Annotated in this window: 214 protein-coding genes, 2 tRNA genes, 3 rRNA genes and 1 pseudogene (2 of these 220 only partly in view); 114 read left to right on the top strand and 106 right to left on the bottom strand. The window is 38.9% G+C overall.

Annotation, left to right across the window (positions count from 1 at the left end; translation table 11 throughout):
• Together LT090_RS01610 and LT090_RS01605 are read left to right on the top strand one after the other, a co-directional pair.
• Nucleotides 1-94, top strand: the end of a protein-coding gene (locus LT090_RS01610; RefSeq protein WP_068546955.1) for a metallophosphoesterase. It extends 1,805 nt beyond the left edge of the window; only the last 94 of its 1,899 coding nucleotides appear in the window; its start codon lies beyond the left edge, outside the window; the stop codon is at nt 92-94.
• Between the two features lie 27 nt (nt 95-121).
• Complete coding sequence (locus tag LT090_RS01605) at nt 122-1,477, top strand: NTP/NDP exchange transporter (protein WP_068546956.1); 1,356 nt, start codon at nt 122-124, stop codon at nt 1,475-1,477.
• A gap of 62 nt (nt 1,478-1,539) precedes the next feature.
• Here LT090_RS01605 and LT090_RS01600 read toward each other — a convergent pair whose 3' ends face one another.
• From LT090_RS01600 to LT090_RS01570, 6 genes are all read right to left on the bottom strand, one after another.
• Nucleotides 1,540-2,025, bottom strand: a complete 486-nt coding sequence (locus LT090_RS01600) for a hypothetical protein (RefSeq protein ID WP_068546957.1) — start codon at nt 2,023-2,025, stop codon at nt 1,540-1,542.
• Nucleotides 2,026-2,420: 395 nt separating this feature from the next.
• Nucleotides 2,421-3,338 (bottom strand): 2-dehydropantoate 2-reductase N-terminal domain-containing protein, encoded by a 918-nt coding sequence (locus LT090_RS01590; RefSeq protein ID WP_068546959.1) that lies wholly within the window; start codon nt 3,336-3,338, stop codon nt 2,421-2,423.
• A complete protein-coding gene (locus LT090_RS01585; protein WP_068546960.1) occupies nt 3,339-4,253 on the bottom strand; it encodes a bifunctional GNAT family N-acetyltransferase/hotdog fold thioesterase in 915 nt (304 codons plus the stop codon).
• A 23-nt stretch (nt 4,254-4,276) separates the two neighbouring features.
• Nucleotides 4,277-4,714, bottom strand: coding sequence for a D-aminoacyl-tRNA deacylase (dtd, locus tag LT090_RS01580; protein WP_068546961.1), 438 nt, complete (start codon nt 4,712-4,714; stop codon nt 4,277-4,279).
• A gap of 17 nt (nt 4,715-4,731) precedes the next feature.
• A complete protein-coding gene (gene pip, locus LT090_RS01575) occupies nt 4,732-5,694 on the bottom strand; it encodes a prolyl aminopeptidase (RefSeq protein ID WP_068546962.1) in 963 nt (320 codons plus the stop codon).
• Between the two features lie 53 nt (nt 5,695-5,747).
• Nucleotides 5,748-6,620, bottom strand: a complete 873-nt coding sequence (locus LT090_RS01570; RefSeq protein WP_068546963.1) for a virulence factor BrkB family protein — start codon at nt 6,618-6,620, stop codon at nt 5,748-5,750.
• A gap of 82 nt (nt 6,621-6,702) precedes the next feature.
• On the opposite strand from LT090_RS01570, the pseudogene LT090_RS17095 reads away from it, so the two are divergent.
• Nucleotides 6,703-6,914 (top strand): annotated as a pseudogene (locus tag LT090_RS17095) (hypothetical protein).
• Between the two features lie 14 nt (nt 6,915-6,928).
• Here the strand turns inward: LT090_RS17095 and LT090_RS01565 are convergent.
• The gene (locus LT090_RS01565) at nt 6,929-7,702 is read right to left on the bottom strand and encodes a hypothetical protein (RefSeq protein ID WP_068546964.1); all 774 of its coding nucleotides are present in this window, start codon (nt 7,700-7,702) and stop codon (nt 6,929-6,931) included.
• A gap of 159 nt (nt 7,703-7,861) precedes the next feature.
• On the bottom strand, nt 7,862-8,497 hold the full coding sequence (locus LT090_RS01560; protein ID WP_068547008.1) for a urate hydroxylase PuuD: 636 nt from the start codon (nt 8,495-8,497) through the stop codon (nt 7,862-7,864).
• A 332-nt stretch (nt 8,498-8,829) separates the two neighbouring features.
• Between LT090_RS01560 and LT090_RS01555 the strand changes: the two genes are divergently transcribed.
• Nucleotides 8,830-9,414, top strand: coding sequence for a superoxide dismutase (locus LT090_RS01555; RefSeq protein WP_068546965.1), 585 nt, complete (start codon nt 8,830-8,832; stop codon nt 9,412-9,414).
• A gap of 98 nt (nt 9,415-9,512) precedes the next feature.
• On the opposite strand, the gene LT090_RS01550 is transcribed toward LT090_RS01555, so the two are convergent.
• Together LT090_RS01550 and LT090_RS01545 are read right to left on the bottom strand one after the other, a co-directional pair.
• Complete coding sequence (locus LT090_RS01550) at nt 9,513-10,625, bottom strand: DUF917 domain-containing protein (RefSeq protein ID WP_068546966.1); 1,113 nt, start codon at nt 10,623-10,625, stop codon at nt 9,513-9,515.
• Between the two features lie 150 nt (nt 10,626-10,775).
• Nucleotides 10,776-12,920, bottom strand: coding sequence for a TonB-dependent receptor (locus tag LT090_RS01545; RefSeq protein WP_068546967.1), 2,145 nt, complete (start codon nt 12,918-12,920; stop codon nt 10,776-10,778).
• Between the two features lie 212 nt (nt 12,921-13,132).
• On the opposite strand from LT090_RS01545, the gene LT090_RS01540 reads away from it, so the two are divergent.
• On the top strand, nt 13,133-13,660 hold the full coding sequence (locus LT090_RS01540) for an Lrp/AsnC family transcriptional regulator (protein ID WP_068547009.1): 528 nt from the start codon (nt 13,133-13,135) through the stop codon (nt 13,658-13,660).
• 36 nt (nt 13,661-13,696) lie between these two features.
• On the opposite strand, the gene LT090_RS01535 is transcribed toward LT090_RS01540, so the two are convergent.
• From LT090_RS01535 to LT090_RS01520, 4 genes are all read right to left on the bottom strand, one after another.
• Nucleotides 13,697-14,983 carry a purine-cytosine permease family protein gene (locus LT090_RS01535; RefSeq protein ID WP_068546968.1) on the bottom strand — a complete coding sequence of 429 codons (1,287 nt, stop codon included), beginning with the start codon at nt 14,981-14,983 and terminating at the stop codon, nt 13,697-13,699.
• Nucleotides 14,984-15,126: 143 nt separating this feature from the next.
• Nucleotides 15,127-16,233 (bottom strand): arginase family protein, encoded by a 1,107-nt coding sequence (locus LT090_RS01530; protein WP_068546969.1) that lies wholly within the window; start codon nt 16,231-16,233, stop codon nt 15,127-15,129.
• A 209-nt stretch (nt 16,234-16,442) separates the two neighbouring features.
• Nucleotides 16,443-18,266: a translational GTPase TypA gene (gene typA / locus LT090_RS01525; protein WP_068546970.1), complete on the bottom strand. Its 1,824-nt coding sequence runs from the start codon at nt 18,264-18,266 to the stop codon at nt 16,443-16,445.
• Nucleotides 18,267-18,478: 212 nt separating this feature from the next.
• On the bottom strand, nt 18,479-19,945 hold the full coding sequence (locus tag LT090_RS01520) for a tetratricopeptide repeat protein (protein ID WP_068546971.1): 1,467 nt from the start codon (nt 19,943-19,945) through the stop codon (nt 18,479-18,481).
• Between the two features lie 449 nt (nt 19,946-20,394).
• Between LT090_RS01520 and glnA the strand changes: the two genes are divergently transcribed.
• The 4 genes from glnA (at nt 20,395) to glnG (ending at nt 25,171) form a co-directional block, all read left to right on the top strand.
• The gene (gene glnA / locus LT090_RS01515) at nt 20,395-21,801 is read left to right on the top strand and encodes a glutamate--ammonia ligase (RefSeq protein ID WP_068546972.1); all 1,407 of its coding nucleotides are present in this window, start codon (nt 20,395-20,397) and stop codon (nt 21,799-21,801) included.
• 266 nt (nt 21,802-22,067) lie between these two features.
• Nucleotides 22,068-22,592: a DUF4124 domain-containing protein gene (locus LT090_RS01510; RefSeq protein ID WP_068546973.1), complete on the top strand. Its 525-nt coding sequence runs from the start codon at nt 22,068-22,070 to the stop codon at nt 22,590-22,592.
• A 90-nt stretch (nt 22,593-22,682) separates the two neighbouring features.
• Nucleotides 22,683-23,765 (top strand): nitrogen regulation protein NR(II), encoded by a 1,083-nt coding sequence (gene glnL / locus LT090_RS01505; protein WP_082897209.1) that lies wholly within the window; start codon nt 22,683-22,685, stop codon nt 23,763-23,765.
• Nucleotides 23,765-25,171: a nitrogen regulation protein NR(I) gene (gene glnG, locus LT090_RS01500; protein ID WP_068547011.1), complete on the top strand. Its 1,407-nt coding sequence runs from the start codon at nt 23,765-23,767 to the stop codon at nt 25,169-25,171. The genes glnL and glnG overlap by 1 nt, the downstream gene beginning before the upstream one ends.
• Before the next feature lie 116 nt (nt 25,172-25,287).
• Here glnG and LT090_RS01495 read toward each other — a convergent pair whose 3' ends face one another.
• The 3 genes from LT090_RS01495 to efp form a co-directional block, all read right to left on the bottom strand.
• Complete coding sequence (locus LT090_RS01495; RefSeq protein WP_068546974.1) at nt 25,288-25,674, bottom strand: MerC domain-containing protein; 387 nt, start codon at nt 25,672-25,674, stop codon at nt 25,288-25,290.
• A 100-nt stretch (nt 25,675-25,774) separates the two neighbouring features.
• A complete protein-coding gene (gene epmA, locus LT090_RS01490) occupies nt 25,775-26,749 on the bottom strand; it encodes an elongation factor P--(R)-beta-lysine ligase (RefSeq protein WP_068546975.1) in 975 nt (324 codons plus the stop codon).
• 114 nt (nt 26,750-26,863) lie between these two features.
• On the bottom strand, nt 26,864-27,433 hold the full coding sequence (efp, locus tag LT090_RS01485; RefSeq protein WP_068546976.1) for an elongation factor P: 570 nt from the start codon (nt 27,431-27,433) through the stop codon (nt 26,864-26,866).
• Between the two features lie 150 nt (nt 27,434-27,583).
• Here efp and epmB point away from each other — a divergent pair, with 150 nt between their 5' ends.
• From epmB to LT090_RS01470, 3 genes are read left to right on the top strand one after another with little or no spacing between them, the layout of a single operon-like run.
• A complete protein-coding gene (epmB, locus tag LT090_RS01480) occupies nt 27,584-28,600 on the top strand; it encodes an EF-P beta-lysylation protein EpmB (protein ID WP_112424259.1) in 1,017 nt (338 codons plus the stop codon).
• 40 nt (nt 28,601-28,640) lie between these two features.
• Nucleotides 28,641-28,946 (top strand): hypothetical protein, encoded by a 306-nt coding sequence (locus LT090_RS01475; protein WP_068546977.1) that lies wholly within the window; start codon nt 28,641-28,643, stop codon nt 28,944-28,946.
• 54 nt (nt 28,947-29,000) lie between these two features.
• Nucleotides 29,001-29,942 (top strand): transporter, encoded by a 942-nt coding sequence (locus LT090_RS01470; protein ID WP_068546978.1) that lies wholly within the window; start codon nt 29,001-29,003, stop codon nt 29,940-29,942.
• Between the two features lie 95 nt (nt 29,943-30,037).
• Here LT090_RS01470 and LT090_RS01465 read toward each other — a convergent pair whose 3' ends face one another.
• The 13 genes from LT090_RS01465 to LT090_RS01405 form a co-directional block, all read right to left on the bottom strand.
• Nucleotides 30,038-30,535, bottom strand: coding sequence for a DUF3016 domain-containing protein (locus tag LT090_RS01465; protein WP_068546979.1), 498 nt, complete (start codon nt 30,533-30,535; stop codon nt 30,038-30,040).
• A gap of 74 nt (nt 30,536-30,609) precedes the next feature.
• Nucleotides 30,610-31,140: a DUF4136 domain-containing protein gene (locus LT090_RS01460; protein ID WP_068546980.1), complete on the bottom strand. Its 531-nt coding sequence runs from the start codon at nt 31,138-31,140 to the stop codon at nt 30,610-30,612.
• 223 nt (nt 31,141-31,363) lie between these two features.
• Nucleotides 31,364-33,064 (bottom strand): Na(+)/H(+) antiporter subunit D, encoded by a 1,701-nt coding sequence (locus LT090_RS01455; RefSeq protein WP_068546981.1) that lies wholly within the window; start codon nt 33,062-33,064, stop codon nt 31,364-31,366.
• A complete protein-coding gene (locus tag LT090_RS01450) occupies nt 33,051-33,362 on the bottom strand; it encodes a hypothetical protein (RefSeq protein ID WP_068546982.1) in 312 nt (103 codons plus the stop codon). Before LT090_RS01450 ends, LT090_RS01455 begins: the two co-directional genes overlap by 14 nt.
• A 3-nt stretch (nt 33,363-33,365) precedes the next feature.
• Nucleotides 33,366-34,889, bottom strand: coding sequence for a monovalent cation/H+ antiporter subunit D family protein (locus LT090_RS01445; protein WP_068546983.1), 1,524 nt, complete (start codon nt 34,887-34,889; stop codon nt 33,366-33,368).
• Nucleotides 34,886-36,364, bottom strand: coding sequence for a monovalent cation/H+ antiporter subunit D family protein (locus LT090_RS01440; protein ID WP_068546984.1), 1,479 nt, complete (start codon nt 36,362-36,364; stop codon nt 34,886-34,888). Before LT090_RS01440 ends, LT090_RS01445 begins: the two co-directional genes overlap by 4 nt.
• The gene (locus tag LT090_RS01435; protein WP_068546985.1) at nt 36,361-36,741 is read right to left on the bottom strand and encodes a cation:proton antiporter subunit C; all 381 of its coding nucleotides are present in this window, start codon (nt 36,739-36,741) and stop codon (nt 36,361-36,363) included. Before LT090_RS01435 ends, LT090_RS01440 begins: the two co-directional genes overlap by 4 nt.
• On the bottom strand, nt 36,741-37,745 hold the full coding sequence (locus LT090_RS01430) for a DUF4040 domain-containing protein (RefSeq protein ID WP_335743790.1): 1,005 nt from the start codon (nt 37,743-37,745) through the stop codon (nt 36,741-36,743). Before LT090_RS01430 ends, LT090_RS01435 begins: the two co-directional genes overlap by 1 nt.
• A gap of 14 nt (nt 37,746-37,759) precedes the next feature.
• Complete coding sequence (mnhG, locus tag LT090_RS01425) at nt 37,760-38,131, bottom strand: monovalent cation/H(+) antiporter subunit G (protein WP_068546987.1); 372 nt, start codon at nt 38,129-38,131, stop codon at nt 37,760-37,762.
• Nucleotides 38,132-38,425, bottom strand: coding sequence for an MrpF/PhaF family protein (locus tag LT090_RS01420; protein ID WP_068546988.1), 294 nt, complete (start codon nt 38,423-38,425; stop codon nt 38,132-38,134).
• A complete protein-coding gene (locus tag LT090_RS01415) occupies nt 38,425-38,895 on the bottom strand; it encodes a Na+/H+ antiporter subunit E (RefSeq protein WP_068546989.1) in 471 nt (156 codons plus the stop codon). Before LT090_RS01415 ends, LT090_RS01420 begins: the two co-directional genes overlap by 1 nt.
• A gap of 56 nt (nt 38,896-38,951) precedes the next feature.
• On the bottom strand, nt 38,952-39,263 hold the full coding sequence (locus LT090_RS17270; protein ID WP_068546990.1) for an HPF/RaiA family ribosome-associated protein: 312 nt from the start codon (nt 39,261-39,263) through the stop codon (nt 38,952-38,954).
• 3 nt (nt 39,264-39,266) lie between these two features.
• Nucleotides 39,267-39,737 (bottom strand): hypothetical protein, encoded by a 471-nt coding sequence (locus tag LT090_RS01405; RefSeq protein WP_162272300.1) that lies wholly within the window; start codon nt 39,735-39,737, stop codon nt 39,267-39,269.
• 166 nt (nt 39,738-39,903) lie between these two features.
• Here LT090_RS01405 and nhaR point away from each other — a divergent pair, with 166 nt between their 5' ends.
• From nhaR to LT090_RS01385, 4 genes are all read left to right on the top strand, one after another.
• Nucleotides 39,904-40,809 (top strand): transcriptional activator NhaR, encoded by a 906-nt coding sequence (nhaR, locus tag LT090_RS01400; RefSeq protein WP_068546992.1) that lies wholly within the window; start codon nt 39,904-39,906, stop codon nt 40,807-40,809.
• Between the two features lie 128 nt (nt 40,810-40,937).
• Complete coding sequence (locus LT090_RS01395; protein WP_068546993.1) at nt 40,938-42,605, top strand: SulP family inorganic anion transporter; 1,668 nt, start codon at nt 40,938-40,940, stop codon at nt 42,603-42,605.
• Between the two features lie 387 nt (nt 42,606-42,992).
• A complete protein-coding gene (locus LT090_RS01390; RefSeq protein ID WP_068546994.1) occupies nt 42,993-43,565 on the top strand; it encodes a YdeI/OmpD-associated family protein in 573 nt (190 codons plus the stop codon).
• 129 nt (nt 43,566-43,694) lie between these two features.
• Complete coding sequence (locus tag LT090_RS01385; protein ID WP_068546995.1) at nt 43,695-44,837, top strand: serine hydrolase domain-containing protein; 1,143 nt, start codon at nt 43,695-43,697, stop codon at nt 44,835-44,837.
• A 725-nt stretch (nt 44,838-45,562) separates the two neighbouring features.
• On the opposite strand, the gene groL is transcribed toward LT090_RS01385, so the two are convergent.
• From groL to LT090_RS01370, 3 genes are all read right to left on the bottom strand, one after another.
• A complete protein-coding gene (gene groL / locus LT090_RS01380) occupies nt 45,563-47,212 on the bottom strand; it encodes a chaperonin GroEL (RefSeq protein ID WP_068546996.1) in 1,650 nt (549 codons plus the stop codon).
• 69 nt (nt 47,213-47,281) lie between these two features.
• Entirely contained in the window at nt 47,282-47,572 is a 291-nt protein-coding gene (locus LT090_RS01375) for a co-chaperone GroES (protein ID WP_068546997.1), read from the bottom strand.
• A gap of 139 nt (nt 47,573-47,711) precedes the next feature.
• The gene (locus LT090_RS01370) at nt 47,712-48,230 is read right to left on the bottom strand and encodes an FxsA family protein (RefSeq protein WP_068546998.1); all 519 of its coding nucleotides are present in this window, start codon (nt 48,228-48,230) and stop codon (nt 47,712-47,714) included.
• A 245-nt stretch (nt 48,231-48,475) separates the two neighbouring features.
• Here LT090_RS01370 and cutA point away from each other — a divergent pair, with 245 nt between their 5' ends.
• From cutA to LT090_RS01340, 8 genes are all read left to right on the top strand, one after another.
• Nucleotides 48,476-48,793: a divalent-cation tolerance protein CutA gene (gene cutA / locus LT090_RS01365; RefSeq protein WP_068546999.1), complete on the top strand. Its 318-nt coding sequence runs from the start codon at nt 48,476-48,478 to the stop codon at nt 48,791-48,793.
• Complete coding sequence (locus tag LT090_RS01360; protein ID WP_068547000.1) at nt 48,793-50,628, top strand: protein-disulfide reductase DsbD; 1,836 nt, start codon at nt 48,793-48,795, stop codon at nt 50,626-50,628. The genes cutA and LT090_RS01360 overlap by 1 nt, the downstream gene beginning before the upstream one ends.
• Nucleotides 50,629-50,870: 242 nt before the next feature.
• Complete coding sequence (aroQ, locus tag LT090_RS01355) at nt 50,871-51,320, top strand: type II 3-dehydroquinate dehydratase (protein ID WP_068547001.1); 450 nt, start codon at nt 50,871-50,873, stop codon at nt 51,318-51,320.
• Nucleotides 51,321-51,348: 28 nt separating this feature from the next.
• The gene (accB, locus tag LT090_RS01350) at nt 51,349-51,795 is read left to right on the top strand and encodes an acetyl-CoA carboxylase biotin carboxyl carrier protein (protein WP_068547002.1); all 447 of its coding nucleotides are present in this window, start codon (nt 51,349-51,351) and stop codon (nt 51,793-51,795) included.
• A 23-nt stretch (nt 51,796-51,818) separates the two neighbouring features.
• The gene (gene accC / locus LT090_RS01345; protein WP_068547003.1) at nt 51,819-53,165 is read left to right on the top strand and encodes an acetyl-CoA carboxylase biotin carboxylase subunit; all 1,347 of its coding nucleotides are present in this window, start codon (nt 51,819-51,821) and stop codon (nt 53,163-53,165) included.
• A 143-nt stretch (nt 53,166-53,308) separates the two neighbouring features.
• Nucleotides 53,309-53,455, top strand: a complete 147-nt coding sequence (locus tag LT090_RS16790; RefSeq protein ID WP_082897211.1) for an oxidoreductase-like domain-containing protein — start codon at nt 53,309-53,311, stop codon at nt 53,453-53,455.
• Between the two features lie 60 nt (nt 53,456-53,515).
• Nucleotides 53,516-53,674, top strand: coding sequence for an oxidoreductase-like domain-containing protein (locus tag LT090_RS16785; protein ID WP_082897212.1), 159 nt, complete (start codon nt 53,516-53,518; stop codon nt 53,672-53,674).
• Nucleotides 53,675-53,990: 316 nt separating this feature from the next.
• On the top strand, nt 53,991-54,599 hold the full coding sequence (locus LT090_RS01340; RefSeq protein WP_068547004.1) for a PEP-CTERM sorting domain-containing protein: 609 nt from the start codon (nt 53,991-53,993) through the stop codon (nt 54,597-54,599).
• A gap of 93 nt (nt 54,600-54,692) precedes the next feature.
• Here the strand turns inward: LT090_RS01340 and LT090_RS01335 are convergent, their stop codons facing one another.
• The 3 genes from LT090_RS01335 to LT090_RS01325 form a co-directional block, all read right to left on the bottom strand.
• Entirely contained in the window at nt 54,693-56,480 is a 1,788-nt protein-coding gene (locus LT090_RS01335; RefSeq protein ID WP_068547005.1) for a S8 family serine peptidase, read from the bottom strand.
• On the bottom strand, nt 56,462-59,158 hold the full coding sequence (locus tag LT090_RS01330; RefSeq protein WP_070795868.1) for a S8 family serine peptidase: 2,697 nt from the start codon (nt 59,156-59,158) through the stop codon (nt 56,462-56,464). Before LT090_RS01330 ends, LT090_RS01335 begins: the two co-directional genes overlap by 19 nt.
• A gap of 534 nt (nt 59,159-59,692) precedes the next feature.
• Nucleotides 59,693-60,904, bottom strand: a complete 1,212-nt coding sequence (locus LT090_RS01325; RefSeq protein ID WP_068547867.1) for a multidrug effflux MFS transporter — start codon at nt 60,902-60,904, stop codon at nt 59,693-59,695.
• Nucleotides 60,905-61,029: 125 nt separating this feature from the next.
• On the opposite strand from LT090_RS01325, the gene LT090_RS01320 reads away from it, so the two are divergent.
• The 8 genes from LT090_RS01320 to LT090_RS01285 all read left to right on the top strand — a co-directional run bounded on the left by LT090_RS01320 (nt 61,030) and on the right by LT090_RS01285 (nt 68,463).
• A complete protein-coding gene (locus LT090_RS01320) occupies nt 61,030-61,827 on the top strand; it encodes an MOSC domain-containing protein (protein WP_068547868.1) in 798 nt (265 codons plus the stop codon).
• A 96-nt stretch (nt 61,828-61,923) separates the two neighbouring features.
• A complete protein-coding gene (locus LT090_RS01315; protein ID WP_068547869.1) occupies nt 61,924-62,511 on the top strand; it encodes an anthranilate synthase component II in 588 nt (195 codons plus the stop codon).
• Between the two features lie 54 nt (nt 62,512-62,565).
• On the top strand, nt 62,566-62,916 hold the full coding sequence (locus LT090_RS01310; protein WP_082897282.1) for a PilZ domain-containing protein: 351 nt from the start codon (nt 62,566-62,568) through the stop codon (nt 62,914-62,916).
• A 228-nt stretch (nt 62,917-63,144) separates the two neighbouring features.
• A complete protein-coding gene (locus LT090_RS01305) occupies nt 63,145-64,362 on the top strand; it encodes an aspartate aminotransferase family protein (protein ID WP_068547871.1) in 1,218 nt (405 codons plus the stop codon).
• Nucleotides 64,363-64,411: 49 nt separating this feature from the next.
• On the top strand, nt 64,412-65,428 hold the full coding sequence (astA, locus tag LT090_RS01300; protein WP_068547872.1) for an arginine N-succinyltransferase: 1,017 nt from the start codon (nt 64,412-64,414) through the stop codon (nt 65,426-65,428).
• A 23-nt stretch (nt 65,429-65,451) separates the two neighbouring features.
• On the top strand, nt 65,452-66,921 hold the full coding sequence (gene astD / locus LT090_RS01295) for a succinylglutamate-semialdehyde dehydrogenase (RefSeq protein WP_068547873.1): 1,470 nt from the start codon (nt 65,452-65,454) through the stop codon (nt 66,919-66,921).
• Nucleotides 66,922-67,146: 225 nt separating this feature from the next.
• A complete protein-coding gene (locus LT090_RS01290) occupies nt 67,147-67,944 on the top strand; it encodes a DUF1338 domain-containing protein (protein ID WP_068547874.1) in 798 nt (265 codons plus the stop codon).
• Nucleotides 67,945-68,058: 114 nt separating this feature from the next.
• Nucleotides 68,059-68,463 carry an OsmC family protein gene (locus LT090_RS01285; RefSeq protein WP_068547875.1) on the top strand — a complete coding sequence of 135 codons (405 nt, stop codon included), beginning with the start codon at nt 68,059-68,061 and terminating at the stop codon, nt 68,461-68,463.
• A gap of 86 nt (nt 68,464-68,549) precedes the next feature.
• Here LT090_RS01285 and LT090_RS01280 read toward each other — a convergent pair whose 3' ends face one another.
• Both LT090_RS01280 and tuf read right to left on the bottom strand, forming a co-directional pair.
• Nucleotides 68,550-70,742, bottom strand: coding sequence for an OsmC domain/YcaO domain-containing protein (locus tag LT090_RS01280; RefSeq protein ID WP_068547876.1), 2,193 nt, complete (start codon nt 70,740-70,742; stop codon nt 68,550-68,552).
• A gap of 308 nt (nt 70,743-71,050) precedes the next feature.
• On the bottom strand, nt 71,051-72,235 hold the full coding sequence (tuf, locus tag LT090_RS01275) for an elongation factor Tu (protein WP_070795866.1): 1,185 nt from the start codon (nt 72,233-72,235) through the stop codon (nt 71,051-71,053).
• Nucleotides 72,236-72,602: 367 nt separating this feature from the next.
• On the opposite strand from tuf, the gene fusA reads away from it, so the two are divergent.
• On the top strand, nt 72,603-74,696 hold the full coding sequence (gene fusA, locus LT090_RS01270) for an elongation factor G (protein WP_068547811.1): 2,094 nt from the start codon (nt 72,603-72,605) through the stop codon (nt 74,694-74,696).
• A gap of 261 nt (nt 74,697-74,957) precedes the next feature.
• On the top strand, nt 74,958-75,137 hold the full coding sequence (locus LT090_RS01265) for a DUF6435 family protein (protein WP_068547810.1): 180 nt from the start codon (nt 74,958-74,960) through the stop codon (nt 75,135-75,137).
• Nucleotides 75,138-75,210: 73 nt separating this feature from the next.
• Here the strand turns inward: LT090_RS01265 and LT090_RS01260 are convergent, their stop codons facing one another.
• The 3 genes from LT090_RS01260 to LT090_RS01250 form a co-directional block, all read right to left on the bottom strand.
• On the bottom strand, nt 75,211-75,564 hold the full coding sequence (locus LT090_RS01260; protein ID WP_068547809.1) for a hypothetical protein: 354 nt from the start codon (nt 75,562-75,564) through the stop codon (nt 75,211-75,213).
• A 27-nt stretch (nt 75,565-75,591) separates the two neighbouring features.
• The gene (locus tag LT090_RS01255) at nt 75,592-75,855 is read right to left on the bottom strand and encodes a TfoX/Sxy family DNA transformation protein (protein WP_068547808.1); all 264 of its coding nucleotides are present in this window, start codon (nt 75,853-75,855) and stop codon (nt 75,592-75,594) included.
• A 70-nt stretch (nt 75,856-75,925) separates the two neighbouring features.
• Entirely contained in the window at nt 75,926-76,774 is an 849-nt protein-coding gene (locus tag LT090_RS01250) for an SPFH domain-containing protein (protein WP_068547807.1), read from the bottom strand.
• Nucleotides 76,775-77,042: 268 nt separating this feature from the next.
• Between LT090_RS01250 and LT090_RS01245 the strand changes: the two genes are divergently transcribed.
• From LT090_RS01245 to feoB, 5 genes are all read left to right on the top strand, one after another.
• Nucleotides 77,043-78,209, top strand: a complete 1,167-nt coding sequence (locus LT090_RS01245; protein WP_193408711.1) for a porin — start codon at nt 77,043-77,045, stop codon at nt 78,207-78,209.
• A 126-nt stretch (nt 78,210-78,335) separates the two neighbouring features.
• On the top strand, nt 78,336-78,863 hold the full coding sequence (locus tag LT090_RS01240) for an FMN-binding protein (RefSeq protein ID WP_068547805.1): 528 nt from the start codon (nt 78,336-78,338) through the stop codon (nt 78,861-78,863).
• A 24-nt stretch (nt 78,864-78,887) separates the two neighbouring features.
• Nucleotides 78,888-79,658, top strand: a complete 771-nt coding sequence (locus LT090_RS01235) for a PepSY domain-containing protein (protein ID WP_068547804.1) — start codon at nt 78,888-78,890, stop codon at nt 79,656-79,658.
• Between the two features lie 160 nt (nt 79,659-79,818).
• Nucleotides 79,819-80,043: a FeoA family protein gene (locus LT090_RS01230; RefSeq protein ID WP_068547803.1), complete on the top strand. Its 225-nt coding sequence runs from the start codon at nt 79,819-79,821 to the stop codon at nt 80,041-80,043.
• Complete coding sequence (feoB, locus tag LT090_RS01225) at nt 80,043-82,235, top strand: ferrous iron transport protein B (RefSeq protein WP_068547802.1); 2,193 nt, start codon at nt 80,043-80,045, stop codon at nt 82,233-82,235. Before LT090_RS01230 ends, feoB begins: the two co-directional genes overlap by 1 nt.
• An 88-nt stretch (nt 82,236-82,323) precedes the next feature.
• On the opposite strand, the gene mrcB is transcribed toward feoB, so the two are convergent.
• Nucleotides 82,324-84,666 (bottom strand): penicillin-binding protein 1B, encoded by a 2,343-nt coding sequence (mrcB, locus tag LT090_RS01220; RefSeq protein ID WP_068547801.1) that lies wholly within the window; start codon nt 84,664-84,666, stop codon nt 82,324-82,326.
• The gene (gene hrpB, locus LT090_RS01215; protein WP_068547800.1) at nt 84,656-87,220 is read right to left on the bottom strand and encodes an ATP-dependent helicase HrpB; all 2,565 of its coding nucleotides are present in this window, start codon (nt 87,218-87,220) and stop codon (nt 84,656-84,658) included. The genes mrcB and hrpB overlap by 11 nt, the downstream gene beginning before the upstream one ends.
• A gap of 82 nt (nt 87,221-87,302) precedes the next feature.
• Here hrpB and thpR point away from each other — a divergent pair, with 82 nt between their 5' ends.
• The gene (gene thpR / locus LT090_RS01210; RefSeq protein ID WP_068547799.1) at nt 87,303-87,884 is read left to right on the top strand and encodes an RNA 2',3'-cyclic phosphodiesterase; all 582 of its coding nucleotides are present in this window, start codon (nt 87,303-87,305) and stop codon (nt 87,882-87,884) included.
• Nucleotides 87,885-88,013: 129 nt separating this feature from the next.
• A complete protein-coding gene (locus LT090_RS01205) occupies nt 88,014-88,835 on the top strand; it encodes a hypothetical protein (protein WP_068547798.1) in 822 nt (273 codons plus the stop codon).
• On the opposite strand, the gene LT090_RS01200 is transcribed toward LT090_RS01205, so the two are convergent.
• The 4 genes from LT090_RS01200 to pepB form a co-directional block, all read right to left on the bottom strand.
• Complete coding sequence (locus LT090_RS01200; protein WP_157726662.1) at nt 88,825-90,351, bottom strand: mechanosensitive ion channel family protein; 1,527 nt, start codon at nt 90,349-90,351, stop codon at nt 88,825-88,827. The two genes, LT090_RS01205 and LT090_RS01200, sit on opposite strands and share 11 nt — an antisense overlap.
• A gap of 252 nt (nt 90,352-90,603) precedes the next feature.
• Entirely contained in the window at nt 90,604-94,179 is a 3,576-nt protein-coding gene (locus LT090_RS01195) for an ABC transporter permease/M1 family aminopeptidase (RefSeq protein ID WP_068547796.1), read from the bottom strand.
• 9 nt (nt 94,180-94,188) lie between these two features.
• Nucleotides 94,189-95,064 (bottom strand): ABC transporter ATP-binding protein, encoded by an 876-nt coding sequence (locus LT090_RS01190; protein WP_068547795.1) that lies wholly within the window; start codon nt 95,062-95,064, stop codon nt 94,189-94,191.
• A 212-nt stretch (nt 95,065-95,276) separates the two neighbouring features.
• Nucleotides 95,277-96,569 (bottom strand): aminopeptidase PepB, encoded by a 1,293-nt coding sequence (gene pepB, locus LT090_RS01185; RefSeq protein ID WP_068547794.1) that lies wholly within the window; start codon nt 96,567-96,569, stop codon nt 95,277-95,279.
• A 185-nt stretch (nt 96,570-96,754) separates the two neighbouring features.
• Here pepB and LT090_RS01180 point away from each other — a divergent pair, with 185 nt between their 5' ends.
• The 8 genes from LT090_RS01180 to panC all read left to right on the top strand — a co-directional run bounded on the left by LT090_RS01180 (nt 96,755) and on the right by panC (nt 103,211).
• The gene (locus tag LT090_RS01180) at nt 96,755-97,201 is read left to right on the top strand and encodes a MaoC/PaaZ C-terminal domain-containing protein (protein ID WP_068547793.1); all 447 of its coding nucleotides are present in this window, start codon (nt 96,755-96,757) and stop codon (nt 97,199-97,201) included.
• Nucleotides 97,191-97,898, top strand: a complete 708-nt coding sequence (gene sfsA, locus LT090_RS01175) for a DNA/RNA nuclease SfsA (protein WP_068547792.1) — start codon at nt 97,191-97,193, stop codon at nt 97,896-97,898. The genes LT090_RS01180 and sfsA overlap by 11 nt, the downstream gene beginning before the upstream one ends.
• Before the next feature lie 170 nt (nt 97,899-98,068).
• On the top strand, nt 98,069-98,518 hold the full coding sequence (gene dksA, locus LT090_RS01170; RefSeq protein ID WP_068547791.1) for an RNA polymerase-binding protein DksA: 450 nt from the start codon (nt 98,069-98,071) through the stop codon (nt 98,516-98,518).
• Nucleotides 98,519-98,527: 9 nt separating this feature from the next.
• Nucleotides 98,528-99,433, top strand: coding sequence for a tRNA glutamyl-Q(34) synthetase GluQRS (gene gluQRS / locus LT090_RS01165; protein ID WP_068547790.1), 906 nt, complete (start codon nt 98,528-98,530; stop codon nt 99,431-99,433).
• A gap of 171 nt (nt 99,434-99,604) precedes the next feature.
• On the top strand, nt 99,605-100,954 hold the full coding sequence (gene pcnB / locus LT090_RS01160; RefSeq protein ID WP_068547789.1) for a polynucleotide adenylyltransferase PcnB: 1,350 nt from the start codon (nt 99,605-99,607) through the stop codon (nt 100,952-100,954).
• Nucleotides 100,955-100,957: 3 nt separating this feature from the next.
• Nucleotides 100,958-101,452: a 2-amino-4-hydroxy-6-hydroxymethyldihydropteridine diphosphokinase gene (gene folK, locus LT090_RS01155; protein ID WP_068547788.1), complete on the top strand. Its 495-nt coding sequence runs from the start codon at nt 100,958-100,960 to the stop codon at nt 101,450-101,452.
• A gap of 78 nt (nt 101,453-101,530) precedes the next feature.
• On the top strand, nt 101,531-102,325 hold the full coding sequence (gene panB / locus LT090_RS01150; RefSeq protein ID WP_068547787.1) for a 3-methyl-2-oxobutanoate hydroxymethyltransferase: 795 nt from the start codon (nt 101,531-101,533) through the stop codon (nt 102,323-102,325).
• A gap of 34 nt (nt 102,326-102,359) precedes the next feature.
• Entirely contained in the window at nt 102,360-103,211 is an 852-nt protein-coding gene (panC, locus tag LT090_RS01145) for a pantoate--beta-alanine ligase (RefSeq protein WP_068547786.1), read from the top strand.
• A gap of 102 nt (nt 103,212-103,313) precedes the next feature.
• Here the strand turns inward: panC and panP are convergent, their stop codons facing one another.
• From panP to LT090_RS01125, 4 genes are all read right to left on the bottom strand, one after another.
• On the bottom strand, nt 103,314-104,945 hold the full coding sequence (panP, locus tag LT090_RS01140; protein WP_068547785.1) for a pyridoxal-dependent aspartate 1-decarboxylase PanP: 1,632 nt from the start codon (nt 104,943-104,945) through the stop codon (nt 103,314-103,316).
• Between the two features lie 144 nt (nt 104,946-105,089).
• Nucleotides 105,090-105,758, bottom strand: a complete 669-nt coding sequence (gene trmB / locus LT090_RS01135; protein ID WP_068547784.1) for a tRNA (guanine(46)-N(7))-methyltransferase TrmB — start codon at nt 105,756-105,758, stop codon at nt 105,090-105,092.
• Entirely contained in the window at nt 105,758-106,531 is a 774-nt protein-coding gene (locus LT090_RS01130; protein WP_068547783.1) for an ABC transporter permease, read from the bottom strand. Before LT090_RS01130 ends, trmB begins: the two co-directional genes overlap by 1 nt.
• Complete coding sequence (locus LT090_RS01125; protein ID WP_068547782.1) at nt 106,531-107,460, bottom strand: ABC transporter ATP-binding protein; 930 nt, start codon at nt 107,458-107,460, stop codon at nt 106,531-106,533. The genes LT090_RS01130 and LT090_RS01125 overlap by 1 nt, the downstream gene beginning before the upstream one ends.
• 178 nt (nt 107,461-107,638) lie before the next feature.
• Between LT090_RS01125 and LT090_RS01120 the strand changes: the two genes are divergently transcribed.
• Nucleotides 107,639-108,112 (top strand): hypothetical protein, encoded by a 474-nt coding sequence (locus tag LT090_RS01120; protein ID WP_082897271.1) that lies wholly within the window; start codon nt 107,639-107,641, stop codon nt 108,110-108,112.
• Nucleotides 108,113-108,117: 5 nt separating this feature from the next.
• Here LT090_RS01120 and LT090_RS01115 read toward each other — a convergent pair whose 3' ends face one another.
• Both LT090_RS01115 and LT090_RS01110 read right to left on the bottom strand, forming a co-directional pair.
• Nucleotides 108,118-109,482, bottom strand: coding sequence for an MFS transporter (locus LT090_RS01115; protein ID WP_068547781.1), 1,365 nt, complete (start codon nt 109,480-109,482; stop codon nt 108,118-108,120).
• Nucleotides 109,483-109,576: 94 nt separating this feature from the next.
• Complete coding sequence (locus tag LT090_RS01110; RefSeq protein WP_068547780.1) at nt 109,577-109,978, bottom strand: acyl-CoA thioesterase; 402 nt, start codon at nt 109,976-109,978, stop codon at nt 109,577-109,579.
• Nucleotides 109,979-110,067: 89 nt separating this feature from the next.
• Here LT090_RS01110 and LT090_RS01105 point away from each other — a divergent pair, with 89 nt between their 5' ends.
• On the top strand, nt 110,068-110,760 hold the full coding sequence (locus tag LT090_RS01105) for a 2OG-Fe(II) oxygenase (RefSeq protein WP_068547812.1): 693 nt from the start codon (nt 110,068-110,070) through the stop codon (nt 110,758-110,760).
• 71 nt (nt 110,761-110,831) lie between these two features.
• On the opposite strand, the gene pssA is transcribed toward LT090_RS01105, so the two are convergent.
• The 6 genes from pssA to LT090_RS01075 all read right to left on the bottom strand — a co-directional run bounded on the left by pssA (nt 110,832) and on the right by LT090_RS01075 (nt 118,154).
• On the bottom strand, nt 110,832-112,175 hold the full coding sequence (gene pssA / locus LT090_RS01100) for a CDP-diacylglycerol--serine O-phosphatidyltransferase (RefSeq protein ID WP_068547779.1): 1,344 nt from the start codon (nt 112,173-112,175) through the stop codon (nt 110,832-110,834).
• Nucleotides 112,176-112,711: 536 nt separating this feature from the next.
• Nucleotides 112,712-112,826: ribosomal RNA gene (gene rrf, locus LT090_RS01095) — 5S ribosomal RNA — on the bottom strand.
• 182 nt (nt 112,827-113,008) lie between these two features.
• A 23S ribosomal RNA gene (locus LT090_RS01090) occupies nt 113,009-115,900 on the bottom strand.
• Between the two features lie 381 nt (nt 115,901-116,281).
• Nucleotides 116,282-116,357: transfer RNA gene (locus tag LT090_RS01085), tRNA-Ala, on the bottom strand.
• 107 nt (nt 116,358-116,464) lie between these two features.
• Nucleotides 116,465-116,541, bottom strand: a tRNA-Ile gene (locus tag LT090_RS01080).
• A 72-nt stretch (nt 116,542-116,613) separates the two neighbouring features.
• A 16S ribosomal RNA gene (locus LT090_RS01075) occupies nt 116,614-118,154 on the bottom strand.
• The 16S, 23S and 5S rRNA genes sit together here with 2 tRNA genes alongside, the layout of an rRNA operon.
• Nucleotides 118,155-118,877: 723 nt before the next feature.
• Here LT090_RS01075 and LT090_RS01070 point away from each other — a divergent pair.
• Nucleotides 118,878-119,315 (top strand): RNA recognition motif domain-containing protein, encoded by a 438-nt coding sequence (locus LT090_RS01070; protein WP_068547215.1) that lies wholly within the window; start codon nt 118,878-118,880, stop codon nt 119,313-119,315.
• Between the two features lie 78 nt (nt 119,316-119,393).
• On the opposite strand, the gene purD is transcribed toward LT090_RS01070, so the two are convergent.
• The 6 genes from purD to prmA all read right to left on the bottom strand — a co-directional run bounded on the left by purD (nt 119,394) and on the right by prmA (nt 125,883).
• Nucleotides 119,394-120,677 carry a phosphoribosylamine--glycine ligase gene (gene purD, locus LT090_RS01065; RefSeq protein ID WP_068547216.1) on the bottom strand — a complete coding sequence of 428 codons (1,284 nt, stop codon included), beginning with the start codon at nt 120,675-120,677 and terminating at the stop codon, nt 119,394-119,396.
• Between the two features lie 27 nt (nt 120,678-120,704).
• Complete coding sequence (locus LT090_RS01060; RefSeq protein WP_068547217.1) at nt 120,705-121,544, bottom strand: class I SAM-dependent methyltransferase; 840 nt, start codon at nt 121,542-121,544, stop codon at nt 120,705-120,707.
• Nucleotides 121,545-121,769: 225 nt separating this feature from the next.
• Entirely contained in the window at nt 121,770-123,356 is a 1,587-nt protein-coding gene (gene purH / locus LT090_RS01055; protein ID WP_068547218.1) for a bifunctional phosphoribosylaminoimidazolecarboxamide formyltransferase/IMP cyclohydrolase, read from the bottom strand.
• 171 nt (nt 123,357-123,527) lie between these two features.
• Entirely contained in the window at nt 123,528-123,815 is a 288-nt protein-coding gene (fis, locus tag LT090_RS01050; RefSeq protein ID WP_033075879.1) for a DNA-binding transcriptional regulator Fis, read from the bottom strand.
• Between the two features lie 13 nt (nt 123,816-123,828).
• On the bottom strand, nt 123,829-124,797 hold the full coding sequence (dusB, locus tag LT090_RS01045; protein ID WP_082897232.1) for a tRNA dihydrouridine synthase DusB: 969 nt from the start codon (nt 124,795-124,797) through the stop codon (nt 123,829-123,831).
• Nucleotides 124,798-124,998: 201 nt separating this feature from the next.
• Nucleotides 124,999-125,883 carry a 50S ribosomal protein L11 methyltransferase gene (prmA, locus tag LT090_RS01040; protein ID WP_068547219.1) on the bottom strand — a complete coding sequence of 295 codons (885 nt, stop codon included), beginning with the start codon at nt 125,881-125,883 and terminating at the stop codon, nt 124,999-125,001.
• A gap of 140 nt (nt 125,884-126,023) precedes the next feature.
• Between prmA and LT090_RS01035 the strand changes: the two genes are divergently transcribed.
• On the top strand, nt 126,024-126,827 hold the full coding sequence (locus tag LT090_RS01035; RefSeq protein WP_068547220.1) for a DUF6090 family protein: 804 nt from the start codon (nt 126,024-126,026) through the stop codon (nt 126,825-126,827).
• A 2-nt stretch (nt 126,828-126,829) separates the two neighbouring features.
• Here LT090_RS01035 and LT090_RS01030 read toward each other — a convergent pair whose 3' ends face one another.
• Complete coding sequence (locus LT090_RS01030) at nt 126,830-127,189, bottom strand: MmcQ/YjbR family DNA-binding protein (protein ID WP_068547221.1); 360 nt, start codon at nt 127,187-127,189, stop codon at nt 126,830-126,832.
• A 109-nt stretch (nt 127,190-127,298) separates the two neighbouring features.
• Nucleotides 127,299-127,694 (bottom strand): hypothetical protein, encoded by a 396-nt coding sequence (locus tag LT090_RS01025; RefSeq protein ID WP_068547222.1) that lies wholly within the window; start codon nt 127,692-127,694, stop codon nt 127,299-127,301.
• A 404-nt stretch (nt 127,695-128,098) separates the two neighbouring features.
• Here LT090_RS01025 and LT090_RS01020 point away from each other — a divergent pair, with 404 nt between their 5' ends.
• Both LT090_RS01020 and LT090_RS01015 read left to right on the top strand, forming a co-directional pair.
• The gene (locus LT090_RS01020; protein ID WP_068547223.1) at nt 128,099-129,349 is read left to right on the top strand and encodes a S1 family peptidase; all 1,251 of its coding nucleotides are present in this window, start codon (nt 128,099-128,101) and stop codon (nt 129,347-129,349) included.
• A complete protein-coding gene (locus LT090_RS01015; protein ID WP_068547224.1) occupies nt 129,340-130,302 on the top strand; it encodes an FHA domain-containing protein in 963 nt (320 codons plus the stop codon). The genes LT090_RS01020 and LT090_RS01015 overlap by 10 nt, the downstream gene beginning before the upstream one ends.
• 66 nt (nt 130,303-130,368) lie before the next feature.
• Here the strand turns inward: LT090_RS01015 and trpS are convergent, their stop codons facing one another.
• Nucleotides 130,369-131,373, bottom strand: a complete 1,005-nt coding sequence (trpS, locus tag LT090_RS01010; protein ID WP_068547225.1) for a tryptophan--tRNA ligase — start codon at nt 131,371-131,373, stop codon at nt 130,369-130,371.
• Nucleotides 131,374-131,431: 58 nt separating this feature from the next.
• The gene (gene rpe, locus LT090_RS01005; protein ID WP_068547226.1) at nt 131,432-132,109 is read right to left on the bottom strand and encodes a ribulose-phosphate 3-epimerase; all 678 of its coding nucleotides are present in this window, start codon (nt 132,107-132,109) and stop codon (nt 131,432-131,434) included.
• A 366-nt stretch (nt 132,110-132,475) separates the two neighbouring features.
• Between rpe and LT090_RS01000 the strand changes: the two genes are divergently transcribed.
• Both LT090_RS01000 and LT090_RS00995 read left to right on the top strand, forming a co-directional pair.
• Nucleotides 132,476-133,141 (top strand): TorF family putative porin, encoded by a 666-nt coding sequence (locus LT090_RS01000; protein WP_068547227.1) that lies wholly within the window; start codon nt 132,476-132,478, stop codon nt 133,139-133,141.
• Nucleotides 133,142-133,388: 247 nt separating this feature from the next.
• Nucleotides 133,389-133,568 (top strand): DUF2970 domain-containing protein, encoded by a 180-nt coding sequence (locus tag LT090_RS00995; protein ID WP_068547228.1) that lies wholly within the window; start codon nt 133,389-133,391, stop codon nt 133,566-133,568.
• A 31-nt stretch (nt 133,569-133,599) separates the two neighbouring features.
• Here LT090_RS00995 and LT090_RS00990 read toward each other — a convergent pair whose 3' ends face one another.
• The 8 genes from LT090_RS00990 to LT090_RS00955 all read right to left on the bottom strand — a co-directional run bounded on the left by LT090_RS00990 (nt 133,600) and on the right by LT090_RS00955 (nt 141,067).
• Nucleotides 133,600-134,424, bottom strand: a complete 825-nt coding sequence (locus LT090_RS00990; protein WP_068547229.1) for a Dam family site-specific DNA-(adenine-N6)-methyltransferase — start codon at nt 134,422-134,424, stop codon at nt 133,600-133,602.
• A gap of 65 nt (nt 134,425-134,489) precedes the next feature.
• Nucleotides 134,490-135,557 carry a 3-dehydroquinate synthase gene (gene aroB / locus LT090_RS00985; protein ID WP_198360700.1) on the bottom strand — a complete coding sequence of 356 codons (1,068 nt, stop codon included), beginning with the start codon at nt 135,555-135,557 and terminating at the stop codon, nt 134,490-134,492.
• A gap of 3 nt (nt 135,558-135,560) precedes the next feature.
• Entirely contained in the window at nt 135,561-136,079 is a 519-nt protein-coding gene (gene aroK, locus LT090_RS00980; RefSeq protein ID WP_068547231.1) for a shikimate kinase AroK, read from the bottom strand.
• 138 nt (nt 136,080-136,217) lie between these two features.
• Nucleotides 136,218-138,287, bottom strand: a complete 2,070-nt coding sequence (locus LT090_RS00975) for a type IV pilus secretin PilQ (protein WP_068547232.1) — start codon at nt 138,285-138,287, stop codon at nt 136,218-136,220.
• A complete protein-coding gene (locus LT090_RS00970; RefSeq protein ID WP_068547233.1) occupies nt 138,287-138,820 on the bottom strand; it encodes a pilus assembly protein PilP in 534 nt (177 codons plus the stop codon). Before LT090_RS00970 ends, LT090_RS00975 begins: the two co-directional genes overlap by 1 nt.
• Nucleotides 138,820-139,416 carry a type IV pilus inner membrane component PilO gene (locus LT090_RS00965; protein ID WP_068547234.1) on the bottom strand — a complete coding sequence of 199 codons (597 nt, stop codon included), beginning with the start codon at nt 139,414-139,416 and terminating at the stop codon, nt 138,820-138,822. Before LT090_RS00965 ends, LT090_RS00970 begins: the two co-directional genes overlap by 1 nt.
• Nucleotides 139,416-140,000, bottom strand: coding sequence for a PilN domain-containing protein (locus LT090_RS00960; RefSeq protein WP_068547235.1), 585 nt, complete (start codon nt 139,998-140,000; stop codon nt 139,416-139,418). The genes LT090_RS00965 and LT090_RS00960 overlap by 1 nt, the downstream gene beginning before the upstream one ends.
• Nucleotides 139,988-141,067: a pilus assembly protein PilM gene (locus tag LT090_RS00955; RefSeq protein ID WP_068547236.1), complete on the bottom strand. Its 1,080-nt coding sequence runs from the start codon at nt 141,065-141,067 to the stop codon at nt 139,988-139,990. Before LT090_RS00955 ends, LT090_RS00960 begins: the two co-directional genes overlap by 13 nt.
• 128 nt (nt 141,068-141,195) lie before the next feature.
• Between LT090_RS00955 and LT090_RS00950 the strand changes: the two genes are divergently transcribed.
• From LT090_RS00950 to LT090_RS00925, 6 genes are all read left to right on the top strand, one after another.
• Entirely contained in the window at nt 141,196-143,865 is a 2,670-nt protein-coding gene (locus LT090_RS00950; RefSeq protein WP_068547237.1) for a penicillin-binding protein 1A, read from the top strand.
• A gap of 96 nt (nt 143,866-143,961) precedes the next feature.
• Nucleotides 143,962-144,699: a DUF481 domain-containing protein gene (locus LT090_RS00945; RefSeq protein WP_068547238.1), complete on the top strand. Its 738-nt coding sequence runs from the start codon at nt 143,962-143,964 to the stop codon at nt 144,697-144,699.
• A gap of 529 nt (nt 144,700-145,228) precedes the next feature.
• Nucleotides 145,229-146,704 (top strand): cytochrome c oxidase subunit II, encoded by a 1,476-nt coding sequence (gene coxB, locus LT090_RS00940; protein ID WP_068547272.1) that lies wholly within the window; start codon nt 145,229-145,231, stop codon nt 146,702-146,704.
• A gap of 69 nt (nt 146,705-146,773) precedes the next feature.
• Entirely contained in the window at nt 146,774-148,309 is a 1,536-nt protein-coding gene (ctaD, locus tag LT090_RS00935; RefSeq protein WP_226996553.1) for a cytochrome c oxidase subunit I, read from the top strand.
• A gap of 13 nt (nt 148,310-148,322) precedes the next feature.
• Nucleotides 148,323-148,877, top strand: coding sequence for a cytochrome c oxidase assembly protein (locus tag LT090_RS00930; protein WP_068547240.1), 555 nt, complete (start codon nt 148,323-148,325; stop codon nt 148,875-148,877).
• A gap of 28 nt (nt 148,878-148,905) precedes the next feature.
• The gene (locus tag LT090_RS00925; RefSeq protein WP_068547241.1) at nt 148,906-149,784 is read left to right on the top strand and encodes a cytochrome c oxidase subunit 3; all 879 of its coding nucleotides are present in this window, start codon (nt 148,906-148,908) and stop codon (nt 149,782-149,784) included.
• Nucleotides 149,785-149,910: 126 nt separating this feature from the next.
• On the opposite strand, the gene LT090_RS00920 is transcribed toward LT090_RS00925, so the two are convergent.
• Entirely contained in the window at nt 149,911-150,120 is a 210-nt protein-coding gene (locus LT090_RS00920) for a DUF2909 domain-containing protein (protein ID WP_068547242.1), read from the bottom strand.
• A gap of 190 nt (nt 150,121-150,310) precedes the next feature.
• Between LT090_RS00920 and LT090_RS00915 the strand changes: the two genes are divergently transcribed.
• From LT090_RS00915 to LT090_RS00890, 6 genes are all read left to right on the top strand, one after another.
• On the top strand, nt 150,311-151,078 hold the full coding sequence (locus LT090_RS00915) for an SURF1 family protein (protein WP_068547243.1): 768 nt from the start codon (nt 150,311-150,313) through the stop codon (nt 151,076-151,078).
• 3 nt (nt 151,079-151,081) lie between these two features.
• Nucleotides 151,082-151,636 carry a hypothetical protein gene (locus LT090_RS00910; protein ID WP_068547244.1) on the top strand — a complete coding sequence of 185 codons (555 nt, stop codon included), beginning with the start codon at nt 151,082-151,084 and terminating at the stop codon, nt 151,634-151,636.
• Nucleotides 151,636-152,628 (top strand): COX15/CtaA family protein, encoded by a 993-nt coding sequence (locus LT090_RS16910; RefSeq protein WP_068547245.1) that lies wholly within the window; start codon nt 151,636-151,638, stop codon nt 152,626-152,628. The genes LT090_RS00910 and LT090_RS16910 overlap by 1 nt, the downstream gene beginning before the upstream one ends.
• Nucleotides 152,629-152,649: 21 nt before the next feature.
• The gene (cyoE, locus tag LT090_RS16905; RefSeq protein WP_068547246.1) at nt 152,650-153,573 is read left to right on the top strand and encodes a heme o synthase; all 924 of its coding nucleotides are present in this window, start codon (nt 152,650-152,652) and stop codon (nt 153,571-153,573) included.
• A 72-nt stretch (nt 153,574-153,645) separates the two neighbouring features.
• Entirely contained in the window at nt 153,646-154,281 is a 636-nt protein-coding gene (locus tag LT090_RS00895) for an SCO family protein (RefSeq protein WP_068547248.1), read from the top strand.
• A 200-nt stretch (nt 154,282-154,481) separates the two neighbouring features.
• Complete coding sequence (locus LT090_RS00890) at nt 154,482-155,210, top strand: YebC/PmpR family DNA-binding transcriptional regulator (RefSeq protein WP_068547250.1); 729 nt, start codon at nt 154,482-154,484, stop codon at nt 155,208-155,210.
• A 105-nt stretch (nt 155,211-155,315) separates the two neighbouring features.
• Here LT090_RS00890 and LT090_RS00885 read toward each other — a convergent pair whose 3' ends face one another.
• Nucleotides 155,316-155,999: a glutathione S-transferase family protein gene (locus LT090_RS00885; RefSeq protein ID WP_068547252.1), complete on the bottom strand. Its 684-nt coding sequence runs from the start codon at nt 155,997-155,999 to the stop codon at nt 155,316-155,318.
• Nucleotides 156,000-156,003: 4 nt separating this feature from the next.
• On the bottom strand, nt 156,004-157,029 hold the full coding sequence (locus LT090_RS00880) for a polysaccharide deacetylase family protein (RefSeq protein WP_157726648.1): 1,026 nt from the start codon (nt 157,027-157,029) through the stop codon (nt 156,004-156,006).
• A gap of 113 nt (nt 157,030-157,142) precedes the next feature.
• On the opposite strand from LT090_RS00880, the gene LT090_RS00875 reads away from it, so the two are divergent.
• Both LT090_RS00875 and LT090_RS00870 read left to right on the top strand, forming a co-directional pair.
• Entirely contained in the window at nt 157,143-158,495 is a 1,353-nt protein-coding gene (locus tag LT090_RS00875) for an MATE family efflux transporter (protein ID WP_068547256.1), read from the top strand.
• Between the two features lie 80 nt (nt 158,496-158,575).
• Entirely contained in the window at nt 158,576-159,829 is a 1,254-nt protein-coding gene (locus tag LT090_RS00870) for an MFS transporter (RefSeq protein WP_082897233.1), read from the top strand.
• A gap of 55 nt (nt 159,830-159,884) precedes the next feature.
• On the opposite strand, the gene nfuA is transcribed toward LT090_RS00870, so the two are convergent.
• A complete protein-coding gene (gene nfuA / locus LT090_RS00865) occupies nt 159,885-160,463 on the bottom strand; it encodes a Fe-S biogenesis protein NfuA (RefSeq protein ID WP_068547275.1) in 579 nt (192 codons plus the stop codon).
• Between the two features lie 288 nt (nt 160,464-160,751).
• Between nfuA and LT090_RS00860 the strand changes: the two genes are divergently transcribed.
• Nucleotides 160,752-163,310 (top strand): M14 family zinc carboxypeptidase, encoded by a 2,559-nt coding sequence (locus LT090_RS00860; RefSeq protein ID WP_157726649.1) that lies wholly within the window; start codon nt 160,752-160,754, stop codon nt 163,308-163,310.
• Nucleotides 163,311-163,345: 35 nt separating this feature from the next.
• Here the strand turns inward: LT090_RS00860 and LT090_RS00855 are convergent, their stop codons facing one another.
• Nucleotides 163,346-164,092 (bottom strand): ComF family protein, encoded by a 747-nt coding sequence (locus LT090_RS00855; RefSeq protein WP_068547258.1) that lies wholly within the window; start codon nt 164,090-164,092, stop codon nt 163,346-163,348.
• 113 nt (nt 164,093-164,205) lie between these two features.
• Between LT090_RS00855 and bioH the strand changes: the two genes are divergently transcribed.
• The 6 genes from bioH (at nt 164,206) to LT090_RS00825 (ending at nt 171,234) form a co-directional block, all read left to right on the top strand.
• Nucleotides 164,206-164,991, top strand: coding sequence for a pimeloyl-ACP methyl ester esterase BioH (gene bioH / locus LT090_RS00850; protein ID WP_068547259.1), 786 nt, complete (start codon nt 164,206-164,208; stop codon nt 164,989-164,991).
• 27 nt (nt 164,992-165,018) lie between these two features.
• Entirely contained in the window at nt 165,019-166,314 is a 1,296-nt protein-coding gene (locus LT090_RS00845) for an NADH:flavin oxidoreductase/NADH oxidase family protein (protein WP_068547261.1), read from the top strand.
• Nucleotides 166,315-166,326: 12 nt separating this feature from the next.
• The gene (locus LT090_RS00840; protein WP_068547263.1) at nt 166,327-167,478 is read left to right on the top strand and encodes a mechanosensitive ion channel family protein; all 1,152 of its coding nucleotides are present in this window, start codon (nt 166,327-166,329) and stop codon (nt 167,476-167,478) included.
• 2 nt (nt 167,479-167,480) lie between these two features.
• Entirely contained in the window at nt 167,481-167,816 is a 336-nt protein-coding gene (locus LT090_RS00835; protein WP_068547264.1) for a DUF4144 family protein, read from the top strand.
• Between the two features lie 12 nt (nt 167,817-167,828).
• On the top strand, nt 167,829-170,723 hold the full coding sequence (locus LT090_RS00830; RefSeq protein ID WP_068547266.1) for a response regulator: 2,895 nt from the start codon (nt 167,829-167,831) through the stop codon (nt 170,721-170,723).
• 166 nt (nt 170,724-170,889) lie between these two features.
• A complete protein-coding gene (locus LT090_RS00825; protein ID WP_082897234.1) occupies nt 170,890-171,234 on the top strand; it encodes a VanZ family protein in 345 nt (114 codons plus the stop codon).
• Nucleotides 171,235-171,284: 50 nt separating this feature from the next.
• On the opposite strand, the gene LT090_RS00820 is transcribed toward LT090_RS00825, so the two are convergent.
• The 4 genes from LT090_RS00820 to rph all read right to left on the bottom strand — a co-directional run bounded on the left by LT090_RS00820 (nt 171,285) and on the right by rph (nt 174,125).
• On the bottom strand, nt 171,285-172,127 hold the full coding sequence (locus LT090_RS00820) for an IS3 family transposase (protein ID WP_082897286.1): 843 nt from the start codon (nt 172,125-172,127) through the stop codon (nt 171,285-171,287).
• Nucleotides 172,127-172,633, bottom strand: coding sequence for a helix-turn-helix domain-containing protein (locus LT090_RS00815; protein WP_068547899.1), 507 nt, complete (start codon nt 172,631-172,633; stop codon nt 172,127-172,129). The genes LT090_RS00820 and LT090_RS00815 overlap by 1 nt, the downstream gene beginning before the upstream one ends.
• A gap of 96 nt (nt 172,634-172,729) precedes the next feature.
• Entirely contained in the window at nt 172,730-173,371 is a 642-nt protein-coding gene (gene pyrE / locus LT090_RS00810) for an orotate phosphoribosyltransferase (RefSeq protein ID WP_068546172.1), read from the bottom strand.
• Nucleotides 173,372-173,411: 40 nt separating this feature from the next.
• On the bottom strand, nt 173,412-174,125 hold the full coding sequence (gene rph, locus LT090_RS00805; RefSeq protein WP_068546173.1) for a ribonuclease PH: 714 nt from the start codon (nt 174,123-174,125) through the stop codon (nt 173,412-173,414).
• 228 nt (nt 174,126-174,353) lie between these two features.
• Here rph and LT090_RS00800 point away from each other — a divergent pair, with 228 nt between their 5' ends.
• The 6 genes from LT090_RS00800 (at nt 174,354) to LT090_RS00775 (ending at nt 180,164) form a co-directional block, all read left to right on the top strand.
• Nucleotides 174,354-174,920 carry a thioredoxin family protein gene (locus LT090_RS00800; RefSeq protein WP_068546174.1) on the top strand — a complete coding sequence of 189 codons (567 nt, stop codon included), beginning with the start codon at nt 174,354-174,356 and terminating at the stop codon, nt 174,918-174,920.
• A gap of 17 nt (nt 174,921-174,937) precedes the next feature.
• Entirely contained in the window at nt 174,938-175,600 is a 663-nt protein-coding gene (locus LT090_RS00795) for a gluconate 2-dehydrogenase subunit 3 family protein (protein WP_068546175.1), read from the top strand.
• The gene (locus LT090_RS00790; protein ID WP_068546176.1) at nt 175,600-177,303 is read left to right on the top strand and encodes a GMC family oxidoreductase; all 1,704 of its coding nucleotides are present in this window, start codon (nt 175,600-175,602) and stop codon (nt 177,301-177,303) included. The genes LT090_RS00795 and LT090_RS00790 overlap by 1 nt, the downstream gene beginning before the upstream one ends.
• Before the next feature lie 166 nt (nt 177,304-177,469).
• A complete protein-coding gene (locus tag LT090_RS00785) occupies nt 177,470-178,333 on the top strand; it encodes a YicC/YloC family endoribonuclease (RefSeq protein ID WP_068546177.1) in 864 nt (287 codons plus the stop codon).
• A 126-nt stretch (nt 178,334-178,459) separates the two neighbouring features.
• Nucleotides 178,460-179,131, top strand: a complete 672-nt coding sequence (locus LT090_RS00780; RefSeq protein ID WP_068546178.1) for a YceH family protein — start codon at nt 178,460-178,462, stop codon at nt 179,129-179,131.
• A 97-nt stretch (nt 179,132-179,228) separates the two neighbouring features.
• Nucleotides 179,229-180,164 (top strand): DM13 domain-containing protein, encoded by a 936-nt coding sequence (locus LT090_RS00775; RefSeq protein ID WP_068546179.1) that lies wholly within the window; start codon nt 179,229-179,231, stop codon nt 180,162-180,164.
• A gap of 115 nt (nt 180,165-180,279) precedes the next feature.
• On the opposite strand, the gene LT090_RS00770 is transcribed toward LT090_RS00775, so the two are convergent.
• The 8 genes from LT090_RS00770 to LT090_RS00735 form a co-directional block, all read right to left on the bottom strand.
• On the bottom strand, nt 180,280-181,176 hold the full coding sequence (locus tag LT090_RS00770) for an FAD:protein FMN transferase (protein ID WP_068546180.1): 897 nt from the start codon (nt 181,174-181,176) through the stop codon (nt 180,280-180,282).
• 13 nt (nt 181,177-181,189) lie between these two features.
• Nucleotides 181,190-181,678, bottom strand: a complete 489-nt coding sequence (locus LT090_RS00765; RefSeq protein WP_068546181.1) for a thermonuclease family protein — start codon at nt 181,676-181,678, stop codon at nt 181,190-181,192.
• Nucleotides 181,679-181,681: 3 nt separating this feature from the next.
• Nucleotides 181,682-182,890 (bottom strand): DUF3570 domain-containing protein, encoded by a 1,209-nt coding sequence (locus LT090_RS00760; RefSeq protein ID WP_068546182.1) that lies wholly within the window; start codon nt 182,888-182,890, stop codon nt 181,682-181,684.
• The gene (locus LT090_RS00755) at nt 182,890-183,117 is read right to left on the bottom strand and encodes a DUF4266 domain-containing protein (RefSeq protein WP_068546183.1); all 228 of its coding nucleotides are present in this window, start codon (nt 183,115-183,117) and stop codon (nt 182,890-182,892) included. Before LT090_RS00755 ends, LT090_RS00760 begins: the two co-directional genes overlap by 1 nt.
• A 62-nt stretch (nt 183,118-183,179) precedes the next feature.
• Complete coding sequence (locus LT090_RS00750) at nt 183,180-184,475, bottom strand: DUF1501 domain-containing protein (protein ID WP_068546184.1); 1,296 nt, start codon at nt 184,473-184,475, stop codon at nt 183,180-183,182.
• Nucleotides 184,476-184,484: 9 nt separating this feature from the next.
• Nucleotides 184,485-187,394, bottom strand: coding sequence for a hypothetical protein (locus LT090_RS16900; protein ID WP_068546185.1), 2,910 nt, complete (start codon nt 187,392-187,394; stop codon nt 184,485-184,487).
• Between the two features lie 104 nt (nt 187,395-187,498).
• The gene (locus tag LT090_RS00740) at nt 187,499-188,230 is read right to left on the bottom strand and encodes an LrgB family protein (protein WP_068546186.1); all 732 of its coding nucleotides are present in this window, start codon (nt 188,228-188,230) and stop codon (nt 187,499-187,501) included.
• Entirely contained in the window at nt 188,223-188,588 is a 366-nt protein-coding gene (locus LT090_RS00735) for a CidA/LrgA family protein (protein ID WP_198360678.1), read from the bottom strand. Before LT090_RS00735 ends, LT090_RS00740 begins: the two co-directional genes overlap by 8 nt.
• 361 nt (nt 188,589-188,949) lie before the next feature.
• Here LT090_RS00735 and LT090_RS00730 point away from each other — a divergent pair, with 361 nt between their 5' ends.
• The 4 genes from LT090_RS00730 (at nt 188,950) to LT090_RS00715 (ending at nt 193,130) form a co-directional block, all read left to right on the top strand.
• The gene (locus tag LT090_RS00730; protein ID WP_068546187.1) at nt 188,950-190,746 is read left to right on the top strand and encodes an acyl-CoA dehydrogenase C-terminal domain-containing protein; all 1,797 of its coding nucleotides are present in this window, start codon (nt 188,950-188,952) and stop codon (nt 190,744-190,746) included.
• Between the two features lie 419 nt (nt 190,747-191,165).
• On the top strand, nt 191,166-192,035 hold the full coding sequence (locus LT090_RS00725) for a mechanosensitive ion channel family protein (protein WP_068546188.1): 870 nt from the start codon (nt 191,166-191,168) through the stop codon (nt 192,033-192,035).
• 143 nt (nt 192,036-192,178) lie between these two features.
• Nucleotides 192,179-192,826, top strand: a complete 648-nt coding sequence (locus tag LT090_RS00720; protein WP_198360679.1) for a DUF938 domain-containing protein — start codon at nt 192,179-192,181, stop codon at nt 192,824-192,826.
• Nucleotides 192,816-193,130 carry an antibiotic biosynthesis monooxygenase family protein gene (locus tag LT090_RS00715; RefSeq protein ID WP_068546189.1) on the top strand — a complete coding sequence of 105 codons (315 nt, stop codon included), beginning with the start codon at nt 192,816-192,818 and terminating at the stop codon, nt 193,128-193,130. The genes LT090_RS00720 and LT090_RS00715 overlap by 11 nt, the downstream gene beginning before the upstream one ends.
• Nucleotides 193,131-193,193: 63 nt before the next feature.
• On the opposite strand, the gene LT090_RS00710 is transcribed toward LT090_RS00715, so the two are convergent.
• Nucleotides 193,194-194,576, bottom strand: a complete 1,383-nt coding sequence (locus tag LT090_RS00710) for an APC family permease (protein ID WP_068546190.1) — start codon at nt 194,574-194,576, stop codon at nt 193,194-193,196.
• A 244-nt stretch (nt 194,577-194,820) separates the two neighbouring features.
• Here LT090_RS00710 and LT090_RS00705 point away from each other — a divergent pair, with 244 nt between their 5' ends.
• The gene (locus LT090_RS00705) at nt 194,821-195,285 is read left to right on the top strand and encodes a hypothetical protein (RefSeq protein ID WP_068546191.1); all 465 of its coding nucleotides are present in this window, start codon (nt 194,821-194,823) and stop codon (nt 195,283-195,285) included.
• Here LT090_RS00705 and LT090_RS00700 read toward each other — a convergent pair whose 3' ends face one another.
• A complete protein-coding gene (locus tag LT090_RS00700) occupies nt 195,286-196,119 on the bottom strand; it encodes a peptidylprolyl isomerase (RefSeq protein ID WP_157726619.1) in 834 nt (277 codons plus the stop codon). It abuts the gene before it with no gap.
• A 135-nt stretch (nt 196,120-196,254) separates the two neighbouring features.
• Here LT090_RS00700 and LT090_RS00695 point away from each other — a divergent pair, with 135 nt between their 5' ends.
• The 13 genes from LT090_RS00695 (at nt 196,255) to ubiB (ending at nt 210,383) form a co-directional block, all read left to right on the top strand.
• Entirely contained in the window at nt 196,255-196,962 is a 708-nt protein-coding gene (locus tag LT090_RS00695; RefSeq protein WP_068546193.1) for a DUF445 domain-containing protein, read from the top strand.
• Between the two features lie 182 nt (nt 196,963-197,144).
• On the top strand, nt 197,145-198,332 hold the full coding sequence (locus LT090_RS00690; RefSeq protein WP_068546194.1) for an amino acid aminotransferase: 1,188 nt from the start codon (nt 197,145-197,147) through the stop codon (nt 198,330-198,332).
• Between the two features lie 412 nt (nt 198,333-198,744).
• Nucleotides 198,745-199,668: an aminotransferase class IV gene (locus LT090_RS00685; RefSeq protein ID WP_068546195.1), complete on the top strand. Its 924-nt coding sequence runs from the start codon at nt 198,745-198,747 to the stop codon at nt 199,666-199,668.
• 9 nt (nt 199,669-199,677) lie between these two features.
• Nucleotides 199,678-200,433, top strand: coding sequence for a sulfotransferase-like domain-containing protein (locus tag LT090_RS00680; RefSeq protein WP_070795861.1), 756 nt, complete (start codon nt 199,678-199,680; stop codon nt 200,431-200,433).
• A 141-nt stretch (nt 200,434-200,574) separates the two neighbouring features.
• Complete coding sequence (gene gmk, locus LT090_RS00675; RefSeq protein ID WP_068546196.1) at nt 200,575-201,207, top strand: guanylate kinase; 633 nt, start codon at nt 200,575-200,577, stop codon at nt 201,205-201,207.
• Nucleotides 201,208-201,375: 168 nt separating this feature from the next.
• Nucleotides 201,376-201,651 (top strand): DNA-directed RNA polymerase subunit omega, encoded by a 276-nt coding sequence (gene rpoZ / locus LT090_RS00670; protein WP_068546197.1) that lies wholly within the window; start codon nt 201,376-201,378, stop codon nt 201,649-201,651.
• Between the two features lie 154 nt (nt 201,652-201,805).
• Nucleotides 201,806-203,926 carry a bifunctional GTP diphosphokinase/guanosine-3',5'-bis pyrophosphate 3'-pyrophosphohydrolase gene (gene spoT, locus LT090_RS00665; RefSeq protein WP_068546198.1) on the top strand — a complete coding sequence of 707 codons (2,121 nt, stop codon included), beginning with the start codon at nt 201,806-201,808 and terminating at the stop codon, nt 203,924-203,926.
• Nucleotides 203,927-203,961: 35 nt separating this feature from the next.
• Nucleotides 203,962-204,354, top strand: coding sequence for a RidA family protein (locus LT090_RS00660; protein ID WP_068546199.1), 393 nt, complete (start codon nt 203,962-203,964; stop codon nt 204,352-204,354).
• Between the two features lies 1 nt (nt 204,355).
• Nucleotides 204,356-205,066: a tRNA (guanosine(18)-2'-O)-methyltransferase TrmH gene (trmH, locus tag LT090_RS00655; RefSeq protein WP_068546200.1), complete on the top strand. Its 711-nt coding sequence runs from the start codon at nt 204,356-204,358 to the stop codon at nt 205,064-205,066.
• Nucleotide 205,067: 1 nt separating this feature from the next.
• Entirely contained in the window at nt 205,068-207,170 is a 2,103-nt protein-coding gene (gene recG / locus LT090_RS00650; RefSeq protein ID WP_226996507.1) for an ATP-dependent DNA helicase RecG, read from the top strand.
• A gap of 173 nt (nt 207,171-207,343) precedes the next feature.
• Nucleotides 207,344-208,099: a bifunctional demethylmenaquinone methyltransferase/2-methoxy-6-polyprenyl-1,4-benzoquinol methylase UbiE gene (gene ubiE / locus LT090_RS00645; RefSeq protein ID WP_068546201.1), complete on the top strand. Its 756-nt coding sequence runs from the start codon at nt 207,344-207,346 to the stop codon at nt 208,097-208,099.
• Nucleotides 208,100-208,102: 3 nt separating this feature from the next.
• Nucleotides 208,103-208,738, top strand: a complete 636-nt coding sequence (locus LT090_RS00640; RefSeq protein WP_068546202.1) for a ubiquinone biosynthesis accessory factor UbiJ — start codon at nt 208,103-208,105, stop codon at nt 208,736-208,738.
• A 13-nt stretch (nt 208,739-208,751) separates the two neighbouring features.
• Nucleotides 208,752-210,383 (top strand): ubiquinone biosynthesis regulatory protein kinase UbiB, encoded by a 1,632-nt coding sequence (ubiB, locus tag LT090_RS00635; RefSeq protein ID WP_068546203.1) that lies wholly within the window; start codon nt 208,752-208,754, stop codon nt 210,381-210,383.
• A gap of 6 nt (nt 210,384-210,389) precedes the next feature.
• Here ubiB and LT090_RS00630 read toward each other — a convergent pair whose 3' ends face one another.
• Complete coding sequence (locus LT090_RS00630) at nt 210,390-211,403, bottom strand: hypothetical protein (RefSeq protein ID WP_068546204.1); 1,014 nt, start codon at nt 211,401-211,403, stop codon at nt 210,390-210,392.
• 202 nt (nt 211,404-211,605) lie between these two features.
• On the opposite strand from LT090_RS00630, the gene tatA reads away from it, so the two are divergent.
• Genes tatA through LT090_RS00590 form a run of 7 tightly spaced genes read left to right on the top strand, consistent with a single transcriptional unit; the run spans nt 211,606 to nt 216,154 of the window.
• Nucleotides 211,606-211,842 (top strand): twin-arginine translocase TatA/TatE family subunit, encoded by a 237-nt coding sequence (gene tatA, locus LT090_RS00625; RefSeq protein ID WP_068546205.1) that lies wholly within the window; start codon nt 211,606-211,608, stop codon nt 211,840-211,842.
• A 3-nt stretch (nt 211,843-211,845) separates the two neighbouring features.
• Entirely contained in the window at nt 211,846-212,196 is a 351-nt protein-coding gene (tatB, locus tag LT090_RS00620; protein WP_068546206.1) for a Sec-independent protein translocase protein TatB, read from the top strand.
• The gene (gene tatC / locus LT090_RS00615) at nt 212,186-212,953 is read left to right on the top strand and encodes a twin-arginine translocase subunit TatC (protein ID WP_068546293.1); all 768 of its coding nucleotides are present in this window, start codon (nt 212,186-212,188) and stop codon (nt 212,951-212,953) included. The genes tatB and tatC overlap by 11 nt, the downstream gene beginning before the upstream one ends.
• Complete coding sequence (locus LT090_RS00610; protein ID WP_068546207.1) at nt 212,946-213,482, top strand: hypothetical protein; 537 nt, start codon at nt 212,946-212,948, stop codon at nt 213,480-213,482. Before tatC ends, LT090_RS00610 begins: the two co-directional genes overlap by 8 nt.
• Nucleotides 213,483-214,277, top strand: a complete 795-nt coding sequence (locus tag LT090_RS00605; RefSeq protein WP_068546208.1) for a TatD family hydrolase — start codon at nt 213,483-213,485, stop codon at nt 214,275-214,277.
• Nucleotides 214,278-214,285: 8 nt separating this feature from the next.
• Nucleotides 214,286-215,302 (top strand): porphobilinogen synthase, encoded by a 1,017-nt coding sequence (hemB, locus tag LT090_RS00600; protein ID WP_068546209.1) that lies wholly within the window; start codon nt 214,286-214,288, stop codon nt 215,300-215,302.
• 6 nt (nt 215,303-215,308) lie between these two features.
• Nucleotides 215,309-216,154, top strand: a complete 846-nt coding sequence (locus LT090_RS00590) for a DMT family transporter (RefSeq protein ID WP_068546210.1) — start codon at nt 215,309-215,311, stop codon at nt 216,152-216,154.
• A gap of 11 nt (nt 216,155-216,165) precedes the next feature.
• Here LT090_RS00590 and LT090_RS00585 read toward each other — a convergent pair whose 3' ends face one another.
• Nucleotides 216,166-217,677, bottom strand: coding sequence for a Ppx/GppA phosphatase family protein (locus tag LT090_RS00585; protein WP_068546211.1), 1,512 nt, complete (start codon nt 217,675-217,677; stop codon nt 216,166-216,168).
• A gap of 9 nt (nt 217,678-217,686) precedes the next feature.
• On the bottom strand, nt 217,687-218,979 hold the full coding sequence (gene rhlB / locus LT090_RS00580) for an ATP-dependent RNA helicase RhlB (protein ID WP_068546294.1): 1,293 nt from the start codon (nt 218,977-218,979) through the stop codon (nt 217,687-217,689).
• Nucleotides 218,980-219,167: 188 nt separating this feature from the next.
• Here rhlB and trxA point away from each other — a divergent pair, with 188 nt between their 5' ends.
• Nucleotides 219,168-219,494, top strand: a complete 327-nt coding sequence (trxA, locus tag LT090_RS00575) for a thioredoxin TrxA (protein ID WP_068546212.1) — start codon at nt 219,168-219,170, stop codon at nt 219,492-219,494.
• 214 nt (nt 219,495-219,708) lie between these two features.
• Nucleotides 219,709-220,968, top strand: coding sequence for a transcription termination factor Rho (gene rho / locus LT090_RS00570; protein WP_068546213.1), 1,260 nt, complete (start codon nt 219,709-219,711; stop codon nt 220,966-220,968).
• A gap of 198 nt (nt 220,969-221,166) precedes the next feature.
• Here the strand turns inward: rho and LT090_RS00565 are convergent, their stop codons facing one another.
• Nucleotides 221,167-222,831, bottom strand: a complete 1,665-nt coding sequence (locus LT090_RS00565; RefSeq protein ID WP_068546214.1) for an Hpt domain-containing protein — start codon at nt 222,829-222,831, stop codon at nt 221,167-221,169.
• 180 nt (nt 222,832-223,011) lie between these two features.
• Entirely contained in the window at nt 223,012-223,557 is a 546-nt protein-coding gene (orn, locus tag LT090_RS00560; RefSeq protein WP_068546215.1) for an oligoribonuclease, read from the bottom strand.
• Nucleotides 223,558-223,750: 193 nt separating this feature from the next.
• Here orn and rsgA point away from each other — a divergent pair, with 193 nt between their 5' ends.
• From rsgA to LT090_RS00545, 3 genes are all read left to right on the top strand, one after another.
• Complete coding sequence (gene rsgA, locus LT090_RS00555) at nt 223,751-224,782, top strand: small ribosomal subunit biogenesis GTPase RsgA (protein ID WP_068546216.1); 1,032 nt, start codon at nt 223,751-223,753, stop codon at nt 224,780-224,782.
• Nucleotides 224,783-224,882: 100 nt separating this feature from the next.
• Nucleotides 224,883-225,752 (top strand): archaetidylserine decarboxylase, encoded by an 870-nt coding sequence (asd, locus tag LT090_RS00550; protein ID WP_068546217.1) that lies wholly within the window; start codon nt 224,883-224,885, stop codon nt 225,750-225,752.
• A gap of 10 nt (nt 225,753-225,762) precedes the next feature.
• Nucleotides 225,763-226,506 (top strand): glycerophosphodiester phosphodiesterase, encoded by a 744-nt coding sequence (locus tag LT090_RS00545; protein ID WP_068546218.1) that lies wholly within the window; start codon nt 225,763-225,765, stop codon nt 226,504-226,506.
• A gap of 96 nt (nt 226,507-226,602) precedes the next feature.
• Here LT090_RS00545 and LT090_RS00540 read toward each other — a convergent pair whose 3' ends face one another.
• The 5 genes in view from LT090_RS00540 to gspJ are tightly spaced (at most 4 nt apart) and all read right to left on the bottom strand, a layout consistent with a single transcriptional unit that may run on beyond the window.
• On the bottom strand, nt 226,603-227,361 hold the full coding sequence (locus LT090_RS00540) for a type II secretion system protein N (protein WP_068546219.1): 759 nt from the start codon (nt 227,359-227,361) through the stop codon (nt 226,603-226,605).
• A gap of 4 nt (nt 227,362-227,365) precedes the next feature.
• Nucleotides 227,366-227,836 (bottom strand): type II secretion system protein GspM, encoded by a 471-nt coding sequence (gene gspM, locus LT090_RS00535; RefSeq protein ID WP_068546220.1) that lies wholly within the window; start codon nt 227,834-227,836, stop codon nt 227,366-227,368.
• On the bottom strand, nt 227,836-229,137 hold the full coding sequence (gene gspL, locus LT090_RS00530) for a type II secretion system protein GspL (RefSeq protein WP_068546221.1): 1,302 nt from the start codon (nt 229,135-229,137) through the stop codon (nt 227,836-227,838). Before gspL ends, gspM begins: the two co-directional genes overlap by 1 nt.
• Nucleotides 229,137-230,261 (bottom strand): type II secretion system minor pseudopilin GspK, encoded by a 1,125-nt coding sequence (gene gspK / locus LT090_RS00525; RefSeq protein WP_068546222.1) that lies wholly within the window; start codon nt 230,259-230,261, stop codon nt 229,137-229,139. Before gspK ends, gspL begins: the two co-directional genes overlap by 1 nt.
• Nucleotides 230,262-230,686, bottom strand: the 3' portion of a protein-coding gene (gene gspJ, locus LT090_RS00520; RefSeq protein ID WP_068546223.1) for a type II secretion system minor pseudopilin GspJ. The gene runs 205 nt beyond the window's last position; the window shows 425 of its 630 coding nt (coding positions 206-630); the start codon falls outside the window, past its right edge; the stop codon is at nt 230,262-230,264.

The raw sequence follows: 230,686 nt of genomic DNA, 5'->3' as shown, positions 1-230,686 counted from the left end.
ACACAAAGAACTCAATGATTTACTCAGTAACTCGCAAATTAGTGCGATAATAAAACGCCGAGATTTCATTTTATCAAACGCTACGACTCCTTAGCTAACAATAATACAGAGTGTGCAGTTAATGGAAAATAGCAATACCGCTGAACCAAATAATAATTCAAAACGCTTCACTTGGATTGAACGACTGTTAGCAAGCGGGGCAGATATTAAGCCAGGTGAAGGCTGGAATATTCTGCTACTAATGGGTTCTTTATTTTTCTTACTACTTACCGCTTATCTATTGAAGCCGGTCAGAGATACATTAATTTTGGTGGAAGGTGACGCCGAAGTTCGCAGTTATGCTATCGCCTTACAAGTTGTTGTACTGATTATTTTACTTCCTATTTATGGCATATTTTCGCGTAAATATAGTAGCCGTAGCTTCATGATTTTTATCGCTGTATTTTTCTCTTTCAACCTTTTACTGTTTTATTTCTTAGGGCAAGCTGGATATAAGCTTTCGGTGCCGTTCTTTCTTTGGCTTGGCGCTTTTGGCGTGCTCATGGTGTCACAGTTTTGGGCTTTTACTTCTCAAGTTTATAATAGAGCATCTGGAGAAAGGCTTTTTGCTTTAGTTGCTGTTGGTGCGAGCTTAGGTGCTTGGGTAGGTTCAGCTATCTCGAGAGGGTTAATTGATTACTTTAACAGCTTCCAAATGCTGTTGATTAGTATTATTCCTTTATTAGCGTCTGCATTTTTGGCAGCCAATGTAAAACTCAATAAAAGTGAAGGGTTCAATATAGCGCCAGCTCAAACTAAACAACAACCCTCTTTGCTAAGCGGCTTCTCTCTTGTAACTAAAAGCGGTTACTTACTACTTATTGCGGTGTTTGTAATTTTAATGAACTGGTGTAGTAGTATCGGCGAATACCTAATGGCAGTATTGATCGAAAGCTTTTATGAGCAGAGAGTAGAACTTGGCAATATAAACGATTCAAAAGAAAATTATATTGGCAAATTCTACAGCGAGTTTTATTTTTGGGTAAATTTAGTCGGCCTATTTGTGCAATTTTTTATCGTTTCAAGGCTAATAAAATGGGCAGGATTTAACATTGCTTTTGTATTAACGCCATTATTGGTATTTATGGGTTATGGACTACTTGCATTTTTTCCCCTAATTACCCTATTTAAAGTCGTTAAGATATCCGAGAACGGTCTAAATTATTCACTTCAAAAAACTACATTACAAATACTATTTTTGCCAACGACACGAAGGCAACAATATGAAGCTAGGGCTGTCATTGATACTGTTTGTTGGCGAATAGGAGATTTACTGCAAGCAGCAACTGTATTTGTAGGTTTAAACCTTTTAAATATGCTGCCGAAAAAATTTCTCCTTGTTAACCTGTTTTTGACGTTAGTTATGGTTATTTTAGCTTTTTTTATTGGTCGGAATTATCAATTAAAATGCCAAGAAGAAAAGTCAAAAATCGAGTAGCCTGGTTAGAAATTTACAATTTAAACAAAGTTTTCTTACTTAAACTTATAGCTAACTTTAATTTAGCTAGCCTTTAGTTCGGACAACATAAAACTCCAGGCTTCTGCGCTTACATTTTGTTCCGAAATATAGCTATTAGCGCCATTTTCTTGCAGCAAAATGATGCCTTTGCTGGAAAGTTTATGCTCGACAATATCTTTCCACAATATTTTAACTTCAGAAAAGTCCGTTTTCGTATTAATGCCTTCATCATCAACCGTTAAGATAACTTCACTATTTGACGCTTTAGACCACATTTGCCTTGTCACCCACCACGCCTGTGCGTATTTAACACTTAACGCTTCGATAAACGCTAATATAAAAAAGAATGCACCTAAGTGACCACTTAATTTTTCAATTTGCATCATATAGATGAACATACCAAAACAAACTAAAAGCAGACACTTAGAGTAGCGAAACTTACGTTTAGGGGCATATTCTAATGATTGCTCATAGCACTCTGTAAAATGCTTTTTATCAAGTATAAATTTACTTTCAAATGTGTTCATGGGGTTAATTGTATTCCAATATTGTTAGGCGACTATATTTTACCGGCTTATTGATTGCTTAATCAATTTATCATTAAACAGATCAGTGTTTGCTTTTATCTCTGGCGCTAGGAATCACTTTTCTGCCTAGTTTTACGTTTACTAAAATAACCGTGAAAACAAATAAATAACGCGGTTGATAAAGCTACTGTCATTAAGTGAATAAAATTGGTCTTAAAGCTAAAGGCATTAGACCAAAAAAAATGGATGCCATTGCCAGAAACAAAAAATAAATCAAGAATGGTATTGTGGATAAACAATAACCCCATTAGTAACACTATCTTCTTTCGACTTAGTCTATGTTTTGGCTCTTGCGTGTGTGTTGGTTTTATCATTATATGTTCAGGTTTATATTATTAGCTGTTTAACTCTTCTATTGCACTATTTTCGAGATACGTCATTAAGCATGGATGTGTATATTCGACATTGAGTAAATCTATCATAATCGAATCAACTTGCTTACCTAATTCCTCTGACGACTTAGGCTGAGTGTTAAATTCTGCCGGTTCATCACTGATAAGTGAAACAGCTTTACCATAGAATGATTTTCGACTTGGATGAGTCGGTGCAACAACATTTAGCACTGCAGGTGTGCTGATAAACTCTTGTTTAGCTAGATTATCTTCAATCAATTTAGAGAGTACTTTAATCACATCATCTCGATGAATTAGGTTAACGACTGACTCTGGATCAGCGATGGTACGCCCGGCAAAGAAACGCCCAGGAAAGCGATTGTAGCCAATTAATCCGGCCAATCGCAATACAACTGGAGACTGGACTTTACTACTTAGAACTTGCTGTTCTACGTTTTGTAGAATGGTCGATTTATCATTGCTTTTCGCTAGCGGTGTTTGCTCGTTAACCGCTCCTGTCAATCCACCATACACAGCGGTACTACTCAGTAAGATGAGTTGCTTAACATGAGAACCTTTTGCTTGAGCGATATTAATTATGTTGGCTATTTGTTTGCCATAATTATTATTCTCAATCGCCTCTACAGTGCGCATTTTCGGTGGTATGCATATCACTAAAGTGTGACACTTTTGTAGATGCTTAATAGGCTCGACGTCAACTTCTACTGAAGAATTTACTTCAACGCTAAAGTCGGCATCAAAATTAACCGCTGTTAAACCACTGTTCGCCAATGTATTTAACACCTGTTGACTGCGCGCAGTAACTAATGTCGTGATTTGCTTCTCGGTTAAGTGCGCTGCCAAAGCTTTACCTACCCAGCCAGCACCAATGATCCCTACTTGATAAGATATGTCGCTCATTTAAACATTACCTAGGTTTGGGATAATAACGTACTTGCCATTGAAGGTGGCGACTACCTGATCACCATCATGTACATGCACTTGCACCATAACTCGCGCTTTTCTACCTTTGTTGACAACTTTGATATTACCTGAAGTTAATTCTTCTTCTGTTATGGCTAATGGCTGACCATGTAATGGTTTATGGTAACGAATGTCAGCGTCTGCTAAAACGATATCGCCGTCTAATTCATTGAGTTTTAGCAGCATATGGACCCACCCCCAACCCGTTAATGTCGCTAACGTATAGATACTGCCAGCGAACATAGTGTTATGAAGATTAATATTTGCTTCTCTATTAGCGCATACGGTAAATCGATTATCTTGCAATGACGCTGGATGAATTAACATATGCTTAGATACAGGAATAGTATTGTGCCATACCTGCTTAAGGTCACTTAAAAATTGAGTACAGTTATTCTCTATTGGGCTAAGATTTTTGCTCATTTTATGATGTTGAATTTCATCATAGAGCAAGTGAGCTAACGCTACATATTGGTAGCCACAACTTTTGTAAAACTCTAAAGCCACATCTCGCGCATTGAGTTCAATTAGCTCAACACCTTGAAGTCTAGCTTGTTGTTCGAGTGCGTCTAGCATCATTCGTCCGAGACCTAACCCTTGGTGTTCGTTTGAAACAGCCATAAATCGAATTTGAGCAACAAAACAAGACACTTTATGAAAGCGTCCAACCGCAACAACGTTTTCGTTTTCGTCCACAATCATACGATGCACAGATTGCCCTTCGAGATCGTCTACTTCACTACCTTTAGGTTGTTGCCACGGTGCTCTGAGCACATCAAAACGTAATTGATGATAACGTTCAAAATCTTGTTCGGTTTTCGGTTGTTTAACTTTAAATTGAGGGGTTGTCATAGAATTAACTCAAACTGTAAGGTTTATACGGTAAGTGAAAAAGTCACTGGCCCATCGTTAACTAAAGAAACTTGCATATCGGCACCGAACTGCCCTGTTGGCACTCTAAATCCTTTTTCTTTAAGTTGCTGACAAAAGAAATGATAAAGATGTTCACCTGTCTTAGGGTCAGCACATGTTGAGAAACTCGGACGCTTACCACTTTTAGTATCCGCAGCTAAGGTAAACTGTGAAACAACTAAGATATCGCCCCCCACTTGGCCCACATCTAGATTTATTTTGCCGTTTTTATCTTCAAACATACGATAACTAGCAACTCGCTCTGCCATACGTTTGGCTTTCGCTTCGTCATCATCTTTTTGTACGCCGAGCAACAACATAATACCGTGCTCAATTTCACCGTTAACTTGCCCATTTATGCGAACACTAGCTTGTGTCACCCTTTGTACTAATGCAATCATATTTTACTACTTACAACCTAAGGTTCTTTGTTTTCTAGAAAAGAGGCCATCTTATCAGAAGCTTTGCAAATAGCATCAACTATTCCCTCTTCAAAACCACTATGTCCACATGCAGGAATTATTTGCAATTCACTGTTTTGCCACTTTTCCGCCAATAGATAAGCTGGTTTAAGTTGGCACACCATGTCATAACGACCATGAATAATAAAGGCCGGTAAATGGGCAACTTTGTGAACATTATTCAGTAAATAATTGGGTTCAAAAAAACAATGATTTATGAAGTAATGGTTTTCCAGTGTTGCCATCGCGATAGCACCATGAGTTTCTTCTTTACTATGAAAACCTGATATATCCATTCTTAATGCTGAAATACGTGTTTCCCATAACGACCAAGCTTTTGCCGCTGCAATACGGGCAATGTCGTTATTAGAATGTAATATCTTATGGTAGGCCTTTACTGGATCAGCAAACTTTTGATCATTCAGTGGACTAATAAAATCTTGGTAATGTTCAGGATAAATATTCGCCGCACCATCAGCGCCAATAAGCCAATCGACCTCTTCATCTGTCCCTAAAAATATTCCTCGTAAGATAAAACCTAATACTTTATCGGCATGCTTGATGCCATAGGCAAGTGCTAGAGTTGTTCCCCATGAACCACCACAAACCAACCACGTTTTGATCGCAAAGTGTTCTCGGATCTCTTCAATGTCATCAATTAAGTCATCGGTAGTGTTATCTTCGGTTTCATTGTGCGGTGTAGAATTTCCGCAGCCTCGTTGATCAAAAAGAATAATGCGATATTTTTCCGGATCAAAGTAACGCCTATGATCTGGACTACTGCCTCCCCCAGGTCCACCGTGTAAATAAATAACCGGAATACCGTTGGGGTTACCACATTCTTCAATGTAAACATTGTGGCGGCCAAACGTTAAAAACTCGGTTTTATTAGGCTTAATTTTCGGATACAAGGTTCTCAAAGTTTGATTCCTAGGTGTTTATTAAATAAGGTGATTAACGATAATTGAAATAATTACTTGTTTTTAAGTCTAGACGAACGATGCGTACCAGTCGCAACTTCTTGCAAACAAGCAGTAAATTCTGCGCCGACAAATACCACCAACCACGAGAGATACACCCAAACAAACAGTATAGGAATAATAGCTATAGCCCCGTATATTGCTTCATAAGAAGGCAAATGAGTGACATAAGCTGCAAAGCCTTTTTTCGCTAACTCAAATAGTATAGTCGCAATAATTGCACCGTAACACGCATATTTAAAACGAACATGGGTATTGGGTACCAACATGTATAACACAATGAAACCAGCCATTGATGAAATCAAAGGTAAAGCCCTTATCATTAAACTTTGAACCATACCGATATCGAGTCCACTGTCGGACATCAAAGAAACCACATAGGTTGTTGCGAGAATACTGACACTAATGAGCACAGGCCCTAAAGTCAGGATCATCCAATAAATTGCAAAAGAGGTTATTGCTTTGCGTCGTTTATGAATTCGCCAGATACGATTTAATGATTTATCGACCGCAGAAATAAGCATCATAGCCAAAACAAATAGAAAAAATATCGCGGTTGCTGACATCTGCGATGCGTTGGCAACAAAGCCGTCAACATGCTCTTGAATAAGCTCCGAGGCAGTTGGCACAAAGTTAGTAAAAATAAATCGTTCTAAATCTTGATGGATTTCACCAAAAATTGGAAATGCCGATACTATTGAAAACATCACCATAATCAAAGGCACAAGCGACATGATAGTTACGTATGATAAGTAACCTGCAGATACTTGAATTTGATCATGTCGACAACGCTTAAAATAATGATCAATAAAACGTACATAAGGTATCAATTTAGGGTACGTCGTAATAATTTGTGACAATTTCATCAATTTATCTATATTTTTCTTGGTGTTATATTAACTATACTAAAGAATGAAAAATATATGAAAATTATTACAAGAGGCTTCTATGAGCGGACAAGGTTCTGGTGGAAATGTGTTAGCTGCAATCTGCAGTTTTTTATCGTCGGTTTAGGGCAGTTAGTACAAGGTAGAATTCTCCCAGCTTTTCTATTTTTTGTCATCACCTATGTGCTTTAGGTCAGCTGGGTATTTGCTTTTGTTGGTGTGATTTTCCACCTGTGGGCGATTATTGATGCCGCCCGTTATAGAGGTAGTTAATCGTTGGTTACTAGCTAGAATAGACGTCGATACCCTAAAAACAGTACAAAATCTTCCGTATCTGGGCCATCGATATTAATTTTAGTACCAAGAGAGTAGACATCTTTATTTGCCATAACCTTACCTAAGTGGAAGAATGCGGTAGTAACAGAATCACCGCTATCAAACCGATAAGCATAAGGAAATGCGACAGTCGCATAGCTGATATATTTCCCCATAGGTTGATAAGCAATTAAAGGGACAATATTTATGCTATTTTCTTCTTCTTCTTCCGTAATATTAAGACCATTAATGGCGGCAAATAACCATTCGCCATGTTTGTAAGCATTGAACATACCTAAGCGCACGGAATTATAGTCATCCCCTAACCCATCATCCGTGGCAGTATCGAAGGAGAGTCCAGCTCCCATTGAAGTAGAAAATTTTCCTTCTGAATATATTCTTGATTTGAAACTTATTTTAACGTCACCAATACCATTGGTGCGATTACCATCTGCAGCTTCTGCCGTCGCTAATGGTACTTCGACGCCAACTACAGATGTGTCACTAATATCTTTATCTAAAACTAATATTCCGCTGTGTCTAACCGCACCATCTTTAAATTCAGAATAAGTATAATTAAATTCGATTCGGCCAATTACTTCTGTTGGATCTAGCCCCGTTCCTTTAGTAGCAGCTTCTTTGCGGTCTAATTCTGCTTGTTTTTCTGCATCTGTTTGGGCATGTGCAATAATCGGTAAGAAAAATAAAACACTACAAAGTGAGGCAACAGCAATAGACTTGGTCATATAAAACTCTTATTTAACAAAAAGATAATTTATTATTTCTTACAAAAGCATAACATACAATAATTGTGTCTGCTTAAAATCACACTAAAACAATGTTCATACAAATAAAAACCGGACTCAAAAGTCCGGTTTATTATGACATTACTGTTAATTTATAATTTATACGTGAAGTAACACTGCAACAAGTACTGCTGTTAATACAAGAGAGCTTGTAATAACGCCACGTACTGTTGTCATGAAGCCTTGTTTACCAACAATTGCATTTACTTCAAGAGCAGCAATGATTGCCAAACCAACCCACATACCTGTTGAACCAACACCTGTGCCCCAACCTAAGTTCATTGCACCTGCATGGCCACCTGCTAGCATGAATAACGCCATAGGCCCCGAGAATAAAGTGTTAGTACGAGAAGCTAATAGTGCTTTAGCACCGGCTGCAGGAGCATCACCTTCAACCATACCTAAAGCAATCTTCTGGTTTGGCCAAATAATTAACCATACGTTCAAAAACATTAACGTACCTAAAGTTGCACCTAAAATGATGCCTGCATTTAAATAACCAAGTTTATAAACGCCTACTAGTAGTATTAGACCAGTGATAAAGGTAAACATCGCGCCCCAACGGAACCACCACAATGCTTCTGGAGCCAAATGTTTTTTCGCATCAGCTAATGCTTCAGGAGTTGCTTTTTTGAAATAGCCACCTTGAATAAAGTTAAAGTAATATAAAAGACCTATCCAAGTAATACCGAATAGTACGTGAGCCCAACGGCTTAGAAAATTTATAATTTCCATTGTATGCATAATTCACCCTTAAAATTTTATTTATTATTATTTAGACGCATAGCTAAAATAACTTACAAGATTTTAGTTTAGTGCGACTTATATTTAGTATTATTATTGTACAACTTGATAAAATACATCGTCTGAATTTAATTAGCAATTAATTAACATTTAGCAAAAATTAAATTTTATCTATATAACCTAACTAATTATTCTATAAATTATCTGGTAAAGAGTAGTTAAAACAAAGTAAAATACAGCGTTTTTTATCTACGTGTCCCATATAAAAGCATGTGGTAAATATTAAAATTTCATTCTTAAATATCATTTCTTCGGAGAAAAACATGGCTATTTCATTACCAGCTTTACCTTATGCAATGGACGCTTTAGCGCCTCATATTTCACAAGAAACTTTAGAGTTCCATTACGGTAAGCACCACAATACATACGTTGTAAAATTAAATGGTCTAATTGAAGGTACAGATTTTGCTGACGCTTCTTTAGAAGAAATCGTTAAAAAGTCATCTGGCGGTGTGTTTAACAACGCAGCACAAATTTGGAACCACACGTTCTACTGGAACTCATTAACACCAAACGGTACTAATGCACCAGTTGGTGAACTAGCTGCAGCGATCGACGCACAGTTCGGTTCTTTTGAAGAATTTAAAGCTAAATTCACAGATAGTGCAGTAAACAACTTCGGTTCAAGCTGGACTTGGTTAGTTAAAAACGCTGATGGTTCATTAGCAATTGTAAACACGTCAAATGCTGCAACACCATTAACAGAAGAAGGTGTTACGCCACTTATTACTGTTGATCTTTGGGAACACGCTTACTACATCGATTACCGCAACTTACGTCCTAGCTACATGGAAGCTTTCTACGCTTTAGCTAACTGGGAATTTGCAAACGCAAACTTCACTGCTTAGTCGATTTAAGTAAGAAAAAAGGCTCTTGAATCTATCCAAGAGCCTTTTTTACCCTTTACTGCACATATCTAAACTAATTGCTTTGAGTATTAGGGAAATTAAATATTACTAGGAGGTATAGCAGGTTTGTATTCTGCATCAATACCCGCATAGCTAGGGCCGAAAATAGATAACCCTTTTTCTGTCGTAAACTCCTTAGGAGCTGGTAAAATAATAACGGCTACTTCCATGCCTTTTTGGTAATTAGGATTGGTTATTGGCATTCCATTTGATAAATCTATGCAACAAATAAGGTCTGGGATAGTTGCGTACACTTCACCGTTTAATTTTGCCACCATATTTTCATTTTTAACGTTAATATGGAGTTCATTTTCACTAAATATGCCTGTTCCCATTAGCGTTACATCGCCTAAGGTAAACCCATCTATTGTGCGAAAATCAAAGTCTGTTACTTTTCCCTCAAAAGCAATAAAACCATTTCCTTGTTGAGCAATAATTGATGCTATATTTTCATTGTTTTCTTTGGCTGTTCGCATTGCCTGACCTAATTGCAATGCTTTGCTTATTGTGCCGTGAATTACAGCATCTCTTATTTGCTCTATTGGCAAAGCGTGATCAATTGCCGCGATATCATTTCGGCTAATTTTAGCGAGTGCACGTACTACAGTTTCAGCTCGTAAATCATCTACGATATTCTCACAGATAAAGCACTCACCAAATTCATTTGCTGTAAAAATAGGTGCTGCAGGTAAGTTGTTCAAATAGTAAGTAGAGTGTGTAATCTCAGGTACTGCGCGACCAGCAGGATCTGCATCGATGATATAACCATCGAACATAGCAGCTAGGTAAAAAGAGACCGCAGTGTTAGACCCGCCAAGTTCGCAACAAATTGTGCCATATACAGATTCGCCGGTATATTCAACTAATCGCTGATAAGCGGCTAGAATAGAATGACTACCAGTTCTAGGTAAATCTTTATAGCTAAGCTCTTCATCTTCAGTTAATGGAGAAATTGCTCCTAAAATATAAGGAGTACATACCTTTTCACCTTTAGGAACTTCATCGACACTAATTAACTTGAATGATTTCCCTAATGATAACGCCTCATCTATATAGGCGACACCTTCAGTTAATTCGCCGCCACCACCAGTACCTAAAATGGCACAGCCATGCAATATATCTATAAGTTCTTCCCGACAAAGATTTCGCATATTTTTCTCTTAAACTTTACTACAAACAATTTATCCCTTGCCTAAAAATAAAAACTTTAGATTGTTAATATTAGGATAAACGAGTAGTACTGATTTTAAAAAAGCTCCTAAAATTCCACTTTATGTAAAATAAAGGAGCAAGGGAGTATCCTAAAAGTTATAAATAACTTCTACACCATAACTTCTTGGTTTGTTTGGTTGACGTGCAAGATCGGTTATACCATCGCCAAAAAGAAAGATGTCTTCTATCGCGCGTTCATCGGTTAAATTGTCTGCATAGACTTGGACGGTAAAACTTTCTGATTTTAATCCAATTCCGGCGTTAACATAGGTATAACTAGAAGACTTAACCTCTGGTATATCGATACTAAAGGATTTAGGCCCATCAATTTGAATGTCTGCTCGAGAAACAATTGACCAGTCGTTCTCCAACTCAAAGTAGTGGTTTAAAGAGAGGCTATAATTATATTCAGGCACATAAAATTGAGACTCTCCAATGAGATCAGGGCGTGATGCAAATGCCATAATTTCAGAGTCGACTATTCCGGCACTAAGCCTAATATCAAGGCTTTCAGTGGCCGCAACCGCAACCTCCAACTCTAGACCTGTCGTTTCAACTTCATCAATTGACAAATTTTCCAAAGTAAATGTGTCTACATTAAAATTGGTAAACTGTGCATCATCTTGTTCAATTAAGAATGCTGCGCCATTTAATAGCACTTTACCGTCAAGTAATGTTGTTTTGAAACCCAATTCGTAGCTATCAGAGACCTCTTTATCAAAGTCACGACTAATACCTTCTGCTGGTTCATTAAAACCGCCACTTCTAAAGCCTTTAGAGTAACCGGTATACAACAAGACATTCTCTTTAACTTGATATGCCACAGTAACTTTAGGCTGCAATTGACTAAAGTCCTTTTTAGCATAAGTACTTTCCTTATTTGTAGGATCAAATGATTCACGTTCGTCAAAGTCATAACGTAATGCACCAGTTAATTCCCATTTTGGAGTTAAATCATAGTTAACTTGACCAGCTAAAGCCCAAGCTGCACTGCTATTGTTGTCAATAATTGAAAAATATGGTGCTTCGTTGGCGAAATCACTACGAGTGAGTATTTCAGCGTCGGTAAAGTCATCATAAAAATGAACCGCGGTGTCTCTATCACGCTCCTGATAAAATGCTGAAACTGACCATCTAAAGTCTTGGTCTGAATGCGAGATAAATCTTGATTCAACGGTAAGTGATTCTATGTCGTATATACCTTCAGTACCAAACGGTGCTCTAAACAAGTCTTCTTCATCAATAAACGTTGGATCAGCAGAGTAATCACCATCATAAAAATGTACATTTTCCGATTCACTATAAGCGGTTATAAATTCAAAAGTACCCAGTTCATAATCGGTTGTTAATTTAGCACTTAACTCATAAACATCACGCTCATCTTCATTAATAATATTCTGTGAGGTCTCAATTGAAAAATCTTCGATGGTATCTTCAGATACCCCTTGATAGTAGGCAAAACCCGCTTCACTCGATGTGGTTCTACCTCGAAAATTTAATGTAGTATCATCGGTTAATTCAAATTCTAACTGGCCAAATAATGAAGATTCTTCAAATGGGTCTGCCTCTTCACCAGAATATTCGTTATCAATTAAACCATCACTATCTTTTATATAACCACCGACTCTGAAAAATGCGGTATCTGCATCATTTAGCGAGCCCGAAACTACGCCATTTAGATTATAAGTATTACCGCTTTCTATTGACGCTTTTATAGTGCCCTCAAGATCTTCAGTTGGTTTTTTAGTGGTAACGATTACCGCTCCCCCTATCGCTCCTCGACCATACAATGCACCTTGGGCGCCGCGCATAACTTCTATTCGCTCGATATCGACTAAATCTTGATTGATAAATTCAAGATCTGGTGAAGTTACACCATCAACAACGAAAGCTATTGGTGGATCGCCTACTTGTGGAGTAATCAATCCACGAATAGTAATGCGCGCTAAACCAGGCCTAAAGTTATCTAACTGGGTTAAATTTGGTGTCATGTCTGCAACATCTCGAAAATTGGTAATACGCGAATTTTCGATCATATCTGAGCTAAATGCGGTAACTGAATCTGGAACCGATTGAATTGTTTCAACACGCCCTCGAGCAACAACTGAAATAGTTTCAATCGTATTCGCCTCGTTTTGCTCTGATTCTTCAGCATACACATGCGGAACGAATGACAAGCTGAACGCGGTTGCCAAAAGCGTTTTCTTAAAATGTTTTATGTTAGATTTATTCATAAACGATGTCCTTCCCTTTCATTTAACGTCAGAATTTTTATTACTGTTATAATGTGGTCAATTCATTGTCTCTTACCTATACAAAATAATATTTTGCAATTGATGAATTCAATGTAAAAAAAAACCGAATAACGTTAATTTCCAAGTCAAACTTTGCATTGAACATTTTATTAGTTCACTATATTGGTTATTACTTTGCGGTTGTTATTAGAATGAAAAAATCAATAAAAATAGATAGATACAATAAAAAAATATTAGCTACCTTGCATCTAAAGGCGGACTTAACCAATATAGAATTGGCTGAAATTGTAAATTTGTCACCAAGCGCCTGCTTTCAGCGAGTCAAGATCCTTAAAGAAGCAGGCTATTTTAGAACTTTTGGTGCAGATATAAATTTGGAGCAAATATGCGAACATGTATTTGCGTATATCGAATTTACTTTAGAAGATAATAGCTTTCCTGTTAGAAAGAAATTTCTTGCTGTGATTGATACCATTCCAGAAATAATGGATTGTATGCAAATTAGTGGCGACGTGGACTATATTTCATTTTGTTGCTTTGCCGATATAGAGTCTCTCAATGAAAAATGTGACCAGCTTAGTGCTAACCAAGAATTTGTCATCAAAAAGCTAAAAACAAGGGTTGTATTAGAGCGCTCAAAATTCTTTTTAGGCTTTCCATTAGAGCGTTTGAAGTGGCGTGATGAAATGAAATTTGAAGATGATGAAGAAAACGATTAAATGATCAAACGCTTTATTCTTATAATCATCTGAACTTTACTTAATCATGGTACGAAACGGTAAGAACTTTGCACACTTCATTAATATCGTATAAATAATACCGGTTAATACGATGGCATCAATGACTGTAATTCCAGATACATTAGCAGTAAAAAAGGTACCATTAAATACTGCGAATGTAGCACCAACTAACCAAGCAAAAAAAGCAGGAATAGAAAATCTAAAATGATTTTCTAAAGTCTTTATGTTGTAACCCTCGGGCCTAATAAATAGCGCATCGATAATTATGACACCTGCTACTGGCACAAATATATCCGATAAAAACGATAAAAATTCGATAAATATGTCGAGTATATTCATAAAAGCGGCAAGAATGCCGATTGCACCGAGTATAATAATTACTGCTCGTTTATCCCATTTGGGAAATGTAGCCTCGACACTTAACGTCGTGCTGTATAAATTCAGTGAATTAAGTACCCAACTACCTGCAATAACGATAAAAAAGGCCGAAAAACCAAGATTCAAATCAAGCATCAAACTTAATATTTTCGTTTCTTGCATCGCTGTTGCTGCAAATACAGATACAAATAAAACAAATAGCTCAACAACCATATACGACCAGAAAACAGTATACACTCCACCTCTTTTTTCTTTTGAAAAACGAGTGATATCTGGCAGAATAATTGCTCCTATAATTATCACACCAACAATCGCTGACACCCCTTCACCTAGAGTTAGTGCGGCAGATTTTTCAAATGATAAGAACTGATTGAAAGTCATTTCTTCAATTGCCCCCCAAAACATCATTCCGGTAACAATCGCAAGCACGGGGACCATAACAGATGCCAAGATATTTATTGCTCTAAATCCATACAAGGTTGTAACCAGCATGCAAATACCAGCAAAAATATCTATTGGCCATTCAGGAATAATAATATTAAATTCTGCACCGAGTAATTGGACCACTGCATTAGAAAATAAGTCTATATTAAAACCAAACCAGCCTATAAGAGATATCGCAAAAGCCAAATTTACGATGCCAGCTCCGGCATTGCCAAAAGCGATTCTTACCAGAAAATAAGAACTTAATCGGCTTCTTGCACCAATAGTTCCCATGGCTCCGCCTATTGCCATTAATATTAACGATCCAATTATTAACGCCCATAGAGCATCATGAATAGTTAATGCTTGATAAATTTCTAACCCTGTTACGAAAGTAGGTAAAGAGAAGCTTACCATGGCTGAAACAGCAGCAATTCTTGGCCAAGAAACCAAATCGGTTGCTTTTACTTCTGCATGTTCAAACTCATTATTTGTATCCATCAAATATCTCTGTTTTAGTTAGGGCTGTTTTATATTACAGGATTAAAAAATTTTTCAATTGCTTAATTTACTTCAATTCAAACCATCCAATTCAAAATAACAAAAATTACAAAATATTATTTTGTGAGAATAGATTGACTGATTCAAATTTTAGCTATTTGAGCTATCAAAAATGCTGATATTTCGCCGGCTACAGCTAATGTTGTCTCACAAGAGTCGTCACTGTTTATTGTACTATCGGTAAATGGCGCTATTTCCATCATATCTGCTCCAGATATTTTAAAGACCTGTGCAAGAGCGCGTAATATAGCCATAACCTCGTCTGGATATAAGCCATCAGGCTCTGGGGTACCCGTTGCTGAAGCGAACTTTGCATCTATGGCATCAATATCAAAACTTACATATAATTCTTCAATACCATCGGCAATTAACTGTTGTTTTATTTGTTCAATTATTATTTCAACACCTTGACGCTTTATCTCTGCTGTCCAATATTGCTTAACGCCAAACTTATTTTCCCAGTACTCTTGTGGTTTACCGCTAGAGCGTATGCCTAGTTGAATTAAATTTCTAGGTTCATCTAAATCATCTAGGATATGTGTGCACCATGAACCAAAGCATAAATCAATTCCTAACCGTTCATGCAGTAGGTCAGTATGCGCGTCAAAATGAATAACAGCCGATTTAATACCTTGCTTTTTCTTGGCTTGTAAATAAGTTTTTACCAAAGGATAACTAACTGAGTGATCACCTCCTATCCCAAATATTCCTTTTTCAGGAAATTCAGCATACAAGTCGTGTAATATCTCTTCTGTAATAGATAGTGGCGATACAGGGTAAGTAATATTCTTGCCATAAAGTGATTGTTGACAATTAGATATAGTTGAATCATTTAAATATTTGTCATGAAGCAAATGTGGTATTACTCTAATATCGCCTAAGTCAAAAGCATCAAGGTTAGGATAATTCGCCAATAAAGTTGAGCGTAAAAATAAAGGTCCCCAATTGGCACCTCTTAAAATACCACCACCACAATCAGATGCGACTCCCAGAATTACTGCATTTGAACAATTGGTTAAATCGTTTAATGACTTTTCCCATAGTTCATCAACGCTAGTAACCGTACCAAATAAATCTTGATGCAATTTTTCTTTTCGCTCTCGCGCAGTATTTACTGTGTATACACCATTACCAGGGGGGCACAGACAAGATGAAAGCTTAGTAAGTAAGTCATTTGGTACCGTATTCATAAGTTTTTCCTTCTAAAGTACTAATGATAAGTACTAAATAAAAAATAAAATTTTGAATATCGTGTAAATATAAAAATTTAAATGCGATATAAAGCGTCAAAAAATAGGCGATTGTTTATCAATAGAAAACTCAATCTAGTGAGAGCTTTATTATGAGACACAAAAAAGCCAGCATAAGCTGGCTTTTTATTGACTAATTGAAAAGCTAATTAAGCTTTTTTAGGGCGAGACTCACGTTTACGGTCGCTCTCTTTTAAGAACTTCTTACGTATACGGATGCTCTCTGGCGTAACCTCAACCAACTCATCATTATCGATGAATTCAAGCGCTTGCTCTAAAGACATGATAATTGGCGGCGTTAATGTTTGTGCTTCATCAGTACCCGATGAACGAACGTTCGTTAACTGCTTACCTTTAAGAGCATTTACGGTTAAGTCGTTATCACGTGAGTGAATACCGATAACTTGACCTTCGTAAATATCTAAGCCGTGACCAATTAACATACGACCGCGTGATTGTAAGTTAAAGATTGCGTTTGTCAGTGCTTTACCCGTTGCGTTTGCAATCATTACACCGTTTAAGCGTTGACCGATTTCACCACCTTTATGTGGACCGTACTGTAGGAATGTATGGTAAATCAACCCGGAACCTGAAGTGATAGTCATAAATTCAGTTTGGAAACCAATCAAACCACGAGATGGCATGATGAAGTCCATACGGATACGACCTTTACCATCTGGGGCCATATCAGTAAGTTCAGCTTTACGAACACCCATACGCTCCATGATAGTACCCTGATGTTGCTCTTCAACATCAATAGTCACTGTTTCGTATGGTTCTTCCATTTGGCCATCAACTTCGCGCATGATAACTTCTGGACGAGATACCGCTAATTCGTAACCTTCACGACGCATGTTTTCAATTAAGATACCTAAATGAAGTTCACCACGACCAGATACTTTAAATTTGTCTGGATCGTCTAATTGCTCAACACGTAATGCAACGTTATGAACAAGCTCTTTTTCCAAGCGATCTTTGATGTTACGTGAAGTAACATATTTACCTTCTTGACCTGAGAATGGAGAAGTATTTACTTGGAATGTCATGTTGATAGTTGGTTCATCTACCGACAATGGCGGTAATGCTTCAACTTCATTTGGACAACAGATAGTGTCAGAGATTTTAAGCTCACCTAAACCAGTGATAGCGATGATATCGCCAGCTTCTGCTTTTTCAACTTCGTGACGCTCAAGACCAAGGTAACCAAATACCTTACCCACTTTACCGTTATGAATCTTACCGTTTGACCCTTCAACCGTTACTTGTTGGTTTGGTTTAACTGAACCACGAGTGATTCGACCAACACCAATTACACCTAAGTATGAGCTGTAATCAAGTTGCGAGATCTGCATTTGGAATGAACCTTCAGTATCTGCATCTGGTGCAGGTACTTGATCAACGATAGTTTGGAATAAAGGCGTCATATCTGTGCCTTCTTCATCTGCATCCATAGATGCCCAACCGTTGATTGCTGATGCATATACCACTTGGAAATCAAGTTGGTCATCAGTAGCGCCTAAGTTATCAAACAAATCGAAAACTTGATCCATAACCCACTCAGGACGAGAACCTGGCTTGTCAATTTTGTTAATTACAACAATTGGCTTAAGACCTTGGGCAAATGCTTTTTTAGTTACAAAGCGAGTTTGCGGCATAGGACCTTCTTGTGCATCAACGATAAGTAAAACAGAATCTACCATTGACATAACACGTTCAACTTCACCACCGAAATCGGCGTGACCAGGAGTATCTACAATATTTACACGGTACTCGTTCCAGTTGATTGCAGTGTTTTTTGCAAGAATGGTGATACCACGTTCTTTTTCAATGTCGTTCGAATCCATGATTCGTTCGTCATGATCTGCACGAGAGTCAAGAGTTCCTGATTGATCAAGAAGTTTATCAACCAAAGTAGTTTTACCGTGGTCAACGTGAGCGATTATCGCAATGTTACGTAAGTTATCTAGCACTATATTTAGCCTTTATTAGCCCAAGGGGTATAATTTTGCGCGTATTATAGACTAAAACATAAGCTATGTATTGAGCTTTTTTGTATTCAATTGCTATAAATAGGCATAAAAATAGCAGTTGGAATTGGAAAAGAGATGAATTGTAGAGTATTGAGAGATGGAGGAGAGTATTCAGTTAAAATCAATACTCTCTCTACTTTAGTTCAAATATCGAATTATCCTTCCTCGATTTCAGCAATCGTGACCGAACCACCCGACGTCCATTGCTTGAGCATATTTTGCCATTCAGTGACATCCCAACCGTAGTCGTCGGCAAGGTCAATAGCTTCGCGCATGGAGATTACTGCTAAATCCAAACGTCTAGATTCTTTATTTCTATAGGCAAGTGCTCGTAGATAATAATACTCTGGATCATCCTTAAAAGTACTTTGCATTACATCTAAATTTTCAATAGCTTGTTTAACATCAATTAATTCATCGACGTTCGCGTCAAGTTTAAGGTAAGTTAAATGTTTAAGCGCCATCATGTGACCATTATAAGCTGCTGCATTTAACCAGAAAGCCGCTTTGCTTTGATCATTTTTAACAAACGGACTATCCAATAGTAACTTACCTAGTCGGTATTGAGCATCAAATACACCAGCTTGCGCAGCTTTTTCTATCCATTTTAACGACGTTTTTATTTCACGTTGTTCACGGTAAAGTTTCATCCCATACTCAAACTGAGCTCGTGCATGATTTTTATTGGCGGCGTCTAGAAGCAATTCTTCAATTTGTTGATCTTCAATTTTCAGCCAAGTGAAATAACTATAGATAAGAGCAAGTTTATATTGCTCATCTGCAACGTCACTTCCTTTTAAACGACTCACTAATTTCCGGATTTTGCTGTATAGCGATGGAAATTCTTTTCTGATTTGAAAGATTGAATAGTTAGCAACGCCTAGATATGCTCGGTGAACAAAGCTAACGCTATTATTATCTAGCATTGGAGTAGACAGTGGAGAATGGGCGAGTTGTTCAATACCTTTTCTGGGATTGCCAATCACTTGCACAGGGGAAAAATCTCTTCTCGAACCATCAGGGGCAACGTCGTAATCAACAACTAAAAAATAATTTCGATTTTCAATGCTTCGTGGTTGTTGGCGGGCAAAAGTATTGTCCGTCCAACCAGAATCATAATCGTCTTCAAATACGCTAGGGTCTTCATCATCAAACGATTGTTCAAAATCGTCTTCAAACAATTCGGTAGTCTCAAAATGATTACTCGAATCAGTGCTATTCTCAAAACTTATTTTATTTTTTAGTTGCTCATCTTTAAGCTCTGGATAGTATTTTTTCTTAACCTTTTCAATCCCATAAGAGCTCTTAAACTTGGCCACTATAGCAATTACTTTTTCTCGTTCTGAAGGGGCAATATTAGACATTATTTCAGAATATATTTGTGCCGAGTTTTCGTAATCTTGTTCTGCCGCTAGGGCAAACCAGATTATCGCATTGATGTCTTTATTCGGCGTGTCTTCTTTTAGGCTAATCATTCCAAGTTGATAATATATTGCCGGATTACCACTATTGACTGCTAGTAAATATTCTTTTTTAGCTTTTTGATATTCACCATCATGAAATAACTGATTTGCCAAATCGACATTGATCGCCTCTGCTTTATATACAAATAAAGTGCACATTATTGCGCACCAATAAACGATTAATAATGATTTAATTTTCATAGTAGTTTTATTCGAGCTTTTTATTAGTTTTATTTTTAGTATTTCAAAAATGAAATTGCAGTGTATAACAACTAAATTCGAATATTCACAATATTTGCGTAACTTTACATTGAACAATGGCATTGAATTCTTTAGTTTAGTTGCAGAGCAAGTACTCGACCTTAAAATAATTATAATTCCTTTTTAGCACACATTATTAATGCGCTTTTACATCGCACCAAATTAGTGCACCATATAAGTGCAACGACGCACCAACATGATCCATCAATAAGGTTTTTAATCATTACGTTTTTAAAATAAGTAGTAATAATAGGCGTTTAAAAACTTGGCACGATTCTAGCTTTAGAAAACATAACTTAATGTTTATACATTTTAATTATAACCTGCAGAAACTTACGGAGACGTTCATGTCACAAGCAGTATTAGATTTAATCAAAGAAAACGATGTAAAATTCGTTGATCTACGTTTTACTGATTCAAAAGGTAAAGAGCAACACGTTTCAATTCCTCATCATCAAATCGACGAAGATTTCTTCGAAGATGGTAAAATGTTTGACGGTTCTTCAATCGCTGGTTGGAAAGGTATTAACGAATCTGACATGGTATTAATGCCAGATGCTTCTACAGCAGTACTAGATCCATTCACTGAAGAAGCTACATTAAATATTACATGTGATATTTTAGAGCCTGCAACTATGCAAGGTTACTCTCGTGACCCTCGCTCTGTAGCTAAGCGTGCAGAAGAGTACATGCGTTCTACAGGTATCGCTGATACTGTTTTAATTGGTCCAGAGCCAGAGTTCTTCGTTTTTGATGACGTTAAATTCCACACAGACATGTCTGGTTCAATGTACAAAGTTGACGACAAAGAAGCTGCATGGAATGGTGCAACTCACTATGAAGACGGTAATACTGGTCACCGTCCAGGTGTTAAAGGCGGTTACTTCCCAGTAGCTCCTGTTGATTCATCTCAAGATTTACGTTCAGCTATGTGTTTAATCATGGAAGAAATGGGCTTAGTTGTTGAAGCACATCACCACGAAGTTGCAACATGTGGTCAAAACGAAATTGCTTGTCGTTTTAACACTATGGTTAGCAAAGCTGATGAAGTTCAAATATACAAATATGTTGTTCATAACGTTGCTCACGCATACGGTAAAACAGCAACATTTATGCCTAAGCCATTAGTTGGTGATAACGGTACTGGTATGCACGTTCACCAATCTTTAGCTAAAGACGGTGTTAACTTGTTCTCTGGTGATCAATACGGTGGTTTATCTGAGACAGCTTTATACTACATTGGTGGTATCATTAAGCACGCTAAAGCACTAAACGCTTTCACTAACGCTTCAACTAACTCATACAAGCGTCTAGTACCTGGTTTCGAAGCACCTGTTATGCTTGCATACTCTGCTCGTAACCGTTCTGCATCTATTCGTATTCCAGTGGTACCTAGCCCGAAAGCTCGTCGTATCGAAGTACGTTTCCCTGATCCAACGGCAAACCCGTACTTAGCATTCTCTGCAATGTTAATGGCTGGCCTTGACGGTATCAAAAACAAAATTCACCCTGGCGATGCTATGGATAAAGATTTATACGACCTTCCAGCAGAAGAAGCAGCAGCAATTCCACAAGTTGCAGCATCATTTGAAGAAGCATTAGACGCTCTTGAAGCTGATAAAGATTTCTTAACAGCTGGTGGCGTTATGGACGACGACATGATTGCAGCATACATTGATCTTAAACGTGCTGAAGTTGAGAAGTTAAACAGTACAACTCACCCAGTTGAGTTTGAAATGTACTACAGCTGTTAATCAGCAATTAGTTAAAAACAAAAAAGCTCGCTTCGGCGGGCTTTTTTATTGCGCTAGTGTTTGCTATTTAATAGCAGAAATTGCCGCGGCTAATTGTTGTCTTAACTACTTGGCTACAATACTAAAACCCTAACAAACGTTAAAGATCAACCTGATTCAATGAGTTAGGTTAAATTCTTACAGTAAAAAGTGAGACAATTTACTAGCACAATTGGCTTTAATTAGTTAAATTAACATTAGTGATTTAAAAAAGGATATTAAAATAAATGCTAAGGGTCGCATTAACAGCGTTGATTATATTATCAATGACACTGCCAACATTGGCTGCGTCAAGTAAGATCTATGTCTGGCGCAACGCAAATGGCGACTTAGTCTATTCTGATAGCCCTAAACCAGGCAAAGAAGATATCGCTGAAGAAATTGAAATCACTGAGAAAAACACTATCATTTCAAATGTAGACACTTCAATCCTAACTCCGACCCCAAGAGTTGTCGCAGAGGACTATCAAGTTGCAATCAGTCAACCTGAAGACCATGCAACAATTAGAGATAACTCAGGCTCTATTTATATCTCAGGACGTGTTGCACCAGTATTTAAACGAGGCTTTAAAGTACGTTTAGTATTTAATGGTGAAGTACACGGTGAGCCACAAACTCGCTCTGTATTTATCCTTCGAGACGTCGATCGTGGCGAGCATAAAATAAAATTGGAACTTTTGAACAATCAAGGCAAGGTTATTGCATCAAGTAAACAAAGAACAGTTTACTTGCACCGTGCACGAGTTAATTAACCACTTTTTTCTCTAAACGGGTGCAAATACGCCCGCTATTTATTACACTACAATAAATGGCCGCACCAAATTGGTGCAACGGAGAAGACCTTGTATACAAACGTAAGTTTAAAAGAAATAAGAAACCTCTATAGTCAACAACTTGTTGGTCAACTAGTTACTGCCGTAGTCATTTTGGATGAGAACTTAAACATCCAATATTTAAACTCGTCAGCAGAAGCGCTATTTTCAAAAAGCCTTAATCGCCTGTATCAGCAACCATTTCTAGGTATTTTTACCTATTCGAGTCTGACCAATGATCGATTATTACAAGTGTTATCATCAGCACAGGATTTCACCGATTCAGAAGTCGTATTTGAGTTTATTGAGAATTATCATATTACCTTAGAAGTCACTGCTTCAGTTGCTGTATTCAATGGCAATGAACATTTACTTATTGAATGTAAGCGCATTGATAAGCAACGCCAAATAAGTGCAGAAGTGTTTCAAGAGCAACAATGGATAGCCGCTCGAGATTTGATTCGCGGTTTAGCTCATGAGATTAAAAACCCGCTTGGTGGACTTCGCGGAGCAGCTCAACTACTTGAAAAAGAAATCGCAGAGCCGCAGCAAGAATTTACCAATTTAATTATCGAGCAAGCTGATAGACTCACAAACTTAGTCGATCGTTTACTTGGCCCTAATCAGTTACCAAAACTTGAATTTCATAATATCCACCAAGTTCTGGAAAAGGTCTATCAGCTAGTAACATTAAATAATCCGAAAGAAATCGATATTAGTCGCGATTATGATCCGTCTATTCCCGATATAGAACTTGATACAGAAAAGTTACAGCAAACATTATTAAATATAATCAATAACGCCATTCAAGTGCTCGATGAGCATGGAACGATCAAATTAAAAACCAGAATCGCGACCAATCAAACAATTAATGGTAAACGAGTTAAAACAGCCGTTAAGATTGCCATTATTGATAACGGTCCAGGTATTTCACCTGAAATTCAGGATACTTTATTTTATCCAATGGTTTCCGGACGTGACGATGGTACAGGATTAGGACTTTCTATAGCTCAAACACTGATTCATCAACATAACGGGAAGTTAAGTTGCCATAGTTTTCCTGGCCATACCGAATTCACAATTTTACTACCACTACCTAAGAGAGATAAATGATGAACATGGAACAAGTTTGGGTTGTTGATGATGATAACTCTATTCGCTGGGTATTAGAGCGAGCTCTCAACGGCGAGAAGATTAGCTGTGCATCATTTAGCAATGCTGACGATTTACTTGCCGCTCTTGATTTTAGCCAGCCACAGGTAATTATTTCTGATATCAGAATGCCAAAAATGGATGGCATGAAAATGTTATCAATCATCAATGATAAATACCCTGATTTACCAGTAATAATTATGACTGCACATTCTGATTTGGATAGTGCGGTTAATGCTTATCAAGGTGGCGCGTTTGAATATTTGCCTAAACCGTTTGACATTGACGAAGCAATGGCACTAACAAAACGTGCAATCACCCACGCCGATGAACAAAATGAGAAGAAAGCCAAATCTAACGCATCTTCTAATGCCGTAGGTATTATTGGTGAAGCACCAGCGATGCAAGAAGTATTCAGAGCAATCGGTCGATTATCACGTTCGAGTATCAGTGTATTAATTAATGGCGAATCAGGAACAGGTAAAGAATTAGTGGCTCACGCGTTACATATGCATAGTCCAAGAAAAAGCGCTCCTTTTATTCCACTTAATATGGCGGCGATTCCAAAAGATTTGGTTGAGTCTGAATTATTTGGTCATGAAAAAGGTGCGTTTACTGGTGCCAACTCCGTGCGCCAAGGGCGCTTTGAACAAGCACACGGCGGTACCCTGTTTCTAGATGAAATTGGCGATATGCCATTGGAAGTGCAAACGCGACTGCTTCGTGTTTTAGCGGATGGTCAATTTTATCGTGTAGGTGGTCATAACCCGATTAAAGTTGATGTAAGGATTATTGCAGCAACCCATCAAAACTTGGAAGAAGGTGTTGCTAAAGGCGATTTTCGTGAAGACTTATTCCATCGTTTAAATGTTATTCGCATTAAGTTACCTAGTTTAAAAGAGCGTAAAGAAGACATTGAACAACTTGCCAAACATTTTCTATCCTTGGCGGCGAAAGAATTGGGCGTTGAATGTAAGTCTATTTCAAAAGAAGCGATAAAATACATGCAGCGCTGTGACTGGCAAGGTAATGTTAGACAATTAGAGAATACCTGTCGTTATTTAACAGTAATGGCAACTGGCCAAGAAATATTGGTAGATGATATGCCGAGCGAGATTAGTGAGCATACACATGTTCATAAAACCAATGGCGAGCATAGTTCGTGGCAACAAATATTATCGGCCTATATCGACGAACAACTCAATGAAGGTAGAGATAATATTTTAGATACCGCGATGCCGGAATTTGAAAAGGTATGTTTAGAACGTGCTTTAAATTATACTCATGGACACAAACAGGAAGCGGCAAAAAAACTAGGCTGGGGTCGAAATACCCTAACTCGCAAGTTGAAAGAATTAGCTGACTAAATGTCTTTGCTGGCGCTTAAGAGCACTTAATAGAAAATAAAAAAGAGGAGCTTATGCTCCTCTTTTTGTTTAAATTCTTTGCCTAGTTTATCCGGGCTATATGTCAGCGTTAAAGACTAAGACTCGAGACCACAGCCATCATCTTTACAACTGCGACAATTATTACATAGCTTTAAGTTTACAATATGTGCTGCGACTAACAACGCTGCACCGGCAATGATCATTAATGGTTGCATTGACTCTTCAACACTGTGCTTATGCCAATAGATGAAACCACCGAGAAATAACAAATAGAAAGGGTAAATTTTTCTGTGGTAACGTTTAAAACCAGAGAAAAGTGCGATTGAGCCTAAGGTAAGAGTTGCAAATAAGAAAATATGCTCACCTTCATGAGAGCCTAAAAAATCTAGGCCTAATAGGGAAAATAAAGGCACGAATACTGGCAATAAAATGCAATGTAATGCACATAATGAAGTTGCAGTAATACCTAGACGGTCAAGCATATTGATACTCTAATTAATTAGCTGTGTAAAAAGCTAAACGATAAACAAGAAAATTTAGGTGATATTATCACAATAGTTATAATATAACATTTATTTTTTGTTACGCTTTGTTAATAGGAAATGCGATTACGTCATCAATGTTACTCGCATTTAGAGCCAACATAACCAATCTATCAATACCCAGTGCAACGCCAGCACAATCTGGCAAACCAAATGAAAGCGCTGATATAAGGTTTTTATCGACAGGCTTTTCCGTTAGTTGATATCGCTTTCTTAGCTTATTATCTGCATTAAAGCGACACTCTTGTTCAGCACTATCAGTCAATTCATTGAAGCCATTAGCTAGCTCTATGCCACGATAAAATAGCTCAAATCGCTCGGCGACACGGTTGTCGCTGGCCGAAATTTTAGCTAAAGCGGCTTGTGTAGAGGGATAATTATATACAAAACAAGGAGCATCATTGGCTATTTTAGACTCAACTAGCTCAGCAAAGAGAAATTGTAATATTGTATCTTTATTATCTTCGCGTTGGATCCAATCGGCATTGAGTCGATGTTCAATTGTTACTGCTTTCAACTGCTCTATCGTAGCTTCTAGTGGATCGACGCCAACATGTTCGATGAATACTTGTTGATAGGTTTTTTGTAGCGGCTGTTCACAATCGAGTACAAGCAAAATCAACTCAGCCACTTCATTCATTAGGTCAAAATGATTAAAACCTACTCTGTACCACTCTAGCATGGTAAATTCAGGATTATGATGGCGTCCAGATTCTTCATTTCTAAATGCCTTACATATTTGATAAATGCAGCCTGAGTTCGCTGCTAAGAGACGCTTCATGGCAAACTCAGGAGAAGTCTGTAAATACAATGTTTGGGCGGATTCTTGGTTGGCACCAGTGTCAATAAAGCGAGTTTCAAAACTGACCAAGTGAAGATCGGTCACCGTCGCATGAGACAAGGCTTGAGTGTCAACTTCAAGAACGTTTTTAGCAGTAAAAAATGTTCTTATTTTTGCCAATATATCCGCTCGATGTCGTAAGTTTTCTATTGAAGCGCTTGGTTGCCAATTCATCGATACCCCTACTTTATATGTCGATTTTTTGCCTATTCTAGCTGTTACAAATATCCTAAACCTAGAATTAAAAAAAGGAGCTTACGCTCCTTTTTCATTATTTTGTGCTAATGCTTATTTGCTAGCACGAGATACATATTCACCTGTACGAGTATCTACTTTAACAATTTCACCGATTTGGATGAATAATGGAACACGTACTACTGCTCCAGTGCTAAGTGTCGCTGGTTTACCACCTGTACCTGCGGTATCACCTTTTAGACCAGGATCGGTTTCAACAACTTCTAATTCAACAAAATTTGGCGGTGTTACTGTGATCGGTGCGCCATTCCAAAGAGTAATGATACAAACGTCACCATCTTTCAACCATTTAACATTATCGCCAACGGCTTTTTCATCAGCAGCGATTTGCTCAAAAGTGTCATTGTTCATGAAATGCCAAAACTCACCATCTTCATATAGGTAAGCTAGATCGGTTTCCATAACATCTGCGCCTTCTACAGACTCACCAGACTTGTATGTTTTCTCAATCACTTTACCTGAGATAAGTTTGCGAATTCGAATACGGTTGAATGCTTGACCCTTACCAGGTTTTACAATTTCGTTATCAAGAATATTACAAGGTTCGCCGTCGATCATTAATTTAAGACCGGCTTTAAACTCATTAGTACTAAAATTAGCCATAGTGTTCTCTTATGTTTATATATACTTTTATTCTATTAAGTAGAATCGCTACTACTCGATAGTGTCGCAAGGAAAATAAATACAGGTAATATTAAATTACTTCTTGCTATAATAACGCCTAGCAATTTAATTACTAAGCGAAGATTTTTAATGGAGCAAATGATAACCCGAATCGACAACGATTTGCACTGTTCTTGGCAAAAAGATCTTGCAAATATCGTTACTGACCCTGAACAATTACTTAAAATGCTCAACATTGAGCCAAAACAGTATCAGTCACACTTTGCTGCCCGCCAACTTTTCCCGGTCCGAGTACCGATTCCTTTTATTGAAAAAATGCGCAAAGGTGATTTTAACGATCCGCTTCTTGCTCAGGTGATGCCACTCAACAAAGAGTATATCGCTGTAGATGGATTTGTCAGCGACCCGTTAGAAGAACATGATACCGTCGCCGAAGGATTACTCCACAAATATAAACATCGAGTTCTAATGATCGTTAAAGCCGGTTGTGCGGTCAATTGTCGTTACTGTTTTCGTCGACACTTCCCGTACCAAGACAACAGCCCAAATAAGCAACGATGGCAACAAGCAATTGACTATATAAATGATCATTCAGAAATAAATGAAGTGATATTTTCTGGAGGTGACCCATTAATGGCGAAGGACAACCATCTTGCCTGGTTGATTGAGCAACTTGATGCTATTGCGCATATAAAGAGAGTCAGAATACATACTCGTCTACCTGTAGTTATCCCAAATCGAATAACTGAGCAACTGGTATCAATTTTGACTCAGACACGGCTTAAACCGGTCTTGGTTTTACATATCAATCATGCCAATGAAGTAGATGAAACATTAAAATTAGCCTTAAAGCCTTTGCATGATAAAAATATACCTTTATTGAATCAAAGCGTATTATTAAGAGGTATCAATGATAGCAGTGCGGTTTTATGTGACCTGTCAGAAGCATTATTTGATGCTGGTATCATGCCTTATTATTTACATTTACTAGATAAAGTAAGTGGTGCGTCTCATTTTGATATCAGTAACCAGCAGGCTGTCGCAATAGCGAAAGAAATGATGGCAGTATTGCCAGGCTTTCTTATGCCCAAGTTGGTGCAAGAAATTGCTGGCGAAGCTAACAAAACATCAATTAATTTGGCATAATAAATTTTATAAAATTTTAGCCATCAACAGTAGAAAGAAGATGACAGATAAAATAGAAAAGCAATTAATAGAAAACATATCTCAATTATTAAAACGCTCTTTAGTTGCTGACAGTGCTTTGGCGGAGTTGAAAACGTCTAAGCAAGGTAATTTTAGCGCTATATTTGCAAAAGATTCTGGGTTTAAGTGTAATGCAACGACATTTCAACCGTATATCGAAGAAATCGCTGATGAATTATTGCTATGGCAAAAAAATAATGAACAAGCAGTTTTAATTGCTTTGGTAAAAAAGATAGAGCAGCTATATAAAGTGATTGGTGAATTTGAAAGTCATTATAAAAACTAAATTAACAGCTAATAAAAAAATAAAATAGAAAGTAAAAACACTTTAGGGAAAAACATGTATAACAATCGCTACGCGCTTACCACAGTATTATTGTGCGGATTGTCTTCAGTTAGCGCACAAGAGCTTGATCCACGTTCTTATTTAAATTTACCTATAGGTCAGAACTTTGCAGCCGTAGTATACGGCCGAGTCGAAGGTGACTTGTACTTAAGTCCAGATTCGGCAGTCGACGATCTAAAGTTAGATATTGATAGCGTTGCGGTTGCTTATGCGCGTACATTTGAATTATTTGGCAATTCCAGTAAGTTTGATATGTCAGTAGGTCGCGGTTGTGTTGACGGCAGCGCTAGATTTCAAGGTCCAGATGGTTCTGAAATAAATGGAGAACCAGTCAATAATGGTGACAAAATTTACCGAGACTGGTGTGGCTATACCGATACAAAGATGCGTTTAAACTATAATTTTTATGGTGCAAAGGCCATGGAAATGAAAGATTTTGTCAAGCAACCAAAAGGCATAGTAGTTGGTAGTAGTATTCAAGTCAGCATCCCTACTGCGGATTACGATTCAGATTATGTTCTAAATCTTGGTGGTAATCGTTGGTGGGTAAAACCGGAAATTGGTGCATCATTTCCAGTTGGACGATGGGAATGGGATATCGCAGTTTCAGCAAAAATATTTGGTGACAATGACGAGCTTCAAAACCAATTCACGTTAGAGCAAGACCCTATATACAATATTCAATCGCACCTTATTTATGATATTGCTCCGGGCCAATGGATTGCATTAAATGGTAATTATTTTTTTGGCGGTGACACTTTTATCGATGGCGCCCGCTCTTCAAATAAAGAAGGCAATTATCGAGCAGGTTTCACCTACAGTTTTGCTTTGAATAGCCAACATAGTATAAAGTTTTTAGCAAATATGGGAGTTACGACCAGACGTGGCAATGATACTGATGTTTATGCCCTAGCATATGCCTATCGTTGGGAGTAATCGCGTTAATAGGGTTAGGCTTACTCAATAAAAAAGGTCCATTAGGACCTTTTTTGTTTTTACCATGATTTCATTTACATAATCATCGTTCGTTTTTACTGATCTTTGACATCAAAAGTACTGTAAAACCAATCATCGATCATATTCTTTTCATAATGAAAACTATCATTAGCCAAACTTTTTTTAATGCCGGTCATAAAGCCCATGTCTTTGATATCAGCACTACCTTTTTTAACGCTATTTTTGCTCGCATCCAAAAGTTGGTAATCGAATTTCATTTTAGGGAAATCAATATCTCTTACAATTCGCATAGTTTCATTATTTGGACCGACCATGTAACGAATATCACCAGCTAAATCGACATCATGTACGGTAATTTTCAATGTTTGCTTTTGGTCTAATTTGTTTGCTAGTTCACTAAAATGTTGTTCAAGCTCTTTAAACACTTTTTCTTGGAACTTAGACGTTTTTTCATTAGCAGATTTTATGTCCCTATAATTGTCAGCTGATTGCCAAACAACCTCTACCTGTGCAGCATGCACTGCAAAGCTAGGAACTAACAATAAGATAAAAACTTTAATCCAACGATTCATAGAGGAACCCCTTTTTAAATTATACTTGCCTAGTAGACCGCCTAGTGGCCTAATAAGTTTAAAAAAAAATGTTATTATTTGTTATCAAATTGATTTAGCATCGAATAAATAATGGTTTTAAGTCGATAGTCGCGTTCTTCTTCAGTCGTATCTTTTAGGATAAAACCTTGCGCCGCACCTCGCCATACAAAGCTCTGATTATCGCCATCTAACACGAACATTAACAACGTACCTTTTTCTAAATTAGGAAGGTTTGGAAGGCCCGGATTTAGCCCGAATGTCTCAGACAATTGCTCGTCACTCAAGTCATCTTCATGCTCTAAGATAAAACCAATATGAAAAGTAGGCTGTTCGCTAGCTAACACTTGTTTATAACCCTTGGCATTAAAATACATCTCAATTTCATCAGTTATATCGCTAAGTACTGGTAAGTTTTCACTTTTTTGCAATGGAGTAAATGCATAAGTCGAATTTGCGTCAAGGCTAATATCTCTTTCAAATGAACTTGAAATTACCAACTGAGACTCGGCGGGCGCGATGTCGTTTTGCACTTGAACACAAGCAGAGATTGATAACACAAGTATTAGAGCGGTTAGAATTCGCATGGTATTTATTCTCTTTGTTAATGTATCAGCAACAGCCTAATTAATCTTCAGAGCAACTAGCTGCTATATGGTTTGTTTTACTAATAATAACAATAACTTTACATAATGCGTAATCTTAAAATGTTATAAAGTGTAGCCAAAAATACTTACTTTAATCTTAGCTTTTTATTGTCAGTTTTTACGAAGTTATTTCAGCCATTAAAACGATTAAATGAGCTACACTTTAGCGAACAATACTTAACAATAAATACGTCGCGAGTATTACTACAACCCATAAAGCCATGCTTCCTGAAGGGTATTTTTGAGATAATAGAATGCTTATTCGATCATTTTTACCGGCAAAGAAATCAAAGCAAGCAGATAACCTTTGTTTAATCATATCTCTTAAGACACGGTCAAAACGCCAGAGTACACTAAACGCCTGCTGCAGCACACTTGGAACTGCGCGACGATATACCCAATCAAAATCGAGATGGGTAGAGCGTAACTCAGGTGGATATAAACCTTTAAGGTTAAGCCATACAAAAGCTAATGCAGAAAAGAATAACAACTGTGTTTGTGCTAATACATGCGTTGCATCATATGGATTGTAACCTGTGTCATATGGTAACAATGAGTACAGTGCTTGCGGGTATATACCAATAGCGATACAAAGTGCTGCTGCAATAGCCATCGCCAACAGCATATTATTAGGTGGATCATTTGCTCTGATCCCTGAATCATGAGCAAAGAAAGCAAAATAAGGTATTTTAATGCCTGCGTGATGGAATACACCTGCCGAAGCGAACAATAACATTAACCATATCCAATCATAACCCTGCTCTATTGCTGCAGTCATTACCATCGATTTACTAACAAAACCGCTAAATAGTGGGAATGCTGAAATCGATGCAGCGCCGACAATACATAGTATGGTTGTTTTAGGCATCGTTTTATACAATCCACCCAAATCAGAACCATTCATGCGCCCTGTCATATGCAGTACAGCACCCATTGACATAAACAATAAGCCCTTAAAAATTACATCATTAAAGGCATGAGAAACAGCACCATTGATGGCCAGCGCAGTACCGATACCAATACCGACAACCATAAACCCTACTTGGTTAATCAAACTGTACGCCAATACACGGCGTAAATCATTTTCGATCACGGCAAAGAATATTGGGAAACACGTCATCGCAGCGCCAATGTAAACTAAAAGTTCAGTACCTGGGTAGGCTCTAGCTAATGCGTAAACAGCAACTTTAGTAGTAAAGGCACTTAAAAATACTGTTCCTGTTACAGTCGCTTCAGGGTAAGCATCGGTTAACCAATTATGGGCAAAAGGAAATGCACATTTAATACCAAAAGAGATAAAGATTAACCAACCAGAAATATTATCTAAGCCAATATAGCCAAATTCTAAGGTATTGTTTTCAAATAGATAAAATAGCGTACCTGCGAGTAAAATCACCCCAGACAATACTTGGATAATTAAATAACGCATGCCAGCTTTAAATGAGCGCTCGGTTCTGCGTGCCCAGATAAGAAATACCGACGTAAACGCTAACAATTCCCAAAAAACAAACAATGTTAACAAATCACCAGCAAACACAGCGCCTAAAGCGCTACCAGCATAGAGCATTGCTGATACTTGTTGCATTGTATCGCGCAGGTGCAATGAGTAAATAATACCGATCAACGCTGCGATATGAAAAACATAACCAAACATCAGGCTTAACTTATCAAGACGATATGGTGTTAGTTGGTAATCAAATAGAGTGAACTGTAAATAGATCCCTTCTGGGACCATTGACAGATGAATTGCACTCAAAATTGGAATCGCAAGCATAACCGCGCTTCTTACCATACCGCGTGTACATAGTATGAGTAACGCGCCTATAAAAAACGCTGAGAAAGGAGGAAGATCAATCATCCACATGATGCTCTCCTTTTGCCTTTAATTGTTTTTCTTCAGGCTCTGCGCTGTCGGGATTATCATAATAATCTTCAGGGCGAATGAGAAACTTTCGCATCCAACTTGCGACGATAACTAGCACTACGCAACCTACAAAACCATAGACTGGATAAAAGGCCCAGAGCGAGTCCCATTCATGCATGGTATGACGATGAATAACAAAATCTAAAATTACCAATACAACACAACAAAAATAAAATATCTGCATTAGTCGTTTTATGTTTTTTGGATTATCAAATAGGTATGTTTTTTCATTTTTCATGACTTACTCCCTACCTATCAATACTGAAGTAACCAACTCAAATAAAGGTTGGGGATAAATAAACAAAGTTAGACATCCTATCGTTGTGACTGAAATTGCGATTAATGAAGGCATTGGCGCCTCCTTTATATCGAAAGCCGGCAATGTGCTTGCTGACGTTTTCATATTGGTCGAAGAATTATCAGACACTTTAAAAGCTTTTAAGTCAGGAAAAAACGCATGGAATGGGATCGGTAATAAATAGGCAATATTGAGTAAAGAACTCAGCATCAAAATCACCATCAATACAAACTGTTCAGTTTCTATTGTTCCCATCATCAGATACCACTTGCTCCATGTACCTCCCGTCGGCGGTACTCCGATAATACTTAAACTGGCGATAAAGAAAGCGATCATTGTCAATGGCATTTGGTAACCAATACCACGCATTTCACTAATTTTAGACTTATGCAACGTGACTAAAATGGCGCCAGCACAAAAGAAAAGGGTAATTTTTCCAAAGGCATGCATTGCTATATGCATTGAACTGCCGTAAACGCCAGAGGAAGTCGCGAGCAATGCACCGATGGTGATATATCCTAGCTGACTAACCGTTGAGTAAGCTAAACGCGCTTTAAGATTGTCTTGTCGCATCGCAACGATGGAGGCAAGTAACACTGAAGCACCGGCCAAATACAATAAAAATTGAGTGGTAGGTAATACTGCCAGTAAATCTAAGCCGAAAATAAATACACACACTTTTAGAACCGTAAACACACCTGCTTTTACTACTGCTACAGCATGTAACAGCGAGCTCACCGGAGTTGGTGCAACCATAGCCGCCGGTAACCAGCGGTGAAACGGCATAATAGCTGCTTTACCAATACCAAAGATAAATAGCACCAATAAGGCGCCTGCCACTACTTTATTAACATCATCGGCAAAAATCCCACCAAGGGTAAAATCTAAAGTGCCTGCAACAAACCAAGTGCTGACTATGGCGAACAAGAAAAAGACTATTGACGTGGTAAGCAAGATACCAAGATATATACGCCCACCTTGTTTAGCTTTTTCTGTACCTGCGTGGGTAACCAATGGGTAAGTAGATAGCGTTAGTACTTCATAAAAAATAAATAGAGTAAAAAGATTAGCAGAAAAAGCCAGTCCCATTACCGCCCCAATCGCTATGGCAAAGCACACATAAAATCGGGTTTGATTTTTCTCGTTATGACTTCTCATATAGCCAATGGCATAGCATGTAGTTACTAACCATAAGAAGCTAGCGATGAGCGCAAATAGCATACCCAAAGGTTCAATACTAAAGCTAATATTTAAACCTGGTAAAAGCTCCCACCAGAAAACATCAATGGCTTCACCGGCAGATAATCCTTGGTATAAACTCACCACTAAAAATATTAAAATTAGACAAGTGATAATGGTGACACTTTCTCGAATGTTCGGGTACTTACCGGTTGCAACAATGGCAAACGTCGACACTAAAGGTATGATAATGGCGAGTTGAAGCATTAGTTCTAAGGAAAAATTCATAGTGATGCTCCAAACAAACTTTGAGCTGCAGCTTCAGCTACTTGCACACTAAGACGGGTATCTATGCCAAAATAGATATTGGCAATTACAAGCGTCCATATCGGAATAATAAAACTCAGCGGCGCTTCTTTTACCGGTGCGTTTTTATCTAATGGCTCTTTAAAATACGCAACCTCTACGATGCGCCAAACGTAAATGACTGCCAACATTGAGCCGATAAGTATCAGCACCACAATCGGCCATAAATCTTGCTCAATTAGCGCCATAAGTAAATACCATTTACTGACAAAACCTACCGTTAGTGGTACTCCTATCAAACTTAAGCCGCCAATAACTATCGCAGCCATAGTCAATGGCATTTGACGACCTAGACCTTGAAGGTTTTTAAGATCTGCGTTACCGAGTCGATAAATAATAGCTGCTAAGGCTAAAAATATTGCACCTTTCATCAGTGCATGATTGAACATATGCAATAAAGTCGCGGTAAGGCCCGTTACCGTACTTAAGCTAAAACCAACAATCATATAGCCAATTTGAGCAATACTAGAAAATGCAAAAATATGCTTAACATTGTTTTGATATATCGCTGTAACGGAGGCAATAAAAATACCGAGCAGACCAAGTGACATAAACAATGTTTGTAGTGGCAAGGTGGTGAAAGAAAAAGATACGCCAAAAACTGTGAAGGTAAATCTGATCAATAAATATACCGCGACTTTCGTTGCCGTTGCGGCAAAAAATGCGGTCACAATCGATGGTGCATAGGCATAGGCATTAGGTAACCAAAAATGCAGAGGAAACATGGCTAGCTTCAAACATACACCAACAATGACAAAAGCAAATGCAGCAAAAACAGTGCGGGTATGCACGACCTCAGGTAAACGCTGCGACAAGTCTTGCATATTCAGTGTGCCGGTCATTTGATACATTAAGCCGATACCTATCAATATAAATGTGGCACCTATGGTTCCCATGATCAGGTATTGATATGAGGCCCACAGTGCTTGCCTTTTTTTGCCTAAAGCGATTAAGGCGTATGCAGATAATGATGAAATTTCTAAAAATACGAATACGTTAAAGGCATCACCCGTAGCAACAATTCCCAACATACCGGTTAAGGACAGCAAATATAAAACATAAAAGTAGATACGTTTATTTATTACGATTTCTTTTTCAATACTGGCTTGAGCGGCAAATAGAACAACGGTACTTATGCCTGAAATAATCAGCAGTAAAAAGGCATTGAGCTTATCAATGCGATATTCTATTCCCCATGGTGGTGCCCAGCCACCTAGCTCATAGCTAATCACACCAGATTGCATCACCTGTTGTAATAATAAAACGCTGACTATAAATGCTAAGCCGCTAGCGATTAGAGAAAATAGCCATACCAATTGACTGCGCTTGAACAATAAACATATCGGCGCAGCCATAAGTGGAATAATCACCTGCAAAATAGGTAAATGTGCAATCACGCTTTGTTCTCCAAATGACTATCAGCCAAATCTTGGTTATCTTGTTGCTGAATATCATCTTCTTCTATTGACCCATACTCTTCTTTTATACGCACCACCAAAGACAAGCCTAGTGCGGTGGTGGCAATGCCAACCACAATTGCAGTAAGAATGAGAACATGAGGCAAAGGATTAGAATATTGGGTAATATTTTCTGCCAAGATTGGTGCCGTTCCTCCGTCTACTTTTGCCATACTGATATAAAAGATAAACACAGAAGTTTGAAAAACCGATAAGCCAATAATTTTCTTTATTAAGTTGCCGTGAGCAATCACAATATATAAACCACTCATCATCAGAGTGATTACAACCCAATGATTAAAAAGGTCAAACAGCATTATGATGGCTCCCTATTTTTCGATCGCTCATTACGTTGATGTAGCTCCAAACGTCCAGAAAAGTTAAAAAATATAATGATCATAACCGACGCAACGGTACAGCCAACTCCCCATTCGATTAACAAAATACCCAAATGCTGTCCGGCAACCGGGTCACTAGCAAGTACATTGTAATCAAAGAAGTTGCCACCGCTCATTATTGAAACAATGCCTACGCTGCCGTATAAAAGAACACCAGTCGCTGCAATAAGCTTAATGAAGGATTGATTGATCACCTTACGGGCTGTACTTAATCCGAACAACATGGTGTATAAAATAACTGCTGCCGCAAAGATTACCCCCGCTTGAAAACCACCTCCAGGGCCAAAGTCACCATGAAATTGAACATAAAGGGCGAATAACAGAATAAAAGGAATTAAAATTTTCGCTACGATTCGAATAACTAAGTGTTGCTCATGCATTGAATCATTAATCGATGCAATTTCATCATCATCCTCTTTACGACGACCAATTGTTAATATTGCAAGTATTCCTAGACCCGCGGTAAAAATCACAACAACTTCACCAAATGTGTCAAATGCTCTATAACTTGCAAGAACTGAAGTGACAACATTTGGAATACCAGTTTCTTCCATTGAGTCGTTAAGATATCGAGGCGACGTGTGCTCGTGAATAGGGGCATGTGCATCACCAAAGTGAGGCATGTCAAATGAGCTATATACCAGTAAACTTCCTGTTATTAAAACAATGAGTAACGCTAGTAAAGGTTTGTGTCGGCTTGTTTTTTCTTTTCTACCTGTTTGAGCGATCACAACCAGCATAAGTAATGTGGAAATTCCGGCGCCAACAGCCGCTTCTGTGAATGCTACATCAACAGCATCCATAGCAACAAAAAAACTCGCTGACAATAAACCATAAATACCTGATAGCATGACGACTGCGAATAAGTCGTTCATGCGAATTATTGCGAAGGCTGTAACAACTAAAAAGCTAAGCAGTACAATATTTATTAAAGAGTCTATGAGGTAGTCTCCTTATTCTTGTTTGGTTGAGAGTTTCTTTGTTTATCTCGTTTCGAGTTAACAGTTTGTGAAACTGTCGGCAATAGACCATTGCGATATGCCGCTTTCGCCAAAACATGACTGGTTGTGGGCCCTACCATCAGGTTCAATAACAACACCATCACTAGCTTGGCAAATACCAATAGATCATTACTGATCAACATTAATGCTATCAAGATAGCTGCCGTGCCTAATGTATCAGTCACCCCTACCGCATGCATACGCGTATAAAAGTCAGGAAAGCGCATCAAACCAACACCACCAGAGATACATACAAGACTGCCAATTAATAACAAGGCGCCACTCAAAACGGTTACGAACATATCCATTTAAGGCTCCTTCTCTGTTGTGTCATCATTGCTTGGAATATGCTTAAATTGATTTGTATCTGAGTAACGTAAAACGCCAATAACACTGATAAAATTAATCAGCGCATAAACGATAGCAATATCTAAAAATTCAGGTCTGCCCATGACAAAACCCAGCACTGAAATAAGCAATACCGTTTTAGTACCGAACATATTTACTGCTAAAATTCTGTCATAGAGTGTCGGCCCTGTAATTCCTCTAATTATTGCTAATAACATGGCGACAAAAATAGCAAGTGTGGCTGCAATTAACATTAGCGTTCCAATAAAGTTATTCGGCGATCCATTTCACCGACTTCCAATGATTCAATATCTTGTTTCAACAAAGCATGGACAATTATTTCATCATCAATCAGATCAATGGCGACAGTCCCTGGTGTTAACGTGATTGAGTTGGCATAAATTACTCTTCCCATATCAGTTTGTTGAGTTACTTTGATTGTTTTGAGAGTTGGCGAAATACTCTCCTTACCTAGCCATATATGCTTTAACACGGTTAAATTAGTTTGAAAAATCTCTTTGACCAGCCAAAAATAATAACCAAAGATCCTAAACGTTAAATGCACTGGTTGTGATTCTTGATCAACAACATCCATTTTTTGAGTAATGATTAAAATCAATGCAATAGATGCAAAACCAAGAGACAGGATTAACCCGGTATAATGACCCGAATTAAGCAACCAAAATGCTGCTAAGGTGAAAAACAAGCTCAGTTTATGTTTCATAAATTCTCAATAAAGTCCTTAATTAAATGTTATTCATTTAGATAAGCGACCCGCAATTACCTCTTAGATAAAATTTTTCGTGACAGCGTGCGAACAGCTTTCTGTATCACACGATCGATAACAACATAAAGATCAGGTTGTGTCTCATCGATCACTATATTTGACATATGGTGAAGTGAAAGCGTCAGCGAACAATGTTTTTCGACTCTATCACTATGCCCATACAGATTCTGTGCATCCGATATATTGAAAGTGATAGATGCTATATTCGACGCTTCTTTAGTTAACGCTAATCTTATTTGTCGCTGAATGTGCTCTTCGATAGCTGGTTCGAGTACACTCAAACGGTTATTAATCAATATTTTCATTGATTATTTACTTTTATCGGCACCTGAACACGATGCTGTTAAAGAGTTTATTAAAAACGCATTAAGTTGTTTTACTGAAACGTATGTTTTCGCATTCTTGTCCGATAAACGACTAATAATAAGATCCCTTACTTCATCAACAGGTAAACACGAATGAATTTTTGGCTTACGTTTTAGCCGACTTCCTACCCTGTTTGCATAGGCGCGTTCAACTATTGTGGAAGGCTTTTGGGCGTTATATTCAATATTTACAACTTTAGAATTATCGGCATTTATTAGGCCATTGAAAAAACCTTTAATATAAATAATACAAGGTAAAGTTTTTTCTATATCTGAACTTGATTTAAATGCATTACAGGAGATAAGAAGATGGTCATCAATATTTATCGAATGAGTCTGATTAGCGGATGAAGAAAAAGATAAAATTGAAGTTAACAATACAACAATAAAGCTGGTATTTTTTAATCTTCCCATTGAGGTGACCGAGCGAAGAATAGTTATAAATAAAGAACATTTTTTACAATCTGTCATAGAATTCCAATCAAAAGTTTATAAGTCATTCTTTTTTATAGCTCACTTGCCCTTGTAGGTATATTCGAATATTATTTCATTTATATTCGAAAAAAACTGACAATAACTTATGAGCCCACTAAATTATAATCATCTTTATTATTTTTACATTGTCGCAACGGAAGGCAGTATTACTAAAGCGAGTAAACGACTAAACCTCACGCCTCAAACAATCAGTGGCCAAATAACCAACTTCGAAGCCCAAATCGGTGTTAACTTATTTGAACGTAAGGGAAAAAAGTTAACATTGTCTGAAATGGGATATCTTATTCATAGTTATGCTGAAGAGATCTTTCAGTTAGGAGATGAAGTAAAGAATATACTTAACAGAAAACAACCTAGCCTTTGGCATACTTTTACTGTTGGCATAACCAATGTCATACCTAAGGTATTAGCGCACGAACTGTTAGCGCCGGTGTTAAAGATGAGTGAATCTGTTCGTTTAATATGTGTTGAAGGTGACCAAGAGCATTTGCTGGCGGATTTGTCGGTCAACAAGATTGATTGCATTTTAACTGATCAACCTCTTCAGGTGGGCAGTCACGTTAAAGCATACAACCACTTGCTTACTGAAAGCGGCTTTACATTTTTTGCCGCTGACAGCGTACTTAGAACTAGCAACAAAAAATTCCCTGAAAACATGTCTGATTTTCCGTGGCTTATTCAAAGTAAAAAATCCGCGATACGTACACGTTTATCATCCTGGTTAGAGAAACAAAATATTGTGTCAAATATTGTCGCTGAATTTGATGATAGTGCTTTAATGAAATCGTTTGGCAAAACCGGTTTTGGCGTTTTTAGTAGCCCTACACTTATCGAAGATCACATTGTTAATAAATATGGGGTCAACATTATTGGTCGCACCAATGAATTTACCGAACCTTATTACATTATTTCGCCAGAACGTAGGTTAAAACACCCTGCCATTATTGAAATCGTTAATGCCGCAAACACTGCGGTAGATGGTCCGAAATAGTTCGTTCGATTCGAAAGATATGCGTTCATAAACTTAGAGTATTTTTTCTTCACCAAAGCTATACTCATTTAAATAAATTTGGGCTAGAATACGCCAAATTTTTTTGAGCTACGACGTGTAATTATTCAATGCTGTTAAATCGTTTTGAAAACATAAATTTAAAAGGTGACATATTTGGCGGTGTTACCACAGCAATAATTTCTCTTCCTTTGGCACTAGCCTTTGGTGTTGCTTCTGGTGCTGGCGCTGAAGCAGGCCTATGGGGCGCCATTATGGTCGGCTTTTTTGCTGCAATATTTGGCGGTTCAAGTACCTTAATCTCAGAGCCTACCGGGCCGATGACGGTTATTATGACAGCCGTACTAACCAGTATGATGGCTAAATACCCGGAAACAGGTTTGGCAATGTCATTTACTGTCGTGATGATGGCGGGTGCATTTCAAATACTATTAGGTACGCTCAAACTCGGAAAATATGTCACCTTAATGCCCTATAGTGTTATATCAGGCTTCATGTCTGGCATTGGTGTGATTTTAATTATCTTGCAACTATCCCCTTTATTAGGACACTCAGCGCCTGCAGGCGGGGTTATAGGTACACTTTCAGCTTTGCCAAATACACTCGCTAATATCAGTTTTAGTGAACTGTTTTTAGGTTTGCTTACCCTAGGTGTACTGTTTTATTTTCCTAAAAAATATCGAAGATATGTACCAGCTCAACTTGTTGCATTAATCGCAGTAACCTTGGTGTCGGTTATTATATTTGATACTGACAGCATAAGACGAATAGGTGAAATTCCTGCTGGATTGCCTTCAATCGTAATTCCTCACTTTAATGCCGAGATGTTTACCACAATGGTAATCGATGCATTAGTGCTTGGCACATTAGGCTGTATTGATACCTTATTAACCGCGGTTATAGGCGACTCACTGACTCGAAAAGAGCATGATTCTGATAAGGAGCTTCGCGGCCAAGGTATTGCCAATATGCTCTCTGGTTTATTTGGCGCTTTACCAGGTGCAGGTGCAACCATGGGCACTGTAACCAATATACAAGTGGGTGCTCGCTCACCAATTTCAGGCATGGTACGAGCGCTCGTACTAGCTCTTGTAGTTTTAGTTGCTGGCGGATTAACAGAACCAATTCCAATGGCAGTATTAGCGGGTATCGCCGTCTATGTTGGTATTAATATTTTAGATTGGAGTTTTATCCAACGAGCACATAAAGTCAGCTTGCAAGGCATGGCGGTCATGTATGGCGTAATGCTACTTACCGTGTTTGTCGACCTTATTGCCGCGGTTGGTCTCGGTGTATTTATCTCTAATATTATTATTATTGAAAAGCTTAGCAAGGTACAAGCGCGCAAAGTAAAAGCGATCAGCGATTCCGATGAAAACGGCGTACCACTAACAGACAATGAACGCTCAATATTGAATAAAGCAAAAGGTAAAGTACTATTCTTTTACTTATCCGGGCCAATGATTTTTAGTGTTTCAAAAGCTATTTCACGCCAGCATTCAAGTATCGCTGAATACCAAGTGATGATTTTGGATCTATCAGATGTTCCAATGATTGATGTGACGGTAGGTATGGCGTTAGAAAACGCAATTAAAGATGCACTAGAGGCAAATTGTGAAGTGTTATTGCTGTGTCCACATGCAGAAACACTGAGACAATTAGAAAAGCTAAATGCTTTGAATTTGCTCAAAAACAACACCAATTACCAATCTAGAGAACAAGCTTTACAATCTGCACTTGAGTACGTGCAAGACGATAAAAGTATGGCTGTTACATAAATAGAAATTAGTCATCTTTATTGCCCAAAATTTAATCTTAACTGGTTAGCAAAAAAGCAAAGACATGAATCGCCGTTTGATTTCGATAGTATAAAGCGAGTTTGCGGAAGAATAATTCCGCTGTGAGCGAATTACGGACATTCATTTGCTTTTAAGTGATAGTGTTTTATCCCCATAACTAATGCCTTTCTCCAATATTCAAGAAAATGACCCATTGGTGCATTTATCACCTAAGACCAGTTATCAAGTCTTTTTAAAAAATACATAGATGGTAATGACTTAGTTAATTTGATACTAATATGTAGAGAATAAAAACGAGCCGATTGTAGGTAGAAAAATGACCCATCGCTCATTATTAAATTGTTACGCCGAAAAGAGTTTAACTAGATGCCTGAGCCTGATCTATTAAGTATCATGACATTTGAAATATCGAGGGATCTTGCTGATTGGCTTAAGGTTAATCACGCCTCTGAAAGTGAATTATGGATAAAGTTATATAAAAAAAATAGTGGAATTAAGAGCATTACTTGGGATGATGTCGTGATTGAATCTTTATGTTGGGGCTGGATAGATGGTGTTAAAAAATCAATTGATAAACAATCTTATCTTCAACGTATAACGCCAAGGAAAACACGAAGCAACTGGTCTAAAAGAAACACAAAGCATGTAGAACGCTTGATTAATGAAGACCGAATGATGGAACCAGGACTTGCACATATTCGTGCAGCAAAAGCCGATGGCCGTTGGGAAAATGCCTACGTTGTAAGTGAAATGGAAGTTCCATCAGATTTTCTATCTGCCCTAGAGGCTAATCCTGTTGCTAAAGAGTTTTATGCAACACTTAATAAATCAAGTCGTTCAGCTATTGCATATGGATTGATAAGTGCCAAGAAGCCTGAAACCAGGCATAGGCGATTTACAAAATTTATGAACATGCTTGTTAACGAAGAAAAACCTTAGCAAAGTAGAAATCGGCATACAAGTCATTCAAGCAGGACAAAAAATAGTTATCTTTTGTTCGTGTCTCACTACTTTTAGTCTTTTAGCGAGGCGTTTGCCATACTCATCACTCATGGAGTCGGATTAAAGATGAAAATATATAAATACATTGGATTGATTTTATTAACATTAATTCAGACAGCATCAGCTAAAGATGAATTGTCGTTTAAAGACTGGCGAGATACTGCTATCAATTCAAATTTTTCAGGTGTTGTGTTGGTTGCTGTAGAGAATAAAATCTTGTTTAAAGAAGCTTTCGGGTTGGCAAATAGAGAGAAGAATATACCTTTTTCTGAAGATACAATTTTTAATATTGGCTCACTTACAAAACAATTTACAGCAACTGCAATTTTAAAACTGCATGAATCTAATAAACTCTCTGTCAACGACCCGCTCTCTAAGTTTTTTGATAATGTTCCCGATGATAAGAAAGAAATTACTGTACATCATCTATTAACACACACTGCTGGTTTTGTTGCTACCCGAGGAGGAGGTAGTTCAAATTTGTATGATGTTGTGACTAGAAAGGAGTTAATTGAAACTGCTTTAAAATCAAAATTACTTACTCTACCCGGGGAAGAGTATAATTACTCAAATATTGGTTATAACTTACTCGCGATAATTATCGAAAAAATCACAGGGGATAACTATGAAAATTTTTATTATGAAAATCTTTTTGAACCAGCAGGTTTAACTGAAACAGGTTATCGTCTACCCAAACGAGCTGAAAATAGAGTCGCTATAAATTACGGTGCAGATCAAACTGCTTATCAACGGCTATTTTCTATTGAAGCAAAAAGCCTGCCTGTCGGAAGCCCTTTTCAGCATTTAAAGCTCAAGGAAGGCCCACGCTTTAATATGGAGGGTGCGGGAGGCATGTCATCTACTGTAGGAGACCTATTCCTTTGGTATATGGCTTTGAGTTCAAATTTGATTCTTTCTGAAGAATCTAAAAAGCAGTTATTTTTACCACACAATGCATCGTTAAAGAAAGAGTCCAAATCACATTATGGTTATGGTTGGGATATTAAATCTACTGCTAGAGGAACATTACATGCCCAACACAATGGTTCAAATGGATATTCTTTTGCCGATATGCATTATTTTATTGATGAAAATATTTTTATTGTACTAGCGACGAATGACATAGATGTTTATCCACAAGTTATAATGGACGAGCTTTTATTGCTTGTTGAGTCAGGTATGGCTAACAAAAAAATCAACAAGGGCTAAAACAGCGGGCTGTAATTTATCCCACTATCTTTGGCCTGTTATTTAGTCGTTATCGAACGGCAGAGAATGGCTAAACTCACAGCACTTTTCAGCCGTTCATAGCAATACCAAAACAGATCCTGAATCAAGTTCAGGAATTCGAACTTTTACTATCATTACGCTTGATGAGGTCGCGGCCTCGGCTCTGGCATCCTGCTTCGCTCTACCTCCTGCATCCATGCAGTCTTTCGCCGCAATGACGTGGTTAATTGTTTCTATTATTGCTTTACCAATAGAAATTTAAATACGTTAGCACAGTTAATGTTTATACGCAGGACAAACCCACTAGAACAAGGCTTGATGAGCGACGCATAGTCTTTCTTATGCGAGCGTAACCATAACGATGTTATTGTGGGTTTAGACCAGTATAAAAACAAAAAACTCGCCGAAGCGAGTTTTAAATACGTTAGTACAGTTAATGTTTATACGCAGGATAAACCCACTAGAACAAGGCTTGGTGAGCGACGCATAGTCTTTCTTATGCGAGCGTAATCATAACGATGTTATTGTGGGTTTAGACCAGTATAAAAACAAAAAACTCGCCGAAGCGAGTTTTAAATACGTTAGCACAGTTAATGTTTATACGCAGGATAAACCCACTAGAACAAGGCTTGGTGAGCGACGCATAGTCTTTCTTATGCGAGCGTAACCATAACGATGTTATTGTGGGTTTAGACCAGTATAAATTACATCATACCGCCCATGCCGCCCATACCACCCATGCCGCCCATATCAGGCATTGCAGGAGCTGGAGCATCAACAGCAGTTTCAGTAACCATTGCTTCGGTTGTTAGCATTAAACCAGCAACTGATGCTGCAAATTGTAATGCACTACGAGTTACTTTAGTTGGATCTAGGATACCCATTTCTAACATATCACCGTAAGTGCTGTTACCAGCGTTGTAACCAAAGTTACCATTACCGTTACGTACTTCGTTAAGTACTACAGATGATTCATCACCACAGTTGGCAACGATCTGACGAAGAGGTGCTTCCATTGCACGTAGCGCAACTTTAATACCATGAGTTTGGTCTTCGTTGATACCTTCTAGGTCTTTAATTTTGTCTGCAACTCGAACTAGCGCTGTACCACCACCGGCAACAACACCTTCTTCGACTGCCGCGCGTGTAGCGTGCAATGCATCTTCAACACGAGCTTTTTTCTCTTTCATTTCTACTTCTGTAGCTGCACCTACTTTAATTACAGCTACACCGCCAGCAAGTTTTGCTAAACGTTCTTGTAGTTTCTCTTTGTCGTATTCTGAAGAAGAATCTTCAATTTGACCACGAATTTGAGCTACTCGAGCTGAGATTTCTGCTTGCTCACCGATACCATCAATGATGGTTGTATTGTCTTTAGAAATAACAACGCGTTTTGCTTGACCTAAGTCTTCTAACGTCGCTTTTTCTAATTCCATACCGATTTCTTCAGAAATTACAGTACCAGCTGTTAATGTTGCGATATCTTGTAACATCGCTTTACGACGGTCACCAAAACCAGGCGCTTTAACAGCAGCAACTTTAACAATGCCGCGCATGTTGTTAACAACTAATGTTGCTAAGGCTTCACCTTCAACATCTTCGGCAATAATTAATAATGGACGGCTTGCTTTAGCAACACCTTCAAGAGTCGTTAATAGCTCACGAATGTTTGAAACTTTTTTATCGACTAAAAGAATGAAAGGGTTTTCTAATTCTACAGTGCCATTTTCTTGGCTATTGATGAAATAAGGAGATAAGTAACCACGATCGAACTGCATACCTTCAACAACATCTAGTTCGTCAGTAAGTGCTTGACCTTCCTCTACTGTGATAACACCTTCAGTACCTACTTTATCCATCGCGTGAGCAATCATCTCACCAACTGTAGTGTCAGAGTTAGCAGAGATAGTACCTACTTGTTCGATAGCTTTATTGTCAGCACATGGTTGCGATAATTCTTTTAAACCTTCAACCGCAGCAATAACCGCTTGATCGATACCACGTTTAAGATCCATAGGATTCATGCCAGCAGCAATAGACTTCAAGCCTTCGTTTACAATCGCTTGTGCAAGTACAGTTGCTGTAGTCGTGCCGTCACCAGCTTCGTCATTGGCTTTAGAAGCAACTTCTTTAACCATTTGTGCGCCCATGTTTTCAAACTTGTCAGCAAGCTCGATTTCTTTAGCAACACTTACACCATCTTTAGTGATTGTTGGACCACCAAAACTTTTGTCTAATACAACATTACGTCCTTTTGGACCTAATGTAACTTTAACTGCATCTGCAAGAATGTTCACACCGTTAAGCATTTTAACTCGTGCGTCATTGCCAAATAATACTTCTTTAGCTGCCATTTTTAATTCCTCAATTTTGCTAATACCCGGTTAAACCCGATATTTATAATTTGTAGTTTATATGTATTGTTATTCAACAATCGCAAGAATGTCTGCTTCACTTAAAATCAGTACTTCTTCGCCGTCAATCTTTTCAGCTTTTGCACCGTAACCTTCACTAAAGATCACTTGGTCGCCTACTTTTACATCTAAAGGACGAACGTCACCGTTTTCCATGATACGACCATTACCAACAGCAACAACTTCACCGCGCGTTGACTTTTCTGCAGCACTGCCAGTTAGGACAATACCACCAGCAGACTTAGACTCTACTTCTTTACGTTTGATAATCACACGATCGTGTAAAGGACGAATGCTCATTTATATCTCCTGATATACTTAATATTAAGTTTTAATAACTAATTAAAAATTGTTTCTAAATTTATGGGGATTAATTTTCTACACTCAAGTGGAAAATCAATCTTTTTACTAAAATTCGTGATTTAAAACTGACCTAACTCTAATCTTTTCGCTGAAAGTCGCCATCAATGGTTCGGTCATTGTTTGAATTTTCAATCTTATGAGTGTTTTGCTGATCTGATTTTACCTCGAACTCTCCTTCAAATGTTGAAGACTGCTGTGTTGAGTTTTGAGAATAAAAAAACTGACTTTGACCCGCTTGTTTAAGCACCATATTTTTCTTAACCATCGCAACAATCGCCGAACGAGAAACAGGCCACAGTAGCAATAAACCAAAAACATCGGTAATAAAACCTGGTGTTAATAATAAAACGCCAGCAATCAATAACAATAATGCGGCAATAATTTCATCTGATGGCATTTCACCCTGGGCTAATTTAGTTTGCACTGATTGGTAAGTTGCAGTGCCTTGTTGGCGAACCATAGCGGCGCCAACCCAAGCTGTTAAGATCACTAAACCAATGGTAGGTAGAGTGCCAATTAAAGCCCCCACATTCATCAATACCATAATTTCGACAATTGGCATGACGATAAATAATAGAAATAAAACTTTAAACATAAACAACCATTTTTGAAAATAGATGGAAAGTATATTGGGGCTTTCCGGTCTAATTCAACCATAGGAGTCAATAAGTAACATAATTAATATGTCGCTTATTCGGAAATAAGTGTGTTTCGATTGAATTTCATTTAATATCCATTCAATAATTTAATAATTTAATCAACTTCAATGTATCTGGCAGATAAAATTTACTGCCAATTTATAATACAAGTTTAGGTTTATTTTAATGGGTTAGGATTATTATGTTTCAAGTGGTTTTATGTAATTGCCCCGATGAGGATGTTGCATTTCGCATCAGCGAAATAATAGTTAAAGAAAAATTGGCGGCATGTGTTAATATCTTGCCCAAAATAACATCTATATACAGTTGGCAAGGTACAATCAAACGCGACAGCGAAGTGATGCTGATGATTAAAACTAAGCAATCACTTTACACTGAACTTGAACAGTGTATTAAGAAGTATCACCCCTATGACGTAGCTGAAGTAATTGCGCTGGACATCCAGCAAGGCAGTGCACAGTATTTAGATTGGATAACAAACACGGTAAAAGAACTCTAATGCGCAACATATTCGCTTTTTTATTATTAGCAAGCACCTTACTTTTTAATCAAGTTAACGCTGAAGAATCAATATTTGATACATCAATGGATTCTTTATTTTCTAATGAACAGGATTTCTTGCCTGTTGATCAAGCATTTCAGTTTGACTTTATTCAAATTGACGACGATTTAGAAATTTATTTTACTGTCGCCGATGGCTACTATTTATATCGTGAAAAATTTAAATTTGATGGTACTAACGTTGAATTCGAGACACCAACCTTACCTACTGGTACCGAGCACGAAGATGAGTTTTTTGGTATTCAACAAGTTTATTACCAACAATTAAAAATCAACATTAATCTTACCAGTGTAAATGCTGACGGTGAGTTAGTACTAACATACCAAGGTTGTGCGGAAAAAGGGCTGTGTTATCCGCCAACGAAAAAATCTATCCCAATTTCTGCGTTAATAAAAAATAACACTGACACATCAAACAGTGACACCAATGCGGTATTAGACGCCATAAGTAACAGCGAAACTAACGATGCGGTAAGCAAAGGTGAGACGCAAGTAAGTCAGCAGAATGAACTTGCTAATATGCTCGCGGAAAACAGTTTAATTATCACTTTACTGACATTTTTTGGTTTAGGGATATTCTTATCTTTTACGCCTTGTGTGTTTCCTATGTACCCAATTTTAACCGGGATTATTGTGGGTCAAAGTGAGCAACTTAGTACGCGCAAAGCCTTCACTTTATCCATGGCCTACGTACAAGGTATGGCAATTACTTACACTGCCTTAGGTGTCGTTGTTGCTCTTGCTGGTGCACAATTTCAGGCTGCATTTCAACACCCAATCGTATTAACAGTTTTAAGTGTCCTATTTATCTTTTTAGCATTGTCGATGTTTGGTGTTTTTAATCTAGCAATGCCTGCGTCGTGGCAACAAAAGCTTTCTAATCTTAGCAATCAACAAAAAGGCGGCTCACTGATCTCAGTATTTATTATGGGTGCCATTTCAGGTTTAGTTGCCTCCCCTTGTACGACTGCACCACTCACAGGGATCTTATTTTATATCGCACAAACAGGTGACGTATTCATTGGTGCTACGTCGCTTTATATCTTGAGCATGGGCATGGGGCTACCACTGTTAATATTAGGTGTATCTGGTGGTAAATTATTGCCGAAGGCCGGAAATTGGATGAACGTTATTAAGAATATTTTTGGATTCTTATTGCTTGCAGTGCCAATTTTCTTATTAGAGCGCTTTATTCCAGAAATGGCTGCGACTCTGTTATGGGCAGCGTTGTTACTAGCCGCAGCAACTTACTTTTATGTGGTTAATACTGAATCGAAACCAAAACCTATAACGTTTTTCTACGGTGTGCGCACGTTTATCATCTTTGTCATGATGTTTTTCGCTGCTAATTTAGCTTACAACACAATATTTGCATCGCCAGTGGCGCATCAAGGGCAAATGCAACACAAGGAATTTGTGAAAGTGGCAAGCTTAAGCGAATTAAACCAACAAGTCGCACTAGCCAATAGTAACGGCCAGACTGTCATGGTTGACCTATATGCTGACTGGTGTATTGCATGTAAAGAGTTTGAGAAGTACACATTCCCGAAACCTGAAGTGCAGCAAGCACTTAATAACTCGGTCATGATCCAAATAGATCTTACTGATACGGGTTCAGATACAAGCGTTGAATTAATGGAGCACTTTGAAGTATTTGGATTACCGTCAATACTGTTTTTTGATCTAAACGGTAAAGAGTTAGATAGCCAACGCGTAACGGGTTTTATGGGCGCAAGCGAATTTGCCGCCCACATTAATCGAATATTTAATTAAATAAGCGAATTAAATCAAACCAAATTAAGGGGGCTTAAGCCTCCTTTTTTACATTTATAAAAGATTAAAATTCAAAAAATCTAGCTGATAAGACCAGTATTATGCTTCTAATTTCCGCGAAAATGACTATAATGTGCAAATAATCGAAAAATGAAAGATTTTTCAAGGGTTATTGCTACAACTCATTAACAGCGAGTCGTAATAACTTCAAATAATAATAATTTCACTGGATTTAGCGAAGTATGAGTACAAAAAACAAAGTTCTCGTGTTAAATGGCCCGAACTTAAATATGTTGGGAAAGCGTGAACCTGAAGTATACGGCAGCGCCACACTCAGTGACATTATTGAAGACTTGGTAAAACAAGCCGCGTCTCTTGAAATTGAATTATCGCATTTGCAATCAAATGCAGAACACGAATTAATTGATGCACTTCACTCCGCATATGAAAAAATAGACTTTGTCATCATCAATCCGGCGGCATTTACTCATACTAGCGTTGCATTAAGAGATGCATTGTTAGCGGTAAATATCCCGTTTGTTGAAGTCCATCTTTCAAATGTACATAAACGTGAAGAGTTTCGCTCTATATCTTACCTTTCGGATGTTGCCGAAGGTGTAATTTGTGGTTTTGGTGCCAAAGGTTATGAATACGCTCTTAACTTTGCAGCAGAATCATTAAACGAAAAATAAATAAATATAAACATTACAAGGTGTAATAATGGATATTCGTAAAATCAAAAAACTAATCGAACTTGTTGAAGAATCAGGAATCAATGAACTTGAAATTTCTGAAGGTGAAGAGTCAGTTCGAATCAGTCGTGGCGGTCAAGTAATCGCTGCAGCGCCAGTAGCAGCGCCTGCACCAGTAGCAGCTCCTGTAGCGGCAGCAGCTCCTGCAGCAGCAGAAGCACCGGCAGCGGCTGAAATTTCAGGTCACGTTGTTCGCTCACCTATGGTTGGTACATTCTATTCGGCATCTTCTCCTGATGCAGCAGCGTTTGTAGAAGTTGGTCAACACGTTAACGCTGGCGATACTTTATGTATTGTTGAAGCAATGAAAATGATGAACCAAATCGAAGCAGACAAGTCTGGTGTAATTAAGCAAATTCTTGCCCAAAACGGCGACACAATTGAATTTGATCAACCACTATTCGTAATTGAATAAGCTAACTAAGGAAGATTAATTCCATGTTAAAAAAAGTTGTTATCGCCAACCGAGGCGAAATAGCATTACGTATATTACGTGCTTGTAAAGAACTTGGTATTCAAACTGTAGCTGTTCATTCAACAGCAGACAAAAGTTTGAAGCACGTATTATTAGCTGACGAAACTATTTGTATTGGTAAGCCAGCTGCAACAGAAAGCTATTTAGATATTCCACGCATAATTACAGCGGCAGAAGTTACTAATGCGGATGCAATTCATCCTGGTTACGGTTTCCTTGCTGAAAATGCTGATTTTGCAGAGCAAACAGAAAACTCTGGTTTCGCCTTTATCGGTCCTTTAGCGGAAAGTATCCGTTTAATGGGTGATAAAGTATCTGCTATCAATGCAATGAAACAGGCTGGCGTTCCTTGTGTTCCTGGCTCTGATGGTCCACTTACAGATGACGATGAAGCTAACTTAGCTCACGGTCGTCGTATTGGTTACCCTGTGATCATCAAAGCATCTGGTGGTGGTGGTGGTCGCGGTATGCGCGTTGTTCGCGAAGAAGCAGACCTATTAGAATCAATTCTATTAACTCAAGCTGAAGCACGTGCTGCTTTCAACAATGATGTAGTTTACATGGAAAAATTCCTTGAAAACCCACGTCATGTTGAGATTCAAGTATTAGCTGATGGACAAGGTAATGCAATCCATTTAGGCGAGCGTGACTGTTCAATGCAACGTCGCCATCAGAAAGTTGTTGAAGAAGCGCCTGCACCTGGTATTTCTGAAGAACTTCGCGCAGAAATTGGTGCTCGTTGTTGTAACGCATGTATCGAGATCAACTATCGCGGTGCTGGTACGTTCGAATTCTTATATGAAAACGGTGAGTTCTACTTTATTGAAATGAACACTCGTATTCAGGTAGAGCACCCAGTATCAGAAATGGTTACTGGTGTTGACTTAATTAAAGAGCAATTACGTGTTGCTTCTGGTCAAAAGTTAACTATCAAACAAGAAGACATCAAAGTAACTGGCCACGCAATCGAGTGTCGTATTAACGCTGAAGATCCACGTACTTTTATTCCTTCACCAGGTAAAATTACTCGTTTCCACCCTGCTGGTGGTAATGGTGTTCGTTGGGATTCTCACATTTATACTGATTACTCTGTGCCTCCTCATTATGACTCAATGGTTGGTAAGCTAATCACTTATGGTGAAACTCGTGACGTTGCTATTGCACGCATGAAAAATGCATTAGATGAATTAGTAATCGATGGCATCAAAACTAATATCGCTCTTCAGGAAGATATTATGAATGATACTGGTTTCGCTCGCGGTGGAGCTAACATCCACTACCTTGAAAAGAAGCTTGCTGAAATCGAATAATAAAATTCGTTTTTTATAAAATCCCAAAAACCCGCACTTAGCGGGTTTTTTATTGATCTTTAAAAACAAATTAAAATTAATCACTTTTCCATTAAATGCACTTTAAGGTAAAATGTTTTTATTCGAATACACCAATAAAATAAATGACTGAATTAGCTGAAAAACCAATTCCACCTGAAGATGACGACTGTTGTGGCGGCGGCTCATTTTGTCCATGTGTGTGGGACCATTATTATGCGCAATTACAAATTTGGCGTATTCAGCAAGACCAACTTAATAATACTGATTGATAAGTAATACCAAGTGAAATAATTATCTCAATTGGTATAAGAATTAAAGAGTACAATATAATGACCGATTTAATTGAAAAACCTACCCCTCCAGGAAACGGCGAATGCTGCGAAAGCGGCTCGTGCACACCGTGTGTTTGGGATTTTTATTATGAAGAAATGCAAAAGTGGCGCATTCAACAAGCAAAATTAAAAGAACAAGAAAAATTAGAAAAATAATATAAAATACAATCAGTTGCAATTATTACGCACTTATAGTGTCAGCTTTTTTTACATCTTAATAATTTCGACAATACCTGCTAAACACCTGATAAATTTACCTTTTCATATACTTATTGCCGCTCTAATGGCGAATTGCTCTGTTTTATCAAAATAAAACGTCAGATAAATATACAAAAACTTTCGTAGATAAATTAAGCGTTTTATTTGAAGGCTATAAATCTTTGAATCCGCTGTACATTATAACTTTGGAATAAAGTATGCATGATAACTAGACCAATGCTCATTAATTGGTATTTAAACTAAGGAAAATATTATGAAAAATTTTCTCAAAAAAATGCCTCTGTTGATTTTGTTGATTAGCGCCTTATTCGCTTTCCATGCAAAGGCGACGTTAATGTTAACCCCACTGGATTGTATTGTTGATTTTTGCTGGACCAGTGACGATAACTCAAACCCTCATGCTGACGATATTGCCACAATGATAGGTGACCCTGTCATTATCGAAAGTTTGTTTTACAAGTCGAATGCAGGAGGTGGTGATGAAGGTCCATACAGTAGCGATTACAGTACGACCTTTAGCAATACCGCTAATGACCCTGAGGATGCATTAATCGAGTGGTTAGAAGGTTCTTTTATAGACTGCGCTAGCGGTTGCTACCTTTCGGTGAAAGACGGTAATCATCAGCCTGCGATTTACGTTTTTGATATTAGCTCTTGGGATGGTCAGATGGACATTGAGTTAGATGGTTTTTGGCCTGATGAAGGTGCGATTTCAAATATCGCGATTTGGGGGGCTGGTGATACTCGATGCACTGGAGATTGCGGTGGTGGTGGCCAATCAATCCCTGAACCGCAAACTTTATTGATTCTTTCAACAGCCATACTAGGAGTTTATCTTTCAAGACGAAAACGACTTAATTAGTATTTTGGCCGTTAACGTTTGATAAATTTTGGTTATAAAAAAAGCCCTGAATTCTCAGGGCTTTTTACATTATAGCAGCGGGGGCTGTCTATGTTACCTATTAGATTTACCTTTACTGCCTTTAACAGCACCTTCCTTTGTAACAGTTATTTGCACTTGTTTCGCATTACCGGCAGCATCGTATGCTTTGGCAGAGATTGAATGACTGCCGTTAGATACTTTTTTGATATTCCAGCCATATTGTATTGTTGAGCTTAGCGAACTTGCTTTTAGTTGCCCGTTTATATAAAGCTCGGTTCTAACAACGTCTATGTTGTCACTCGCCGTCACAACTATCGTTTGGTTAGATGTAATTGTCGCGCCATCAAGTAAGTTAAGTGAAATATCAGGTGCTTCAGTGTCTGCTGGCTCAGGTTCTGGTTCTGGTTCAACAAAGTTGCTAATATACACTTCGATGGTGGCATTATTAATATTACCTGAACTGTCTTTAGCTCGAGCTTGCAATGCAATATTTTGTTGTTCATAAGCGCTAGTATCAGCAATAAAAGAATACGGCTTAGTCGTATCAGTCGCGATTAAATTCCCTTGTAAATACAACTCAACACTTGCAATTTCAACATTATCAGTTGCTTCAATTAAAACATCGACCTGTTCGTTGTGTTCACTATTTTGTGATGGCGAAACAAAACTTACCTCTGGTAATTGTTGGTCTTCAACAGGTGCTTCAACCTCAGAGGTAAGAGCTGCATAAGCATCAATTCGCCCATGACCATAAAGCTTACTATAAACACCATTCGCCATAGTTTTATCTGCTGTTGATTCCAATAATTGCTCTAACTCAACATTGCTCAAATTTGAAAACTTAGATTTTAATAAAGCAAGCACTGCCGCTGTTAACGGTGATGAAAAAGATGTTCCGCTTACGGCTGCATAACCACCACTCTTCGTTGTTGTATAAATTCCAACGCCTGGTGCTGACACGTCAACACAATTACCATAATCCGACCAACTGGCTTTACTATCTGATTTTCCAGTAGCAGATACTGTGATGATAAATGGATTATCATTACAATTTAAATCTGTACCACTGTTACCCGCAGAGGCGACAACTAAACCGCCGTTATTGTAAAAATATTGTGCTGCATTCGTTACCGTACTACTTGAACTTACTGCATAACTAATATTTGCAATACTAGCGCCATTATCGGCCGCCCAAATTAACCCCTCGGCAACATCACTCCAATAAGCATAGCCGTTACTCTGTTCACTCACTCTAACTGGTAATATCTTACTATTCCACGCAACAGATGTGACACCAATACTGTTATTACTCAATGCAGCGATTGTGCCGGCTACTTGCGTACCATGGCCATTTATATCGGTCACATCGGTATTATTACTGACCGAGTTGTATCCAGCTAATGTGTTTGCTGATAAGTCAGTATGTGGATTAACCCCGCTATCCAATACCGCAACCGTAATGCCTTCCCCTAAAGAGTATTGCCACGCGGCAGGAAGGTTCATTATCGGGAGATGCCAGGCATTAGCATAATAGTTATCATTGGCTTCTATAGATCCCGGTGATACTAATTTGTCTACTTCAACGAACTCTATTTCAGGGTACTTTCGTAGTAATTTTGCTATTGCCTTTTCACTATTTTTTTTAACTTTTAGTAAGTGAATATTAGCATTTGCTAATTTTAGCTTACGTTTGCCATGATTTTCCTGTTCCGCTAGAATATCTGCGACCCTTTCAGCGGAAGCTCCATCCTTTGCTTTGATTAATAAACGTCCATGTTCGGTATTGTTTTGAGCCGCTGCAATATTTATAGAAAATATCGATATTAGCGCCAATGATTTTACTATTTTAGAACCGAACACTTTCTGATTCCTCCAAGAATGATAAGTAAAGTAAGCAAAAACAAAGAACCACCACTTGAACCTGAGTCAGCTTCTGCTGTTTCAGTCGATGAAATATTATTGCTAGTTTCTGTTTCTTGAGCTGAAGCATTATTGTTTTCGTCTGATGCTTTTACTTCACTAGCATCTTCTGTCGGCTCAGCTTCTTGCTCAGAATTGTTATCAGAACCGTTACCAGAGTCATTGCCTGAGTTACTATTAGAATTATCTTCAGTGTTTTGCTCTGTGGTTGGTTCCGAGTTATTGTTTTCAGCAACTTCTTGCTCTTGTTCTGTTACACTGCCGTTGTCAGCGTCGTTGTTTGAGTTGCTTTCTTCTTCAACTTGTTCTTCTTCAACAGGCGTTTCAGGCTCAATCGGCTCGATAACTTCGATCACAATTTCTGTACGAGTAGGATCATTCGGGTACGCATCGCCATTGTCGCCTACGCCATCTTTATCTGTATCTTTAGTTTCGCTAGCATCAGCAGGAAAAGCATCTGCATTGTCGCCTACACCATCTTTATCTGTATCTTTAGTCTCACTAGCATCAGCAGGGAAAGCATCTGCATTGTCGCCTACGCCATCTTTATCTGTATCTTTAGTTTCGCTAGCATCAGCAGGGAAAGCATCTGCATTGTCGCCTACACCATCTTTATCTGTATCTTTAGTTTCGCTAGCATCAGCAGGGAAAGCATCTGCATTGTCGCCTACACCATCTTTATCTGTATCTTTAGTTTCGCTAGCATCAGCAGGGAAAGCGTCAGCATTGTCACCAACACCATCTAAATCGCTGTCGTGAGTTTCTGTTGCATCTTCAGGAAAAGCGTCAGCATTATCACCAACACCATCTAAATCGCTGTCTTGAGTTTCTGTTGCATCTTCTGGGAAAGCGTCAGCATTGTCACCGACACCATCTAAGTCGCTGTCGTGAGTTTCTGTTGCATCTTCAGGGAAAGCGTCAGCATTATCACCGACACCATCTAAATCGCTGTCGTGAGTTTCTGTTGCATCTTCTGGGAAAGCGTCAGCATTATCACCGACACCATCTAAATCGCTGTCGTGAGTTTCTGTTGCATCTTCTGGGAAAGCATCTTCACTATCAATAACGCCATCATCGTCAGAATCGATTGCATCTTCAATATTTATTTGCACTGTGTCAGAGCTCGAGATATTACCTGACGTGTCATACGCTACAGCATGTATTGTTAGTGATTGACCGTTATACTTTTCTTGCTCAATAACAAATTCGTAAGGCGCATGTTGTTCGGTAGCAAGCAATTCATTGTCAATATAAAGTTCTACTCTACTCACTTCTACATCGTCTGTAGCGTTAACATCAACTTCAACATTCTCACTGTGAGATGACTCTTCGTTAGGGGTAATAATTTCTACTGTTGGTGCAATTTGATCAACTTCAATTTCTCCTCCACCTAAGCTAGCCAATGCGGCATTGGCATCTATTCGACCGTAGCCAAATTTATTGGAAAAATCACCATCAAACATACTTTTATCTGCGCTATTTTTTAGTGCTGTTTCTAATTCATTGATTGTCGCTTGAGGATTCGCAGATTTTAAAACTGCTAATACCGCAGCAGTAATTGGAGCAGAAAAAGATGTACCACTAATGTTGCCATAGCCACCAGATTTGAATGTAGTTTTAATAGATACACCAGGAGCTGAAACGTCCACACAATTACCGTAATCTGACCAAGAAGCTTTATTGTCTGATGAGTCTGTAGCAGATACGATAATTACATTTGAATTTTCTGTACAGTTTAGATCGCCACCACTGTTACCAGCAGAAATAACAACTAAACCGCCTTTAGAACGAAAGTAACTCGCGGCATTAGAAACTGTAGTACTGGTTGCAAAGTCATAACTAAGGTTCGCTATGTCAGCCCCATTATCAGCAGCCCAGTTAAGACCTTCTGCGACGTGGCTCGAATAAGCATAACCATTAGATTTTTCGGAAATTTTGATTGGCAATATTTTAGCATTATGGGCGATTGAACTAATACCGATAGAGTTGTTTGTTAGTGCGGCGATAACGCCGGAAGTTTGGGTACCATGACCATTAATATCTGTTACATCACTATTATCACTTACTACATTTCGACCCGTAAGTATTTGACCTGCCATATCTTCATGGCTAACGGTAATACCAGTATCCAATACTGCCACGACCATATCTTTACCTGTGCTACTAGACCAAGCATCAGACATATTAATTTTAGGTAAATACCATTGGCTATTAACTAACGCATCATTAGTTTCTACGCTGTTTAATTCTAATTCTAAATCTAGTTCTGCGTAAGCGATATCAGGATGTGCATTTAATCGCTGAATCAATCGTTTTTCATTACCTTTCGATGTTTCGATAATAAATGTATGATCTGAAACAATGCTTCTTTGTTTTTTAGATAGGAATCTTTTCGCTAGCTTTTCAAGTGACTTAGCACTCACACCAGCTTTAACTTTAACTATGATATGGCCTTGTCTAAACTGTTTCTGCTTTGCATTTTTAGCAAATGCACTGCTCATAATTAGATTCAAGACTAAAAATAAGAATACAACTAAAGAGAAACTCTGAGTTGAAATTACATTATTACTTTTAGTGTTACTCACACCAAAAGCTATTTTTCTTTCTAAAGAAATCATCAAAAGACTCCACTTTCGTGAAGTCTACAAAACACCCTAACGCACCAATTTGTCTATTATTATTTTTATGTTAGTAATTTGGGGGTAACACGTAATACTTAAATGACATCTCTGTATACTAGGAAAGTTATCGTAGACCACTGATTAAAAATAAATTTACTGAATACAATTCATTTAAAAATATCGATTACACTTTCATTTTTTAAAGTTAACCTTCAAAAACGGACGACTTCTAGAGTTTTTAGTTCCAATGTCTAATTTTAAAAAGATAAACTTTATTACTGTTTACAGGGTTAACTTTAAGCTAAAAAATGACCAACCGTCAAATCGAACGTACACTTTTTAACCGCACGTTAACGGTTTGTAAACAACTTACGGGCAATTAATGTTAACAAGGTGTTAATTTTAAACGATTTATTTTTGAACAATTTAAAAAAAAATAATTTCATTTTTTTTGTAACTGAGAACAAAAAATGGCGAAAAAATGAGAGTTAAAGACAAAAAATGGAAAAATATGGCTTAGAACGATCTAATTTAATTTTGAGGTAATACTGTCGATTTTTTCCTATTATCTAATAACAAACATAGGCCAACAAGCAATATTGCGCTAAACATAAGTGCTGCAAATGGCAATGATGTATCATTATGAAAATAAGCCAAAATAGGACCAGCTAATGCACCAATTCCAAATCTTAATGTGCCTATTACCGCTGTAGCTGTTCCGGTTTGGTGAGCAAATTTTAGCAAGATCATCGAGTCAGCATTAACCGCAATTAGCGATAAACTGCCCATCAATGGCATGACAGTGATTACTGTCCAGAACAGTGATAATGAAAAGTAGTTTGCTAACACGAGTAATAAAGAAGATATGAAAGCCGTGTAAAAGCCTCTCATCAGTAACACTTCAGAACCTAATCGCACAACAAAACGAGTATTGATCAATTGCGCTAACATTAAAGCGACAACATTCACACCAAATAAAAAGCTAAAGACAAACTCGCTTGTTTCAAAAACCTCTAGATAGACAAAAGGAATTGCGGTTAGGTAACAAAAGAAAGACAACGACACTAGCATCGAAGTTAAAATATATTTTCGTGCTGAAGAGTTCAATAAGACTATTTTGTAGTTACCTAAAAATGAAAGCCTAGCAATGCTACCGTCTTCTCTAGGCAGAACCTCTGGCAAAAACTTAATTGCAGCAATCAGAATCACAAATGCATAGATGGCCAAAAAATAAAACATTGCTTGCCAGTTTATAAGCACTAATATCGCACTGCCTATTGTCGGCGCTAACATAGGTGCAAACATCATAATCATACTGACATATGACATTCCTTTCGCCGTATTTTTTCCATAAAACTGTCTTATAACGCCGGGGACTACAATGGTGGCAGCCGAACCAAAAAATGCTTGCACAAACCGAAGCCACAAAAACTCCTGCTCACTGCTAGCAAACGGTATCATAAAAGACGATATTGAAAATAACGCTAAGCCGAATATTGCTAATTTACGACGTCCAAATCGGTCAACTAGCGGGCCAAATAGCAATAAACCTGTTGCATAACCTGCTAGATAGATACTTAGTGAATTTTGTATAACGGCAATTGAAGTATTAAAGTGTTTTGCTATTATCGGCATTGCCGGTAAATATAAATCAACCGCTAAAGGAGTGATCGCAACAATAGAGGCAAGCAATGGTAGCAATAAGCCTAATGAAATATGATTCTGCTGGCCAGATTCGGTCATTGTTCGCCTAACTAGTGAGTAATGGAAAGTGAATTCTTGTAAAAATAGTTTACAAGCGCAAGTGTAGCAAAAAACCTATAATAGTTTCATTATAAACTATTCGTTGTTAAAGAAAGATTATCAATATGAAGCAAGTTCAACTCTCAGCAATAAACATCTACCCGATGAAATCTGCTGCGGCAAACAGCCTTGAAAGTGCAGTTATTACAGAAACAGGCGTTCACGGTGACCGTATATTTCTGGTTACTGATTTACATGGAAAATTTATAACCGGTAGAACAAAGTCTAAATTAGTGCTCGTTCAAATTGAGAACGCGGCCAATGGATTCATATTTAATGCACCTGCGATGCCTTCTCTTATTGTTTCTAAAGCTCAGTTTTCTCAGCAATATAAAAATATACAAGTATGGCAAGATAAGTTTCAGGCGCAATATTGTACTGCTGAATTGGATCAGTGGATCAGTCAATATCTTAACCTACCCTGCCAGATCTTGTATTTAGGTGAAGAAAGCAACCGCACTCTAGATCACTATAATACTTCGTTAAGTTTTGCCGACGGTTATCCACTGCTTTTAACCAACGAAGCGTCATTAACTGAGCTAAATCAACGACTAAGTAAAGAAGTATCTATGGCTCAGTTTAGGGCCAATATTGTCGTCAGTGGCGCGCTAGCATTTGCAGAAGACGATTGGCACCAAATTAAAATCGGTAATGTGATATTTGAACTTGCGAAGCCATGCAGTCGCTGTATTTTTATCAATGTAAACCCTAACAGCGCTACTAGAGATAAAAATGGCGAACCCTTAAAAACTTTATCAACATACCGAACATCAGAAAATGGCGATGTAAACTTTGGTCAAAATCTTGTGGCACTAAATAAAGGCACTATAACGGTCAATGACACTGTGACTATTATTAAATAGTTAGTGATCATTTACTGTTAGTAATTTTTACTTATTGCTTTTATCTAATCGCTTGAAGTGAAATAATTAGTGCAGTGTGTCAAATCGGAACAACCTATGCTTTTAATGATCGACAATTATGATTCCTTTACTTTTAACTTAGTGCATTATTTTCAGCACTTGGGAGAAGAAGTGATGGTTGTTCGTAATGATGAAATAACCATTGAAGATATTAAAAGCATGAATATTGACCATATTGTTATTTCACCTGGCCCCTGTGATCCAAATAGCGCAGGGTTATCACTCAAGATCATTGCTGAATTTGGCGGTATCGTCCCCATTTTAGGAGTGTGTTTAGGACATCAATGTATTGCTCAGCACTTTGGCGGTGTAGTCGAAAAAGCTAAAACAGTAATGCATGGAAAAACATCTCTTATCAAACATCACAATAATAATGTATTTGCCGGTTTAAATAATCCATTGCAAGTCACGCGTTACCACTCTTTAGTCGTAAACAAAGATAAACTTCCTGCTGAACTTGAAGTAACCGCATGGAGTGAAGACGAAAACGGAGAATTCGATGAAATCATGGCTTTAAAACATAAAACTATGGCGATTATGGGTGTTCAATTTCACCCAGAGTCAATTTTAACCGAGCAAGGGCACGAATTACTTGCAAACTTTCTTCGTTTGAGTAAACAATAAGCAATACACAAATACGTACTTGCAAAATAATTAGTAAAACCAACCGGAATACACATGCAGATTGACAGACGGTTTCACCCTAGAGTTGATATGGAATTCAACGTTACCGTGAAAATCGAAAATAGTGATGAAACAAGACAAGTAAAAGCCACAAACCTTTCCTTATCTGGTATTCAGCTTGCTGTCGATAAAAATGATGTCGATTTTATTATCGAAAACTGCGGCCATCCTGCCGAATTTATCGTTTGTATGCATAAAGTTCCAGATCACATCGAGACAAAAGTTCGATTAGTCGTTAACCGACGATTGTCTCAACAAAAATATTTACTCGGCCTGAAATTTTTAATTATTGACGACGAAATAAAAACGCAATTGAAGCGTGTTTTTAATCTTCCAAACAAATAAAAATTAATTTTTTTAAGCTTTTAATCTCGTTGCAATAGTTATGCAACAAAATTGAATAAAACTCCCAGACCCCTTGTTTTAACTGGCTTTTTAGTGGTTAAGCTAAAGACATTAATCGATGTTTCTGGCATAATATTCGTCCAAATTGTGTTGAACCCACAGCGTTTAAACGCTTAAAGCTAACTATAATTGTTCAACCTAATGCATTTTTTCAAGAGGATTTCAGAGATGTCTGCACAAAATACGGTAAATCGAGAATTATTTGATCAAGTAATGGTGCCTAACTATTCACCTTCTGCGGTAATACCAGTTCGTGGTAAAGGGTCTCGAGTTTGGGATCAAAATAATAATGAATATATCGATTTCGCTGGTGGTATTGCAGTTAACTGTTTGGGTCATTGTCACCCTGCACTAGTTGAAGCTTTAAAGACTCAAGGCGAAAAACTTTGGCACCTATCTAACGTGATGACTAATGAGCCTGCATTACGTTTAGCAAAAAGCATCGTTGATGCAACATTTGCTGATAAAGTATATTTCGCCAACTCTGGTGCAGAATCAAATGAAGCCGCGCTTAAATTAGCACGTCGCTGGGCTATTGAAGAGCACGGTGAACATAAATCTCAAATCATCGCCTTTAAACAAGGTTTCCACGGTCGTACATTCTTTACAGTAACAGTCGGCGGTCAAGCGGCATACTCTGATGGCTTTGGCCCTAAGCCTGGTGACATTGCTCACGCAGAATACAACAACCTTGATTCATTAAAAGCATTAATCTCAGATAACACTTGTGCTGTAGTAATGGAACCATTACAAGGCGAGGGTGGTATCATTTCACCAACTAATGAATTTGTGCAAGGCGTACGTGAATTATGTGACCAACATAATGCGTTATTAGTATTTGATGAAGTACAAACTGGTGTTGGCCGAACTGGCGACCTATATGCATATATGGGTTTAAACGTTACACCTGATATTTTAACGACTGCTAAAGCTCTTGGTGGTGGTTTCCCGATTGGTGCCATGATCACAACTGACGCAATTGCTAAGCACCTTAAAATTGGTACTCATGGCAGTACTTATGGTGGTAATCCGTTAGCCTGTGCAGTTGCTGAAGCAGCTTTTAATGAAGTGAATACTTCTGCTGTGTTAAGCGGTGTCATTGCAAAAGAAAAAATCATTAAAGATGGTTTAGCGAAAATTAATGAAACATACAATGTGTTTGCCGACATACGCGGTAAAGGCCTACTTGTTGGTGCTGAACTTACCGAGCAATATCAAGGTAAAGCTAAAGTATTTTTAAATGCTGCAATGGAGCACGGTTTAATGACATTGGTTGCCGGTGCAAACGTTGTTCGCTTCGCGCCATCATTAGTAATTAGCGATGCAGAAATTCAAGATGGTTTAGAACGTTTTGAAAAAGCCGTTGCGCAAGTAGTTAACGCTTAAATAGCGGTTAATTATAAGCCTAAAACATCTTTAGTTTAGAGAATTTACTATGATCATAATCAGACCTATTCGAAGTAGCGATTACGATGCATTGCATCAAATCGCTATAGAATCAGGACATGGATTTACATCTTTACCTGTAAATGAAGAACAATTGATTAACCGAATCAATCGCGCTACACAAGCAGTCCACAAAAGTGATGAAGGCTGTGGTGATGAAGGTTATTTATTTGTTATGGAAGATACGTCAACAGGCACAGTGATCGGTACCACAGGTATTGAATCAGCTGTAGGTCTGCACGATGCTTTTTATCATTATCATTTAGGTAAAGTTGTTCATTCATCACGTGAACTTAACATCTATAACACCGTTGAAATATTATCATTGAATAATGATTACACCGGTGCAACTGAGTTATGTACTCTTTATTTACGTGATAACTACCGAGTAAATAACAACGGTCGCTTTTTATCGAAAGTCCGTTTCTTATTTATGGCAGAACAACAACAACGTTTTAACAACACAGTGATCGCCGAAATGCGTGGTGTCTCTGACGACAATGGTAGTTCTCCATTTTGGGAATGGTTAGAAGAACATTTCTTTTCAATGGACTTTCCGACAGCAGACTACTTAACAGGTATAGGTAAAAAAGAATTTATTGCCGAATTAATGCCTAAATATCCAATCTATGTAAATTTACTTAGCCAAGCGGCACAAGAAGTTATTGGTCAAGTGCACGACAAAACTTTACCGGCTTTACGACTGCTTCAGTCTGAAGGTTTTGTAAATCGTGGCTATGTTGATATTTTTGATGGCGGCCCAACAGTTGAATGTGAATTAAACTCAATACGTACAATACAAAACTCTTCTCGTTTAACAGTAAATATTGGTGAAGTCACATCGAAACACAAGCACATGCTCGCTAATACTCGAATAGTTGATTTTAGAGCAGCACAAACGACCGCTGATATTGATATAGAGCAACAAACGATCACCATCAATCAAGAATGCGCGGATGCTTTAAAAGTAAGCAACGGCGATATGCTAAGAGTCGCGGCAAGTTAATTGCCGCCGCAGCAGAGGTAATAATGACAAACTCAGTACAATTTATAAATGGTCAATGGTTAGTTGGCGAAGGCAAAGAAATGGCCTCGTTAAACCCAGCAAAAAACACAGTGTTATGGGAAGGCAATGCAGCCTCAGCTACACAGGTAAATGACGCGATAAACAGTGCGCGTGATGCCTTTGAAAGTTGGGGTTTTCAAACGGTAGAGCAACGTATAGAAGTCGTTAATCGTTTTATGGAAGTTCTTACCGAAAATAAAGAGCAAATGGCATTAGCAATTGCTGAAGAAACCGGAAAGCCACTTTGGGAAACAAGAACTGAAGCTGGTGCAATGGTTGGTAAAATTAACATTTCAATCAAAGCTTACAACGAACGAACAGGTACAGTTGAAAATGCAATGCCTGGCGCAAAAGCATTTATTCGCCATAAGCCTCATGGCGTAGTTGCCGTGTTTGGACCGTATAACTTCCCTGGTCATTTACCAAATGGCCATATCGTACCCGCACTAATTGCAGGTAATACTATCGTATTTAAGCCATCAGAATTAACACCTATGGTTGCTGAGCTTACGATGAAGCTTTGGCAACAAGCAGGGTTGCCTGAAGGCGTGATAAACATGGTTCAAGGTGAGGTGGACACTGGTATTTCACTAGCGAATCACCCTGGCATAGATGGCCTATTTTTCACTGGTAGCTCAACTACTGGTAAATTATTGCATCAACAGTTTTCTGGACAACCAGGCAAAATATTAGCATTGGAGATGGGTGGCAATAATCCATTAATCGTCAAAAATGTTTCTGATATTGATGCCGTTGTTCACGATATAATTCAATCAGCATTTATTTCGGCAGGCCAACGTTGTACTTGCGCTCGTCGATTGTTTATTGAAAATGGTAGTCAAGGCGATGCAATTATTGAAAAACTTATTAGTGCGACCAAAGCAATTAAAATTGGTATGTACGATGCAGAAGAGCAACCTTTTATTGGTTCCATGATTTCCGAGCGAGCAGCTCTTGGTATGATAGCGGCGGAGCAACAATTAATAGCTCAAGGTGCAAAGTCTCTTGTCGCTATGGCACATTTGGAATCCGGTACTGGCTTTGTAAGCCCAGGTATTGTTGATGTAACCAATGTTGAAAATATCATCGATGAAGAGCATTTTGGCCCACTTGTTAAAGTGTATCGTTATGATGATTTTGACAGTGCCATCATTGAAGCAAACAATACTCGTTTTGGTTTATCTGCAGGACTTTTAAGTGACAGCGAAGAACATTACCAACACTTTTTCAAACGCATCCGTGCAGGCATCGTGAACTGGAACAAACCTATTACCGGCGCAAGCAGTGCCGCACCATTTGGTGGCATAGGTGATAGCGGTAATCATAGAGCTAGTGCTTTTTATGCAGCAGACTACTGTGCATTCCCAGTAGCGTCTGTTGAGTCAGACAAAGTTCAGTTACCTGAAAACTTAAGCCCAGGCCTAACTATCTAATGCTTTCTTTGTCGTACAAATTACTTATCTCAGGCTTTCGTCCTGATTTCTTTAAGGTAATCGACAACTTATAATTTACCGGGCGAAGGTAAGGTATATCTTCGCCGGTTTATTTATCCAATTGATGTTTTATTTCAAACGTTTTTAAATAACCAGCACCCTGCCTAATATCTTCACCCTAAAACTATTTAAACTTTATTTATATACAACTATTTTGGGGGACTTATGAGTCTAAATGTTGAAGCACTATTTAAAAATATTTGGCAACAATATCTAAGCGTGACGCCATCGGCGGACAAAATCCATCAACTGCTTTCTAGCGGCGACGATTTGATCAATGACCATGTGGCATTTCGCACCTTTAACATTGCAAAAGTTAATCTTGAATCATTAGCTGAACATTTAATTGAGCTTGGTTACAAAGAGTGTGGGCAATATCATTTTGAACTAAAAAAACTTGATGCAAAACACTTTGAACATAGCAATCCAGAACTACCAAAAGTGTTTATTAGTGAATTAATGGTCGAGAAGCTTTCAACTGAAGCGCAAATAATCATTAATCGAATTGTTGCTGATATCGATAGTAATCTTATTAGCTCTAATGAATTTCTCTACTCTGGACGCACGTGGGAGTTAAGCTCACAAGAATACAAAACCTTACTTAAAGAAAGTGAATATGCAGCATGGCTTGCTACATGGGGTTATCAAGCAAATCACTTTACTGTGAGCGTGAACCATTTAGCCCAATATACTGCTCTTGAGCAAGTCAATCAGCGCCTTAAAGACAGTGGTTTCAGCTTAAACACTAGCGGTGGTGAAATTAAAGGTAATGTTGAAGTAATGCTCGAGCAATCTTCAACGATGGCGGATAGCATCGAGGTTGAATTTACAGATACTCAATTAAAAGTACCAAGTTGTTTTTATGAGTTCGCTAAAAGGCACCCTAAGCCTTGTGGCAATCTTTATACTGGTTTTGTTGCAGCCTCTGCCGACAAAATATTTGAAAGCACAAACCAGCAATAGACTGAATAGTTGCGATTACAAAATTATATGACTTTATTGCCGCAAATATTATAAAATAGCGGCAATTAAGCATATTGATTATGCAATACAGCGAAATACAGTTTAGGAATTACTATGCAAGCAAAAGTACAATGGGTCGGCGAAGAAAAATTTATGGGCACCTCAGAAAGTGGTCATAGTATGCTTATGGATGCAAACGGCGGAAACAATGCGGTGAGTCCGTTAGAGAATGTACTGCTTTCTCTTGGTGGTTGCTCTTCTGTAGATGTTGTTAGTATTTTAGAAAAAGCTCGTCAAAAGCTTGTTGGTTGTGAAGTGGAAATCACCTCAAAACGCGTTGATACAGTACCTCGACTATTTTCTGATATTCATTTGCACTTTGTCATCACTGGCGATAACGTTGCTGAAAAACATGTAGAAAGAGCAGTTGCGCTTTCTGCCGATAAATATTGTTCAGTTGCATTAATGCTAAACAAATCTGTAAACATCACGCACGATTTTGAGATCAAACAAGCATAACGCTGGTATTAGGTTTCAGTTAATCAATAAAAAAGGAGCTAACGCTCCTTTTTTTTGCTTTCGAGAATTAACTCAGTTCTAACTGATTAACTACCTTTTGTCGCAAGGTTCTTGCGAGCTAAATGCAGTTTTTTATAGCTATCAATTAAACGTAAATGTTTATCTAAGCCTTCAAGTTTCATACTTGTTGGTGTTAACCCATAAAACAGTACGTCACCGTTGATTGAACCAACAACATTGTCGATAACCTCTTTACCAAACATACGCTCTAAATTATGAGCATAATGTTCATACTCTAGGTCTTCATTTAACGCGATTTCTAAAACAGTGCTAACTGCTTGGTAAAATAATCCTCGCTCCACGGTATTATCATTGTACTGTAAAAATTCAGCGACTAACTCCTGTGCCTCTTCAAGTCCACCCAAGGCAAGATAAATTAGAATTTTCAATTCAAGAATCGTTAACTGTCCCCAAACCGTGTTCTCATCAAACTCAATGCCGATTAAAGTTCTAATATCAATGTAAACGTCTAATTGACTTTCTTCTAATCGAGCCAATAAATCGGCTAGCTGCTCTTCATCTAATTGATGAATATTAAGAATATCTTCACGATAATTTAATGCTTTGTTGGTGTTATCCCAAATAAGATCTTCTACAGGGTATACTTCTGAGTAATCTGGCACCAAGATGCGACAAGCGGTAGCACCATGACCATCAAACACAGCAACGTAAGCCTCTTTACCAAGGTCGTCTAAAATTGCCATTAAGCTAGCATTTTCTTCTTCATTGGTACCGGAAAAGTCCCATTCACAGAATTCATAATCATAATTAGTGCTAAAGAAACGCCAAGAAATGACACCGGTAGAATCAATAAAGTGCTCAACAAAGTTTTCCGGCTCACTTACAGTCATACTATTAAATGTAGGCTTAGGAACATCATTAAGTCCTTCAAAGCTTCTTCCTTGTAGTAGCTCAGTAAGACTTCGTTCTAACGCGACTTCAAAGCTAGGATGCGCACCGAATGATGCAAATACACCTCCAGTTCGCGGATTCATTAGCGTTACACACATCACTGGAAATTGCCCGCCCAATGACGCATCTTTAACAACCACTGGGAAACCTTGCTCTTCTAACCCTTTAATCCCCGCCAATATACTCGGGTACTTTTCAATAACATGCTGTGGTACGTCAGGTAAGATAATCTCTTGTTCTATAATTTGACGCTTTACCGCTCGTTCAAAGATTTCTGATAAACACTGAACTTGCGCTTCGAATAAATTATTGCCCGCGCTCATGCCGTTACTTAAAAATAAGTTTTCAATTAAATTAGATGGAAAGTAAACGGTTTCGCCATCAGATTGACGCACGTATGGTATAGAACAAATACCGCGATCTACTCGACCTGAATTGGTATCAATTAAATGTGAACCGCGCAATTCGCCATCGGGATTGTAAATATCTAAACAATAATCGTCTAATATGCCAGCTGGTAATTCATCATTTTCAGTTAATTCAAACCATTTTTCATTTGGATAGTGTACAAAATCGCTACTGGCGATATCTTCACCCAAGAACTGATCGTTATAAAAAAAGTTGCAGTTCAGTCTCTCGATGAATTCGCCTAAGGCAGAACATAAAGCGCTTTCTTTCGTTGCGCCTTTACCATTGGTGAAACACATAGGAGATGCTGCATCACGAATATGTAATGACCAAACATTAGGTACTATATTACGCCAAGAAGATATCTCAATCTTCATTCCTAAATCAGCAAGAATGCCAGTCATGTTAGAGATGGTTTGTTCAAGAGGTAAATCTTTACCTAGGATGTAAGTGCTTGCATCACCATCAGGCTGGCCCATAAGCATTGCTTGTGCATCTTCATCTAAGTTTTCAACTTGTTCAATTTTAAATTCAGGTCCTGTCTGGACCACTTTCTTAACGGTACAGCGGTCAATAGAACGTAAAATACCTTGGCGATCTTTGTCCGAAATGCTTTCTGGTAACTCAACATCTATCTGAAATATTTGGTTATAGCGGTCTTGCGGGTCAACAATGTTATTTTGCGATAAGCGAATATTTTCCGTTGAAATATCACGGGACTTACAATACACCTTCACAAAATAAGCTGCACAAAGTGCCGATGATGCCAGAAAGTAGTCAAAAGGACTTGGCGCTGAACCATCACCTTTATAGCGAATTGGTTGATCAGCGATTACCGTAAAATCATCAAACTTAGCTTCTAGTCTAAGATTGTCGAGAAAATTAACTTTAATTTCCATTAAATAGTTCCTGGGTCATGGACGACATTGCGAGCAATAATTCTGCTGCTTTAAATAGTGCCTTTAAAACGATGGGTTAATTATACTAATTATCCGATGTTTTGCGGGAATAGTTTTGAATTAATTAGCAAATAGACAAGAATAGTTGGTTATAAGTTAGTGAATGAGCTCAAATTTTTACGATCCACAGCTTCCTGCAGGAGGTGGATATAAAAAGTAGCTACTTGCTTTCGCTTTTCTTTAAGCAAAAAAAAGAGCGCCTAAGCGCTCTTTTTCTGTAGTACTTGGTAGTTACCAAGTAATCGATATTAGTCGATTACTTTAGATACAACACCAGCACCAACTGTACGGCCACCTTCACGGATAGCGAAGCGTAAACCTTCGTCCATCGCGATTGGGTTGATTAGCTCAACAACAAACTTTAAGTTGTCGCCAGGCATTACCATTTCTACACCTTCAGGAAGCTCTACAGCACCTGTGATGTCAGTTGTACGGAAGTAGAACTGTGGACGGTAACCTTTGAAGAATGGAGTATGACGACCACCTTCATCTTTAGTTAGTACGTATACTTCTGATTCGAACTTAGTATGCGGGTTGATTGAACCAGGCTTACATAGTACTTGACCACGTTGTACGTCTTCACGCTTAGTACCACGTAAAAGAACACCACAGTTCTCACCAGCACGACCTTCGTCAAGAAGCTTACGGAACATTTCTACACCAGTACAAGTAGTAGTTGTAGTTTCTTTGATACCTACGATTTCTACTTCGTCACCAACTTTAACGATACCACGCTCAACACGACCAGTTACAACTGTACCACGACCTTGGATTGAGAAAACATCTTCGATTGGAAGGATGAAGTCACCATCGATTGCACGCTCTGGCTCTGGAATGTAAGTATCAAGTGCGTTAGCAAGTTCTACTACACGCTCTTCCCATTGTGCTTCACCGTTAAGTGCGCCTAATGCTGAACCTTGGATTACTGGTAAGTCATCACCTGGGAAATCGTATTCAGAAAGAAGTTCACGAACTTCCATTTCTACTAATTCTAATAACTCTTCGTCATCTACCATGTCACATTTGTTCATGAATACGATGATGAAAGGAACACCAACCTGACGAGAAAGTAGGATGTGCTCACGAGTTTGTGGCATAGGACCATCTGTAGCAGCAACTACTAAGATAGCGCCGTCCATTTGTGCAGCACCAGTGATCATGTTTTTAACGTAATCGGCGTGACCAGGACAGTCTACGTGTGCGTAGTGACGTGTTTCTGTATCGTACTCGATGTGAGAAGTATTGATTGTAATACCACGCTCACGCTCTTCTGGAGCATTATCGATTTGTGCGAAATCTTTAACTTCACCACCGTGAACTTTAGTAAGAACCGCAGAGATAGCAGCCGTTAAAGTAGTTTTACCGTGATCGACGTGACCGATAGTACCAACGTTAACGTGCGGTTTCGAACGTTCAAATTTTTCTTTAGCCATTTTAATTACCTTAAAAGTTATAAACAAGCGGGCGGCAACCCGATTTTTTTGCTTACTATATATATGCGATTCCCAACAACATATCTGTTAAACAAATAAATATTGACTAACAAATATACAGGGAGTCTTTTTCAGGGGCACAATTTAGCAAACTCTAATGATATTGTCTAAACTTTATGCTTTCATTTTGAAGAAAAAATGCAAAAAAGCGTGTTTTTTTATAAAAATTACCTTTTTCGGCGCAGTTTTTACAAACTTTCGGTACAAGTTGATTATTTTTTATCAAATTTTGATGTTAGTTTGCTTTAACTAATGTATAATCCGCGCAAAATTTTAAACGTAACTTTAAACTAAATAGAGTAAAAGAATGGCTGATTTATCAAAATACAGAAATATTGGTATCTTCGCTCACGTTGATGCTGGTAAAACGACTACAACTGAGCGTATCCTTAAACTTACAGGTATGATCCACAAAATTGGTGAAGTACATGATGGTGAGTCAACAACTGACTTCATGGAACAGGAAGCTGAGCGTGGTATTACTATCCAGTCAGCTGCCGTTACTTGTGAATGGAAAAAACATCGTTTCAACGTAATCGACACTCCTGGTCACGTTGACTTTACAGTAGAAGTATACCGCTCATTAAAAGTACTTGATGGTGGTATCGGTGTATTCTGTGGTTCTGGTGGTGTTGAACCTCAATCAGAAACAAACTGGCGTTACGCGAACGAGTCAAAAGTTGCTCGTTTGATCTTCGTTAACAAATTAGACCGTTTAGGTGCTAACTTTTACCGCGTTAAAGACCAAGTAGAAAACGTACTAGGTGCTCGTTCATTAGTAATGACTTTACCAATCGGTGAAGAAGATGATTTCGTAGGTGTTGTTGACGTATTAACTCAGAAAGCTTACATCTGGGATGATTCAGGTCAACCAGAAAACTACAAAGTTGAAGACATCCCAGCTGATATGGTTGATGATGCTGCTGCTTACCGTGAAGAAATGATCGAAACAGCTTTAGAAGCTGACGAAGATCTTCTTATGGAATACTTAGAAGGTGAATTAACGCCGACTGATGAGCAAATTAAAGCGTGTATCCGTAAAGGTACTAACGAATTAATGTTCTTCCCTACATACTGTGGTTCTGCTTTCAAGAACAAAGGTATGCAACTTCTTCTTGATGCTGTTGTTGACTACTTACCGTCTCCAACTGAAGTACCACCTCAACCGTTAACTGACGAAGAAGGTGAGCCAACAGGTGAATTCGCATTAGTAGATGCAGAAGAGCCGTTCCGTGCATTAGCATTTAAGATTATGGATGACCGTTTCGGTGCACTTACTTTCGTACGTGTATACTCAGGTACTCTTAATAAAGGTGATACAGTTCTTAACTCATTCACTGGTAAAACAGAGCGTATCGGCCGTATGGTTGAAATGCAAGCTGAAGACCGTACAGAGCTTACATCAGCACAAGCTGGTGACATCTTAGCTATCGTAGGTATGAAAAACGTTCAAACTGGTCATACATTATGTTCAATTAAAGAACCATGTACTCTTGAAGCTATGGTATTCCCAGAGCCAGTAATCTCAATCGCTGTTGCACCTAAAGATAAAGGTGGTTCAGAGAAGATGGGTGTTGCTATCGGTAAGATGGTTGCTGAAGATCCAACGTTTAAAGTTGAAACTGATGAAGATTCAGGTGAAACAATTTTACGTGGTATGGGTGAACTTCACTTAGATATCAAAGTAGATATCCTTAAGCGTACATACGGTGTTGATTTAGTTGTAGGTAAGCCACAAGTTGCATACCGTGAAACTATCACAAGAGAAGTTGAAGATTCTTACACGCATAAGAAACAATCTGGTGGTTCTGGTCAATTCGGTAAAATCGATTACCGCATCAAGCCAGGTGAACCTAATTCAGGCTTCACTTTCACTTCAACAGTTGTTGGTGGTAACGTTCCTAAGGAATTCTTCCCAGCAGTTGAGAAAGGTTTCAAATCTATGATGGATACTGGTGTATTAGCTGGTTTCCCTGTATTAGACGTTGAAGTTGAATTATTCGATGGTGGTTTCCACGCAGTCGATTCATCTGCTGTTGCTTTCGAAATCGCTGCTAAAGGCGCATTCCGTCAGTCAATTCCAAAAGCTGGTGCTCAACTTATCGAACCTATCATGAAAGTTGACGTGTTCACTCCAGAAGATCACGTTGGTGATGTTATCGGTGACCTTAACCGTCGTCGTGGTATGATCAAAGACCAAGAAGCTGGTACAACTGGTGTTCGTATTAAAGCTGACGTTCCTCTTTCAGAAATGTTCGGTTACATCGGATCTCTACGTACAATGACATCAGGTCGTGGTCAATTCTCAATGGAATTCAGCCACTACAATGCATGTCCAGCTAACGTTTCTGAAGCAGTTATTGCTGAAGTTAAAGAACGTGAAGCTGCTAAGAAGAAATAGAACTTCTATTTAATCTAAGCATATGCTTTAAAAAAAGGTCGCTATTGCGACCTTTTTTATTGCCTGTAAAACGAAGAAAATAACTACTTATTCTTTGGCTCTAATATTTTCAGTCCGTGCATCTAACATCACTACACAGAATGAACAAAGATTAAAAATAACAACTTTGTTTTTAATTTTACTCTGAAAATCGATTAAATTTTGAATCTAAAATCTATTTAGCTACGTATTAAGGTCATACTCAATTATAAAGTGAAACTTATGTTCTCGATATTTAGATCCAACCCAACCAAGAAGTTAAACAAACTATATGAAGCCAAACTTGAGCAAGCCATGTTTACACAAAGAAATGGCGATATAAAATCTTATTCCATGCTTACAGCTGAAGCAGAAGAAATTGCCGATAAAATAAAAACATTAGAAGAATCAACAGACACCTAAAAGCATTAATCACGAGCTCGTTAAGCTCACTTTCAAAAATTTGAAAGTTTGAAGCAAGTCTATTACTAATGATTTAGTTGTTATCAATGTTGTTGATTTTTGACGCCTGGTAAATGATAAAGACGGTTAATATAATTGGTAGCAATGAAAATAAGCCAAACGGTATATTTCCGCTAACGAAAATAAGAAATGCAGATATTGTGAACGCTAGGCAAGAAATTATAGCACCACAAAATCTTGTTCTAGAATGACAAAGCAATGCACCGGCTATTATTTGCATCACTCCAAATGTCACTATCATGCTAATACTAAAATCAAAACTTTGCAGAAACTCTACTTCTTCAGGGACTTGCATCACCTTAGCAATTCCGGCGGCAATACTTACAAGCGCGACTAACGCTACTATTAATATAATTGCAATCTTCATACAGACTCTCTTAGTTTTTTCGTAGCTTTACTTTGGCGCTAAGCCCATATCATCTAACCGATATAATATTTCTTCTTTCCGTTTTCTTGCTACTTCTTGCCAATGAATACCTTCACGAGCGCCAATAATTGCGTAAATAGAATTAAGTCCTGTACCTTTTACACTTAATTTGAGTTGCTTATATAGTTCAAATGGATCGATCGCCATAAAGTCATCGACTGAATTTATATTAACTTCAGCTAATACTTGTTCGCTTTTGGGACCAAATCCCTTCAAATCTCTCAATCGCATTGAAACCTCAAAATCTAATAATAAGGAGTGCAATCTGCATCCAACCGATTGAATGCAGATTTGATGATGACTAGTTCTTACGAATTGATTTTGTATCTAACATCATACTCATTCCTTGCATGTTTGCAGGAATAACAACCACACCACCTTCATTTTCAGCAAACGCCTTTAATGCGTCGTTTAATTCATGTTGTAAATACTCAGGCGTAAGTGATGAATTGATAATCGCATTCGCTTCGGCAATACCTCGGGCGCGGGCGATTTCAATTTCTGCATCTTTGCCGGCAATTTCTACTTCAACTTTTTTCGCTTCAAGTGTTTTTTGCGCTTGCACCGCTTTTTGAATGGCGGCTTCGATTGTCGGATCGGTATTTAGCGCTCGAATAGCTACTCGCGTGATGGTAAACACACCAGGATCTTTTTCATCAAGTTTAAGCTGCAATTCTGTCGCTATGCCTAACCGCAACTCATCGCGATTACGATGTAACTCTAAAGAATCAATTTTTGTAACTTCTTCGTATATAACATCACGACCTTCACGATAAACGATGGTGTAAGCTGGCAGTAACGCGTCTTCGCCGCGACGGTATGAAGCGGCATACTTAACCATAGTTTCAGCAATCTTACTTGCTTCAACCTTATAGAAGATACTGATGTCTAAGTCTTGTAATCTTAAATTATCTCGAGCTTTTGGTCTAAGGTCATTAAAATCTATTGCGATTTCTTTAGCTGAAAACTCATAAGCTTTAGTAATAATCGGTAATTTCCAGTTTAATCCTGGAGAAACCTCTTCCATATCGACCGTACCTACGGTTTTAGTCACAGCAACGTGGCCAGTGTCAATAATGTACCAACTGCTAAAAAGTAGAATGACGCCAATAACGGCAGCAATTATTGCGAGTATTGATGGTGTTTTCATAGATTCCCTCTGAAATGATTTTTGCAACTGCATTTTTTATTCTTGGATTTTGGAGTTTTGGATTAAGGACTAGCCTACAGGTAATTGTTTACTCACACAATTGCAACGTAAAACTGACATTTTTGGCTTATTTTAAAAAAATTGATCTAAATCAAAGAAATCTAAATGAGAATTGTTTGCATTTAGATTATTATTTGTTTAGAATTCCTTTCATCAGATTAAACGTAACAAATTAACACAACTTATTTACATTTTTCAGGGAACAATCATGATCAAGAAATCTATCATCGCTACTACGCTTTTATCTATTTTTGCAACGAATGCTGTAGCGGCAGATGAGAATCAAGAATTACGTAAAGTAATTGCTGAGCAGCAAGAAGTTTTGAAATCGTTAGAAAGAAGATTAGACGAAACTGAAAGCCGTCTTGAAGCAACTGCAGTTCAAGTTGACGAAAACTCTTCTGCTAGCCCTTTCGCGAATACTACGATTGGTGGCTACGGTGAACTTCACTACAATAACTACGAAGATTCTGATGCTGAAATAGATTTCCACCGCTTTGTACTATTTTTTGGTCATGAGTTCGATTCAAAAACACGTTTCTTTTCTGAATTCGAATTAGAGCATTCTTTAGCGGGTGACGGTGAAGATAAACCAGGTGAAGTTGAATTAGAACAAGCCTATGTAGAATATGATTACAGCGACACAATTACTACTAAAACTGGTTTATTTTTAGTACCGGTTGGTATTATCAATGAAACTCATGAGCCGCCAACGTTTTACGGTGTAGAGCGCAATGGTGTTGAAAAAAATATTATTCCAGCGACTTGGTGGGAAGCAGGTTTAGCTGCTAACTTCAAAGTATCTCCAGGCTTAAGCATTGATGCTGCTGTTACTAGTGGTTTAAAAGTAGGCGATGATTATAAAATCCGTGGCGGTCGTCAAAAAGTTGCAGAAGCAAGTGCAGAAAACTTAGCTTATACAGCTCGTGTAAAATATACCGGTATTGCAGGTTTAGAATTAGCATCAACTATTCAGTATCAAACTGATGTTACACAAAGTGCTGAAGGTGTTGATGATGCAGCAGCGACTTTAATTCAAGCGCACGCTATTTATCAAGTGAATGACTTCTCTATACGTGCTTTATACGCAACATGGGATATCGATGGTGATGAAGCAGCCGCACTTGGTCGTGATGAGCAAACAGGTTGGTACATTGAACCGTCTTACAAAATCACTGAAGAATTTGGCGTGTTCGCTCGTTATGCTGAATACAATAACGAAGCAGGTTTAAGCGACTCAGATGCGGTTGAATCAACAAGTGCCGGCATCAACTACTACTTACATGAAAATGTAGTATTAAAAGCTGACGTAGAAGAGTTAGGTGGCTCTAAAGATTCAAAAGGTTTCAACTTAGGTTTTGGTTACCAATTCTAATCAAAACAGTTAAAATCGATACTAAAGTGAATAAGAGCTTGCTCTTATTCACTTTGTTCGTTTAAAAAATACAGAAAATTTTCTATATTTTTTAAGCGAATAAAGTCCATATAAATAAGGCATAATGTGATCAAATTAACATTTACGATATTGATGTTTTTAGCTATTAGCTCTTTTGCTAGAGCGACTGACGTGTATCAAACCAATGAGCAGTTTCTGGCTCAAACATTTAACGGCAATGCACCGAAAGCCAATGTAATGTGGTTAAACGCGGAAGACAAGGAGACAATTAGCTCGATCATGAGCCGTAAATTCAATAAGTTACGCATACGTTATTGGCAACAAAACGATAAGACAGCCTGGATTATCGATGAAATTGGCAAAGAGAAACCAATTACGATTGGTGTCCATATAGAACAAAACAAAATTATTAACCTTTCTGTGTTAGCATTTAGAGAAAGTCGCGGTGATGAAGTTCGTCATCAATTTTTTACTAAGCAATTTATCAACGCTCAAATAGATGAAGAAAATCAGTTAAATCAAAATATTGATGGTATAACTGGTGCTACAATGTCGGTACGAGCATTGAAAAAAGTTGCTCGGTTGACGCTATGGTTAGACAGTAAAACGAAACCGAAATTGGCAAAATCATAACAAGGCATACTGCAACAAAATAGAATGGTTAAAAGAGCAAACAATAAAAAGCGATCATTACATTCAATGGTTATCCGTCATTTGCGAGAATTACATCGTAAGTTGGGTATCTTTTCTGCGCTTGCATTAATTTTTTTGGCTGTATCAGGCATAGCACTTAACCATACCGAAGCATTTAAGCTTGGCCATATCAACATAACTAACCAATGGTTATTACAACATTACGGCGTTAAAGATCCTATTGATGTCGAATACTTTTCAGAAAAAGAGTTTTTTGTTGCCGATAGTTTAGTTTTTCACAATCACGACTTATTACTTGAAAACCAAGACCCAGTAATTGCCATAGCAAAGTACTCCGACTTTCATATTATTTTGTCATCGAATAAATTGACCTTATTAGATGAAACCTACGCATTAGTCGACCAAATCACAAGTGATGATGGTTTGCCATCAAGCATAACAGCAATAAGTATCAATAATGACAAGGTGATCTTAAATACCTCACAAGGGTATTTTCAAAATGAAGAACACCTATTTACTTGGCAAAATATTGAAGCGATCACCGAGCCTTTATGGTTAGCCCCTACAGATGTTAACATTGACGATATTAACAACGCTAAAACAATCTATAAATCTCAATTTTTATCACTAGAACGAATCATTTTAGATGCCCACTCCGGTCGCATATTCGGGGACTATATGGTGTTATTTATGGACCTAATCGCAATAGCAATAATTATCCTTTCACTCAGTGGATTATATATTTGGGTTCGATACGCTCGTGCGAAGCGATAATTTCATCGTTTAAGTTGGCTCACGTTACCTAAACCAAGCAAATTCGTCTTATTTTGTTGCTCTGTATCAATTAATAACCGTTTTTTACATTATTTTATTGCTGAATTGCCGATCATTTTATAAAATCAAATGAGAATGATTATTATTTAAGGTGTACTTTATGACTCTTGCGGAGTTACAACAAAGCCAACGAGCTAAAATCAGTTATCTGCCAGATAATTTGGATTTGACGGCGCAGTTGATGGAACAAGGTTTTTCTCTTAAGTCAGAAGTATTCATGGCACAAAAAGCCCCTTTTAATGGACCTATTGCCGTTCGCTTGCACGGAACTAAAGTGTCTATTGACGCAAATATTGCCAAACAAATAGGTATCGAACTAGTCTAATGTCATCTCTTTCAAATATTGCACTTGTCGGGTTTGCTAATGCCGGCAAAAGTACGTTTTTCAATAATCTCACTGGCTCAAAGCAAAAAACAGGTAACTGGTCTGGAGTTACTGTTGCTAGCAGTAAAAAACAATGTAAGTTAGCGGGTGTTGATTACCTAGTTACTGACTTACCTGGTGTTAATTCCTTAACCTCACGAGCTCAACAAAGTAAAGATTTAACCATCACTCAGGACTTTTTAAGAACGGAAAAGCCTGACATCTTGATCAATATCGTTGATGCTACTCAGTTAAAAAGACAATTATATTTAACCACCCAGCTATTAGAGCTTGGTCTGCCAATGTGTGTGGTTGTTAATAAATCTGATCGCAAAGAAACAGACGAATTGAATTTGCAATTACTGAGCGCAGAACTAGGCTGTCCAGTCATTGCCGCCAATAGTCTTGATAAAGATCTTACCGTGAAAGTAGAAAAACTACTGTCACTTACCAACAGTAAAACTAAACGACCAACTGCATTGCAACTGCCCAAAATTGTTTTAGAGAAACTTTCACAAGGTACTCAAAACTTATTAGAGCTTGAGCAAGGTGATTGTCAGAGTGGTCAATGCCAAAATCATAATGAAGAAACCATTGCTATTATGCAGTCTCGTTATGATTTTATTAATAAGTTAGTAGAAAAAGTTACCATTAGCGAAAAGGCTAGCCATTCATTTAGTGACCGAATCGACAAGTACATCCTGCACCCGTTATTAGGTTTACCTGTTTTCTTACTAGTAATGTATTTATTGTTTATGTTCGCCATCAACGTTGGTAGTTCATTCATAGACTTTTTTGATATCTTTGCTGGTGCTTTTTTCGTTGATTACCCGCAAAGTTTCCTCGCTCAATTCGGACTACCGATTTGGCTACTTACGATTATTGAAGGGGCGGGACTTGGGTTACAGACCGTTGCTACATTTATCCCAGTAATTGCTTGCTTGTTTATTGGTTTATCAATTTTAGAAAGTAGTGGTTATTTAGCGAGAGCTGCATTTGTAGTTGACAGTTTAATGCAAAAGATTGGTTTACCCGGTAAAGCATTCGTACCACTTATCGTAGGCTTTGGCTGCACAGTTCCTGCCGTTATGTCGGCTCGAATTCTTGACAGTGAGCGAGAGCGCATTACCACGATTATGATGTCTCCATTTATGTCTTGTGGAGCAAGACTGCCAGTTTATGCGTTATTTGCCACTGCATTTTTCCCAGAAACCGGACAAAATTTAGTATTCCTTTTATATCTTATTGGGATTGCTGCCGCGCTATTTACCGGGCTATTGCTAAAGCATACGATTTTAATGGGCAAAAATTCGGTCAATATAATGGAGTTACCTCTTTATGAGCTGCCGAAATTTACTGATTTATGTGCTCGAGTATGGCGACGTACCCTCTCCTTTATAAAAGGCGCGGGTAAGACAATTGTCATCGTAGTGTGTATTTTAAATTTCTTTAACTCGCTTGGTACTGATGGAGAATTTGGTCATCAAGATACTGAAAAGTCTTTATTAAGCCAATCGGCGCAGATAGTAACACCGCTGTTAGAGCCTATGGGGATTAAGGAAGATAACTGGCAAGCCGGTGTTGGTATTATTACTGGTATTTTTGCAAAAGAAGCACTGGTAGCTACGTTCAATAGCTTATATTCAGCACCTGAAAGCGAAGCAGGTGAGCTAAGTACGATCCCAGAACTATGGGATGAAGCAACTGATACAGTTTTAGAGAATTTACTTGGGATTCAGCCGGACGATCCGCTTGGCACTGATATTGGTGATATATCTGATATTCATGTTGCAGCCCAAGAGCAAGGTGTTGAAGAAACAACGATCACGATTATGCAGTCTGCATTTGCTGGAACTATAGGGGCATTTAGTTATTTATTATTTATCTTGCTATATACTCCATGTGCGGCGGCAATGGGCGCAATAAAGAATGAAGTTGGCACACGCTGGGCACTTTTTGCCGGCACGTGGAGTTTCGCACTTGCTTATATGGCCGCTACATTTACATTCCAAATAGCCAATATAACCACTCAACCAGTCTATGCAATGATTTGTATTACCGGGGTGATAGCAGCATTTGTATTGATATACGCTTGGTTAAAACGTTTCGGTAAGCAAATATTAACTATCCCTGTTCAGGTTTCATTCAGGTAGCCACCTTTATCTGAGACACATAGCAACAGCATTAAAGAGCCACTTAACGCTTTTTAATGCTGTTTTATTATTCTTTTTAGTAATGTTTTTACTCGCCTTCCGCTCCAAACAGCTTTTCTAACCAATTAGGTGGGTCTTTTCTTTTTTCTAAACACTGTTCAGATATAAAAATACCAGAGGTGATTGCAGGGTACTGCTCAACATTAGCACAGTCATCGAGTACAACATTACCTGTGGCTAATTCAAAGGTTGCAAACTCAATACCATCAGGAATCAAATCAAAGCGACTGTTACTGCCTTGAGCAGCTAAATAGTTGCTAAACAATGTCAGAGCACCGCTACTTCCAGTTAGGCCCATAGGTTTATTATCATCGCGGCCAATCCAACTTGTCACCACACTCTTTTGGTCAAAGCCGACAAACCATGAATCTCGTAAATCATTACTTGTTCCTGTTTTACCAGCCAATCGCTGCTGTGGAAACTTCCAAGATAATGACTTTGCTGTACCAGTTGAAGTGACTTGAGTTAAGGCGTAATCGATAAGGTATGCACCTTGCTGTGATAAACGAGCATCAAGTAACTTTTCTTTAGCCCATAATCGCTCACCATCGCCAGACAGGATTTTAACTACCGCGTGGGCTTCGTTATACAATCCCCCGTTGGCAATGGTTGAGTAGAATTGGTTTACTTCGAAAGCTGACATATTGATTGAGCCGAGCAATATACTTGGGACTTTTCGAACGTCACCTTTATGTCCTAATACATTCAAGGTCTGTTTTATATTTTCAAGACCAACCTCTAAGCCAAGATTGACTGTTGGCACATTTAATGATTGCACTAAACCATCAATCAACGGGACTTGGCCACGGAATTTACCGTCATAATTCTTGGGTTGCCACTTTTTGCCTTTTGAACTTGTTAATGAAATTGGTTTATCTGCTAAAGGCGTCGCTAAACTATATTTATTAGAACGCTCTAACGCAGCAATATAAACAACGGGTTTGATTAATGAGCCTATTGGTCGTTTAGCATCAAGAGCACGATTAAAACCTAAATACTTAACTTCTTTACCACCAACTACCGCTTGAATTTGTCCTGAACGAATATCGCTAATCACCATTGCGGCTTCTAAATTAGCAACGTCAGTGCCGTTTTCTAGCTTTTTCAATTGTTCTATAACAGCGTTTTCAGCATCTTTTTGACGATGTATATCAAATCCGGTAAATACTCGAATACCTGATTGTAAGGCGCCGGCAGCACCAATATCTTTTAATTCTCTTCGTACAAGTTGCATATAGGCTGGGTAGCTTTGCTTCTTGAAGCGGCGGTTTTTACGAATATTCAATTCACTGGTGATTGCTGCTTGATAAGCTTTTTCTTGTAGCAAATGATTTTCAAACATAATTCTTAAGATCAAATCACGGCGTTCACTTGCTCTTTCAGGTTGACGCCATGGATCATAAAATGATGGTCCCTTGATCTGTGCCACTATTAACGCTAATTCACTATTGTTAAGCTCGTTAATTGGCTTACCAAAATAAAACTCTGAAGCTAAACCAACCCCATGTATGCCATTGGCATAATGTTGGCCAAGATAGACTTCGTTAAGGTAAGCTTCTAGTATCTGGTCTTTTGAATAGCGCACTTCTAGTATGACTGAAATCAACGCCTCGTTAACTTTACGCCAAATTGTTTTGTCTCGATAAAGGTACATATTCTTGGCAAGTTGTTGAGTTAGAGTACTGCCTCCTTGTACTGTTTCCCCGGCAAGTAGGTTTTTCCAAAAAGCGCGAAGTATGCCTGTTGGCGATAGGCCATGATGATGATAGAAATCTTTGTCTTCGATTAGCAATAGCGCATCAATTAGCTGCTGCGGTATTTGATCAAGCGGCAACATCACTCGGTCTTGCCCTTCAGCCGACAAAATTCGATCGATTAATATTGGTTCAAGCTTAACTTCGTGAACTTGCTCACCATCTTGAGTTAACCGATAGACTTCACCATCACGCTGTTCGATTATTATTTTGCTCGCCGGCTCAAGTCCATAGCCAAAATCAAATGGACGACGATAAATAATGAAACGATTTTGTTTTTGAGTAAAACGGCCAGGGGTTTCAGCGTTGGTTGAGCGCTGATAATTTAGCATTAATAATTCTTTTTCTATCTCTGCAAAATCAACTTGTTGGTCTCGATCAAACGTCAATACTCGTCCAAATACTTGAGCAGGTACTTGCCAGCGTTGGCCTTCAAATGTCTGAGTAACTTTTCCATCTAAATAGATGCCATAGATACCTATAATGGCTATAAAAATGACAGAAAGCTTTATCGCAGTTACAGTAATCCAGTGGCTAAAGCCATACTTTGCACCGCCTTGCTTTGACGCCTTACCCTTTGTAAAGCCTTTCGGTTTGTTTAATGTTTTATCTTTCATGGTCCATATTTTTTTTGGTTTTATTGGTCGCCACGGCACTTGCTGGATTATCCGGCCAGTAATGCTTAGGGTAACGCGAACGCATGTCTTTTTGAACTTCTTTATAACTTCCTTGCCAAAATCGTGCTAAATCTTGGGTTATCTGGATTGGTCGCCCTGCTGGCGAAAGCAATTCCAATAACGCTTTGATTGCACCATTTGCGACCGATGGACTATCGCTTAATCCATAAACTTGTTGCATCGGAAGCGACAATTTGGGCTGTGGATCGCATCCATAGATATAATCGAACGACCTCCCGGTTGGGCTAACATAATGCTTTGGCGCCAGCACCGAAATTGATTGTTGAATCGAATAATCAAGGGAATTAAATAGGATGTCGTGAAAGTTTAGCGCTCTAAGTTGGTTTAATGTTTTTACATTATTCAAATAGGGGGCCAGCCAATACTCTAAAGAGGCTAGCAAATTAGACTCGCTAAAATCATCCAGTGCTATTTCATCAACAAAACTATTTAACCATCGTAAGCGAGTCAGCAGTTTCTCAGTAGCAAGATTGTAATTTACTACCTGTAAGCCTTTCTTTCTTATGTAATCACACCAAAGGCTAGTAAGAGCCTCTGCGGTTAAATTTGCGGTAGCCGGTTTGCGAGTTAACACTATTGATTGCAAACACGTTTGTTGCTCACTAATAATCCGTTGCTTTCTATCATCAAATAATAATACGTTTTTTTCAGTGATGTGCTTAGCAAAATACTCATTTATTTGTTCGACGCTGATAAACGCAGCCATTTGGATATGTAACTTCTGTTGATAAGAGTGCAATGATGAGCAAACCAAAAACTCAGACAGAAACAATTTATCATCATCTTTTAGTAACGCCCCTTTGCCATTTGCACATAAATAATTGCCATTATTCGCAAGTTTTGCAATGCGTTCAGGGTACGCATAGGCAAGTAATACTCCAACCATATCCAACGGCCATGACGCTTCAGTTAATGACAATGAATATGGAATACCAAGCACTGACTTTACTTGTCTTGCAAGTTGCTCTGCTTGTTGCAATATGCGATTAATTAATGGATTTTTTGAGCGATTAGTTGTTAATGCTGTCACCAATTGATGTAAACGATGAGTTAAATCGACATTAGAATAATCGCTTTGATAACGATTAATGTCTCGCTCTTCTAACAACGCAGCCATTAAACACGCAACACAAAGCAACTGCTTATCTACTTTATTTTGTTGAAATAAATGAATTGCATTAAGCAACATATGAGCAAAACGAGGATGACAACTAAACGTACTAAGGCTTATTCCGTGGTCAGTTAAGCTATTATTGTCGCCGATAGCATCTAAGGTTTTCAGCAAATGCCAGTTTCGCTGCTCATCGATACTACTTGGTAACTCTAAAAAGTTAAGCTGTTTAAAGCTAGTAACACCCCAGCGAGCCACTTCCATTGTTAAAGGTAATAAATCTGCTTGCTTAATTTCACTTTCACTATGCTCTTGTCGACGGCTATAGTCTTCTTGACTATAGAGTCTAATACACTGTCCCGGCTGAATTCGGCCGGCACGTCCAGAACGTTGAATTGATGACGCTTTTGAAGTCTTTTGTAGCTTTAATTGATTAATTAAGCTGTCATTATCAAATTGCGCGACCTTTTCTAGACCAGAATCAATCACCATCGTAATGCCATCTATGGTTAACGATGTTTCAGCAATATTAGTCGCCAATACAATTTTTCGTCTACCCTGCACCGATGGCGCAATTGCTTGTTGTTGCTCTTTAATTGTCAAATTACCGAACAATGGATAAACATCAACGTCATTTGGCAGCTGTTCAATTAAGTTGTTGTATAAAAATTTAATATCGCTGATACCAGGCAAGAATACCAAGATTGAACCTTGCTGAACTTTCGTTTGATGCTTAACAACGCTCAATGCATGATTACGCCATTCCCTATCTAATTTAGGACTTTGATAATCAATTTCAACAGCAAAGCTTCGCCCTTCACAACTGAGAGATATCGCATCGGGTAAGAACGATTGTAAATACTGATTATCAATCGTTGCTGACATCAGTAAAATTTTTAGATCATCGCGTAAACCTTGTTGCACATCTAAGGTTAAAGCAAAAGCAAGGTCGGCATGGATAGAGCGCTCATGGAATTCATCAAAAATAATTAACCCGACATCACTCAGCTCGTTATCCTGCTGGATCATTCGCGTTAAAATGCCTTCAGTTACTACTTCTAAGCGAGTGTTCTGTGAGACTTTAGTATCATTTCGCATACGATAGCCAACGGTATTACCAACACTTTCACCTAACTGCTCAGCCAACCTGATTGCTACAGATTTTGCAGCGATACGGCGCGGCTGTAACATGATGATTTTTTGAGAGCGGTATGTCGAATTTTGCAATAGCCACAGTGGTAACATCGTCGATTTACCAGCACCGGGAGGCGCAGAAAGGATCACTGAAGATTGCTGTTCAATAGCATTTAATAAAGCTTCTTTGATGCTATTAATTGGTAAGTTTTCGCTCGCGTTGACCATTGCTTGAATTAAGTTGTTATATTTAAATTAGTAATTGCTGGTTATAGGGTATTCTTAAGAAAGATATTTAAAGCCTATTCAAATGACTTTCGAATTAAAACAAATTGATATTAACATGATGCGACTATTTTTTGGGTTAAATCCTAAGATAATTCAAAAACAAAAAATTGACCTTTGGCACCGGCAAAATCTCAACCATGACTTTGCCAATGTCGCAGTCGATAACTTTCATATTACCCTGAGCTTTTTGGGGCTTGTTGATGCTAAGACCTATGATAATTTAGTGCTAACAATTGACAGGGTACAAGTTGGAACCTTACTAGCCATCGAACCAGTTAAGCTTACCCTGGATAATTTAGGATTCTGGAAAAGGCCGAAAATATTGTACTTAGGAGTCAAGGATTGCCCTCAGCAGGTATATGACTTGGCCAATTTTTGTCATCGAGTTGCTATTCAAAACAGTATTGCATTAAACAACCGGCAATATGTGCCGCATTTAACCCTTTGCCGGAAAGCTAAATATTTACCACCGTTCAATAAATCCATTGATATAGAACTGTCATTTGATTCATTTTGTTTATATCAGTCAATATCAACCGAACAAGGGGTAAAATATAAGGTTCTAAATCAGTGGCCGCTGTTGCCAATCGAGAATTTACGTTAAACTGCGCTCACTAAAATCAATATTATTAAGTATGGCTATTTAAACACTATGGTTAGTTCTGTTTTTATCAATCTGTTTCTCGCTGCAATACAACCTAGAAGTTTTTTCTTACCATGCTCAAGCATAATATTGGGAAGTACCTTAGCTGCGTTTTACGGCGTTACCGACGGCGCCTTATTTAGTTCTCTACTAATGCTGACTATTCTCGCTCAAATGAGTATTAATTTATCGCAAGATTACCAACGCGCGTTTGTAAGATCAGATATAGTTTCTAGAAACAAGCAAAATGCCATTAAAGTTAAAGTCAGCCGACAAATGTTGATGTTAATTCTATCCTGCTTTTTAGTTTTTACTTTAACTTTAATCGCCGTTATACACATTAACTTACCAGGGAATCTTATTGCTATTTCTATGGCATTGATGGGTTGTGCGCTATTGCTGATGACGATAAGAGTGAATACTAGAACTCAAAGCTCAAGTGGCCCAATGCCGAGTATAGAAGGGTTATTCTTGCATGTAGTATGTATCGCCATACTACCAATTACATTGAGCTTTTACTTGCATACAGCGCAGCTAAATACCACTATTGTCATGATTTCATTGAATGCTGCACTACTAAGTTGTTTATCGCCTTTTTCACAGAAATTGATAGCAAACATACAGGCTGAAGGCTCTGTTTCTATGGAAAGTCTACCCAGCTCTGTCAGTCAAATATTAACGATTCAAACGGTAATATTAATTTCGACAAGCATTGTTAGCTTAATGAATATTTACTTTCTTGATTTGCCTATCAGTACTATGATTTTTATTTTTGCATTACCATCAATGGCTGCGACAATAGCAACAGTAAAACATATCCCTGAAGTTGACATTGCTCAGGCCCAAAAAACAAAAATAACTCTGGCGGCATTTGCCTATTGGGTGTTGTTTTGTGCTGGTCTTATGTTTTAACTGTATTCATCGAAATATTGTATTCCGGTATGGCTAACTCAATGTCATGTTGATCAACAATGTCCATCACTTGATAATTGATTTTTTCTTCAAGCTCTTTGTAAGCGACACGGCCCGAGACTGTTAAATAGCAATTTATAACAATCACAAAAGCATCCTCGTCAATATCTTCAAACCGAACATATCGCTCTAAATCGATGGTATTCGGGTGGTTATCTATCAACTCTCGAATGGCACCGGTCAACGCTTTTAATCGTGATATTTCGGTATTCAATCGAACTCTTAAACGTTTTTGATATCTGCGATTATCAATTTCAGCAATGTTCTCAAGCTCCATTGAAGCAATCACGGAGTTGGGTACGTAAACTACTTTTCGATCAAGTTTACGTATCTTGGTTGAACGTAAACCAATTTCTTCAACACGACCTTGAGTATTACCAAACTTACACATATCTCCCGGTTTAATCGGTCGAGCAAGGTATAAGGTAAAGGCACCAAAAACGTTTTCTAAAGATTTTTGTGCTGCTAGCGCCACAGCCAAACTACCAATCCCGAGACCGGTAATGATTGCGGTAATGTTAAATCCTGCATCGGCAAACCAGTTCAAGCCATACACTATCACCACGACAATTTTGAGCGTGGTCACAAGCGGTTTGATTATCGCTATCGCGTTTTTTTCTTGAGCTACTTTACTGGCATACAGAGCAAAGATAAATTCGATAATACCTAAAGTTAAAAAGATTGCAGCTAAATAACTCAAGGTACCGGTTTCTAACCAAGCGCGAGCATTTAAAGATAAGCCTAAATGCCCAGTAGACCACTGTATAAGAATAAAAAATAAGAAATACCTCAGCGGCACCCGAATAAACCGGCGCATCGTTCTACTGTAAGTATCTGAGTAGGAAACAACTTTAATCAATAATGCGCGAATTAACGCGGTAATATACCAAGCAAGTACTAGAGAGATAATAAAGCCGACAAATTGCCAATTGTGCATCGCAAAAATGGTAAAGTGCGGCAGGTATTCTCCTAACGATATAGCTAATGGATGATAGCCAAACTCTTGCCATAATATGGGTATTTGATTTACCGTATGGCTCGATATTTTCCACTCTTTTCCGCCTTTACCATCGGGGACACGTTGCAGATAAATAGGAATATCAGAATTGCTTGTTTTGATAACGCCTAATAAATCTCGATGTGATGGTAGGCCATCATTTAAGTGTCCTTCAGGGGCGTCGCTTAAAATTGAAATATCTAAACTATGGTGCTGTGACCAGACGATATCTAACTGCTTAACTAGCTCTTTCTTTTGAGCGATTGTCATCGTCGCTGGCGTGTAACGAAAATCAAAGAATTCAATAGCCTCATCAAAATTTTCCGCTCGAATCGCTTTAGCTAATGCTAATAAGCTAGACAACGGCGTATGACCTTTAAACGACTTGTCGACGGGTATTTTTTCACTGTCTATCATCGCTTGCTGGGCTTCTGATTCTCTTTCTTTTATTTCTTTCAAGGTGACTTCTTGTGCTTGCACAGCAGCGCAACACAGCAGCAAAACCATAACTAGGCTATTTATTATTTTTTTGAAATATCTCATCTAAATATTTTCAGCACCAATGTAAACTCTCTTTTCAGTATAGAATTAAATTTCTATCTCTGTGATTTAATTCAATAATCATTGAAATCGGTGAAAACAAAAGATAAAAAAACCGGAGTCATCTGTATTGATTACTCCGGTTTTATATCGTTGCTAGCTATAGATATTTTATAGTCGGAAAATATTATCCTCACTATCTCTATCAACCATTCTGACAAATGGATCAACGCCAACATATTTAGGCAACTCATCAACAACGACAACAACGGTGTTGGTGCCTGTTTTAATCGAGTGTTTTTGCAAATACATAACATGGTTACTTGCCGTTAAGCTACTAGGATCATCACTAAAAAGTCCAATATCAACATTGTCTTTAAAGTCAATCTCCGTTTCTTGGCCGTCACCATCAGCTCGCATTAATTTTGCGTCGATAGTAATTGTTAATTCATATTTGCCATCGGCTCTTTGCTCTGTAACCACATCTGCCGTTTTTAAATCGTAGATACTAATGTATTCAAATAAACTACTTATAAACTCACGCTCTTGCTCATTTGCGCCGTTAAGCAAATGCGCCATTAAATCTAACGTTGTTGGATAAGGCGTGCTGTTATATTTAAATTCCGTTAAGAACTGTTTTAGTAATTGATTTAGACGTTCTTCACCAAATCTATCCTTAATGGCCATCATCACTACAGAGCCTTTTTGATAATGAATATATTGCTGACCTTCACTGCGCATCAATGGCATCTCTTCAAGGACTTCAACACTGCGGCCGCGTAAATAACGATCCAATTCATACTTTAAGAAATTACGAATCTTGTCTTTACCATACTTAGTTTCCATTACCATTAATGCGCTATATTGGGACAAACTTTCAGAGATAATAGCGCTACCTTGTACGTTCGCAGCTCCGACTTGATGTCCCCACCATTGATGCGCTACTTCATGGGCCGTAACGTAATAGACTGGATCGATATTTTCCTTATCGCGCAAATCAGTAATAAAACCAATTTTTTCAGAATACGGTACTGTATTGGCAAAGCTTTGGGCGAAACTTCGATAGCCCGGGAACTCGATAATACGTAGCTGTTTATGCTGATAAGGACCAAAATTCTCATTGAAATAATCAATTGAGTCTCGAACCGATTCAATCATTCTATCAACATTCATACCATGGTCTTTATGGTAATAAATCTCTATATCGATGCCTTTGTAGCTCTCTTTCTTATTTAACAGTTTAGCTGACATAATCGAATAGAAGTTCACCATAGGTGCATCCATTTTGTAGTGATATGTACGTCGACCGTTTTCTACTTTTTCAGTTTGTAAATATCCAGGTGCGATAGCGAATTGATCTTCGCTTGTTGAAATTGTTGCTTCAAAGTCGATAAAGCCTATGCCTTTACCAAAGAAGCTTTCGTTATAGAATCGTTCATCTTCTAGCTTATTGGCCCTTTGTATTGGTTCTAGGCCATACTTGCGACGCTTATGACGATCTTGCAACTGCAGATTGCTTTGATAGCCAAACGCAGGAAACAGCTCATAGTTATTAATAAACGTACCATTATGCAATAGGGTAAAATCATTATTACCGTCACTAAAGCCGTTATGGGCTCTTACTACTTTAATTGTGCCGTGACGGCTTTCACCAGGTTGTAAAGGCTGACTAAATGTAAACCAAGCAAGGTTAAACTTTTCGTCAACCTCACCAATTTCACCGCCAGCAATATTGACCTGCCAAAGTTCAGAAAATCGAGGTTTAGTAACCATAAAACGGTCAATTGCTTTATCTGATTTATTGACCACAGTGATTTCTGCCATTGCTTCAATGCGCCTTTCCTTAGGAAAGATATCAACATATGCATGGGTCTTGGTGATCGTTGGGATCTCATCATTCAAGTAGCTCACATAGGCTTTTTCATAGTCAGCTTGCAGCGCTTCACGATCATCCTCAATAACATACTCATTAAGTACTCGGGTATTGTGATGGATATTAAAGCCAGTAAAGATAGCTAAAACAATACCAAATGCCACAGCCGCCTTACCAGGCAAACCTAAATAGTAGCCAACCTTTTTAAGTCTTACTCTTAATGGTTGCGCTGGTCCTCGATGCCAAAGAGCATAGGTTAATGCTGAAAATACTATAGTAAATCCGAGCCAGTAAGCCATATACCAATGACGACTTTCAAAGAAGTGACCGTAACCATTAATGTCAGAAAACAGTAACTGTGGGGCTCGAGAGAATTGATATAAATTGTGGCTAAAACCAAAATTACTTAAGGTAATTGTTGAAATAAAATACAGTACAAACAACAGCATACCGATGTATTTATTTGGACTCAGTACCTGCAACAAAAACGCCAATACCGCGGTCATGAAAAATGGCAATAAACTAGCATATCCTAAGCGAACAATATATTGGCTTAACTCAATGTTGCTATAACCCGATAGATACTGATTTGAAATGGTAACTAACATACCAATAGCATATAACAGGGTAAGCACTAGCGTAATAGACAGAATCTTGGATAACCAGAAGGTGATGCTATTTACCGGCATCGAATCAATAATGTCACCCATACCTGAGTTACGTTCGCGCCACACAATTTCAGCACTGTAATAGGCTAGAACTATTATCATAAATAGCTCGGTTGAATTTCGTATTAATTCGACCATATTTTGCGTTACTGGCCAATTGGGCGCGCCATACATTCCTTGCGGATCGAGTAAAGGAGCAACCAGAGTAAAGATAGTAAAAAGCCCTAAAACGATAAAAGGCGCGCTAAATATAACTTGTTTAATTTCAAATTTAATTCGCAATACCATGTGTGCTAACGTTGTAATGCCTTTACTCTGATAATGAATATTATTGTCCATTACTTGAGAAACTAATTCGTCGTCTTGGTTTTCTTTAGCTTTCTTAACTTTTTTACTATTAATCGCAATCTTACGATTAAAACCACCGAAGACAACCATAATTACGATTGCTACCGCTAGCCAAATCATGCGGTTTTGTAACAGCACACCACTAAGCTCAATTGCTGAATTATTTTTGTCGAACATTGTCCAATAACGGGTAACTTCACCAAACGTATTGGCTGCAAATGGATCAGCTAAGGCGACAATTGTGCGGTATTCAGGATCAGTAAGGAATTGACCACTGACGATGTAAAAAATAAACAAACCAACCGCTGCTAAGTATACTGCCATCATCGAACGAAAGCGTATTGCTAAGGCATAGAAAAAACAAGACATAACCAAGAGCGTTGGAATTGAAATATAAAAATAAGCAGAGAAATAGTAGCTTAAATTGGTTGCGGCTAATCGCTCTGAGTCTATCCACCCCACTGCGCCACCAAGCACTGTTCCGATAAGAATCCCTAACGGGACAAAAGCAAACACGGTAGCAACAACAGCAAATGATCCTAAAAATCGACCGAGCTGGTAACTTATTGGATTAATTGGTTTACTGTATAACAGTTCTGCCATTTTTGATGTGTCATTACGTGTTGCGGTACTCGCAACAAAGTTAACCACCAAAAACATTGCAAAAATCCCCATAATAATTAGGGTTTGCGCGATAGAAAATGGACCGTTATATAATACATTTCCACCACCGCCAATTTGAACGTTTTCACTTACAGTGGCAAAAAATGTTAACAGAAAAAATATTGAACTGGTTACATAAAACGAAGGTTGACGCACAAAATAACGCCATTCAAAAACAAACATTTGTTTAAACATGACGTTCCCCTATGCTGACTGGCGTAGTTGGTTCAAAGTAGAAAAATACACATCTTCTAAATTGGCAGGAGCCTGCTCGAAACCCTGCGGAGCATCGTCACTAATAACATGAATGATGGTTTGGCCGGCAAATAATCGTTTCGAAATAACCGTCAAGTTCTGTTCAATTTCATTTGCTTCAGATTGACTCACTGTTTTACGCCAAATTTGTCCACTCAAGCGTTCAGTCAGGTCAATAGGATTACCTTCAAGTGCGATTTGTCCTTGAGCAAGAACCGCCATGTTAGGGCAAAGTTCAGAGACATCATCAACGATATGAGTTGATAGAATAATGACTTTTTCTTCACCGAGACTTACCAGCAAATTATGAAAGCGATTACGCTCTTCTGGATCGAGTCCGGCTGTTGGTTCATCAACCACTAGCAAGTCAGGATCTCCGAGTAACGCCTGAGCGATACCGAAACGCTGGCGCATACCTCCTGAAAATCCACTGACAGCTTGTTTTCGGTGCTGATATAAGTTGGTATGAGCTAACAACCCTTCCACCGCTTCTTTGCGTTCACCTTTATTACTAAGCCCTTTCAGGATTGCCATATGCTCAAGCAAATCATAGGCAGAGATTCTTGGGTAAACACCAAAATCTTGCGGTAAATAACCTAATTTCTGGCGCAAAGCCTGTGGGTCGGCAAACACATCAATGCCATCAAATTCAATACTGCCACTATCTGCTTCTTGCAATGTAGCGATGGTTCGCATTAACGAAGACTTTCCTGCACCATTTGGGCCTAGTAGACCGAACATCCCTTTAGGTATTTGCAGTGAAACATTATCCAATGCTTTAACGCCATTGCTATAAGTTTTCGATAATCCATTGATAGTTAACATGAATATTCCTTTTTGTTATTGTTCTTACTCGACCATAGCCGATAAAAATTGTTTATTTAAGCATCAATTTATGACACGCCACGCAAGATTTTACAACTTATTAACAAATAATAAGTTGATGACAATTGTAAGAAATAATGTTGTTTATATTTATGTACAAAAAAAGGAAGCTAAGCTTCCTTTTTTTTGTCGAACTTGGGTATTAGTAAGTGTTATTCTTCTAAAAGTAACCCTGTAATTGTCGCGATACCTGAACCAGTAGCCCCGGCTGCCCATAAACCGCTATTGTTTTCGTTATAACAAGCTGACAAATCAAGGTGTAACCAGCCTTTACCTTGATTTCCAACAAAACGAGCCAAAAATCCTGCCGCATTACTTGCGCCGCCAGCACCACCGCCTTTTTGTGTAGTTGAGTTAGCAGTATCTGCAAATGCTGATGGACATTTTTGCATATGGAAAGTTTCTAATGGCAATTCCCAAGCCGGGTCATTGTGCTTATTCGCAACTTTTTGAGTTTTACTAATCATCTCTTTATCGAGAGCAAACATCGCATTGTATTCACCGCCAGTTGCGCCCATTGCAGCACCCGTTAATGTTGCCGCATCAATAATCATCTCACCATTAAAGTCGGTGGCAGCAATTAAGCCGTCAGCTAATACTAAACGACCTTCAGCATCGGTGTTGGCGATCTCAACTGTCGTACCATTTTTGTAAGTAAGAATATCGCCAAGCTTATATGCAAAGCTAGAAACCATATTTTCAGCACAACATAAAATTAGTTTTACACGTTTATTTAAACCGCCTTTAATAGCCAGTGCTAATGCCGCTGTAACAGTAGCTGCCCCGCCCATATCACATTTCATTGAAAACATGCCAGCGCTAGGTTTAATTGAATAACCACCAGAATCAAAGGTAATACCTTTACCAACTAACGTGGTAAATACTGGTGCCAATTTGTCACCGGTTGGGTTGTAATCCAAAACCAACATAGCTGGTTCATTAACACTACCTTTACCGACGTTATAAACACCTGTCCATCCTTGCTGCTCAAGGTTTTCGCCACTGATCACTTCTGCTGTCACCGCATCAGGAGCTAAGCCTTTAATGTAGGCTAAAGCACTTTGTGCCAGACCTTCAGGAATTAATTGTGATGGCGTTTGATTGATTAAATTGCGCGCCCAAGCATAAACACTTTGTTTATCAGCTAAACGCGCAACAACGTCTTCACTGCCACAAAATTCAATTGCTTCGTACTTGCCAACTTTGCTAAATCCCTGAGCAAATGCCCATTGACTCATTTCACACCAGTTGTCGCCAGATAATGTTGCACTTTTAACACCTAAGCCTTCAATTTTTCGACCTGCTTTTTGAATTGCTCTTAAATCTATATTGCTGTCGTCTGCGACGAATATTGCAATAGTGTCACCGTCAAATGATAGTGAACTAGATGCCTGCCAGTTTTCTTGTTTTTGATTGGTTATTTTAATGATTGCTGATTGTGTCATTACAATTCCTGTCTGAGTGCGTTGTCAGAATTAATAAAGATGTTGATTTAATTGAAAATTTATTCTGACATAGAGAATTCGGAACGAAAGTTCATCTACCTTTCGTCAATAATTTCAAGCTATAATAGGCTAAGTATCTCAAAACTTCCATCTCCCACGGTAATGTATATTACAAAGGAATTAGTTTGCACTTCGATAAATTAAACATTGGCGAAACAGTAGATTCTGCGGCAACTTACTATGTTAGCGAACAAGAAATTATTGAGTTTGCTAAACAATGGGATCCACAACCATTTCATATCAGTAAGAAAGCAGCTCAAAAACATCAAATCGGCAAATTATTTGCAAGTTCCGTTCATACTATTGCTATTGCAACCAAACTTGCTCACAGTAACTCATATTTTGAAATTGATGCCGTTGCAGGTTTGGGTATAGACCAGTTAAAAATGCTAAAGCCAGTATTTGCTGGAGAAACATTAAGTTTAAAAATTGAGTTAACCGATAAACGACTCTCGGCTAGCAATCCAGGTAAAGGCGTTATCACCAAAAAATTGTACATTAGTAATCAACACGGTGAACTAAAAATGACTTTTTTAAACGTATCATTGGTAAATGTAAATAATGAAATTTAAATCTGTATATCAGTCGGCAACATTAATTAAACGCTATAAACGATTTCTCGCTGATATCGAACTAAGTGACGGCACTATCACGACAATTCATTGTCCAAATACTGGGGCGATGACGGGTTGTGCACAACCTGGATTTAAAATTTGGTATTCATTATCTGATAATCCGAAACGTAAATATCCTGGCACTTTTGAGCTGTCACAAGATTTTGACGGTAATATGATTGGTATCAATACAACTCGCGCGAATCAGCTGGTAGTCGAGGCAATTAGCAATGGTGTTATTAATGAACTAATTGGCTATCAAACATTAAAGACGGAAGTGAAATACGGGCAAGAAAACTCAAGAATCGATGTCATGCTTAGCGATGAAGAAAAAATTGATTGCTATGTTGAAGTAAAATCAACCACCTTACTCATTGATGGTTGCGGTTATTTTCCAGATGCAGTGACAACTCGCGGGCAAAAACACATTCGTGAATTAATGTCGCTGGTTAAACAAAATAAACGAGCGGTACTTTTATTCTGTGTTCAGCACTCGGGTATAAATCAGGTAAAAGTTGCTGATTTCATTGATAATAAATACGCAGAATTGCTAAAAGAAGCAATTAAAAATGGCGTAGAAATTCTTTGTTATGGCTGTGATATTGAAGCAACGGGTATTGAAATAACAAAAAAACTTCAATTTATTTTTGATTAACACTTGATATTGAATATTTTGGCCTTATATTTCCTGTCATCTATGAATTTCTCTAACCTAATTCATTTTATATAAAGCAATGATTGCTAGTGTAAATACATTCTGTTATAGATAATCAATTAACTTTAAACTTTAGCTTTTCGAATTAAGTAGTATTTAGGAGATTCGGCATGCCAACTAAAAAAGCAAACTCACCAATCGGTATTCTGGCGCTAGCTGGCGTAGACCCGTATGTAGAAAAAGCTGGTGAAGAATACATGAACACGGCTCAAGAAGCTCACTTTAAGAAGATCCTTGAAGCATGGCGTGCGCAACTTCGTGAAGAAGTAGACCGTACTGTAACTCATATGAAAGATGAAGCAGCAAACTTTCCAGATCCTGTCGATCGCGCAGCGCAGGAAGAAGAGTTCAGTTTAGAATTACGTACTCGTGACCGAGAGCGTAAGCTTATTAAGAAAATTGAAAAAACTCTGCAATTAATTGAAGAAAGTGATTTTGGTTTCTGTAATTCATGTGGTATTGAAATCGGCATCAAGCGTTTAGAAGCGCGCCCTACTGCAGATTTATGTATCGAGTGTAAAACTCTTGCAGAAATTAAAGAGCGTCAAATGGCAGGTTAATCCTGTTTGATGACTTCTATCGCAAACACAATTTCGAAACGGCCACATACTCAGTATCGTGGCCGTTTTGCTCCCTCCCCTTCGGGTTTACTTCATTTTGGTTCCCTTGTCGCAGCCCTTGCGAGTTTTTTACAGGCACGAGCAAACGATGGTAAGTGGTTTATCCGAATTGAAGATATCGATAAACCGAGAGAAATGCCTGGCGCCGATAGTGAAATATTAAAAACATTAGACGCCTATGGTTTGCACTGGGATGAAAGTGTGCTTTATCAAAGTCAGCAAAGTGATTTGTATTGGCAAGTACTTGAGCAACTGCACCAGCAAGGGCTAAGTTATTACTGCCAATGTACTCGAGCAATGATTAAAAAAGCAGGAGGCATCTATACTGGCCACTGTAAAAATTTGGCTCATAGTCTTGATAACAGCGCCATCCGATTAGTCAATGAACATCATTGTAATGAATTTGTAGACGGTATTCAGGGCGCAGTGCATGTTGACCCGGCTTTAAGCGCCGAAGACTTTATTATTCACCGTCGTGATGGCTTGTTTGCATATCAACTGGCGGTTGTAGTTGATGATATTTATCAAGGGATCACTGAAGTGGTTCGCGGTTGTGATTTACTAGAGCCGACAGCAAGACAATTAACTTTGTTCAAAACACTTGGGGCAGAAGCACCAAAATATATGCATGTACCACTGGCGATAACCGATCAAGGTTATAAGCTAAGTAAACAAAATAGTGCTCCAGCGATCGATAACAATAACCCGCAACCAGCGCTAATAAAAGCACTAAAATTTCTCGGTCAGCAGCCTCCACAACACCTTGAAAATGAATCTATCGAAAAGATAATAGATTGGGCAATTAGTCATTGGCGAATCGATTTAGTGCCGAAAAAACAAGAAATCATGCTATAAATGAGATAAACGCAGCATAACTGTCAGTTTTCATTCTCTTTTTAGCTACTATCATATATTATGCGCAGCAATATTATTGAGTTGGTATTTTTTTAATATCGCTTACAATGGATCGGGCACGGCAATTTAACACCTATGGCACTTAACGCTTTTTACAGGCTTATAAAATCAATGGTCTCAAAAGACAAAAATCAACATAGCGAAGATATACAATTTCCAATTGTATTTGAGCGTGGTGAGCACAATATTTCTCGTAAAGAGTTAAGTGACAATGCGTTAAAGGTTCTTTATCGACTCAACAAAGGTGGTTATAACGCATACCTAGTCGGTGGCGGTGTTAGAGATATACTGCTTGGCCAACATCCAAAAGATTTCGACATTGCGACTAATGCAACCCCTGAACAAATCAAAAAACTATTTAGAAACTGTCGCTTGATCGGCCGCAGATTTAGGCTTGCACATATTGTGTTTGGCAGAGATATCATTGAAGTTGCAACATTTCGAGGACATCATGCGAGTGCCGAAGAGACAAAGGCCAAAGCCCACTCGAAGCAATCGGAACACGGCATGTTATTACGCGATAACATCTATGGTTCAATTGACGAAGATGCTGAGCGCCGTGATTTCACCATTAATGCGCTTTACTACTCCATAAAAGATTTTAAAGTTTATGACTTTGCCAATGGCGTTAGTGATATCGACAACAAGCTGATTCGCTTAATTGGTGATCCTGAAACCCGCTACCGTGAAGATCCAGTGCGTATGCTGCGCGCTATTCGTTTCGCCACCAAACTTGATATGGAAATCGAAACTGAAACGGCGAAACCGATCAAAGAATTAGCCCCTCTTATGGCGAACATTCCTGCGGCTAGAATGTTTGAAGAATATTTAAAATTATTCTTAGGTGGTAAGGCAACAGATAACTTCCACTTGCTAGAGCAGTATCAATTACTCGAATATCTATTTCCACATATTAGTAAAACCTATAAGGTGTCGCCACAGAGTAATGCTGTTAAGTTCGTTTCACGGGTATTAGAAAATACTGACAAACGTATCAATGAAGGCAAGCGAGTAACACCGGCATTTTTATTAGCTGCGGTTATTTGGTATCACATAGAAGAAGGTATTAATAACTTAGTAAATACCGGCATGCCTTATCAAGATGCGTTTTTTGCGAGCATGAATGAAACCATGTCTGAGCAACAACGCTGTATCGCGATACCAAAACGTTTTCAAAATCCAATGAAAGACATTTGGTTCCTGCAACAAAAGCTTATGCATCGCGAAGGAAACAAGGCATTTAAAGTGCTAGAACATGAACGCTTTAGAGCTGGGTACGATTTTTTACTACTGCGCGGTGAAATTGAAGGCGGTGAACTATTAGAACTTGCCAATTGGTGGACTAATTTCCAAGAAGCACCTTATGAAACACAGCAACAAATGGTCAAGGGTTTCAAAGGAGTTCGAAGTAACCGTCGCAGAAATACCCGTCGTCGTCGCAAACCTGCAAGTAAAGATTAATCGATGACTCATAAAGTTTATATCGGTTTAGGTGCTAATTTGGATAACCCAAGTGAGCAAATCAAGCGCGCGATAAAGCATTTAGCAAAAATAGAGAAAACACAGTTAGTAAAAGTTTCTTCGCTTTATGGTAGCAAACCTATGGGGCCGCAAGACCAACCCGACTATATGAATGCGGTTGCTCTTATCGAAACAGAGTTATTACCACTCGAGCTACTCGATCAATTACAACGCATTGAATTAGATTTCGGCCGTGTGCGCAAAGAAGAGCGCTGGGGCGCTCGAATCCTCGACTTAGATATTCTTCTGTTCGACCAACAAATCATTGCTCACGAAAGGCTTACCGTACCTCATTACGGCATGAAAGAACGCGAGTTTGTTATCTATCCTTTAGCAGAAATAAATGACGCAGAAACATTACCTGATGGCACTAGTATCATTTCGTTAAGAAACAAATTAGCCTTAAATGGCCTACATATAGTTGCTAAGTTGCACTAGAATATGTTCTGTGACACTGTTGCTTTCAATTTCTATTAGATTTTATTAATTACGATTAGTTAAGAAAAGACATTCAATATGAGTAGAATTACCACAAGTACCTTGCAAAAAATGAAAGACGCAGGGCAAAAAATATCCACCATCACGGCTTACGATGCGAGCTTCAGCTCACAATTTGATCAAGCGGGCATTCATGCGATGTTAATTGGTGATTCATTAGGAATGGTTCTGCAAGGTCAATCGGATACCTTACCAGTAACTGTGGATGAGATTTGTTACCACACTCGTTGCGTACGAGCTGGTGCAAAGAATGCGCTCGTTATGTCTGACTTACCATTTATGAGTTATGCCACACCAGAGCAAACTTATGAAAACGCCGCTAAGTTAATGCGAGCAGGTGCTAACATGGTAAAACTTGAAGGCGGAAAATGGTTAGTCGAAACTATTAAAGGTTTGGTTGAACGCAGTGTCCCGGTTTGTGGTCATTTAGGCTTAACACCTCAATCTGTTAATGTCTTTGGTGGCTTTAAAGTACAAGGACGAGATAACGAAAAAGCATTACAAATGATTGACGATGCCAAACAGCTAGAAGCTGCCGGTATTCAAGTGTTGGTTGTCGAATGTATTCCTACTGAACTTGCTAAAGCGATTACCGAAGCCTTAACGATTCCAGTAATTGGCATAGGTGCAGGCAATGTCACTGATGGTCAGATTTTAGTAATGCACGATGCATTCGGCATTTCAGTGGGTAAAATCCCTAAGTTTTCACGCAACTTCTTGAATGACACAAACAGCATCAGCGACGCTGTGGCGTTATACAAAAGTGAAGTAGAAAGCGGAAACTTCCCAGGTCCTGAGCACAGCTTCAGCTAAAAATAGCAGCAAAAGAAAAAGAGCGTTATAGACTATGCAAACGGTTGCAACAATTGAACAGTTACGTCAGCAAATAAGCGACTGGCGTCAACAAGGGTTAACTATAGGCTTTGTCCCTACTATGGGTAATCTTCATGCCGGCCATATCTCGTTAATCGAAGAAGCACATAAACATGCTGATAAAATAGTGGCGAGTATTTTCGTTAATCCAATGCAATTTGGTGCCAATGAAGATATCGATTCTTATCCTCGCACAATGGATGATGATAAGCAGAAACTTATCGCTGCAAACACCGACATCTTGTTTACGCCAACTCCTGAAATTATTTATCCAAAAGGATTAGAGAATCAGACTTACGTTGAAGTACCTGACGTATCGGACGGTTACTGCGGAGAATCTCGCCCTGGACATTTTCGTGGTGTATCAACGGTAGTATGTAAATTATTTAACATTGTGCAACCAGATATCGCTTGTTTCGGATTAAAAGATTACCAGCAAGTGCAGGTCATTCAATCGATGGTAGAAGACTTGTCGATGCCAATCACTATTATTCCAGTACCAACAATGCGAGAAAGTTCTGGTTTGGCGATGAGCTCGCGCAACAATTATTTAACCGCGGATGAAAAATCAATTGCGACTAACCTAAGTAAAACACTATTGTGGTTGGCCGAAGAAGTAAAATCTAACAAAAACTTTTCCGCATTAATTGAGCAAGCCGCAGCTAAAATTGACGCCTCTGGGATGAAAACAGATTATATTCATATCAGCCATGCAAGAACTTTAAACCCTGCAACAGCTGAAGATAAAAAGTTAGTTATTCTCGCTGCCGCCCATTGTGGAAAAGCACGTTTAATTGACAATCTACAAGTTGAGTTGGACGCTTAGTTTTTTAGAAACCGAGTTTTGAAATTGGCATTCTTTAAACATAAAAAAGCGACTTTAAGTCGCTTTTTTATGTTTAATCAGAGACGTTGCCAAATTTATTGGTTAGCTCATTTTGGCCAACAGTTCAGGTAAAAACTGCAAACTTTCGCTCGCTAACTGTTTTTGTTCTTGTAAGATCTCTTGCAAGATATCCGTTGTCGTTAACGGATTGGCTAATACCACTCTAAATACTAGCACTTTGCGTCCTTGGTAACCTTGCACTTCAATTCGAGTACGAGACACAAAAGATTTACCAGCTTCACGCTGACGCTTTTGAATAAACTTGGTTAATTTATCCAATAAAATGTTGATATCTTCTTGCTGAGCTTGATTTGCAGTTTGCATAAACTGCTGCACTATTTGTGGTACATAGCGATAAGTTAGTAGACAAAGTTCCGGCTTTGAAATTAGTTCAAAATCATCTTCTTGTTCGATCAAATCAGCAAAATAGCGTGCTTTTTCAATACTTTGATTGATCAGCATTTCATAACCAGGTCTTGATATAATATGCAGGCTGGCATACACCATCATCGCCATACCCGGTCGTGAACCTTCTAGCGTGTGCGAACCTAAATCCTTAGAGCCCTTACGTAGGATATATTCGGCATGATGTTCGATTGCAGATACAGCCGCGGAGTTTTTAAAGACCACAAGCCCTGCGCCCATTGGCACATACATTTGTTTATGGGCGTCGATAGTGACCGAGTCAGCTAATTCAATGCCATCTAATAATGAGCGATATTTATTCGATAATAATGTCGCACCACCCCATGCTGCATCGACATGAAAATGGCAATTAAACTGTTCTGCAACCGCGGCGATTTCACGTAACGGATCAATATTACCTGTTTCTGTAGTGCCAGCTACACCGATAATGCTCATAACCTTGATTTTGGCTGCCTCTAAGCGCTCACATTCAGCTTTTAGAGCATTAACATCAATACGGTTATGTTTATCAGTTTTCACCGCTATGACGCTTTCACGACCAATACCGAGGATGTCCGCTGCTTTCTTCAAAGAATAATGACCACGTTCTGAAACTAGGATAGCAACGCCTTCATAGCCATAGTGCTTTAACGCTTTAAATACCCCTTCTTGAGCAACACCTTTAAAGTCGCCTTGCGCTCTTAACAAATTATTTCGAGCGACCCACAGCGCAGTAATATTGGCAACAGTTCCGCCAGAACAAAACGCCCCTAAAGAGTGTTCAGCACTGTGCATCCATTGCTCATAAAATTTATCACTTTCGCCATACACCATGCGGTGCATCATACCTAGAACTTGTCGTTCAAGAGGAGTAAATGCTTTCGATGTTTCGATTTTCACCAGGTTTTGATTTAAACCTGTCATTAATTTTGACAATGGCAATTGAAAATATGGTAATGCTGAGGTCATATGCCCGATAAAACTAGGAGCCGAAGTATGAACCGATTGCGAAATTAACTTTTCGAGTAAGTGATGGGTATGATCTGAAACATATTGCGGCTGCTCAGGAATGCGCGAATCAGCAAAATCTTTCTCTATATCTGATAATGGTTTTTCTGTGGCAACAATATGATTACCCAAAAATCCATTCAGGTTTTGTGAGATCTCAGCTTCAATCCGACCTAAGGTTGAATCAGGTGCTTCTGGAATAGTAAAGATTCGATGTAATGATTCAGGGGTCGCTTTCGCAACGCGCTTATTATTTGTCATAGTTTATCCAAACAAACATCGATGTTCCTTTTGGATGTTTACTCGTCATATTGATATTCAAATTTAGTTACGCAACTTTAATAAAGTTTCGCCAAAATGTCTTGTCTTTTTAAGCAAAGTTTAATGTTATTGAAATTCACTTTATCAGTTATTTTCAAGTTTCGCGGCAAGCTGCCAACATTGTTGACCACTTGCTTTATATTTAGCTTCAAAGGGGGTCAAGGCTTCATCATCAACCACCTCTTCTATCACAGCATCGACATTAACTATAGCTAAAGCGTGTTGAAATTCCTGTAAATATAATTGCCAATTACTGCGCATATGCAGCTCTTTACCGACTTTAATAATATAAGGAAATACCGCACTACCATGCCAACGACGTTGAACATGCTTCGATTTAGGCCAAGGATTAGGGTACAAAATAAAATGTTTGCTCACTGGCCAATTCGCCTCAACAACTAATCGATAAAAATCGTTTAGGTCTGCTCGAACCAAATGAAAGTTGTCTGCCTGCCATTTATCTTCGACATTGCGCTTGATACGGTTATCCGATTTATCGACACCGATGACTAATGCTTGCGGATTTTGCCTCGCTAATATGCGAGTACTTTGTCCAACACCACAGCATGAATCGAGAATAATAGGCCCCGAAAATTTCTGAACAACATCGTTTATCTCATCAAATGCTTGTTGAGTATGAGCAGAAATCGGTTTTTTGAATTCTTTATCTAAGTGCTTTTTAACAATCTCAGATAAATTTTCATGAATATCTGGTTGATTGGTAATGATCGCTTTTGAATCACCAAATGACATTATGTTCTTAACCCTATGCCTTTTGAAATAAGATACATAGCGACAGAATACAGTACCACTACAAAAACGCCAATCACAGAGAACGCGACAGTAAGGCTGACATCACTAACGCCAAGGAAACCGTAACGAAACGCATTTACCATATAAACAATAGGGTTTATTTGTGAAACGCCCTGCCAAAAATCTGGCAACAAGGTTAACGAATAAAATACACCACCAAGATAAGTAAGAGGCGTTAGTACGAACGTCGGGATAATAGAAATATCATCAAAACTTCCAGCAAATACTGCGTTAATCAGACCACCTAATGCAAATACCGCAGAGGTAAGCATAACGGTAAAGATGATCACCCAGATATTGTGAATTTGAATATCGACAAAGAAAAGTGATATCAAGGTCACGATCAAGCCAACTAGCATACCGCGCGCCATTCCGCCGCCGACATAGCCTGCGACAATAACCCAATTAGGCACTGGAGCGACTAACATTTCTTCAACGTTACGCTGCCATTTTGCGCTAAAGAATGATGATGCAACATTGGAGTAAGAATTGGTGATGACTGACATCATAATTAAGCCAGGTACAATAAACGACATGTAATCAAAGCCGCCCATTTCACCGATACGTTTACCAATGAGAGATCCAAAAATAACAAAGTACAAACTAATGGTTATTGCTGGAGGTACTAGTGTTTGCACCCAAATACGCATAAAGCGATGGATTTCTTTGTGCAAAATACTGGTTAAGGCTATGCGATTTCTAAAACTGATCATTAGCTATTCTCCGCAGCATTGTTATTGGCGACAAGAGTGACAAACAACTCTTCTAAACGATTGGATTTATTACGCATGCTAATTACGCTAATACCTTTCTCAGTTAATTGAGCAAAGACCGGATTAATACTTTGCGACTTATCAACATCGACTTCTAAGGTATGGCCGTCAACTAAGCGTGATGAATATCCACTAAGCTCTGGAGCTTGTTCAACAGGCGAAATATCAAGAACGAACGTTTCTATGTGCAATTTAGCCAACAATGATTTCATACTGGTATTTTCGACTATGCGGCCTTTGTCGATGATCGCAATATTTCGACATAACATTTCCGCTTCTTCGAGATAGTGAGTAGTCAAGATAATGGTAATGCCTTTTGCATTTAATTCACGCAAGTAGTCCCACATATGACGACGCAATTCAATATCTACACCCGCCGTTGGCTCATCCAAAATAAGCACTTTAGGTTCATGCATTAAAGCGCGAGCAATCATTAAACGACGTTTCATACCACCTGAAAGATTGCGAGATGGTTGATCTTTTTTATCCCATAAATCCAATTGCTTTAGATACTTTTCAGCTCGTTCAAGCGCAATCTTTCTTGGCACACCATAATAACCGGCTTGATTCACTAATATTTTTATCGGAGCTTCAAACTGATTAAAGTTAAACTCTTGTGGCACCAGACCAAGAAAGCTTTTTGCAACATCCAGTTCTTTATCAATATTGTGACCAAATACACGTACTTCACCTTCAGTCTTGTTTACTAAAGAAGTGATGACGCCAATTGTGGTCGACTTACCGGCCCCATTTGGACCAAGCAAGGCAAAAAAATCACCTTCTTGTACGGATAAATCGATGCCCTTAACTGCTTGAAAACCTCCTTTATAGGTTTTCTTTAAGCCGGATATTTGCAATGCTGGTTGCATAAATTTTGTTTCCTGTCGTTCGAATCAAAAATAACAATCGGAATAAATAACGGTTCAATTTTAATGTTGCTAAAAGATCAGACATTTTAATCGATGGGTATAATATATGGGCTGATTGTTGGAATACAAACTATTATACTAGATTTTAAATACTTAGCTTACACAATTGTCACGATATATGATTGAAAAACAACGACTCATAAATTTAATTATTGAAAAATTGAAGCAAGAATTAGCGAACGCCGTTAACTCAGCAAACCAAGCTCATCTGGCAGCAACCGATGATCAAAGTGTCGCAGAAACTCAATACGATACTTTAGGGATTGAAGCTTCATACCTTGCCCACGGGCAATCAGAACGAGCAGCAATGATTCAACAACAAATAGTAAGTTATGAGTCTTTAAATTGTAGAAGTTTTGAAGATGATGATGAAATAGCCTTAACTGCAATCGTTGCCCTCGATGATAGCGAACAAAAGTTATACTTTATTGGGCCTCATGCCGGTGGCTTACAATTAAAAATAGATAACAAAATGGTCAATGTGATCACTCCGACATCACCGCTTGCAGAGCAATTAATAGGACTTTCAATTTATGATGAAATCAGGTTGCCTAATACAAGCAACCTGATCGAAATTAGGGCGGTATATTGATGCAATTAGTTAGCGAGTAATGCCCTTAACTTATCCATATCAATTTGCTTTTCATCAATTTTTAAATAAGCGACTGATTCAGAATAAACAATTGTAGACTCAACAATTCCCGCCATATCAGCCAATTTATCTGCTAATAACTTAGCGTGCTGCTCATCATTAAAATTAACACTAAAGCTTATGCTTTTTGAGCGTTTAACTTCTTTCATCGATAAAGCAAATACATACCATACTAGAATCAATAACGCGCTAAACAAAAACACACTAGCTAAACCAAATGCTGATTGAATTGCACCACCTGCTAAACCACCAACAAAAGCACCGAAGAATTGACTACTTGAATAGACCCCCATTGCAGAGCCTTTGTCTCCTGCAGGAGCTATTTTTGATAATGTTGAAGGCATCGTTGCCTCCAAATAATTAAAGGCAACGAAAAACAGCATTACCGCGGTAAAGATGACGTAAAAACTATCATGCTTTAACCAAAGCAATAGCAGGCTCAATGCTAATAAAATAATAGCACCACAAAATACCAGCTTTTCTTTTTGTTTTTTGATCGCCCAAATCATAAATGGCACCATGAGCGCAAAAGAGATAAGCAATACTGGCAGGTATAGGCGCCAATGCTCGCCTATTGCGAATCCAGTTTTAGTGAGCATTATCGGCAACGAAACAAACATAGCTGTCAGCGCTAAATGCAAAATAAACACGCCGAGATTTAAGCGGAATAAGTTGCCATCTTTAATTAATTGTTTAACCCGTTTCGGCGCTGCTACTAAGTCACCTTTAGGTGCTGTATTAATCGAATTAGGGACAATGAATAAAACTATGAATATGCCAACAAAAGCAAAAATTGCGGTAAGAAAAAATAAACCAGATAATCCATAACTTGCGGCGACAAGCGGACCTAATACCATAGCGGCAGCAAAAGATAGGCCTATGAACATGCCAATAGTCGCCATCACTTTAGGACGTTGCTCTTCCCTTGAAAGATCGGCTGCTAACGCTAATGTCGCACTCGCAATAGCCCCCATACCCTGTATTGCACGGCCGATAACGACCATATAAACAGAATCCGCAACTGCAGCTATGATACTACCAAGACAGAAAATAATAAGTCCGGAAATAATCACCGGCTTACGACCAAACTTATCAGACAGAATACCCATAGGGATCTGTAATAATGCCTGGGTAAAACCATAAGCACCGATTGCTAAACCTAGCCAAATTGGGCTATAACCTTCTAACCCTACGCCATAAATCGCGAACACAGGCAAAATCATGAATAAGCCTATCATGCGCATGCCAAATACAGTGGCTAGCGATAGAGAAGCTCTTTTTTCAATACTGTTAAGTCCAGTTACATTCATATGAAAAATAAATCTGTTAAATCTAAAAATAGGAAAGCGCTATGGTAACATCAACATAGCTAAACGAATACTGTTTGCGAAACAGTCAATGAAATTATTCACATTCACTATACATATGTTGCAATAAGCGCTCTTTCACTTCACCAGTAATAACTTTTGATTTTTGGGTTTTAAAACAAAAATGCACCATCGTCGTTTTACCTGTGGCACATTTTATTCCCTTTTGCCAAGCCTGTTGATATACAACAAATGAAGAATTACCAACGTGACTAATAAACGTCCTAACATCGACTTCTTCACCGTAATAAAGCTGGGCATGAAAGTCTATTTCCATCTTAGCCAATATTAAAGGCCAATTATTAACATCCAAGTCAGCGCTAAACATTTTAAAAATATGATGACGAGAAGATTCGAACCAGTGTGGCAATGCAGTGTTACTTATATGACCTAAGGCATCAGTATCAGAAAACCTTGGCATAATAAAATCGTTAAACATAAATCGCTATTCCAATTTCTTATAGTGTAATTTGGCGAATTAATGCATAGTAGCGCTTAATGTTTATAAAGAAAATAGATACCGATGTGATGACTGATTTTATTGAAATTTACGACAACGCTCTAAGCAAAGAGTTTTGTCAATCCTTTATAAAGCAATTTGATGCTTGTCCAAACAAGAATCAAGGTCGCACCGGTGGCGGCGTTGATAAATCAAAGAAGGACTCTGTTGATATATACCTTAATGAAGTTGCTGAATTTAACCCTGCAATGGAAAAGATTTTTTTTGCCGCAACTAAGCATTTAACCGAATATGTGACCAAATACTTCTTTAGTTTAATAAGCGGTATTAGTATCACTTTGAAGCACCCTGTTACCGGAGTTCCTACATTATTAACTGTCGATAACTTTGATGAAATTGGCAAACCTCAGGCGCAAAACATAATGCGTTACTTATTTAGAATGGCGCCAATAAACGCTCAAAAATATGAAAAAGGCGTAGGAAATTACGGCTACTGGCATTCTGAGATCTTTCCGCAACCAAACGGTAACGAACCATTGCATCGCACGCTATTATTTTTAATCTATTTGAATGACGTGGAAGAAGGGGGTGAAACTGATTTTTACTATCAAGATAAAAGTATTAAACCTAAAGCGGGGACTATGATAGTCGCACCCTGTGGCTTTACCCACACACACCGAGGAAATATACCCGTGTCCTCTGATAAGTACGTATTAACATCTTGGATGTTGTATAACAAAGCAGAGCAAATTTATACTTAACTACGATTGTGGTTCGTTACTCACAACAACCATTAACAAAAAACCAGAGCATTGATGCTCTGGTTTTTCGTTTATAAAAATCGTTTTAACACTCGATCAATTTGAGTTAGTTTTATTTTCCGCAATAACTCTCTTGGTCGTTCCGGATATTCACTCACCGCTTCGATGTCATTGATCGATTTAACTCGTGTGCTGTTTTGGCATATAGCGTTTAGTTCTTCTAACCATCTCTGCTGTAACTGCTTTTTGATGTCACATAGTAAAATGCCATTTTCTAAATCTAAACTCCATGCTCTTGGATTTAAATTGCTGCCAGTAAACAAGTGATATGTATCATCAGCAACGATACCTTTTAGGTGGTAGCTGTTTACCCCATCTTTCCATAGTTGAATATTTAACTGTCCATTATCAATATAACTTTGGTTACGTTTAACAAACCTTGAAAGCAACATTTCATATATATAAGGAACTATGCCTATCGTTGAAAAGTTTTCAGGCTCTGCGATATAAAAATCATTCGCCTTTTTATCACCAACAACAATCGTAACTTTTACACCACGCTTTAATGCTTTACGTAGATCTGCGGCCAAGGCTTTAGGGAAATTAAAATAAGGAGTGAATACAACAAGAGTATCGTTAGCTGCCCTAAAAACTCTTCGAGCAGTTAAATTAAGCGGGTTGCCTCTTGCACCAAGACCAGCTAACGGCTTTACAAATAAATCACCACTACTTGTATCGCTAGGGAGAACTTTATAACTCGCTCTTTTTAACCTAGTTTTAATTAGCTTGACTATGCCTTTAAGCTTTCGTTTTCCTGGAACGGTTTCAATATTCAGTTTTGGCGCTAAGTTACTATCGATAAAGTTCGATTTTAAATAATCTACAAAACTATGAGCTAAGCCTGTACTATTAAAAACATGATATCGATCACAACGATATTTATCATGAGCATGCATATATATATCGTTTATGCTCGCGCCACTAAAAAACACAGTATCATCAAATACAAAGCCTTTTAGGTGTAAAACTCCGAGAAACTCACGCTGTTTAACTGCAACACCGTAAATATCAATAGCATGTTCATATTGTTCTGTTAGGTCTAAATATAGCTGTCTATTGCCTAAAGATTTTTTCTCACCAATTAACCCACGTTGTGCGCGATGAAAATCAACGAAAACACAAATATCTATTGATGGATCTTTTTGTTTAGCTTTAAATAAGGCGTGAAGAACCTCTCGACCGCTTTCATCGTCTTGTAAATATAACGCTGTGATATAAATCCGCTTTTGCGCAGTCTCGATAAGGCGCAACATTTCAGCGCGATATTCCTTCGCACTATTGATGAACTTAATATCATCTGCTGCAATGGGAATTGAATCTTTTATAGAAAGTTTATTTTTGCGGGAAAAATTCATTTAAATTATTAATTCGAAACTTATCTATTGATTATAAACTGATTTAATAGGAATGAAATAAAAAATTGATCGATAGCGTATTTTGTTTATAAGCACGTTATAACCTGATGGTTTGAATAGATGCTGAACCGGATGAACGTGAGCGTAGGTATGTATGCTCTTTCCAAGGCACATTATAACCTGATGGGGGTCCCGCACAAAAACATTGCGGGATGACGGTGCTCTTTTTCTTATTCTCTTGATGAAAGTAGAAACAATTGACCACGTCATCCCCGGCGAGCCAAAGCGAGACCGGGGACCTCCTGCAGTATGCTGTGGTTATGATACAAACCCCGGAAAGTAAAAAAGCCCCTAGCGTTAGCTAGGGGCTTTCTTGAATTGGAAGCCTGGCGATGAAGTGCATGGATGCACAAATGCCGGCAAGTTCATGGATGAACGGTTTTGCCGATGACCTACGTAGTAGGTCGAGCCATTAGACGCACAGTGTTTGAAAACGAAAAAAGCCCGCTCAAATGAGCGGGCTTTTCGAAATAGGAGCCTGGCGATGACCTACTCTCACATGGGAACTCCCACACTACCATCGGCGCAATTGCGTTTCACTTCTGAGTTCGGCATGGGATCAGGTGGGGCCACAATGCTATGGTCGCCAGACAAAATTTGGTTACAATCTAGAAAGTAATATTAAACGTTTTCTCAAGTATTCTTTATATAATGCGTGAACTCTCTTTCAAAGAGTATCAGACCATACATACGACCTCCATGGATGGAGGAAGTGCTAGAAATTGTCTGGAACAATTTCAGTGCATACTCAAACAAAACTGTTTGGGTGTTGTATGGTTAAGCCTCACGGGCAATTAGTATCAGTTAGCTCAATCCCTCACAGGACTTACACACCTGACCTATCAACGTTGTAGTCTCCAACGACCCTTTAGGGGACTTAAAGTCCCAGTGAGAACTCATCTCAAAGCCTGCTTCCCGCTTAGATGCTTTCAGCGGTTATCAGTTCCGAACGTAGCTACCCGGCAATGCCACTGGCGTGACAACCGGAACACCAGGGGTTCGTCCACTCCGGTCCTCTCGTACTAGGAGCAGCCCTCTTCAATTCTCAAACGCCCACGGCAGATAGGGACCGAACTGTCTCACGACGTTCTAAACCCAGCTCGCGTACCACTTTAAATGGCGAACAGCCATACCCTTGGGACCGACTTCAGCCCCAGGATGTGATGAGCCGACATCGAGGTGCCAAACACCGCCGTCGATATGAACTCTTGGGCGGTATCAGCCTGTTATCCCCGGAGTACCTTTTATCCGTTGAGCGATGGCCCTTCCATACAGAACCACCGGATCACTATGACCTACTTTCGTACCTGCTCGACGTGTCTGTCTCGCAGTTAAGCTGGCTTATGCCATTGCACTAACCGTATGATGTCCGACCATACTTAGCCAACCTTCGTGCTCCTCCGTTACTCTTTGGGAGGAGACCGCCCCAGTCAAACTACCCACCAGACAGTGTCCCCAAGCCCGATAAGGGCTCTAGGTTAGAACATCACGCATACAAGGGTGGTATTTCAAGATTGGCTCCACCACATCTAGCGACGCGGTTTCAAAGCCTCCCACCTATCCTACACATGTAGGAGCAATGTTCACTGTCAAGCTATAGTAAAGGTTCACGGGGTCTTTCCGTCTAGCCGCGGGTATACGGCATCTTAACCGCAAATTCAATTTCACTGAGTCTCGGGTGGAGACAGTGTGGCCATGATTACGCCATTCGTGCAGGTCGGAACTTACCCGACAAGGAATTTCGCTACCTTAGGACCGTTATAGTTACGGCCGCCGTTTACCGGGGCTTCGATCATGAGCTTCGCAGAAGCTAACCCAATCAATTAACCTTCCGGCACCGGGCAGGCGTCACACCGTATACGTCATCTTTCGATTTTGCACAGTGCTGTGTTTTTAATAAACAGTTCCAGCCACCTGGTTACTTCGACTCTCCTGTGCTTACTCCGCAAGGGATTCACACTAGAGAGCGTACCTTCTCCCGAAGTTACGGTACTATTTTGCCTAGTTCCTTCACCCGAGTTCTCTCAAGCGCCTTAGTATTCTCTACCTAACCACCTGTGTCGGTTTGGGGTACGGTTCCTATATATCTGATGCTTAGAAGCTTTTCCTGGAAGTAAGGCATCAACAACTTCAACTCCGTAGAGTCTCGTCTCGTATCTCAGTGTTAACAGCGTCCCGGATTTACCTAAGACACCCACCTACATACTTTCACATGGACAACCAACGCCATGCTTGCTTAGCCTGCTCCGTCCCTCCTTCGCAATATATAGAAGTACAGAAATATTAATCTGTTTCCCATCGACTACGCGTTTCCGCCTCGCCTTAGGGGCCGACTTACCCTGCCCTGATTAACATGGGACAGGAAACCTTGGTCTTTCGGCGGGGGAGTTTTTCACTCCCCTTATCGTTACTCATGTCAGCATTCGCACTTCTGATACCTCCAGCAAACCTTACGATTCACCTTCAACGGCTTACAGAACGCTCCCCTACCACTCTTACTAATGTAAGAATCCGCAGCTTCGGTGCATAGTTTAGCCCCGTTACATCTTCCGCGCAGACCGACTCGACTAGTGAGCTATTACGCTTTCTTTAAAGGGTGGCTGCTTCTAAGCCAACCTCCTAGCTGTCTATGCCTTTCCACATCGTTTCCCACTTAACTATGACTTTGGGACCTTAGCTGGCGGTCTGGGTTGTTTCCCTTTCCACTATGGACGTTAGCACCCATAGTGTGTCTCCCGGATAGTACTCATTGGTATTCGGAGTTTGCAAAGGGTTGGTAAGTCGGGATGACCCCCTAGCCTTAACAGTGCTCTACCCCCAATGGTATTCGTCCGAGGCTCTACCTAAATAGATTTCGGGGAGAACCAGCTATCTCCCGGCTTGATTAGCCTTTCACTCCGACCCACAAGTCATCACCGCATTTTTCAACATACGTGTGTTCGGTCCTCCAGTTGATGTTACTCAACCTTCAACCTGCCCATGGGTAGATCGCCGGGTTTCGGGTCTATGCCCTGCAACTAAACGCGCAGTTAACACTCGCTTTCGCTACGGCTCCCCTAATCGGTTAACCTTGCTACAGAACATAAGTCGCTGACCCATTATACAAAAGGTACGCAGGCACCGGACTAAATCCGGCTTCCACTGCTTGTACGTATGCGGTTTCAGGTTCTATTTCACTCCCCTCACAGGGGTTCTTTTCGCCTTTCCCTCACGGTACTGGTTCACTATCGGTCAGTTAGGAGTATTTAGCCTTGGAGGATGGTCCCCCCATATTCAGTCAAGATTTCTCGTGTCCCGACCTACTCGATTTCATGATAAGTTTATTTTCGTGTACGGGGCTATCACCCTGTATCGCTGTCCTTTCCAGAACATTCCACTAACTTACAAACCACTTAAGGGCTAATTCGCGTTCGCTCGCCGCTACTAACGAAATCTCGGTTGATTTCTTTTCCTCGGGGTACTTAGATGTTTCAGTTCTCCCGGTTCGCCTCATAACGCTATGTATTCACGTTACGATACCCGCCTTACGACGGGTGGGTTTCCCCATTCAGAAATCGAAGACTATAACGGTTTTTATCACCTTGTCTTCGCTTATCGCAGATTAACACGTCTTTCATCGCCTCTAACTGCCAAGGCATCCACCACATACGCTTAGTCACTTAACCATACAACCCCAACCAGTCTTTCAACTTTCGAGTGACTTGGTGACAAAACCAAATCTAAATGTACGTCTGACATTTTCACGCATTCAATAAGAATGAGATAACTTATCAACAAGTTATCTATCTCAAGCATTACTGCTTGAGCCTTGAGTAAGAACAACTAACATAACGACTATGTTAGTTATAATTCGACAATCTAATGATTGTCTAAATGTGTTTCTGTAAACAGAAACTCATTGGTTGATAATTCGCATGCGTTTATGACTGGTGATCATAAACACGAATTATCGGGTTTAATATCAGCTTTCCAAATTGTTAAAGAACAGTGAGTTAAAAACTCAAAGATAAACGTTATCGCTTATCTTTAAGTTTTTCTGAAGAAAATGGTGGAGCTAAGCAGGATCGAACTGCTGACCTCCTGCGTGCAAGGCAGGCGCTCTCCCAGCTGAGCTATAGCCCCATTGTGTCACCAATGGTGTCGGTCAACTTTGCTTTTAGCAAGGTATTTTATGACGACGTTTAGTTCACCTAAACGAGTTATAAAATAACGCAGATAAAAGTAAAATTTGGTAGGTCTGAGTAGACTTGAACTACCGACCTCACCCTTATCAGGGGTGCGCTCTAACCAGCTGAGCTACAGACCTATTATTTTCTTCATATATTCGTTATCAGGCAATTTGTGTGAACACTCAACGAAGTTGAGAAATTACTTAAGGTAAGGAGGTGATCCAACCCCAGGTTCCCCTAGGGTTACCTTGTTACGACTTCACCCCAGTCATGAATCACAAAGTGGTAACCGTCCCCCCGAAGGTTAGACTAGCTACTTCTTTTGCAACCCACTCCCATGGTGTGACGGGCGGTGTGTACAAGGCCCGGGAACGTATTCACCGTGGCATTCTGATCCACGATTACTAGCGATTCCGACTTCATGGAGTCGAGTTGCAGACTCCAATCCGGACTACGACAGACTTTCTGGGATTCGCTCCACCTCGCGGTCTCGCTGCCCTCTGTATCTGCCATTGTAGCACGTGTGTAGCCCATCCCGTAAGGGCCATGATGACTTGACGTCGTCCCCACCTTCCTCCGGTTTATCACCGGCAGTCTCCTTAGAGTTCCCGCCACTACGCGCTGGCAAATAAGGATAGGGGTTGCGCTCGTTGCGGGACTTAACCCAACATTTCACAACACGAGCTGACGACAGCCATGCAGCACCTGTCTCAGAGTTCCCGAAGGCACTAATCTATCTCTAGAAAATTCTCTGGATGTCAAGGGATGGTAAGGTTCTTCGCGTTGCATCGAATTAAACCACATGCTCCACCGCTTGTGCGGGCCCCCGTCAATTCATTTGAGTTTTAACCTTGCGGCCGTACTCCCCAGGCGGTCAACTTAGCGCGTTAGCTACGCTACCCACAGATCAAGTCTACAGACAGCTAGTTGACATCGTTTACGGCGTGGACTACCAGGGTATCTAATCCTGTTTGCTCCCCACGCTTTCGTGCCTCAGCGTCAGTATCTGTCCAGGTGGCCGCCTTCGCCACTGATGTTCCTTCCAATCTCTACGCATTTCACCGCTACACTGGAAATTCCACCACCCTCTACAGTACTCTAGATAGCCAGTTCGAAATGCAGTTCCAAGGTTGAGCCCTGGGCTTTCACATCTCGCTTAACAATCCGCCTACGCACGCTTTACGCCCAGTAATTCCGATTAACGCTCGCACCCTCCGTATTACCGCGGCTGCTGGCACGGAGTTAGCCGGTGCTTCTTCTGTCGCTAACGTCACAGATGCAGAGTATTAATCTACACCCTTTCCTCACGACTGAAAGTGCTTTACAACCCGAAGGCCTTCTTCACACACGCGGCATGGCTGCATCAGGGTTTCCCCCATTGTGCAATATTCCCCACTGCTGCCTCCCGTAGGAGTCTGGGCCGTGTCTCAGTCCCAGTGTGGCTGATCATCCTCTCAAACCAGCTAGAGATCGTCGCCTAGGTGAGCCATTACCTCACCTACTAGCTAATCTCACTTGGGCTAATCTAAAGGCGAAAGGTCCGAAGAGCCCCTCCTTTGGTCCGTAGACATTATGCGGTATTAGCAGTCGTTTCCAACTGTTGTCCCCCACCTAAAGGCATATTCCCAAGCATTACTCACCCGTCCGCCGCTCGTCATCTTCTAGCAAGCTAGAAATGTTACCGCTCGACTTGCATGTGTTAAGCCTGCCGCCAGCGTTCAATCTGAGCCATGATCAAACTCTTCAATTAAAAAGTGTAATGTGAACCAACAAGTGGTTCGGCTCAATGAATTCTGTACTCTTATTTCCGAAGAAATAAGTTTCAAATAAAACGTACTTATCTAATGTTATAAAAACATCGTTTAAGTATGTATATTTGTGTAGTCATTCACTGAGTAAGTTTTGAATCCGAAGATTCTGGTAAAATCTACATCAACGTGAATGTCCACACAAATTGCATGATAACTAATTGTTAAAGAGCTCTCTTTCGAGAAAGTGATAATCGCATTCGTTATTCACTTGGTGCCCCGTTGGCCTTGGCCCGAAGCAGGATGCGTATTTTACTCATCCTCGTTTTGAAGTCAACAGCTAATTTAAAGTATTTTCAAATTAAATTGTCAACGTTTGTAATCAGCGATAAACGCAATCCCAAACCTTCAAACTATTCTAGGCAATCGCCGTAGAAGAGCTGCGCATTGTATTGATTTATTTATCCGCGTCAACCACAAATTTAACTTTAGACAAAATAAACCATATTTTGTCTAAACAATAAGCAAACATTGCTTATTTTGAAGACAATAAAATTCATTTCCATTTTAAAAGGGCAAAACGAGTTATGGCTAAGTCACAATTAATCCACACAAGTTAGTTACTTTTTAACCACTACACTTGCAGTTTGTTAAAATCTCGTTAACATAGGATTTGATTAGAAAATTTATCTATTAATTAAAAAAACAATAATCAGGTATTAATAATGAAATCTCCACTTATCTTAACCTCTGCCTTTGTCGCAAGTGCACTTACCGCGATTGGCTACTTTACTGCAGGTGCCGTTACTGCTTTCAACGCTGAATCAATAGCAATTGGACTATTTGTCGGCGCATTTTTATCACCAATGATCATTAAAATGATGGCAGGTAGTAAATCCTCTGATGATGTAAAGACTCTTTATGTTGGAAATCTTCCTTACAGAGCTAATGAATCAGCAGTTAGAGAATTGTTTTCTGAGCACGGCTTTGTTCATTCCGTGCGTTTAATGAAAGACAAACATACGGGTAAACGACGAGGTTTCGGTTTTGTGGAAATCGCAGCAGCAGACGCAAGCAATGCTATCGAAACGTTAAATGATTCAGAATTTCAACAAAGAACTCTTAAAGTAAGAGAAGCGAAAGAAAGACCAGAACCAAGTTAGTTAAAGAAAAAAGAATTAATTAAAAAAGGGCCAATGCATTCGCATTGGCCCTTTATATTATTCGACTAACAATAGAATTTATTGTTCGCGAGCAATGGCTCGGTAAGCAATATCAGTTCTAAACTCTACACCTTGCCATGAAATTTGATCGAGTAATTCATAAGCTGATTTTTGCGCTTCAGTAACATTAGCTCCTAATGCAGTAGCACATAATACTCGGCCGCCAGCAGTAACAATGTCGCCATCTTTTTCTGCGGTACCAGCATGGAATGTTTTACGGTCGTTATTTTTATTAAGCTCTAGGCCTGAAATCACGTCGCCTTTCGGGTAGTTGCCTGGATAACCTGCAGCAGCTAAAACCACGCCAACAGCAGCACGCGAATCAAAATCGATCGTTGCTGAATCTAATTTACCTTCGCAAGCTGCAATACAAAGCTCAACGAGATCAGATTGAAGGCGCATCATAATTGGCTGTGTTTCTGGATCACCGAAGCGACAATTATATTCAATTACCTTAGGGGTGCCATCAGCATCAATCATCAAACCTGCGTATAAGAAGCCAGTGTATGGTGCGTCTTCTTTTGCCATACCTTCAACAGTCGGCATAATAACTTCTTTCATAATACGATCATGAATTTCTGGGGTCACAACTGGTGCAGGAGTGTAAGCCCCCATGCCACCGGTATTTGGACCTTCATCATTGTTATATGCTCGTTTATGATCTTGGCTAGTTGCCATTGGCAATACATTTTTACCATCAACCATAACAATGAAACTTGCTTCTTCGCCATCAAGAAATTCTTCGATAACAACACGGTGACCAGCATCACCAAACGCATTGCCAGCAAGCATATCTTTAATTGCATCTTCAGCTTCCGCTAAAGTCATAGCAACAATCACACCTTTACCTGCAGCTAAACCATCTGCTTTAACTACAATCGGAGCGCCAATTTCTCTAACATAAGCAATTGCCGGATCTATCTCGGTAAAGTTTTGGTAGAAACCAGTAGGAATTTTATGACGCGCAAGGAAATCTTTTGTAAATGCTTTAGAACCTTCTAACTGTGCTGCTTTTGCACTTGGGCCGAAAATCATCAAGCCTTCAGCTTGAAATGCATCGACAACTCCATCAACTAACGGCTGCTCTGGACCAACAATAGTTAATGCAACATCATTTTGTTTAGCAAAACTAACCAAACCTTGGATATCACCAACAGATAACGAAACATTTTTAAGTTTGTTTTCTGTTGCAGTACCGGCATTACCCGGCGCTACAAATACTGTTTCAACATTATCAGATTGCGCTGCTTTCCATGCCAAAGCATGTTCACGACCGCCGCTACCAATTACTAAAACATTCATTTTTCATTATTTCCTAAATATTTCGGCTTATTTAGCCGGTTTAATAAATTTTAAGGTCATGCGGTCACTTTCACCAATTGCCGCATATTTAGCTTTATCTTTTTCACCTAAACGATATACCGGAGGCAATGTCCATACACCTCTTGGATGATCAGCTGTATCTTTAGGGTTAGCATTTATCTCGCTCGTCGCCGCTAACTCAAAACCAGCAGCAATTGCTAAGTCAATCGTTAACTGTTGCGGGAAATAACCACTTTTACTATTTTCTTCTAAGTTTTGCGAAGCTGGCATTCTGTGTTCAACAACACCTAAAACACCGCCAGGCTTTAATGCTTTAAAACTATCAGCAAAAATTTGTTTAACACCTTCGACTTTCCAATTGTGAAGATTTCTAAATGTTAAAACTAAATCTGCACTATTCGCTGGAGCGATTGCGCTGGCAACACGAGGGGTGAAATTAGTTAATTCAACTTCACTATAAACATCATTTGCAGCAAGTTTAGCTTCTAGTTTTTTACGTGATTTACTGTAGTAGTTATCTTCACCTGTATCAGGGTAATGAGCACCATATAATTTACCAGTACCTTTTACTGCTGGGGCTAATATTTCAGTGTACCAACCACCACCAGGCGCAATTTCTACTACTGTCATATCTGAACGAAAACCAAAAAACATCAATGTTTCTTCTGGGTGACGATAAACATCACGAGCTTTATTTTTATCACTACGATGTTTGCCAGCGATGGCTTGTTCTAATTGTGTTTTAGCCATTGGTTGACTAATTTCAGCCGCGAAACTTGTGAACGAAACGGTACCGATAGTGCTTGCTAGAATCGCAGAAGATAATAAAGATTTCATTGTTTTCATTGTTATACCCTTAATTGAGCTATTTGTTATTTTAAATCGAAGTTGCCTATTTATAGCAGATAACTCTTTCATAAGAAAATAGGTTCAAAAGAAAATGAACCCTTATTACAAACAAGCAACTATAACAATTAAGTCAGGTGACGCTTAAATAAGAAACGGCAACAGTGAAATACTGCTGCCGTCTTATATAAAACTAATACTTATATCTACGCTAATCCTTCACAATTAGTGACGGAAATGACGCATTCCTGTAAATACCATCGCGATACCGTGCTCATCAGCTGCAGCAATAACTTCGTTATCACGCATTGAACCACCCGGTTGAATTACAGCAGTAATACCAGCTTCAGCCGCTGCATCTAAGCCGTCACGGAACGGGAAGAATGCATCTGATGCCATAACTGAACCAGGAACTTCCAAGTTTTCATCAGCTGCTTTAATGCCAGCAATTTTCGCTGAATAAACGCGGCTCATCTGGCCTGCACCAACACCAATAGTCATATCATTTTTAACGTAAACAATGGCATTAGACTTAACGTATTTAGCAACTTTCCAACAGAATAATAAATCACTCATTTCTTGGTCGGTTGGTTGACGCTTAGTTACTACTTTAAGATCATCTAAACTCACCATACCGTTGTCACGATCTTGAACTAATAAACCGCCATTAACGCGTTTTTGTTCTAAGCCAGTGGTTTTCGTAGTCCATTGTCCACACTCTAATAAACGTACGTTTGGTTTAGCAGCAACGATTTGTGCCGCACCATCAGAAATTTTAGGTGCAATGATAACTTCAACAAATTGACGTGAAACAATTGCTTCTGCGGTATCAGCATCTAATTCTTGGTTAAAAGCAATGATGCCGCCAAATGCTGATGTAGGGTCAGTTTTAAAGGCTTTTTCATAAGCTTCTAAAATATTGTCACCTAGTGCAACACCACAAGGGTTAGCATGCTTAACGATTACACAAGCAGGTTTATCAAATTCTTTTACACATTCTAGTGCTGAATCAGTATCGGCAATGTTGTTGTAAGAAAGTGCTTTACCTTGAATTTGAGTCGCAGTAGAAACAGACGCTTCTTCTGGTTCTGCTTCAACGTAAAAAGCTGCGTTTTGGTGAGAGTTTTCACCGTAACGTAAATCTTGCTTTTTAATATATTGGCTATTGAAAGTGCGAGGGAATTCACTAACACTTTCTTCTTTGTCATCGTAAGCAGGTAGCATTTTGCCGAAGTAATTTGCAATCATGCCGTCGTAGCTTGCAGTATGCTCATAGGCAGCAATCGCTAAATCGAAACGTGTTTTATACGTTAGTGAACCAGCATTATCATTCATCTCAGCTAATACACGATCGTAATCATTTGCATTAACTACGATAGTCACATCTTTGTGGTTTTTCGCAGCAGCTCGAACCATAGTTGGTCCACCAATATCGATGTTTTCAATTGCATCTTCCAATAAACAATCTTCGTTTGCTACCGTTTTAGCAAATGGGTAAAGGTTAACAACAACCATATCGATTGCAGAAATATTATTTTCTGCCATCACAGCTTCATCCATATCACGACGAGCTAAAATGCCACCGTGAACTTTAGGGTGAAGAGTTTTTACACGACCGTCCATAATTTCCGGATGGCCAGTGTAGTCAGATACTTCAGTAACTGGGATGTTATTGTCAGCTAATAATTTAGCTGTACCACCAGTTGATAGAAGATCAACACCTTGTTTCGATAGTGCTGCAGCGAATTCAACAATACCGGTTTTGTCAGAAACGCTTAAAAGTGCGCGTCTAATAGGGCGTGGAGTATCCATAGTTTTTGTTTGCCTTTATATAATTAAAAAATTTTGTTTACTTTTTATGGTTTAAAAACCATAACCTGAAATAACTGAATCGTATCCGTCCATGATAATTCTAAGTAACTTCATCCCTGTATAAAAAAAGCACCCGAAGGTGCTTTGAGGCAGGCTAAACCTGCCTACTTATTAATTCATACCGTATTTTTTAAGCTTCTTACGTAAAGTACCACGGTTGATACCCAGTAAGTTTGCAGCACGTGTTTGGTTGCCACGTGTATACTGCATCACCTCTTCAAGCATAGGTGCTTCGATTTCAGATAAGACAAGGTCGTACATATCGTCAACGTCGTTACCATTTAATTGTGATAAGTAGTTTTTAATCGCTACTTTGGCTTGGGTACGTAAAGGTGATGCCTTGGTCTGAGTTTGCAGGTCACCGATAACAAATGGAGAAGTAATATTTTGTTCAAACATAAAGTTCAGACTCTTATTTAGTTAAATTATCAAAAAACATATTTAGCGCATCAAGTTGCTCATTAGGCGTTTCAAGTGCGTTAAATATAGAACGAAACTGTTTACCTTGGTCATGCGTTTGCAAATACCAAGAGACGTGTTTACGGGCAATCCTTGTTCCCATAAATTCGCCATAAAACATATGCAACTCTTGCACATGCCCCATCAAGATGGCTTTGATTTCAGCAAGCTCTGGCGGAGGTAAATGTTTACCTGTTTCAAGGAAATAATTTATTTCCCTAAAGATCCAAGGCCTACCTTGTGCTGCACGGCCAATCATAACCGCATCAGCTTCGGTATAATCTAATACCTGTTTTGCTTTTTCTGCACTATCAATATCGCCGTTGGCGATAATCGGTATTGAAACCGATTGCTTGACTGCTTTAATGGTATCGTATTCTGCATTGCCTTTATAAAAGTCATTGCGAGTTCGGCCATGTACCGCTAGCGCAACTATTCCATTGTGTTGAGCTATTTGTGCAATTTCGACAGCGTTTCTGCTGTCTTCACACCAACCAGTGCGAATTTTTAGAGATACTGGAATATCAACTGCAGTCACTACCGCTTGAACAATTTTTTCAACTTGTTCAGGTGCTTTAAGTAATGCAGAACCTGCCAATTTCTTATTTACTTTCTTTGCTGGGCACCCCATATTGATATCAATAATTTGAGCGCCATTATCAGCATTAATTTGAGCCGCAAAGGCCATTTCATCTGGATCAGAACCAGCGATTTGAACACTGCGAATGCCCGCCTCATCGCCATGTTCCATTCTTAACATCGATTTGCCTGACTTCCATACTTTAGGATTGGAAGAAAGCATTTCTGACACAGCCATACCAGCACCTAACCGACAACAAAGTTGCCTAAAGGGTTTATCTGTAATTCCAGCCATTGGAGCTAGAATGACATTACTGTCTAACTTGTAAGAACCAATTTTCACGTGACGATTTTTTGAGCTACTGCTTAAAAGGGCGCTAAGTTTACGCGCTTTTCCAAAGAAATAAAAGTAGATATTTTGAACAATATTAAGTTTTTTGGCAGTTTTTATAGTTGACTTTTATTTAATCTTATAAGAGGCAAAAAAAAGACAACAAAATATTAAATTTTGTTGTCTTTTATTGACGATGTTGTAATTCAATCGTTATCGATTACGAGCCCCGGATAACCGCACCCATTCGTCTTGAACTGCAATAGCATCCATCTTACACCATTGGCCGTATAGTTGTTGCAAGCCTTCACCCTGTTCTTCAAGAATACCAGATAATGCTAGCAAGCCATTGTCACCAACATAATCCATAATAACCGGTGCTAATTCTTTTAAAGGACCTGCCAATATATTGGCAACAACCACATCTGCTTTGAATTCTGGTTGGTCTTTTGGCAAGTACAATTCTAATCTATTCTCTACACCATTACGTTTAGCATTTTCAAGACTTGCTTGCAGCGCTTGCGGATCAATGTCGATACCAATAACTTTATCAGCTCCTAGTTTTAAAGCGGCTAACGATAAAATGCCAGAGCCACAACCAAAGTCGACCACGGTTTTACCAGTTAAATCTAGAGAATCTAGCCATGTCAAACACAAAGCTGTGGTTGGGTGAGTACCAGTACCAAACGCTAACCCAGGATCAAGCATAACATTAACCGCTTCTGGCTCAGGTACTTCGCGCCAGCTTGGGCAGATCCATAAACGCTTACCAAATTTCATAGGATGAAAGTTGTCCATCCATTCACGTTCCCAATCCTTATCTTCTAATTGTTCTAACTTATATTGCATCTGCGCACCGTCAGGGTGAATAGATTTTAGGTAAGTGATCGCTTTATCCATGTCGTGGCTTGCTTCAAATAACCCCATGACGACCGTATTGTGCCAATAGATAACCTCATCACCTGGCAACGGTTCATATATAGGAGTGTCTTGTGCATCAATAAAAGTCACTGCTTGTGAGCCACAGGCTACTAACCAATCACTATATTTTTCTGCGGTTTCTTCGTTAGCCTGCAAACGCAGTTGAATCCAAGGCATATCATTTCTCTCAAATAATTTTCTGTTGCTAGTTTAACACTTCTTAAAACAATGCCGCTAATATTCTTGTGAAATTGATTCAAAAAGTTTCTTAGCTATGCTTAATGAAATAGTTAATGGAATTGGTATAAAGGATTTTCATGTTCTTATCACGACTTAGTAGACACGTTAAAAATCAAAATTGGGTTGCCGTTGTTCTTGATTTCATCATCGTTGTTGCCGGGATATTTGTTGGCTTACAAGTGAGCAATTGGAGTGCGAAGCAGCAATCAATTGAAATACGTAATGTTTACTATCAAAGATTACAGGCCGATTTAAAAGTTGATTTTGATACTATCAGCAGAAGACAACAGCATTTTCAACAAGTCATGGAATACGCGACTACATCGCTAGAACTATTAAATAGCAAAGATAAGGTATCGCAAGCAGAACAATGGTCGAAGATATTGGCACTTTTTCAAGCAAGTCAAATTTGGACATTCATTCCTTCGAGTCCGACTTATAGCGAGTTACAAAGTACTGGTTCACTCAATTTAATTGATCAACCAAAGCTACTACAAGCTTTAGATCTCTACTATGACAACGGTAGTACTCAATTAAACTTAGTGGCGGGAGGCAGCCCAGAATATCGAACACATATTAGAGGCAAGCTTCCATGGAATATTCAAACTTATATTTGGCAATATTGTCACTCAAGGGGCGCAGAACATCTTGATTCGCAACAATTGCTAGATTGTAAGCGAGATAATTTTAACAGGGATTATAATCAACTAATAACACAACTACGTGAAGATACGAAATTAAAGGATAATTTACGCAGTTGGATGTCTACCATTAAAATAACAATGGAATTATATAAAGGATTGAAAGAAGAAATCGACAATTTGAATGATTTAATAGAACAGCAATTACCACAGTCAAAGCTCATTGGAAACAAAGCATAGCCTTATAAATGTAACAAGATAGAGCGCTTATCTTTCTTGGTCATTTTATCAACCACCAGAAGAAAAGAGTTGTCGATAAGACGTTCAACCTCTCCTTTTGGCACTGAGCCATCAAAATAAATGCTGATCCAATGCTTTTTATCCATGTGATAACCAGGCGTTATGGCGTCGAAAATGTCCTGCAGTGCCAGAGATTCGTCAGGGTCACATTTTAAATTTATCATTGGCAAGTCATTATGGACGCCTATTAAAGCGAACATTTTGTTATTTACTTTAAACACCGAAACGTCATCACCAAACGGGAAGCTTAATGTCGTTTGAGGTTTAGCTAACAAGTAGGACTTTATTACTTCTAGATTCATTTACTACGCTATTTTAAAAACACTAGTTAAGAAACTTTCTTCAAAAAAAAGGCTATTAAAATAATAGCCTTTTTTCATAATTTCTGGTTAAGTATTCTGTTTAAATAAACTAATTAACTTTTACTTTCGATAGCTCTTCTTCAAGCCATTCGATAGCTTTATTTCGCCCCATATGTAAGCCGGAAAAGTTTTTGACGTTTAACTCGTCGTGTTTTCGACGTTCTAATAAGTCACGTGCTTTATCCAAGTTTAACTGATCATAAGTTATCACTGCTGCAGCTTTGAGGTTTTCAAGCGACGCTACGTGCAAAGATGCTTCATAGGTAAATGTATAATTGTGAATTTTATTCACTAAAACTGCGAACGGTCCTTCAAAGTAATTTAGAAGGAATTCATCATATTCTTCACACATTTCTAAACTCATCACAACGCCTTCATCGATCATTAGCTCAGCTATATTGTCAGAAATAAGATTTACAAAGCCAAAACTTAAAGTGTATTTCATGGTGTCTCCGAAAAATAATCATAAAATGAAAATACACGCATCCATTTTTGTCACATATGTACAATTAAATTACTACATTAATGACATACTTCAAATTAAAAATTAGATTAATATTGTGCACACACTCTCTACCATAGAGGACCATGGTACTGTTATCTGTTTTCTTAACAACACGTCTATTTAATAGCAAACACAAAATAACAGGGTTACACGTCAATCAGAATTTTTAGCGCAATTATATTTTTTATACTATTAAAAGTAGATGAGAATATTAATAAAATCTAATGAGAATGATAATAAATTTTTGATTACCTCTAGCTATATTTTAAACCCTTTAAATAACAGTCCTTTATCGAACCAAAATATCGTGGCACAATGGATTAAAATAATAATCAGGATGACAAATGACCCGTATACTCATTATTCTGTTGAGCCTTTTCAATTTTTCGCTACACGCAACCGAGCAAGCTCAACAAATATTTGCCGAAATGGCTCCTTCACTTTTTCAAATAAGATTAATAGACAAAGCCACAGGTGAAAAGTCGACAATAGGATCTGGCTTTCAAATCAGTGAGGATGGTTACATTGCCACTAACTACCACGTTATTTCTGGCTTTGCTCAACACCCAGACAAATACATTATTGAATACGAAAATCACATTGGCGAAAAAGGTCAGTTAACACTACAGACCGTCGATGTGATCAATGATTTAGCTATTGTCCGCTTAGAAGAAGACTATCAACCTCAATATTTTACTGTCTCTACAACAACGCCAACTAAAGGTGAAGAACTATATTCTTTAGGTAACCCTCATGACTTGGGTATGATAGTTGTGCCGGGAACTTATAATGGCCTCAAAAAAGAATCATTTAACGACCGTATTCATTTTACTGGCTCCGTTAACCCAGGTATGAGTGGTGGTCCTGTAGTAAATCGCTTTGGTGAAGTCGTTGGTATTAATGTTGCGTCTTCAGGAAATCAAATAGGCTTTTTAATTCCTCATCAAAAATTAGCGGCATTAATAAACCAATTCGAAGAGCAAGTCGCGTTGACAATTGATCAACAAATCACCGCACAACTCAAAAAGAATCAATCTGAACTACTAACGGACATTTTATCCTCTACGTGGCAAAGCAAAGCATTTGCCACAGCGTCAATACCTAAAACAGGGGTTAATTATATTCGTTGCTGGGGTAATTCAAATGCAGATAAACCAAATGCGTTAATCTTTACTGCCGTAACTAACTGTCAAATGGAAGATTACGTTTATTTATCCGAGAACTTTAATACCAGCACTGTAGACATGGAGTTTCATTATCTTTCTGCGGAAGATATTTCTAGTACTCGCTTCTATCAAATTTACCAAAAGCAAATTAACCGTGCAGTTGCAAGCAATCGCGCAGGTAAAGAAGACGTCTCAGAGTTTGAGTGCCAACATGACATCACCGAAAACCAAGGTAACCTTCGCAACAAATCAGTTTTATGTGTACGCGCCTACAAAAAATACCAAGGATTATTTGATGTGATGTATATCGCCGCAAGTATTGATAAAGGTAATCAAGCCATCGTTAGCCATTTTACTTTATCCGGCGTTGAGCAAGAACTTGCCCAACAATTCAATAAGAAATTTATGGAGTCGGTAAAATGGAATTAATCATTGAAGAAATAAGTCGTGGTAAGAAACTAATAGGTCGCCATAAATTTGCCACCGAATCAATCACTATTGGCCGAGGATATCAAAATGACATCATTTTATCTGACCCGCATGTGTGTTCGGATCACTTAGCAGTAAAATTGGAAAATGGCATTTGGTATATTCGAGATCTTGAATCTCTCAACGGCTCTCGCTTAACCAATAAGATGCCGATCACTTCTTGGCAAGTACTAAACTCTGGTGACATTATTCGCATCGGTAAAAGTCAGTTACGTTTTTTCTGCAGTTCACATCCTGTAGCCGAAAGCTTACATTTTTCTGCGACAGAGGAATTAGTAGAGAATATTGGTCGATGGCCAACGGTAATCGCTATGTTATTACTGTTTAGCATCCTTAATTTTACAATGTACTATCTCAATCAGGGCACTAAAGAAATTCAGTATAGTGACTTGTTCATCAGTGTTGTTGGAACAACGATTGCCTACGCTCTATGGCCACTAATCTGTTCATTAATCGCCTTTATGAACAAACAAGAGACTCGTATTAGCAGTCAATTAGGGGTAAGTTTTGTCATCATCAACCTATTTTGGCTGGTCGATTTTGTTAATGCATTCCTTGGGTTCAATCTCTCTAGTCAATGGGCTTGGCAGTGGTTAATCGCTATTACAACAATTGTATTAACATTTACTATGCTTTGGTTTAACTTCTTTATTGCGTTTAATCAAACCAATAAACGCCGAGTTAAAATCGCACTTGGGATTACGGTCTTTATTTATGGTGGCTTATATCTTCAAGAAATGAGCGTGCAGCCGGAGTTCAACCCTTACCCGGTTTATGACAGTACATTAATGACACCTGAATTTTCGATTAGCGGCGCAAGTTCAAGCGACGAGTTCATTGAACAGAGTAAAGAGTTATACAGTACAGCGAAAGAGAAAGCCGACGAAGAATAATTAATAGAACGTCAAAAAAAACGCAACTCATAGAGTTGCGTTTTTTATTTGTATTTTTTTATCTATTTATGGGCGAGCAATAAAACCAATTGCGTCATAAACCGACTTTAAAATCTTGTCAGCTTTTGCAGATGCTTTTTCAGCACCTTCACGCATTACCTGATCCAAAAATTCTTGGTCTTGACGGTATTCATGATACTTCTGCTGAATAGGTTCTAATAAAGCAACTACCGCATCAGCTACATCACCTTTCAAATGACCATACATTTTATCTTCATATGCTGGAACTAACTGCTCAACAGTCTTACCTGTTGCACATGACAATAACGACAACAAATTAGATACACCAGGCTTTTCTTCTAAGTTGTAATAAATGTTTGCTTGCTCATCTGAATCGGTCACTGCACGTTTAATTTTTTTAGTGATCTTTTTCGGGTCTTCTAACAAACCAATAAAGTTACCTGGATTATCGTCCGACTTAGACATTTTCTTATGAGGATCTAACAGGCTCATAACTCGCGCACCGTGTTCAGGGATGAAAGGGTCCGGCACGGTAAATGTGTCGCCATGAAGATTATTAAAACGAGTCGCTATATCACGGGCTAATTCTAAGTGCTGTTTTTGATCATCGCCAACCGGAACACGAGAAGCACCGTAAAGTAGAATATCGGCTGCCATCAATACTGGGTAAGTGAACAAACCAGAATTCATATTCGCTTCAGATTTTGCAGACTTATCTTTGTATTGTGTCATGCGATTTAATTCGCCCATTTGGGTATAACAATTTAATACCCAACTCAACTGAGCGTGTTGAGGTACATGAGACTGAATAAAAATAGTGCTCTTCTTAGGATCTACACCACAGGCTAAATATAACGCTAAACCATCTAGAGTCGCTTTTCGTAACTCGTCGGCTTTTGGGCGAACAGTGATAGCATGTTGATCAACTAGCATGTAATAACAGTCGTGATCATCTTGCATGCCTACCCATTGCTTTAAGGCACCAAGGTAATTACCGATAGTTAATTCACCTGATGGCTGACAGCCACTTAATACGATTGGTTTGCTCATAATATTTTTAAACCTTAAATATTGTTCTAATAGTGTACTAGTATTGTTCTATTTTAAATTAGTCTTGTTTTACAGTCGCCAGATTGTGACGCATATTATCAATAACTGTTTTGTAGTCATTCTCTGAAAAAATAGCTGATCCGGCAACAAACATATCAGCACCGGCAGCGGCTATTTCAGCAATATTATCAACTTTTACGCCGCCATCAATTTGTAAGCGAATGTCGCGACCACTTGCTTTGATTTTTTCTTTAACTAGCTTCAGCTTATCTAAAGTTGATGGAATAAAAGATTGGCCACCGAAACCTGGATTAACCGACATCAATAAAATGACATCAAGTTTATCCATAACAAAATCTAAAACCTGCAGCGGTGTTGCTGGGTTTAATACTAAGCCCGCTTTACAGCCATGATCTTTAATTAGTTGCAAAGTACGGTCAACATGATCACTGGCTTCAGGGTGGAAAGTAATAATATCTGCACCCGCTTTGGCAAAATCAGGAATTAAACTATCGACAGGCTTAACCATTAGATGCACGTCAATCGGTGCGGTAATGCCATAATCTCGCAATGATTTACAAACCATAGGACCAAACGTCAGATTAGGTACAAAGTGGTTATCCATTACGTCAAAGTGCACTACATCAGCACCAGCAGCTAAGACATTGGCTACATCGTCACCTAGGCGAGCAAAATCTGCCGATAGAATTGATGGAGCGATTAAAAATGAAGACATAATACTTTCCCTTTTTGGAATTAGCGCTACTTTACCTAATGACAGCGCTAGTTTGAAGAGATTTCGCGTTATTTACTGCGATTTTGTGTAAATATTAGCTAACACTCACCTCACATCTCTTGGATAAATCATCCGAATACCCTGATTTAAAGCATTGCACAGTTTTTGAACACAGCGCACTAAATAAGCGCAATATCTACTTCAGCTAATTTTTACTTTTATTTTTCTTTATTTTCTTATCCCTTTATAAACAAGGGGTATAGAGCCATTTCACAATAAAATTTGAGTTGGCATTTCAATTGCAACAATAAGCTCAGTTACTTTTTAAACTTTAAATCAATTATAAAAACATTAGGTGGAAATAAAATGAAAAAAGCAATCTCAGCAGCAATCCTAGCATCAACATTAACAATGACTGCAGGTTTATCAACATCAGCATTAGCGGTAGACGGTTTAAGTGCAAATGCAGCAGTTACAAGTAATTACCTATGGCGTGGACTTGAGCAAACAGGTGGTCAAGCAGCTGTGTCTGGTGGTATCGATTTTGAAAGCGAATCAGGATTTTATGTAGGTACTTGGGCATCTGACGCTAGTTGGGCTCCAGGCATGACTTATGAACTTGATTTTTACGGTGGGTTTAGCGGTAGCATCAGCGACAATATTGACTTTGATCTTGGTTTTATTTACTTCGCTTACCCAGATGAAACGTCTGGCGACGCAGATTTTGCAGAAGTTTATGGTAGCGTTTCGTTTAGTTCTTTAACGTTAGGAGTTGCTGTATTAGCTGAAGGCGAAGGCGCTGATGCAGGTGATTCAATTTATGCTTCAGCAGACTATAGCATTGCATTAGGTAATGATGCTGAAATAGCATTGCATGTGGGTTCTTATACTGGTGATTGGTTAGCTGAAGAATCAGTAGACTACGGAGCAAGCTTAAATAAAGACGGATTTACCTTCGGCGTTTCTGCAACAGATTTAGAAGATGATGACGTTAAAGTTTACGTGGCTTACGCTGTTGATATCGATTTATAATCGAATTGATTGATTTTAGAAAACGTGAATACATCGTATTCACGTTTTTTTTTGCCTAACAGGACGTTTCTCATCAATGTGAGCACAGCATTTTTATCTCTCGAAAATAACATTTTGAATACAAAATTATCATTTCAACTTTCAATGCAGCTTTTAAGTCAGCACTAATTTTTGGTTTTGCTAGTCATTGGTGTAATCTATAATTCTATAATTCAATAATTGATGCGTTGAGCGACAGGAAAAATAAGTGAATTTAAAAAATACAATTGCTAGCGTTGCCGCCGCTTTTTTCGGGGTTCAGAGTGATAAAAATAGAGAACGAGATTTTAGTCAGGGAAAATTTAGCCATTTCGTTATCGTTGGCGCAATTGCGGTAGTGCTGTTTGTATTAGCGTTAATTGCTATCGTAAATATGGTTTTACCTTAAACAACGGCGCTTTGCATTACGTACTTATTATTTAGCTTGGCTTATATAACGCCAACAGCTCGCTAACTTTGTTTCGAGTTCCGCCTTTTTGACTGATTGTTCTGGCCACTTTAACGCTTTTTAATTTGTCAGCATGTTCATATATTTTACGCGTCCAAATAGTATCGTGATTAGATATTAATACCGTAACATCTTTATCTCTTGTTACTTCTTCGGCGGCATTAGCTAAATCTGCCTGTTCGTCTAAACCAAAGCCATTGCCAGCATAACTGGTGAAACTTGCGGTTTTACTTAGTGGAACATAAGGTGGATCGCAGTAAATTATGTCACCGTCTTTTGCTCGTGCAAAAGTATCACGATAACTCTCACAAACAAACTCAGCGGTCTTTGCTTTCTCGGCAAAAGCGTATAGCTCCTTCTCAGGGAAATACGGGCGCTTATATTTACCGAAAGGGACATTATACCCCCCTTTTGAGTTATAACGACACAGACCGTTATAGCCATGCCTATTCATATACAAAAACAATAACGACCGTTGGTAAGGATCAGTTGTGGCGTTGAATTGCGCCCTTATTTGATAATATTCTTCGGCGACATTGAATTGTTCAGTGAAAATTTTGGCGGCATCATTAATAAACTTCTCTGGTTGCTGTTGCAATGTACGGTATAAGTTTATTAAATCGGCGTTAATATCATTGATTAAATATTGGTTGTAATGAGTATTAAGAAAGATAGAACCAGCACCAGCAAATGGCTCGATAAGACGAGCACCTTTAGGCAACATCTTTGCAATGGTATCGCTTAGTGAATATTTACCACCAGCCCATTTTAAAAAGGCTCTTTGCTTGTTGTTCATGTTGTTATTCTTATTACTGCTTGATAACAGGAGAGTTGAAGTGAATGAGTCTAGTTAACTAGACGCTAAATCACTAGCTTTAATTGTTCGAAGCTAATGTTATCAAAAATTTGAGTTTTGCCAATAGCAGTAGGAATTATCAAACGAATATTACCATCAATGTTCTTTTTATCGCGGCTCATATGTTCAATAAAGTGTTCGAAAGTCATCTCTTTTGGCGCTTCAACGGGCAAATCAAAATATGAAATCAAGCTGATAATTCTATCCACATCGTTTGCTGTCAAATAACCCAAATTAGCAGCTAAACGACTGGCTTGAACCATGCCGGTAGCAACGGCTTCACCATGAAGCCAAACTCCGTATCCCATCTGAGCTTCGATTGCGTGACCGAAAGTGTGACCTAGATTCAATAATGCTCGAACCCCAGACTCTCTTTCGTCTTCACTAACAATGTCTGCTTTTGCCTGACAACAACGTTGGATCATTTGTTGCAGTATGCTTGGATTTTGTTCTTTAATTGCTTCTTTATTTTGCTCTAACCAATCAAAAAACTCTATGTCACCTAAAATGCCATACTTTATCACTTCAGAGACACCGGCATTAAACTCTCTAACCGGCAGTGTATTAAGACTATCAATATCGATGATCACAGCTTTAGGTTGATAGAATGCACCTATCATATTTTTACCTAAAGGATGATTAACGGCAGTTTTGCCACCGACAGATGAGTCGACTTGCGACAATACCGTTGTCGGTATTTGAATAAAATCGACGCCACGTTGGTAACACGCTGCAGCAAAACCTGTAATATCACCGATAACACCGCCACCTAGAGCGATTAACGTAGTGTCTCGGCCGTGTTTGTTTGCTAACAAATGACTCATAATTAATTCAAAGTTAGCTAAATTCTTTTGAGCTTCACCATCTTTAATAATAATCACATCAACATCGAAACCCGCTAATGAGTGCTTTATTTTATCGATATACAAAGGTGCGACAACATCGTTACTGACGATACAGACTTTTTTGTTTTTAATATGACGAATTAGCGGGTTGCTGTTTAATAACAACCCTGCTTCGATATAGATGGGATAGCTGCGATTGGCTAATTGAACAATTAATTCAGCCATCAGAATTTAGAAATCCAATTTTTCTACGATCTTATTAGCAACAACTTTTGCTGATTGATCGTCAGTTTGAACAGTAACGTCAGCAATCTCTTCATAAAGAGGGTTGCGTTCAACCGCTAAATTTTCTAATACAGTACGAGGCTCTTCTTTGGTCTGTAATAATGGACGGCGACGGTCGCGTTGGGTACGAGCTACTTGCTTATCAATTGTCGTTTCAAGATAAACAACAATGCCACGAGCAGATAAACGGTTACGAATATGATCACTGATCACAGAGCCACCACCAGTCGCTAAGACAATACCTTGCATTTCGGTAAGGTCTTCAATGACAGTTTCTTCGCGTTTTCTGAAGCCGTCTTCGCCTTCAAGATCAAAAACCCACGCAATATCTGCACCGGTACGGCGCTCTATTTCTTGGTCTGAGTCAAAAAACTCAAGATGTAATTTGTCAGCCAATTCTCGGCCAATAGTGCTTTTACCAGCACCCATAGGACCTATCAGGAAAATGTTACGTTTTTCAGCCATGAGATTTCTTTAATACTCGAAAAAATTAGTTAACGAAATTGAGGACACTCCTCGAAAATTTTAAGGGCGCAATTATCGCAATTGTTTGGGGCAAATTGCAAGCATGCGCCTTAAAAAATCGTATTTGATAATATTTTGTTATAATTTTTCGGTAACGATTCTAGGTGTAACGAAAATAAGTAGCTCTTTTTTCTCGTTAAATTCAGATGTCGTTCTAAATAACCAACCTAAATATGGAATGTCGCCTAGGATTGGCACTTTAGACACAGAATTAATTACTTGTTGCTGGTAAATACCACCAAGAACAATGGTTTCACCATTATTCACCAACACTTGCGTACCAATTTCTTGGGTATCGATAGCCGTTGCTAAACCAGTACCTGTGGCAATAGTATCACCACGAGTATCTTGAGTAATGACTAGATCAAGAATGATACGATTATCTGGCGTAATTTGCGGTGTTACTTTTAAACCAAGTACCGCTTTCTTAAATGTTACCGTTGTTGCACCACTAGAAGCTGCTTGAACAAATGGAATTTCTGTACCTTGTTCAATGTATGCTTCTTTTTGATTTGATGTTGTAATTCTTGGGCTAGCGATTATTTCGCCTTTATTCTCTTGTTCCATTGCTGATAACTCGAGATCTAGAATCGTACCATCCGCTAATCGTGCAACCTGGAATGCAATCGCACCCGCTGGGTTTGCCACTGGTAAGTTAACGTTTAAGCGATCGTCAATCGACGGAATCACGCCTGAATTAGCAAGATCAGCGCCTTCTAAGCTACCGGAAGTTGAAGTGTCACCGCCGTTATGAGTCATCCCCCAACGTACGCCTAACTCTTCAGATATATTATCTTTTACCGTTACCATACGAGATTCAATAACAACCTGACGAATTGGAATATCAAGTACATTAATCATGCGCTTAATATCTTCAATTGACTTTGACGTATCACGAATCAATAACGTATTAGTACGTTCATCTACCGTTACGCTGCCGCGCTCAGACAGTAAACTAGTACCTTCGTTTTTCAATAAGTTAGAAAAATCCGATGCTTTGGCGTAGTTAATCTGAATGTATTCAGCATATAAAGGAGCAAGTTCAGCAACTTGCTGCTGTGCTTGTAGTTCTTTCGCTTCACGGGCAACTAGCTCATCGTTTGGCGCAATCATTAAGATATTGCCATCCATACGTTTGCCTAGCCCTTTAACTTTCAAAATGATATCTAAAGCTTGATCCCAAGGAACGCCATCTAAACGCAAAGTAATGTTGCCATTTACCGTGTCACTAGTTACTAAGTTAAAGCCATTGTAATCGGCAATAATCTGTAAAACTGTACGAATTGGAATGTCTTGGAAGTTTAGCGAGATTGCTTTACCGCTAAAGTCTTCACCATCTTCAAGATAAGATTTTTTCTCTTCTTTTTCTTTAACAGTTAAAGAAAAAATATTGTCTACTTGGTTATGCTCAAGCTCAAACGGTTTGCTTGTTGTAATTTCCAAGCGAGCATTGTTACCTTCTTTGAATGTTTCGATACTTGATACAATGGTGCCAAAATCAGTTACATCAAGCTTGTATAGAAGGTCATCCATAATATCAGTATTATGAAATTCAATTTGAATCTTGCCTAAATTTTCAGCAACATCAACGGCAGATTTACTGTCATCTAAAAACACCAATACTTGACCTATCTCAGCTTCACCTTTTCTAAAGTCAATGGCTTGAATGTTGTTGATAAAATCAGAATTAACGTCAGCTTGCGGGCTAGTTTTATCGAACGAAGATAAACTGTTTAATAAAATAACCAGCTTACCCTCAATAATTTCTGCTTGATAAAGCTTTAATTCATCTAGGAATATAGTTGCTTTGACTTTACCGGCAACTTGCTGCACATCAATGTACTTAATACCCGCATGATTAACTTGGGTATCGGCAAGTGGTGCTGCAAAGTTTTCAGCATCAAATTCAATCTCAATACGGGCAGGATCTGTAAAGGTCTTGATTTGAGGTTCGACAGTCAGTGCTTCTTCAAAGCCAAATGTAAATTCAACTTCATCAGCGAGCAAGGTATTGTAGTAGATATCATTTAGAGTGCCCTGAGCGGCACTAGTAAATGATGTCAACAACAACAATGTTGATAATAATACGCCAAGAACACCCTGCCCGGTATTGCTCTTTGATGTATGTTTTAAAGTACGACTAAACATTAATTCCCTTGCCCCTCTTGTTCAGAATCTATCATAGAAATGGTAGTTTCTCGTTCTACCCAACAGCCTGCGCCATCAGGTATTAATTCAACGATAATGATTTCTTCTTGGCCGACACTTGTAATGCGGCCGTTATATAAACCTAGGTAGCTTCCTATAGATACCCGATGTAACGTACTATCTGACGCTTCTATCAACGCCCAAATAATTCCTTTCTCACCTAAAGTTCCGCTCATGCCTAAACTTTCAAGTGCAAATTTTTCCAGTGGTTGCTTACGACGTCTTGGATCAGGGTGTAAACAATCAGACATCTGTTGCATTTTTTCTTGGATCGCTTCAGGTTTTGGTGCCACAAATGGGCTACGCAATGCAAATGCAGAATAATCAAAGTGATTAAACTCTGTTATTGACGGCATTGGTTCTACACGATTTGGCGTGTTGCTCTTAACCTGTTCAATATGGTCCTGTAGGTCGGTCATATCATCAAAACAAGCTGACAATAGCAGAACGGATAACAATACTAACTTACGCATTATTTGCCTGCCTCCCTATATTTATAGGTTTTAGCTTGTAATGTCAGACTTAAAGAGCCTTCCATTCCTTCAACGTTACCCTGAATATTAAAATCTTGTAATGTTACAATTCGCGGTAGACCCGATATCTTCGATACAAATTCACCAAAATCATGATAAGAGCCGGTTACTTCAACTTCTATCGGTAACTCAGTGTAAAATTCTTGTTCAATTTCTGGCTGCCAGTTTAACTTAACAAAACTTAATCTCGACGTTGTACCGACAAAGGTAATGTCATCTAATAGTCCTGGAGTTTCATGACTTTCAGGTAGACGTTTAACTTGTTTTGCAAAAAGTTCTTCGGCTTCTTCCATTTGTTCACGGAATAATTCTAAGTTTGCCGCCTTATAATATTTTGCCTGATATTCTGTTTTTAAAGCGACTTCTTCGCCGACTTCTTTGTCTAATTGAGTAATTTTATCGCTCACTAAAACATAAAACGCAAAATAGCCTACAAAAGCAACGAGTACTACAGACAGTACAATTTTTGCCGCTTTCGGCCATTGACCTATGTTGTTTAAGTCTAAATTATCAAATTGGGAAAGATCTAAATCCATTATCGCCCCCCGCTACTAACATTATTAAATTCTTCATCATCCAATAAACCTTGGATACGTAAGTTCATTTTAAAATGACTTAGTAACTTAGATGATTTTCCGGTATTGGTAATCGACTCAAGCTCAGCATCAGCAAGTAAATTCGAACTTTGAATTTCACGGATCATATTGGCTAAATGGTTATTCGACTCACTTTTACCTTCTAAGATAATTTCATTACCTTGTTTTTCCAGTTTCACTAGATAAACACCTGAAGGAACTATCTTGGCTATTTCGTCGAGTACTTGAGTACCTACATTACGACTTTTTTGTAACTGTTCGATTAACGTCATACGTTGAATCAAATCTTTTTTCTTTTCTTCTAGCGCTTTAATTTCTTCGATACGAGCATCAAGAATTTTAATTTCGTTGCTCAAATATTGGTTTCGAGCAATTTGGCCATCGATTTTCGCTTGATAAACCTGGCTAACCAAAAAGACAGATAAAAAGCTTAGTAAGCCCAATAACATTAAAATCGAGAAGAATTGTTGTTGTTTCAGCCGTTGCGCTTCTTCACGCCACGGCAATAGATTTATATGTGGCATGGTGAAAAACTCCTCATCGCAAGTCCCGACGCCACCATCAATTGCGGTGCAACAAGTGCTAATGCTTGTTCGTTGATTTGCTCACTGATAACCATGTCGTTAAATGGATTGGCAATAACAGTGTGAATACCCAACTCAGCGGTAAGTAACTCTTGTATGTTTTCAAGTCCAGCGGTACCGCCTGATATAACTAAGTAATCAAGTTTATCTTTGCCACTAAACGTTAAATACATTTGTATTGCGCGACGGATTTGCTGAATTAAGGTCGTTTGGAAAGGCGCTAATACTTCAAAAGTGTATGTAGGAGGTAAATCTCCAGAAAGTTTTTGTTGCTCCGCTTCTTCAAAAGTTTTGTTGTAATAACTAACAATTGAGCGGGTGTATTGCTCGCTACCAAATAACTGATCTCGAGTATAAATATTATTGCCGTCTTCGGTCACGGTAAACAAAGTCATCGTTGCGCCAATATCGATATAAGCGACGGTTTTATCTGCAGCATCGTCTGGCAGCATTGGTATACATAGGCTAGAAGCTCTTGATAAAGCATATGACTCAACATCAACAACTTTAGTATGGAATCCGCCAGCATCAAGTGCTGCTACACGAGCTTCGATGGTCTCTGTACGAACGGCACTCAATAAAACATTTACTTTTGATGGATCTGATTCATTTACATCAAGCTTTTCAAAGTCAATGCTTACTTCATCAAGAGGGTATGGAATTAAACTATCTGCTTCAATTTCTATTTGGCTGGCAAGTTCATCATCATTTAATGAAACATCCATATAAATAGTTTTGGTAATCACTGTTGACCCAGAAACGGCAACGCTTGCATTTTGAACTGAAGAGAGAATCTTTTTGCGAATTTTGCGAACAACAGCTCCCACCGCTTCGATATCATGTACCTTGCGATCGACTACTGCACCTTTTGGCATGGGTTCTACTGCATATGCGTCAAGTTGGTAACCGCCGTTGCTCTTACTAATAAGAACGGCTTTCACTGAGTGGGAACCGATATCGATTCCTACCATCATGGACGCATTTTTATTCCATAACTTACTAAGCATAACTTCCTGTGATTATTCTTATTTTTCTTATTTATACACAATATAGCTAAAAAAATACATTTATTACACTAATTAAATAGATATACTGTTAATAATTAATTAACTTTTTCGATTTTTGGTCCAATTTTGTGAAAATATTCAAACGACTTTTTCAATTATCATTACTCGGTGGTTTAGCTGTCACTATCGTTATTGGCGGGTTTTATCTGAATATGAAAGGTGATTTACCTAGTGTTGAAGTACTAAAAGATGTACAACTTCAAATTCCGATGCAGATTTATAGTAAAGATAGTGAATTAATTTCACAATTTGGTACTAAAAGACGTATTCCAGTGAAATTAGAAGATATGCCACAACAGTTGTTAAACGCATTTTTAGCGACTGAAGATAATCGATTCTATGAACATTTTGGTGTTGACCCTATTGGTATGACACGAGCAATTATCGGTCAAATTACCGGTAATGATGCTGGTGGTGCAAGTACAATTACCATGCAAACAGCGCGAAATTTTTTCTTAACCAGAGAAAAAACTTATATCCGTAAGCTGCGTGAAATATTTATTTCACTGCACATGGAAAGCCTATTAACCAAAGACGAAATACTCGAATTATACTTAAATAAGATTGAGTTATCTCATCGAGCCTTTGGTGTTGGCGCGGCTGCGCAGGTTTATTATGGTAAAGAGTTAAAAGATTTAACTTTGGGTGAGATGGCCGTTATCGCGGGCCTTCCTAAAGCACCAAGCTATTACAACCCAATCAGTAATCCTGAACGAGCAAAATTTCGTCGAACCACCGTACTACAGCGCATGTTAGTAAGTGGTTACATCACTGAAGATGAATATAACACGGCAAACAACGAAGAAATATTTACTAAACGTCATGGCGTTGATATTGAATTAAGCGCGCCATACATTGCTGAGATGGCCCATAAAAAAGTCGTTGATATGTATGGTACAACTGATGCTTATGCTAAAGGACTCAAAGTATATACGACCGTATCAGGAAAGATGCAAAGAGCTGCTGAACAAGCGGTTATTGGCAACATATATGCGTATGATGAACGCCATGGTTATCGCGGTCCAATTAAACGTTTATGGCTAACGGAAGATGATAAAAATTATTTACTAGCGCAAAAGCAAAAGCAATTATCAGAGAATGACTATGAAAAATTCGAAGATAGCTTAGCGGATGTTCAACAACAGCCATTGGAAAATACTGAAATAGTTGAGCAAATTAGTTCGACAAAAACCTACCAAGATTTAATTGTAGCCGCAGTAATGAAAGTAAACGAACAGTCTGCTGACATAGTCTTGGGCGATGGCCAGCAGGGTGTTATTAATTGGAAGCAAATGCATTGGGCAAGATCATACATAGATGATAGTAGCCAGGGGTCGGCACCTAAAAAAGCCAAACAAATACTAACTGTTGGCGATTTAATTTATGTGAAGAATGTACCTGTGGAAGAGCTTGCTGACGACTCTCAATCAGCTGAAGGCTCTCTATCTGTTGAAGACTCTTTAACCGCTGGCCCGCCGAAACAATATCGATTAAGTCAGTTACCTGATGTATCAGCGGGATTGGTCGCTATATCTCCTGACAATGGTGCAATCTTAGCAAGTGTTGGCGGCTATAGTTTTAGCCAAAGCCAATTCAATCGAATCACTCAAGCGAATCGACAAGTAGGCTCAAATATTAAACCATTTGTTTATTCAGCAGCACTAGATAGTGGGTATACTTTAGCGTCAATTATTAACGATGCACCGATTAACCAATGGGATAAAAGTTCAGGTTTCGCGTGGCGTCCAAAAAACTCTCCGGCAATTTATGAAGGACCGTTAAGAGTTAGAACAGGTTTAGCAAAATCTAAGAACGTAATGTCTGTTCGATTACTTCGCGGTATGGGGTTAAAGCACCTTATCTCTTACTTAGAACGCTTCGGTTTTGATTCCGAAGCTCTACCTAAAAATGAGTCTTTAGCATTAGGTTCGGCATCAATGACACCGATGCAGGTAGCTACTGGTTATTCAGCATTTGCTAATGGTGGTTATTTAGTGACTCCTTATGTAATCGAGCGAATTGAAGATAGCGAAGGTGAAGTACTCTATCAAGCCGAACCATTGCAAGCTTGTTATGAATGCGAACAAGCGCAACTCGATTATGCGCAAAGTTTTGATACTCTTGATGATGCAGATGTTGAATTGATTACAGCTAAAATAGCGCCAAGAATTATTAGTCGGGAAAACGCTTTTTTAGTCACAGACATGATGAATTCAGTTATTTGGGGCGGCGGCGGTGACTGGTCTAAAGGGACTGGTTGGAGCGGTACAGGATGGCGTGCAAAAACATTAAATAGAAGAGATCTTGCTGGTAAAACAGGTACCACAAACGAATCGAAGGACGCCTGGTTTAGCGGTTTTAGTCGACGCTTAGCGACTTCTGTTTGGATTGGCTTTGATAACCCAAATCGAAATTTAGGGCGCAGTGATGTAAACCGTAATTTAGGTCGAAATCAAACGGCAGGCGGTGAAGCTGGAGCCAATGCAGCTCAGCCTTCATGGATTAAATTTATGGAAACCGCATTGACTGAATTTCCTGCCGAACCATTTGAACAACCAGAAGGCGTTATTTCAATAAGGATCGATAAAAAGACCGGTAAACGTACAAATAGATCAGATAAAACAACACGCTTTGAGTTCTTTAAAAAGGGAACAGAGCCTACACAATGGGTGACTGAAGATAACGTAGATGATATTTTAGACAACAAAGTAGAAGAAACCGAAGAAGAGCTATTTTAGACAACTTAGATATTAAACTTAGACAATAGATTGATATTATACAACACAAAAAATACATTAAAGTATTGTGTGTGATTTTCATTTCAGGGGAAACGTATGAATAATAATTTGAAGCTGATAGCCGTCGCTATCGCGATGTCACCAGCACTAGCATTTGCCGAAGAAGCACCAGCCGAAGAAGAACCAAAACTTTGGTCGGGTGACGTTGATTTAGGCTATGTTAACCTATCAGGCAATACCAATGAGACAACGACAAGTGGACAAATACATGTAGTTCGCGAAAATGCGCCTTGGAAATTCGTTGCCCATTTTGAAACCATATACTCTGAAGCTGAAGACGTTAAGACCGCTGAAAAATATGATGCCTACACTCGCTTAGAATATAACTATTCAGACAATAAATATGTATTCGGTCGCTTGTCTTACAGCATCGATAAATTTAGTGGGTTTGATGACCAATATACTGCAACCGCAGGTTTAGGTTGGAATCTATACAAAGAAGAAACGTTAGATTGGGATGTTGAAGCAGGTCTCGGTTATCGTGTGGCGAATGTGGAAGATCCCCTAATTGCTGAAGACGAAGAAGAATCAATTTTTCGTTTATCAACGTTATTAAAGTGGAAATTTTCAGAAACCGCTGAATTTGTGCAATTGCTTAGTACGGAAATGGGTGCTGATAACACCATCTCAGTGTCTGAATCGGCAATAAAAGTCCAAGTAATTGGCGCGGTATCATTCAAGCTAGCTTATTTAGTGAAATACACCGAAGAAGTTCCTGTTGGTATTGAACACAGTGATAAAACTACATTGGCGAGCATAAATTACTCGTTCTAATTAATTTATCCTCCCTAATGAGCAATAAAAGGAGACATCAGTCTCCTTTTTTATTCACTTTATATTCAATTTTTTATTCGCTAAACATTTAACCGTAAATCTGCTTTTTAAAAACCTCACTCAAGCGCTCTAAAATTCCTAACCACCTCAAAAATAAGAGCATTTGCTCTACAAAAAAGTAGTGATTAATTTAACTATTTTGCAACAAAGCACTAGACCTTGATTAAAAATTAAGTAATTCTAGAACAGGAAGTAACCTAAAAATAAATATAAATGCGCTAAATCTGCCACTTCCTTCGAATAACCTCGATGTAGATTTGATGTACGTATGACGGCAAAGAGAATTCTTTGTCGGAAAAATAATAAAAACAAACTACGGAAATTAGAGACATCGAATAAAGATGTATCTTGTCCTTCTTTCTGTATTTTCTTACGCTAAAAAAGCAAAAGGAGATGTCGAGTGAAAAGACGTAACCTGAGTTGGCTGTTATTGGGAAGCTTAATTTCCAGTTCAGCTTGGGCAACTGATATGCCATTAAACTTGACTAAAGGTGTGACTGACGTCAGCCAAGAAGTTTATGACTTGCATATGTTAGTAATGTGGATCTGTACAGCAATTGGTATTGTTGTTTTTGGTGCCATGTTCTGGTCAATGATTTTCCACCGTAAATCAAAAGGCGCGAAAGCCGCCGATTTTCATGAAAGCACTAAAGTTGAAATACTTTGGACTGCAATTCCAATCGTTATACTTATCGGTATGGCATGGCCTGCAACCACTACATTAATCGCGATGGAAGACAATAGTAATTCAGAAATTACTATTCAAGTTACTGGCTCGCAGTGGAAATGGCATTACAAGTACTTCGATCAAGGTATCGAATTCTACAGTGTATTAACAACACCGAAATCACAGTTTGATAATCGCGACGGGGAAGGCGATGTTAAAACTGAAAACTATTTATTAGAAGTTGATAATCCAGTTGTCATTCCTGTTAATCGCAAAGTGCGTTTCTTAATAACTTCAGACGATGTAATCCATTCTTGGTGGGTTCCAGCTTTTGCGGTTAAACAAGATGCAAACCCTGGTTTTATCAATGAGGCTTGGACTAAAGTTAACGAGCCAGGCATTTATCGCGGCCAGTGTGCTGAACTTTGTGGTAAAGACCACGGTTATATGCCAATTGTTGTCGATGTTCGTAGCGAAGTTGATTATGAGCGTTGGGTCAATGAACAGAAAATCGCCAAGACTAAAGCCGCAGAAGCGGAAGCGGCATCACTTAATGCTAACCTATCGATGGATGAGTTAATGGCGCTAGGTGAATCTACTTACACTGCACATTGTGCAGCATGTCACCAAGCAAACGGTCAAGGTTTACCACCAGCATTCCCAGCGTTAAAAGGTAGCGCAATTGCTATAGAGTCAGACAAACTTGAAGAGCATATTAACGTTGTCTTCCATGGTCGTCCTGGCACGGGTATGCAAGGTTACGGTAAACAACTTAGCTTAAAAGAAATCGCCGCTGTTGTTACCTACGAGCGCAATGCTTGGGACAATAACTCAGGTGATGCAGTACAAGCTGCTGATGTGAACGCTACTGCAGGTGGAGCAAATACTGCACCGCCAGTTGCTGATGCGCCAGAAGCGGAGCAACCAGCTGCCGAGGTTAATACTGAAGAAACTGCAGCAGTAGATATGTCTGACTTATCGATGGATGAGTTAATGACCAAAGGTGAAGAAGTTTACATGGCAAAATGTGCAGCTTGTCACCAAGCATCCGGTGCAGGAATGCCACCAGCTTTCCCTGCTCTAAAAGGCAGTGCAATGGCCCTAGGCGATGTTAATGCTCACATTAGCATGGTTGTCGACGGTAAACCTGGTACAGCAATGATGGGCTTTGCTGCTCAGCTAACTCCACAGGAGATGGCCGCTGTAATTACTTATGAACGCAATGCTTGGGGTAACGCCACTGGCGATATGGTTCAAGCTAAAGACGTAGCAAAATAAGGGGGATTGATTATGACTACTGCAACAGATTCGCTAGATCATCATGACGACGATCATCATGATCATAAAATGACCGGCATAAAACGCTGGTTATACACAACCAACCATAAGGATATTGGTTCCCTTTACCTTTGGTTCTCATTCATCATGTTATTAACCGGTGGCGCAATGGCCATGGTTATTCGCGCTGAATTATTCCAGCCAGGTCTACAAATTGTAGAACCTGATTTCTTCAACCAAATGACCACAGTACATGGTTTAATTATGGTATTCGGTGCCATCATGCCTGCATTTACAGGTTTGGCAAACTGGATGCTACCAATGATGATTGGTGCTCCAGATATGGCGTTACCACGATTAAATAACTGGTCATTCTGGATTTTACCATTTGCCTTTAGCATCTTGTTAGCGTCGTTGTTTATGGAAGGTGGTGGTCCAAACTTTGGTTGGACATTCTATGCACCATTATCAACAACCTATTCAAATGGTAGTACTGCATTCTTCGTGTTTGCTGTTCATATTATGGGTATCTCATCAATTATGGGTGCGATTAATATTGTCGTAACTATTATGAACTTGCGCGCTCCAGGTATGACTTACATGAAAATGCCATTGTTTGTTTGGACATTCTTCATTACTGCATACTTACTGATCGCTGTTATGCCAGTGCTCGCCGGTACGGTAACTATGGTATTGACTGATACCTACTTCGGCACATCATTCTTTGATGCCGCAGGTGGTGGTGATCCGGTCATGTTCCAGCATATCTTCTGGTTCTTTGGTCACCCTGAAGTTTACATTATGATATTGCCTGCTTTTGGTATCGTCTCAACAACAATTCCAGCTTATACGCGTAAGAAGCTGTTTGGTTACAGCTCAATGGTATATGCAACGGCTTCTATTGCTTTCCTTTCGTTTATCGTATGGGCTCACCATATGTTTACAACGGGTATGCCACTAGCCGGCGAATTATTCTTTATGTATTGCACCATGCTAATCGCGGTGCCCACCGGCGTTAAGGTGTTTAACTGGGTGGCAACAATGTGGCAAGGTTCAATGACCTTTGAAACATCAATGTTGTTCTCTATCGCTTTTGTGATTTTATTCACAATCGGTGGTTTCTCTGGCCTGATGCTAGCGATGACACCAGTGGATTTCCAATATCATGATACTTACTTTGTTGTCGCTCACTTCCATTACGTATTAGTAACGGGCTCACTATTTTCTATCTACGCAGGTGCTTATTACTGGTTACCTAAGTGGACAGGTCATATGTACGACGAGAAACTAGGTAAATTACATTTTTGGTGTTCACTGATTTCAGTAAACATATTGTTCTTCCCAATGCATTTCTTAGGTCTTGCAGGTATGCCTCGTCGTATCCCTGACTATGCATTGCAATTTGCTGACTTCAATAAGTGGGTAAGTATTGGCGGCTTCTTATTTGGTTTATCGCAATTGATCTTCCTTTACTTGGTGATCAAATGTATCAAAGGTGGCGAAAAAGCACCGGCGAAGCCATGGGACGGCGCAGAAGGTTTAGAATGGACGGTGCCTTCACCTGCTCCATACCATACTTTCTCAACACCACCAGAAATTAAGTAATTAGGGAAAACTCATGGATAAAGATAACGCACAACCATTAGATAAGAACGTCAAGAAAGGCGTGGCGAAGTTAGTCGCTACCGTTTTTGCCATGTTTGCTTTTGGTTTTGCGTTAGTGCCTTTATACGATGTGTTTTGTGATATTACCGGGTTAAATGGCAAAACAGCAACGACTGCCGCTGCTGTTAATGAGAATGGCATAGACACTTCAAGAACTGTCAAAGTTCAATTTATCAGCCGCACAGCACAGGGTGCTGCTTGGCAATTTGAACCTGAGATGAATTCAATTGAAGTGCATCCCGGTGAAATGAAATTTGTAAAATTTTACGCAAAAAATGAATCAGGACGTCATGGCGTTGCACAAGCAGTGCCATCGGTGTCTCCAGGCCAGGCGGCAAACTATTTTCAAAAAATTGAGTGTTTCTGTTTTAATCAGCAACCTCTCGATAGTGAAAATGAAGTATGGATGCCTCTACAGTTTTATGTAGACCCTGAACTACCTGCAGATATCACCGAGCTAACATTGTCATACACCTTGTATGACATCACTGAAAAAGCTCAGTCTTAGATAATAATAACGCGTAGGGGAAAAACTAATGACAACAAAAGAATACGAAAGTTATTACGTACCAGCTCAGAGTAAATGGCCAATTGTCGGTGCCGTTGCATTATTCTTGATTGCAATTGGTGCGGGAAGTTATGTAGGCAACCTTAAAACCGGTGACGGATATGGCGGTTGGATTTTACTTGCCGGTATTGCCATGGTTATCTACATGGTGTTTGGCTGGTTCAACAATGTAATCGATGAATCAATGGCGGGTAAATACAGTGCACAAATGGATAATTCATTTCGACAAGGAATGAGTTGGTTTATCTTTTCAGAAGTAATGTTTTTTGCCGCGTTTTTTGGCGCTTTACTATACGCTCGTGTGCTATCAGTGCCATGGCTAGGTGGTGAAGGTAATAACCTAGAAACCTTCCAGGTATTATGGCCAGAATTCCAAGCAGCGTGGCCACTAACGGTAACGCCAGCAGGAGATACGACAGAAGCTATGGGGTGGAACGGTTTACCGCTTTATAACACCATTTTATTATTAACCTCATCATTTACTGCTCATTTTGCTCATGTAGCGTTAGAGAACGGTAACCGAGGTAAGATTAAAATATGGTTAGGGCTTACTGTTTTATTAGGCTTAGCATTCTTAACATTGCAAGTTGAAGAATATATCCATGCTTATTCTGAAATGGGCTTAACCATTGCAAGTGGCATATACGGTAATACCTTCTATATGCTTACTGGATTCCACGGTCTACACGTAACCTTAGGTACCATCATGCTTATAGTGATGTTATGCCGAGTGTTCAAAGGCCACTTTACCGCAGACAATCACTTTGCCTTCCAAGCAGCAAGTTGGTACTGGCATTTTGTTGATGTGGTATGGGTACTATTATTTGTATTCGTTTACATTATTTAAGAAAGCGTTAAAAATAAAATGGCCATGCAATCGCATGGCCTTTTTTAACTGTTTTTTTAATTGACTAGGTTTTTAAATAGGTTTTTAAATAGGTTTTTTAACCAAGAATTTAATCAATTAAAAAGATTAATAAGGTCTCGGGTTTGGCGTAATAAGCCCCGTCGCAATACCAATTAATAAAATTAATACAATTAATGCCGAAAACATAACCCGACGACCAATGTATTTAGACATAGGTGGTTTGTCAGGATCGTTTTTATTCATCATCACCATGGCTCGAAACAGGTTATAAATCATTATCACCAATAAAGTGATAATAACAATTTTATAAATCAATGTTTGCTCCTTTATTTAAGTTGTATACCAATTGAAGTAATTATGAGAGCTATTTTAGCTAAGGAAAAATGAATTAATACAAGGCATAAAATATTATAAGTAGTTAATCTTACTAAAATATTTTATAACGCAGTAGTCATTTATTTTAACCAGATAAAATGATCAGAGAATTACTTCACTTGGTATCTATATGAGCGATAGAACATTTAACACCACTGAATTCTTAAAATCTTGGCGACTGTCCTGGGTAGTATTTACCTTGCTTGTATTTTTTGCATTAATCAAGCTTTGCCTTTGGCAATATCAACGTGGCGTGGAAAAACAACATAGACTTGAGCGCATTGAAAGTATTAACAATGGCGATGCGAACCCTTTAGCCGACACATTACAAAACTTTGAGACAACGCAGCTTAATGATATTGCAGTCATTATCGATGGCGACTTTGACAATCGCTTTCAGTTTCTTCTCGATAACCAAACCAACAATGGCAAACTCGGCTATAAAGTGTTTCAAGTATTTTTCGATTCACTCTCTAAAAAACACTTATTGGTTAACTTAGGATGGATAGAAGGAAGCATCGATAGAAACTTTATTCCGACCTTAAAAACCTTCTCTGGTCGACAAAAGCTTCGCGGCAACATCCGATTTATTGAACAAGGTGTTGTTTTAACTGAACAAGTTTTAAGCAATGAAAGTTGGCCAATGCGTCTGCAGCAAATTGAGCCGGAAAAAATATCACAACTAATTAACATCGACCTCTTGCCCTTTGCCGTTTACTTAGATACAAAAGAAGATGTCGGTTATAAAAAAAATTGGCAACCTGTAGTAATGCCCCCTGAAAAACATCAAGGATATGCATTGCAATGGCTAACATTGGCCATCGCTTGGCTCAGTTTAATGCTCTGGGCCAGCATCAAAAATTATAAAACAAACTTATACAAAAATAATAATAGGTAAGTTATGACCAACGAGAAAACAAAATCACGTCGCAGTTTGATACTGTTATTATCAGTATTTATTATTCCTGTGGTTTTAGCTAAATTAGCTCTCACTAATCAGTGGTTCAATGAAGGTGTCACTAATCAAGGGACACTGGTTGAAGGTGAACTAACGCTTGCGAACATTGGCATTGCCGTACCAGAAAATAAGCAATGGCTCGTTATCTACTCGGTACCGGAAAATTGTGATGACAAATGTATACAAGCTCTTAAAGGTATTGAAAACACCTACTTGGCTCTAGGTCGAGAAACACCAAGAGTGACGCCGGTTGCTTTAACTCGTTCACCTTTTAATGCCGAACAATTGCAATCTTTAGACAACAATCATTGGCAATTTAAAACCACCAATGCTGAAGCATTGAAGCAATTACCTCCTGGCCAAATTTACGTTTCAGATCCACTTGGCAATATCATGCTTAATTACCAGCAACCACAAAACGCAGAAGAAATTCCTGCGTTTGGCAGAGGCATGCTTAGTGACATGAAAAAATTATTGAAATATTCGAGGATTGGATAATGCATAGCACTCGAAAATTAGTTTTTATTTCGATTCTCTTAGCCTTGGTAGTTATTACCCTCGGCGCTTATACACGATTAACCGATGCCGGTTTAGGATGCCCGGACTGGCCGGGTTGTTATGGCTTTCTTGACGTACCAAATACCACTGAAAAAATTCAGCAAGCTGAGTCTGCATTTCCTGAGCGACCAGTAGAGCCGGAAAAGGCATGGAACGAAATGATCCATCGCTATTTTGCTGGCACATTAGGATTATTTATTGCCGCAATTTTCCTACTGGCATTTAAAAATAGAGATCAAGGCACGCCTTTATATCTGCCTTTATTTTTATTAATAACAGTTATATTTCAAGCTGCCCTTGGCATGTGGACGGTGACAATGGGTCTAATGCCTATTGTGGTAATGGGGCATTTGCTTGGTGGCTTTGTGACTTTGTGTTTACTGTATCTGATGTATTTGCGGATGACGCCTTATCGAATACCAGGCGGCGACTATAGCCTAAAAAAATATCGAAACTGGGCAATTATTGGCATTTTAATATTAACAGTACAGATTGCTTTAGGTGGCTGGACTTCAAGTAACTATGCTGCACTTTCTTGTGTTGAATTACCTATTTGCCAAGGGGATTGGGCTGAGCAGCTCACGTTTAGCAACTCATTCGATCCAATACCGCCTGAGCATAAGAGTTATGAATTTGGCATTTTGAACCAAGCTGAACGTATTACTATTCATGTGGCCCATCGTTTTGGCGCGATTATCACAACGGTATTTTTATTGTGGTTAGCAATTAGCGTAATGAGAAATGCACAATCAAGTTTCTTTAAAAACAATGCGTCTATGATTATCACCATTTTAACTGTGCAAGTAGGGCTAGGGATCAGCAATATTGTCTTTACATTACCTTTAGCTGTTGCGGTAAGCCATAACGTTGTGGCGGCGTTATTGATGCTTAGCCTTATTACCTTAGCGTACAGTCTTAAGCGAAAAATTTAGGAAACTAATTTAGGAACCTTTATGAGCGAATCAAACGAACAATCAATATCTCTAGAGCAAATTGATAACAGCAAAGTATCATGGCGTGAATATTACGAGATCACCAAACCTAGAGTAGTTGCCTTATTAGTTCTTACTGCATTGGTTGGCATGAGCTTATCGGTTCCGGGTGCTATACCATGGCAAGTATTACTGCCATCTATGTTAGGTATCGGTCTTTTGTCATCTGCGGCCGCTGCCATAAACCATATTGTCGACCAACGTATTGATGCCATTATGGCACGTACCCATAACCGCCCGCTCCCTAACGGTCGCATCTCAAATAAGAATGCAATCACTTTCGCTGCGGCGTTGTCAATCATTGGTTTTACCATGTTATATGTGATGATTAACCCATTAACGGCATGGTTAACCTTATCTGGTTTAGTCGGCTATTCTGTGGTTTATACCATGTACTTAAAACGTGCGACACCGCAAAACATTACCATTGGCGGTTTAGCTGGTGCCATTCCGCCGCTTTTGGGATGGACAGCAATGACTAATGAAGTGCACCCGCATGCGTTACTTCTTGTGTTATTAGTGTTTGTTTGGACACCGCCACATTTTTGGGCGTTAGCAATTCATCGCCGCGACGATTATGCCAAAGTCAATGTGCCTATGCTGCCTGTTACCCACGGTATCAATTTTACTAAAACACAAATTTTACTGTATACCATATTGCAATTCGTGGTTGGTTTAATTCCATATTTAGTTGGTATGAGTGGCTGGATATATTTGATTGGTGCTTGTGTGCTTAACTTAGCCTTCTTTGCTTATGCATGGAAGTTAAAGTTCAATCCTGAAAGTGATACAGCAATGAAAACATTTCGATTTTCGATCGTACATTTAATGGTGTTATTCATTGTATTATTAGCCGATCACTACATCATTCCAGCGATCGCTTAGTACTATCAATTTAAACAAATGCAAAACAACGATTAACAAGTATGAACAAAACAAAGGGTCAAATTTAGCACCATGAACAAAATTCTTATTATCATTTTGGCTGTCGTAGCAGCAGCCATTGGCGCCCTTGTTTATCAAACACAAATCAGTAATCAGCAACCTGAACATGCTTTGCTGTATTCCACGCCTCGTACGTTGACTAATTTTGAGTTAACCGATCATAACAACCAAGCGTTTGGCAATGAGCAATTAATTGGCAAATGGACGATATTCTTCTTTGGCTATACTTCCTGCCCCGATATTTGCCCGGTAACCTTGCAAGAAATTAACTATATTTATCCTGAGTTAAAAACGCTCACCAACGACAATATGCAAATCGCTTTTGTTAGCGCCGATCCTAATCGCGACACGGTAGAAAAATTAAATGGCTATATTCGTTACTTCAACGAGGAGTTCGTTGCCTTGCGCGGCGGTCATGACAAGCTGTTTCCGTTTGCTCGAAATTTAGGATTAATGTATGCCATCACCGATGATACGACTCAAGATTATTATATGGTTAATCATAGTGCATCTTTAGTGATGACAAATCCTAAGGGGCAAATACAGGCGATTTTCAAACCTATTCAACAAGACCCCACGCAGATACCAAGTATCGACTCAAAAACGCTGTTAGCCGACTTTAAAATTATCCATGCAAAACTAAACTAATTAGCTAAAGCCAACATAATCATTAGAGTTTTTAAATTAATCGATGGCTATAGCCTTGAAAACTTGTATTTAAGGCCCTATGTATCCTTACAACTGAAGATTTTCATCAATAATTTAACCGCAATACAAAAGCAACTAGCAATGATTGCGCGATTATTGATAAAATCACAACAATTACAGATTCAAAAGAGCAGATTAAGATGGGCAGAGCATATCAAAACCGTAAAGAGTCAATGGCAAAAACCGCTGGTGCTAAAACCAAGGTTTATTCTAAATACGGTAAAGAAATTTACGTTGTCGCAAAAAATGGCGGCCTAGACCCAGATGGTAACTTAGCGCTTCGCCGTTTAATCGAAAAAGCGAAAAAAGATCAAGTACCAACACACGTTATTCAAAATGCTATCGACAAGGCTAGTGGCGCAGGTGGTGAAAACTATGAACCAGCACGTTATGAAGGCTTTGGTCCAGGTGGCTTTATGGTAATTGTTGACTGCTTAACAGATAATCCAAACCGTACGATAAAAGACGTTCGTCAAGCATTTACCAAAACCGATTCAAAAATTGGTGGTCCAGGTTCGGCAGCATTTATGTTTGATCATGTGGCAATATTTTGTTTCAAAGGTGACGACGAAGAAGCTGTGCTTGAAGCATTAATGATGGCTGACGTCGACGTTACTGACGTTGAGTGTGAAGACGGCATCATCACAGTGACAGCGCCTCATACTGAATATTTCGCAACTAAGACAGCATTAACAGACGAATACCCAGATGTTACTTTGGAAGTTGATGAAATCACTTGGAACCCACAAGATTACAAAGAAATCAGTGGTGAAGACGACCTGAAAATGTTCGATAAGTTTATGGATATGCTTGAAGATAGCGATGATGTACAAAACATCTATCACAACGCTGAAGTTGTTCGTGATTAATTTTTAAAAGATTAAATCGACTACAATTTAATTACTATAAGAGCCGCTTTAAATAGCGGCTTTTTTGTATCTATATTTTTACACAATTTTTACGATATCAAATTGTTAAACTGATACGTTAGCATAATCAACGCCGTATTGAGTAAGGATCTCAACTTCCTCATTAATGATACTTTGAAAGAGTTCGCTACCATGGACACGGTCTATGTATGCACTCACTTTTGGCCATTTATGTTGATCACAATTAAATTTACAATGACGCATCAACACAAAAATTCCGCCTACCGACAAATCCGCCAAAGTCATTGTATCGCCGACCAAATAATCATCCGCTAATTCTTTTTCTAGATAGCTGAAGATATCTGGAATTTCTTGGTTTATAGCCAAATCAATATCTTCTTGTAAGCGAGCACGATTAAAAAAGGCTTGTGCCAAAAACACCTCAGCAAATAGATGACCACCAATAGCAGGGATCATTACGGTACTGGCATAAGTATTAAACCAATTAGCTCGCGCAGCTAACAAATTATCATTAGGTAATAACGCAGATTGTGGAAATTCACGCTCAATAAAATCGATGATGACGTCAGAATCAGTAATGTAGTTGCCGTCAATAAACATTAACGGTACCTTACCTGTCGGCGAATTTTCAGTGAACTCTGCAGGTTTTTCTGGGCTAAATGGGAATACGGGTATTTGAGTATATTCTATCCCTTTAAACGCCAACGCTAATCTAACTTTACGAACGTATGGTGACGGCTCTGCGCCATATAAAATAATATTTCTCATTTGTTTAATCCTTATACCAAGAGCCATCTTTATTCGGCACAAACCAAGGCTTTGAATACCAATAATATCGGCCAGGTTTTGAAATGCTCGGTGCAGTACAATTTACTCGCTGTCTACCGGCAGCGAAAGTGGTGTCAAAATTCATGGTAAAGCCATTGTTATCTTTGTGCCATTTCACCTCTGCCTGTCCTTTTCCGGCGACAAAACAAGCAAGCATTGTTGGATAAAAGTCATCTACTTTAAGCTCAACATTGGTGTCGATTGGATTATTGGCATCAACGACGGTTGAAGAGCGTTGCGTTTGTTGCGATAACTCAAAAGCTACCGAGTTTAATTTATCTTTTAACGGTGCAAGTTGGTCATAAGGCATAGATGCCGGAAAACGAGGAATCGCCGTAAGATCTGTGGAATCACCAACAGGGCCTGATTGTTGAGTAACAACAGCGTAACCAAGATCGGCTAATTTCTGTTGAGCAATTGGCGTATATTCACCATAAGGAAGGGCAAAATATTTCCAGCTTTGTCCTGTTTGCTGTTCAATAATTTCTTCCGATTGTTGCAACTCAGTCAGCTTTTGTTCAAGCCAATCGTCAGCATTAGTGCCTGCTGGCACTTTTATTAGTGAATCATGCTTCAAACCATGGTTTGCAATTAACACTCCTTCATCTGACATTTGCTTTATCTGCTGCCAGTCGAGGTAGATGCCGGGTTTATTAGGAACAGAGTCAGGATTAATAAACATGGTGTATGGAAAGCCATATTTCTTTAGCAACGGGTGGCCGTTATAAAGGATATCGCTATAGCCATCGTCAAAAGTGATAACAATGGTTTTATCCGCTAATGGCTTTTTCGCCTTTAAGCTGTCAATCATTTCGTTTAGAGGAATAACGGTAAAACCATTATCTTTTATGTATTGTAGGTGCTTTTCAAATTGTTTTGGAGAAATTGAAGTGCTTTTTGGCGTCGACTCACTGACGTGGTGATAAACCAGTACCACCGTTGCCTGACTGACATTAGAAAAAAATAACATACAAGTACTAAAGCAAAATAGGTAAAACGAAGATCTCATAAATACTCACAAAGATTAATTTAGTTACGTTTTATGATAGCCTATGGATAACTTATCGCGACAGGTTTTTTTCATTGCAAGCAAAACAAATCACTGAACGCAAAGCATTATTTGCGCTTGCGATTCCAATGATCCTCTCAAATATTACCGTGCCATTGTTAGGTCTTGTCGATACCGGCGTCGTTGGCCATCTACCAGAGTCATATTTTTTGGGCGCAACAGCGGTAGGCTCGATGATAATTACTTTTATCTCTTGGTTTTGTGGTTTCCTTCGTATGTCGACGTCAGGGTTATCGGCGCAAGCCTATGGCAGCGGCGATACTCAGCAAGGCATACTGGTTTTAAGCCGTGGCATCATTGTCGCTTTAATCATCGGTGCAATAGCAATAGCCATTCAAGTCCCATACATCAAAGGCGCGCTATGGTTATCCGGTGGTAGTGAGCAAGTTCAATTTTACGCACGGCAATACAGTGAGATTCGCGTTTGGGGGCTACCGGCAGCGCTTGCCAACCTAGTGATATTAGGTTGGTTATTAGGAATGCACAAAGCCAAATATGCGATGTGGTTACTGATCATTACCAATTTAGTCAATCTGGTACTCGATTTATTGTTTGTTCTGGTGTTTGACTGGCAAATCGTCGGCGTGGCAAGCGCCACATTAATTGCCGAATATAGTGGTTTTATCATCGGTAGTTTATTTATTTTTAAAACGCTTGGATTAACAACAAACTCAGTTATCGATACTCTGCTTCAGATAAAACAAAAGGTATTTGAAAAAACCGCGTTTGTTCCTTATTTAAAATTAAACCGCGATATCGTCATTCGCACTTTATGCTTAGAAATTTGTTTTGTGTTCATCACCTTTATGGGTGCTCGCATGGGCGATACCGTAGTGGCAGCGAATGCCATATTACTAAATTTCCTACTACTTATTTCCTTTGGGCTTGACGGCATTGCCTATGGCGCAGAAGCTCGAGTTGGCCGAGCAAAAGGTGCAAACGATAATAAAGCAATGCAATTAGCCGTTAGCACCGCGCTCAAATACAATCTGCTATTTGCTGTTCTGTATTCATTGTTTTTCTTGTTATTAGGCAATGCCATTATCCATTTATTATCCGACATCGAAAGCGTTAATAATTACGCCTTACAATTTTTACCTTGGATAGTTGCCTTACCGGTATTGAGTTGCTGGTGCTACTTATTTGATGGCATTTATATTGGCTTAACCAAGGCCGATGTAATGCGCAACAGCATGATTGTATCGACATTTTTTGTATTCTTTCCGGCATGGTTTTTATTTCAATCATTCGGCAATCATGGCTTATGGGCGGCATTTTGTTTATTTATGATTTCTCGCGGCGTTACACTCGCTTTACATTATTACAAGAACGCCAATAATCTACACAGTGATGTTGTCGACCAATAAATAATATCGCTATCTAGGTTTAAATTTCCTATAGTAGGCCTAAATGTTTCACTTTATTTAAATAATTTATAGGAATTACTGTGCTGTTGAACCTCGTTATTGTCGTCGCCTTAATGTTAGGTGCAGCAGTGATAATCAGTAAAGTTTATCGTTTCCCGCGCAATATCTGGGTACTGTTTGTTACCTACCCATTGTTATTGGCTATTTCCCCTATTATCACTCTGATCGCCGGCTTATTGGCGAAACATATTGCACCGAGTGAGGATTTAGCCACACTGCCACTTACTTTTATGATCACCGGCGTTGCTTGCAGCACCTTCGTTGCGGCAAAGTTAGCGCAACGATTAGGTCGTAAAAAAGCAACAATGTTCGGCTTTATTCTGGCAATTATTGGCGGCTTAATTGCCATGCAAGCAGCACGAATAGGCAACTTTAATTTATTGCTCGTCGCAAGTTTATGTCTTGGTGCTAGTGTCGCTTTCGCCCAACAAATGCGCTTTGCAGGCATTGAAAGTGTTGATAGCGACAGTACCGCAAAAGTCGTATCAACCTTAATGATTTCCGGTATTTTTGCCGCATTTATTGGTCCAGAAATTGCCGTTATTGCCAAAGACTGGATAGACTCGCCTTTTGGTTACGCCGGTTCATTTCTCGCGTTTTCTTGTCTGGCAGCTCTAGGCTTGATCATTTTTCAACTATTTGAAAGTCCGGAAATTGAACAACAGCCTGATACACAAACTCCGACAAGACCGTTAACTGAAATTATGCGTCAGCCGATATTTATCATTGCTATTTTAAGTGGTGCAATTGGCTATGGTTTAATGAGCTTTTTGATGACAGCGACACCATTGAGCATGCATGAAATGAATGGCCATACCCTTGATGATACTAAATGGGTGATTCAATCTCATATCGCAGCAATGTTTTTACCTTCATTGGTTACTGGCTTTTTGGTACTGCGTTTTGGTTTAGAGAAGATATTGCTAGTTGGTATCATTACCTTTGCGATTACCGCAGTTATCGCCCTGCTTGGTCAGCAACTAATGCATTACTGGTGGGCTTTAGTATTACTTGGCATTGCTTGGAACTTTCTATTTCTTACCGGTACTGTGCTATTACCGCAAAGTTATCGACACGAAGAACGATTTAAAATACAGGCACTTAACGATTTCCTAGTATTTTTTACCCAAGCATTTGCATCATTGATGTCGGGTTGGCTGTTGTTTAGATACGGTTGGAATAGTCTAATTTATATCAGTATGCCGTTTATCGCTATTATGTTTTTGGTGAGTATTTACTTTTTCAAATACAAAAAGAAAAACCGAATCAAGTAACTTGATCCGGCTTTTTTTATTCATTAATAATGGACTAATATAGGTGTGATAATAATTAGTAGTATGAGTGTTCGCCGCGTTCATGCTCAGTAGCATCTTTAACGCCTTTGATTTCATCACCCATTAACTGAACTAGTTGTTTTTCAACACCGTCTTTTACCGTTAAGTCAATTTGGCTACAACCATTACAACCACCACCAAATTGTAGAACGGCATAACCATCATCAGTAATTTCCATTAACTGACATTCACCACCATGGCCAGCAAGCTGCGGGTTTACTTCAGTTTGAATGAAGTAGTTAACGCGTTCGAACAATGGAGCATCGTCTGCAACTTTTCGTAATTTTGCATTCGGTGCTTTTAACGTAAGCTGCGAGCCCATTTGGTCAGTAACAAAGTCTACTTCCGCATCGACTAAATAGTTTTCACTATCTTTATCAACTAATGCCGCGAAACCGTTATATTCGATGCGAATATCATCTGCTTCAATTGCTTCCGCTGGGCAGTAAGATACGCCACATTCAGCTTGTGCAGTACCAGGATTTACTACAAATACTCTAATACAAGTACCTTCGGCCTGTTGTGATAAAAGCTTTACGAAATGCTCTTGTGCTGTATCAGAAATTTTAATCATTGTTGTCTCACTCATGCTAACGACAGAGTCGGAGATAAAGCGCTATTTTGTGCTGCGTTATCGATACCCGACTATTTTACTCAAGTATGGCGCTATAATACTATTGTCTGTCAGTAAGCGCTAGATATATCGCCGATTTTATCTTCTTATTTATAACTTATTATTTGCATGATCAGTAATTATAATTTGCAATTACCATGATATTTTCGTTTTACCGTTTATAATTTGGTAAGCTATTAAAAAGATTATACTTTTAAACATTAAACCAAAGCTGTAGGAATCGTTATTTTGAATAAACTAATAAATTTAGTGAAATTGATGGCAATAGCATCGCTATTATTTCTTGCTAAAGTACAAGCAGAACCGATCAATTACTATTTTGAAAACAACGAAAACTATAATAAAGACATCCCAACTCCCGAATCTGTCTTAGGGTTTAATGTCGGTGACCGACATGTTCGTCATGATCAATTGATAAACTACTTTACTGAATTAGCAGCCAAAAGCGACCAGGTAGTATTATCAAAAATAGGTCAAACAAATGAGTATCGCAGCCAAGTATTAGCAACCATTTCGAGCAAACAAAATCTACAAAACTTAGACCAAATATTGGCTAATCGCCGCGCCACAGGAAAACAAGATAAAGATGCGCCTGCAGTAGTTTGGCTTGGCTACAGTATCCATGGTAACGAGATATCTGGCTCGAATGCGTCATTGTTGGTTGCATATCATTTGGCAGCGAGTAATTCAAAGGAAGTCAGCGATTTACTCGCCAACTTAATCATCGTTATTGAACCAAGTATGAATCCAGATGGCATGGATCGTTACAGTACTTGGATCAACGGTAACCGTACAAAAACACTCAACACTGATCCTGAACATAGAGAGCATTACGAGCCTTGGCCGAATGGCAGAACTAATCACTATATGTTTGACTTAAATAGAGACTGGTTGCCACTAACACAAATTGAAAGTCGCAATCGTGTCGCTCAATTCCATTATTATAAGCCGAATGTGTTAGCCGATTTTCATGAGATGGGCAAAGACTCAAGCTATTTCTTTCAACCGGGCGTACCTGATCGCACGAACCCATTAACGCCAGCCAAAGTAACCGAGCTTACTAATACTTTTGCCAATTATCATCGCAGTGCCTTAGATAGCCAAAACAGACTGTATTATAGTGAAGAAAACTTCGATGATTTTTATTATGGCAAAGGCTCAACCTACCCAGACATTAATGGTGGTTTCGGAATTTTATTTGAACAATCAAGTAGCGAAGGTTCAGCGATTGAAACCAGTAATGGTGTGCGTAGTTTTTCATATTCAGTTAAAAATCAAGTCATTACGTCTTTTTCCACGTTAAACGCCGCGAAAGATAATAAGCAGAAATTACATGCCTATCGCAATGAGTTTTATCAAAAAATCGATGATTTAGCAGATGACGATGACTTTGATGGTTATATTATTCAAGAGCAATTCGATAAAACTCGATTAAGTAATTTTCTAATGCTGTTAAATCGCCATGAAATTAGCGCTTACCCTTTAACGCAAGCCTATCAAGGTGACTATGAAGATTACTTACCACAATCAAGTTATTTTATTCCGCTTAAACAAAATCAATATCGTTTAATTAAAACCATATTTGAGCAAGTAACTAAATTTAAAGATGAAACTTTTTATGACGTATCAGGTTGGACATTGCCACTCGCCTATAATATCCATTCGGTGCGCATTGAAACCAGTAAAAGTATTCGCTTTTCAAAAAGTCCTTGGCAGCCAAAGGCAAAAAACCTAAGCATTCCAACTCAACAGTCTTACGCCTACGCCTTTCATTGGCAGGATTTCAATGCGCCAGCAGCACTAAATCAATTACTCAGTGCCAACATTAATGCCAAAGTAGCGACTAAGGAATTTACTGCGAAAATTGGAGAAAAAATAGAAACATTTAGCACTGGCTCTATCGTGATCAACAAAGGTGAACAAGAAAATCCAGATTGGTTTAAGGTGTTAACCGATGTTGCTGCTAAATACTCAATCGAGCTACATGCTCTGTCGACGGGTCATAACCAAAATGGCGTTGACCTTGGTAGCCCTTCGTTACGTGTTGTGCAACCAATTAAGGTATTAATGCTAGCAGGGGTTGGTGTGTCTCCATATGAAGCAGGCGATATGCTGTATTATCTAGACAATATGCAAGATATCCCTGTCACTGTGGTTGAAGTCGACCGTATCGGCAATGTCGACTTAAACAATTACAGTCATATTATTATGGTTGATGGTCAATACCGAACAATGACTGATAGCAACATCAAGAAAATCGAAAGCTGGCTTAAAAATGGCGGTACTATCTATGCGCAAAAACGTGGCGCTCGTCTATTGTCGGATAAAAATATCGTTAACACTGAGTTTGTCAGTAAAAAAGGGATTGATCGATTATTTGGTGTAAGAAATTTAAGCTATCAAGATAAACAAGAACTTGCCGCAAAGAAAAGACTTTCTGGCGCCATTTTTGCGAGTAAATTAGATACTTCTCACCCGTTAAGTTATGGTTATACCGATAGTGATTTACCTCTGTTTAAAAACTCTACCTTGATTATGGAACAACCATCTACGCCATTTATCACAGTATCTCAATTCAAACCTGAAGCACTGCTAAGTGGTTACGCTTCAATGCAAATTGCGGATAGAGTCAGTGATAATGCAGCGATAATCGCTCACAACGTTGGTAAAGGACGAGTTATCTTAAGCAGTGAAAACCTTGTGTTTAGGGGCTATTGGCATGGCAGTGCAAAAATTGTCGCTAATGCTTTGTTCTTTTCTAAAGTTTTTAGTGCAAGTAGTGAATAACAATACTCCAATACAACGATGCTAGTTAGCGAATATTAGCTCGGCATAGTTAAACATATACTAAGCACGGTCACTGTTTGTACGCCGTGCTTTTTTAATTCTCGAGCTAATTCTGACGCAGTTGCCCCAGTCGTTACTACATCATCAATCAAGCCAACATGCTTAGGTAAAGCACACTTGGTGTCCACTGAAAATGTTGATTTTAAGTTTCGTCGTCTTTGTGCTCCCGTTTGACCTACTTGCTGTTTGTTATTAACCCGTTTATTGAGCACATTATCGCGATATTCAATGGTCAAACGCTTTGCCAATCGCTTACCGAACAAGGCCGATTGATTATACAAACGTGAACGTAATCGCCTTGAATGGATAGGTACAGGTAGCAACAGTTCTGGCATATCCTCGATAGATAACTGTTGCTTTAAATGGTCACTAAAAACATCGGCGAGCAAAGTAGATACTTCAAAACGACCTTGATATTTCAATTGCCCTATCCACAAACTAAATGGTGGCGCATAAGGCGCCAGCGAGACCAGTTTATCGAAGTGAATTTGTGGTAGATTTCTGCGTATTAACGGGTGATTAAGTAAATTACTTTGATATTGTTTTAATTGCAGGGTATTCAAATCTGCATGGCAAGTGTTGCATAGCATAGTGTAGCGTTGACATGGTTGCTGGCACATGTCGCAACGTGAGAGTAACTCTCGTATGTTTTGCTGAACACAATATTTTACCGCTCGATATAAACGTCTAAAACAAAATTTATTTTTCTGGTTAATTTCCATATCAGCCTTCCTTTGCTTAAAATGAATATATTCCCTTTAAATTTTCTCAACACTGTTTTGTCATTTCACATAAAAAGCAGTGCATCGACAAACTGGAGCATAAAGATATAAGCATGGCAGATACTTTAAAATTTAACACTATAGGTGACGGTAAATCATTAGTATTTTTGCATGGCTGGGGACTCAACAGCGCTATTTTTGAACCAATTGCCGAACGCCTAAGTAAGCATTTTCTTATCACTACTATCGATTTACCCGGTTTTGGCCGCAATAGTGACGTTGAAATCTCAAACTATGACTTAGAAACAATTAGTGCCATGGTTGCCGACGTTATCGAGCAACCTAGTATCATTATTGGCTGGTCACTTGGTGGTCTTATTGCAACCAATATAGCCTTACACTATCCAGTGCACGTGGATGGATTGGTCACCATTACCAGTAGTCCGTTTTTTGTCGAACAAGAAAATTGGCCCGGTATTAAGGCTGAATTACTGCAATCTTTCCACCAACAATTGAGTATCGATAGTAACAAAACCATTGAAGGTTTTTTGAAAATTCAAGCCATGGGTTCTGAGCACGTTCGCAATGATATAAAACAAATAAAACAGCTGATAAAACAATACCCCCAGGCAACAACTGACACCTTAGATAGTTCTCTTTCCTTATTAGAAAACGTCGACTTGAGAAGTAAAATAAGGGCGTTAAAAATGCCGGTATTAAGAATGTATGGTCGCCTTGATTCGCTAGTACCCAAAGCGGTGATTGAGCAAGTCGACAAACTGTTACCTGACAGTGATAGCTATACATTTCACCGTGCTTCCCATGCACCATTTATTTCCCACGCCGATGAATTTTTTATCGTGTTATCGGATTGGTTAACTGGTAATATTGAAAAATAGATTTAATAATTTTTGTAAAATAATCAAATGACAACATCACCATTAGCACAATCTTTATCCCTTCCTTGCGGCCAATCACTGATTAACCGTATTGGCAAAAGTGCAATGACGGAAGGGCTTGCCGATAGCCTCGACAGACCCACTAAGCAACACGAACAACTCTACAGAACATGGTCTGAAGGCGGCACGGGTTTATTGATCACCGGCAATGTTATGGTCGACAAACGATACCTAGAGCGTGCTGGTAACGTTGTACTTGAAGATGATTCGGCACTGGAAATTTTTAAATCTTGGGCGCAAGCAGGAACGGTTGCAGGCAATCATTTATGGATGCAAATTTCACATCCAGGACGTCAATGCCCGAGTTTAGTCAATAGCGAACCTTTAGCGCCTTCAGAGGTGCAATTAAAAATGCTTGGTTCGTTTTCAAAACCACGAGCTTTAACGCAAGCAGAAATTGAAGATATTATTCAACGCTTCGCTACTACCGCATCGCTTGCTAAAGAAGCAGGCTTTACTGGCGTGCAAATACATTGTGCTCATGGTTATTTGATTAGCCAGTTCTTATCTCCAAAAATTAATCAACGACAAGATCAATGGGGCGGAAGTTTAGAAAATCGAGCTCGCCTAGCACGCAGTATTGTTCAAGCCGTGCGAAAAGCAGTAGGTGATGATTTTCCTATTGCAGTAAAACTTAACTCTGCCGATTTCCAAAAAGGTGGCTTTTCACTAGAAGATTGTATGCAAGTTGCTAAATGGCTTAGTGAAGACAGCATTGATTTATTAGAGATTTCTGGCGGTACGTACGAGCAATTAAGTTTAATGGGTGTTGAGGCAACCGAAGTACGAGAGAGTACTCGCCGCCGTGAAGCCTATTTTATTGAATACGCTGAAGCGATTAAACAAGCAGCTAATGTGCCACTGATGATAACCGGCGGCTTTCGTTCTCGCGACGTAATGGAGAGTGTGATTAACGAAGGTGAAATCGATGTCGTTGGTTTAGCAAGGCCGTTATGTACACAACCTGATGTTAGTCAACAACTGATCAATCAAGAAATCGACAAAGTCGATGATTTTGAACAAAATTTAGTATTGGGCAGTGGTATTTGGGGTAATAACAGTTCATTATCTTTGGTTAAAGCGATAAATAATGTTGGCCAAGTAAGCTTTTATTATCAACAAATAATTCGACTTGCTAATAATCAAACAGTTGATAAAACGCTTACGGTATTCCCTTGCTTTGCCAAACATATGCTTAACGATACACGACTAAACTTAAAGCGTAATAAAGCTCAAAACAAATCCTTATTTAGCAAAAACTAAGAGTAATAATTAATGGCCGAATGGAAACAACGACTTACTGAATACCTAAGCTACATTGGTGACAATCCAATTATGCATGCTTTTGTGATTATTCTTGCTTCTTTAGTTCTTGCTTGGATATTAGACAAAGTGGTTATCGCTTGGGTCAAACGTATGACCGGAAAAACCGAAGCCGAGTTTGACGATCAATTTGTTGAGTTATTACACAAGCCCTTGTTTTATTCGATTTTAGTGTTTGGTATTTCTGTCGCCGCTAGCATTATCAAGTTTCCGGCCGAAATTGGCGATGTGATCTTCCCAATTTTCTACACTATTTTGTTGGTGATGTGGACCATGTTTGCCTTGAAGGTAACGAAGATGGTGCTGCAACGCATGGCTGGTAATCAACAGCATTTTCATATACTGCACGCGCAAACATTACCTCTATTTGAAAACCTTGCCCTAATCCTAATAATCGCGCTGTCGGTTTACTATATATTTTCTTCTTGGGATATCGACATGTCAGCGTGGCTGGCATCGGCAGGTATCGTTGGTATTGCGGTTGGTTTTGCGGCTAAAGATACGCTGGCTAATTTATTTAGTGGTGTATTTATTATGGCGGATGCGCCTTATAAGATTAAAGACTACATTGTGCTTGAGACCGGTGAGCGTGGCGCTGTAACCAATATAGGCTTGCGTAGTACTCGTATTTTAACTCGAGATAATATTGAGGTGACTGTACCAAACTCGGTAATGGGCAATACTAAGGTTATTAACGAATCTGGCGGACCAAGCACCAAGTATCGTATTCGCGCACAAGTTGGCGCAGCTTATGGCAGTGATATCGATTTAATCGAGCAAATCTTGCTAAAAATTGCTAAAGAAGAAAAAGAGTTGTGTAGCTATCCAGAGCCAGTTGTTCGCTTTCGTATGTTTGGCGCTTCGAGTTTAGATTTTGAATTGATGGGCTGGATCACCGAACCGGCCAATAGAGGTCGTATATTACACCATGTAAATAGCGCCATATATAAAGCCTTTGCTGAGAATAATATTGAGATCCCTTATGCAAAACAAGACGTTTATATTAAAGAGTTTCCGGGAGTTCCTACCGATAAAAGTAGCCAATCAAAGCCAATTGAAGCTAACCTCGAGTCTGAAAAAACAATGCCGAAAGAGTCGTCATAGTTATGATCCAGTGGCCCGCTATAATAAAACACGATGGTGAAGATGAATTAATTTACATTCACTCTAAAAAACACTGGCTCGAAGACGAGGAAATGCTGTTGTATATATTCAGTGAGCGAGATGTTCTAATAGATGCTACAGGTAAAGTATTTCCGTTAAAAGAGTTGCAACAAGATATTGAACATAGTAATTATTTAGTCGAGGCTAGCTTAGACAATATAGTTGAATTGATTCAACACCATGCCAGTATTGTAGGTAATTGCTGCAGCAGCAAAATTCAAACTGAAAATATTTTGGCGGCGATAGAAATGGTGCGAACGATAAAACAAGAGAGTTAGAATATAAATCAAATGCCCAAAAATAAACCAACTTATGTGCGCTGGTGGCAAGAAAACCAAAATATTTGGACCTTGAGCTTTGGCGAAGAACATAAAGAAATAGATTACAAAAAACAAACTTATTATAATAAATTGCTGCAAATGCGCGTAGCAATAATTGTAGGTTCACTGCTGTATTCTTCTTGGTTCATTGTTGATTATATGGTCGAGCCAAAATTTGCTTTAGACTCTTTGGTTTTGCATATCATATGTTTCTCAATTTTTATTGTTACCTTTTCCTGTTCATTCTTTTCATTCTTCAAGAAACGGCTTGTTTTGCTAGTAATAGTTTGTGCCATTGCAGTGAGTTCTGGTCAGCTATATAAAGCCGTTAATTTTGGCGATGTATCAGCACATTATGCGCCACTTGGCACAAGCTTGTTGCTGTTTTGGGTCTTTTTAATTACCGGTCTAAGGTTTATCAGTGGATTATGGATTGCTTCGATCATTCTGTTGTCCTACATTTTAATTTTTGTAACCAATGACTATATTGAGACAAATGCTTTATTAGCGCAGTTTAATATAATTTTCTCTACGTTTTTAATGTGTTTTATTCCAAGTTATCTAATTGAATTATCATCTCGAAGAGATTACGAGCAGTCTCTAATGTTGAAGAAATTATTAACCGATAGAGATAAAGCCGTTGAAAAAGCTAATATTGCTAATCAAGCTAAAAGTGACTTTCTAGCCAACATGTCCCATGAAATTCGAACACCGATGAATGCAATTATTGGAATGAGTCATCTGGCCTTGGCGACTGATTTGAATGAAACTCAATACAATTATATTAGTAAAGCACATACAAGCGCAGAATCATTGCTCGGTATTATCAATGACATTCTTGATTTTTCAAAAATTGAGGCCGGAAAATTAGAAATAGAGCATATTGAATTTCACTTAGAAGATGTTCTCGATAATTTAGCTAATCTTTTACAACTGAAAGTTGCAGAGAAAGAAATTGAGCTAATTTTTGATATCGATACCGAGTTACCTAAAAACTTAATTGGTGATCCGTTGCGATTAGGTCAAATTTTAATAAACCTCGGAAACAATGCCGTTAAATTTAGTAAGGAAAATAGCGAAATTTTAATAAAGGCTGAGAAGCTAGATCTCATCGATGATCAGATCACCTTAAAATTTTCAGTTATTGATGCTGGTATAGGTATGACTGATGAACAAATGGCAAATCTATTCAAATCGTTTTCTCAAGCGGATTCCTCCACAACCAGAAAGTACGGCGGTACTGGACTTGGGCTAGCCATAAGTAAATATTTAGCGCATGCAATGGACGGAAATATAGGTGTCAAAAGCGAAGAAAATCTTGGCTCAGAATTTTTCTTTACAATTAGATGCGCCTTGCAAAAGTCTGCGCCGACAATACGCAAGAATAAATTAGTTAACTTGAGTGGTTTGAAAGTGCTAGTGGTTGATGATAATGACTCTTGCCGAAATATTTTAAAACAAATATTAACTAGTTTTAACTTTGATGTCACTGTAGCTAGTTCCGGTAAAGAGGCACTAAAACTGATCAATAAATCAATTAATTCAAAACCATTCGAATTTATATTAGTCGACTGGCAAATGCCTGAAATGGATGGTATTGAAACTATACAAAAACTAGTATCAATACCACATTATAATCCTTCAACGAAGGTTATAATGATAACTGGGTACAATAAAGAAGACGCAGCGCAAGCAGTTAATGATTTGAGAATTGATAAAATACTCACAAAGCCAATTACGCCATCGCACTTGCTTGAATCAATTTTGCAAGTACATAGAGAACAAAGTGAAAAACCGTCATCTGGCCAACGTCGAAAACAAGTATTTTCTGAAAGTATCGAGAATTTGCAAGGCGCTAAGATATTGTTAGTTGAAGATAATGACTTAAACCAAGAACTTGCTATCGCACTTTTAACGTCAAATGGACTAGAAGTTACTCTGGCTGAGGATGGACAACAAGCTATTGATTGCCTTGAGCAAGAAAGTTTTGACGGTGTTCTAATGGACTGTCAAATGCCAGTGTTAGACGGTTACAGCGCCACTAAATTAATCCGCAAGCAAGAGCGCTTTTTATCGCTGCCAATTATTGCTATGACCGCAAATGCAATGGCTGGTGACCGTGAAAAAGCCATAAATTCAGGTATGAATGATCATATTGCTAAGCCAATAAACGTCGATACAATGTTTAATACCATGGCCAAGTGGATCTCACCTAAGCTAGCTAAAACCAAGGTTCTTTCGACAGGTGATGAAGGACAAACAGAAACGTTCAATTTTTCATTATTATCTGTATTAAATGTAAAAGAAGGTATGGCTACAACCCAGCAAAATAGTCCTTTATATCACAAGCTACTAAATCGATTTTTTAACAGCTACCAGCAGTTCGCTGATACATTTGAAGCAACACAAGATGTAACAGGGGATGGTGGAAAAGTGCAATTGGCCCATACTTTAAAAGGCGTAGCGGGCAATATTGGCGCAACTTCTTTGTACCAAATTGCTAATAATCTAGAGCAATGCTTAATCGCAGGGGACAATATAGGAAGTTTATTTGAGCAAGTGGTGATAGAGTTAGATAAAGTGTTAAGTGATATAAAATCCTATTTACACGCTCATAAGATGGATCAAGTCGAAGCTAAGTCAGTCAGTAGAAAAGTCAATGATGAAAATACAAAACTGTTATTAAGAGAGTTAACCGAAGCTCTACATAATTTTGATACTCAAGCTGTTGATATATTAGAACAATTAACCCCTTTATTTTCAGATCCTAATGTTCAAAATACATTACAAGTTATGCAAAAACGCCTAGAAGAATATGACTTTAGTCGTGCGTTAGAGCTGCTTGAAAGTTCAGATTTGATTTAGTCTAAACAGAATTAAAGAACCTAAGTCCGTTAACAAATTTATAACAATTTGTCACAACACTTTGATATAAATATAGTTATTATGGCCAGCATAATTAACTGCCTACTGGACTACGATGAAATTTATTGCTTTGCTTTTTTTCAGCTTCATCTGTTTGATATTATTCATGGCTAACACTGGCCAAGAAAACGTGTTATTCGAGGTAAAACAGGCCGTACCTTACGGTGATAAGATTGGTCATTTCCTTGTGTATGGAATGATGACATTGTTTGCCAACTACGCCTTTAAGTTTCGCTATTTTGCCAATAATAAATTTAACCAATACGGTGCCGTTGTGGTCATCGCATTTACCACCTTTGAAGAGTTTAGCCAGTTACTTTTTAGTACTCGCACCTTCAGTTTATATGACATGATTGCCAACCTTGCTGGCGTTGGAGTATTTACCATGGTATCAATTTATATGGGCCAACAGAGCAAGCGTTATAACCAAAATCTTGTTATCGTTAAATAACAAAAAAGCCGCATCAAAAATGAAGTGACCCCAGAAAGTTGGACACTTTATTAAGCGGCTAATAAGGCTTGATTTCGATACTCTATCGGACTCAAGCCTTTTAATTTCAACTTAATGCGTTTGTTGTTGTAGTAATGAATATATTCTTTGATGCAGTCGATTAACTCGTCCGCATCTTTGAACTCCTCACGATGATACATTTCTGTTTTCAGAATTCCAAAGAAATTTTCTGCTACAGCATTATCTAAGCAGTTACCTTTTCTCGACATACTTTGTTTTAACCCTGCTTTTCTTATTATGTTTTGCGTCGTTTTCATTCGATATTGCCAGCCTTGGTCTGAATGAATCACTGGCTTTTCATGATCCTTTAACGTTTTTAATGCATTGTTTATCATGTCTGTCACCAGTGGAAGGTGTGCCGATTTCCTTACTTCATAGCTGATAACCTCTTGATTAAACAAATCAAGAATTGGCGACAAGTACACTTTTTGTCCTTTGACTTTGAATTCCGTCACATCAGTTACCCACTTATGGTTAGGTTTGCTTACCTTGAAGTTTCGCTCCAATAAGTTAGGTGCTGTTGTACCGACTTCACCTCGATATGACTTGTAGCGCTTTGGTCTGACTTTTGATTTAAGGTTTAATTCAACCATCAAGCGCTGCACTGCCTTATGGTTAATCAAGGTTCCAGCGCTACGTAGCGCACTGGCAACTCTTCGATAACCATACCGTCCCTTGTGTTCATGGAACAGGCTCTTAATTAATACCTTCACGTCCGCGTAGTTATCTGGCTTACGCAGGGCTTTACATTGATAGTAATAGACACTGCGGGCTAGACCAGTAGCTTCCAATAAATGTACGAGTTTATACTTTGCCTTAAGCTCTTGAACCACTATCGTTTTTTCTTGGTTCGCTTTCTTTTTTCTTGAGCTAAGGCTTCTAACTTTTTTAATACAGCATTCTCAGCTCTGAGGTACTCTAACTCTTCCTTCATTTCTTCTTCAGACATGCTTTCAGGAGATTTACCTCTGTGAGAGTTTGGAGTTTTAGCCATCTTTGGTCTACCTATCTTTTTTGGTGTTAAATTATCAGAGCCTGACTGATTATAACGTTTTAACCACGCTGATAATATTCCTGATGAAGATAAATCGAAATAGGCGCTTGTATAGCTTAATGACCAGTTTTCTTCTGCCATTGTTTTAATGACATGAAGTTTAAATTGTTTGGAATATGGGAGGCCAGGATGTTGAAAGGCGTTGCTTCCATGGATACGATAAACTGCTCCCCAGTACCTAATTTGTCGACAGCTAACACCAATCTTTCGGCTTAGTTCAATTGAGCTTGTTTCTTCAGCCTTGATGGCCGTTTCTATTTTAAATATTCTTTTATGCTTGGACATAAAAAGACCCCCAGTAATTGGATAGTCCAACTATTGGGGGTCACTTCAAAATGCGGCTTTTTAAATCACTCTACTGATTAAATTTTTAGCTATTATCTAAATACCATATTGAGCGCGGTATGCTTTAGCATTTTCTAAATGCTCTTGCATTTCTGGTTTATCAGATAAGTAAGTAATTACATCGCTTAAGCTTACAATGGAAATAACCGTCGTACCAAAGTCGCGTTCAACTTCTTGAATCGCTGACAATTCACCTTGACCTTTTTCTTGACGATCTAAGGCAATCAATACACCTGAAAGATCAGCGCCATGGGCTTTTATAATTTCCATTGATTCACGAATCGCTGTGCCAGCAGTAATAACGTCATCAACCAACATTACCTTGCCAGCCAATTCAGAGCCCACTAAAGAGCCGCCTTCACCGTGAGTTTTTGCTTCTTTACGGTTAAAACAATATGGCATATCCATATTATGATGATCGGCTAAGGCAACTGCCGTAGTCGTCGCGATTGGAATACCTTTGTAAGCAGGGCCAAATAGTAAATCAAAATCAATACCCGAGTCTGCCAGCGCTGCAGCATAAAAACGACCAAGACGCGCTAAGTCGCCACCAGTATTGAACAAGCCAGCATTGAAAAAATAAGGACTTGTACGGCCAGACTTTAAAGTAAACTCGCCAAATCTTAGTACTTGCTTAGCAAGGGCAAACTCAATAAATTCGCGTTGATAATCTTTCATTGTTTTTCCTGTTCTAAATCTTTGTGTCTATTTACGACGATTAGCTTAACGCTGCTTTTTGAGCGTCAAATAATTCACTAATACCATCTTTGGCAAGGACCATCATTTCTTGCATTTCTTCGAAACTAAACGGCGCTTCTTCGGCAGTACCTTGAACTTCAATTAATTTACCAGTATCCGTCATCACAACGTTCATATCGGTTTCAGCAACAGAGTCTTCTGGATAATCCAAATCGGCAACCGGTGTACCTTCATAGATACCTACAGACACAGCAGCGATCATGTGTTTAAGCGGGTTGGTTTTTAATACCCCTTTAGCACGTAAGTGATCAAGTGCATCTACTAGCGCAACGCAAGCTCCAGTAATTGATGCAGTGCGGGTGCCACCATCTGCTTGAATAACATCACAATCAACTGTAATTGTATTCTCACCTAACGCTTTTAAATCTACCGCCGCGCGCAATGCACGAGCAATTAGACGTGAAATTTCTAAAGTACGGCCACTTTGCTTGCCACTAGCAGCTTCTCTGCGCATGCGAGTATGAGTAGAGCGCGGTAACATGCCATATTCCGCAGTTATCCAGCCTTTACCTTGGCCTTTAAGAAAACGTGGTACGCCCTCTTCAGCAGTAGCTGTACAGATAACCTTAGTATCGCCAAACTCAATAAGTACCGAGCCTTCCGCATGTACGGTAAATTGACGAGTAATCGTAACAGGTCTAATTTGACCAGCTGTTCTGCCACTTGGACGCATAAAATTTCCTTAAATCGTAAATGATTGTTTGGCGCGCATTATAAAGAATTATCTCTGTTTTTTATAGTAAAAACGGCGATTAAATCTGTTATCTAACTATCAATAATAAAGATGTTGAAATATAGTTAGTAGTAACTAGGTCTCATTAGTATGTTCTTGAAAGATAGATAACTTCATCCAGAATAATGTTTTAGAAAACATGTCGATAAAAGTATAGATAAAATTACTATGATTAAACGTACCCTCAAATTTGCTCGACAAACTTTAATGACTACTTTGTTATTTAATGCATGGTTATTCAGTACCTTGGCTGTCGCCGCGCAATTACCATTGTATAGTAAAGTGTATGATGAACAACGTGACCCCTTTAAAGATGCGAAAGCAGCAATCCAACTTGCCAACCAATCTAATCGTAATGTGTTAATCGAAATTGGTGGAAACTGGTGTACTTGGTGTCACAAAATCGATGCATTTCTTGCTGATAATCCGGATATCTATAATGCCTTACACGAGAATTTCGTGCTGTTAAAAATCAATGTCAGCGATAGCAATGAAAATGAAAAATTTATGGCAGGTCTGCCGCCGGTGCTTGGTTACCCACATATGTATGTCTCTACCGGTAAAGGCAAGATGATTTTATCTAAAGATACTGCAGAGTTTTTGCGCTCAGGCGAATATTCGCGCGAAGCGTGGTTGCAATTTATTGACCAGTTTAAAGCTGAAAACAACCAACTAAACCTCAGTAAAGCCGGCACTAAAACAAGCGCTGAAAATAACACCGCTAAAAACCCATGAAGCACAAAAGGATTGTAATGAACTCTTTTTTCGATAATGGTTTTACTCTACCTGCAAGTCTACGTAGCCGAGTATCTCGCCGTCAATTCTTGAAATCTGCCGCTGCTACCAGCGCCCTTTCCGTTGTTTCTCCTGCGCTTTATGCAAAAGTTCCAGCAGCGCAATTAAATACAGATCCTTATCTCACGCTGCAACTGGTGCTTGAACATCTTTTACCAAGTTCCGCTTCCGGACCAGGTGCAAAAGAGATCAAAGCAATCAATTACTTATACAACGTAATGCATCAACAACCGACTGAAGAAGATGAAAAGCAATTTATTTTAAACGGCGTCGGTTGGTTAAATGGCTATACCAAATCTAACTCAGATAAAAGCTTTGTCGATTTAGACACAAAACAAAAAGAATCGGCACTGCGCGCCATCAGTAAGTCCCGCGCTGGCGAAAACTGGCTAAGTACCTTGCTCAGCTACATATTTGAAGCAATGCTTTCACCGCCCTCTTATGGTGGAAATCCCGAAGGTATTGGTTGGAAATGGCTCAACCATAAACCTGGATTTCCTTTACCGAAAGAAGGAAAACGCTATTACGAACTTCCGGCCTACGCCCGCATAGATGTAAAAGCAGTCGATGATTCTCTAACCAGTCAAGTGAACCACAAGAACAAAGGGAAAGCTGTTTAATGGCAAATAACAAACCAGAATTCGATATTTGCGTTATCGGCAGTGGCGCCGGAGCTTCTCCTGTCGCGTTAACTTTAGCTAAAGCTGGCGCCAAGGTATTGGTATTAGAAAAAGGGCCTTGGCTGAATGAAGAAGATTTTTCTAAAGACGAATTGGCCTGCTGCCGACGCACAACGTATTCACCGAGACTCGAAGACGAACAACATGTTATTGAAGAAGAGTACGTCGATGATGACGATCAGAGCTATTGGCAAGGCGAAGCAACAAGTGAGTCTGGTTGGGATTTTTGGAATGGCAACATGGTCGGCGGCTCATCGAACTTGATGAGTGGTTATTTTCATCGCTTAAAACCGATGGACTTTCGCTTAAAATCTGAATTTGGCGATATAGAAAACGCCAACGTTGTTGATTGGCCCATCAGTTATAAAGAACTCGAACCTTATTATGATTTAGTCGACAAACAAGTGGGCGTATCTGGAAAGGTGGTCGATCACCCGTACCTTGAGCCGCACACCAGCGATTACCCTTTTCCACCAACTGCTGAACATCCGATTTCGAGTTGGATAGATAAGGCTGCAAAAGATATTGGTTATCATAGCTTCCCGGTACCAAGAGCGGTGCTGTCGCAGCCAGCCATGGGTCGACGCAGCTGTGAATACTCAGGATATTGTTCGAGTTATGGTTGCTCTTCTGGGGCTAAAGGCTCAGCAAGAGCAGCGTTATTGAATCATGCTGTTGCAACAGGAAACTGCACAATTAAGCCCCATGCAAAGGTGTTTAAGTTGGAATCCGATGAGCACGGCAACGTCAGTAAAGCCTGGTATTACGATAAATTTGAACGCAAACATAGTGTGAGCGCAAAAACATTTGTTGTCGCTTGCCAAGCTATTGAAACATCACGACTATTACTTGCATCTAACGGCGTTAAACACCCAAATGGACTGGCCAACAATAACGGTCAAGTAGGCAAGAACTTAATCTTTTCTGCCGGCGGTACTGGTCAAGGAGACTTCCTATTCGATCAAATTAGTGATGAGCAAGAACAACAACTTAGAGTTGTTGGTCCTTTTATTAATCGCGCCCTACAAGATTGGTACAAGATTGATGACAAAGCATTTGGCAAGCCCGCAAAAGGCGGAACCATTGATTTTCTATTCCATCAGAACCCAATTTCGAGAGCAAGCTCAGAAAAATGGGGCAATGATGATAATTTGGTTTGGGGTGAGCAATTAAAAGAAAATCTAAAGTATGCCTTTAACTACGGTAAAACATTACGTTTTGAAGTGTTCAATGATTGGCTACCTAACGATGATTGTTTTGTGTCATTAGACGAAGAAAACACCGACAAATGGGGCGATCGTGTTGCTAAAATCCGAATAGGTGCCCATCAACATGATTTAAAGGTTGGTGAATATTTAGCAGAAAAAGCTGAAGGTTTGTTAAATGCGATGGGCGCGACGAACGTCAGTTCATCAATTTCGTCCTATCCAGCGGCGAACCTGCAAGCCGGCGGCTGTCGTTTTGGTAATGACCCTAAAACTTCTGTGCTAGATAAAAACTGCAAAGCCCATGATGTTGATAATCTCTACGTGACTGACGCATCTTTTATGCCTACCGGCGGCAGTGTTCCATATACCTATACCATCTACGCAAATTCCTTTAGAGTCGCCGAGCAGATCAAAAAGCGCATGGGATATAGTTAATTTAATTCATACCTTTAGTAAGATCAGTAGGCCTACTCACAAATATCAATTTGCTCGATGCTGATCTGTGGTGCATAATCTATGCACCTTTTAGCACTTAACAATTTAACAGTGCTGATTGCTAAATTTTCTAACTATAACCAGTTTAATCACAAGGTATGAATTTATGATCCATAGCATGACAGCGTTTGCCCGTAACGAAGTGAAAGGCGATTGGGGTAATGCAGTGTGGGAAATCCGCTCTGTTAACCAACGTTTTTTAGAAACTTACTTTCGTATGCCAGAACAATTCCGTGGCTTAGAGCCGGTATTACGCGAAAGATTTCGCAAAAAGTTAGCCCGCGGTAAGGTTGAATGTAACCTGCGCTTTAACATTAATCCTGCAGCCAAAAGCGATTTATCAATCAACACCAAACTTGCCGAACAATTAATCGAAAGTGCAAATTGGATCGTCAATACCGCTGGTGATGGTAAACTTAATCCAGTTGATATCATGAAATGGCCTGGCGTTATGGAAGCGGAAGAAGCCGATATGAACGCAATTTCAGCCGAGCTTTTAGCAGGTTTTGATCAAGCGCTGAAAGACTTTATTAGCGCTCGTGCAAGCGAAGGCACTAATATGGCTGAGCTTATCAATCAGCGATTAGACGGCATTACCCAGCAAGCTGAAACCGTTAAAGCACACATGCCAGAAATTATTCAATGGCAGCGTGACCGTATTATCGAAAAGTTCAAAGATGCTGGAATCGACCCAGACTCAACACGTTTAGAACAAGAACTGGTTTTACTTGCACAAAAAATGGATGTTGACGAGGAAATTGACCGTCTTCATAGCCACGTTAAGGAAACTCAAAAAATCCTCAAAAAAGGTGGCGCTCAAGGCCGCCGCTTAGACTTTATGATGCAAGAGTTTAACCGTGAAGCAAATACATTGGGTTCAAAGTCAATTAACACCGACATCACCGCAGCTGCAGTGGAATTAAAAGTGTTAATCGAGCAAATGCGCGAGCAAATTCAGAATATAGAATAACAGTTACGCTCAAAACTATTACTCATTAAAGCCATACATTTGTATGGCTTTTTAATTGCGCTAAACTAAATCTATGCAATACCAATTCACTTGCTAATCAATATTATCGAGTTAAGGATACTTACTATGGCAGTCACTTTATCAAGCCAACAATGTCGTGTTATTGGCGTAATGTTAGAAAAAGAAATCACCACGCCTGAACAATACCCTTTGTCATTAAACGCTCTTACTAACGGTTGTAATCAAAAGAGTAACCGTGAACCGGTAATGTCACTTTCAGAAACTGATGTACAAAATGAAGTTGATCAGTTGATTCAATTAAACTTATTAATGGTCGACCAAATGGCTTCTGGGCGAGTGAATAAATACGTGCACCGTTTTTGTAATACTCAGTTTAGTGATTTGCAATTTACCGTGCAGCAAAAAGCGATTATTTGCGTGCTACTTTTACGAGGGCCGCAAACCCCAGGGGAATTGAGAACTCGCACCAATCGATTAGCAGATTTTGTTGATGTTAATGAAGTTGAAGCGACAATACAGCAATTGTTAGATTTGAACGATCATCAGTTTGTGAAAAAACTAGCCCGCGAACCCGGTAAACGAGAATCCCGTTATATACATCTATTTGGCGACAATAACGAAGATTTTGATGAACCACATTCAGCAATTTCATCTGCTGGAAACTCTGCCATGGAAAATCAAACGGATGTTGTTTCGAGAATCGAATCACTAGAGCGACAGGTGAGCGATTTAACAGAACAGGTGGAATCATTAAGCCAACTGCTGGAAAACAAATAAGTATAAATGACACAAAAATGTGATACTTATGTGAAAGTTTTTCGCTAATGCGCCGGTATACTTAAATTAAGACATTTATTTATATAAGGCGAATATTATGAAACTTATTTCAAACAATGTGAATTCAATATTAATTTCGACGTTTGTCATAGTTTTATCTGGCTGTGGCGGCGGGTCTGGTGGTAGCAATGACGCTTCTCCTGCAAACACTATGGTTGAAACCTTTACCGGCCAATTTCTTGATGCAAAAGTTCACGGCCTAAACTATCAAACTGCAAGTCAAAATGGCGTTACAAATGTAGAGGGTGAATTTATCTATCAACAAGGTGAAATGATCACCTTCTCTATTGGCGCAATTGACTTTCCTGAGGTTAGTACCGCACCAATAATCACGCCGCTAGATCTATATTCCACCGAAGATATTTATGATATTTCGGTAGTGAATACGATTCGCTTGTTACAAAGCTTAGATAAAGACGGCATGCCAGATAATGGTATTGAAATTAGTGAGCAAAGCCATCAATTATTCGAGAGCTTTACTGCGCTAATTGACTCACCAGATTTCGAAGCCGCAGTAAATGACGTATTGGCCGCCAATACTGAAATCAATCAAAGTTTAATTGCAAAAGATCAGGCGATCTACCATTTTCAAACCACTATCGATTTAATCAACGGCAATGAAATAACTAACTGTCCTAAAACCCATGAAAAAGTTGGTTACTCAGGAAGTTTTCGCACGTTTTCTCATGATGTTTCTGGTGACGCGGTGATTATTGATGATTGTACAATTGCTATCAGCAACTTCAATTATGATGGCGGCGGTCCAGATGTTTACATCTATGGTGCTATTGATCATGACTATAATGGTGATGATGCATTTAGAATGAGCGATATGCTTAACGGTCAAGTATACACCAACGAGAGTTTCGAAGTGACACTGCCTAATGGCAAAACACTCGATGATTTAACCGGCATTAGTGTTTGGTGTGCCGACGTCAATGTCGATTTCGGTAGCCTAGAGTTTACCCAATAGTAATATGGGTAGTAGTGTATTTATATTTGAAATAGAAAATAGGAAACAGCACAGCGATAAATGACCTTTGGGGAAGGTTAGATTAGCCTGAAAAATTGCTCTATAGATTTACGGGCTAAACTTGATTCGTACTCACACTATAATCATGATTTATCGCTAAATAAGGAATGCCTAATTCTTTTAACCAAGTGCAGCCCTGTTGTTCTTTTAACATCGCAATAGTTGCCAAAGTACCAGCTAAAACGCAACTAGATTGCCACACACTGACACTGAATAGCCCAGAAACAGGGTAGCCAGTTTTAGGGCTTATAATGTGCGAAAATCGCTTATTATCAATCATTATATAGCGTTCATAGTCACCGGATGTGGCAACGCCTCCTGAAGTAAGCGGAATATTGGCGATTGCACTGCCAGAGTTAGTGGGATCGGAAATACCCACCTGCCATACTTTCGGTGTTTCGTGATTTGTTAAAATAGCAACATCACCACCTAGATTTATCAGTCCCGTTAAAGATGTAAATTTTGATAGCAATCGAACAATACTATCTGCGGCGTATTCTTTAACAATGCCACCTAAATCTATTTGCATTTTTTGCTCTGGAATATAAATCGATTGTTGAGAAAAATCGACTTTTTCAAAACCAACATAATTAAGCCAATAGTCAACTTGGTTTATATCAATGTTGTCTGTAGAGTGCATATTCCAAACATTGGCCATAACCCCTGAAGTAATATCAAATAGTCCTTCACTTAGATCGAAAGCTTGCTTCGCATAGGTAAATAACGCAATGGTTTCGGCATCCAAGGCTATTTTTTTCTTTCCCGCCTGTTGATTTATTTGGCTCAACAAACTGTTTTTTTGATAACGTGAATATTTTTTTTCTAACCGTTCTACTTCATTTTTGGCAATTGAAAAAGCTTCTTCCAGCACTGATTCGCTTGTACTACAAAGATGAAATTCACAGGGAGAGCCCATAGCTTTAAATCGAAATGTTTTGCTAATAATGTTCATTCGAGGTACTCAACTACTGTAGCGAATCCTCCCGCCAAATCCATGGAGGAATACGTTTATAGTCGGGTAAAGACCATAATCCTTTTTTCGCTTTCTGTACACGTTTAAAATCTTGCGCGTATTTAACGTCGGTAGTTTTCTTGTCGACATCAAGCCAGACATATCCTAATACCACAAGACTCCGATTTAAATTGACGCTTTTAGCCAAAACTAATGCTTTATCGCTCTTTTGAACGAACCTTAGTTCTACTTTTGAGTCATTATCTTCAATCTGCTCTAACAGCCAATTTTTTGCATCTAAACCAAACGGCTGATCTAACTCCGGCGCATCGATATAAGCTAACTCAACAATTCTATCCTTAGGTTTAGCGCTAATTAAAAGTGTATCACCATCGATAACTTCAATAACGTTAAACTCAGGAACCGTGGTCAAATCTTGTTGTTTTATCAGCACAAAACCCGTAACGATAAGAAGCACTGCAATGAGCAAATATTTTTTCATAAATTAATCAAAAGTATAGTAGAAACCAAAACTCAAAATATCAAAATCGACTAATCCGGGGTTATCCTGATGGGCACTTTCCAAGCCATAGCTACCATCTGAACGATATTGTTCATAGCCAAGGTTTACTAACCAATTATCAATTTTAGTTTCAACTTTTAAGCCTAGAGTGATTGCGCCATATGAAGACAAACGGTAATCGGTAGAATAGTATTTCTGTCGGCGTTCACTTTCATAATAGGTTTGGTAAAAGTCTGTTGCAGATTGCGTGTAATACCTTACAGAAGGAATGATGCGCCAATCTTCGGCAATGTTTTGAATCCACTTAGCTTCTAATGTATGCGAATTTAAATCCCAATTATCTGAATAGTACCGATAATCAATATGCAAGGCTGCTTGCGCACTTTCAATATAATTTCTTGTTCGACTTGTTAACAACCAAGCAGTTCTGTCTTCTGGACGTTGATCGCCAATTAAAATACGTTGCGTTGTATCCAGTGGGTCTACGATATCAACCAATTTATATGGATCAGACAAATAACCTTCTTTATAAATAAAGCCGCCACTCATTTGCCAAATCATATTTCGGTTAATTGTTTGTGTCATTGACAACATCGTTGAAAATGATTGCTTATCCTGCTCTTCAACACGTGCAGGTTCAAATGCATCTTTATCAACTGGATCTACCGTATCATCCGAGTAGTCAGCACTGATTGCATAAGTTTGCATTTTATCTTCACTAGTATGGCTATACGCTGCAGAAACACTATTACCGGTATAATCATCCTCACTTGAATTAGCAATACCAACTGTTAATGTTGAGTTATCGGAATAGGTAGATAAGGATACTTTAATATCATCACGGGTGTCCTTAATGGAGGCACCACTCATTGCTTGATGAACTTTGCCATCATTGCTCTTATAGGTATACCAAGGCGATGCGCCACTCATTGTTTCGGTTTGGTAGTCAAAGTTAACTTGATATTTACTACCAATCGGCAATAGCAATTGAAATTGGTTCACGTCGATGTCGTATCGACCAACACTATTTGTGCCGGTTGCACTTTTACTGGCATCAGCTTCACTATATTTATGATGTTTGTAGCCAAAAACAATAGATTCTGAGGGCGAGTCTGCAATGGCGATATTAGGTAAAATTGCTGCGGTTGCGGCAAGGGCACTGAGTGCTTTTTTAGAATCTGCGAGTTTCATTAATTGCACCCACAGCCGCCGCCGGCACCTTTACTTGAACCTGAACTAGATTCTTTCGAGTTATAAACGTGATTGGCAAATGACGACTGCATAGGGTCACTGTCTAAAGCCATTTCATTTTTGGCTAAATTACCTCTTTCCCACGGTTGCACCGTAGTACAAGCACTGCTGCACATTACCATTAAGATGATGGTTAATACTTTACAATTTGGTCTTTTTATTATCATTATTCTAACCTAGAAAGCTGTTTAAATTTTTATTTTAATTAACTGATTGAGCGCAATTCAACTTATGCGAATAAGTCTACTTCATCACCAAAATCAACCTTTAGCGGAAACGCTAATGCAGCATCAGATTGATCAATACCTAGTTGTTTACGCATTGCTTGCATAACATGTTTAGGCTCCAATATTACGCCATTATTGTCATTACTTGTTGTTGGTTTCGCTCTATTCACCTTGCGCGCATTAAGCTTATTATCCGTTGAACCAACTGCTTTTCCCGCCCATGGTGCATTCTTTTTCATTATTAGCGTACTACCAACAGCCCAATGGTCTTTTCCTGGTGGAGTACCATTATTATAAAAAGGCGTACGACCAAAGTCTGAAGCCACATAAACATTTAATCTATCTGCTATACCTAATTCTTCAGCTAGCACCCAAATATAGTCCAGGGTTGAGGTCAAATCAGATAAAGCACCCGCCTGTTTGTTATCGTGGTCACTATGGCTATCAAAACCTCTAGCGACAATATCTGCGGCTACAGATAAACCAGAAGCAAACGATAATAGTGAAAACTTAGCTTGTTTTAAAAGCTTATTATTAAAATCGTATTCACGTTCGTAAGCACCTGAAGACTCCGATTGCTCCACTTGCTCTAATAAAGGCTTGAAATTAGCAAACGCTGCAGACGGTTGAATCGACTTTCCGTAATCAGTAATGGATACTTTATCCATTGGTAAGCTGTGTTCAGCTCCCGCTTTAATATTATATCGACGCTGATTAAATTGGTCGATTAACGAGTACTGTTGTTGTTTTAAAAAGGGCTTAGTACTGGTAGTTGGCGTTTCATTTTCAAGTATTTGTAAAAAAGTACTCGGGTCATTACCAAGCTTACTTGCTGCAACAAGACCTTGAGTAAAGAAATCGCCACCATTATAAACTACCGGCACTGGTACACTTGCACTATTGGCAGCGGCAAATAATGCCGACAATGAAGGATAACCACCACCGTTATATCCAGTATAAGAATATAGGCGGCCGGCACTGTGCGAATTGGTAAAAGAATTTACGCCATTGACCACCAACATTTTATCATGATGGTTATCAAATAATTGACTATTATTGGCAAACGGCGCATATTGCAAATTTCCGGCTGTTTGTATCGACTCTGTCGCTGCCCACGAATTAATATTAACATCTTGCTTAGGGTCACAAAAACTTGCAACATCCCAAGCTGCATATACTTGCACTTGTAAAACAAACTCACCGGTATAACCGGGGTCAGCCGCCCAAGTCACATTAGACAAGAGTGAATTGCTTGCTAAGGCAGCTGTACTGTATTTTAAAAAGTTTCGTCTATTCATAGTCATTCCTTATTCATACAAATATGAATAGTCAGAAAGTAGTGCTGTTAACACGACCTTCCAAGCACTAAAAGTTTGCTGAGGATCGCCATTGGTTTTATTGTTGACCATTTTGCCGTCAAAGCCATCGCAACGCTCATAGGATTTTAATATATTGGTTTCATTACTACCGATAACTGCATTTCTTGCATCATCAAATAGCTGATATGCTGAGTTTATTTCCGCTGAATTTACGTTATATTCCTCACCAAGCAAACGTTCATATAAGGTCACTAATTGCGTTTTAATTAAACCTTCTGAGGTGTCGGACAAATTAACATCGCTGAATAATCTTCGATTCGCTTTATTTTTTTCAAAATCTTTACCTGCAATGAAACAGCTGTATTGGTTTGCTTGTAACTTAGCAACTTGAAATAGCGGGGCGCTTATTCTGCGCACTCTTTTAGTAACCTGCTCTGAGTCAATACCGCCATAGAATGCTTGATATGTGGTGTTATATTCTAAAGCAAAACCAGTGAGCGATTTAGTTTTCGCTGACATTTCTTCAGGTGTTAATAAACGCTTGCCACCTCGATAAATCACTAAGTCTTGATCATTAACACCCTGGTTACGGCTTTTTGCTCTAAACCAATCAGAGAGAATTAATTTTGCTAACATGCGTTTTAAATTCTGGTGCTCAGAAAAATCTTCAGCGACTGACTTTATAAACTGTTGCTGTGCCCAAATGCGATCATCTTGATCATGCTTTAAGACATCTTCACCAAAAATCGCTGGCCACCAAAACTGCACTGCTGCTGAGGCAAACCTGTCATCAGACGTTATTTTTTCAGCAAGCCAAGCAAGAGATGTCTCCGGAGTCGAAACCACTTCTTCAGCGTAGCCCGCTGGTAACATATCTCGATACCATAGGTCGCCTTCTCTAAATTGATATAGACCACTTTTATTTAGGCGGTAACCATTATCCAAAGCATGTTCACCATTATACCCATCACGATATAATCCATCATCGCCAAAATTTTGGAAGGTACCAGCAACTGGGTCCATCACTTCGTGGCAAACAACACAATTCGGGTTTTCTAAAGTTGGGTAATCAAAGTCTAAATCACCATCAACCAATCGAGGAGACGAATTTTCAATATCAAAGCCTAAGAAAAAATAATTGGTCCATCGTGAACGCATTCGATTACGATTTGTAGCGGTAGAAAAGTATTTATTTAGATAACTGTAGTTAGTTAAAACACCAGCATTAGGTAATGATACATTGGTTCCTGTAGGTGTATAAATATCATCATTATCCTTATTTGATCCGGTAAGGATTGTTCCTTTATCCCAATCTACTGGCTTTTTATTGTTATTATTTTTAATTTGCTGGCCATTGTTGGCATTCGCTACTAAAAACTGACCAGTGGATGGAGTTAGGTTGGTTTTAAATATCTGCGCAGTTAACTTAGACACCATTACGTAATCAGCTGTTAGAATTTCACTATATGGCTTATTGTTCTGCACCACATGGTTAATCAACTCAAGAGGAGCTTCAGCTAATTCTTCGGCGACCGTATTTCTAAAGCCACCTTTACTGCCACCACTATTTAATGAGTTAACATACATTTCACCATATTTTGGATACCAATGGCGCATCACTTGATGCACGTTTTGAAATGCATTTACATTAATAGCTCGGACCAATAACTGATCATTAGCGCCATTTTTAATAAACTCTTTAAATCCATCGCCTTGCATTAAATTAATAATTTCATTTTCAAATTCGGCTGCTGACAAGCTATCTTGCCTTGCTAGCTCGGCTTTACTCGGAACTTCACCAGAAAGGATAATTGAGGCGCGGCGATAAGTATTGCTATTTAGTTCTTTGCTGAAATTAGTTGGATATGAGTTGGACTTATCAGTTAATCCTAATGAGCTAATTAAATCTTCCAAATAACCATATTCTGCACTTCCTGGAGAGAATAATTTTCCACCAGTGTGATTAAGCAACCCTTGTACTTTTTGTAATAATAATTCAGCTTTACTGTTATCGGAAAGAAAGGAAATTAATGAATTTATATTCTCTGTTTCATTATCTGCATGAGTTTGATCTTTAAAAATAAGATTGGTTGCACCCGCTTGCCCTGATGAATTATGACAAACCACACATTTACTTAATACAATGTCATTATTAATCAATGCATATAGTGTGTCATTGTGGTCTGGTTCTTCAGGTACTTCCAAAGTTAAATTAGTCTTTGGATATTCATCATCTGCGTCATTAATACCATCGCCATCATCATCTGGGTCAAGCGCATCAAAAATGCCATCGCCATCTGTATCGATGTCTAATGCCGACCAAGTCTCAACTAACTCTATGGTGGCGATATAATCAACGAGTAATTGGTATTCACTTGAATCTTTCGCAACAACTTCACCACCATTATGTGAAACTGTTTTACTAACTTTATTTAATAATCTAGTGCTTGAATTAACCGCATACAGGTCGAATGCTGATTGGTAATCGATAGTATTACTGAAAACTAAATCGGTACGTTGCGCTACATTCCCTGGTGAATGACATGCAACGCAACGATCGTTGATAATATTATTTGAAATTTCTGGGTTGAACAATTCAGTATTACCTTGCGGCTTACTGCCAAGAACAATGTCATCCTGAAAAATCACATTACCGTTTTCTTGAGTTTCGACAACAATCAGATCTTCTGCGGTTGGTCCAGGCTTTTCTGGCTCAGGTTCTGGCCCAGGCTCAGGCTCAGGTTCTGGCTCTGGCTCTGGTTCTGGTTCTGGCTCAGGAACAGGCTCTTTTATCGGCAACGGTTCAACATCATAATTATCCGCAGAACCTTCGCCACCACAAGAAATTACGCAGCTCAGCGAAAATAATATAACAAAAAAATGCTTAAAATAGTTCACAGGGTTCTCTACCAAATTAACTTAATATTTCCAACCATAACTGACAACGTTATCAAATAAAGTCCAACTATACAAACTTCATATTAAACGCCACCTTATATCTGCTATATCAAGCCAATGAATGTCAAAATCCATGGCAATAAGAACGCTGTGGTAAATGCTGTTATAGCCATTGCTAAACCAGAAAATGCCCCCATCCGATCACTAACCTGAAATGCGCGTGCAGTACCTATCCCATGAGATGTTAACCCCATGGCGATACCTCTAACACTGTCATCTTTGAGTTTCATTAAAGAAAATACTTTAGTACCTAAAATCGCTCCAATTACTCCGGTAGCAGTTGCTAATCCAGCTGTCAAAGAAACAATACCACCGATATTTTCAGAAATTCCCATGGCCACTGGTGTCGATGTAGATTTCGGAGCTAAAGAAATTTGCGTAGCTAAGCTAGCGCCTAACCAATCACTAATATAAATGACAGATAAACTGCCGATAAATACCGAACAAATTAGGGTAATAGTTATAGGTAAAAGTAATTTTTTTATGCGGTGCAATTGTTGAAACAATGGCACTGCTAGGGCAACCACTGCTGGACCAAGTAAAAAGTGTACTAAGCTAGCGCCAGCAAAGTAGTCCTGATAAGAGATCCCGGTAATTAATAATATAATAATAATTGTCGCAATCGATATAATGACCGGATTAACTATAGGGTTATGATTTGATTTTTTATACAAGTATGCAGCGAGGCTATATATAGATAACGTCAATAACAAACCAGTTAAAGGTGAAGATTGAATCAACTGCCATATTGCATCTAATTTTTGCTGACTATTCATCAATCACCTCTTTGCTGAAAAGTTTAGTCGACCATTTCATTATTAGGGCGCAGCTAAACAACATAATGACAGTTCCTATAACAAGTGCCACGCTAATAGCTAACCACTCTTTGGCTAATAATTGGTAATGAACCATTAAACCAACACCTGCAGGTACAAATAACATCGCCAAATGACTCAAAAGGTTATCCGCTGCTGACTTTAGCGGCTCTCCTTCTTTCCCCCGAACAATTAGTGTTAGTAATAACAAAATAAGTCCAATCACAGGGCCAGAAACTGACAACTCGAAAATAATTACCATTATTTCACCTAGTAATTGATAGGCTAACAACCATATAAAACCAATAATAAAATTCACGATAAGCCCCTAGCCATTAACGATTAATAAATGCGACGATTAAAACAATATAAATATTGCAAATACACTTATCATAGCAATACTGATATACAAATTCATTGACTAAAACGTCAACATATAGAGTCCAATACAAAATCAAATATAACTTACATACCTGCTTTCAGAGGTAGCGAAAGCTGATATTACTGTTTCTATACTATTGACGTTCTTATTATTCAATAACTTGATTTATTTTCGACATCGCTATATTGTTAATCAAAAGTAAGTGGTCGGACTTGTTTAACTTGTTCGCCGAAATAAAGAGTTTTTAGGAAAACTAAAAATAATTGAAATCATATTCAAAGTGTCAGTGAGAAGAAATATGCCAGAGTACAAAGCGCCCGTTCGCGACGTTAAGTTCGTGATGCAAGAACTGTTAGATTGCGACAAACACTATCAAAAATTAGGCTTTGAAGATGCAAGCCTTGATATGGTTGATGCCATTATAAGCGAAGCGGCAAAGTTTAATGAGCAGGTAATCGCACCAATCAATCAAGTAGGTGACCAACAAGGTTGTACATGGGCCGATGGTGCAGTTAGAACTCCCGATGGATTTAAACAAGCTTATAGTCAGTACGTTGAAGGCGGCTGGCCTACTCTTTCTCAACCAATCGAGTTTGGTGGTCAAGGATTACCTTCATCATTAAGTACAGCAATTGGCGAGTTTACCTCTGCAGCGAATCATTCTTTTGCAATGTATCCAGGTCTAAGCCACGGCTGCATGGCAACATTGGAAGCCCATGGTAGCGAGCAACAAAAACAGATGTTCTTGCCTAAGCTTGTTGAAGGCACGTGGACCGGCACCATGTGTTTAACAGAAGCACATTGCGGCACCGATTTAGGGATGTTACGCACTAAAGCAGAATTAAACAATGACGGCACATACCGTATCAATGGCAGTAAAATATTCATCTCCGCTGGAGAACATGACTTATCAGAAAATATCATCCACGTAGTTATTGCGCGTATTCCAGGCTCACCTGAAGGAACACGTGGAATTTCATTATTTATCGTACCTAAGTTTAACGTTAATGATGACGGTAGCATTAGTGACGAAAACGGAGTTACTTGTGGCTCTATTGAACACAAAATGGGAATCAACGGTAGCGCAACGTGTGTCATTAATTTTGATAATGCTAAAGGTCACTTAATTGGTGAGATTAATCGTGGATTAAATTGTATGTTTACCTTTATGAATGCAGCTCGTTTAGGTGTCGCTAATGAGGGAGTAGCTCATGCAGATGCAGCATTTCAAGGGTCATTAGCCTACGCTAAAGACCGATTACAAATGCGTTCATTAACGGGTCCAAAAAATCCAGATGGCGCCGCTGATCCAATCATAGTTCACCCTGATGTTCGTCGTATGTTATTGACACAAAAATCGATAGCTGAAGGTGGTCGAGCATTAATAGGCTATTTAGCGCAGTTAGTAGATATTGTTCAAGTCAGTAAAGATGACAATGCTATCGCCATTGCAGAAGCAAATTTGGCACTATTAACTCCTATTGCGAAAGCGTTTTTAACTGAGCTTGGCCTTGAGTGTGCCAGTCACGGTGTCCAAGTCTATGGTGGTCATGGCTACGTGCAAGAATGGGGCATGGAACAGCTAATGCGCGATGCTAAAATCAGTTGCCTTTATGAAGGTACGACAGGTATACAAGCTCTCGATTTACTTGGGCGAAAAATACTTGGCTCAAAAGGCGAACTATTAAAAGTCTTTGCTACCGAAGTTTCAACATTTTGCATGCAAAACGGACAAACAGCAGAATTAACAACATACTGCCAAACGTTAGGTGGATATATCAAAGAATTAGGTGAACACACTCAGATGATTGCAAGCAAAGCGGTGGCAAACCCTGATGAAGTGGGAGCCGCATCGGTCGATTACCTGATGTATGCTGGTTATGTGACATTAGCATATTTCTGGGCAAAAATGGCCAAAGTAGCGACCGAAAAACTAGCAGAAGGGTCAAGCGAAACAGCGTTCTATAAAGCCAAGGTTAAGACTGCTAACTTCTATTTTGAACGTATTTTGCCGAGAGCAAAAGGTCATTTAGCTTGTATGACTAACGGCGCTGATAGCATGATGGCTATTACGGAAGAAGAGTTTATTTTCTAATGATGTGCGAAAAATCAATGTACCAATAAAGCAAAAAACAGAAAGTTAATTTACATAACTTTCTGTTTTTTTGTTTTCAATTACTTCTAATTTTTCGAAGGTCCCAGCGTTAACCCGCAGAGTTAGTGTTACTGTTAAGACTAAAACAAATATTATTTTGGGGGAGATTTCGAAGAAGCAAAATAAAGTAAATTTTGCTTCTTAAAGTACTGGATGCCATATTATAAATATCTAAGAAGCGTGCTGAATAGAAAAACTTGTCATCGTCGATGGCAAATCAACAACTTAGCGAAGCAACAATACGCAAAAAAATACAAAATATTTCAATTAAAAACATCAATTTTATAATTTTTCTACTATATTAAATTAATACTTAATTGAATGAATAATTCCTTGATTTACATATAAAAGGCAAAGATATGGATGCAATAGAATCTTCTGATCTTCTCGAAAACGTAGATATCGAATCAATACAACAACATTTAGATACCTTTATTGATTTGGTGATCACTTTTGGTACCAAAATGTTTGTTGCATTGTTGGTTTTGTGGGTTACTACTTGGATAGTAAAACGCATTGTTAAACTTATGGACATGGCGATGACTGCTCGTAAAGTGGAAGTCACTTTACACAAATTTTTACTTAGCATTATCAATATTGCTCTGCGAACAATATCAATTATCATCTTTGCATCGATGATAGGCATTGAAACTGCTTCCCTGATCGCTCTTCTAGGTGCTGCAGGTTTAGCTATTGGTTTAGCCCTACAAGGTAGTTTAGCTAACTTTGCAGGCGGTATCATAATCTTATTCTTCAGACCATTTAAAGCTGGTGATGTAATCGAAGCACAAGGGTTTGAAGGCACTATTCATGAGATTCAAATTTTCAACACCATTATGATTACTTATGACAATCGAAAGGTATTTATACCCAATGGTTTATTATCAAATGGTTGTTTGATTAATGATTTTAGTCAAAGAGTACGCCGTGTAGATATGAAATTTGGCGTTAGTTACTCAGATTCTGTTCCGAAAGTGAAAGAAGTTATTCAAAGCGTTTTAGATGCAGATGAAAGAATATTGAAAAAGCCTGCGGCAGATATATGGTTAGCCGAACACGGCGACAGTTCGATCAATTTCTTTGTACGCCCGTGGGTTAAGAGCGATGATTACTGGCAGGTTTATTTTGGCATACATGAAGAAATGAAATTAGCCTTTGATCGTGAAGGTATCAGCATCCCATTCCCACAACGAGATGTACATATGATACCGGTTGAAAATAAAGCCTAATACTATTTAAGTCTTAGTATTTTCAAACCATAGTATTAAACATTAAAATGGTCGCATGTAGCGGCCATTTATGTTTATGCCTACTCATATGGAGTAAGTATTTATATAGACTAATAAGAGCAAGTCAATTCAAACTAAAACAGATGACCAAAAACGACAACAACACCTTTATGCATAATGAGTTTAATACTGATAACTTTTCACCTTCTTGTGAGCGCAATAAAGAAGTCATATTAGAGCACTTGAGTCCCTATTTTACCGAAGCAAATTCGGTGTTAGAAATCGGTAGTTATTCATTGCAACATGCTCTGCATTTTGCAGCTAAACATCCGCAATTAGAGTGGCAACCGAGTGATCAATTAATTCACCAGAAAGCCCTTTTGAGAAACTTATTATCCTTCCCGCAAAAAAATATAAGATCTCCAATCGTAATAGACGTTAGTGATAGCAGTTCATGGCCTTGCAAGCCATACGACATTGTCTTTACCGCAAACACTTTGCACATTATGTCCTTTGAACATGTAAAACAACTATTTGCCAACGTACCTCACCGAATGACAAATAACGCATTACTTTGTGTCTACGGTCCATTTAAATACCAAGGAAAATATACAAGTAGTAGTAATGAAGGGTTTCAGCAGTGGTTGCAAGAAAGAGATAAAAACAGTGGCATAAGAGATTTTGAAGCGGTAAATCAGTTGGCATTAAACGCAGGCTTAGTTTTAGAAAAAGATATTTCAATGCCTGCGAATAATCAATTAATAATTTGGAAGACTCAACATGATCGCTAATACTCCAAAACCGCCCTACTACGCGGTAATTTTTAGTAGTATTCTTAACGAAAGTGACAATCAAAATTATCAAAAAATGGCTGTAACCATGGAAAACCTGGCAAAGCAGCAACCAGGTTTTTTGGGATTCGAGTCTGCCCGCGAAGATATCGGAATCACTATTTCTTTTTGGCGTGATTTGGAATCGATTAAGCAGTGGAAGAACAATAGCGAGCATAAGGTCGCACAGCAACAAGGGAAAGATTATTGGTATAAAGCATACACCACCCGCATTTGTAAGGTAGAGCGAGACTACCATCTATAATTTAGAACATTTAATTAGAGCCGTTACCTTTTAGCTAACGACTTGGAAATAATAACTGTGTATTTATTTGGCGAGTGAATCCGATTTAGCTTTTGCACGGCTGACTTTTGCCCAAACAAAGAACAATAAGCCAAGAGAAAACCACGCTATAACCATTGCCCATTCGTAAGGCCAAAGTAGTGCACTTGGCCCCCAAGGCAAATAAATCCAACCTAAGCTCAAGCTAACGATCAGTGCCATATAGCCAACAAACTTACCATTTTTTACTCTAAATGGTCTTGGCATATCAGGTTCTTTCTGTCTCAGCTTTAAGAATGCATAGGCAACCATGCCATAACCAATAACCACCGCAAAGCTGCCAGAATTTATTAACCATACCAAAATAGTTCGTCCGAAAAACGGTGATATCACACACAAACAACCTATAAAGATAATCGCTACATAGGGGGTTTTATATTTTGGGTGCAATTTTGCGAATGCCGATGGTAGATGACCCGACTTTGCAAGCGCATAAATTGCTCTACTGCCACCAAGAACAAAAGCATTCCAACTGGTAATAATTCCTGCAATGCCACCTAATACAGTCAGGTTTCCGGCCCACTGACCCTGCCAAACATTTGCGTGAGCATCTGCAGTAGCCATAAAAGAGCTAGATAGTTCATCACTAGTCATTGCCAATGCAGTACCCAAGGTAATTAAACAATACCAAACAACAGCAATAGCCACTGAGAATACCAATAACTTGCCAATAGACTTAGGCTTTAGATTAATTTCCTCTGCTGATTGCGGGATCACGTCAAACCCAATCATTAATGCTGGTATCATTGCTAACACGGCGAAAAAACCTTTATGGCCATCGACAAATAAAGGGGTCACATAGGTTAGGTTAAAGTCGGTAAAGATGCCCATCATAAACATCCAACCAATAATTAAGAATCCGGCGGTTATTGTGGTTTGCACAACCGCCATAAATTTAATGCCAACGTAATTTATGATGGTAATTGCGATGGAAGCGATAACCCCAATAATGGCGTAACTGATATAAACATCTGCCTCAAAGACCGACCATAAATACCCCGCTTTTAACTGCGGAAATAAATATTCTATTGCAGTAGGAAGTGCGGCAGATTCAAATGCAGGTACGGTAATATAGGCCATAATTATCGCCCAAGTACAAATAAATGATCCAGTTCGTCCAAACGCTCTTTCGGTATATACGTGTTCTCCACCAACCTTCGGCATAGCAGAAACAAGTTCAGCGTAGGTTAAACTGATTAATAAAATAGCGAAGCCGCCGACAATAAAAGCGAGTATAGCCCCAACTGTACCTGCAGACGTTAACCAAATACCGGTCATAATAACCCAGCTCCAGCCAATCATTGCACCGATGGCTAAGACTAGTACTTCTCTTTTTGATAAGGTGCGAATTAAATCTTCGCTCGACATAAGTAATTATTCTCGTTATTTTTTTAAGTATTTAATAATCTTGCTGTTTTTGTTTTTTATTCTGATTAACTAATTATTGCGGATTTTTCTAGATTAGCAATAAATTTGGCAATATTGCCTCAACTACAACGATATTGATTACAGTCACGCATGTCAGCATGGCCATTTTCATTTACAAATCGATAGTGTTTTAGTGAATGCAATTGCGTTAATATGGGATACCTTAAATTTTTAAAACTCTATTATGCGCCTATTATCCTTTATTGCCTGCACTTTATTTGTCACTTTCATGCTGTTATCAACTAGTTTCGCTCAGACCAATGTTAGCGACGACAAAATGCTTAATGAATTTTCTAAGATTCATCAAGAATTAATGCCAAAGGTTGCAGTTGCCGATATGTTCTATGGCTGTATGATTGATAAAAAACAAGGCTCTTACAGCATTGAGTTTTTAATCAATGAAATGGATAAAACAGAGCTTGCAGATAAACTTCAAGCGTGTTTGGGTGAAGATACTATCGCTTCTAATGCCGCGTTAAACTACGGGATAAAGGCTTGCTTTATTGATCAGATGTCAGGGTTAACCGAAGAGCAGCAAAAATCTAAATTAGTCGCTGTTGACGAAGCGTTAGCCAATCTACCAATTGAAGAGCGCAAGCGTAGCTTTACTCAATGTGTTAATAATCAGACGCTGTCATACATGAAGTAGTTATTCAGCTAGTCTGCCTTGATTAGGTACTTGGCAGACATCGAGTACCGGTTTTGGTTTGAATATGAAGAAATCATGGCTGCGTTTACGTCGTGAATCGAGCATGCTTTGAAATTCTTTTGATTCTGTGCGCCACACTTCAATCTGAATTTGTTTATCCTTAGGTAAGTCTGCCATTAAGTTAATCGCTTTTATCTCAGATGTGCCGGCCATTTCTGGCCATTGTTTTTCATCAGTTATCACAAATCGATCTAGCTTTTGCAAATACTCTAAACCATAAACAACTCTGCCAATCACGCTCATATTCCGATCTAAATAACGTGGTGCTTGACCAATAACTGCATAAAAATCACCTGCGGCGGTATTGGGCTCTGTACTTCGTGCCATTGCAACGGTACCAGGACAATGTAACAGCCAACTTTGATTACTTTTGTCTTCAACTCCCACGGCAAAGCCGTCAATAAATCCTGTTTCATCAGCAAACATATCTTTAGTTTCTACAGCGACGTAATTGTCTTTAGCTGTCAGTTTTTTGGTCGCTTCAAGCGGTATCATCGCTCTGGGTTGATAAGACGGTTTAGGGCCAGCTTGCGCGACAAAGCCATCGACAACTCGGTAGAACTTGGCGTCATTAAACATTTCGGTTTTTATCAAACGCTTGAACTCTGCAATATTTTTGGGTGCGAATTCAGGCTTGAGCTCAATCACAACGTTGCCATATTCAAGTTCGAGTAATAGCATATTTTCAGGTGCCACCAATCGCCAACTATCCTCGTTAGCAACGGCGCTATAACTGCATAAACTGAAAGCGATAAGTAGTATAAATTTTTTCATTACTGGCATCTCTGTGACTTGAATTTAAATCTGCTGCGCTCTAACATAGCACAAATTAATTTCTATAAACCTATGTTGAGAGTTCATTATTTGCAGAACCCTGCTATAACGTTCAACTTAACGGAGACACGTACAGTGAACAAAAGTTTTATCACTAACGTCATTGCTTTTATCATAGCCAGCTGCGGTTACTATTTTAGTCACGACATTATTTTTTCCATTGGTGTTTTTGCTTTATCAGGTGCAATAACAAATGCCTTAGCTATTCATATGTTATTTGAAAAAGTACCGTTTCTTTATGGCTCTGGTGTTATCCCTGCTCGTTTTGAAGATTTTAAAGGTGGTATTCGAGAATTAATGATGGAGCAATTTTTTACCGATGAAAATATTGATAAGTTCTTATCTGAACAAAGTGGTGGTGCCGCTCATTTTAATTTAACGCCAATTATCGAAAAGGTTGATTTAGAGCCTGCGTTCAATTCCCTGGTAAAAACCATAGAAGAGTCTTCGTTCGCTGCTATGCTGTCGATGTTTGGTGGCAGTGAGGCATTAATGCCGCTAAAAAGTTCTTTTATTGAGAAAATGAAAACATCATTGGTTGATATCACTGAGTCAGATAAATTTAATGAATTAGTGCGTAATGAATTAGAACAGCCAAACGTGGTTGAAAGTCTGCGTGATAAAGTCACCGATATCATCAATAAGCGTCTCGAAGAACTAACTCCAGCACTAGTTAAAGAAATAATTCAACAGATGATCCGTAAGCATCTTGGATGGTTAGTTGTTTGGGGAGGTGTTTTTGGTGGTGCAATCGGCTTTTTGGCTGCATTTTTAAACGTATAAGCTAGAAAATTCTCAGGTTAATTTATACTGTTTTAGTTTTTTTCGAAAAAAGATCAAAAATTGCGCAAATTAGCCTTAATTTTCCTATCTATCTAAGCTATCCTAGCTTTAAATTTGGAATCACAATCAAATATCTTGATTCCGTACATTCAACCTGTGAAAAACTAGAAGGTCAAATCACCATGTTTGGTAATTTATCAGCGCTACCTGCCGACCCTATTTTAGGATTGTTGGCAAAATATAGAACAGACTCGAACCCTAACAAAATTGATTTAGGTGTCGGTGTTTATAAAGATGAATCTGGCGTTACGCCAATTCTTGATTGTGTAAAAGCTGCTGAGAAATTTCGTTTAGATAGTGAAGATACCAAAGTCTATATTGGCCCTACAGGTTCACCTTTATTCAATGATGAAATGAGCAAGCTTATTTTTTCAGAGCACAAAGTGCTTGAGCAAAACCGGGCTCGTACCGTTTCAACTCCAGGTGGTACTGGTGCATTGCGCGTTGGTGCAGAATTTTTAGCGTCTTGTAAGCCTGGTGCTACTATTTGGGTAAGCGACCCTACATGGGCAAATCACACTGGCCTATTTCAAGCTGCCGGATTAATCGTTAAAACATACCCGTACTACGATTATGAAAACAAATCTCTTAAATTCGAAGAAATGATGTCTACACTTGCGAGTGTTGGTAGAGATGACATTGTATTGCTACACGCATGTTGTCATAACCCAAGCGGCATGGATTTAAACCAAGAGCAATGGCAAAAAGTTGTTGCTCTAACAAAAGAGAATGGGTTTACGCCGTTTATCGATATGGCTTACCAAGGCTTTGGTGACGGTTTAGATGAAGATGCGTACGGCGTACGTTTAATGGCCGACAATGTAGAAGAGATGGTTCTAGCCTCGTCTTGTTCTAAAAACTTCGGTTTATATCGTGAACGTATTGGAGCTTGTACCATTATTGGCAAAGATACGGTAACAACTGAAATTGCTAATTCAGTGTTACTTAAAGTGGTTCGTTGTATTTACTCAATGCCACCAGCACATGGTGCTGCAATTGTTGAAACAATTTTATCAAGTGACGAATTACGCCAGCAATGGTTTGACGAATTAGCGGTAATGCGAAATCGCATTAATGGCAATCGTCAATTATTAGTCGACAACCTAAAAGCCCAAGGTGTTAACCGTGACTTTAGTTTTATAAATACCCAAAAAGGCATGTTCTCTTTCCTCGGTATTACCCCTGAACAGGTTCAACTGCTGATGGATGATTACAGTATATACATGGTTGGTTCATCACGCATGAGTATTGCTGGTATAGCTGACAGCAATGTTGAGTACTTAGCAAAGAGTATTGCTAAAGTCCTGTAACAAAGAGTGCAAAATAATTCATAAAAAACTCAGTTTTACTGAGTTTTTTTATATCTACAATAAAAAATTACAAATATTATCAACTCATAAAAACCGTTAAGCCATTGTATTTATTAAAATTATATCATTACTAAATAATAATTTGAGGAATATTTAAGCGCTTATAAATTGTTTGTGAAATTATGTTGATATATCTTTCCCGTCACAAGGTTAACTCCCTTCAATTAAAAGTCCCAACCAAAACCTTTTAATTGGCTGTATTCAAATACAGCAAATCTGTCTTTAGGCCACTTAGCTATTAAGTGGCCTTTTCTTTTTCTAACGCTCTGAAAAAATCTCCGCTACAAATTTATTGCTGACAATAGAAATAACGGCTAAATTAAATTTAACAAAAATTTAACCTGGAAAATTTATGAGCCAAGGCAGTCACCACACCAATAATGATGAACGAAATCGTGATATCAAAATTAATATTAATGGTGAGCTATTCCACCGTGATGAAGCGAAGATATCGGTCTTCGACTCCGGTTTTATTCTAGGTGATGGTGTATGGGAGGGCCTACGCTTACACCATGGTAAGTTACCCTTTATTAATCAACATATGCGCCGACTATGGGAAGGTGCAAAAGCGTTGGATATGGATCTCGATATCAGCCCGCAACAGCTCATCGACCGGATTTTGGCAACCTGTAAAGCAAATAATATGGAAGATCACGTCCATATTCGCCTCATGGTAACCCGTGGCGTAAAGTCAACACCGTACCAAGATCCTCGCGTAACTATCACTCCGCCAACTATTGTGATAATTCCAGAATATAAAGTTCCATCACCTGACACAGCAGATAGAGGTTTAGATCTCTATACAGTTTACGTGCGCCGCGGTGCGCCGGACGTACAAGACCAAAAACTGAATACCCATTCTAAGTTAAATTGTATTTTCGGTTGCATACAAGCGACAAAAGCGGGTGCTGATGAAGCATTAATGCTTGATCCACACGGTTTCGTTTCTACATGTAACTCTACTCACTTCTTTATTGTTAGAGACGGTGAAGTATGGACATCTACCGGTGATTACTGCTTAACAGGGATAACTCGAGGTAATGTCATTGAGCTGTGTAAGCAAAATGACATCAAAGTTAGGCAGAAAAACTTTACCTTATCAGAGGTATATGGTGCAGATGAAGCATTCGTTACAGGCACCTTTGCCGGTGTGACTCCAGTCAAGTCAATCGATGGCCGCAATATTGGTGATTATCCGCAAAGACAAGGTAAAGGTGAAATGGTTGCGCGTTTACAACAATTGTATTTATCGTTGATTGCAAAAGAATGCGACTAAGGTTTTTGCATGAACGATATAACGACAACAAGAATTGCGATGTGGTCTGGCCCGCGAAATATTTCAACGGCGATGATGCGAAGTTTTGAGAATAGAACCGATAGTGCCGTGGTTGATGAACCTTTTTATGCCTATTATCTAGCGCAGACCAAACTTAAGCATCCTATGTACCAACAGATCCTCGCAAGTCAATCAAATCGTTGGCAAGATGTCGTAGAACAATTGTTAACCGATCATGAAATAGAAAATAACGGCCGCGAAGTGTTTTATCAAAAGCATATGACCCACCATATGCTGAAAGATATCGACCTAGATTGGACTAATCACCTCAAGCATTGCTTTCTAATTAGAAACCCTTTGTATGTCATAAACTCCTATGTCAAGAAAATGCCAAGTGTTAATAACGATGACATTGGCATTGTGCGTCAATATGAGCTTTATCAACAACTGTGTGAAATTACTCAATCTGACATACCGATTATCGATAGTAAGGATGTATTAGAAAATCCAGAAAGTGTGTTAAGTCAATTGTGCCAACAACTGGATATTCCATTTGAACAACGTATGCTGTCTTGGCCTAAGGGCAGACGCGACAGCGATGGCGTATGGAGCAGTCATTGGTACCAAAATGTAGAAAATTCGGAACGTTTTGGCGAATTTATAGAGCCGGTAATTCAACTTACCGACCAACAAAAAGCACTTGCCGATGAAAATGATAAATATTATCAAGCGTTATACAGTAAACGAATAAAACCAGAAAGTTGATATAAACCTCTCGAGGTTAAAAATTATTGTTAGTGTAACAGCTAAACTTACGCTAAAATTACGTTTTTATTGTCTTAGATGACTAGCTCTTAAATGACTGTGTCTTAGATAAATGAGTTTTAACTGTAATTTGGAGTTTACGTGATTGTTCCTGGTAATTTATTTATTTTAGCCGCGCCATCGGGAGCCGGTAAATCAAGCTTAATCAAAGGCCTGCTAGCGCAAAATAATGACAGAAGGTTACAAGTTTCAGTATCACATACCACACGAGCGCCACGTCCTGGTGAAATCGATGGCGAACACTACCACTTTGTCAGCGTGAATAAATTCAAAGAGTTAATTAAACAAGGTGCGTTTTATGAATGGGCCGAAGTATTTGGCAATTATTACGGTACTTCTGAAAGCGCAATAGATGATCAATTAGCACAAGGAATTGATGTCTTCCTTGATATCGACTGGCAAGGTGCACAGCAAGTCAGACTGAAGAAACCTCAAGTCACCACTATTTTTATTTGTCCGCCTAGTAAGGCTGAATTGGAAAAACGTTTGGTCGGCCGCGGTCAAGATAGTGAAGAAGTGATTGCCCAGCGCATGAACGAGGCAGTTTCAGAATGTTCCCATTATCAAGAGTTTGATTACATTGTCGTTAACGACGATTTTGACTCCGCGTTAAATGACTTAAACGTTATTGTCAGCAACCAACGATTGAAACAATCGCAACAGGCAATAAAGCATCAGTCCTTGTTTAGTGATTTACTTGATGTTAACAACTAACCAATAAAATCAAGAAACCTAAGTGAAAAGCTCGGCAAGCGTTCAAGTAAGCATTAGGAAAGATAAATTTTTTCTAGCATAAAGTTTGCGCATTTAGTAAACTATGCAGCTTGATGCCGATTCTTAAAGAATTGGAAAATAAATTTATTGTTCTATTGGAGTAGTTACATGGCTCGCGTTACTGTTGAAGATGCAGTTGAAAAAATTGGTAATCGTTTTGACTTAGTATTAGTTGCATCACGTCGTGCACGTCAAATCGCCACTGGTGGTAAAGAAGCATTAGTTGATATTGAAAATGATAAACCAACGGTTTTAGCGCTACGTGAAATCGAACAAGACCTAATCACTGAAGAAATCATGGACAATGCAGAACGTCAGCATCAAGTTCAACAAGATTCAGCTGAATTAGCTGCAGTTGCTGCGATTGTTGGCAACCAACTTTAAGTTCTAAATCACTTAAATTATCGAATAAAAGAGAAAGCCAATGGTTCTGCCATTGGCTTTCTTTTCATTTCAAAGTATCCTTATCTTTAAGCAACATAAAATAACAGTGTGTTAAAGTTATTCACCTTAAAATAATCAAGTTTGGAGCCGTTAGGTGTATCTTTTTGAACCATTAAAAAAACAAGCTGAAACTTATCTGTCGAAAGAGCACATAGACTTGCTTAAGCATGCCTATCAAGTTGCCTTTGATGCTCACGATGGACAAATGCGTTCAAGTGGTGACCCTTATATTACTCACCCTGTTGCGGTTGCCCGTAATTTGGCTGATATGCACCTTGATCATGAAACGTTGATGGCGGCGCTATTACATGACGTCATTGAAGATACCGAAGTTACAGGCGATGAACTTGCCGAGCTATTTGGTAGTACAGTGGCCGAATTAGTTGAAGGTGTCAGTAAATTAGATAAATTAAGCTTTAGTAACAAGCAAGAAGCACAAGCAGAAAATTTCCGTAAAATGATCATGGCGATGGTTCAAGATATACGGGTAATATTGATTAAACTTGCTGACCGTACTCATAATATGCGGACGCTTGGTTCATTAAGGCCTGATAAACGTCGACGTATCGCCCGTGAGACTCTCGAAATTTACGCTCCAATTGCCAACCGCCTAGGTATTCACGGCATTAAGAATGAACTTGAGTTATTAGGTTTCCAAGGCCTATACCCTATGCGCCACAGAGCGCTTAGTGAAGCAGTAAAGCAAGCTCGTGGGAATCGAAAAGAAATCATCGATAACATCAAAGAAGAAATAGAAACTCGTCTAGCAGAAAGTGGTATTAAAGCCATAGTTGTTGGCCGCGAAAAGCACCTGTATTCAATTTATCGAAAAATGTTAAACAAAGAATTAATGTTTAACGAAGTTATGGATATTTACGCATTTCGAATTATTGTTGAAGAACAATATGATGCCTGTTATCGAGCGTTAGGTGCTGTACATAACTTATTCAAACCGATAGAAACTCGTTTTAAAGATTACATAGCGATTCCAAAATCGAACGGTTATCAATCTCTCCACACTTCTCTTATTGGTCCTCATGGTATTCCGATTGAAATTCAAATTCGAACCCAAGAAATGGACCAAATGGCCGATAAAGGCGTTGCCGCTCATTGGGTTTATAAACAAAAAGGCGAAGATGTAGTCGGCTCTACCGCACAGGTGCGTGCGCGTAAATGGATGCAATCGCTAATCGAATTACAACAAAGTGCGGGTAGCTCATTTGAGTTTATCGAAAATGTAAAAACAGATTTATTTCCGGAAGAAATCTACGTATTTACGCCTGAAGGTAAGATCATTGAATTACCAATTGGTGCAACGGCTGTAGATTTTGCATATGCCGTGCATACCGACGTAGGTAATGCCTGTGTTGGTGCGAAAGTAGAGCGTAAACCTTACCCATTAAGACAACCTCTGCTTTCTGGACAAACAATCGAAGTGATCACATCACAAGGTGCAAGACCAAACGCTACTTGGTTAAACTTTGCAGTTACAGCGAAAGCTCGATTACAAATACGTAATTATCTGCGCACAATGGAAGAAAATGAATCACTTAATCTTGGTAAACGATTATTAGTACATGCGCTTGGCCAACATAAGCTCGAAGATATTAGCAGCGAACGTATTCAAGAAGTTGTGGTTGAAACCGGTTATCAATCTCTTGATGAATTACTAGTCAATATAGGTTTAGGTAATGCGCTGAGTATCGGTGTTGCAAGACGATTAACTGGTGAGTTTACCAGTGATGATGATGAGCAAAACAGCTATGGAAAAGCGAAGATGCCAATCAAAGGTTCTGAGGGCATGTTAGTTACTTATGGCAAATGTTGTCACCCAATTCCTGGGGATGATATTGTCGCTTATATTAGTTCTGGCAAAGGCCTGATGGTTCACCAAGATGGTTGTCGTAACATTAGTGGTCGTGAAAAAGAACTTGGTAAGTTCTTCCCGGTAAAATGGGACAACGACATTGATAAAGAATTTGTTGCCGCAATGCGTGTCGAAATTATTAATCATCAAGGGGTATTAGCGAAATTAACTTCGGTAATATCACAGTGTGATTCTAATATTCGTTCATTGAATTCTGAAGAGAAGGATTCAAATTTATACTTAGTGAGTTTAGAGCTTACTTGTCGCGACCGGATACATATTGCCAACATCATCCGTAAATTGAAGATTATGCCAGACGTTCAAAAAGTAGTGAGAACGCGTAAGTAATATTGGCCCAAATTTTAAGAGAAAACTAAGACGAAATTATGAAAACAGTTATCAGCACAGATAAAGCACCGAGTGCAATCGGCACTTATTCACAAGCGACCAAAGTAGGTACCACGGTTTATTTATCGGGACAAATACCTCTGATCCCAGAGACGATGGAAGTGATATCGTCTGATTTTGCTGAACAAGCAGAGCAAGTATTCAAAAATTTGGTTGCTGTTTGTGAAGCCGCTGGTGGCAGTATTAATGACATGGTGAAAGTAAATATCTTTATGACAGATCTAGCCAATTTCGCCACCGTAAATGAAATCATGAGTCGTTACTTTGAAACGCCGTACCCAGCGCGTGCAGCAATAGGCGTTAGCCAATTACCGAAAGGCGTTGATATTGAAATTGACGGTATTTTAGAACTGCCAAGCGTAAATTAATATGACACCTGAAAGACATCAGCGCATTCTCGAAATGCTTAACAAAAGACAAGTCGATTTAACCGTTTGCATGGAAGGGGTGCACAAACCTCATAATCTCGCGGCTGTTGTTCGTACCTGTGATGCCATCGGTGTTAGTGATGTTCACGCAGTTTGGAAAAATGAGCGCATGCGTGTCGGTGCAAGCAGCGCTGTTGGCTCTCATAACTGGGTTGACGTTCATAGTTATGACAACACCAAAGACGCGATCACTCGATTGAAAGAACAAGGTATGCAAGTACTAGTCACCAATTTAAGTGATACTGCCGTGGATTTTCGCGAGATTGATTACACTAAGCCTACAGCCATTATTCTTGGCCAAGAAAAATTTGGTGCTTCCGATGAAGCTTTAGCAATGGCCGATCAAGATATCGTTATTCCTATGGTCGGTATGGTGCAATCATTAAATGTTTCTGTAGCCTGTGCGGTGACTCTTTACGAAGCTCAGCGTCAACGTCAGTTAGCAGGTATGTATGACAGTCCTTCTGAAGTCACTGCGGAACATCGTAATCGCGTATTATTTGAAGGTGGACACCCAATATTTGCAAAAGCCTGTCAACGCAAAGGACTACCTTATCCACAAATCGATGATGATGGCGAAATTGTTGCCGATGACGATTGGTGGAAAAAAATGCAAATGAACAAAGAAGCTTGGGCAGACATCGACGAGTAGTATGACTATGGCATCACGCGAAGGACTGCATACTTTAGCGAGCACACCGGTAACTGTGCTTAAAGGCGTCGGTCCTGGCATTGCCAAAAAGCTAGAAAAACTCGGCCTTTATACATTACAAGATGTGGTCTTCCACCTACCCCTAAGATACGAAGACCGCACTCGAGTCTATGCCATCAGAGACTTGATGCCAGGCCTTCATACAAGTGTCATCGGTGAAGTCGTCGATAGCCAAATTAGTCTTGGTCGGCGACGAATGTTACTGGTTCGCATTAGTGACGGTTATAGTGAGCTTACCTTACGTTTTTTCCATTTTAGTGCTGCCCAAAAAAATAACCTTAGTCGTGGTACTCGCATTCGCTGTTTTGGCGAAATTCAGCGTGGCGCGCGTGGCTTTGAAATTATTCATCCAGAATACAAAAAAATAGATGACAGTACTGATGCACCTCAAGTAGAAGAAACATTAACACCGGTCTACCCAGCGACCGACGGCCTTAGGCAAATCAGTATTCGTAATATTTGCGATCAAGCACTGCTCAGACTTGAACGAGGGAAAGTCGAAGATCTTCTTCCTGATAGATTTTTCGCTGAAAACATATCACTTACCGACGCATTACTGACAATTCATCGCCCACCGCCAGAAGTGAGTATTGAAATGATTGAGCAAGGTAGACACCCTGCTCAGCTCCGTTTGATTAAAGAAGAATTGTTGGCTCACAACTTGAGCATGCTGAAGCTCAGACAATCTAGTGATAAGCACCCAGCGATACCACTGCACATCAAAGAAGACTTAGAGCAATCATTTTTAAAGTCGTTACCATTTTCGCCAACAGGGGCACAACAACGAGTCGTCAATGAGCTGCGTAGTGATTTAGCTAAAGATTTACCTATGATGCGCTTGGTACAAGGTGATGTTGGCTCTGGTAAAACCTTAGTCGCAGCACTTTCCGCACTTACCGCTATAGGTCAAGGCTATCAAGTAGCTTTAATGGCACCAACTGAAATATTGGCGGAGCAGCACGCAATAAATTTTGCCAATTGGTTTTCCCCTCTTGGTATTCAAGTTGGTTGGCTGGCTAGTAAAAGCCCGGTGAAGGTGAAAAGGCATGCACTGAATGCGATTAGTGATGGCAGCATGCAAATGGTGATAGGCACACATGCATTGTTTCAAGAGCAAGTAGAATTTCATAACATGGCCCTGATTATTATTGATGAGCAACATCGATTCGGTGTCCATCAACGGCTGCAATTACGAGAGAAAGGTAAAATTGGTGATTGCTATCCACACCAATTAATTATGACCGCGACACCTATCCCAAGGACATTGGCGATGACTGCCTATGCCGACTTAGATACTTCAGTAATCGATGAATTGCCACCTGGCAGAACACCAATCACTACAGTGGCGATAAGCGATGCACGGCGTGATGACGTCATTGAACGAGTTAAGCTCAATTGTATGACTGAAAACCGTCAAGCTTATTGGGTATGTACGCTAATAGAAGAGTCTGAAGTGCTTGAATGTCAGGCCGCTGAAGATACTGCTGAGTATCTGCAACAACAACTTGGAGAATTAAAAGTTGGTCTCGTGCACGGGCGAATGAAAGCCGATGAGAAACAAGCGGTTATGGATGAATTTAAAGCGGGAAATATTCATTTACTGGTCGCTACAACAGTCATCGAAGTTGGCGTTGATGTACCAAACGCGAGTTTAATGATTATTGAAAACCCTGAGCGCTTAGGTTTAGCGCAATTACATCAGTTGCGCGGCCGTGTCGGTAGAGGTTCTGTCGCCTCACATTGTGTACTCATGTATAAAAGTCCGCTTTCAAAAACCGCTACAAAACGTCTAGGTGTGTTGCGCGAATCAAACGATGGCTTTTTAATTGCCCAACGCGATCTAGAAATTAGAGGCCCTGGTGAGCTCCTTGGCACACGTCAAACAGGCTTAGCCGAGCTAAAAATTGCCGATTTAGTACGAGACGGCGAACTTATTCCCGAAATCCAACAACAAGCGAGCATGCTTTGGCGTGAGCATCCAGAAAAAGCGGAAGCGCTAATAAAACGCTGGCTTGCCAATAAAGAGCAATACTCAAACGCATAGTGCTAAAATACTGGTGGCATAGTCCATTATTTCAATTAAGTGGGCTCTGACACCAGTATTTTTCTTGCTTCGAGCTTTTACTATTCATAAATCGCTAAATTACTTTACCGATAGCAGCAAAGTTAAGTACACTAGAGCCATTGAAATAATTGATTAGCATAGGCTAAACCGCAATGACTAAAGATGTAAAAGATACCACTCATTTTGGCTTTAAAACCGTTAAAACTGATGAAAAAGAAACAATGGTTGCCAGTGTTTTCCATTCTGTGGCGAAACAATATGATGTTATGAATGATTTAATGTCTTTTGGTATTCACCGCCTATGGAAACGATTCACCATAGACGCAAGTGGCGTGCGCCCTGGTAATAGTATTCTTGACTTGGCAGGCGGTACAGGCGATTTAACGGCGAAATTTTCAAAGCTAACAGGTCCAACTGGTAAAGTAATTTTAGCTGATATCAATTCATCAATGCTAAATGTTGGACGTGATAAATTGCGCGATTTAGGTATTGTTGGCAACGTCGACTATGTACAAGCCAATGCTGAAGCACTGCCGTTTGAAGACAACAGTTTTGACATTGTGACCATTGCTTTTGGTTTACGCAATGTAACCGATAAAGATAAGGCGTTAGCGTCAATTTACCGTGTATTAAAACCCGGCGGACGCTTATTAGTACTGGAATTTAGCAAGCCAGAACACGACTTAGTGAACAAAGCTTACGATTTCTATTCGTTCAACATCCTGCCTAAAATGGGCGAACTTGTTGCTAAAGATGGTGAAAGTTACCAATATCTTGCTGAATCAATTCGTATGCACCCTGATCAAGAAACGTTAAAGTCAATGATGGAAAATGTTGGCTTTGAGCAAACCAAATATCACAACTTAACCGGTGGAATAGTTGCTCTACATAAGGGTTATAAGTTTTAATCTATGATTGAACAGCTAATGCCTAAACAAGCGTTTTGCGCGTTGATTGAGCTCATTGCCAATAAAGCATTGAGCTCACATCAGTCCAGTTTGACTAACCAAGACCAGAATCTATTAGCCTGTGTCGAACAAAAATCGCTGACATTACTGATCAATGAATTCGAATTTCCATTAACTATTCTTGCTGATAACGGCAAACTAAATATTATCGCCAGTAAGCTTTCTACTGACTGCGTGATTCAGACAAGTTTGAAAGCGTTGCCTAAGTTAAAGCAGGGTGATCAAATTACCGCGCTGATAAAATCAGGTGAGCTCGATATCGTTGGTGATGTAAAAATTGCACAACAATTTGCTAGCGTAGCCGAATCACTCGATATCGATTGGCAGCAACAACTCGCTTTGCGAATTGGCGATGTGCCGGCTTTTAAAGTCAGTAAACTAGGTAAACTAATAGCTAACAAAATTAAGTTTGCCACAGAACAAATTCAATTAGATAGTAGCGAGTATCTTTTGCATGAGAAGCAATTATTGGTGACCGGTTCTAAAATTAATAAATTTAATCAACAAGTTGCGCAACTCGAACAAGACGTCGATACTTTAACGCAAGATGTTGAAAAACTAGTACTTAAACTAAGTTAACAAAGAGAAATTTGTGCGCAGTAGACGATTATATCAAATAGTAAAAACATTCCTTAATTATGGACTAGACGAGCTACTGCCAAAAGAAAAAACACCTTTTGCAGCTAAACTCGCACGCCATAGTCTATTTTGGATTAGGAACAAGCATAAAGACAAACCTGTTGAACTTCGTTTTCGTCTAGCCATAGAATCTCTTGGCCCAGTTTTTATTAAATTTGGACAAATGCTTTCAACTCGTCGAGATCTTTTACCAAAAGAAATGGCAAATGAACTCGCGCATTTACAAGACCGTGTAGAGCCTTTTGATGGCGAAAAAGCAAAAGCATTGATCATTGCTGCCATTGGTGAAGAAAAATTTGCTCAATATTTTGATGATTTTGATGTTGAACCTCTAGCAAGCGCGTCTATCGCTCAGGTGCACGCCGCTACTCTTGTTGAAGAGGCTGAGCAAGCAAAGCAAGTGGTAGTAAAAGTAATTCGTCCTAACATCGAAAAAACCATTAAAGCCGATATCAAAGTTATGCAAGCATTTGCTCGCTTGGTCGATCGCTTTTATAGTGAAGGCAAACGATTACGCCCAATCGAAGTAGTAGATGAATATCGAAAAACCATTATAGATGAACTCGATTTGCTTCGCGAAGCCGCTAACGCAATTCAACTAGGTCGTAACTTTGCCGATGATAAAGTACTGCATGTACCGGAAGTTTATAGCGAGTATTGCCATAAAAATGTCATGGTTATGGAGCGTATTTATGGCATTGGTGTTGGCGAAGTAGATAGCTTAGAACAGAAAAACGTCAATATGAAGTTGCTGGCTGAGCGCGGTGTAGAAGTGTTTTTCACCCAGGTATTCAGAGATAGCTTCTTTCATGCCGATATGCATCCAGGTAATGTATTTGTTGATGCCACTAATCCCGACGACCCAACGTGGATAGCCATTGATTGTGGTATTGTTGGTACATTGAACAAAGAAGATAAGCGATACCTAGCAGAAAATTTTGTCGCTTTTTTTAACCGTGATTATCATAAAGTCGCACAGCTTCATGTCGATTCTGGCTGGGTACCGCACAATACCAATGTTGATGAATTTGAATTTGCGATTCGCACTGTCTGTGAGCCAATTTTTGCTAAACCACTGGCTGAAATATCTTTTGGCCAAGTGTTAGTAAACTTATTTAATACCGCACGCCGTTTTAATATGGAAGTTCAACCGCAGTTAGTTTTATTGCAAAAAACCTTGCTTTACATCGAAGGTTTAGGTCGTCAGTTATATCCGCAGTTAGATTTATGGCAAACTGCTAAGCCATTTTTGGAAGATTGGGTTAAACAGCAAATGGGACCAAAAGCTTTGTTTAATTCAATCAAAGAAAATTTGCCATTTTGGGGTGAAAAATTGCCAGAGCTACCAGACCTCATATACGATTACCTGAAAACAGGTAAAGAATCTGCAATCGAACAACAAAAACTACTTGTCGCAATGCAGCAGCAACAAATCGCTCAACAAGTTAAACTCAAATATAGCATCGCTGCCTCAGCACTATTTGTCGGCTCTACAATATTAATTGTAGATCAGCAGGTAGGCTTATCATTGGTAGCTTTTTTTGCGAGTATCGGCTGCGCTATTTTAGCGCTTAAAAAGAACTAGCAAGTTTTAATTGCGTTGGAAGTAGCCTTCGACTCTCAGCGCAATACCTGGCGTAGCTTTATAATCTTCTTCTTCCGGCCATTCAACAAATGGCTCAGCTTCAAAAAATAACCAATTTCGATAGGCATTAACTCGATAACGAAAACTTAAGGTATAGCTGTCGATAAGAAAGCCTCGTTCTCCTTTGCTTTCGCCACGTACCACCAACCCTAAAGACGTTGCCCGAAACCTATCTAGGCGATGCAAATGATAAAGGCCACTGCGCCAGCGTTGTCCTGTATAAGCCTCTGAGTTACGCCAACTAATATTAGTCTTAAACTGTTTATCTGCAGCGTAATTGTAATCGTATTCCAAAAGTACGCGAGAGCCAAAGCCATCATCAATGTAGTAAAATATCGAAGGATAAAATTTAACTCGATGATTAGTTCCGACGTCAGACGTAAGTTTTACTCTCACCTTAGAAAAGATATCACCGCCAGAAATACCAATCCTGCTATCCACGTACTCTTCAATTTGGTCCAAATTAATAAATCGAATAGCGGCAGTAAAAGAATCCCCATCTTCACCATTAGTCAGTGATTTATCATTATCAAATTGTTGTTCAACGTTATCGTCATCGACTTCATCACTAAACATTAAGTCTGCTCTATCCGCTAAATAAGGCAACTTAATTCGGACTCTGAACTTTTGACTAAACACATCAAGATCTCTTGCTCTGGGCTCCCAACCAAGACGTATTCTCGCTAATGATTCAGGGCTGAGGTCTTCACCATCTTCGGTAGCAAAAAAACTATCAAACCATTTTGCCGTGCCAAATACAGAATCACTTATCACATCATGAAACCCGAAAAGCCAATCATCTTCTGGATTTGGGTGAATAATAATAGTTTCATTTACATCCTCAATATAGGCTTCTTCTGGCTGCTCTTCAGCAACGGCAGAACCTATGTATATGATTAGAAAAATAAACCATTGAATGAATCGCAAGGCGAATACTCCGATAAAACTACAAGTTATCATAACCTTAGATATCTTAAGGTGACTATTTTAACTTTAGGTGGAAACTAACCCCTTGTCATCCTTAATTAAATAAAGAAAACGACCAAATTTACGATTAAATCATCAGAATGTTAATTTTACTTTTCTCGATAGTAATAAATTGCTATAAAAACGGTGACACTATACTTATAATGGAAAACATTAAATTACTAAGGATATTTATATGTTTGGAATCAGTCCTGCACAACTAATTATTATATTGGTTATTGTTCTACTTCTTTTTGGTACAAAAAAATTACGCAATCTAGGCGGTGATTTAGGTTCGGCAATTAAAGGCTTTAAAAAAGCGGTAAGTGAAGATAACAACGACGAAAAAAAATCAGACGAGACTGAAAAATTAGACGCCAAAGCAACTGCTGAAAAGTCTGCTTCAACTGAAAAAGAAAAAGATCAGGCGTAAACGATGTTTGATATTGGTTTCTGGGAAATAACGCTAATCAGCGTGCTTGGTTTAGTCGTACTAGGTCCAGAGCGATTGCCAACTGCGATTAAAACTGTAGGCGGTTGGTTTCGCAATATAAAGCAATTTAGTGCTAGCGTGCAAACCGAGTTTAAAGAAGAGTTGCGAATTCATGAATTGCACAACAATCTGAAAAAAGCAGAGCAACAAGGTTTAGATAATTTGCCTGATGACCTACAAAAATCCGTTGATAGTTTAAAAGCTGCCGCCGACTCTGTTAATCGTCCCTATGCCAAAGACAAACAGCCAACTATAGGTTCAGAAACGAGTGATGGATCAAACCATGACAAGTGATCACTCTACCGGTTCTTCATTATTTGAACACCTTCTTGAGCTAAGAACTCGATTACTATCAATGGTCTTGAGTGTATTACTGATATTTATCAGCTTGGCTTATTTTGCTCAAGACATATACCAATATCTAGCAAAACCGCTACTTGCGGTAATGCCTGATGGTTCAAATATGATTGCTACAGATGTAGCATCACCATTTTTTGCTCCATTTAAGTTGACCTTAGTAGTATCTATCTTTTTGGCTATGCCATTTATTTTGTTCCAGATTTGGCGTTTTATCGCTCCTGGGCTTTATAAAAACGAAAAACGTTTAGTTGCACCACTTATGGCTGGTTCAACATTATTATTTTACGGTGGAATTGCATTCGCTTATTTCGTTGTATTTCCATTAGCATTCGACTTTTTTAGTAAATTTGCGCCCGAAGGCGTAACAATTGCCACTGATATTTCGAGCTATTTAGACTTTGTACTTAAGTTATTTTTTGCCTTCGGCATTGCGTTTGAGATCCCTATCGCAATCATCTTAATGTGTTGGACTGGATTCACAACACCGGCAAAATTAAAAGAAAAGCGCCCTTACGTTATTGTGGGCGTCTTCGTTATTGGTATGTTACTAACACCACCTGATGTTATTTCTCAAACCTTACTTGCGATCCCAATGTGGATACTGTTTGAGCTTGGCGTAATATTGGCATCTTTTTATAATGCTGAATCAAAGAAAATCAAAGAAGAAAAAGAGCGCATCGAAAATGAATAAATTAATCGCATTATTATTAGTTAGCTTTTTTTCAACTCATGCTTTTGCAACCACTATCCAAGAATGTGCTGCGATTGATGAAGATAAACAACGCTTAAGTTGTTATGACGACATGGCTAAAGCCATAGTTGAAACTGATACTAACAAAGAAAGAACTTCAGAGGTTAAACCTCTAATTTTATCATCTGCGCCAGTAGAAGATGAGATAATCAATCAACCGGTACTACCGACAGTAAAAGAGAAAAGCGAAGAAGAGCAAGTTCAACAGGTAGAAGCTAACTTTGGTTTAAAACAGAAAAAAGTCAAAACTATTGAAGAGACACACTTAATCATCAAGAGTTCGAAATTATCTAAGCATGGTAAGTGGACTATTAAATTCGAAAATGGCCAAATATGGACAACTCTGTCTTCAGAAAGAATGAAGTTCAAAGTTGGTCAGAAAGTAAAAATTAGCCGCGGAGTTTTTAATTCCTTTATTTTATCGGTGGAAAACCAAAATCGCACAGTAAAAGTAAAACGCATAAAATAAATGAGCGATTACTTAACCGACATTGGCGTTAATTTAACTTCATCACGTTTTGACAAAGATCGTCAACAAGTAATAGAAAATGCGCGTCGCGAAAATGTCGGCCCACTGTTAGTTACAGGTACTAATGTAAAAGAAAGTGAAGCAGCATTGGCGCTGTGTAAACAATATGAGCAATTATATTGTACCGCCGGTGTTCATCCTCACGACGCAGATAATGTGAACTGTGATTACATTGAACAATTACGAGCATTTGCAAGTCATCATTATGTCAAAGCCATCGGTGAATGTGGCCTAGATTTTAACCGGAATTTTTCAACGGTTGAGAATCAACAGCAAGTATTTGCCGAGCAATTACAGCTTGCTGATGAGCTTAAAATGCCTGTTTTCCTTCATCAACGTGATGCTTTCAATCACTGGAAAGATATTTTGCAACAACAGTTTGGCTCTCAAATATATGGTGTAAGCCACTGTTTCACAGGTAACTTATCTGAATTAAAGTGTTGTTTAGATATGGGACTTTTCATTGGTATTACCGGCTGGATATGTGACGAGCGTCGAGGCCAAGAACTATATGATATAGCAAAATACATACCTCTTGATCGAATTTTGATCGAGACCGATGCGCCTTATTTAACACCGCGTAATATTCGACCACGCCCTAAGAGCAGTCGTAATGAACCAAAATTTTTGCCCTATGTTGCAAGTACACTAGCGCAAGCAATGAACATAGAGCAGAAACAATTAATTATACACAGTAGTGACAATGCAAAGCAGCTTTTTGGTTTTGCAGATTAGGAGAGATCATGACTAATACAAATCAATTTGGCCAATACCCGGCGCGACGCATGCGACGCATGCGCAAAGATGACTTTTCGCGCCGACTGATGGCCGAGAATCAATTAACGGTTAATGACTTAATTTATCCGGTATTTGTATTAGAAGGCGAACAGCAGCGAGAAGCGATTGCTTCTATGCCAGGTGTAGAACGTAAAAGTATCGATCTGTTACTAGAAGAAGCTAAGGAATTAGTTGAACTCGGGATCCCCGCCGTTGCATTATTTCCAGTAACGCCTGCCAGTCAAAAATCTTTACTCGCTGAAGAAGCATATAACGATGATGGTTTAGCACAACGAGCAGTAAGAGCGTTAAAGGAAGCTTTTCCTGAGCTAGGTGTGATTACCGATGTCGCGCTTGATCCGTTTACTACACACGGTCAGGACGGCATTATCGACGAAGAAGGCTATGTCCTTAATGAAGTCACCAAAGAAATATTAGTAAAGCAAGCGCTGTCCCATGCTCGTGCTGGTGCAGATGTCGTCGCACCGTCAGATATGATGGATGGTCGAGTCGGCGCAATCCGCGAAGAATTAGAAAATCAGGGGTTTGTTAATACTCGTATCCTTGCTTATTCAGCAAAGTATGCGTCGAACTATTACGGACCATTTAGAGATGCGGTCGGCTCTGCTGGTAACATTAAAGGTGGTAACAAGTATTCATATCAGATGGACCCTGCAAATTCTGATGAAGCACTGCATGAAATCGCTCAAGATATTGCCGAAGGTGCGGATATGGTTATGGTAAAACCTGGTATGCCATACCTTGATATCGTCCGCCGTGTTAAAGATAATTTTCAAGTACCAACCTACGCTTATCAAGTGAGTGGCGAATATGCTATGCATATGGCGGCAATTCAAAATGGATGGTTGGCTGAAAAGCCATGTGTTATGGAAGGGCTTCTTGCATTTAAACGAGCTGGTGCCGATGGTATTTTAACCTACTTTGCTAAACAAGTTGCTCGTTGGTTAAAGCAAGATCAGTAACTATCTTTGCTAACAAAACACTCTAATTTACTGGCATTGCACGGGGCAATTGTTTTATTTGCCCTTTGCGCCCTATTTGCCAAATGGTTGTCCTTGCCTGCAACAATCATTGTTTTTGGCCGTACCATTTTTGCAGTTATATCAATCTTAATTTTTTGCTTATTGATCAAGCATTCTTTAAGAGTCGCTAAACCATTATTAGTTAAGCTATTGTTCAATGGTGCTCTGCTCGCGTTTCATTGGTGGAGCTTTTTTTATAGCATTCAGTTAAGTACCGTAACTCTCGGTCTATTGGCCTTTGCGACGTACCCAATATGGGTAGTTATAATTGATGCCGTTGTAGGTCGCACATCGTTGGATAGAACAACGCTAATGCAATTAACACTTTGCACCATCGGCGTCGCAGTTTTCCTTTCTCCCGATGTGACTAATGTAAACTTAAACGCTTTTTTCATTGGTACTTTAAGCGCATTAAGTTTTGCAGTCTTAACGCTTTATAACAAAAAACAACTCTGTTGTACGCCAGCACTGACCATCGCTTTTTATCAAAATTTATTCGCAAGTATATTGCTACTGCCATTTGTCATAGTGCTTGCAATTATACCAAATACCGAGCAATTCATTACCTTGGCATTACTCGGAGTAGTATTTACCGCATTGGCTCATATACTGTTATTGCATTCATTGAAAACGATATCAGCGGTCGTGGTAAGCATGAGTCTTTTACTAGAGCCTGTATACGGTGTTTTTGCAGCCACAGTACTATTAAATGAAGTGATGTCCACTATCTCATTTAGCGGTGCCTTACTGGTCGTCGTGGCATGTGTTTGGGCAAGCAAAAAGCAGGTGTAGATTATTATCCGTTAAGTTAACGTACTAATTAGAAGGTTAACTTCAAGCTCTTGCAAAAATTGAACTTCTTGTTTTAACTCTGCCGTTATTAACGGATGCATTTTAATGAATAGCGGCGGTAGCGACAAGGTTAAATTAGTCGCTGAAACCGTTAATTTAAATGCTGACATGACATCGTCTTGGCGTCGTTTTGAGAGAATTACAGCTAAACGTAGTATTACAATTAGATGAATCGCTTGTTTGCGTTCGGTGTAAGTTTGTTTAGCTAAGCTGGTTAAATTAAATTCGGTTTTATAGTTTGAAACTAAAGCTATTAAAAATTTTCGTTCAACATTTGAGAAGCCGGCTAAATCGGTATTATCTAAGATGTACTCGGCATGCTTTTTATTATTTTTATATTCTAATAGCAAGCCGATTTCATGCAGTGCGCAAGCAGACTGTAATAAACCTGCTAAGTCGTCTGTTAATTGCCAATCAGACTTAAGTTGTTGAACCATAATATCGGCAAGATTGGCGACTCGGTAGGCTTGACGCTCGTCAATGCTATAGCGTTCGATTAGACCCGCTAATGTTCTTTGGCGAATATTTACGTTACGCATATTAGGCAACAACTCATAGAGCACGCCTTCACGAATCGCTCCGCCAGCAAGATGAATTTCATCGACATCAAAACTAACCATAATCGCCGTTAAAATTGCTAAACCCGGAGCAAAAACAGGTCTTCGTTCAGTTTCTAAACCAATAACATTTTCTAGCTTATCGACACTTCCACAAGCAATGACTTGCTGCTCGATTAGCTTTAGGCTTTTTAAATCGATAACTTGCAGCTTGCCTTGCGCTGTTAATACTTCAGCAATGGCTTGTAGCGTCCCTGAAACGCCTAAAGCAACATCCCAACCGATAGCTTTATATGACTCAACCTTATCCGATAAAATTGTCGTTGCCGCAGCAACGGCACGATCAAATGCAGCTTGGGTAAATTTACCCTCAGTAAAAAACTGGCTATTAAAGGTCACACACCCCATATCCAAAGAGCACACTTCTTTGGCGTTAAAACCACTGCCGACGATCAGCTCTGTGCTGGCACCACCAATATCAATAACTAAGCGATTGTCTGCGCTACAGGTAGTATGAGCAACACCGAGATAAATATTGTGGGCTTCTTCAATACCTGAAATTAAATTAATTTTATGTTGGAGAATTTTTTCTGCACGACCAATAAATTGATCAGCATTTTGAGCGAGGCGTAATGTTGCAGTGGCAACGATTTTAATGTTTTGAGCAGGAATATCTTGTAAACGCTCAGCAAAAAAGCTTAAACACTCCCAACCTCGTGCCATCGACTTGTCATCGAGATTGTTGTCTTTATCTAAGCCAGACGCCAAACGTACTTTGCGTTTAACTTTATCAACCACCTGGACGCTATCAGCGACCAGGCGAGTGATTAACATGTGAAAAGAGTTCGAACCTAAATCAATGACTGCGTATAAAGGTTGCGAGCAAGAAGGTTTACTTGCACTCATTAAACATTCCTATCGTTTGTGATGTGATCTCTGTTTATTGTAATTATCGTTGCGACGACCACCTTGGCCACCACGATTATTCGAATTATGACGACGCGGTTTCGGTTTCGGCTTAGGGAAATCTGTTATCAACGCGTCCGAATCATATTTACTCACTGGTAAGCTATGCTCAATATATTCTTCGATAGGCGGTAAGTTCATCGCGTAATCTTCACAAGCGAAACTGATAGCATGTCCCGACGCACCAGCACGTCCAGTACGGCCAATACGATGTACGTAATCTTCACAATCATCAGGTAAATCATAGTTAAATACATGAGTAACTGCTGGAATATGTAGACCACGAGCCGCAACATCGGTTGCCACTAAAAAATCTAAATGACCTTGAGTAAATGAATCTAGTATTTTGATTCGTTTATTTTGTGGTACATCGCCGGTTAATAAACCAACACGATGTTTATCTGCTTGCAGATGCGCATAAACACGTTCACAAACATGTTTGGTGTTGGCAAAGATAATGGCTTTATCAGGCCATTCTTCTTCAATAATGGTTTGCAGCAAATTCATTTTTTCCACATTCGATGGATAAAACAATTCTTCACTGATGCGAACATTAGTCTTTTGCTCTGGCGCCACTTCAACACTTACCGGATCATTCATATGTTCAAAAGCTAATTCTTTGACGCGGAATGATAATGTTGCTGAATAAAGCATATTTAAACGTTCATTTGCCGCTGGCATGCGACGGAACATATAACGAATATCTTTAATAAAACCTAAATCGAACATGCGATCGGCTTCATCTAGAACCACAGCATCAATATTATTTAGGTTGTAAACGCCCTGTTTAAGGTAGTCAATTAAACGGCCACAGGTGCCAATTAAAATATCTACACCATTTTCTAGGGTTTGGCGTTGACTTTCATAACCTTCGCCCCCATATACAACACCAAGACGTAAGCCAGTACTTGCAGCCATTTCTTTCGCATCGTTATGGATTTGAATCGCCAACTCACGAGTCGGCGCCATAATAATAGCTCTTGGTTGTTTGCGCTCTTTTTCAGAGCCTTCTGGTGTTGGTTTTCGCAACAACAAATCAAATGTTGCGGCTAGAAAAGCGATAGTTTTGCCTTCACCGGTTTGCGCTTGCCCAGCAATATCTTTACCGCCTAATAAAATAGGTAATGATTTAGCTTGGATTGACGTACAATGGTGAAAGCCCATGTTTTCTAAACCGGCAACCACTTTTGGTGATAGCCCTAGGTCAGAAAATTTTGTTTCGGTTAAATGTGTTTTTTTCATAGCCATTAGAATAACACCTAATGCCTAATCGATTAAGTATTATCTCGTTTAACCCAAAATATAATTGCGAATAATTTACTTATATTTAAATAAGTTATTAAATATAGCTAATTTCGCACTTGCAAAACCAACGTAGATCGATTAAAAATTGCAACTTATCGGCAAAATGCCAATTAACGGAGAAAAAAATGAGCGATAAAATTATTCAGCTTACAGATGACAGCTTCGATGCTGACGTAATTAATGCTTCAACACCAGTTTTAGTAGACTTTTGGGCAGAATGGTGTGGTCCATGTAAAATGATCGCCCCGATTCTTTCTGAAGTAGCAGAAGAATACGACGGCAAAGTAACAATTGCTAAATTAAATATTGACCAAAATGCTGGCACACCACCGAAATACGGAATCCGTGGTATCCCTACATTATTATTATTTAAAGACGGTGCAATTGCAGACACTAAAGTTGGCGCACTTTCTAAGAACCAATTAAAAGAATTCTTAGACGCTAACCTGTAATAATTATTGAAAAGGCTAACATTGGTTAGCCTTTTTCATATAAAACTCCTGTAATAGCATCTAATTTCGCTGCTAACTTTACCATTTGCGATTTTAATGCTAACTTAAACAATCATACATACCTTATTCAAATTCTTTTCGTTCTGTTGCGGCACAATACCGGTATCAGACACTATAACTAAGCAATAATATAAATAGCACAAGACCTCTCAATATGAATCTAATCGAACTCAAAGATAAATCTATCGGTGAACTGTTAAAACTAGCCGAATCGATGAAGCTTGACCATTTGGCTCGCAACCGTAAACAAGACGTAATATTCGCCATATTAAAAGCCCATGCCAAGGGCGGTGAAGATATTTTCGGTGGTGGTGTACTTGAAATACTTCAAGATGGTTTTGGTTTCCTACGAAGCGCAGATTCTTCATTCTTGGCTGGTCCAGATGATATTTATGTTTCTCCGAGTCAAATTAGACGCTTTAGTTTACGCACAGGTGATACGGTATTTGGTAAGATTCGCCCACCAAAAGACGGTGAACGTTATTTTGCTCTATTAAAGGTTAATGAAGTTAACTTTGATCGCCCAGAGAACTCTCGCAACAAGATTTTATTCGAAAACTTAACTCCTGTTCATCCAAACGAACGCTTAACCATGGAACGTGGTAACGGAAGTACTGAAGACATTACTGCTCGAGTTCTCGATTTAGCATCTCCAATTGGTAAAGGTCAACGAGGTCTTATCGTTGCTCCACCTAAAGCAGGTAAAACATTATTACTTCAAAACATCGCTCAAAGTATTGCCCATAATCACCCTGATTGTGAGCTGATGGTATTACTTATCGATGAACGTCCTGAGGAAGTTACCGAGATGCAACGCCTTGTTAAAGGTGAAGTGGTTGCCTCAACGTTTGATGAACCAGCAAGTCGCCACGTTCAAGTGGCAGAAATGGTTATCGAAAAAGCAAAACGCTTAACTGAGCATAAAAAAGACGTGGTTATCTTACTCGACTCGATTACTCGTTTAGCTCGAGCATACAACACAGTGATTCCTTCATCGGGTAAAATATTAACTGGTGGTGTTGATGCCAATGCATTGCATCGTCCAAAACGTTTCTTTGGTGCTGCTCGTAACATTGAAGAAGGTGGTAGCTTAACAATTATCGCTACCGCGCTAGTAGATACGGGTTCTAAGATGGACGAAGTAATCTACGAAGAATTTAAAGGTACCGGTAATATGGAATTACACCTTTCACGCAAAATTGCTGAGAAACGTGTATTCCCTGCTATTCACTTCAACCGCAGTGGTACTCGTCGTGAAGAACTTCTTACTAAACCAGCTGAACTGCAAAGACAGTGGGTATTACGTAAAATCGTTCATGAGATGGGTGAAATTGATGCAATGGAATTCCTTATCGATAAGTTAGCAATGACGAAAACGAATGATGAATTCTTCGACGCTATGAAGCGTAAGTAGTAAACTACGAATACTAAAAAGCTCGGTAAATACCGAGCTTTTTTATGCCTAAATGAAAATTATTTGCGCTGAATATGATGACAAAAAATTTTCAGTTTGAAATAGGCTGACCAAAGTTTTATGACTCTAGAGTAAATTGCTTTTACATCGCTCCTTCAACACTGATTTTACAATTAGTTAAAGGTTGGAATCTAAACGTTACGCTTCGGCTATAAACTTATTTATTTCGATGATAGCCTCATTCATCTCGGCTAAAAGCGGCACGGCTTTATGGATATCTTGCTGTTCGCAGACACCTTCAAGCTGCTCACACACTTTAATCAAGCGAGGTGCAGATAGGATCTTAGCAGTTTTGAATATCGCAGCATTTATTTCTTCAACTCTACCCAGTTGCTCATTAGCTAATGCGTCTTTAAGCTTTTGAAAGTTCTGCTTATTACGTTGCATATAGTCATCAAGCATGAACACAGCCATTTCAGCAGAGCCATGGTATTGATTAAATTTATCCAGATCCATAACCAAATTGTTTATTTGGTAAAAACTCGGCGAATGAACGGCATCAGTTTCAGCTTCTATATTTTTAATTCTGTTCTGTTCTTCACTACGAAGCTCTTTGTTTGTCGGCTCATCGATGATCGACTTGAGTTGCTCTCTATGTTTAACCTTGGCATTTTGAATGGCCAATTCTGCTGCCTGCTCTTTCTCTACTTCAAGCAATGCATGATCTGCACCATGTATAAAACTGCGATTTACCAAGACCATAAGTCGCCAACCTAAAAATGCACATCCAGCGAGTAAAATGACAATGAAGAGAAACACAATCGGTAACATTGTTGACTCTTTTATTTTTATACCTAACAACGGTAAATTTAGTTCAAATTCAGGTAAATCATAAAAATTTGGTTTTTCAATTAATGACGCTGTGCGCATTAAAAACTGCTGATAATTAGATAATTGCTCAATGACTTTAGCGGTAGTTATATTTTCATCGCGCCATTTAGCAAATAATTGTCCTGATCCCATTAATTGACTGGTGATATAACCGATATCGTCAGTAATTTCAGGTAACCGATCGTCTTCATCTTTATTCGATAATTCAGTATTTATGTTCTTCGTTAAATTAGCGATTTGTTTCGAAATCTGATTAAACTCATAAGCTGAAACATTACCCGACAAAGCGGTTAGATTACTCTCTACTTTTAGCAATTCTTGATAAATATATTGATAAAAGTTGTTTTCATTGATCACTTTCATCATGTTATTGATTGTTTGCGTTTTAACCTGCCCTGGCGTGTTCGCTATCTCATAGGATTGTTGTTGTAACTGATTTTGTTTATCTACTCTAATTCTATTTATTTTTTTTATGAGTTCGTCAAGGCTCTTAGTATTGGCTTTATATTGACCATTTCTGGCTTGTCTTATCAGTAGCAAATCATCTACAAGCAAAACAAATTTCTTGTAATCATTAGCAAATGTCTGAGCGGTAGAGGCAATTTCAGTTGCGGTAGTGTCTCGCAAACTATCATTTACAAGCTCGACATGCTTATTACTTAATTCAACAATTTCTAACCAAGCTTGTTTTACGTTTTCTAGTGGCGTTGCCAATTGCTGGTGAGTAATTGCCAGTTGATGAGCGGTAAGCTGATTTTCAAGCTCAGCAATGCTTTTCATTAATTGTGCATTGTTTTTAATAAATGGGATTTGTTGTTCTCTTAAGAAATCTGATTTCGCAGCTTGTTGGTTGTATAACCAGGAAGAAGCAGAGGCGAGAATAAGCATAGCTGCAAGCAAAGCCGTAACGTATATCGCAGCTTTGGTAATGATATGTCTTGGGGTTTTTACCTTTAACGTGGTAACGCTCATAGTCACAAATCCTTGTTATTTTTATAAAGTGACATCTACATTAACTTTTTTATAACATCCATATTAAAGAATACAATAAAGAAACACCAGCACGTTTTCCACCTATTGCTATAAAAGCGGTGTCCTCATACCAGTTAATCGACAAATGTTTATTGTCGATAGATTGTCAGTTGGTTTACGTTAAATTTTAAATGCGTGATGACGATAGACTTTAAGTTCAGCGATGGATTCACGAATATCATCCAAGGCTAAATGGGTTCCTTGTTTACTCACTTTATCTAACAGCTCTGGTTGCCAACGACGAACCAGCTCTTTGATCGTAGAAACATCAATGTTTCGATAATGAAAACAAGCTTCGAAGTCTGTCATATAGCGATTGACAAACCTTCTATCTTGACCAATTGAATTACCACACATCGGTGACACGCCTTTAGGTACATATTGTTCAATAAACTCAATCGTCGCCTGCTCAGCTTGAGCGAGTGTTGTCGACGATGTTCTGCAGCGCTCCGTTAAGCCGCTCTCTCCGTGTTGTTTTATGCACCACTCATTCATGTTGGTTAATACATCATCTGACTGGTGTATCGCAAATACTGGACCTTCAGCAAGAATATTTAATTCGCCATCGGTAATAATGGTCGCAATCTCTAGGATCACATCGATTTCAGGCTCTAACCCTGTCATTTCTAGGTCAAGCCAAACCAAATTATTTGCATTTACAGTCATTTATAAACCTTTGCCATTCATATATCGGTGCTGCCAACAACGGTGAACATTTTCATTATCAGCATAGTGCAGGTATAATACGCCAATATTAAATTCATGCAAACAGTAAAGACCCTTTAAGATTGAATAACTTATTGAGACAAAGCATGTTTTCAGCAGCAAAAGGCAAATAAATAACCAATGACTTTTTTCCATGGCTAAGGCAAAAAAACTGACTAAAGGTCAGCATCGACGCATTAAAAAAAATCTGGCTAACAAACTTAATAAAGAAAAAGATATCGTTTGGCAAGACAGTGATTTAAGCGAACAATTACAAGGCGTTATTATCAGTCGCTTTGGACAACATGCTGATGTGGAAAATGAAGATGGAGAAATCTTTCGTTGTAATATTCGTCGTACAATTACCAGTTTAGTGTGCGGAGATAACGTTGTTTGGCGACAAGGAAAGGAAACTCAACACAGCATTACCGGTGTTATAGAAGCAGTGCACCAGCGAAAATCAGAACTCTCAAGACCAGATGTTTACGATGGCGTAAAGCCAATAGCAGCCAATATTGACCAGATTTTTATCATTTCGTCAGTAGTACCGGTTTTTAATCCCGACATAATTGATAGATATTTAGTCGCCACTGAGTTATCTGGCATTAAACCAATTATTGTATTGAACAAAATAGACCTGCTTGATGATGAAACCAAAGCAGAGATAGATATTCATCTTGATCTATATAAAGAGATTGGTTACGAAATTATCTTCGCAAGTTCAAAAGTCGAGCAAGGCATAAATCAAATTACTGAACGGTTAATTGATAAAACCAGTATTTTTGTTGGTCAATCAGGTGTTGGTAAATCAACACTAGTAAATACCTTAATGCCAGAGCTCGATATTCTTACTCATGATGTCTCTGAGAACTCTGGCCTTGGTCAACATACAACCACGGTTGCTCGCCTATATCATTTTCCAAGTGGCGGTAAACTTATTGATTCTCCTGGGATCAGGGAATTTGGTTTATGGCACCTTACCCCTCAGCAAGTGGACCAAGGTTTTATCGAATTTCAAGATTATTTTGGCTATTGTAAATTTAGAGATTGTAAGCATCAAAATGATCCCGGTTGTGCGCTACAACAAGCCGTTGCAGATGGAAACATAACGCAGATTCGATTTGATAGTTACCAGCGTATCATCGCCAGTTTAGACAGTAATAAACTAACGTCGCGCTTTAATTAAAAAATTCATATAATTCATCATATTTTAAATACTAAAACTACTATACTTACATCGGTAGTTAATAATTAACTAAGCAATTAAAACCTGAAAGGAAAATTTAGTGTCACTTGATAACTTAAAAATCGCATTACAATATGCCATGCCGAAGCATGGATTATCTCGTTTAGTAGGCAAATTTGCTGGCGCAAAAGCGGGATTCTTAACTAAATTCGCTATTAGCCGTTTTATCAAAGCATATGGCATTGATATGAGTGAAGCGAAATTACAAAATGCGAGTGACTTTACTACCTTTAATGACTTTTTCACTCGCGAATTAGTTGATGGTGCTCGACCTATCAATCCCGATGCGAAAGAAATATGTTACCCAGTAGATGGCGCGATTTCACAGCAAGGCGATATCGTCAACGATCAAATTATCCAAGCAAAGGGATTCAATTATTCTCTTGAGACTTTACTTGGTGGCGATAGCGAAACTGCGGCCCCTTTTCAAGGCGGAAAGTTCTCTACAATTTATTTAGCGCCAAAAGATTATCATCGTATCCATATGCCGATTGCCGGCACCTTAAGAGAAATGATATTTGTTCCTGGTGACTTATTTTCAGTGAATCCATTAACCGCTCAGAATGTACCGAATTTATTTGCTCGTAATGAACGTGTTGTCTGTATTTTTGATACTGAAATTGGCCCAATGGCACTCGTATTAGTTGGTGCTACTATCGTTGCTAGTATTGAGACTGTTTGGGCGGGCACCATTGCGCCATCTAAGAGCTATAATAAAGTTAAACGCTGGAGTTACCCAGCAGATGGAAAAGAAGCCATTTTCCTTGAAAAAGGGGAAGAAATGGGTCGTTTCAAATTAGGCTCAACAACAGTATGTTGTTTCCCTGCTAACACAATTGAATTTACTGAAGGCGACGGTCCTGAAACAGTGACTCGTCTTGGCCAACCTTATGCAAGCGTCGTAAAGTAAGGTTTGTTTTATGTTGGTATTTGCACATCGAGGCGCTAGCGGCTACGAACCCGAAAATACCATTCTTGCTATTGAAAAAGCACTGTTAACTCAGGTTGATGCGATAGAAATTGACGTCCACCTTGCTGACGGTCACCTCATTGTTATTCATGACCGTTGGCTGCATAAAACCACCAACGGCTTTGGCAGGATCTCTGACTTAAGTTTTGAACAAATAAGAAAGCTTGATGCCGGTAAAGGCCAAAAAATACCGACATTAGATGAAGTTTTACAAACCATTCATGGTCAATGTTTGGTAAATATTGAGCTTAAGGCAGACCGAACTGTAATACCTTTATTAGAGGTTATAGACCACGCTGTTCAATGCTATGGTTTTAGTTATAATCAATTTTTATTTTCGTCATTCAATCATCACCTTTTGTTTGAAATAAAATCTATTCGACCGGAGTTTCAAACGGGTGCTCTGACCGCAAGTTGTCCAATAGACTACGCCGCGTTTGCGCAACAATTAAACGCCTATAGCGTCCATATTGATGTCGACTTTGTCAATTATGAGTTTGTAAAGGACGCACACCAAAGAGGTTTAAAAGTGTATGTATACACTGTCGATGGTGAAGAAGATATTATTGAATTGCATCGCCTTGGCGTAGACGGCATATTTAGTAACTTCATAACGGAAAGCCTAGTTAAAGTTGCCCATTTAAAACAATTACCAAGTGAATTAAATCCCCCCATTCACCCACGACTGTTGTAATAGCATGTTGATACATTGATATAAGATTTAATTATTCGTTAGCCTAATAACAAAAAACCACCTGATGAGGTGGTTTTTTTATTCTATTAATCAGGACTACATACGGATATTGTAGCGACCTTGACTGTCTGGTCTGCCCATAAAGTCTAGCATTGGTTTAAGCGTCGCTGGAAACTCCTGCCCTGGCAATAAAAAGCCAACAGCGCTAACTCGAGTTCTACTTTGCACTGTTGCGGTAAGCTCTAGCCCTAAACTGTTCTGAGGATCAATCTTGGCGACAACCATACCGTTTTCGCAACTTAACGCGGCTTTTATATCGCCAAGTTCAGCATCATCTCCTGCAGGGTTAATCAGTGCTTTTTGCCACACCATAGTACCAACAACATTACTACATATTGGCTTGCCAACAATGAATTCATCCATCTTTATATTAAGTATGCCTTTCGCATTCAAGTCGATCGGAAGGTTTAGCATAGGCACAACTTTAGATGCCGGTGCGGCTATCGTAACGTTCGTTATCTTTACATTTTCTTCAGCCAAATTTGATACTGAAAATTTGCCTACGGCACCACTGACTTTATCTCTTAAATTAATCTCAATTTTTGGGTCAAGCATAATTAACGACATGATGCTGAGAGAATAATCTACATCAGTTATGGTTTTATTTTGTAAGTATATTTTAGCAATGTTTCCCGAAAGAGCAGAGCCCGTGACTCCACTCAATACCACTCCTTTAGGTAAAGGGATCTTGCTTATAATTTTATCTGCTGGAGCACTAACAACGACAAAGAATAGGTACAGCACGATAAATGCTGCGCTATATGCCGAATATTTTTTAACTGCTTTAATATTCATTATGTTAAGCCTTCGTCAGTTGTAATCGTCTAACTTTCACAGTACCAGGCGATGAGCCTAGAGCAATATCCGCTGCCACTATTTTCAAGCCTTTTTTGTTAGTTAAGTCTTCAAGCCAGGATAAGAAAACATTAAATGATACTTCATCAACCCACACTTGCAGGTCATCTCCTTGCGGCTGAATGCGGGCCAAAGTAATTTTTAAGCTTTTCGCCGAAGTATTAACAATGCTGGTTAAACTTCCCGTTGCTTTTTTAGTACCGCCACTGCGTTTGACTTGCTTATATGTTGCTAAGTTTTCGTTGATCCAAACAGCTAGATCTTGCTGTTTCTTCAACTGCAATTTTGATTTTTCGATACTGTCATTCAATGGCACCCATACCAGCATAATAAACAATATTATTACGACAAATATCGATCCAAATCCGACTAATTTCTGTTCTTTTGAGTTTAATCCTTGCCACCAGTCTTGCATCAGTTACTCCTAATACTAAATGAGCCGGTAACTTTGTCACCTTGGTTATTTTGAGCGCCTACGGTTACGGTTAAGCTTGAATCTTCTAGAATGCTCTTAAACTTTTCAAAGCTTTGATAATCATTTGCGGTAACAGATAACCTAAGCTCTGACCGTTTGCCGTCAAAACGAACGGATTCAGGTTTCAAGTTAGGTACTTGTGAGAAAGCTGGTTGGACTTGCGCCATCATAGCTAACATACCACTGGTAGTAGAGCCGCCACCCGAGTTTTCAATTTCTCGTGATAATGTTCTTTTTAGTGTCGATAAACGAACTCTTTTGGTTTGCGGAAAAGCCTTTTTATAATTCGCTTCAATTGACTCGTTAACTTGTGCAATTTTATTATCGAGTGTACTAATTTCGATAACTTTACCAACAATATTTAACGTCAACGCAACCGCTGCAACGCCAGCTACCCACAACCAATTTTTTATCACTGGTGAGCGTTCGTCTTTTACCAGGTATTGACCTTGCAATAAGTTAATCGCTTGATTAGCTGCACCTCTTGCCATCAACAGTAAAGGGAGTTCCTCGGCTTGGCTATTAAACTCAACATCTTCAATGACAAATTCTTGTGGTGAATAACAATCAACAATGCATGTTGATAACAAGCCGGTTGTGGTATCAGCGTCGTTATTTGGTTGCTCTGATTCTTGTTCGCTATTTTTAGTTTGTTGAGTTAGAGCGAGTTTTTGAGCGAGTTTTTGAGCGAGCACTAATTCAGCAAAATCATTATCAATATTAAAGCCACCCCAGCTAGAGGTCCTAACCAACCACTGCTGGTTTAATGAAATCATTGCAGGGTTGTTATCTATCTGAGGTAAAGTGAGAACATCTGGGATCATGGTTTTAACAGCAATACCTGCTTCTTTAAACCACGATAACCACAACTCCATTTGTTGGTGAGCAATTACCGTAAAAAAGTTATTGTTGTTGCCTCGATAGTCTTTTGGCTTATTAGCATAAGCAAAGAATAGTGATTCCACATCTTCTGCCAAATCATCCTCAAGAGTGTAAGGTATGGTCGCGCGCATCACTCGATCAGATTTACCCGGCACGTTTAGAGAATAAATACCGATGTTTGCGCTGTCGGCTAACACCACGACGTCACGGTTTTCAGCCTTTTCGGCAAGACTGACTAGTTCGCCTTTATTCGCTAATTCGCCGCTAGCGAGCTCGTCACTTTGCAGATCAGCGGCAATTAGCCATTGAATAGGCATTTGTTCCTGACTAGAAATCCGAATATATAACGTTTCTTTCATTATTCGGCTCCGATACTTCTAGAGATCACTGTTATGGTCTCATCTTTATTAATTTTCATGATTGAATTCATACTAAAGTAGCTATCGTTAAATGATGTCTTGGTCGTTAACTTAAAATAGCTGCTATCGACTACAAATTGTTTCTTTAACTGTTCAAAATTCTCTAACCCACTTACAGCACTGATGCTATAAAAATCACTCAGGTTTGAAAAGCCTTTTTCACCGCGTTCTGAAAAAATATCTTCCGCAACGCTTTGGTCAACACCGCCGAGCAGTGCTTGTAATAACTCTGGTTTTTCTGGATCAATGGTATTGATATTAATTTTATGATCCGCTGAGTTAGGGATAACACATACATGTTCTTTCAGAGCAAATATTGCTGCTGGCGTAAAATGCTCTATTAATCTTAGCTCATTAATACTAGCAAGCTTGCTATTACCCGCTAAATACGGAAATTCTCGAGCCGAATAATCATCATCTTCGGCACCACCGGCAGTTTCGATGGAAGAGTCTTCATCTAACCAATCATATAATGCTTCGGCCATAGATTCAGCTTCAAATTGTCCTACACCATCAATATTAAGTAAAATGATCAACTCAATAAACGACTGTTTGGCAACATTCTTAATTACCTTGGAATTTGGTTTGTCGTTCTCTGCTGGAGGCGGGTTATTGTTATTACCCTTTCCTGAATTACCATTTTGCTCATCATCTTCATTGTCACCACCGGTATCTAATTCATTATTGCTCTTGAGCATACTCGGGTCGGAATTAATCAAAGAGTTTAGATTAAAGCAAGATTGAGAATCGCTTATTTCGCCGCTTATTTCACCAAGCTCTACCGGAAAGCTTGTTTCACCTGAAGCCCATGGTTGGCCGAGGTGAGTTACAGTTTTATCATCCTTTTCTTTAAAAGATAATGTTAATACTGTCTTTGCAAACGCTTCAGCTCCCATTGCGTACCAATAAGCTTGCTGGTTGGAATTTATATTTTCAGCACGTTGCAACTGGAACATTAAGCTACCGCTCATCTTAGTTGCAATGACCACAGCAAAAGCAACAACCAACATAACCGTGATAAGAGCGACGCCGGTTTGTTTAGCGATAGCATTAAAGGAAGTCATTTATTCGCCCAGCCCTAAATCAGTTGATGGCGCTTGTACTGTTCCAGGTACTAAAAATTGACGTCTTATTAACCCGAACTCTTTGAGTTCGATTTCAATCGCAACGGCTAATGGTAAACCTTCTTTCGGTAACTCTTTGACCCATTTTTTGCCATTATAAAATTCGAAATCAACTTTATCGACGCCAGTCAATAAAGGTCGAATCTTCGGCTCTTCACCAACAACAGAATCGACGAAGTTATAATGCAAACGATTTAAAGTATCCTCTTCAAGTTGGTAAGCAAGCGCTTGCACATCACTACGTGGCAATAATAAACCAGGATTTCGCCAGCCTTGGCGGACAAACGCAATACCATGGGTATTCGATGAATAAGTTGATTCATTGGTATAGATAAAAGATTCGTTAGGTGCTTCACCATTTAAAC

This window comes from Thalassotalea crassostreae (genome assembly GCF_001831495.1).
In the GTDB taxonomy this organism is placed as follows: domain Bacteria; phylum Pseudomonadota; class Gammaproteobacteria; order Enterobacterales; family Alteromonadaceae; genus Thalassotalea_A; species Thalassotalea_A crassostreae.
The sequence above is the reverse complement of the archived record's forward strand: the minus strand, read 5'-3'. Positions and strand labels throughout refer to the sequence as shown.

Bases quoted from the DNA above. Each gene is read 5' to 3' on its own strand.
- LT090_RS01605 (WP_068546956.1), top strand. From the start codon at position 122: ATGGAAAATAGCAATACCGCTGAACCAAATAATAATTCAAAACGCTTC.
- LT090_RS01600 (WP_068546957.1), bottom strand. From the start codon at position 2,025: ATGAACACATTTGAAAGTAAATTTATACTTGATAAAAAGCATTTTACA.
- LT090_RS01590 (WP_068546959.1), bottom strand. From the start codon at position 3,338: ATGAGCGACATATCTTATCAAGTAGGGATCATTGGTGCTGGCTGGGTA.
- LT090_RS01585 (WP_068546960.1), bottom strand. From the start codon at position 4,253: ATGACAACCCCTCAATTTAAAGTTAAACAACCGAAAACCGAACAAGAT.
- dtd (WP_068546961.1), bottom strand. From the start codon at position 4,714: ATGATTGCATTAGTACAAAGGGTGACACAAGCTAGTGTTCGCATAAAT.
- LT090_RS01570 (WP_068546963.1), bottom strand. From the start codon at position 6,620: ATGAAATTGTCACAAATTATTACGACGTACCCTAAATTGATACCTTAT.
- LT090_RS01565 (WP_068546964.1), bottom strand. From the start codon at position 7,702: ATGACCAAGTCTATTGCTGTTGCCTCACTTTGTAGTGTTTTATTTTTC.
- LT090_RS01560 (WP_068547008.1), bottom strand. From the start codon at position 8,497: ATGGAAATTATAAATTTTCTAAGCCGTTGGGCTCACGTACTATTCGGT.
- LT090_RS01555 (WP_068546965.1), top strand. From the start codon at position 8,830: ATGGCTATTTCATTACCAGCTTTACCTTATGCAATGGACGCTTTAGCG.
- LT090_RS01550 (WP_068546966.1), bottom strand. From the start codon at position 10,625: ATGCGAAATCTTTGTCGGGAAGAACTTATAGATATATTGCATGGCTGT.
- LT090_RS01545 (WP_068546967.1), bottom strand. From the start codon at position 12,920: ATGAATAAATCTAACATAAAACATTTTAAGAAAACGCTTTTGGCAACC.
- LT090_RS01540 (WP_068547009.1), top strand. From the start codon at position 13,133: ATGAAAAAATCAATAAAAATAGATAGATACAATAAAAAAATATTAGCT.
- LT090_RS01535 (WP_068546968.1), bottom strand. From the start codon at position 14,983: ATGGATACAAATAATGAGTTTGAACATGCAGAAGTAAAAGCAACCGAT.
- LT090_RS01530 (WP_068546969.1), bottom strand. From the start codon at position 16,233: ATGAATACGGTACCAAATGACTTACTTACTAAGCTTTCATCTTGTCTG.
- LT090_RS01520 (WP_068546971.1), bottom strand. From the start codon at position 19,945: ATGTGCACTTTATTTGTATATAAAGCAGAGGCGATCAATGTCGATTTG.
- glnA (WP_068546972.1), top strand. From the start codon at position 20,395: ATGTCACAAGCAGTATTAGATTTAATCAAAGAAAACGATGTAAAATTC.
- LT090_RS01510 (WP_068546973.1), top strand. From the start codon at position 22,068: ATGCTAAGGGTCGCATTAACAGCGTTGATTATATTATCAATGACACTG.
- glnG (WP_068547011.1), top strand. From the start codon at position 23,765: ATGAACATGGAACAAGTTTGGGTTGTTGATGATGATAACTCTATTCGC.
- LT090_RS01495 (WP_068546974.1), bottom strand. From the start codon at position 25,674: ATGCTTGACCGTCTAGGTATTACTGCAACTTCATTATGTGCATTACAT.
- epmA (WP_068546975.1), bottom strand. From the start codon at position 26,749: ATGAATTGGCAACCAAGCGCTTCAATAGAAAACTTACGACATCGAGCG.
- efp (WP_068546976.1), bottom strand. From the start codon at position 27,433: ATGGCTAATTTTAGTACTAATGAGTTTAAAGCCGGTCTTAAATTAATG.
- epmB (WP_112424259.1), top strand. From the start codon at position 27,584: ATGGAGCAAATGATAACCCGAATCGACAACGATTTGCACTGTTCTTGG.
- LT090_RS01475 (WP_068546977.1), top strand. From the start codon at position 28,641: ATGACAGATAAAATAGAAAAGCAATTAATAGAAAACATATCTCAATTA.
- LT090_RS01470 (WP_068546978.1), top strand. From the start codon at position 29,001: ATGTATAACAATCGCTACGCGCTTACCACAGTATTATTGTGCGGATTG.
- LT090_RS01465 (WP_068546979.1), bottom strand. From the start codon at position 30,535: ATGAATCGTTGGATTAAAGTTTTTATCTTATTGTTAGTTCCTAGCTTT.
- LT090_RS01460 (WP_068546980.1), bottom strand. From the start codon at position 31,140: ATGCGAATTCTAACCGCTCTAATACTTGTGTTATCAATCTCTGCTTGT.
- LT090_RS01455 (WP_068546981.1), bottom strand. From the start codon at position 33,064: ATGTGGATGATTGATCTTCCTCCTTTCTCAGCGTTTTTTATAGGCGCG.
- LT090_RS01450 (WP_068546982.1), bottom strand. From the start codon at position 33,362: ATGAAAAATGAAAAAACATACCTATTTGATAATCCAAAAAACATAAAA.
- LT090_RS01445 (WP_068546983.1), bottom strand. From the start codon at position 34,889: ATGAATTTTTCCTTAGAACTAATGCTTCAACTCGCCATTATCATACCT.
- LT090_RS01435 (WP_068546985.1), bottom strand. From the start codon at position 36,741: ATGCTGTTTGACCTTTTTAATCATTGGGTTGTAATCACTCTGATGATG.
- mnhG (WP_068546987.1), bottom strand. From the start codon at position 38,131: ATGGATATGTTCGTAACCGTTTTGAGTGGCGCCTTGTTATTAATTGGC.
- LT090_RS01420 (WP_068546988.1), bottom strand. From the start codon at position 38,425: ATGTTAATTGCAGCCACACTTGCTATTTTTGTCGCCATGTTATTAGCA.
- LT090_RS01415 (WP_068546989.1), bottom strand. From the start codon at position 38,895: ATGAAACATAAACTGAGCTTGTTTTTCACCTTAGCAGCATTTTGGTTG.
- LT090_RS17270 (WP_068546990.1), bottom strand. From the start codon at position 39,263: ATGAAAATATTGATTAATAACCGTTTGAGTGTACTCGAACCAGCTATC.
- LT090_RS01405 (WP_162272300.1), bottom strand. From the start codon at position 39,737: ATGGGAAGATTAAAAAATACCAGCTTTATTGTTGTATTGTTAACTTCA.
- nhaR (WP_068546992.1), top strand. From the start codon at position 39,904: ATGAGCCCACTAAATTATAATCATCTTTATTATTTTTACATTGTCGCA.
- LT090_RS01395 (WP_068546993.1), top strand. From the start codon at position 40,938: ATGCTGTTAAATCGTTTTGAAAACATAAATTTAAAAGGTGACATATTT.
- LT090_RS01390 (WP_068546994.1), top strand. From the start codon at position 42,993: ATGCCTGAGCCTGATCTATTAAGTATCATGACATTTGAAATATCGAGG.
- LT090_RS01385 (WP_068546995.1), top strand. From the start codon at position 43,695: ATGAAAATATATAAATACATTGGATTGATTTTATTAACATTAATTCAG.
- groL (WP_068546996.1), bottom strand. From the start codon at position 47,212: ATGGCAGCTAAAGAAGTATTATTTGGCAATGACGCACGAGTTAAAATG.
- LT090_RS01375 (WP_068546997.1), bottom strand. From the start codon at position 47,572: ATGAGCATTCGTCCTTTACACGATCGTGTGATTATCAAACGTAAAGAA.
- LT090_RS01370 (WP_068546998.1), bottom strand. From the start codon at position 48,230: ATGTTTAAAGTTTTATTTCTATTATTTATCGTCATGCCAATTGTCGAA.
- cutA (WP_068546999.1), top strand. From the start codon at position 48,476: ATGTTTCAAGTGGTTTTATGTAATTGCCCCGATGAGGATGTTGCATTT.
- LT090_RS01360 (WP_068547000.1), top strand. From the start codon at position 48,793: ATGCGCAACATATTCGCTTTTTTATTATTAGCAAGCACCTTACTTTTT.
- aroQ (WP_068547001.1), top strand. From the start codon at position 50,871: ATGAGTACAAAAAACAAAGTTCTCGTGTTAAATGGCCCGAACTTAAAT.
- accB (WP_068547002.1), top strand. From the start codon at position 51,349: ATGGATATTCGTAAAATCAAAAAACTAATCGAACTTGTTGAAGAATCA.
- accC (WP_068547003.1), top strand. From the start codon at position 51,819: ATGTTAAAAAAAGTTGTTATCGCCAACCGAGGCGAAATAGCATTACGT.
- LT090_RS16790 (WP_082897211.1), top strand. From the start codon at position 53,309: ATGACTGAATTAGCTGAAAAACCAATTCCACCTGAAGATGACGACTGT.
- LT090_RS16785 (WP_082897212.1), top strand. From the start codon at position 53,516: ATGACCGATTTAATTGAAAAACCTACCCCTCCAGGAAACGGCGAATGC.
- LT090_RS01340 (WP_068547004.1), top strand. From the start codon at position 53,991: ATGAAAAATTTTCTCAAAAAAATGCCTCTGTTGATTTTGTTGATTAGC.
- LT090_RS01330 (WP_070795868.1), bottom strand. From the start codon at position 59,158: ATGATTTCTTTAGAAAGAAAAATAGCTTTTGGTGTGAGTAACACTAAA.
- LT090_RS01325 (WP_068547867.1), bottom strand. From the start codon at position 60,904: ATGACCGAATCTGGCCAGCAGAATCATATTTCATTAGGCTTATTGCTA.
- LT090_RS01320 (WP_068547868.1), top strand. From the start codon at position 61,030: ATGAAGCAAGTTCAACTCTCAGCAATAAACATCTACCCGATGAAATCT.
- LT090_RS01315 (WP_068547869.1), top strand. From the start codon at position 61,924: ATGCTTTTAATGATCGACAATTATGATTCCTTTACTTTTAACTTAGTG.
- LT090_RS01310 (WP_082897282.1), top strand. From the start codon at position 62,566: ATGCAGATTGACAGACGGTTTCACCCTAGAGTTGATATGGAATTCAAC.
- LT090_RS01305 (WP_068547871.1), top strand. From the start codon at position 63,145: ATGTCTGCACAAAATACGGTAAATCGAGAATTATTTGATCAAGTAATG.
- astA (WP_068547872.1), top strand. From the start codon at position 64,412: ATGATCATAATCAGACCTATTCGAAGTAGCGATTACGATGCATTGCAT.
- astD (WP_068547873.1), top strand. From the start codon at position 65,452: ATGACAAACTCAGTACAATTTATAAATGGTCAATGGTTAGTTGGCGAA.
- LT090_RS01290 (WP_068547874.1), top strand. From the start codon at position 67,147: ATGAGTCTAAATGTTGAAGCACTATTTAAAAATATTTGGCAACAATAT.
- LT090_RS01285 (WP_068547875.1), top strand. From the start codon at position 68,059: ATGCAAGCAAAAGTACAATGGGTCGGCGAAGAAAAATTTATGGGCACC.
- LT090_RS01280 (WP_068547876.1), bottom strand. From the start codon at position 70,742: ATGGAAATTAAAGTTAATTTTCTCGACAATCTTAGACTAGAAGCTAAG.
- tuf (WP_070795866.1), bottom strand. From the start codon at position 72,235: ATGGCTAAAGAAAAATTTGAACGTTCGAAACCGCACGTTAACGTTGGT.
- fusA (WP_068547811.1), top strand. From the start codon at position 72,603: ATGGCTGATTTATCAAAATACAGAAATATTGGTATCTTCGCTCACGTT.
- LT090_RS01265 (WP_068547810.1), top strand. From the start codon at position 74,958: ATGTTCTCGATATTTAGATCCAACCCAACCAAGAAGTTAAACAAACTA.
- LT090_RS01260 (WP_068547809.1), bottom strand. From the start codon at position 75,564: ATGAAGATTGCAATTATATTAATAGTAGCGTTAGTCGCGCTTGTAAGT.
- LT090_RS01255 (WP_068547808.1), bottom strand. From the start codon at position 75,855: ATGCGATTGAGAGATTTGAAGGGATTTGGTCCCAAAAGCGAACAAGTA.
- LT090_RS01250 (WP_068547807.1), bottom strand. From the start codon at position 76,774: ATGAAAACACCATCAATACTCGCAATAATTGCTGCCGTTATTGGCGTC.
- LT090_RS01245 (WP_193408711.1), top strand. From the start codon at position 77,043: ATGATCAAGAAATCTATCATCGCTACTACGCTTTTATCTATTTTTGCA.
- LT090_RS01235 (WP_068547804.1), top strand. From the start codon at position 78,888: ATGGTTAAAAGAGCAAACAATAAAAAGCGATCATTACATTCAATGGTT.
- LT090_RS01230 (WP_068547803.1), top strand. From the start codon at position 79,819: ATGACTCTTGCGGAGTTACAACAAAGCCAACGAGCTAAAATCAGTTAT.
- feoB (WP_068547802.1), top strand. From the start codon at position 80,043: ATGTCATCTCTTTCAAATATTGCACTTGTCGGGTTTGCTAATGCCGGC.
- mrcB (WP_068547801.1), bottom strand. From the start codon at position 84,666: ATGAAAGATAAAACATTAAACAAACCGAAAGGCTTTACAAAGGGTAAG.
- hrpB (WP_068547800.1), bottom strand. From the start codon at position 87,220: ATGGTCAACGCGAGCGAAAACTTACCAATTAATAGCATCAAAGAAGCT.
- thpR (WP_068547799.1), top strand. From the start codon at position 87,303: ATGACTTTCGAATTAAAACAAATTGATATTAACATGATGCGACTATTT.
- LT090_RS01195 (WP_068547796.1), bottom strand. From the start codon at position 94,179: ATGTTTAAACAAATGTTTGTTTTTGAATGGCGTTATTTTGTGCGTCAA.
- LT090_RS01190 (WP_068547795.1), bottom strand. From the start codon at position 95,064: ATGTTAACTATCAATGGATTATCGAAAACTTATAGCAATGGCGTTAAA.
- pepB (WP_068547794.1), bottom strand. From the start codon at position 96,569: ATGACACAATCAGCAATCATTAAAATAACCAATCAAAAACAAGAAAAC.
- sfsA (WP_068547792.1), top strand. From the start codon at position 97,191: ATGAAATTTAAATCTGTATATCAGTCGGCAACATTAATTAAACGCTAT.
- dksA (WP_068547791.1), top strand. From the start codon at position 98,069: ATGCCAACTAAAAAAGCAAACTCACCAATCGGTATTCTGGCGCTAGCT.
- gluQRS (WP_068547790.1), top strand. From the start codon at position 98,528: ATGACTTCTATCGCAAACACAATTTCGAAACGGCCACATACTCAGTAT.
- pcnB (WP_068547789.1), top strand. From the start codon at position 99,605: ATGGTCTCAAAAGACAAAAATCAACATAGCGAAGATATACAATTTCCA.
- folK (WP_068547788.1), top strand. From the start codon at position 100,958: ATGACTCATAAAGTTTATATCGGTTTAGGTGCTAATTTGGATAACCCA.
- panB (WP_068547787.1), top strand. From the start codon at position 101,531: ATGAGTAGAATTACCACAAGTACCTTGCAAAAAATGAAAGACGCAGGG.
- panC (WP_068547786.1), top strand. From the start codon at position 102,360: ATGCAAACGGTTGCAACAATTGAACAGTTACGTCAGCAAATAAGCGAC.
- panP (WP_068547785.1), bottom strand. From the start codon at position 104,945: ATGACAAATAATAAGCGCGTTGCGAAAGCGACCCCTGAATCATTACAT.
- trmB (WP_068547784.1), bottom strand. From the start codon at position 105,758: ATGTCATTTGGTGATTCAAAAGCGATCATTACCAATCAACCAGATATT.
- LT090_RS01130 (WP_068547783.1), bottom strand. From the start codon at position 106,531: ATGATCAGTTTTAGAAATCGCATAGCCTTAACCAGTATTTTGCACAAA.
- LT090_RS01125 (WP_068547782.1), bottom strand. From the start codon at position 107,460: ATGCAACCAGCATTGCAAATATCCGGCTTAAAGAAAACCTATAAAGGA.
- LT090_RS01120 (WP_082897271.1), top strand. From the start codon at position 107,639: ATGATTGAAAAACAACGACTCATAAATTTAATTATTGAAAAATTGAAG.
- LT090_RS01115 (WP_068547781.1), bottom strand. From the start codon at position 109,482: ATGAATGTAACTGGACTTAACAGTATTGAAAAAAGAGCTTCTCTATCG.
- LT090_RS01110 (WP_068547780.1), bottom strand. From the start codon at position 109,978: ATGTTTAACGATTTTATTATGCCAAGGTTTTCTGATACTGATGCCTTA.
- LT090_RS01105 (WP_068547812.1), top strand. From the start codon at position 110,068: ATGACTGATTTTATTGAAATTTACGACAACGCTCTAAGCAAAGAGTTT.
- pssA (WP_068547779.1), bottom strand. From the start codon at position 112,175: ATGAATTTTTCCCGCAAAAATAAACTTTCTATAAAAGATTCAATTCCC.
- LT090_RS01070 (WP_068547215.1), top strand. From the start codon at position 118,878: ATGAAATCTCCACTTATCTTAACCTCTGCCTTTGTCGCAAGTGCACTT.
- purD (WP_068547216.1), bottom strand. From the start codon at position 120,677: ATGAATGTTTTAGTAATTGGTAGCGGCGGTCGTGAACATGCTTTGGCA.
- LT090_RS01060 (WP_068547217.1), bottom strand. From the start codon at position 121,544: ATGAAAACAATGAAATCTTTATTATCTTCTGCGATTCTAGCAAGCACT.
- purH (WP_068547218.1), bottom strand. From the start codon at position 123,356: ATGGATACTCCACGCCCTATTAGACGCGCACTTTTAAGCGTTTCTGAC.
- fis (WP_033075879.1), bottom strand. From the start codon at position 123,815: ATGTTTGAACAAAATATTACTTCTCCATTTGTTATCGGTGACCTGCAA.
- prmA (WP_068547219.1), bottom strand. From the start codon at position 125,883: ATGCCTTGGATTCAACTGCGTTTGCAGGCTAACGAAGAAACCGCAGAA.
- LT090_RS01035 (WP_068547220.1), top strand. From the start codon at position 126,024: ATGTTCTTATCACGACTTAGTAGACACGTTAAAAATCAAAATTGGGTT.
- LT090_RS01030 (WP_068547221.1), bottom strand. From the start codon at position 127,189: ATGAATCTAGAAGTAATAAAGTCCTACTTGTTAGCTAAACCTCAAACG.
- LT090_RS01025 (WP_068547222.1), bottom strand. From the start codon at position 127,694: ATGAAATACACTTTAAGTTTTGGCTTTGTAAATCTTATTTCTGACAAT.
- LT090_RS01020 (WP_068547223.1), top strand. From the start codon at position 128,099: ATGACCCGTATACTCATTATTCTGTTGAGCCTTTTCAATTTTTCGCTA.
- LT090_RS01015 (WP_068547224.1), top strand. From the start codon at position 129,340: ATGGAATTAATCATTGAAGAAATAAGTCGTGGTAAGAAACTAATAGGT.
- trpS (WP_068547225.1), bottom strand. From the start codon at position 131,373: ATGAGCAAACCAATCGTATTAAGTGGCTGTCAGCCATCAGGTGAATTA.
- rpe (WP_068547226.1), bottom strand. From the start codon at position 132,109: ATGTCTTCATTTTTAATCGCTCCATCAATTCTATCGGCAGATTTTGCT.
- LT090_RS01000 (WP_068547227.1), top strand. From the start codon at position 132,476: ATGAAAAAAGCAATCTCAGCAGCAATCCTAGCATCAACATTAACAATG.
- LT090_RS00990 (WP_068547229.1), bottom strand. From the start codon at position 134,424: ATGAACAACAAGCAAAGAGCCTTTTTAAAATGGGCTGGTGGTAAATAT.
- aroK (WP_068547231.1), bottom strand. From the start codon at position 136,079: ATGGCTGAAAAACGTAACATTTTCCTGATAGGTCCTATGGGTGCTGGT.
- LT090_RS00975 (WP_068547232.1), bottom strand. From the start codon at position 138,287: ATGTTTAGTCGTACTTTAAAACATACATCAAAGAGCAATACCGGGCAG.
- LT090_RS00970 (WP_068547233.1), bottom strand. From the start codon at position 138,820: ATGCGTAAGTTAGTATTGTTATCCGTTCTGCTATTGTCAGCTTGTTTT.
- LT090_RS00965 (WP_068547234.1), bottom strand. From the start codon at position 139,416: ATGGATTTAGATCTTTCCCAATTTGATAATTTAGACTTAAACAACATA.
- LT090_RS00960 (WP_068547235.1), bottom strand. From the start codon at position 140,000: ATGCCACATATAAATCTATTGCCGTGGCGTGAAGAAGCGCAACGGCTG.
- LT090_RS00955 (WP_068547236.1), bottom strand. From the start codon at position 141,067: ATGCTTAGTAAGTTATGGAATAAAAATGCGTCCATGATGGTAGGAATC.
- LT090_RS00945 (WP_068547238.1), top strand. From the start codon at position 143,962: ATGAATAATAATTTGAAGCTGATAGCCGTCGCTATCGCGATGTCACCA.
- coxB (WP_068547272.1), top strand. From the start codon at position 145,229: ATGCCATTAAACTTGACTAAAGGTGTGACTGACGTCAGCCAAGAAGTT.
- ctaD (WP_226996553.1), top strand. From the start codon at position 146,774: ATGACCGGCATAAAACGCTGGTTATACACAACCAACCATAAGGATATT.
- LT090_RS00930 (WP_068547240.1), top strand. From the start codon at position 148,323: ATGGATAAAGATAACGCACAACCATTAGATAAGAACGTCAAGAAAGGC.
- LT090_RS00925 (WP_068547241.1), top strand. From the start codon at position 148,906: ATGACAACAAAAGAATACGAAAGTTATTACGTACCAGCTCAGAGTAAA.
- LT090_RS00915 (WP_068547243.1), top strand. From the start codon at position 150,311: ATGAGCGATAGAACATTTAACACCACTGAATTCTTAAAATCTTGGCGA.
- LT090_RS00910 (WP_068547244.1), top strand. From the start codon at position 151,082: ATGACCAACGAGAAAACAAAATCACGTCGCAGTTTGATACTGTTATTA.
- LT090_RS16910 (WP_068547245.1), top strand. From the start codon at position 151,636: ATGCATAGCACTCGAAAATTAGTTTTTATTTCGATTCTCTTAGCCTTG.
- cyoE (WP_068547246.1), top strand. From the start codon at position 152,650: ATGAGCGAATCAAACGAACAATCAATATCTCTAGAGCAAATTGATAAC.
- LT090_RS00895 (WP_068547248.1), top strand. From the start codon at position 153,646: ATGAACAAAATTCTTATTATCATTTTGGCTGTCGTAGCAGCAGCCATT.
- LT090_RS00890 (WP_068547250.1), top strand. From the start codon at position 154,482: ATGGGCAGAGCATATCAAAACCGTAAAGAGTCAATGGCAAAAACCGCT.
- LT090_RS00885 (WP_068547252.1), bottom strand. From the start codon at position 155,999: ATGAGAAATATTATTTTATATGGCGCAGAGCCGTCACCATACGTTCGT.
- LT090_RS00880 (WP_157726648.1), bottom strand. From the start codon at position 157,029: ATGTTATTTTTTTCTAATGTCAGTCAGGCAACGGTGGTACTGGTTTAT.
- nfuA (WP_068547275.1), bottom strand. From the start codon at position 160,463: ATGATTAAAATTTCTGATACAGCACAAGAGCATTTCGTAAAGCTTTTA.
- LT090_RS00855 (WP_068547258.1), bottom strand. From the start codon at position 164,092: ATGGAAATTAACCAGAAAAATAAATTTTGTTTTAGACGTTTATATCGA.
- bioH (WP_068547259.1), top strand. From the start codon at position 164,206: ATGGCAGATACTTTAAAATTTAACACTATAGGTGACGGTAAATCATTA.
- LT090_RS00845 (WP_068547261.1), top strand. From the start codon at position 165,019: ATGACAACATCACCATTAGCACAATCTTTATCCCTTCCTTGCGGCCAA.
- LT090_RS00840 (WP_068547263.1), top strand. From the start codon at position 166,327: ATGGCCGAATGGAAACAACGACTTACTGAATACCTAAGCTACATTGGT.
- LT090_RS00835 (WP_068547264.1), top strand. From the start codon at position 167,481: ATGATCCAGTGGCCCGCTATAATAAAACACGATGGTGAAGATGAATTA.
- LT090_RS00830 (WP_068547266.1), top strand. From the start codon at position 167,829: ATGCCCAAAAATAAACCAACTTATGTGCGCTGGTGGCAAGAAAACCAA.
- LT090_RS00825 (WP_082897234.1), top strand. From the start codon at position 170,890: ATGGCTAACACTGGCCAAGAAAACGTGTTATTCGAGGTAAAACAGGCC.
- LT090_RS00815 (WP_068547899.1), bottom strand. From the start codon at position 172,633: ATGTCCAAGCATAAAAGAATATTTAAAATAGAAACGGCCATCAAGGCT.
- pyrE (WP_068546172.1), bottom strand. From the start codon at position 173,371: ATGAAAGATTATCAACGCGAATTTATTGAGTTTGCCCTTGCTAAGCAA.
- rph (WP_068546173.1), bottom strand. From the start codon at position 174,125: ATGCGTCCAAGTGGCAGAACAGCTGGTCAAATTAGACCTGTTACGATT.
- LT090_RS00800 (WP_068546174.1), top strand. From the start codon at position 174,354: ATGATTAAACGTACCCTCAAATTTGCTCGACAAACTTTAATGACTACT.
- LT090_RS00795 (WP_068546175.1), top strand. From the start codon at position 174,938: ATGAACTCTTTTTTCGATAATGGTTTTACTCTACCTGCAAGTCTACGT.
- LT090_RS00790 (WP_068546176.1), top strand. From the start codon at position 175,600: ATGGCAAATAACAAACCAGAATTCGATATTTGCGTTATCGGCAGTGGC.
- LT090_RS00785 (WP_068546177.1), top strand. From the start codon at position 177,470: ATGATCCATAGCATGACAGCGTTTGCCCGTAACGAAGTGAAAGGCGAT.
- LT090_RS00780 (WP_068546178.1), top strand. From the start codon at position 178,460: ATGGCAGTCACTTTATCAAGCCAACAATGTCGTGTTATTGGCGTAATG.
- LT090_RS00775 (WP_068546179.1), top strand. From the start codon at position 179,229: ATGAAACTTATTTCAAACAATGTGAATTCAATATTAATTTCGACGTTT.
- LT090_RS00770 (WP_068546180.1), bottom strand. From the start codon at position 181,176: ATGAACATTATTAGCAAAACATTTCGATTTAAAGCTATGGGCTCTCCC.
- LT090_RS00765 (WP_068546181.1), bottom strand. From the start codon at position 181,678: ATGAAAAAATATTTGCTCATTGCAGTGCTTCTTATCGTTACGGGTTTT.
- LT090_RS00760 (WP_068546182.1), bottom strand. From the start codon at position 182,890: ATGAAACTCGCAGATTCTAAAAAAGCACTCAGTGCCCTTGCCGCAACC.
- LT090_RS00755 (WP_068546183.1), bottom strand. From the start codon at position 183,117: ATGATAATAAAAAGACCAAATTGTAAAGTATTAACCATCATCTTAATG.
- LT090_RS00750 (WP_068546184.1), bottom strand. From the start codon at position 184,475: ATGAATAGACGAAACTTTTTAAAATACAGTACAGCTGCCTTAGCAAGC.
- LT090_RS00740 (WP_068546186.1), bottom strand. From the start codon at position 188,230: ATGAATAGTCAGCAAAAATTAGATGCAATATGGCAGTTGATTCAATCT.
- LT090_RS00730 (WP_068546187.1), top strand. From the start codon at position 188,950: ATGCCAGAGTACAAAGCGCCCGTTCGCGACGTTAAGTTCGTGATGCAA.
- LT090_RS00725 (WP_068546188.1), top strand. From the start codon at position 191,166: ATGGATGCAATAGAATCTTCTGATCTTCTCGAAAACGTAGATATCGAA.
- LT090_RS00720 (WP_198360679.1), top strand. From the start codon at position 192,179: ATGACCAAAAACGACAACAACACCTTTATGCATAATGAGTTTAATACT.
- LT090_RS00715 (WP_068546189.1), top strand. From the start codon at position 192,816: ATGATCGCTAATACTCCAAAACCGCCCTACTACGCGGTAATTTTTAGT.
- LT090_RS00710 (WP_068546190.1), bottom strand. From the start codon at position 194,576: ATGTCGAGCGAAGATTTAATTCGCACCTTATCAAAAAGAGAAGTACTA.
- LT090_RS00705 (WP_068546191.1), top strand. From the start codon at position 194,821: ATGCGCCTATTATCCTTTATTGCCTGCACTTTATTTGTCACTTTCATG.
- LT090_RS00700 (WP_157726619.1), bottom strand. From the start codon at position 196,119: ATGAAAAAATTTATACTACTTATCGCTTTCAGTTTATGCAGTTATAGC.
- LT090_RS00690 (WP_068546194.1), top strand. From the start codon at position 197,145: ATGTTTGGTAATTTATCAGCGCTACCTGCCGACCCTATTTTAGGATTG.
- LT090_RS00685 (WP_068546195.1), top strand. From the start codon at position 198,745: ATGAGCCAAGGCAGTCACCACACCAATAATGATGAACGAAATCGTGAT.
- LT090_RS00680 (WP_070795861.1), top strand. From the start codon at position 199,678: ATGAACGATATAACGACAACAAGAATTGCGATGTGGTCTGGCCCGCGA.
- rpoZ (WP_068546197.1), top strand. From the start codon at position 201,376: ATGGCTCGCGTTACTGTTGAAGATGCAGTTGAAAAAATTGGTAATCGT.
- trmH (WP_068546200.1), top strand. From the start codon at position 204,356: ATGACACCTGAAAGACATCAGCGCATTCTCGAAATGCTTAACAAAAGA.
- recG (WP_226996507.1), top strand. From the start codon at position 205,068: ATGACTATGGCATCACGCGAAGGACTGCATACTTTAGCGAGCACACCG.
- ubiE (WP_068546201.1), top strand. From the start codon at position 207,344: ATGACTAAAGATGTAAAAGATACCACTCATTTTGGCTTTAAAACCGTT.
- LT090_RS00640 (WP_068546202.1), top strand. From the start codon at position 208,103: ATGATTGAACAGCTAATGCCTAAACAAGCGTTTTGCGCGTTGATTGAG.
- LT090_RS00630 (WP_068546204.1), bottom strand. From the start codon at position 211,403: ATGATAACTTGTAGTTTTATCGGAGTATTCGCCTTGCGATTCATTCAA.
- tatA (WP_068546205.1), top strand. From the start codon at position 211,606: ATGTTTGGAATCAGTCCTGCACAACTAATTATTATATTGGTTATTGTT.
- tatB (WP_068546206.1), top strand. From the start codon at position 211,846: ATGTTTGATATTGGTTTCTGGGAAATAACGCTAATCAGCGTGCTTGGT.
- tatC (WP_068546293.1), top strand. From the start codon at position 212,186: ATGACAAGTGATCACTCTACCGGTTCTTCATTATTTGAACACCTTCTT.
- LT090_RS00610 (WP_068546207.1), top strand. From the start codon at position 212,946: ATGAATAAATTAATCGCATTATTATTAGTTAGCTTTTTTTCAACTCAT.
- LT090_RS00605 (WP_068546208.1), top strand. From the start codon at position 213,483: ATGAGCGATTACTTAACCGACATTGGCGTTAATTTAACTTCATCACGT.
- hemB (WP_068546209.1), top strand. From the start codon at position 214,286: ATGACTAATACAAATCAATTTGGCCAATACCCGGCGCGACGCATGCGA.
- LT090_RS00585 (WP_068546211.1), bottom strand. From the start codon at position 217,677: ATGAGTGCAAGTAAACCTTCTTGCTCGCAACCTTTATACGCAGTCATT.
- rhlB (WP_068546294.1), bottom strand. From the start codon at position 218,979: ATGAAAAAAACACATTTAACCGAAACAAAATTTTCTGACCTAGGGCTA.
- trxA (WP_068546212.1), top strand. From the start codon at position 219,168: ATGAGCGATAAAATTATTCAGCTTACAGATGACAGCTTCGATGCTGAC.
- rho (WP_068546213.1), top strand. From the start codon at position 219,709: ATGAATCTAATCGAACTCAAAGATAAATCTATCGGTGAACTGTTAAAA.
- LT090_RS00565 (WP_068546214.1), bottom strand. From the start codon at position 222,831: ATGAGCGTTACCACGTTAAAGGTAAAAACCCCAAGACATATCATTACC.
- orn (WP_068546215.1), bottom strand. From the start codon at position 223,557: ATGACTGTAAATGCAAATAATTTGGTTTGGCTTGACCTAGAAATGACA.
- rsgA (WP_068546216.1), top strand. From the start codon at position 223,751: ATGGCTAAGGCAAAAAAACTGACTAAAGGTCAGCATCGACGCATTAAA.
- LT090_RS00545 (WP_068546218.1), top strand. From the start codon at position 225,763: ATGTTGGTATTTGCACATCGAGGCGCTAGCGGCTACGAACCCGAAAAT.
- LT090_RS00540 (WP_068546219.1), bottom strand. From the start codon at position 227,361: ATGAATATTAAAGCAGTTAAAAAATATTCGGCATATAGCGCAGCATTT.
- gspM (WP_068546220.1), bottom strand. From the start codon at position 227,836: ATGCAAGACTGGTGGCAAGGATTAAACTCAAAAGAACAGAAATTAGTC.
- gspL (WP_068546221.1), bottom strand. From the start codon at position 229,137: ATGAAAGAAACGTTATATATTCGGATTTCTAGTCAGGAACAAATGCCT.
- gspK (WP_068546222.1), bottom strand. From the start codon at position 230,261: ATGACTTCCTTTAATGCTATCGCTAAACAAACCGGCGTCGCTCTTATC.